A 230,686-nucleotide genomic window follows, 5' to 3' on the forward strand; every position below is an offset into this window, starting at 1 on the left:
AGCATATTGAAAAAGAGTTAAGCATCATGCTTAGCTCTTTTTTTATTTAGAAATATATGAAAGAATGTTACTGAACGAAAAATCGCTAGGATAAACATCGACCAAGCATTCTATTTATAAGCTAGCATTAATACAAGTTTTTAGTACTTCTATTTAGCTGTTATTATAATCATACATAAAAAATAGAATTTTATTGGTGTACTGTCTTTGAAATATACGTGCTGTATGGTGAACCTCTTCAAATGTGTATGTATTATTTGAAGACATTCATAAAAATCCACGATAAGAAACATATACAATGAAGGACTTTCTTTATATTGGATATATCTCATAAATCCATTCTATACCGATTATCCGGGAGAGGAAAATGAGTGTATTTTTTTGTGGCATAGGAAATTATAGAATTATTGCTTTGTGGATAACTATTTATAGAAAAAAGCCGCGTCCAGCTCCGAGCGCCAAACTTTAGAGACTTCGCGTTGTACCCTGCGATAAAGAAGACTCAGCGATTAGCGAAACGACAGACAGAGCTAAAGTCGCGCTTATGCTTCGAGGGTAAAAAAGAAATTCGCTTTTTTTCTGCGAGATCTTTGCCCTGGGACCGGGACTGCGATTACTCGTCTCATCGAAAACCGTCGTAGCGGACATCTTCTTGGCAAGCACACCGAAGTTTTAAAGAACAAGCTGTATTCTTGTTTTTTTAACTTCGTTCCTTTTCGATATTTGAATTTTAAATTACATACTAAAAAGACGAGAAGTATCCAGGTTTAATGGTACTTCTCGTCTTTTTCCTTATTTAGATATATTCCATCGGTTATTAATGGAATCTGTTATACTTGTAATCGCTCCGTCTCCGGTAACATTACATGCTGTACCTAAGCTGTCTTGAGCAAGATATAGTGCAATCATTAAGGATACCATTGTCGGCCCGAAGCCTAACATGGATTCAAGCAGGCCGATAGAAGCCATAACAGCTCCGCCAGGTACCCCAGGCGCTGCAATCATCGTCACTCCCAATACAAGTAAGAAAGGAAAAACAGATCCAAATGTGATGGAGTCTCCCTGTAAAAATAAAACTGCAGTTGCACAGCTTAACAGGGTAATAGTGCTTCCTGATAAATGAATATTAGCAAGTAAAGGAATCGTGAAATCAGCAATATTGCTTTTTACCTTTAATTTTTTGGACTGTGCTAATGTAACAGGTATTGTAGCAGCGGAGGATTGAGTTCCAAGCGCTGTGAAATAAGCCGGCAGCATGGTTTTTAACATCCGGAAAGGATTCTGTTTACTCAATGCTCCAGCAACTGAATACTGAAAGATTAAATATAAAACATGTAACAGAATAATCATCACAAAGACAACTGCGAATACTTGTAAAATAGAAGCGACCTGTCCTGCATGTGTCATGTTGGCAAAGATTCCAAAAATATGAATTGGCAGTAATGGAATAATTGCTTTGCTGATAACTAATTCGACAATAGAGCGAAAATCAGTAAATACTTTTAATAACGTATCATTTTTTAATGCTGCCATTCCAATTCCTAAAATAAACGAAAGAATAAGTGCGGTAATTACTTCAAAAGGCGGATGAAGCTCAAAATCCAAAAAACCTTCCAGCAGTGCGCCGCTTGGGTCATTAAACATTGTTAATGACTGTCCGCTTAAAATAGATGGATACAGATTGCTTGCAGCTGTATATGCTACAATACCAGCGAAGATAGTTGATACATAAGCAATTAAAGCTGTAATCGATAATAATTTTCCGGCTCCTTTTCCCATATAACCAATTCCGGGTGCGATAAACCCTAAAATAATTAGCGGGATGATAAAGCTGAGGAATCCGCCAAAAATATCATTAAATGTGGCGAACAATCGAATAAGCCAATCATTTGCAATTATTCCGACAATAATACCGAGAGCAATTGCAATAATAATACGAAATAATAAACCAAAGCGTTGCATAAGAAACTCTCCAATCTGGTTTGTAAATAATATGTAACGGACATAGTATAACTCAAAATTAAGACGATAGCCAGACTTTATTAAGTAAAACGAATGGAAAAAGAAAGGAAGTCAGCTATTTATTCATATGTTTCAAATGGTTTAGAAATGCAGCCCAAGATTATTATTTTTTGTAGAATATAGAAAAGAGAAGCATCCCGGAGGATACTTCCCAGTCTGAGATATTAACTCATTCCAAATGGTCCTAATGTTTCCGTCTCCTTGTTTCCTGAACCTGATTTTTGTTTAGAGCTGAAAAAAGGAGCTGCTTGCTGCAAAGCCTGACCTACATTTTGTTGTTGATTGGTCATAGAATAAAAAGTGGCTGCACCAATACCGACAGAGGCAACCAATGGAAGCCAAATTGAGTTTTTTTCCATACTAATCCTTCCTTTCAACATATGTGAAAAAGACAGTTAGTAAAAGCTGGCCAGTTGATAGACGGCCAGCTCAGACAGGCTTATTATTTCCAGAGGAAAATAAATTATGAAAGACATTAATTAACAGCATCTATAGTTGTATCTAAGGCTGCATTCATGCCGGCTATTCTTCCGGTAACGAGTGCAGAAGTAATATTATACCCGCCTGTATAGCCCTGTATATCTAAAATTTCTCCGCAAAAATATAGGCCATGCATGATTTTTGATTTCATGGTGTTTGGTACAATTTCTTTAATTGAAATACCTCCGCCAGTAACAAAAGCTTTTTCCATTGGAAGACTGCCGTGTACTTGGAAGGAGAAATTTTTAATTTCTTTTGTAAATTGAAGCATGGTGTTTTTCGAGATATTGGCACATTTTTGTTCAGAGCCGATGTCATGCGTTTCCATTAAATAGTCAAGAAGACGTTCAGGAATCAGTCCTTTGACTGCATTTTTAAACGCTTTTTTTGGATTATCTTCAAGGGTATGCATGATTTGTTTAAATAAATCATCTTCGGTTATTTCGGGTAAAATATCGAGATGCATTTCTACAGCATCTCTGCCCCGCATCAGCTCTTTAACGACAAACTGGGAACAGCGCAAAACGGCAGGACCGGAAATACCAAAATGAGTGAAAATCATATCCATCTGATGGGTGATAATTGGTTTTCCCCGTTTATTTAATACGCTTAAACGAATATCTCTTAGAGATAAGCCTTGAAGTTTTTTTTGCTTAATAAAGGCTTCTTTCGAGGTGAGCGCTACTTCTGTCGGGTAAAGTGTCGTTACCGTATGACCGGCAATTTTAGCCCATGGATAAGCATCACCTGTCGAGCCAGTGTGAGGTACCGCTTTTCCGCCGGCTGCCAGAACGATGGCGGCAGCTTCTATAGAAGGTTCTTCATCGAAGTGTACCTTGTGCAGATTCTCCCCATATTCTATTGCAGCTGCTTTTGTATTCATTTTTACGGTGACACCTTGTTCTTTTAATTGATTAATAAGTGCATTAACCACATCCATTGCTTTGTTGGATTCTGGAAACATTCTGCCATGATCTTCCTCCTTTAAAGCAATCCCGAGACCTTCAAAATAATCGATAATATCATAATTATTAAACACTGAAAAAGCACTATATAAAAATTTACCATTGCCAGGAATATGTTTTATTACTTCCTCCTGCGGTAAACGGTTTGTTACATTACAGCGGCCTCCGCCGGAGATGGCTAATTTCTTGCCCAGCTTTTTTCCTTTTTCAATCAGCAGTGTTTTGGCGCCGTGCTCTGCAGCAGATATAGCTGCCATTAATCCAGATGGTCCTCCGCCGATGACGACAACATCATAATCCAAGGTTTCTCATTCCTTTCTTTTCCTTCCGTATCGTAGCACTTTCTATAAAAATGTACAATCCTGATAAAAAATTTCTTCTATATATCATAAGGGAAATGAGGGCTGCTTAGGATGTAATAGAATGAAATGAAATTTATTTGTCGTTTTTTAGCAGATTAAATCAAGCAATGTAGACAAAAAGTATGCTAAAATTAATAGGAAGTGCTAAAATAAAGCAATCTATTTTATTAATCTAATTGTAGGTGAAAAAGTTACAATGTCAAATATGCTACGAGGAACGATGCTTTTATCAGGTGCGTCGTTCCTGTCCAAGTTTTTAGGAATGATTTTTGTTATCCCGTTTTTTGCAATCGTTGGTACGACAGGTAATGCGCTGTTTGTATATGCGTACACACCTTACAGTATTTTTATTAGTTTATCCACAGTCGGCATACCGGCGGCAGTATCAAAATTTGTATCCAAATATAACGCTTTAGGTGATTATCAAATTGGGATGCGGATGTTCCGTGCCGGCAGTGCATTAATGCTAGTCACTGGCGTTGTTGCATTCCTTGTGATGTTTTTATCAGCTGATTGGATAGGAGCACAACAAATTAAAGGAGAAGGCGGACCAATAACCCCGGATGATATCGCCTTTGTTATCCGTATGGTCAGCTTTGCACTGATTGTTATTCCGGCAATGAGTATTGTCCGGGGATTTTTTCAGGGGAATCAGTCCATGGGGCCGACGGCTATCTCCCAAACCATAGAACAAATTGTGCGCATTATAGCTATTCTGCTCGGCTCTTATATTATTGTAAATTACTTTAACGGGTCGATTACTTTAGCAGTAGGTTTTGCTGCATTTGCAGCTTTAATCGGCGCCCTGGCAGCTTGTTTGGTTCTTTTCTGGTATTGGAGAAAAAGAAAACCGTTTATTGATAAGAAAATTGCAAACCAGAAGACGACACATGATTTTCGCACGGTCGATTTATTTAAGGAATTATTTCGATATGCCGGTCCATTTGTATTAGTTGGTCTAGCTATCCCGCTATATCAGCTTGTTGATCAGTTTACATTTCAGCCTGCCATGGTTGCCAGCGGCAGAGGAGCAACATATGATACAGAATTGGCTGTTATCAATAACTTGGGACATAAAATAGTTATTATACCGATGACTATCGCTACAGGGTTATCTATGGCGATGCTGCCATCGTTAACGAATGCTTTTACACAAAACGATCAAACTACTTATACAAAACTAATTAACCAGGCTTTACAGGTTATCATGGTATTTGTCATTCCGGCAGCTGCAGGAATTGCAATTCTTTCCGATGAAATTTTTGGTTCGTTATTTACGCTGGAAGATATTGAGATTACAGGGAAATTGATGGCCTTATATGCTCCAGTGGCATTGCTCTTTGGCCTGATTACAGTAACAGCTGGGATGCTGCAGGGCCTTGATCAGCAAAATTATGCGGTTATCAGTTTATTGGCCGGTCTTTTGGTAAAAGTATTATTCAACAGTCAGTTTATTCATATGTTCGGCGGACAAGGAGCCATTTTAGGTACGGCAATTGCAGCAGGTATTGCTGTTTTGCTTAATTTAATCCGAATAAAAAGAAGTGCTGATTTTTCTTATAAACAAACAATAAAGCGAACGATTTTAATTTTGATTTTTACAGGAATGATGTGCTTCGTTATTGCAGTGTTAAAATTTGGTTTCAGCTTCTTTCTGCCATATCAGGAGGAACGCTGGGCAACGACGATGATGCTTTTCATCGGTATATCTGCAGGCGGACTATTCTATCTATTTTTAGCGTATAAATCAACATTGTTAGAACATATCTTTCAAGGGAATATACCAGGCTTAAATCGATTGAAACGCAAAAAATAAGGAGTTCTCCTATGCGATTAGATAAATTATTGGCAAATATGGCTGTTGGAAGCAGGAAAGAAGTAAAACAGCTGTTAAAAGCGAAAAAAGTCACTTTAAATAATCATGTGGTCAAAGACGGTTCGATAAAAGTAAATCCAGATATAGACAATATCCATGTAGATGGAGAGCCTGTCATTTATCAGGAATTTATTTATTTGATGCTTCACAAGCCTCCCGGAGTTGTATCGGCAACGGTCGATGCAAAGGATAAGACGGTCATTGACTTGTTATCCGAACAGGAAAGACATTTCCAGCCTTTCCCAGTGGGGAGGCTGGATAAAGATACAGAAGGTTTATTATTAATTACAAATGATGGAGATTTAGGCCACCACCTGACTTCTCCGAATAAAAATATACCGAAAATGTATCGTGCCAAGGTGAAGGGGGATCTGCCTCGGGATGTAATCCAACAATTTGCTGATGGAGTTACGCTGGAAGATGGTTACTTTACTAAACCAGCTAAACTGGAAATATTATCTGTAGATGAAGAATCGGGGATTTCTGAAGTACAAATAGAAATTACGGAAGGAAAATTTCATCAGATTAAACGGATGTTTGAAGCGGTTCAGGGGAAGGTTATCTATTTAAAGCGACATCGAATGGGAGAATTAACCCTAGATGACCAATTGGCGCGGGGAGCTTACCGCCCGCTGACCGAGGAGGAAGTAGCTTATTGCTACAGTTTAAAGAAATAAGGGGTTATGACCATGTCTCATTATTTTATAGGTATCCAGGTAAAGCCATTGTTGGCAGAGCAGCTGACAGAATGGCAGAAGCATTTCATGCAGCATCTTCCTTTTAAGCAATGGACGGATAAGGAAGATTTTCATATTACGCTTGCTTTTTTAGGAGAAGTAGGTGAAAAGTCGATAGAAACTCTCCGGAATGAGCTTTATTCTATCACAGCTTACACAGCATTTGATTTAAACAGAACAGGCTTAGGTACTTTTGGAAATAAACATCAGCCAAGGGTTTTATGGCTGGGGGTGGAAAATAATCCAATGTTGAACCGCATACAGCAGCAAGTAGTACAGATTTGTGAAATTATCGGCTATAAAAATGAGAAGAGAGCGTATACTCCGCATATTACTATCGCTAAGAAATGGGCAGATCAAAAGAAAACCGTAACAGAAGACAGCTGGAATAAAATAATATCCAATATGCCTTCCTTAGCTGAAGCATTTAACGTGGATGCGGTGGAGCTATACAAGGTACATCCTTCTTCCACTCCGAAATATGAAATCATTCAGCGTTTTCCATTGCGTCATGAGTCATTTAGCTGAATCTCATTTACAAATAAGTGTGTGAAGGGACAGTTTGCAGACCTTTCAATGGCAACTAGAAGCGTAGCAGGTTTTCTGATGAGAAAAAGGAGAGAATAGGATAGATGGCACAGTTAATTAAGCTACAGGATTATATTTCCAGATATGAGTGGGATACCTATCGTTACCCCACTCAATATATCAGACAAAAGAAAGAACAGTGGGAACAGTTCTATTCGGAATGGCTTGATCCATCTCTGAAGGAGGAGACCAAACAAGAGGCACAGCCGGAAGCAGAAGAGGTAAAGGAAAAAAACTCACTGCTGCAAAAATGGAAAGAACGATTTATCAAATCACCGGTTGTTGTAGAGGATTTGACTCCAGACGAAGAAATCGTAAAACGGAATAAACCGTTATTAAAGCTCCCTGATACGGAAGAAGAATTAAAGCAGGTTTTTCTGGATCGCATATTGGAAATTCAGATGAAATGGGCATCATCCACTGTTTCGCAGGTTTCTGTCGTTGATTCGAATTATTATAATGATCCATTATTACGATTTTTGCTGCAGCGGTTTCCAGATACATATCTTGTGATGTACCGTCCTATATTTGAAGTGAAGCAAGCGGCAGTGGAGACAGATATTATACTTATCACACCAATTGGAGTAGAAATACTATCATTTGTTGAACTGGATACAGACGAAGTAATTATGGCTGGAGACGAACGTACCTGGACCATTACTGCTAAAAATAATGAAGAGCCGGGGCGGCTGGTCAATCCATTAATTTCGTTAAAACGGTCGGAAAAATGGATTGAACGTTTTCTGAAGGAAGAGAATATCGATATTCCGATTAAAAAAACAGTGATATCCAGAATTAATCGTATTTTATATGCCACCGCACCTTACCAGACAGAAATTATCGATAAGCTCTCCTTCCCGGAATGGTTTAAAGAGAAGCGATCTATTCATTTACCGCTGAAAAAGAGGCAGCTCAGTGTGGCTGAATCCTTGTTAAGAAACAGCTTATCGCATTCTTTTCTGAGACCGGAATGGGAAGCAGAGTAAGCTGACGATGTATTTATTGATTGTGAATCCCCATGCTGGGAATGGGAAAGCAAAGCAGGCCTTTGAGCATATTCAAAAGATGGAAAGTTTTCACAGCATCGAGCAAAAAACTTTATTTACTGACGCACCTGGGGAGGGCAAAGTGATTGCTGCAAATTATTCCGGGGATAGAAGGATAAAGCATGTTATCGTTATCGGCGGAGACGGAACCATGCATGAAGTAATGAATGGCTGGGTGAACCAAGAAGTGCCGGTTTCTTTTATTCCGACCGGTTCTGGAAATGATTTTGCCAGAGGGACCGGTCAAAATCGGAATGCAGAGAAGCAATGGCAGAAAATCATTTCAAGTCCGGATAGGTACTGCTATTGGAATGGCAGGGTTCAACTGGACAACAGTGAGAACAAAAAATTTATCAATAGTATCGGTGTCGGGATAGATGCAATAACGACAGAAGCAGCAAATAAATCTCGATTAAAGGGCTGGCTCAATCGTCTGGGTTTGGGGAAGCTGATTTACCTGATTGCATTAATCCGGGTAATCTGGAGCTTTCAACCGATGAATATTCGTTTGAAATACGATGGAAAGGTAAGGACATTGCAAAATGTCTGGCTCATTTCTGCAGCAAATCATCCCTATTGCGGCGGAGGGTTAAAGGTAGTACCACATGCAGTCCTGCATCAGGAATATCTATCCATACTGATTGTTCATCAGATATCCAGAAAGAAAATTCTATTATTATTCCTGCTGATTATTTTTGGCCTGCATCGTTTTTTAAAGGAAGTAGAATTATTTCGGACGAAGGAGCTGGTGATAGAGGCTGATTCACCAGTCCGCTATCAGGCAGATGGAGAAAATGGAAGGCTCCGTACTTGTCTGATTACAAAGGATCAACGGGCAGTACATATTATATAAATAGAAACTTTATTCAGTAGGAGATTTACAGACGATTCTCCATGATAATATAGTAGAAAAAGCAGATTGATTGAAATTTTATTATATTTTAATATTATTAATAATGCATGTAGATATTGTAATTTTGATCATTTCTAGATACAATAAAGACTTAACACATGAAAAAGAATCATATTATTTATCGGAAATAGAGAAGGATTGCTTGTCTATCTGATTTATAACCAGATAAAAAGCAAGAATGGTCTATTGATGAATAAAGATTTTTCGGATGTTTCTTGAACACGCACTTGAATGCTAATTTTGAAAGATGGGAAGACATTATGATTAACTGGCTCGAACATGCTTTAGGTACAGGATGGCTTGTCAGACCGGCTGGAGGTTTGACCGGCGAGGCATTTATAGCTGAAAAAAATGGAAAGCGATTGTTTTTGAAACGGAACACATCGCCTTTCTTAGCTGTACTCTCTGCAGAAGGAATTGTACCAAAGCTTATTTGGACAAAGCGAATAGAAAATGGTGATGTTATTACCGCTCAAGAATGGCTGGAAGGGCGTTCTTTGAATGAAGAAGAAATGAAGCAGCAATCTGTGGCTGATTTATTGTATAAAATACATCATTCCTCGGAATTAATGCATATGCTGTTAAAAATGGGGAAAAAACCGGTAACCTCAGATGAAAGCTTCACCCAGCTTTGTTTACAATTAGAAAATAATGGCTTAATGCATGAGCGGGAAGAGGTACTGGAAGCAATTGGTTTGCTGGAAATGATGCTTCCTTATACAAGGAACCAAAGGCTCGCTGTATGTCATTGTGACATGAACCATAATAATTTAATCTTAACAAAAGAAAACATCATTTATTTAATTGATTGGGATAATGGAACCATTGCTGATCCTGCAACGGATATTGGTATGCTCTTAAAATGGTATATTCCAAAGGAAGATTGGAAAGAGTGGCTTATCAATTACGGAATAGAGCCGGACAGACAATGGTTTATTCGTATGTACTGGTATCTCCTGCAGGACAACCTCCAATTCTTATGCTGGCACTTTGACCGTAATGAGAAAGGGAAAGTCCAGCAAAGATTGAAGGAATTACAGGAAATCAACCAATCGATTAAAGATTTTATTGTTTCTTAGCATATCGGGATACCAATCAGAGGTTTTGCTGGACCGTATTGATCCAATGCTGAAACTGATCTTGATGATCACCAATATGTTTTGTCAGATCGGATGCAGCAGCCCCATCTTTACCATATTGGTAAATGCGCGTCAGGACGTCCTGGATATCCTGATCAGATAATTCTTGTTGAGCTAATAGGGAAGCAGTGAGCCTTTCCAACTGAGCATGTTCATTCGGAGACACAGAGGAATCAGATTGATGCTCGTCTAAAATATCACACAGTAATTGCAATTTGTTTTGCAGAGATAGTTGCATCTAAATTCACCTCGTTCCTGAGCATAGTTTAAACGGATAATGCATTATTATTCACATCATCAAAAGCTATAAAAGTGAGGAAAGCGTATATGAGACAAAGATATAAACCATGGGCAGATGATTATTTAAAGGAAAAAAATTATATTGTATTAGAGAAACCGAGCTTACATAAAGGGGAATGGAAAAAAGTTTTTGGCAACAATAATCCGATTCATGTAGAAATTGGTTCGGGTAAGGGGCAATTCATTACAGGAATGGCAAAGCAGCACCCGGATATAAACTTTATCGGCATCGAGGTAGCGAAAAGTATTATTGTTTCTACAGTTCAAAAAGTGGATGAAGAAACGTTAGATAATGTTCGCCTATTGAATGAAGATGCGAATGATTTGCTTGCTATATTTGAAGAAAATGAAATCGGGCAAATTTATTTAAATTTCTCCGATCCTTGGCCAAAAAATCGTCATGAGAAGCGTCGCTTGACCTTTAGAAGCTTCTTGGAGCAATACCAGCATATTTTGCCGGATTCAGGTCAAATCGTTCTCAAAACCGATAATCGCGGATTATTCGAGTATTCATTAGTCAGCTTTTCCGACTATGGAATGAAGCTGAAAGAAGTGAATTTAGATTTGCATGCTATTGAGGATGAAGCGAATGTGAAGACAGAGTATGAAGAAAAATTCGCTTCCATGGGACATGTCATCTATCGCTGTACAGCACAATTTTCATCTTAATAAAGAAAGCTTGATGATTCGCAAGTCTTTCAGTGCGAGACGTGTTTAAGTTCCAGAGGATGAAAATAAATGATTGACAGTACTTCTGTTTATTTGTCATAATATATACGATATGAATGGATTTGATGAACCTTTAATTCAGTCCCGCGAGGCTGGTAAGGAAAACGGATGAAGCAAAATAAATATGTCCTTTAAAGAGACGTTTCCAAAGCTTAATAAAAATGATGTTTAAGATTCTATGGTCTTTTTTATCATCCTTTTGGAACACATATTTAATGGATAATGTTCCTTTGTGTATTCTGACACCTTACCCCGGACTGGTAAGGTGTTTTTAGCTAGAGAGCAATTGGATATAGAATACATACAGAAGGGACAGGTATTGATGAAACCAAGAGAAATACAAGTACATGAACGGCTGCCATTATTACAGAGCTTGCCTTTAAGTTTGCAGCATCTATTTGCAATGTTTGGTTCCACAGTTTTAGTACCGCTTTTATTTAATGTAGATCCAGCAACTATTTTAATGATGAATGGGTTTGGCACACTGCTGTATATTTTTATAACGAAAGGGAAAATTCCTGCTTATTTAGGATCGAGCTTTGCTTTTATCGCACCAGTTACGTTAGTTCTGACAGATGGAGGAGGCTATGGTGCCGCCTTGGGTGGTTTCTTCGTAGTGGGCCTTGTTTTGACTCTGATCGGGGTGATTGTGAAATATGCGGGTACAAGCTGGATTGATGTTATTTTTCCGCCGGCAGCAATGGGGGCAATTGTAGCCGTTATTGGGTTGGAGCTTGTTCCTACAGCAGCAGATATGGCTGGATTATTGCCAGCAGCGGATGCTCCGAGAGATATGACCGCCATAACGGTATCTTTGCTGACGTTAGGGGCCACAATCGTTTATTGGGTGACATTAAGAGGATTCCTGAAAATTATTCCGATTCTGCTAGGCATCGTAACGGGTTATGTGATTGCCGCGATGTTTGGAATTGTTGATTTTACCTCCGTACGGGAGGCTGCCTGGATTCAAATGCCGACCTATTATCAGATTGAGTTCAACTGGTCTGACATCCTTATTATTTTACCGGCTGCGCTTGTTCTTGTGCCTGAACACATTGGACATTTAGTAGTTACAGGCAATATTGTGAAGAAGGATATGGTAAAGGATCCAGGCTTAGACCGTTCTTTATTTGGTAATGGTATTTCTACGATGCTTTCCAGCTTTTTCGGATCGACACCAAATACAACATATGGTGAAAATATTGGAGTTCTTGCGATAACAAGAGTATATTCTACATGGATTATCGGCGGAGCTGCGGTGTTAGCAATTATCCTTTCCTTCTGCGGAAAGCTTGCTGCTTTAATTTCATCTATTCCAACACCGGTTATGGGCGGTATTTCTTTACTGCTTTTCGGGATTATCGCGGTAAGCGGTTTGCGTATGCTTGTAGAGCAGCAGATTGATTATAATAATTCGCAAAATCTTATCCTGACCTGTGTAGTATTGGCAATTGGTGTCAGCGGAGCCAGCATTGAACTTGGTGCAGTAGAATTGACAGGAATGGGGCTGGCGACCATTGTTGCCATTTTAATCAGCTTATTCTTTAAACTGCTGGATGCTTTAAACTTATCGAATGAGGATAAGTAAATAAATATATGAATGAGGCATAGAAAGAAAACTGCACTCGAATGAAATTGGAGAGAATTTCATATAGAGCGGCAGTTTTCTTTTTCAAATAACAATTTTTGCAATAAGAAAGCATAAACAATGAAAAATAGAAAGCGATAACAACTCCTATACAGTCGTTGTTTGATATAAAAAGTAGAATAGAAACGCACCATACCAGCCTGGAAGCTGGTTAAATTTTTTATTGACGAACCATCTGTTTGGTGATAATATTTCGATTATCACTAAAATAGTTTCGTTATTGATAGAAGATTCGAAGCAGTTCCATACGCTTGTGGACTGCATTTTACACTATAGACTATGAATTTTCTTCAAAAGAATCATAAAAGTATGAAATCATTTAAAACTCTATTAATAGTCTGAAAAATATGTGAATATATACACATCTATAGGCGTAATTCACAGAATCTTTCATATAACGGAACCATTTAAATAGTTAGCCGATTGTCTTTGGGCATAGAAATGTTCATAATCTCTTAGAGGACAGACAGCAGGAAAAACATAATTTAATTAATTGGAGGATGAATGAACATGGCACAAATGCTTGCATTAGTTCTTATTGTATTGATTTTATATATTGGAGACGTGGTTGCTGCCAAAACCAAGGCTTGGGTACCGTCGATTTTTGTCTGTGCCGTTCTGTTTTTAGCGGGTTATTGGACCTTTTTCCCGCAGGATATAGTTGAAATAGCAGGTATACCTCCTGTAGTTGCTACAGTGCTGATGTACATGCTGATTGTAAATATGGGGACACTATTATCCTTAAAGGAGCTGAAGCAGCAATGGCGTACGATTTTAATCGCTCTCGGCGGTGTTTTAGGTGTTGTTGCCTTTCTGCTTAGCTTTGGCACCTTACTTTTCGGATTTCAGGCTATGGTTGTCGCCGTTCCACCGTTAGTGGGAGGGCTGGTATCCTCACTGATTATGTCAGAAGGTGCTGCAGAAGCAGGTCTGGTAAGCTTATCTGTATTTGCAATCGTTATTTATGTGATGCAAGGCTTTGCAGGTTATCCTTTAACATCTGTGATGTTGAAAAAAGAAGGAAAGCAATTATTGAATAAAATACGCAGCGGTGAATTAAAAGAAGCTGATACATCGAATAAAACAGCAGCTGAAGAGTACGAAGGTGCAAAGTTATTTAGGAATCTCCCGGAACAATATAATACCAGTTATTTTATATTTTTTAGATTAGCTGTTACCGGGTTCCTTGCTTATCAGATATCTGCATGGCTGGAGCCAGTCGTATCTGTCAGTCCGATGGTCCTTTGTCTGTTATTCGGTGTTATCGGCAGAAGTGCCGGCTTCTTGGAAAAGCAGGCGCTGCAGAAGGCAAACGGGTTTGGTTTTGCGATGTTGGGGCTGATGCTTTATATTCTTGACGGATTAAGAAATGCTACCCCGGATATGATGCTTGACATTATCTACTTATTAGTCGGAAGTATTCTTTTAGCTGTAATCGGAATGTATATCTTCTCCTTTATTGTTGGCAGGCTGTTTAAGGTCAGCAAAGCAATGGCATATGCAATATCCTTAACTGCCTTTTACGGGTTTCCAGCGGATTATGTAATTACCAATGAGGTGATCACCTCATTGACGAAGGATACAAAGGAAAGAGAAATATTGACGAGCCATATGCTCCCTCCGATGCTGGTTGGCGGATTTGTGACCGTAACGATTGTTTCTGTTATACTAGCAGGAGTATTTGTCAGTTTCTTGTAGATTGAAGGAGGAATCATTACGTGAAAGCAAACCAGGAACGCATTGAAAAACATATTAAAGCATTAAGCAGATATACAGCGACGCCGAATGAAGGAACCACCCGCTTGACTTACAGTGAAGAAGATTTACAAGCCCGTATCTATATTAAAGAGCAGATGGAAGCATATGGGTTAGAAGTAAGAGAAGACGGTCTCGGCAACATTTTTGGCAAGCTGGAAGGTGAAAAGAAGGATGCGCCAAGTGTAATTGTAGGATCTCACTTTGACAGTGTTCCTCATGGCGGAGATTATGACGGTCCGGCTGGTGTGATTGCCGGTCTAGAAATCGCTGCATTATTCCAGGATAATCAAGTTAAGCCGGTATATCCATTAGAAATTATTGCGATGATTGAAGAAGAAGGATCAAGGTTTGGCGGCGGTTTAATGGGCTCCAGAGGAATTGCCGGATATCTTTCAAAGGATGATGTTCAAGAGACCAAAGATAAGGACGGTATCTCTGTCCCCGAGGCAATGAAAAAGATTGGTTTGGATCCTTCATTAGAGGTGAAACGAGATCCAGAAACAATCAAAGCATTTTTAGAAATGCATATTGAACAGGGGCCTATTCTAGAAGAAGAGCAGATTTCCGTGGGAGTGGTGGAATCTATTGTCGGATTAACACAATTAGAGGTAACGATTGACGGGAAAGCAGGACATGCTGGTACAACACCGATGGATCGGCGCTCTGATGCGTTAGTAGCGGCTGCCAATATCATTTCCAAGCTTCCGCAGATTGCAATGGAAGAAGGAGAAGGAACGGTGACAACGGTAGGAAGACATCAGGTATTTCCAAACGGAGCAAATGTAATTCCGGATAAAGTTGTTTTCTCTGTGGATATCCGTTCCAGCAAAGAAGCACATGTAAAAAATGTCGTGCAGAAAGTAAAAAATCTGGTTCGCTCTTGGGAAGCCAATGGTATTCAGACTGCAGTAGAGCAGTCCTTATACATGCAGCCTAAGGAACTGAACAAGAAAATTCGTTCTATACTTGAAGCATCATGTGCGCAGTTAGGTACCTCTTTTATCAACATGCACAGCGGAGCGGGACATGATGCGATGGTCCTTTCCGATATAACGGATGTCGGATTGATTTTTGTGCCGAGTAAAGACGGTCTCAGTCACTGCCCGGAGGAATGGACCGCAATCCATGAGCTTGCTGCAGGCATCGAAGTATTATACGAAACTGCATTAAAATTAACGGAAAAATCCTAGTGTCGATTTGGCACTGGGATTTTTTTAATAGGTTATATCATATATGTTATGATAATAAAAAGAAGAAACGATGGAGTAAACATGGTCAAAAAAAGCCTGCTGAAAAATTCAAGCCGGCTTTTGCAGATGTATTGATTAATTTATGTAATGATGGTAAAATATAAAAGTTAAAGATATACTGAATAATATATATCCATATATTATAATTATACATTATAATAATAAGTATGTCAACAGTTGTTTTCGGAAATAAAGGGGGAAGTTGATGGATAAGCAAAGGGATAGCCACGAATTTGAATATCAGCGACTAGAGAAGGTATTAGATATTATTGATAAGAAACAACATGCTTTGAAGGAACAATCCTCCAAGGTGAAGGAAGATGTCGTTGAATTACGTAAAACATTCTGGGATGATATTACCGTTAATATGGATGAAATGGATGACATTATTGAGACACAGGAAAGTATTAAGCAGCAATCCAATATCCTCGCACAGAAAGAGCGGCATTACGGGAAAAATTATCAGCGGATGAACCAATTAGAACGGCTGAAAAACCAGCCTTACTTTGGGAGAGTTGATTTTCAGGAAGAAGGCAGTGAAGAAATCGAGAAAATTTATATTGGTACTTCTTCGTTAATGGATGAAGAAGAGAAGGATTTTCTTATTTATGACTGGCGGGCTCCGATTTCCAGTATTTATTATGACTATGCTCCAGGCCCGGTAGAGTACCGGACGGAGGAAGAAACAGTGAATGGCGACATGAGCTTAAAACGACAATATATGATCCGGAATGGAAAAATGAAAGGAATCTTTGACACCTCCGTAACTATTATAGATGAGATGCTCCAGGAAAGCTTGAGCGGGGCGGCTGATACACAAATGAAATCGATTGTTTCTACGATTCAGCAAGAGCAAAATGCCGTTATCCGTCATCGCGGCAGTAAGGTGCTTGTTGTACAAGGTGCAGCGGGAAGCGGAAAAACATCTGCAGCATTACAGCGCATTGCCTATTTGCTTTATCATCATCGGACTAATTTGACAGCGGACCAGGTGCTGCTTTTATCTCCAAATGATTTATTCTCAAGCTATGTAGCAAATGTGCTCCCTGAATTGGGCGAGGAGCCGGTCAACCAGCAAACCTTTCATCAATTCGTTCTCAAAGGAACAGATAAAGCATTACATGTAGACACCCCCTTTGAACAGATTGAAAAGCTGATGGGGTTAGAAGAAGAAAAACAGAAATCATTAAGGGATGCAATTCAGTATTTTTCCAGTACGGCTTTTATGGACACAATTAATCAGCATTTAGAGAAATTAAATCAAACAAATCTTGTTTTCCGCTCTATCCGTTTTCGAAATGAATTACTCATTGATAAGACGGAGATTGAAGATTATTTTGCATCCTTGGAGAAGGATATGCGTCTTCCAAATAAAATGGAGCAGTTAAGAAATTGGCTGCTGCAGCGCATTCGTGCATTTCAAAAGGAAGAAATCGAAAAAGATTGGGTTTTGGATCAAATCCAGCTGTTAACCAAAGATGACTATATGAAAGCTTATCATGAAGCAGAGAATGAACATGAAGAAAGCAGTATCCAGGATGAAGAAAAGGTTTTGAGAGAGAAAATTATTCGTAAAACATTTGCTCCATTGCAAAATATGATCCGTCAGAACCGTTTTATTAATACATTTAAAATGTATATGGACTTTATCGCAGAATTGAATGGAACCAGTGCGCTTCAACAATATAAAGCAGAAGCAATTAGGCAGCTCCGGAAAAAACAGCTTCCATGGGAATTGGCAACTGCTTATAACTACTTTAAAGGGGAAATGATTGGCCACCAGGTTAACCGGCCTGCGCATCTGATTGTAATGGATGAGGCACAGGATTATACGCCTTTTCAATTTGCTTATTTAAGGCATCTTTATCCGTATGCCAGTTTTACACTGCTTGGGGATGTAAATCAGGCAATTTATTCCTATGCATCGGAGGAAAATCCGATTCAGGAGAATATTTCGTTTAAGGAAAGTACGGAGCGGATCGTATTAACGAAAAGCTATCGCTCAACGAAGCCGATTGCAGATTTCACATCATACTTTTCACCGAGCAGTGAACCGGTTGAACCCTTTGAACGTAGTGGTTCACTTCCAGAGGTCATTCATTTGACAAAATCCATTTCTGAAAAGGATGCATTGCTTCATAAAATAGAAGAGAAGCAGCAGGAAGGCCATGAAACGATTGCGATTATAGCGAAGACGGCAGGTGCCTGTGATAAAATATATCAACAGCTGCATAAAGAAATAGATATCAAACAGGTTAATGAGCATACCAAAACCTATCAAAAAGGGGTTGTGGTTGTTCCTGTCTATTTAGCAAAGGGGATTGAATTTGATGCGGTGATTCTTGCAGATGCTTCCAGTGAAGTGTATTCACACCCTACAGATAAATATTTGCTTTATACCGCGTGCACCCGTGCTATGCATGATTTGACCTTATTGTACTCTGATAAAATATCTCCTTTTTTAAGTGAGGTTCCTAAAGAGAAATACAGGTATGCGACGATTGTGGAAAGGTGAGAAAAAGTATGAAGAAGGATTTCCGTACCTTGCGATAAAGGTTTGGAAATCCTTTTTTATTGCAGTGTAACTGACTGTGCGATTTTCAACATCGAGACACAAGGAAAATCCGAAGTTGCAGTTTTTCTTCTCTGGAGATTGGCAAATAATAAAAACGGAGACAGAATGATATCCAATCCTGTCTCCATTTTTTCTTATTGATAATTATTTGTCTCAAAAAGGTCAATCAGCTCAATATCTGGATTTTTATCTTTAAACCAGTTTAATGCAAATTCATTTCGGAACAGCACGAGCGGCTGATCATGACGGTCACGTACCAGCAGATTTCCAGAATCAAACAAGGAAGCATCTGCCTGCTCAGGATTTAGCCATCTTGGAATCCGTTCACCAATTGGCTCCATGATTACTTGGGCATTGTACTCATTTTCCATGCGGTAGGTGAAGACCTGATATTGCAATTCTCCGACGGCGCCTAAAATAAAGGAATCTGTTAATTTATCCCGGAACAGCTGAATAGCGCCTTCCTGAACAAGCTGTTCAATCCCTTTACGAAACTGCTTCGATTTCAATGCGTTTTTTGCCATGACCTTTTTGAAGATTTCCGGCGGGAACTGCGGCAGTTCATCAAATTCATATTTTTCTTTGCCGGTCAGCAACGTATCTCCGATTTGGTAGGCATTGGGATCATAAATACCGATAATATCGCCGGCGTATGCTTCTTCAATGGTTTCTCTGGAAGACGCCACCATTTGTTGGGATTGAGCCAGTTTTAATTCTTTCCCGGTCCGTGCTAACGCAACACTCATCCCGCGTGTGAATTTTCCGGAACAAACACGTAGAAAAGCAATTCGATCACGATGGGCAGGATTCATATTGGCTTGGATTTTAAAAATAAATCCAGAGAAGTCTTCTTCTTCCGGTTTTACGGCACCTTTGGTCGACTTACGCGGTGTCGGACTCGGTGCTAAGCGGATAAAGGAATCAAAAAATGTTTGCACGCCGAATGGGGAAAGTGCGCTTCCGAAGAAAACAGGTGTAAGTTCGCCGTTTAAAATGGCTTCTTCAGAATAAGTATTTCCAGCTTCCTCAACAAGCTCCAGTTCATTGACTGCATCTTGGTAGGTTCCATTTTCAGTTAACTCTGGGTGATTTTCTAATTCTTTATAAGGGATATAGCTTTCCTCTGCTCCTGGATGATGCTGTACAAATTGTTCATTTTCCCGGTCAAAAATTCCGAGGAAGCCTTTTCCCATGCCAGCCGGCCAGTTCATTGGATACGTATCGATTTCTAATACCTCTTCTAATTCCTCCAATAAAGCTAATGGCTCTTTTCCTTCCCGGTCTAATTTATTCATAAAAGTAAAGATAGGAATTCCGCGCATCCGGCAAACCTTGAACAGTTTGATGGTCTGTGCTTCAATTCCTTTCGTAGAATCAATAATCATCACAACACTGTCAACAGCGGTTAAAGTCCGGTACGTATCCTCACTGAAATCTTCGTGTCCCGGGGTATCTAAAATATTGATATGAAAACCCTCATATTCAAAGTTCATGACACTGGATGTAACCGAAATACCACGTTGTTTCTCAATTTCCATCCAGTCGGATGTAGCGAATTTGCCGGATTTTTTCCCTTTGACTGTTCCTGCTGAACGGATAAGGTTGCCATATAACAGTAATTTTTCTGTCATTGTTGTCTTCCCGGCATCGGGATGCGAGATAATCGCAAATGTTTTTCTTTTCTGTACTTCTTCTTGAATTGACATAGTGAAATCCTTTCTATCATAGACTGATCCATCTTTTACAGCTTTATACGTGTTTGGTTATAGATCAGAAGCTAATGTTTAAAAATCATCATTTGTTTATTAGATGTTTGCCTATTGTTGCTTTATAATATGCAATAGATATATCATACTACAATTTAACCTCTTTCGTGAAATAGAAATCAGGTAATATAATAAAAAAGTCAATCAGATATTAATTCTGACAGCGTGAATTTAAAATATGTGAAATGAATGAAAAGGTCGTGCAGGAAATGGTATGGGTACCCAAACAAGAAATAAAAGAACGATGCGGAGAGTTGTCTTATAAATATGGAGAACGTCTGTGGAAAAAGGGAAATGTGCAGTTAACCTTTTTGGAACAGCAGCTGATTGGAACGGTCAGAACTACGGATGATTTTCATATTACAGTCACGTATCGAAATAATAAAATAGAGAGCACTGCGTGCAGCTGTCCGAAGCTCGGATCTTATACATTAGATTGTCAGCATATCGCTGCGGTCTTAATCGGTATCCACGAAACAGGAGAGCCGGAAGCTGCCACACCGTCGCTGACAGGAAAGCCGGATAAGGAATTTCGTCAGCGCGGCTATTTTGAGACAAGGCAGGCTATTCCGGTTCATTTTTACCTGCGTATTCCAGCAGAACCGGAACGGGCCGCATTGCAAATGGCTGTTCAAATCGATGGAAAAATTGTCCATGATATTATTGCTTTTTTAGAAGCATTGAAAAGCGGAAGGCATTTTTCAATTGCTGATAATCTATCCTTTGATGCAAGCAAATTTTATTTTGAAGATGATTGCAATCAGATTTTAGAACAGCTTATCCATATCTATGAGGACCAGCAGATGATTGGCAAGCTCTTTGAGGATAAAACAAGCTGGGTTTCGGTCCCGGCTTCAGCTTGGGACCGTATGGAGAAATTACTATCTGCAAGCCCGCTGGTATCCCTTTATATGGAGGCAAATGATTATCATAAGCAGCCATTACATTTTTATGATGCACTGCCTCCGCTTTCTTTTCGTGTCTATCAGTCAGATGCAGATTATTCCATCGCTTTTCGAGAAAGAAAAGCTACATTTTTTTTGCTTGCTTATCAGCTTATTTATCAGAGCGGATCCCTTTACTTATTAACAGAAGAAGAAAAGCAGCTGATTACTTTATGCGAGCAGCTATGGCAAAAGCAAACACAAACCATCGTTGTCAGCAGGGAGCAAATGGTTTCTATCTCAGCACTTTTAGAGCGGATTGGTGAAGTGGAGGATAGGACAGGAATGCTAAAGCATCTTAATACTCCGCTGAAAGCTGGTGTTTATATAGATCGGGTCCATAATCGTCTTCTGGCTGGTGTGGAATTCCAATATGGAGATAAAAAGATAACGCCATTTGAGAAAACAAGTCTGATTCGCCGGGATAAAGAAAAGGAAGCAGAAATTATTGCTTTTCTGGAAAGAAGTGGATTTGCGAATACGGGAGGCAGTTTTATTCTGCAAAATGAACAGCTGGAATATGATTTCTTATATCATCATTTACCAGTATTGTATAAGATGGCCGATGTTTTTGTAACGAATGCCGTTCGTAATCAAATCAGCAAGAAGCGGTTTCAGCCAATTGTACGTGTGAAGCATAAGCGTGACAGAACAAATTGGCTTTCCTTTGCCTTTCAAGTGAAAGGTTTTTGGGAGCAGGAGGTTCGACAGATTCTGGAAGCGATAGAAGAAAAGCGGCCTTACTATCGCTTAAAGGATGGTTCTTTTCTGACATTGGAAACAGAGGAGGTAAAAGAATTAGAAAAATATCTGCTTTCCGTTTCGATGACCCCTTCTGAAATTCTGGAGGAAATTGAGCTGTCGCTGAAGGAGGGTTTGTCATTTGCGCATCGGATGGAGGATAACGGTTATCTGGCTGATGGAGCAGCTGTGAAGGAAATGATTCATGCTATTCAGGTACCGACAAAGGAGAAGTATCCAATCGCAAAAGAAATTAAGCCGATTTTAAAGCCTTATCAGCAGGACGGCGTGCGCTGGATGCTGGCGGTGGCTGAATCTGGTCTGGGCGGCGTGCTGGCAGATGAAATGGGGTTAGGGAAAACCGTGCAGGCTATCGCTTTTTGTATCACGAAATTTCAGCAGCAAAAGAAAAAAGCATCTATTCTGATTGTCTGTCCGACCTCGCTGAGCCATCAGTGGAAGCAGGAATGGGAATTATTTGCCCCGGCTTTTTCCGTTGATATATTGGAAGGTACCGTTAAGGAAAGAAATCAAAAAAAGAAAGCATTTAAAGAACAGGATGTATGGATTGTTTCCTATGGTGTATTGAAAAATGAAATCGATTGGCTGAAGAAGAAGGCTGCTTTCCAGACGATTATTTTTGACGAGGCGCAAACCTTTAAAAATCCTGCGACACAGGTTTTCCGTACAGTAAAGAAATTAACAGCCGATTATCAGTTTGCGTTAACAGGTACGCCATTAGAAAATAAAGTAGAGGATGTATGGGCGATTTTTCATGTTATATTTCCTGAATTGCTCGGCGGCTTGAAGGATTTTTCCTGGCTTACTAATGATCAGGTGCTGAGAAGAGTTCACCCATTTATGCTGCGGAGAGAGAAAAAGGATGTGCTCCAGGACTTGCCGGCCAAAACGGAATATATTGAACGTGTTCCGCTGACGGAAGAACAAAAACAAATCTATATTTCCTATTTATCCAAGTTAAGACATCCGAAATTTAAACATTTGGATCGTGCAACGATTCGTAAAAATCGTATTCGTATCTTAGCGGGACTGACCCGGTTAAGACAAATTTGTTGTGACCCGGCATTATTTGTACGGGATTATCATGGAGAGTCAGCTAAACTTAAGCGGCTGATGGAAATTGTGAAGGATGCCAAACGTTCCGGAAAACGGCTGTTGATTTTTTCTCAATTTACGCAAATGCTGCAGCGAATAGGTGATTTATTAAGGGCAGAGGAAATTTCCTACTTTTATTTGGACGGGCAAACACCTGCTGAGGAACGGATCCAACTTTGCCGCGCTTTTAATCAGGGGAAGAATGATATTTGCCTGATATCGCTGAAAGCTGGCGGTACTGGATTAAATTTAGTGGGTGCTGATACGGTTATTTTATACGATACATGGTGGAACCCGGCAGTAGAAGACCAGGCAATCGATCGTGCACACCGAATCGGACAAACAGATGATGTTACCGTTATTAGGATGCTGGCCGAAGGAACCATTGAAGATAAAATGTTCGAGCTCCAGCAGAAAAAAAGAAATCTGATTGAACAGATGGTACAGACGAAGGACTTATGGAATAATCAGCTGACAGATGAAGACGTAGAGAAACTGCTCCTGGGAACGCTGGAATAAAAGAAATGGCTTAAAAAGAAGAGGTAAGGCCTCTTCTCTTTTAAATTCTTAAAAATATAGTTGGAAAATATAATTAAATGTGATATAAGCAGCTGGCTAGCGTAGTGTATTTCCGTAGCGGCCGCTTACAGCAAATTTATATCTATTATGTTACCCATGGATTTTGGTGAAGTGAAAAAAAGAAAATAAATATATCTAATCAAAATGAAGCTTGACGTTTTGTTAAACAAATGATTATGCTTAAGAAGAGAACGAATAACTTTGCATGAAATCAAGGGAGGCTGCTTATTATGGTGACATCAAAAGAAGTCATGGAACTTACCTCTGCCTATGGTGCAAATAACTACCATCCATTGCCGGTAGTTGTTGCAGAGGCAGAAGGAGTCTGGGTGAAGGATCCTGAAGGAAATAAATACATGGATATGCTAAGTGCATACTCTGCTGTCAATCAGGGACATCGGCACCCAAAGATTATTCAAGCACTGAAAGATCAGGCAGATAAAGTCACACTTACTTCAAGAGCTTTTCATAATGAATTATTAGGGCCTTGGACAGAGCGCCTTGCGAAATTAACCAATAAAGATAAAGTCCTGCCGATGAATACCGGAGCAGAAGCAGTAGAAACAGCGATAAAAGCAGCGCGCAGGTGGGCATATGAAAAAAAGGATGTTGACGCGAATCAAGCGGAGATTATTGCAGCAAAAGGAAATTTCCATGGCAGAACAATGAATGCGATTTCATTATCGAATGATCTGGATGCAACTACAAATTATGGCCCCTTTGTGCCAGGGATATATAAGATAAATTATGGAGATATTCAAGCGTTAAAAGAAACCATCACACCAAATACAGCAGCAATTATTATCGAACCGATTCAAGGAGAAGCAGGTATTCTCATCCCACCGGAAGGCTATTTGCAGGAAGTTCGAAAAATATGTGATGAAGAAAATATATTATTTATTGCCGATGAAGTACAGACTGGTTTTGCCCGCACTGGAAAAATGTTTGCCTGTGAATGGGAAAATGTAGAGCCAGATATTTATGTGATGGGGAAAGCATTAGGCGGAGGTGTGCTCCCTATCTCTGCCATTGCTGCTAATAAAGCGATTATGGATGTTTTTACGCCCGGTTCACATGGCTCAACATTTGGAGGTAATCCATTAGCCTGTGCTGTTTCGATGGCAGCATTGGATGTAATTGAAGAAGAAGAACTGGTTGATAAATCACTTGAACTGGGCGAATACTTTGCAATTGAATTATCTGCTATCAGCCACCCTGATTTGAAGGAGGTCCGGGCTAGAGGATTATTTATCGGTGTAGAATTTACGAAGCCTGTCCGGCCGATTTGTGAAGCATTGAAGGAAAACGGCATTTTGTGTAAAGAAACCCATGAAACCACCATTCGTTTTGCACCGCCGTTAGTGATTACAAAAGAAGAGCTTGACTGGGCACTGGATAAAATAAAGAAAGTGCTCCAGGCGAATTAAATATATTCTTTACGTCCCAATGAATTTTCATTGGGGCTTTTTTTATGGTGTGCCGGCCTTCTCTGAGGCAGTACGTTATTAATTCCCAAACAGTGCCAGTATGGAAATAAATCATTAGGCAAAAGATAAGCTGTGAGGAGGTGAGAAACAGTGAAAACACTACATGCAATTGCAGTTACGTTATTGATTATTGGTGCTATTAACTGGGGACTGATTGGATTTTTTCAATTTGATCTAGTATCCGCAATTTTTGGCGGACAGACGGCTGTTCTTTCTCGAATTATTTATGGACTCGTTGGAATTAGTGCTATTTATTATCTTACCACTTTATTCTCTGGAGTTGGTGAACCTGTTCAGGATTCAGATCATTTGCAGACCGGCTTCCAAACAGAGTTCAGTGAAGAACATGGCATTGAAGAAGAAATTGACGATAAATAATGAAACAAAAATAACCTTTTGAATAAATAAAATACGGCTGCCTTTTCACCCATTACTGTTTTTTTCGCTTTAAAACAGCTTAAAGCGGTAATTGGATAGGGCAGCCGACATTATCAGGAAGTGGGGAAGAACCTCCGGAAATGATGTTTTATTTTATTCGGAAGGTTTTTTTTCCTCTAAATCCTCGATTGTTTCAGCAAATTGCTTTCTTTCTTGCGCGGTAGGCAGGCGGCAGCTTTGTTTTTTCTCAAACCATTTATGCCTGTTGCGTGCCACAAAATCATAGAGAGTATCCCGGATAAAATATGGAAGAAATTTACCAGCTGTCAGCATTCTCCAGGGAAACGATATATATTTTGCCACTTGTAAAGCAGCGTCTGATTTGATAAAAATTTTCTCCCCATCAATCAGCAGTACACTGTCGATGTCATCCGGCACCCGATATTTCCTTCTTATAAATTCTCCTGCCTCACTTTGCAGAGAAATAAAAAGAAATTGATTTTCTTTATCTTTATTTAAAATAAACTGCACGAAGCTGTCGCAAATATGACATTCTCCATCAAATACGATAAGTTTCACTTGCATCACCTCACACAATCCTTCTTTACAAATATCCTACAACTTCACTGTAACATAGAAAAATTGTTTTTATAAAGCATTAACGATAAGTCCTTTCTGTATAAACTCCATAGAGACTGTGATATGATAGCATTTGTATATTTTTTGTGTACTGAAGGAGTAGAAAATTTTGGAAGGGTTTCAGCAGCAATTTATTATTTCTGTATTTATTATTTTACTTGGTTATTTCTTTAAAAGGACAAAAATTTTAAAGGAATCGGATGGACAGACGATAGCCAGAATCGTTTTTAATATTACTTTGCCTGCGTTAGTGCTTGTTACTTTTAATCAAATGGAGATAACGCTGCCGCTTGTTTCTCTTATTGTCATTGCGATTTTATTTGGACTTGTCGCTGCTGCGGCCGGTTTTTTTGTCTTTCGCTCTGCAGATACTGATTTAAAAGGAATGGCAATCATGATGATGCCAGGTGTCAATGTCGGCTTATTTGCCTTTCCTCTTGTAGAAGCTATCTGGGGCAGAGAAGGTATCCAATATTTTGGTATGTTTGATGTAGGTAATGCTGTGATTGTATTCGGATTATGTTTCTTTATTGCCAGTTATTTTGCAAATGGATCATCGAAATTTTATTTGCGGGAAACAGTCAGTCCATTACTGCGGTCTATTCCATTTTTAACCTATATGTTTGTCGTTGCTTTAAACATATTTGATTTTCATTTGCCAACGTTCTTATTGGATACCGCAGAAATTATATCTGGGGCGAATATGCCCTTGTCCTTATTGTTACTGGGTCTTTATTTAAACTTTTCCTTTGAGAAATCATGGTTTCCTCTGATAGGGAAGTATTTAGCTGTGAAGTATGGAACTGGACTGGTTCTCGGTCTCAGCCTCTTTTGGCTGTTTTCAGATTATCCGATGCTTGCAAATACGGTTTTAATCGGTTTTATTCTGCCAACATCCACAACAGCTGTGGTGTATGCAATAAGATACAGATATAACGCAAAAATAGCCGGAACTATAGTGAATATAACGATCATTTTAAGCTTTCTGCTGATTTGGGTGCTTGCAAGCTTTGTGGCATATCATTAGTTTCTTATAATGCTTTTACATCCAATGTCTGAACAAAATCAACAAACGCCCGGACAATATTCATTTGTAAGGTATCTTCCTGATAGTACATCCAGGTTTGTCTCTTTAGAGGCTCACCGGACGCCCCTGTAATTGGTTTAATAAACAGATCGGGGTGGGGGCGGACGACCAGATTAGCGACAATCGCATAGCCGAGTCCATGAACAACCATCTCTTTGCAAGTCTCTACTTGATTGACATGGATGGTAATATTCGGCTGTTCGATGTAATTTTGATGCCACCAGTCATCTAATAGCATACGCATATGCTCATCTGTGTAATAGTCTACTCTTGGAAGCTTGGGGAGTGTATCCCATGCAAAATCCCAAGGAGAGGCAACACAGATTTCCTCCTCATATAACAGCGCTTTCTTTTCCTTCCAAGCATAATTTCCTTTAATAAAGCTGATATGTACATCATGATTTAATAAAAGGCGGTGCATATCACTGCTCCATCCAGTAACAACCTGGCATTCTACCTCCGGATATTTTTCTTTAAACAGCTGCAGCAGCTTCGGCATTTTATTTGCTGCAAAGAAATTAGAAACACCGACCCGTAACGTTCCCTTCACTTCCTCCTGCATGTTGCTGAGTTTTTCCTCCATTTTACGCTGTTCCAGCAGCATTCTTTTTGCGTGCTGTGCCAGTTCTTCCCCTTCTGGAGTAAACATGATGCCTCGCCGCTTCCTTAGAATAAGCGGGACGCCATAATGATTTTCCAGCTTTTGAATTCTTGCAGTTAAGGTTGGCTGAGATAAAAATAATTGATGTGCTGCCAGTGTGATATTTTCTGTTTCGTAAAGGGCGGCAAGCATTTTCCAGTCTTGTAAATTCAAGGCTTCTCCTCCTATTATTAAGATATAGAAAAAATCTATCGTTATTAATTTGAATTATATATTTTTCTAATATTCTATTCAAGGTTATACTGGATATAGGAAAACGTTTTATTGGGGATTTTTATTCAACACATGCTTCTCTATGCTTTGCTACCTGCATAAGTGAACCAATGGCTTGGCAACTATAAGCTCTGTTTATCTCAAAAGAATAAATGATGACGCTTTCAAATTGAAGGAGGAGAAATAATGCGTACAAGTGAAGGTTTTGTTCCTGGTTTAGATGGTGTGATTGCGGCGCGAACAGAAATTTCTTTTTTAGATGTTGATCGGGAAAAAATAGTTATTCGCGGAGAGGATTTAATTGCATTAGCGAAAGATAAAACGTATTTTGATGTCGTCCATTTATTACTGGAAGGATATATTCCAAGCCAGGAGGAAAAGAGCAGTCTGGAAGATAATATTAAAGGGTATTATAGCCTGCCTGAAGATACCTTGCCTGTATTTAATCTGCTGCCAAAGGGCATGCATCCAATGGATGGGATGCGTACGGTTATCTCATTATTAGCCGGATACGATACGGACCTTGAAAACCGTTCGAACAAGGAAAATAAACAGCGGGCCTATGAATTGTTAGGTCAATTGCCTTTTATTACGGTAAACAGCTATTTTGCTACAGAGGGCAAAGCGATTGCCAGCTCGGATGAAAGTCTCGGCTATAGCGCCAATTTCCTCTATATGATTACAGGAAAAAAACCGTCCAATCTGGAGGTGGAAATTTTTGATCAGCTCTTATTACTCTATAGTGAGCATGAGATGCCTAATTCAACCTTTGCCTCCCGTGTGATTGCTTCTACAAACGCTGATATGTACGGCGCGCTGACTGGAGCTATATCTTCCCTAAAAGGACATTTACATGGCGGAGCAAATGAAGCAGTCATGTATATGCTGCAGGAAGTCGATTCTGTAGACGGGTTTGAAGCGCTCATTCGCCATAAGCTTCAAAATAAGGAAAAAATCATGGGGTTTGGGCATCGGGTGTATATGAAGAAAATGGATCCCCGGGCAACAATTACAAAAGAAGCGCTGCGGAAACTATGTGAAAGAGATAATGATGATACGCTTTTAAAGATGTGTGAAGCTGGGGAAGAAATCATGAGGGAAGAGAAGGGGCTATATCCTAACTTAGATTATTATGCAGCTCCGGTTTATTGGAAGCTGGGTATTCCAATACCGCTTTATACACCAATTTTCTTCAGTGCCAGAACAGCAGGGCTTGCGGCACATATTATTGAACAGCATGATAATAATCGGATTTTCAGACCGAGAGTAGAATACACAGGAAAAAGTTATTAGAGGGAGGACATTCAAATGGAATCAGTAAAAACAAATCAGACCGATCAACTTTTAGAAGAAATTGCGGACTATGTATTAAATAAGGAAATTACAAGTGAAGAGGCTTATAAAACAGCGCATCATGTACTGATTGATACGATTGGCTGCGGTATTCTTGCTTTAAATTACCCGGAATGTACGAAGCTGTTAGGACCTATTGTTCCAGGCACTGTAGTTCCAAATGGCGTGAGAGTACCAGGAACACCGCATGTTCTTGATCCTGTGCAGGGAGCATTTAATATCGGGACAATGATACGCTGGCTGGACTATAATGATACTTGGCTTGCAGCGGAGTGGGGGCACCCTTCCGATAACTTGGGAGGCATTTTAGCTGTGGCTGATTATGTGAGTCAGCTGCGGCGGCAAAAAGGAGAAGCTCCCTTAACTGTAGAAGAGGTTTTAGAGATGTCGATTAAAGCACATGAAATACAAGGTATCCTTGCTTTAGAAAACAGCTTGAACCGTGTTGGCCTGGACCATGTCTTATACGTTAAAATTGCAACAACCGCAGTAGTGACTAAAATGCTGGGCGGCGGAAAAGAAGAAATTGTCAATGCATTATCCAATGCCTGGATTGATAATTCCAGCTTGCGGACGTATCGTCATTTTCCGAATACAGGTTCCAGGAAATCGTGGGCAGCAGGAGATGCGACAAGCCGTGCAGTTCGCCTGGCATTAATGGCCATTAAAGGAGAAATGGGCTATCAGACTGCTTTGAGTGCAGAAGGATGGGGTTTTCAAGACGTGCTCTTCAAAGGGAAGGATATCGTATTAAGCAGACCGTTTGAAAGCTATGTCATGGAAAATGTATTGTTCAAGGTATCTTTTCCGGCAGAATTTCATGCGCAGACAGCAGCAGAAGCAGCTGTTCAATTACATCCTGAAGTAGTTGACCGCATGGATGAAATTAAAGAAATTACGATAGCTACACATGAATCAGCTATCCGTATCATCGATAAAAAAGGACCGCTGCATAATCCGGCGGACAGAGACCATTGTCTGCAGTATATTACTGCGGTTGGGTTATTAAAAGGAAATATTGTAGCGGAGGATTATGAGGATGATGCGGCAAAAGACCCGCGTATTGATGAACTTCGTGATAAAATGACGGTAACCGAAAATAAACGTTATACGGAAGAATATTTAGATTCGGAGAAGCGTTCTATTGCAAATGCGGTACAGGTTCATTTTACAGATGGCACTTCCACAGATATGGTGGATTGTGAATATCCTTTAGGTCACCGGTTCCGTCGAGAGGAAGCATTTCCGCAAATAATCAAAAAATACGAAGCGAATGTAGCAACTCAATTTACAGAAAAACAAACCGTGCACATCAAGAAACAAAGTGTTAATTATGATACGATAAAACAGATGCCGATTACAGATTTTATCGAATTATTTTTAGATTAGAAGGGTGAGGAAAAAATGGCTTGGATCGTAGATAGCCCAATACCACAGCATGAATTAGCTGAGAAATTTCGAAAGATGGCAGAAGAGAAGGGGATATTGCAAATACCTGGAGCACATGATGCGATGGCTGGTTTAGTAGCCAAACAGGCTGGATTTCAGTCACTGTATTTATCAGGAGCTGCCTATACAGCAAGCAAGGGATTGCCGGATTTAGGCATCGTTACTTCTACAGAAGTAGCTGAGAGAGCAAAGGAAATCGTAAGCGCAACAAATTTACCGCTGCTGGTAGATATTGATACCGGTTTTGGCGGCGTCTTGAATGTTGTTCGGACAGCAAGAGAAATGGTGGAGGCAAATGTGGCTGCCGTTCAGCTGGAGGATCAGCAGCTTCCCAAAAAATGCGGACATCTAAATGGGAAGAATGTGGTTGCCAAGGAAGAAATGATGCAAAAGATAGCTGCCATTAAAAAGGTAGCACCAGCGCTTTTCGTGGTAGCAAGAACGGATGCCAGAGCGGTAGAAGGGTTAGAAAGCGCTATTGACCGTGCCAAAGGTTATGTTGATGCCGGAGCAGATGCTATTTTTCCAGAAGCATTGCAGAATAATGAAGAATTTCAGGCTGTTGCTAAAGCGATAGATGTACCATTATTAGCAAATATGACAGAGTTTGGGAAAACACCTTATTTAACTGCAAAGGAGTTCGAGGACTTAGGGTATGGCATGGTCATTTATCCGGTAACCTCTTTACGTGTTGCTGCCAAAGCGTATGAGCGTATTTTCGGACTTATCCGGGATGAAGGTACGCAAAAAAATGGCTTAGAGGATATGCAAACGAGAAAAGAGCTGTATGAAACAATTCAATACGATGAATTTGAAGAACTGGACCAAGGCATTGCAAAAACGGTGATTGAGGATTATTTCAAATAGTAAAAGAGGCATTTGCACAATCAGATAACTGATGTGCAAATGCCTCTTTTTTATTGTTTACCGCATTTTATCGCAGTGTCACTGGCTGGGACTGGGGCTGGGACTGCGATTACTCGTCCCGCCGAAGCACTTTTGTAAGACTCCCACTTCAAGAAATGAAGGAAAATGCTTATTTCTAAGTGAGAGATCCAACAGCCAGTAACGGTCCGATTCGTTCAACTAACAGCTCTTTACGATGAGGGGAGTAATCGCAACCCCAATCAGTGGGGGATGAAAAGAACCCCCCCGCTGATTGAAGTTTCATTTTATCCCAAAGCAACATCCAGCACCATCATAAGTGCAAAGCCAATCATCAGGCTGATTGTCGCTAAATCTCGATTGCCATTTTCTTGAGAGCTGGGGATAACCTCTTCGGCAACAACGAAGATCATCGCACCGGCAGCAAAGCTGAGGGCGTATGGAAGTAACGGCTCAATATGAGCAACTGCCAACGCACCGATAACCGCTGCAATCGGCTCGACGAAACCAGAAAACTGCCCATACATAAAACTTTTCATCCGTGACATCCCCTGCCCGCGTAATGGCATGGCAACAGCAACACCTTCGGGAAAGTTTTGAATTCCTATTCCGATGGCTAATGTAATTGCTCCAGCCAAGGCAGCTTCTGTACTATGATTAGCCAATGCACCAAAGGCAATTCCAACCGCCAGTCCTTCTGGAATATTATGAATCGTGATAGCGAGCACAAGCAAGGTGCTGCGTTTTCTTTTATCAGCTGCAAGCCCCTCAGCCTGTTTTTTTTCTGCGTTAGGGTGAAGGTGGGGGAGGATTTTATCAATAATCCATAAAAATCCGCCTCCCAATAAGAAACCGACTAACGCAGGGAACCAGGGACCAACAGCATTATCTGTCGATGCTTCAATAGATGGTCCGAGCAATGACCAGTAGCTGGCTGCTATCATAACCCCTCCGGCAAAGCCTAACATACTATCTAACAGTTTTTGATGTACTGTTTTCGTTGCAAAAACAATCGCCGCCCCGAGTGCAGTCATTCCCCATGTGAAAATGGTTGCTGTCAATGCCTGCATGACAGGGCTAAGATTTTGGAAAAACTCTAACATTATATATCCCTTCTTTTTTTCAATCAATTATAATTTAATATATGCCAACTTAATCACTTTATCATTAAAATAAGAAAAGATGAAATAATTTTCACTTTTTAAGAGGAAAATAATCAACTGAAAAAATGTGTCTCCCCTTTGTTATTGGTTTTACTTAATTATTCCACACCTTAAATGCATTTCATAAGTATAATAAGATTTAGAAAATGAAAGAAAGATAAGGTTGGTGAGATAAAGATGTATGTCATTAGTCTGTTAGGAATGAGCAAAGTAATCCAAGCACCCATATATAAAATTTGGGAATGGCTGGATGCTTTTAAAGGATATATACCAACAAAAACAATGGATCAAATAACGTATTTTGAAATTGAGGCAATAGATGTGTTGATATTTATAAAAGAGAAATTAGAAGAAGAATATGATTTAATGGAGATTAGAGAACTGCTAGGTAAAAAAAGCTTTGCATAATGTCGTTCAAAAAAGAAGGGAAAGCATTTGATTCCAAGAAAAAAATAGAGGAAAGAAAATCAGAGGCTTCCTCATCATTTTCTTTCCCCTATACCATTAAGCGTTATTGAAAATCCAATATCGTTTCGAAAAACATCACGGAAATCATCGCATAGATATCAACAATAGGCTCACCTGTTAAAAGGGGAGTATTGAACATATCGGCAGTGAAATCTGTATTTTCCCCAAAAATATCATCTTCCTCCCATAGATCATCATCTTCCCATCCATCGGCTTCGGATGCGGAGCTATCTTCCGTTGCATAGTATGCTGCTGCGTATTCAACGTCCAAAAGAGAAGTATAATTATTGATGCTGTCCTCATAGGAATTGAAAAGCTCTTCTAATTCTTCAATTGAGTTCAAATCATGCTCTGAAGCAAGAGCTTCTAGATGTTCGTCGGTAATTTCTTCTTCCTCGAAGGAGCTAAAAGAATCCTCTGATTCGCCCAAGTCTTCATTCAAAAGGAATTCTATTAAAATATCAGTGGTTTCCATAAATACAAATACAGCGCTATCTGTAATTTCCTCATCCTCTAAAAGTAATCCTTCTTCACGAAGCATCTCCTCTAATTCTTCGTAAGTCAAATCATACTTTTCGATAAGTTCATCCATTCCTTCTTCGGTAACGGGTGTACCAAGCTCAGAAACATCGTCAAAATCAGCTAACCCCAAATAAAAATCTGCCAGATAGTCTTCATAATCCTCCACTTCCCATCCAATGGATTCAATAAATTCTTCCACTTCAGGATCATCTGCTTCCAATGCAAAAGCGTGGGAAGGTAAAAGACCAATCATAAGTATCAGTGCAAAACAAATAGATAATAATTTCTTTCTCATCTTCATACCTCCTATGTATATCGTATGACTTTTGAAACATCATCTTTAAGTATAAAGTGTTTTCAGATGAAATTCCATGAATATAGGATTGTCTTCAGGAAAATAAATCAAAAGTCACGGGTCAAGGGAGAAATCGCTTGTTCAATAAATTGACACAAACTTATTGACAAATTATTGAACGAAAGGCATAATATAATTAAAGGAGATGAGATAGATGAAAATCAATAAAAAATTATTAAAAGGCTTGTCTCTAGTTTGTGGGACATTAATTACAATTGGTGCGATTATGTTTATATACGGTTATATTGTAAGCGCTACACCTATTGTGACAGCAATAGGCATAGGCTTGGCAGAAGGGGCGACATTTATTTTTATTATGGGATTGTTCCTTGTTGCTGTAGAAGAGAATTTTCATGGGAAGAAGCATAAACAACAACAATCATAGGTAATGAAAAGAGAAAAAAGCTCAAGCAGTTCATAAACTGCTTGAGCTTTTTAGATGCTTTAAATCATATATCCCCATATCATTGCAAGCAATGAACCAAGGATGGTTAAGATAGCAACTGCTACACCATAAATTGTGTGAAGATAAATACCGCCTTTATCTTCACTTTCTCCGGCGTGCATAAATACAACGAGCTGTACTCCTGCTTGAATAAATGCTGTAACAATCAGAATGGTTAATCCCATTGCAAAAGACATATCAAAGAAATAGACACTTAATGCAACAACAGTCAGGAGTAGTGAAAAGATATATCCGTTAACCTGTTTTAGTGGAAAAAGTTCTTTCATGTTACATCATTCCCTTCAAGTAAATAAAGCTGAAAATAAAGATCCACATAACGTCTAGGAAGTGCCAGTAAAGAGAGAAAATAAATGATTTATTCGCTGTCCGCGCATTTAAACCGCCGCGCAGAACTTGAACAATAATCATAATTCCCCAGAACAGCCCGAAGGTTACGTGAGCTCCATGTGTTCCGAGCGTTGTTAATAGGGTAGCAGTAAAACCGCTTGTCTGCAATGTTGCTCCAATATGGTAAAAATGAATAAATTCATATATTTCTACGCTAAGGAATCCTGCACCTAACAGGAGCGTAACTACCATAAAGCCAATCATTGCCTTCACACGACCAATACGCATCGCATGAACTGCTAATCCAATTGTAAAACTACTTGTCAGTAAAAGGAATGTCTCAATCAAAACCGGCGGTAATTCAAAAATCTCTGCGCCAGCCGGACCGCTGCCAACGCCACGGTCTACATAAACAAAATATGATGTAAACAGCGTGGCAAACAGCATAATTTCCGCACTTAGGAAAATCCAGAATCCCAAAATATTCATTTTATTGGTTTCGGTGCTATATTCAAGAGGCAGATTTTGAGAATCAAGTTTCATTATTTAGCACCTCCGAATTTGTTTTCTGTTTCTTCAATTTCTTCTTTATGAATATGATGTCCGTCGTCTTTTTCAAATGAACGGTAAATCAGACAGCCGATAATTCCAAGGAAGGCGATAATGACTCCAACCCATACATGGAAGACAAAGAAAAAGCCAAATACAAAGAAGAAACCTGCAAGAATAATCGACCAGCCGCTGTTATTCGGCATATGAATGTCTTTAATTTCCCCTTTAAATAAGTCATGTCCATTCTTTTTATAATCCCAGAACGCTTCTTCAGAATCCACATTTGGTGTGATAGCGAAGTTGTATTCTGGAACCGGATTATGCGTAGCCCATTCAAGAGAACGTGCATTCCAAGGATCGTCACCGACATTTCTTGGTGCATAACGGAAGCTGTAATAAACGTTATAAACAATTATTACAAACCCGACTGCTAACAGCAGCGCTCCAAAGAAGGATACCATGCTTAAAGGTCCGAAGCCGGATGCTTCTGAATAAGTGTACATTCTGCGTGCCTGTCCGTTTAACCCGGTAATATACATCGGGAAGAAGGATAAACAGAAGCCAATAACAATATTCCAGAATGCCCATTTGCCAATACGCTCATTCAGCATGAAACCGAACATTTTTGGCCAGTAATAAATGAGGCCTGCAATCATCGCAAATACCACACCAGGGATGATTACGTTATGGAAGTGAGCTACTAAGAACATCGTGTTGTGATATTGATAGTCTGCACTTGCCATTGCAAGCATGACACCAGTTACTCCGCCAATTGTAAACAGCGGAATAAATGCCACGGAATACATCATTGGGGTCGTAAATCGTATTTTACCTCGCCACATCGTCAGAAGCCAGTTGAATATCTTAATTCCCGTCGGTACGGCGATTGCCATGGTTGTAATCGAGAAGATACTGTTGGCAACAGCTCCTTGTCCCATCGTAAAGAAGTGATGGACCCATACCATAAAGGATAGCAAGGAAATAATAACCATGGACGCAACCATTGATTTATAGCCATATAAATTACGCTGTGAGAACGTAGCGATAATTTGAGAGTAAATCCCGAATGCAGGAAGTACCAGAATATATACCTCAGGATGTCCCCAGACCCAGAACAGGTTCGCCCACATCATATCCATACCGCCGTCTCCAGTTGTAAAGAAGTTGGTAAAGAATTGACGGTCTAACGTTCCCATTAATAAAGCAATGGTCAGTACAGGGAATGCAAACACAATAATAAGGTTTGTGATTAATGCAGACCAGGTAAACATCGGCATTTTCATCAATTTCATGCCAGGCGCACGCATTTTCATGATCGTAGCAATAAAGTTAATCCCTGTCATCAATGTTCCGATACCGGAAATTTGCAGTGCCCAGTTATAGTAGTTTACCCCAACATGTTCACTGAATTCTGTTCCTGCCAGCGGATAATAGTTTGTCCATCCGGCATCCGGTGAACCTCCGACAACAAAGGAAACGTTAAACAGCATTGCTCCGGCAAAATATAACCAGAAGCTGAGCGCGTTCAAGCGCGGAAAGGCAACGTCTCTTGCCCCAATTTGCAGTGGGACAACGAAGTTCATCATACCGATAATAAATGCCATTGCCATGAAGAAAATCATAACAACACCGTGTGTCGTGAAAACCTCGTTATAGTGCTGTGCGTCTAAGAAGCTGTTATCTGGAACAGCTGTCTGCAGACGCATCATCACAGCATCTGCTCCACCTCTGAAAAGCATAAGCAATGCTGAAATGATATACATAATACCAATTCGTTTGTGATCAACCGTTGTTAACCAATTATTCCAAAGATATCCCCATTTTTTGAAATAGGTAACACCAAAAACAATCGCAATACTTACAAGTCCAATCGCAACGATGGATGCATAAAGCATTGGATCATCATGGGGCGGAATAGAAAATCTATCTAAAAAATCCATTATGTCGAAACTCCTTTCTAGAGCTCAGAAATTTTCAGGCGCCTCAAATTTGAGTGCTGTTGTAAAGCTGATTAATGATGATGGTGTCCGCCATCTTCATCTGAATCAGATGGTCCATGATTATGCGGACTGTTCTCTCCCTCAGGTGCAGGTTTAAATTCCTGATGTGTACCAGTGAAAGTCATTTGTCCTAAATGTCCAGGCTCTAATAATTCTTCAAATTCTTCTTCGGTCAGCGGATCCGCAGTATTATGAATATCTTCTACCCAGGAATCGAATTCACTTGGAGGCATTGCTGTAACAGCAAATTCATTTTCTGCAAAACCTTCTCCGTTAAAGTTAGAGTTTCTTCCCATATATTCCCCAGGCTCATCTGCAACAACGTTCAGATAGTTTGTCATATCTGCCATCGCATATTTCTGTCCTGCCAATTGAGGAATCCAGAAACTTGAAATCGTTCCATGAGAATATAAACGGAATTCAACGTTTTGATTTGTTGGGATGAAAACATAATTCACTGTTTCAATGTCCTGTTCCGGATAACTGAAATGCCATTTCCAGTTAGAAGAGGATGCATAGATAACGAGCGGCTCGTCTTCAGCATAGCCTTCTGGAGGGCTCTCCACTTGATGTGTCGAAATGGTAGAAACCACGGATAAAAAGGCAACAATTAAAATTGGAACAGCGACAATAATTCCTTCTACATATTTATTACCCTCAATATGAGGCGGCTCGTAGTCAGGATCTTGTTTTGACGCTCTATATTTAAATAAAATAACTGTCAGCATTACTAAGACAACAATTACAATGAATGACATTGTAAAAATCGATATCCAAATCACAGTTGCAGTTGTATCTGCTTGAGGACCTTTTGGATCAAGTACAAGTAATGGTTCACAGCCTGCCAGAAAAGCAGCAATGCCTGTTAATAAGGCTAAGTAGGTCCACTTTAACTTCATGTTGATACCCCTTCCTTTGATGTTTAATAAGATGGATTACTATGATTAAAAGGTTGTTCACAAAATGAACACACAATTAACTTAGCATTGGTTTATAGCAGAGATAATATTAATACTGATGTAAGGAAATTACAAGAGATTGAAAAACACTTCACAAAATGTTCATGAAAACTTCTACATCTTTTTGAATTTTGTCGGTAAATGTCGAAAAAGGCTTGACAATATTAATAAATGGTAGTAATAGGGCTTTTAACATTAAATTGAAACTTCCTTTAGTGAGGGGTTTTCGACGCACAAAGGTTCCTCGATGGGGGAGTAACCGCAACCCCAGTTCCGGAGTTATACTGCGATAAACTGATTTATGCCGGTATATATCTGAAAATAAATTTAAGAAGGGCTTCTGAATAAGATTATGAGTTATTTTTTGATATTATAAGAGGAAAATGTAAATCAAATAAGTGTAAAGTGGAATATGCTATAATGAAACGAAGGGGGAGCCAGCATGGATCCATTAGATATATTGATAGATTTAGAACAATTACTTCCTTATTATAAACCGATTGTCCGGGCTGATAAGCAGCTGGTAAGCGGTTATGAAGTAATTGCTTACTACTTAGATGAAAATAATAAAGAGCAGCGTTTAGATTGGCTCTTCGATGATACCTCCATTCCAGATGAATTCCGGCTGGAGGTAAACCAGTATATCCATCAAAAAGCAATTGAGAAAAAATTACAAGAACATTTTACAGGACACCTTACTTTATACTATGATGCAGAATTATTGGTACGTGATAATGGAGAAGTATTTATTGATTTATTGCATGAGTATCAAGAAAAAGGATTAAATCTGAATGAAATCATTCTCGAAATCAAGGATACCTGTCTGCCAATTAATACAGATCAGCTAGGTCATATCATTAAATACTTAAAGACACTGGGAGTAAAAATCAGCATTGAATTAGCTGACCCAAATGGCAGTCTGAATCAACTAGCCGTCTTGCATCCTTCCTTTATTAAAGTAGATACATCGTTTTTAAAGGATGATCTGCTCCCGCATCTGTATAAGGATGTTTATTTTGGCGTGTCGATGTTATCGAGAAAAATAGGTGCTTCTTTGTTATTTAAAGGCATCCGTTCTTATAAACAATTGAATTTTGCATGGCAAAGCGGCGGTGAATATTATCAGGGCAGCTATCTGACTTATCCGCAGCAGGATTTTATTGAGGAAGATGCATGTAAAAATAAATTAACGGAGTATTTTAGAGAATTTGTAACCTATGAACAAAAGAAAGCGAAGGCACAATTTGAATTATTAGATTCCGTTTATGCAATAATTGACCGTCTTCTTTCCCAGACAAAACAAACAAACGACGACAGCTGGCTACTGAAGCTTGCTGAGGGCTGTGAAGATTTTGTATTTCGTATCTATGTTTGCAACAGCGTCGGCCTGCAAATCTCGGCGAACGTGGAAAAAGATATGCAGGGGAGCTGGACCTTGATTGAGGAAGGGATGCATAAAAACTGGAGCTGGCGTCCATACTTTTTCGAGAATATAATGCGGATGAATATTGAGAAAAAAGGAATTTTATCGGATTTATACACAGATATCGAGCGTTCCGAGCTGATACGAACGTACGCTTATCCGCTGTCTCAGGAACGATATATATTTTTTGATATTCCATACAGTTATTTGCTAGAAAAAGAAGGCTTACTATAAGAGAATAGTAATGAAAGGGGAATGAGTACCTTTCAAAGCTTGATTTGTCCGTTTTTTCGTCTTTGATGAATTTCCGGATAGAAGGAGGTTTTTAAATGAAATTGATTCATACAGCAGATTGGCATCTGGGTAAGCTGGTTCAAGGCGTTTATATGACTGAAGACCAGGCCTGCATCCTGGATCAGTTTGTTGAAGCGGTGGAAAAAGAAAGTCCGCACGCTGTTATTATTGCAGGAGATTTATATGATCGTGCGGTACCTCCTGTAGAAGCAGTTGATTTATTAGATAAAACATTAGACCGGATTGTTAATCAATTAGGAATTCCCGTCATAGCGATTGCCGGTAACCATGACAGTCCGGGCAGACTTCATTTTGGCAGCCGCTTAATGAAGGAAAAAGGTTATCATATCATTGGCCAGCTTTCGGAAAGCATACAGCCTGTTGTTCTTTCAGATGAATTTGGGGAGGTGCATTTTCATCTTATTCCGTATGCAGATCCAAGTGTGGTCAAAGCCTTATTTCAAGAAAAAGATATTCGTAATCATCAGGATGCCAATGCTTTTCTTGTTAAGCAGATAAAGGAAAACATGGACGAGGCAGCACGCCATGTTTATGTTGGACATGCTTTTGTAACTCCTTTTGGCGAGACGGAAGAAAATACGAGTGATTCAGAACGCCCGCTGTCTATTGGCGGAGCAGAGCATGTCGATGCACATTTATTTACAGATTTTCATTACACAGCGTTAGGGCACCTCCATCAGGCACATCATGTGCTGGATGAAAAAATTCGCTACTCCGGCTCCATCCTAAAGTATTCCTTATCGGAAGAACATCATCAAAAAGGGTATTTAGTAGTTGAACTGGGTGAAGAAGGAAACGTCCAGGTTGAGAAAAAAAGGCTTATCCCCAAACGTGAAATACGTTCTATCAAAATGAAAATGGAGGATATTTATAGGGAGCCTCGAAGCGAAGATTATGTATTTGTCCAGCTGCTTGACGAGCTTCCTGTTTTATCGCCGATGGAAAAGGTACGTTCTATTTTTCCGAATGCCATGCATGTGGAGAGAGTAAGAACTACGTCAGGAGTCACGCAACAAAAAGAAAATCAGGCCCCCAAGACGAGCTTAAGTGAAATGGAATTATTTGATGCCTTTTATCAGGAAGTAACGGAAAAGGAAGCTTCCGAAGAAATGAACGAGATAATGAAGGAGTTATTTCAAGAAATTCAGGATGCAGATAACGAACGGAAAGCATCTAAATAAGAAGCAGGTGAAAAGAGAATGCAGCCTTTACAATTAACATTACATGCTTTTGGGCCCTATAAGGAAAAAGAAGTAATCGATTTTTCTAAACTGCAAGGGAACACATTATTTGTCATTTCCGGAAAAACCGGGGCAGGAAAGACGACGTTATTTGATGGGATAGCCTTTGCATTATATGGAAAAGCAAGCGGATCTGACCGGGAAGACCAGCGTATGCTTCGCAGTGATTTTGCAGATGAAAACGTACATACTTCTGCGGAGCTTATTTTTCAAATACAAGATAAAACGTATCGTATTTTCCGGCAGCTGGGTCATGTGAAAAAAGGAAATAAGAGTAAAACAGGAGATAAATGCGAATTTTACGAAGTGCGGCCAGATGGAGAATCGCCGTGCGTAGACAGACAAATGGTAAGCGAAATTGACCAAAAAATAGAAGATATTATTGGTTTGACTCCAGATCAATTTAAGCAGATTGTAATGCTTCCACAAGGGGAGTTTCGAAAACTGTTAACTTCTGATACAGAAAATAAAGAAGAAATCCTGAGACGTTTGTTCCGAACCGCGCATTATAAATATATGAATGAACTGCTCCGGGAGAAGAAAGCAAAATTAGAAAAAGAAAATCAGCGTATTCTCAACCGTATGGAGCAGCTGCGGACGCAAATATTTTCCTTAGACCTTCCAGATGACGCCGAAATCCGTGAGTTGGCAGATAGAGAGCATGTCAATACGAATCAAATTATAGAAGCTTTAGAAACAGAGCTTAAGAAAAATGAAGCAGTGTATACAGAAGAAGATGCTCATTATAAAGAAGCAACAAAGCAGCAGGAGCTCACGCAAAACCATTTGTTCCAAGTCAAACAGATCAATGAGCGTTTTTTGGAATTAGAAACCTATCAAAAGAATCTTGCCATATGGAAAGAACAAGCACAGGAAATGGAAGCTTTAAAGAAAGGTTTGTCTGCTGCTGAACAGGCGAAGCTGATTATTCCTTATGAGCAGCAAAAGGATGAAGCTTGGAAAGAACTCGAAGAAGGAAACAAACACCTGCAGCAGCTGGAAGCGCAGAAGGATACCATGGAAAAGCAAAAGCAGCAGGCAGAAGCTGATTTTAAAAAAGAACAGGAAAATGCAGGAAAGCGCGAGAAGCTTTCGATTGAAGTAAACCGCTTAGAACAATTTCTTCCTGTTGTTAAAGAATTAGAAGGGAAAAAGCAGGAGATTCAAAAGCTTGCGGCACAATTAAAGCAAGGGAATGAACAGCTGGAAAAATTAAAAGCGCTACGTGAAACAAAAAGTAAACAAATAGATCGTTTAGAGCAGGAAGAACAGGTACTAGATAAAGAGGCAGACAAGCTGGACACCGTAAAAGAAGCGTTAAGAATACTGCGTGAACAAGCAATGCTGATGAAAAAATATAAAGAAAAAACGGCACAGGTGCAAAAAAGTGAGACAGAGGTTAAACGTACAGAGGATGTTTATCTGCAGGAAAAAGAGGCTTACAATCGGCTTGAGCAGGCTTGGTTTGCTAATCAGGCGCATGTATTGGCTGTTCACCTGCATGATGGAGAAGCCTGTCCCGTCTGCGGAAGCTTAGAACATCCGTCACCAGCAGCAACGAAGGAAGCGGAAGTCAGTAAGGAAGAGCTGGAACAAGCGAAAAAGCTGATGGAGAAGAAGGAAACAGACTGGCGGGAGCAAACAGCCAACCTGAAAGCGTATCAATCAGAAAGAAAAGGATTGGAAGAGGGACTCGCACAGCATGAATTCGTATTTACTGACCCGGAACAGAGCTATCAGGACATCGTTGAAAGAGGAAAAAAGAAAAAAGCGGAAGAGGATCGCCTCAAGCAATCTAAAATCCGTTTATCAGATTGTAAAAAAGAATTAGCACGGGAGCGTCAGGAACAAAAGCAAAGAGAAGTGGAATGGAATGAAAAGACCAATCAGGCCAGCCGGCTGCAATCGGATTATCACAGTAAAGAGGCTGTCTATCAGCAGCAATTGATTCAAATACCGGAAAACCTGCGCGTTCTTTCCCAATTAGAAGCTGAAATAACCCATTTAAAAACAAAAAAACAGCAGCTTGAACAACGCTGGGTAGAGGTGCAGGAGAATTATCAGAAAGTCCATGAAGCATTCACAAAGTGGACGGCTGATGTGCACCACCTTAGAGAAAACCAGGCGAAAATGAAGCAGAAAGCAGATAATCTGAAGAAGACCTTTCAAGAGAAATTGGAGCAGGCAGATTTTACTGAAAAAGGGTATCAAGAAGCAAAATGGGAGGAAGCAACGTATCAATCCGTTAAACAGAGGCTCTCTGAATATGAAAAAAAGGGCTATCAATTAGAAAAGCAAATTTCCGAGCTTCAGCAGAAGCTGGAAGGTCAGTCGAAGCAGGATGTATACGAAATTGAAGCTGTGTTAGAAAAATGGAAGCAGAAAACAACAGCCAGTCTTGAAAAATTACAGCGGCTGCAGCAGGAGAAAAAGGATATGACATTCTACGTGGATCAGCTGCAGGAGTTCCATCACCAATCGGCGGATATAGAACAGAAAAGAATGCTCGTTACAGATTTATATGATACGCTGCGTGGACAAAATCCTAAAAAGGTATCTTTTGAACGGTATCTGCAGATGGAATATTTAGATCAAATTATCGAGGCTGCTAATTTACGCTTAAATGACCTATCGAATGGTCAATTTTATCTGACAAGAAGTGATCGCCAGGAAGCACGTGGAAAACAGAGCGGCTTAGGATTAGACGTCTATGATCAGTACACAGGGCAGACCAGGGATGTAAAAACATTATCTGGAGGAGAGAAATTCCATGCCTCTTTATGCCTTGCTCTGGGAATGAGCGATGTTATCCAAAGCTTTCAGGGGAATATTGTGATCCAAACGATGTTTATCGATGAAGGATTTGGGTCGCTGGATGAAGAGTCTCTGCGGAAGGCAATTGACGCACTGATTCAGCTGCAGCAATCCGGAAGAATGATTGGCATCATTTCGCATGTTCAGGAGCTGAAGGATGTCTTTCCGGCAGCAATTGAGGTTCATAAAACAAAAGAGGGCTGCAGTAAAACGGAAATCGTCGTGAAATAAGAAGCTGTCAAGGTATCTATCTGTGTGACTTCTATAATGGATTAGCTAAAAATAACTATATTATTTGCTATTTAAACAACCCCTGTATTATCATTTAATTATTATATTTTTCGACAATAATTTTTATAGTACCTCTAAAAATATTTTAGTATAGGGCTTTTAAAGAGCCTGAATGAACAGCAGGGAGAAAGGTAGGAATCATCGTGAAGATTGGAATTGATAAGCTGGGGTTTTATGCACCACATCTGTATGTAGATATGAATGATTTAGCAGAAGCGCGGGGAATCGACCCGGGGAAATTTACAATTGGTCTGGGACAAGACGAAATGGCTGTCCCGCCAATCACACAGGACCCTGTTTCTTTGGCTGCTAATGCAGCAGAACAAATCTTGGACAGGGAAGATAAAGATGCAATTGATTTAGTCATTTTTGGAACAGAATCTGGCGTGGACCATTCCAAGTCAGCAGCTGTGTATGTACATCAATTATTAGGTCTGAATCCCAAAGCTCGTTCTGTAGAAATGAAGCAGGCCTGCTATGGCGCAACAGCAGGAATACAAATGGCAAAGGGGCATATTGCACTGCATCCGGATAAGAAAGTACTTATTTTGGCATCTGATATTGCCCGCTACGGTTTGAATACACCTGGCGAATCAACACAAGGCGCCGGTGCAGTTGCTATTTTGGTAAGTGCTGAGCCAAGATTGCTGGAGCTGGAAAGTGAAAGCACGTATTACACAGAGGATATTATGGACTTCTGGAGACCGGTATATTCTTCTACGGCTTTTGTAGATGGAAAATACTCCAACGAACAGTATATAGCTTTCTTCCAAAAAGTATGGAAAGATTATCAAGAACAAACAGGAAGAAGCCTGGAGGATTTTGCAGCTATCGCTTTTCATTTACCATATACCAAAATGGGCTGGAAAGCACTGCGTACAGTGATTGAAGACGCGCCTGAAGCAGTACAGGAACGGTTGAAAAACAATTATCAAATCAGTACAAAATACAATCGTAATGTAGGAAATATCTATACAGGCTCTCTTTATCTCAGTCTGATTTCATTATTAGAAAATCAGGATGACTTAAAAGAAGGAGATACCATCGGCTTGTACAGCTATGGATCCGGAGCGGTTGGCGAATTCTTGTCCGGCAAGCTTCAGAACGGCTTTAAAAAGCACTTGCAGACAGCGTCGCATCAAGCAATGTTTGACAACAGAGAATGCATTTCTGTGGCAGCATATGAAAAAGTATTTGAAGAAGCACTTCCAACAGACGGAAGTGAAAAAAAGTTAAATGTGAATGAAGATCCGGCAAAAATCTGTTTAGCCGGTGTGAAAGATCATATCCGCAGCTATGCAGTTAAATAATAAGAAAAAACTCCTGGACAAAATAAAACCTGTTCAGGAGTTTTTTTCGTGACAACTTTAAGACATTTTCAGCATGAATTATGTGAAATGAATGACTTTAAAATGTATAATCGGGGTAGAGTTAAACATATCATGAAAGTTGGAGGGTGTTTTAATGACGAAAAATAATGAAGTTATTGAAGTAACAAATCCAGCAACAGGCGAAGTAGTCGATACAGTCTTAAAAGGAGGCAAGAAAGAAGCAGTGGAAGCCGTTGATAAGGCATATCAAGCTTTTCAGGACTGGTCGAAGCAATCTGTCTATGAAAGAAGTGTTTTGTTGAATAAATGGTATGCACTTGTGGAAGAGCATGAAGCAGAGCTGGCCAGAATCATGACAATAGAGCAGGGAAAACCGTTGAAGGAAGCAACAGGTGAAATCCGGTATGCGAATAGCTTTATTTCCTGGTATGCAGAAGAAGGAAAAAGACTTTACGGTGAAACAATCCCGGCAACGGCAAGTGATAAACGCATCGTAGTTAGCCGGCAGCCGGTAGGGGTTATCGCAGCGATTACACCATGGAACTTCCCGGCAGCAATGATTACACGGAAAGTTGCTCCGGCATTAGCGTCCGGCTGTACAGCGGTAGTAAAACCAGCCAGTGCCACCCCTCTAACCGCTATCCGCCTGAGAGAGCTTGCGGTAGAAGCAGGTATTCCAGAAGGTGTACTGCAAATCGTTACTGGAAGCTCAGGTGAAATCAGTGATGCGTGGATGGCGGATGAGCGTGTTCGAAAAATATCGTTTACGGGTTCTACAGAGGTAGGAAAATCACTCATGCAAAAATCAGCGGAAACAGTGAAGAAACTCTCTCTGGAGCTTGGCGGTCATGCACCATTGATTGTTATGGGCGATGCGGATATTGAAAAAGCGGTAAACGGGGCGGTTGCTTCTAAATATCGCAATGCCGGGCAAACCTGTGTATGTGCCAACCGGATTTATGTTCACGAATCGATTGAACAAGAATTTGCCAAGGCATTTAAAGAAAAGGTTGCACAACTTAAGGTTGGAGACGGCTTAGAAGAAGGTGTGGATATTGGTCCTTTGATTGACAAATCTGCAGTTGAAAAAGTAAAACATCATATAGAGGATGCACTAGATAAAGGGGCAGAAAAGCTGTTAGGTAACAAAACAGAAAAGGAAGATTTATTTTTCGGTCCGACCATTTTAACCAATGTAAACGATGAAATGGTATGTATGCAGGAAGAAACATTTGGACCGTTAGCGCCGATTACGACATTTCAGACGAAGGAAGAAGTCGTTAAACGTGCGAATAATTCACCTTATGGATTGGCAGCCTATTTATTTACAGAAAACCTTACGACTGCAATTGAGGTCAGTGAACAGTTAGAGTATGGAATCGTCGGTATTAATGATGGTGCTCCATCAACGGCACAGGCCCCATTCGGAGGGTTTAAAGAAAGCGGCCTTGGACGGGAAGGCGGTCATCACGGAATTGATGAGTATGTTGAAGTAAAATATTTATCGATTCAGCTGTAAGGCACGCAGACAGCTGCTTATCTAAGGTTTTATAAAGAAAAGAAGTAGTTGTCACATGTTTTTACCAGAATATCCTGGGGCTGGGATAGCGGTTATTCGCCCCGCCGGAAATATTTATGCAGAGAAAGGCGGAGCAGATAATCTGCTTGCCTTTTTCTGATGACATGTTTGAAGGAAACCTGTATACTACTTCTAGAGAGGTGCAGATGAATGGAATTTAATATTGGTCCCAGGATGTTAAAAACAGGGTTGGCAGTAACCTTAACGTTATTGATTACACGTATATTCGATATGGAATATGCCGTTATTGCAGCAATTGCATCTGTAATAGCAATGCAGCCGTCTATCATGCGATCATTTAATTATATTAAAGAAGTAGTTATTGCAAACTCTGTCGGTGCAACACTCGCCATATTGGGAGTATTTTTGCTTGGCAGCCATCCGATTTCGGTTGGAGCAGTAGTTATTTTATCGATTGCAATTAATATAAAACTGGGATTGACCAAAACAGTAAATTTAACCGTATTAACCATCGTCAGTATGATGGTGGCCAGCCAGGGCGATCATATTAATTTTGTATATATTTTATCTCGAGTATCACTTGTTGCAATCGGGGTGGTTTCCGCATTTATCGTGAATGTATTTGTTAATCCTCCGAATCATCAAAAGATTTTGTTTCAGATGATTAAGGAAGCCAGTGAAAGTTCTCATTTTCTTCTGCGAGTTATCCCGAGTAATACGATGAGTGTCCCGCAAATCCGGGACGAAGAAAGAAATGTGGAGAAACAAATTAATAAAATAAGAGATTATTTTGATATCATTACGGATGAGAAAAATAGACTGTTTATCCGGAAGCGCAGATCTTTTTTCCGCAGCATTGTCATTTATAAGCAAATGATACAGGTATTGCGAAAGAAGCATACGCTGATCGTAGAGCTGGAAAAAAATTTAAAAGAAATTGAACAAATGGCTGCCGGCAAGTCTTTCTTAATTAAAAAGCTGGTCAGTGAGATCAATAACTATAGTGAAAATGTCTTTCTTATGTATGAAGATCGCATCGTCCTGGACAGGGACCTGCAAAAAGAGACGAAAAATGCGATGAGCGTAACGATCAATAATTTAATTGATGCACTGCAAGGAACAGACTATGAAAAATGGCATTATGTTTTTCCTGTTGCGAATAGTATTGTCGAGCTTTTCTATGAGTTGGATAAGTTAGAAAAGTATGTGCGTAAAAAAGGATTACATGAAGAAGAGGAATAAGTAGAAGCAAAGGAGATTGTGGCAGCACAGTCTCCTTTGCTATTTTGTCAAGAGCCACATAAAACAGGTATAAAACCTCCCTTTTTTGCATATAGTAGTAATAGTATACAGAGAAAAGGGGAGGATGGAATTGGTCCGTTTTTTATCTCATCATGAATTAGAAAATTTATATTATATGTATGAAAAATATGAAAATGCGTATCAAACGCTCCTGGAAAGTAAACAAAAGTATATGCAAGAAGAAACACAAAAACAAATAGAAGAACAAATGGAGATTGTGAAGGAGCAGCAGCGTCAAATGCTTGCTTCATTAACATAAAACAGCGTGTAGGTTCGTGTCTACACGCTGTTTTATTATTTTTTACGATGAAGATTTTCCTTAATATAGCCAATAAATTCGTTTGCTTTTTCTTCAGGGGCTTTCGTGAATATACTGACACCGACAAATAGCAGGGAGGACAGGCTCAGTCCCCATAAACCAGAAGCCATTCCTAACGGCTTTGTCTGCAGCAGTTCTAATATCAGAACAAGTGCGCCGGGAATAATGGTGCTTGCCAATACAGCAGCGGCGGTGCCTCTTTTCCAAAAGAAAGCGCCGATAATTGTCGGGACAACAACAATTAAGCCGGCAGAAGAAGCAACGGACAGAACGGCGATTAAATCTAATTGTAATTCTGCAAATAGGTAAGCCAGCAGAGCAATAACAGGTATAATAAATTTCCCGATGCGAAGCTGGACCTGATCTGTTGTCCCTTTGCGAATATTTCCGTAAACATCCTTCGCGAACATTGAGGATAATGTAAGCAGAATCGAGTCTATCGTCGAAACAGCGGCAGCAATAATACCTACCATGACAATAACAGCTAAAACAGAAGGTACAGCTGATGAGGTCAGTACAACGGGTGTAGCTAAATCAGCGTTGTCTAGACCAGGCTCTAATAAGAAAGCGGAATACCCCCAAAATATAGATACCAGTGTATAGATACAGCCAAAAATCATAAAGCCTAATAACATACGCCGCATGCTTTTCAAAGAAGCTGGCATAAACAGACGCTGACTGACCTGCGGATTTGAAATACTAAAGAAAAACCAGGGAATGGTTAACCCGATAAATGTTAAGAAGCTGAAATATCCATTGCCAGGCACTGTCAGCATTTCTGGATGATGACCTTCCAGCTGCTCAAAGAAGCCCGAAAATCCGCCAAGTTCGCGGACTAAAAAGAGTACAACTAAGGTTGAACCGATAATCATAAATAAGGACTGCAGCGAGTCTGTCCAGGCCACAGAGCGGATTCCGGCTATGTATGCAAAAAAGAGTGCTAAAACAACAGCGATAATAACGCCGGTGCTGAAAGAGATTTGCTGGTTTGATACGCCCTGCAGCAGATATCCTACTCCAGCTAACTGTACAGCACTGTAGGGTATTAAAAAAAGACAGTTGCTGACGGCAATCGCAATGGCAGAAGCCCTGCTTTGATAACGGTCGCCAATCATTTGAGATGGTGTAATATACCCATATTTTTTTCCGACAATCCAAAAACGGGGACCAAAAAATGCAATTAACGACACACCCATTAAATAGATCAGTTCAAAACCAAGCGCGCCAACTCCGCCACGATAGGTAAGCCCTGCTAAGCCGACCAGCATAAATGCGCTGTATGTTGTAGCGCTGTAGCTTAATGCGGAAACAAAACCGCCCAGCTTACGATCGCCAAGAAAATAAGCGCCCATATTTGTCTGTTTGCCAGTTCGCGATAAAAAAGCGATAAAAAGAGAGATAACAATATAAATTCCTAATCCCCACCAAATCAGTGATACATTCATTCTTCATTGCTCCAATCTTTTGTTAGTATGGCATTAAGTCCGATGACGATGAAAGTTAACATCAGCCAGAACAGAAAGCTCCCATACCATTTTTCAACATGACTTAAAAGTACAAAAGGGATGGTAAAAGCGGCAAGAACGATAATGCCGATAATAATTGCTGCGTTTTTTTCCTTCATAAGCCTGCCTCCATATATTTTAATGTGATATAATTCACAATAGAAAGAATGTGAATTCGCTAACAATCATAGCAGATTGTTCATAAATTTGCCACATTATTTAAGACGCAAATAATAACCTATTTTTGGAAACGGTTGCAACAAAGCTTTTTATCAGCTAAACTTAAGAAAAAGGAGGGAAAAGATGGAAACCTTACAGATCGGCAGTGCGAAACTTACCTGGCTAAATGGGGGCGTTACACATTTGGACGGAGGCTCAATGTTTGGTGTCGTTCCCAAGGCTTTATGGGCGAAAAAATATCCGCATAACGATAAAAATCAAATTGAACTTCGAACAGACCCGATTTTAATTGAATTAGATGGGTCTAATTTACTTATTGATACAGGAATCGGCTTAAATAAATTATCTGATAAACAAAAAAGAAATTTCGGAGTATTGGAAGAAACAAATATAGAAGCATCCTTATCTGAATTAGAGCTTACAGTGAACGATATTGATATCGTAGTAATGACACATCTTCATTATGATCATGCGAACGGTTTAACAAAACTAGTTGGTGAGGAAAAATACGAATCTGTCTTTAAAAATGCAAAAATTTTTGTTTCCCAAATAGAATGGAATGAGATGCAGCAGCCGAATATCCGTTCAATAAATACATACTGGGAGAAGAATTGGAGGCCGGTAGTTGATCAGGTTTATCCGTTTCGTGAAAAAATTGAGGTATTGCCGGGTTTAACAATGGTTCATACCGGGGGCCATAGTGAGGGGCATGCTATCATTCGTTTCCGGGAAGGAGAGCAAGGCTTCATACATATGGCAGATATTATGCCGACACATGCACATCAAAATAAATTATGGGCGCTTGCATATGATGATTATCCAGTTCAATCTGTATTACAAAAAGAATATTGGATGGAAGCGGGTTATAAGGAAAAGGTCTGGTTTACGTTTTATCATGATGCTTATTACCGGGCAGTCAGGTTTAATGAGGCTGGAGAGAAAATAGATCACGTGGAGAGGTTGCGATATTCTTATGATTAAGAAAAAGCAGCCTTCTCCAAAAAGGAAGGCTGCTTATTAACAAAGTATATTATACTGCTGCTTCTGTATCTATAACAGCACCAGTTTCTATGTCTACATAGAAATCATATTGTTTATTCGTACCATCGATATTTCTAGTTACACCACCGCGGTATACATCATAAAGCAGTCCGTTTCTTTCTAATTCTTCCGGTTTCATATAAATCCAGGAGCCACTGATAGGACCTTGGCGTTTAAACATTTCTTTGGCATGATTCAATGCTTTTTCAGGAGTAACTTTCATTTGATTGTTAACCTGTTGACGTGCGATATAACCGATTGCAATACCAAATGCAGCTGCAAGTAATACCTTTCTTTTGCTCAATTTATTCACCTCTGTTTAGTAAGATTCAATGTCTGCTTTGTTTGTAGTATATCGCATACGGTGAGAGAAATACAAATAATTGAACACCGGTACTGGAAAGGATTGGGCTTTTTCGGGTATACTTGCAATATTGAAGATCTATTTTTACGGATATACTAACTGTATATAGGAGGCTTTACATGAATAAAGAAACACTGGCATTATTTAAGAATTTAACGGAATTACAGGGAGCTTCAGGGAATGAGCATGCCGTTCGCCAATTTATGAAAAAGGAACTGGAGGAATATTCGGATGAAATCATTCAGGATAATCTGGGGGGCGTATTTGGAGTAAAGCACGGTAAAGGTCCTACTGTCTTGGTGGCTGGGCATATGGATGAGGTCGGCTTTATGGTAACACAGATTACAGATAATGGCATGCTCCGTTTTCAGACTTTAGGCGGCTGGTGGAGCCAGGTTATGCTGGCTCAGCGTGTTCAGGTAATGACAAAAAATGGACCGGTTACGGGAGTGATTGCTTCTGTTCCGCCGCATTTATTAACTGAAGCACAGCGCAGCAAACCGATGGAAATAAAAAATATGCTGATTGATATTGGGGCGGATGATAAAGAGGATGTCGCAAATATCGGCGTTCGTCCGGGAGATACCATTGTTCCGGTTACACCGTTTGAACCGATGGCCAACGAGAAAAAGATCTTGGCAAAAGCTTGGGATAATCGCTACGGCTGCGGGCTGGCTATCGAGCTTTTAAAAGAACTGCAAGGGGAAACCCTGCCAAATCAGCTTTATTCTGGTGCAACAGTACAGGAAGAGGTTGGATTACGCGGAGCACAGGTAGCGGCCAATATGATCAAACCGGATATTTTTTACGCATTAGATGCTTCACCGGCTAATGATGCTTCAGGGGATAAAAAGGCATTTGGCCAGCTGGGAAAAGGAGCTTTATTGCGTATTTTTGACCGCACAATGATTACGCATAAAGGCATGCGCGAATTTGTTCTGGACACAGCGGAATCAAATGATATCCCGTATCAATACTTTGTTTCTCCAGGCGGTACAGATGCAGGGCGTGTTCATATAACAGGCGATGGCGTTCCTTCTGCGGTTGTAGGGATATGCTCCAGGTATGTTCATACATCAGCATCGATTATTCATGTAGATGATTATGCCGCAGCAAAAGAATTAATTACAAAACTTGTTAAAACAACAGACGAAACAGTTGTTTCCGCATTGCATCAGGGTTAATGAAATGCAGAAAACAGTTATTGTCGGCTCGAAAAACCCAACTAAAATCCAGGCTGTCCGAAATGTTTTTCCAGAACTGGAGCTAAGCTCGAGGGAAGTCCCGTCTAAAGTGTCTGCCCAGCCTTTTTCAGATGAGGAGACGCGGATTGGCGCGGTGAATCGTGCGAAGGCATGTGCTGCAGGAAGTGCTGATGCTATTGGAATTGGCTTAGAAGGAGGCGTCATGTATGTGGACGATACATTATTTCTCTGTAACTGGGGAGCGCTGGCTGCAGCGGATGGCACATTATATACTGCCAGTGGTGCAAGGATTGCCCTCCCAAAAGAAATTGAGGAAGCACTTAAAAAAGCCGGGGAATTAAGTACGGTGATGGATGCCTATACCAAGAAAGAAAATGTCCGCAGCCAGGAAGGAGCTATTGGTATCTTTACGAATAACCTGATATCAAGAGAAAGTATGTTTACACATGTTGTACAGCTTCTGAAAGGGCAGTATGATTTTGCGGGGCAAAAATAATCAAACAAAAAACAGGCGATAGAGCCTGTTTTTTGTTTGAGAAAATCATTATTCGTAGATATAACCAATAACATCTAATGCTTGTTCCACGGTTTCCACTGTAATATTTGCTTTGTTGGAAAGTTCTTTTAAAGGATGAATTAATTTTTCCGGACGAATAATAATCGTCGGCTTTCCTAAAGCTATGGCTGTACTTGCATCCATCGCTGTATTCCATTGTTTATATTCTTCGCCGAATAAAGCAATCACAATATCTGATTTCTGCATTAATACCTGTGTCCGAAAATTGTTAACACTGGAAGCAGCATCGTCACGATAAAAATTACCGGGCTGTTTTCCTAAGATTGCTTCTCCGATATCATCTGAACGGTCATGATTTGTCTGCGGAGATACAAATGTCAGCGGCAGCTTTTTTTCTTCCGCAAGCTTTTTAACATCTTCTCTCCAATTATCATGAATTTGTCCAGCAAGATAAACTGTTAAATTCATTCCAATCCCTCCCAATCAATGGTATCTTTAATAGTAAATGTTTTTCCTAAACTTGTTAAGTTATTTGATTATTGTATAGAAATGATTTATAGCTACCGCCCTAATGGATTTTATGGGGTGCGTTCGCAACCTCAGAAATACACTGCGCTTCCCACGACGGACAGGACGTTGTAGTGCCGGTTGTTGACCACAGACCACAGGACGTGACGTTCTTAGCTGACCAATAGTCTCTGTGTGTTACCTATGGGAATGTGATTACCAATGTTTTCAGGTTAATGAGTTTATAAAAATTATATTTGATTCTAGTAGATAGTAATAAGACTAACTAGCGAAGGAAAAACACGGAGACTCCTGTGGGAAAGCGCGTAGGGAAGACCCCGCAGAAAAAAGCGAACTTCTTTTTTTGAGGAGGCTGAGCTCAAGCCCACGGAAAGCGTAGTGTTTTTCTGCAGCGGCCGCATTAACCTGACAACATTGGTGATTACTCACCCCGCCATAACCCGTCGCAGGGGGTATCACTCTGGCAAAAACACCGATATTTAAAGACCAAGTGATGTTATTGTTTTATCTTATTTGAAAAATGAACGATAAAAATCAAAATTCAAATAATATGGAAACAAGGTAACATAATTGAAAGAATATGTGTGGCAAGCTATGATAGGAGTAAAGAAAGGATGTATAAAATGAAAGAATTACAAAATACAGAGGAATTTAATACGTATATTCAAGAAGGCCCGGTTGTCTTTTTATTTACGGCAGGATGGTGCCCGGATTGCCGCGTGATTGAACCGATTTTGCCTGAAATAGAAGAGGCTTATTCACAATTTCAATTTGTAGAAGTAAATCGGGATAACTTTATCGAGCTCTGTCAGGAATATGATGTCTATGGTATTCCTAGCTTTCTGGCGTTTGAAAAAGGGGAAGAACTGGGCAGATTTGTAAGTAAAGACCGGAAAACACAAGAAGAAATCGAATCCTTTTTAGACGGGCTTGCTAAATAGGTAGGGAGGCATTTGTATGGCAAAAATGACAAGCATTAAGATGAAACGCCTGTTGGAGGATGAACTGAAGAACCCTGATTATCGAGTGACCTACAAGCGTGATGACGATGCTGTACGAATTGAATGGAAGGACTCGAACGAAGGCATGACGGTATCATTGCCTAATTTAATTGCTAAATATAATGACCGGGGGAAGGAAGCCCTTGATGAAATCGTGGAGCATGTTAATGAAGCGTTAAAAATTATGAATCAGACGCAGCATTTAAAAGGAATGGAAAAGCAGATTTTTCCTGTGCTCCGTTCCCCTTCCTTCCCGACAGAAACAAAGGCAAAGAAGAAGTTGATTTATAAAGATCATACTGCAGAAACCCGGGTTTTCTATGCACTTGATTTAGGAAAGTCTTACCGTTTGATTGATGAGGATTTATTGGAGGAAGAGGGCTGGTCTAAGGAAAGATTAGATGAAATAGCATCTTTCAATATCCGCTCTTTATCTTATCAGCCGAAAGCAGATCAGGTTGCAGGCAATGATTTTTATTTCTTGGCAACACAGGATGGTTATGATGCAAGCCGTATTCTGAACGAATCCTTTTTAGAAGAGATGCGTGCCAATGCAAAAGGAGAATTAACTGTTGCTGTACCGCATCAGGATGTGCTTATTTTAGGAGATATCCAAAATAAATCTGGATATGATATTTTAGCGCAAATGACAATGAAATTTTTTGCGGATGGCAGAATACCGATTACTTCTTTGCCGTTTGTTTATGAAAATAAAAAATTAGAGCCGGTATTTATACTGGCAAAAAATCGACCTGAGAAAAATGAGGAGTGAAAGAAATGGATGTTTTTTATAACCGTCAAGGAATTGGAGATGTATTGATTCTTCCTATTAAGGAAGGGAACCGCTATGAATTAAAGCAAGAAACGAATGGGGATATCACTAAAATAACATCAGCTGATGGAGAAGTGCTTGGCTACAATATTTTTCATGCTTCCACCTACTTTCAATTAGATGAAAAAAACGGTGCGATTCCTCTAGAAGAAAGCTTATTAGCGGAAATTCGTACACTTTTCCAAAGAAAAGGAATAGATGACCCCCTTGAATTTGATTTGAGTCCGAAATTTGTAGTAGGATTTGTAAAGTCAAAACAGGCCCATGAAAATGCGGACAAATTAAGTGTATGTCAAATTGATGTTGGGGAAGAAACCTTGCAAATTGTTTGCGGCGCTCCAAATATCGATGAAGGTCAAAAGGTCGTTGTAGCGAAAGTAGGAGCAACGATGCCGTCCGGAATGAAAATTAAAGCATCTGAATTAAGAGGTGTACCTTCTCACGGAATGGTTTGTTCTCAAAAAGAACTGGGCTTGCCTGATGCGCCGAAGGAAAAAGGCATTTATGTACTGGATGATACGTATCAAATTGGCGAAGAATTTACATTTTAACTTTCAAATCCCTTGTGTGAGCAGGGGATTTTTTAACAGGAAAGGAAACCGAAAAAATTATCGCAGTAATCATGTAAATCCCCTTGAAAAACTGCTAAAATGAACAGTATGAACAATTAAGGAAATGAGTGAATGCATATGTGGTGGGAGCAATGGAAAGAACGGCTCAAAAACATATTTACAAAAGAAGTGGAAATAGAAGTAGAGGAATTTGTTGAGGTTGAACAGGAAGAATCTGATAAACAACCAAATATACAGACAAAAATGACATACCATTATCCTTCCGGGCGATCATTTAAGTTTCCGGTGATTCCAGATACTGTTGATCAAAAAAAAGAAACGAATGTTGACAAGCAACCTAGTTATAAAAGAAGAAATCAAGATATTGTACAAGAAAGAAGAGAGAGACGGACACACAGAGAAAATAATCAAAGAAAAGAAACAACTGCGGACAAAAAGCCGGACAATCATCGCCCGCTGCCGAACCGAAGCAGAAAAGAAGCTTCGTATCCTGCACGTAATGCGCGCAGTACTCCGCAAGCGGAAAATAACCCGGGAAGAAAAGTATATAAGAAAAATCCGGATGTTCCTTTTCAGCCGACAGAGGTGCCTTCTCCGATTTATGGCTTTCAGTCGAGAGAATCTAAGCTGATTCATGAAATACCAGCGTATCAGAGAAAGGAATCCAAACTTCAAAAAGAGGATGAAGCAGCGAGCAGCTTAGAAGATACGATGATGTCAACTGAATCATTGTTAAGGAAAAAGGAAGAATTGCCGACAATAGATACAGGACACCACTCGGATAGAAAAGAAGCTGATATCTTTGAAACAGCGGATCCGTCAGATAAGCAGCAAGATACTTTTTCAGAAGATATGATATTAGAACAAACGCATGAAGTTCAGCAGGAAGTCAGCAGTACGGCGGAGATGCTGGAGACGGAGGAAGGTGAGGTTCAAGAAACACCTCCGGAGCCGGAAGAGCCTAAAACCGAAACTGAAAATGATGTTACTTCCCAAAAAAGAAACCCGATTCATACAACAAACCAGATGCCAAGCCAGAATAAGGAAAGGTCAAGTCAGGCTTCAACTGCTTTTAATGTAATGATGACTCCGCGGGATAAGAAAAATTTGCAGGAGCAGCGAAAACGGGAGGAAACTTTTCAGCGATTGCAGCAGGCACATGAAAGACGCGAGGACGAGCTGCGCAAGGCAGAGGAAAAATTAGCCGAAACCCATGCAACGAATCAAGATTCCGAAAGCATGGCTTCGACTGTGAATATAGTACCTGCACCTGTACCTTCACGGAGCGAACCTGAACCGAGAGAGGTTCCTTTGCACTTGTTAAACGATCCAGCAGCCAAATCAACCGAAGAGGATGAAGAATGGCTGATAGAACAGCAAGATTTACTGGAAGAGACATTGAAGCATTTTCAAGTCAAAGCAAAAGTTGTAAAGGCAACACAGGGGCCGTCTGTTACACGTTTTGAGGTGCATCCTGAGATGGGCGTCAAGGTAAGCAAGATTAAAAACTTAGCTGACGATTTAAAACTAAATATGTCAGCGAAGGATATTCGTATTGAGGCACCTATTCCAGGTAAAAATACAGTAGGCATCGAGGTTCCTAATCTTCACCCGGAAATGGTGGGGATCCAGCGGATAATTGAATCGGATGATTTTAAAGATAATAAGTCTCCTTTAAGTGTGGCGCTGGGACTGACTATTGAAGGAATGCCCAAAGTAATTGATATTAATAAAATGCCGCATGGTTTGATTGCAGGAGCTACCGGTTCGGGGAAAAGTGTCTGTATCAACACCATTCTTGTCAGCTTAATTTATAATGCCAGTCATGAGGATGTGCGGATTCTGTTAATCGATCCTAAAATGGTTGAACTTGCTCCATATAATGGTATCCCGCACCTTGTTTCTCCTGTCATCACAGATGTTAAAGCTGCTACACAGAGTCTGAAATGGGCTGTGGCAGAGATGGAGGATCGCTATGATCGTTTTGTAAATGAAGGGGTCCGGGATATAAGCAGGTATAATCAAAAAATGCTGCGAGAAGGAAAAGCAGATCAAAAGATGCCGTTTATCGTGATTGTTATTGATGAATTAGCTGATTTAATGATGATGTCTCCGCAGGATGTGGAGGATGCCATCAGCAGAATTGCGCAAAAAGCAAGAGCATGCGGTATTCATCTTCTGCTTGCAACGCAGCGTCCATCTGTGGATGTTATTACAGGTCTGATCAAAGCAAATATTCCTACAAGAATTGCTTTTAGTGTATCTTCCCAAGTGGATTCACGGACAATTATTGATTCCAGCGGTGCGGAAAAGTTACTTGGAAAAGGGGATATGCTCCTGATTGAGAACGGCGCCGGGAAAAGTGTTCGTTTACAAGGACCATTTGTGTCTGATGAGGAAATTGAACGAGTAGCAAATTATGCAAAATCAATGGCTGAACCGAAATATCTGTTTGAACAGGAAGATTTATTAGAACAAGTACAGATAGATGAAGAGGAAGATGATCTCTTGGAAGATGCGATTGAATTTGTATTAAATCAAAATAGTGCAAGCACATCTTCCCTGCAAAGGCATTTTAAAATAGGATATAACCGTGCTGCGAGATTAATTGATTCTCTGGAACAGCGGGGAATTATCTCAGGGCAAAATGGCAGCCGTGCGCGAGAGGTCTTGATTACAAAAGCGCAGAGAGACAGTATGTAAACTGTCTCTCATTTTTTGGCGGTGAAAATACGGTTACTTTATAATAAACTAGCTCACACTTTGTTTGTTAAGAAAGGCTTGCCGGATGCTGTTTCTCCGCATATCAAAAATAAGGACAACTAAAAAAGTTGCTATAATTCCGGAAAGTTACTAAAATATAAAGGAAGCTTTTCAAGAGAGAAAGAAAATATAAGGCAAAAGCACATATTATTCATTATCTGTATAGAATGAGATATAGGCTCTCTATCTGTACAGAAAATGGTGCTTCTTTTTTACGTGTTAAGAAAGGATAATAGGGACTTGAGATGATTCGTCCCCACCGGCCAGCATTTGCAAAAATGCAAAAGGAAGTACATTTTTATGTAAATAAATGGGCGGACAAACGCTTTCGTTTAAAAAAATATGTTTAAAATGCTTGAATTTACTTTTAAAAGCTTTGAAATAATAAATTTTGCTTTAAAATAAGTTATTTATTTGTTATAATCCATTGAATGGGATTGCGGTTATATAATATCTTGACACAGAGCCGCTGATAACAAATAAAATGACATGAAAATGAATGGATGAAAAAACGTTGGAGGTTCGTTTTATGACAACTTACCATTTTATAGGTATTAAAGGAACAGGGATGAGTGCATTAGCACAAATTCTTCATGACTCAGGTGAGAAAGTACAGGGTTCAGATATTGACAGCCGTATTTTCACACAGCTGGCATTAGAAGAAAAACATATTCCTATTCTGTCTTTTTCAAAAGATAATATTCAATCAGATTATACGATTATAGCAGGAAATGCTTTTCCTGAAGACCATGTTGAAATAAAACAAGCGAGAGAGCTTGGTTGTAAATTTTATTGGTATCATGAGTTTTTAGGCGAATGGTTGAAGCAGTATACAAGTATTGCTGTTACAGGTGCACACGGGAAAACGACAACGACAGGATTATTATCACATGTTTTGGAAAGTGCTTATCCAATCTCTTATTTAATTGGAGACGGGACAGGGCGTGGGCATGTTGACAGTAAATATTTTGCTTTTGAAGCTTGTGAATATCGCAGACACTTTTTAAGCTATGAGCCGGACTATGCGATTATGACAAATATTGATTTTGATCATCCGGATTATTTTACAAGCTTAGATGATGTAGTGGATGCTTTTCAATCTATGTCTGATCGCGTGAAAAAAGGTATTGTTGCATGCGGTGATGATGAAGAACTTCAAGGCATTCATACGAAAGTGCCGATTATTTATTATGGTTTTAATGAGACAAATGATTTCCAAGCGAAAAATGTGGTAGAGACAGAGCAGGGAACAGAATTCGATGTATATGTTCGAAGCACCTATTATGAGCATTTCTTCATTCCTACATTTGGAAATCATACGATTTTAAATTCACTAGCAGTGATAGCGATTTGTCACTACGAAGGAATTCCAGTTGAATTTATGAAGGAATTAAGCTCTTTTAAAGGGGTTAAAAGACGCTTTACAGAAAAGACAATTGATTCTCAGGTAATTGTAGATGATTATGCACATCATCCTAAGGAGATTGCAGTAACAATTGAATCAGCTCGTAAAAAGTATCCAAATAAAGAAGTGGTTGCTATTTTTCAGCCGCATACCTTTACACGTACAAAAGCATTTTTACAAGAATTTGCAGATAGTTTAAACCAAGCAGATAAAGTCTATTTATGTGATATTTTTGGGTCGGCTCGAGAGCAGTCAGGTCAATTAACTATTGAGGATCTGCAAAATTTGATTCCTGAAAGTGATATTTTAGATTTAGAGCATACCAATGTGCTACAAGAATATAAAGATAGCGTGTTGATTTTCATGGGTGCAGGAGATATTCAAAAATTCCAGAAATCCTATGAAGAGACACTAGCCTAAATGAAAAAGCAGTGAAGCGGTTCACTGCTTTTTTCTATTTGCCGTGGGTGTGCAGGCAATCTCGTTTATCCTGAGAGGCTAAAGAGCTGTCTATGGAGTGCTTAGAGAATTTCCGGGGCTCCACTGGCTCTCGTTGCTAAACAGCGACACAGGGGCAGATATAAGCCATTCTTGCAGTACTATTGATGAAAGCAATGTATCTTAAATACAGTAAAGACAGCTGTTCGAAAATACCTGCTGAATGAAATTTCATTCGATGTAAGGGCGGTTAGCTGCAGCATTCTATACTGGATATAGATTGATGTTGTATTTTAACGGAAAAATAAGATACAATAAGTATATGGATTAAATCTTTTAAGGGAAAATGTAGTTTATTCTTTAGCTATGCAGGGTAAGAATAAATTATGGTGCCAGCTCTCCCGGTATGGAATGGGCTAAAAGTGATACGGATAAGTATGCCGTTTACTTCACCGCAGATGTTAAAGAGCCAAATAATCGTGTTTTCCTGCAGACTGGATAAAGCAATGTTTTATCCAATACATTTTTACCGGGTTATTTGGACAACCTCTTTATGAAGTACATACTATCCCTTAAAACGTATTTAATCAATATGGATGAATCAAGAAATAAAGGAGTGATATAAGTTTATGGGAGTTATCCTCTATAGTGCACTGGCAATTGCCATAATAGCCTTGCTCATATTAATGATTTATGCGGTTATTTTAGTGTTCAACACAAAGAAAACAATGGAAGAAGTTCGGGAAACATTAGGGAAAATCAATCACCAGGTAAACGGAGTTACAGAAGATGCAAGAGAGGTTGTTCAGGATTCTAAAGGGCTGGTAGCTGATTTAACTCAAAAATCAACTCAGCTTGATGGTTTAATCCAGGGAGCAAAGGGAATAGGTGATACAGTAGAAGACTTTAATAAGTCATTACAGCAATTATCTAATATTATTTCAAAGCACTCAAAAGAGGACCAGGAAAAAGCTGCTCAAGCAGTAAAATGGGGTGCTTCCATTTTTGAGTATTGGAATAATCGGAAACACAAGTCTAATTAAATCTTAGGAGGTTATACGGATGGCAGACAATCAGATTAACACGAAGGATTTTATTATCGGAACACTTGTAGGAAGTTTTGTAGGAGCTGCGACAGCATTGTTGCTTGCACCAAAATCAGGTAAAGAACTGCGCAGTGATTTAAACGATAGTGCGGTTCAAGTGAAAAATCGTGCAACAGAATTAGCAGGAACAGCTCAGGAAAAAGGTGTGGAATGGAAAGATAAAGCTTATTCTACAACTTCCGATTTAACGAAGAAAGCAGTGGATGTAACTTCTGATTTATCCAAGACAGTTGCAGATAAATCTCAGGAGCTTACAGAAAGCGTAAAACAAAAAACGGCTGATTTGAAGGATGTCGTAGAAGATAAACTGAATGATGCTCAGGATAAAGCAGAAGATGTAAAAGATTCTGCTGGTGAGAAGCTGGATGATGCAAAAGATAAGGCTTCGGATTTAAAAGATGAGGTATCAGATAAAATAGAAGATGTAAAAAAAGAAGCTGCTGATAAAAAAGCAGAGGCAGAAGAAACTGCTTCTAAAAAAACAGCAGAAGTAAAAAAAGAAACAAAACAAGCAGTTAATGAAGTAAAAAAAGAAGCAAATAAAAAATCATAATACTTAAAAACATTGATGAGCATTTTTACTCATCAATGTTTTTTTATAATTATATCTTGTCTGTCCCGGAGAACCGCCCGTAAAATTCCCGCTGAATGAAGTTTCGTTCTATATGATTGTAGAACTCCGCTGATTTTTAAAGTGAAAATATATTGGATTTATAAAGGAGGAGGGGAGGGCTTTTGGCCCTTCTTCCAAGATATATAATATAATTAATGGTTCCATTTTTCCGTATTTTCTCTAAGAATTAAAATTTTACATTAATTAGATGGTGACAAATAGAAGAATCTTAGCTATAATGGTCTCTAATTATTCTAAATGATTAAACAGATTAAGTGACTTGAGGAGTGTGTATTAATGAGTAATGAAATGGAACAGCTAAGAGAACAAATGGACAAGGTCAATCTGGAAATACTAGAATTGATTAACAAGAGAGCAGGCATTAATCAAGAGATTGGTGAATTAAAAACCAAGCAGAGCATTAAGCGATTTGATCCAGTGCGTGAGCGTGAGATGCTGGATAAAATTAAAAGTAACAATGATGGTCCATTTCAGGATTCAACACTTGAACATATTTTTAAAGAAATTTTCAAAGCAAGTCTTGAGCTTCAAGAAGAAGATAACAGCAAGGCACTTTTAGTATCGAGAAAGAAACAGCCTGAAAATACAGTCGTTGAGCTTAAAGGGGAAAAAGTCGGCGATGGCGGAATCAGCTATGTATTTGGTCCATGTGCAGTAGAAGGATATGAGCAGGTTGCTGCAGTAGCTGCGTCTGTAAAAGAAAAAGGATTGAAATTACTTCGCGGCGGGGCATTTAAGCCGAGAACATCTCCATATGATTTCCAAGGACTTGGAATCGAAGGATTAGAAATCCTGAAAAAAGTAGCGGATGAGTATGATTTAGCTGTTATCAGTGAAATTGTAAATCCTGCAGATTTAGAACAGGCAGTTGATTATATTGATGTCGTTCAAATCGGTGCAAGAAACATGCAGAACTTTGAACTGTTAAAGGCTGCTGGAGATGCTGGAAAGCCTGTCCTGTTAAAACGCGGACTATCTGCAACCATTCAGGAATTCATAAATGCAGCAGAGTACATCATGTCCAGAGGCAACAAAAATATTATGCTGTGTGAACGTGGAATTCGTACATACGAAAAAGCAACACGTAATACACTGGATATTTCTGCAGTACCTATTTTAAAACAAGAAACTCATTTACCTGTTTTTGTAGACGTAACACATTCTACAGGCAGAAGAGATTTACTGTTGCCTACAGCTAAAGCTGCTATCGCAGTCGGAGCAGACGGCGTAATGGCAGAGGTTCATCCGGATCCGGCAGTTGCTCTTTCTGACTCTGCTCAGCAAATGGATATCCCGACATTCGATCAGTTCTTTAAAGAAATCAAAGATGTTGAAAAGCGTTTAGGAAAATAATAAAGACTGTCTCAAAAATTAGTGGTATAATTTTTGGGGCAGTTTTTTTGATAGAAAAAATGCTATACAGGATCTGCGCTAAAATAAAACGTTGAAAATGTTTTCAAAGTTTCAAGTTTGGATATAATAAGATAAAGGTATATTATATTTATAGTGTGTTTATGAAAATTTTCATTTTGTTTTCATGAAAGTTTTGTAATTTTTTTCATGGTAGCGTATGATATATAAATAGATGCAGCATTAGTTCTTGTTTAAAGTGAAACATTATTCAGCAGGGCTGTATTTCCCGATTTTGACTATGCTTGAAACGGGAGTCTTGCAAAAGCTCTTCGATGGGACGAGTAATCCCGGCAATATTGACAGGTTAATGATTTTGATGAATTTTGATACAGATAGTAATAAAACTGTCTAGCGAAGGAAAAACACGAAGACTCCTATGGGAAAGCGTTGTGTTTTTCTCCAGCGGTCGCACTAACCTGACAACATTGGCAGTCCCGGTTTCAGCCAGATGCACTGCGATAAAATGAATTTTAGGAGGTAGATAAACATGACTGTTACAATTTATGATGTAGCAAGAGAAGCAAATGTTTCCATGGCGACCGTATCTCGTGTTGTCAATGGAAATCCAAATGTAAAACCAACCACACGAAAGAAAGTATTAGCAACGATTGAACAATTAGGATATCGTCCTAACGCAGTTGCACGCGGACTGGCAAGTAAGAAAACAACAACCATCGGTGCGATTATTCCGGATATATCGAATATCTTCTTTTCAGAGCTTGCCCGGGGAATTGAGGATATTGCGACAATGTACAAGTACAATATTATTTTAAGCAGCTCGGATCAAAACAAGGACAAGGAATTGGAATTGATCAATACAATGCTGGAAAAACAAGTAGACGGTATCCTGTTTATGGGCGGAAATATCACGGAGGACCATGTTCATCAGTTTCAGACAAGCTCTGTTCCAGTTGTACTGGCTTCTACGTATGATTCGACAGACACCATTCCTTCCGTCAATATTGACTATGAACTGGCTGCATATGAAGCAACAAAATCATTGATTGAGAAGACAAACAAACAGCCTGCTTTAGTAGGCAGTGAATCAGATACAAGCGTGAACATTTTAAAAACGAATGGCTATCTGCGTGCATTGAAAGAGGCTGATATAGAGCCTAAAGAAGATTATATATATAAGAGTTCTTATGCGTATTCAACAGGTATAGAAGCAATGGAGCACTTTTTAAAATTAGAGGAACGCCCAGCTTCTGTATTTGTGATGTATGATGAAATTGCTCTAGGTGTTATTCATGGCGCGCAGGATAATGGACTGCAAGTCCCTGAGGATATCGAGGTATTTGGTTTTGATAATATCCGGCTGGCAAGCATGGTACGTCCTAAACTGACTACCGTTGTCCAGCCTACCTACGATATTGGTGCAGTAGGTATGCGTCTTCTGACGAAATATATGAACGATGAGGAAGTAGACGAGAAAAATGTGGTATTGCCGCATCGTATGGAATTCAGAGATTCTACAAAATAACACACAACAAAAAAGACAAGGCAGTTTTGAATCATAAACTGCTTTGTCTTTTTCTATGGCTGATAAGAGACAGTACTGGTTTGAAAAAGAAGAAATCTAACCTCCATTACAATCAAATAATCGCAGTATACTTAAGCATATCTTCTAACAGTAATTTGTTTTTCTCTGTGATTTCAGCCCTTCTAGGAATTACCGGATAAGAATCGGCTGCATCCTGCCAATTTGCCGGAAGGGCTACGGGAGCTTCCTTTTGCCATTTTTTCAGCCACTTTTCAGGAAGGGGACCTTTACAGCAGCTTCCTGTTTTCATCACATTCCACACCTGTCCCCACGCACGTGGCACAACACGCCACATGTCGTATCCGCCGCCGCTGACAGCAAGCCATCTTCCATCACAATACGTATCTGCAATTTCAGCGGCAAGCAAAGGGATTCTCTCATATATCTTCATGGTGCCGCACAAATGTGTTAAAGGATCAAGAAAATGGCTGTCCGCTCCATTTTGTGTCACAATAATATCTGGTTTGAAGAACGCAGCAATTTTCCGTAAAGCTGTTTCATATAATTCTAAGAAAGAATCATCCTCTGTAAAAGCATCAATAGGTAAATTAAAACTATAGCCGTGTCCGCCTTTGATTCCTCTTTCATTTACGTTTCCCGTACCTGGAAAAAGGTAACGGCCTGTTTCATGTATAGAAAAGGTGCATACATTCGGATCATCATAAAAACCAGCCTGCACGCCGTCCCCGTGATGTGCGTCTGTATCTACATAAAGCACTTTCAAATCCTCCTGTTCCCGCAAGTATTTAATAGCAATCGCGCAATCATTATAAATACAGAACCCGGAGGCTTTATGTGGAAATCCATGATGAAGTCCGCCGCCAATATTGGTTATTTTTTTATAATCTCCGTTTAATATTTTATCAATAGCAGTGAGACTGCCTCCAACTAATGCAGAAGAAGCTTGATGCATATTTGGAAAAATAGGTGTATCTTCTGTTCCTATGCCATACTCCTGTGCCCGATCTGCTATTAAATCTCCGCTGCCGGCTCTTTTAACCGCTTCAATATAGGTTGTATCATGAAAAAGAGCAATCTCTTCATCTGATGCAACCCGAGGTACAATGAAATCCTCTGCTGTTAAGGTAGCCTGCTCTTCCAGCAGTTCCTTCGTCAGTAAGGTCCTCTTGTGATTAAAAGGGTGATCTTCTGAGAATTGATAGTTTAAAAAATTAGAAGTATAAATAAAACCTGCCTGCTTCGTCATTTCTTTGGCTCCATAATATTATTTGGCCAGAGCAGGGTATAGCCGGCATCTCGAAGGTCATTGATAATAGGCATCGGATTTAACGTTTTAACACGGAAGACAAGTATTTTATAGTCAGGATCCTTATAAGGATAAAGCAATACGGAAACAATATTTACATTATGGTTGCCGAATACACTTGCCACCTTTGGCAGCTGTCCAGGCAGATCAGGTACTTTTACTTCAATAAGGGAGCTTTGTTCATGTGTTCCGGTCAATTGAATCAATTTATAGAGCATATCTTTTTCGGTTACGACACCAACCAGTTTGTTTTGGCTGACAACCGGTAAACAGGCAATCTCTTTGTCATAAAAAATATAAGCAATTTCTTCGACAAAATCCATGGGATGAATCGTTATCACCGGACTCGTCATAATGGTCTGAATCTCTTTGTTAAGAATATGAAAATCACTTGTATCCAAAAAAGTGGATGGGCTTGCATCTCTTACGTCGCGGTCAGAAACAATACCGAGCACCTGCATCGCTTCATCTACAATCGTGATATGTCTGATTTTATGCTTTTCTAACAGCTGCAATGCTTCATTGATTGTTGCATTCGGTGGAAGCGTTATCATATTCCTGTTCATTAATTCTTCAACTAGCATAGTAGAATCCCCCTTCAGTTATATCTCTGTTAATAATGATTCGGACCTAAAAAACGCAATTTATCAAATCGTTCAATGGATTTTTGCGGCACATTACTTCCTATACGGACCATCAAACAGTTAGCCGGATGAGAGTTTATCTCCGGTTCATCTGTAGGAGCTGGAAGAAGCCCTCCCGCTGCCATCATCTTTTCCATCACTTTCCGATAATCCCAGATACTTAATTGACTGTAATCAAGATCCCAATGCCAATAATATTCTGTAGAAATGACAATATAATTTTCCATGTAAGGGTCCTTCATGGATTGCCGGAGCAGTGTAGACCCGACGCCTCCGCCCCGATATTTCCGGATAATCTCAATTGCGCCTAATTCAATTAAATCCTCCATATTGAACTTGGACCATCTTTCCAATGGATCAGGATGCAGGTAAGTCACATAGCCGATAATGGTATCTGTTGTACGTGCAATGATAATTCTGGACTCTTCCAGCTCTGCGATGTCTAAAAGTGCTTCAAATTGTTTGTCAGCAGGCCGGAATGCAGTTAATTCTTCATGAAAATGATATTGTTCTAACTGGGAGCGTGAAACAGGACCTTCGATTGTCAGCAGACCTGCCTCTGTTTCTAAAAGGATTGAATCAAATTCCTTTATGTGTTTCATCCATCCACCACCTTTATGAGATACAAAATGCTCTTACCATCCATTATACAGAAAATCGCAGCATTTTTTTAGTATTTTTTGATAATTGTTAGGAAGCTTATGGTATGTAATAAAAAACTTCACTCTATAAGCGGATATCCCTTGCTTGATAGAGTGAAGTTTTATTAAAAATATATATCATTTGTTAATCGTCATCATCACCGTCATCGTCTGAGCTGGATGAGGACATACTGACTGGTATGCCAATTCTCAGCCATTTATCTGTTTCTGTTCGAGGATAGAGCATGGAAAAGTCATCCATATCATCATAACCATTTTCTCTCAGCCAGTCAGGGTTGAACATAATCCCGTTGCTTCTGCTGAATGACCTGCCGTCGTCATCTGATTCTAAAACGCGTCTGCTGCCTCTGGTTAAGCTATTGTCCTCTTCTGTCGGCACATGACGGGAATCAAATAAGTCTGTTTTAACCAGACCTACATCTTCACATAAATCGGATGGAAGCATTCCTGAAACGGCGCAGTAGCTTCTTTCTACAATGCCGTCCGGACGTTCAAACGTTGATTCCGGTGTTACCAGGACAGGGTCTACCTGCGCGGCGGCATTAATAACCTCCGCCCACAACTTCATATTCCGCTGACTGTATGTCAGATGATACTCATGATTGATGGGAGCAGGCGTTTCATAGCCAATCCAAGTTCCAAAGGTAATATTTGGATTAGTTGCTACAAACCAGGCGTCATGATAATCCTGAGATGTTCCTGTTTTTCCAGCCCAGTCGACATTTGTGTTTTGAAGCTGGGAATTCACGAAATTACCTGTCCCGTTATCAATCACATCCCGCATCATATCGACTGTCAGGTAAGCTGTTTCAGGTGAAAATACTTCTACTGGATCCGTTTCATGCTCATAAATCACATCGCCTTCAGCGTTTGTGATTCTATCAATCATATAAGCATCTGCAAACTTCCCGTTATTGCCAAAGGTGGAGAAAGCATTGACGTTTTCTTCTACTGATATACCATGGTCCATTCCGCCAATAGAAAGAGATGGCTGAACATGATCACCAGGCGTTAATGAAGTGATGCCCATCTTTTCCAAATATTCAGCAGCAGGGTCATTATTGATTATTTCCATATACACGGCGGCAGCAGGAATATTATAGGAATTGGCCAGCGCTGTACGGGCAGAGACAAGGCCATAATTTCCTCCTCCATAGTTACGCGGAGGCCATCCACCAGCAAATGTCCTAGGATAGTCTGCAATCGGTGTTCCCGGCTGAATAACGCCTTCTTCCATCGCCGGCGCATAATCAAGCAAAGGCTTGATGGTACTGCCGATAGAGCGTCTTGTATCCGTAGCGAAATTTACCTGGTGATCTTCATCAAAACCGCGTCCGCCGATAAATGAAATTATTTTGCCGGTGTTATTTTCAACCATTATCGCACCAGTCTGGATTTCCTGTGTTACTTCATATTCTTCCCCATCACTGTTTGTAGCGGTAAACGTTCTGGCATATCCATAGTCTGAATAATTGTCTGCTGCTTCTTCCATGGCGTCGTACATTTCTTTATTAATCGTCGTATGGATTTGATAGCCGCCGTCACGTAATTCTCTTTCTGTACGCTCCGCATATTCAGCTCGTAAATCGTCATCTTCTGCCAAATCTTTCTCAGTCACGCCGTCTTCTTCCATTAATAAACCTTGAATAATATCCTTGGTTCTTTTCTCTACTTCATAAGTGACATATGGATATTCGTCTGTAGAAGAAGGGATCGCATCAATAAAATCGCTGGCAATATCATAATTGGCAGCTTCTTCGAGTTCTTCATCTGAAATAAAATTCATATCATGCATGCGATTTAAAACTGTTCTCATCCGGCTGATTCCAGCTTGCAATTCTTCTTCAGACTTTCGCGCACCTTCCGCTGTAAATGGTGTGTAGGAAGAAGGACCTTGCGGAAGGCCGGCCAGATATGCAGCCTGCGGAAGTGTTAATTCAGATGCCTCTACACCGAAAATACCTTTAGATGCTGTCTGTATACCTGCAATATTACGGCCGGATGAATTTCTGCCATAAGGAATAATATTTAAATAAGCTTCGATGATTTCATCTTTTGTAAAATAATTTTCCAGCCGCATTGCTAATAATATTTCTTTGGCTTTCCGGTCAAAGGACACTTCGTCTGTTAGAATTTGATTCTTAATCAGCTGCTGTGTCAGTGTGCTTCCTCCTGTTTGGACAGAGGAATTTAGAAATTCCTGTGCCGTCGCTCTTAAGATCGCTTTTGGCACCACACCGTTATGCTCGTGAAAATACTCGTCCTCTGTTGCGATAACCGCATCAATCAATGTAGGTGAGATATCGTCAAGTGCTACTTCTTCCCGATATAAATCACTTCGGATATCTCCCAGGTAGACATCGTTAGCGAAATAAATACTGGATGTCTCAGAATAATTGTAAATATCATCTGCCATAGATGCTTCACTTCGTAATGGTTCGTCATAAACCAGGGAGGCAAAGTACCCAAGTCCGATTCCGCCGGCAAAAATCCCGCCGATGCCGATAATCACAATGACAAATAATACAATATTCCAAACAACGTCGTATGTAACTCGTGATGTCTGCTGGAGGATACCTTTTTTCCACCAGTCTTTAACAGTATTAAAAAAACGTTGCAGTTTTTCTTTCATAATAGACATTAGACCTCCTATTTCAACATTTATTATAACATAGTGAAAATACAGTTTGGTAGTAAGACGGAAAAAGGCTTGCATAGAAGAACTATTTATGCTATGAATAGTATCATATGAATTTAATTTTTTATGAAAGAAACATGGAAGGATCGAAGTAGCAACGTGAATCCCTGTCTTAGAGAACTGACGGATGGTGCGAGTCAGTATATATTCACTTGCGAATTACAATCTGGAGTTTTTCTTTTTATTATTCGCGTCATGGAGGCGGATAATAAGAAGAACGGTGACAACCATCGTTAACAAACCTTAAGCGGCTATTTTATAATAGCAACAAGGGTGGTACCGCGAATCCAACTCGTCCCTTTCTTACCAGAGAGGAGGCGGGTTTTTTTATTTACCTTAAAAAGGATGTCCCAAAAGCGGGGAGCAGCTGGCATTGTCAGTAAAAAGAAAATACAAATAAGCAGGAGGAAATAATATGAATATTTTACAGGATTTAGAAAACAGAGGGTTGGTAAATCAAGTAACAGATCGGGATGGATTAGAAAAGCATCTTGAAAATAATCAGGTAACCTTATACTGCGGCTTTGACCCGACAGCGGACAGCTTGCATATCGGACATTTAGTCCCTTTAACGATGCTGCGCCGGTTTCAGCGGGCTGGTCATAAACCGATTGCCTTAGTCGGAGGGGGAACCGGGATGATTGGTGATCCAAGCGGCCGTTCAAGTGAACGCAGCTTGAATACCGAAGAGGTTGTTTTTGGTTTTACGGAAAGCATTCAAAAGCAAATTGCCAAAATTGTAGATATGGATGATACCTCCAGCGATAATCAAGTTGTCTCCCGCAACAACCACGATTGGCTGGGAAATATGACAATCATTGATTTCCTTCGCGGAGCAGGAAAGCATTTTGGGATTAATTACATGCTGTCTAAGGATTCGGTTGCTGCAAGACTTGCACAAGGAATTACCTTTACCGAATTCAGTTACATGATTCTGCAATCACTAGACTTTTTACGGTTATACGAAGAAGAAAATTGTACATTGCAAATTGGCGGAAGTGATCAGTGGGGGAATATCACAGCAGGGTTAGAGCTTATTCGCCGTTCCAGAGAGAACCAAGGAGAAACTGCTGAAGCATTTGGCTTAACTGTTCCTTTAATCACAACAGCAGATGGAACAAAATTCGGAAAAACCGCCGGGAATGCCGTGTGGTTAGATGCTGAAAAAACATCTCCATATGAATTTTACCAGTTTTGGATCAATGCTGATGATCGTGATGTGATTCGTTTTATCAAATACTTTACTTTCCTGTCAGATGAGGAAATTGCAGAGCTGGAAAAAGAAGTAGAAACACAGCCGGAAAAACGGGTGGCACAGCGCCGTCTGGCAGAAGAAATGACACGCAGCATCCATGACCAGGCTGCTTTGGATCAGGCGCAGCGAATTTCTGCAGCATTATTCAGCGGAGATATCAAACAATTAAAAGCAGATGAAGTAGAACAAGCGTTTAAGGATGTTCCCAATCATGATACGGGGAAAGAACCTTCCAGCTTAATCGATTTATTAGTGGATGCTTCTATCTCTTCATCGAAGCGGCAGGCAAGAGAAGATGTGAAAAATGGGGCTATCTACATTAACGGAGAACGTGTTCAGGATTTGGATTACGTGGTAGATGAAGCGGACCGTTTAGGGGATGCTTTCACGGTTATCCGCAGAGGAAAGAAAAAATATTTCTTGATTCGTTTTCAATAAAAAGAAGAAAAAATAGATTTGACGCTGTGATAACGTCAAATCTATTTTTTCCTCCAATACAGTATATACAGCGAAGTATATATTTTATTTGTTGTAGAAGAATAAAGCCAACGTGCCGGGACCTGAATGCGCGCCAATCACGGAACCAACCATTTCAATAATAATATTTTCTTCTTTGACATGAAACGTATCCTGAATCATTCTGGAAAGCTCCTGTGCACGAGGTAAATCATCACCATGGCTGATTCCAATGGTTTGATTTTGGAAATTGCTGCCCCGCTTTTCCATGACCTCTATCATGCGCTTCAGCACTTTCTTCGTTCCGCGAATTTTTTCTAAAGGAATAAGCTTTCCTCCGTCGACATGCAGAAGAGGTTTGATATTCAATAAGCCGCCGACAAAGGCAGCGGTTTTACTGACACGGCCGCCGCGATATAAATACTCTAAATTGTCCACAGTAAATATATGCTCCATCTGTGCGGCGTTTTTGGCGGTTTGCTGAATGATTTCATCAAAAGAGATATCCTTTTGAGCCATTTTAGCTGCTTCCAGTACGACTAGACCGAGGCCCAGTGAAGCACATTTGGAATCAATAATGTGCAGCTTTGCTTCAGGATATTTCTCTTTAATTTCTTGTTCAACCATTTTTGCAGCTTGGCAGGTTCCGGATAATTCCGATGAAAAAGCGATATAGAGTAGAGGCTTGCCTGCTTCCGCATAAGAAGTGAAGATTTCTTTAAATTGGTTTGCTGATGCCTGCGATGTTTTTGGTGTCTGTCCTTCCCGCATTGCATCATAGATTGTCTTCGGTTTAATATCGACACTGTCCCGATAATCTTTTGATTCAAGATGAACAGTTAAAGGTATCATTTCAATACTATATTCGTTATAATAATGTTCGGATAAATCACATGCGCTGTCTGCCAGAATGGTGATTGCCATTTTAATCACATCCGTTTCTATTTAAATAAGATTTAATTATAAGTTTACGTTTAATTGAATATTTAGTCAAAAATTTAATAAAGGAGGCTGTTTTGTGTTTTATATTGAAGCTAAGAGGATAAGTATAGTAATACTTGGAGCATTATTAAATGCTGCATCTTTAAACTTCTTTCTTATCGGTGCAAATGTCTATGCCAGTGGATTTACGGGAGCGGCTCAGCTATTATCCAGTATTTTTAATGATTTCTTAGGAATCGGCCTATCCACAGGTATTTTATTAGCTCTTTTAAATATTCCAGTTTTGATTTTAGGATGGTTAAAGGTAGGAAAGGGATTTACTGTTTATAGTGTCATATCAGTATTTTTCTCCACATTATTCTTAGAAATTTTACCGCTTGTTTCTATCTCGAATGATATCATTTTAAATGCTGTATTTGGCGGTGTTATCGCAGGAGTCGGTGTTGGTATCACATTAAAAGCAGGTGCTTCTACAGGCGGTATGGATATTGTGGCAATGATATTATCCCGTCTGAAAGATAAACCCATTGGCAACTACTTTTTAATTATGAATTCCATGATTATTGTTATTGCAGGTGTTTTGTATGAACCTGAAAATGCTTTATACACTATGCTGACGCTTTATGTGACAACCCGTGTGATCGACACCATTCATACACGCTATGAAAAGGTTACCGCGTTTATTGTTACTAAGAAAACGGACGAGCTGCAGAAAGCCATCCATGATACGATGGTTCGCGGGATTACGATTTTGCCTGCAAAGGGAGCGTATACGAAAACAGATAAAAGTCTCATGTATCTTGTTGTGACAAGATATGAATTATATGATTTAGAAAGAATTATCAATGAAGTAGATCCAGAAGCATTTACAAATATTGTAGAAACTGCTGGAGTATATGGGTTCTTTAGAAAAGATTAAAAAGGTGTGTATATGTATGAAACGTTGGTATGCTGTTATTGCTGTGCTCGTACTATTGGCAGGCTGTGGGAATAGAGATGGGGAAGTCATTGAGCCGAGTGCTCCGGAGGAAAATAATGAAACGACAGGCACCGTAATGTTCCAGGAAATTGACATTACAGCAGATGGAGAACAATTCCATATCGTTGGTCAGGTAAGAACAGAAGGAAATGCTTTTTTCTATCGAATTGAACAGGATGGAGAAACCATTCAAGAGGAAACAACGGTAGACTTGGAAGAAGCAGATGCAGGTTCTTTTCAAAGCTTTCAAATCATGGAGACATTCTCCGAAGATACGCTTAGTCATGAGGAGCCTCCATTCGTCGTGATGTATGGAAAAGATGAAGATGATAATGAGATTAACGCAAATTATGTACCGATAGATACAGAAGAATAAGCTGTTTTTTGCCAGTATTATTTAAAATCCCCGGATTTGCTAGACCATAAGCGGTTCCGGGGATTTATAAGATAACAAGAAAGAGGCCGGGGAGCTCCCGGCCTCTTTCTTAATAGCCGAATTTAACAAATATTTCTTCTACCTTGGGATTAATATTCTCCCAGTCAGCGTCAAAATGTTTGTTGACCGTAATAAAATTTTGATAGCCAAATACGTTATCAACATCTTCCAGTTTCATTAATTCATTTAAAATTTCATGCTCGCTAACATCACCGGGCATAACAGAAATACTGTTTGTCCCAGAAAAAATAACACTATCTGATGTGTATTTCATTGCATTTGGATTTGGTGTCGGGGAAATATGTACTGCCATATGAGTACCTCCTCATTTAATTGTTCGTAAGTTTATATTAACAGAAAATCGAAAAGAGATAAAGAAAAGGAAGGCTGCATATGTTTTATCTGCAGACTCCCTTCTTAATAACCATTACACAAGGCTGTTATTCTTATTAAGATTTAAATATTCTTCTAAAAATATGCTGATACCGTCTTCTTCATTCGTTAAGGTCTGATGTTTGGATACAGAGACAAGGTCGTCAATCGCATTTCCCATAGAAACACCGACACCGGCATAATCAATCATTTCTAAATCATTGTCCTCGTCGCCAAAAGCAATAATATTTTCACGGGCAATGTGATATTCGTCAGCAATAGCTTTTAGCCCGACTGCTTTATTCATTCCTTTTTTGATAATTTCAATGATATTCCATGGAGCGCCCCATTTACGATGTTCAATGACTTCCGCATGATAATCATTTAAATGATTTCGCAGCTCCTCTACCTGCGAAGCGTTAGGATGAATAAGAACAGAAGTCGGATCATATTTTAATTTAGATTTAATGTCGCCGATAATATATGGTGATTGCTCGGGGAAATCTTGAAAGATAGTCATAATATCTTCACTGTATTGATCTAAATAAACCTGGTCTTGCACTTCAGCTAATATATTTTTTACTTCGACTTCGTTGGAAACATCAATAATCCGATGTGCGGTAGTCAGGGGCATTGGCGTGTGAATACCTTTCCAGTTGGTATCCAGAGGATGGTGTACAAGTGCTCCATTGAAGTTTACCATCGGTGTTTTTAATTGGAGTTCCTGATAGTATTGAATACTGGCACGGCCGGGTCTTCCGGTGGCAATAACAACCACGTGGCCATCATCTATTGCTTGAGATATCGCCTGTTTATTTCGAATACTGATTTTCTTATCATCTGTCAATAACGTACCATCTAAATCCAATGCGATTAAGTGCCTGTTTTTATTTTCCATTCTGTCACCTCTCATTTGATTTTTATGTTACCATGATTTGAAAATATGTAAAGTAAAGAAAAATTAAACAAAAGCTGCATTGTTTGCGAAAGATATTACAAAAACTTTACAATAGAGATAGTACGTTGATAAGTGAAAGGAAGCGTGTCAGAAATGATAGGAATATATCAGGAACCAATCGAGGGAATACCTTGCTTGCATGTTGTCGATCAAAAGTATGCTGGCGGGGAACGGCCGACGGTTATTTATTACCATGGTTTTACAAGCGCGAAGGAGCAAAATTTGCCGATAGCCTACATGCTTGCTGAGAAAGGATTTCGGGTGCTTCTACCGGAAGCGCTGCACCATGGGGAAAGAAACAGCGGTTTATCAGATGATAAACGGCAGCTCGCTTTTTTTGAAATCGTGTTAAAAAATATTCGTGAATTGGTTATTATCCGGAAATACTTATTAGAAAATAAGCTTTTAAAAGAAAATGCATTAGGTGTAGCTGGAACCAGCATGGGAGGAATTACAACAAGTGCTGCGCTTGTCAAATATTCCTGGGTCAATGCAGCGGCTGTTATGATGGGTACCCCTAAACTGCAAGCATATGCGCACCAATTACTGCAGTATGCTGAAAAGAATGGGAAGACACCATTTACACAAGAAGATTTGGATGATTTGTTTGAACAGCTGGCTGAATTAGATTTGTCTGCCCACGTGGAATCACTTCACGAACGTCCGTTAATGTTCTGGCATGGGGAAAATGATAAAGTAGTTCCTTATGAACAATCGCACTCCTTTTACCAAACAGTCAAGCAGGCTTATAAAAAGAAAGACCATCTGCAATTTATTGGCGAAAAAGGCAGGGAGCATAAAGTTAGTGTGCCGGCAATGCACCACGCTGCAGAGTGGTTTGAGCGGCATCTGTTGTAAAATGATTTAATTACATGTTAAAGTATGATTTAATAGAAACAAGGGAAAGGAGGATGACACGTATGGATGAAGCGATGAAAGAGAATCTAATGGGTGCATTAGAAAACGTTATTGATCCGGAACTAGGTATTGATATTGTCAATCTTGGTTTAATATATGATGTAGATTTGGATGATGATGGCTTGTGTGTAGTTACGATGACATTGACTGCAATGGGATGTCCTTTATCTGCGCATATTGAGGCAGATATCAAGCATGCTTTATCAGATATTCCAGAAGTAAAAGAAACAAAAACAAATATTGTTTGGGATCCGCCTTGGGGTAAAGATAAGATGTCCCGCTATGCGAAGATTGCCTTAGGTATTCCAGATTGATAAAAGAGAGCAGAATATAAACAAAGGCATCCGTCTAAAAAGAATGGATGCCTTTGTTTATATTTGGAGATTATTATAAGAAAATCAATACAAGAATACCGACGATGACACAGTAGTATGCGAAATACTCCAGTTTTCCGTGCCGCATCACGTTCATAAACCATTTAAGTGCAAAATAGCTGGCAATGAAGGACGTAATGAATGCTACCAGATAAGGTGCCCATAGATAACTCATTGCCGGGTCACTGGCGATTTCAGGTATTTCAAGAATACCTGTACCAAGACTTACCGGAATATAGAGCAGGAAAGAAAATCGTAAAGCTGTTTCCTTTTTCATGCCGACAAGCATCGAAGCAACGATAGTTGCACCGGATCTGCTGATTCCCGGCGTGACAGCAATCGATTGAACCAAGCCGACAATGATAGCATCTTTTGTTGATAAATCTCCATCCTGTTTGCGTCCTCTGAGATTACGGATAATCCAAAGAGCAAGAGCGGTGATTAATAAAGTTATCCCGACTACATTCGTTCCGCTCAGCGTTTCGCCAAGTGCATCTCCGAATAACACGCCGATAATCCCGACAGGAATGGTTGCGATGACGAGATAAACAACAAACATAAAGTCACTTTTGACCGTTTTATCTCCTTTGAATAAGAACTTCCATGTACTGACGATTAAACGTATAATATCTTTGCGGTAAATCAGCATTACAGCCAGTAGAGAAGCGAAGTTAACAAAGATTTCAAAAGAAAGCCCTCTTGCTTCAATATTAAACAGCTCTCTGACAATGATTAAGTGTCCGCTGGAGGATACCGGTATTGGTTCGGTAACTCCTTGTACGATACCAAGAACAAAATACTGGATCAGTGTCCATAAATTACTTAAAGCGTCCATGTTTTTATACCTTCCTTTATTTTTTCTTCTCTGATTGTACAGTTATTTCTTAAAATGAACAAAGCAGAACTACAATCAATTTTGTCCATTCCAATTTATTAGCCTGTCCTTATATGTAAATATGCTAAAAATGATAAGCATAGAACGTTTTCTTTAATAAAAGGCATTTTAGAAATATAGAAACCCCTTGCCGCATAGAATAAGACAAGGGGTTTTACCTACTTAGTGTCTTCTTTCAAAACCAGACCAGCTAAAGCAAAAACGAATATAGAAAAAATACCCGCTACAATCAGTGCATCACGAACAATAAATGGTGCTGCGCCCATGCTTGTCAATACATAAGAGACTGCTAAAGAAATAGCTACAGCCCAAAAAATAGTTGCTATAAAACGCATAAGTCCACCTCACTTTACTACCTTATCTAAGCGTACCATAAATACTATTTTAACATGAAAAGCTTTTTGTTGCTGTAAAGAATTTAAAAAAATCATGAAAATTAATGGTTCTTTACCTGAATATGACTATAAAGGAGTGTTTTCCTTGCGAGTATTCGTTACTCCCCACAATCATTGGATTGGCTACCATATAGTAACAGAGTTATTAGATGCGGGCTGCCAAGTCGATGGAAAGCGGGATAATCAAATCGATTCTGGACTGGAAGATTTTTTTGGAAGGAACAGTCATTTTCAAGAAACGGGTCAAGTGATAAGTCCATATGATTTGGCAATTGTCATTAATCATCATTCCGATATAACGGATTTGCCGCAGTATACTAAAAAGATATTGCATATATATACCGATGCAAACGGACATAAGATATCAAATTATGCAGACACAACAGTGATTTCCGCTCCCTATCTTATTGGGGAAGGAATGGAAATGAACGAAAATGGATTGATTGCAGACGGCAGACTGCTTTCTTTTGCAGATAAAGAATGGCAAAACAAAGCGATTTATATCAAAGATTTTTTAAATGTATTGATGCAATGGATAAAAATGACCCATTTGCCAAAATTAATAGAGATTATCTCTGTTAACGATAACTTAACAAACACAAAAGTTGAAAAAAAGCAGGTTCTGCTGGAAAATAGAGATATAGATGAAGTAATAAAAACAATACAAACATTTAATAAGCGACTTCGGTAATGAAATGGGTGTGCTAAGTTGAAATATATCTACTATCCAACAATCCTTCTGTTTTTGATTTGTACATTGTCTGCTTGCTCTTATTTTGAGACGGGTCAAATACAAAATGTCGGGTTTATAACGGATTCAGAAATAGATAATAACCCTTGGACAGAGCAAGGATATCAGGCCATGGAGGAGATTGGGGAAAAATATGATGTAGATGTTTATTATAAAGAAAATATACAAACGATGCATGATATGCAGGAAGCTGTTGACCAATTTGTTCAAGATGGTGTGAATTTGATTTACGGGCACAGTAATATTTATGGAGAATATTTTATGTCATTGGCAGAAAGTTATCCAGATGTTCATTTTGTTTACGTGAATGGAGGAGAGTCCGGAGAAAATGTAACCTCTCTTAATTTTAATGGGCATGCCATGGGATTTTTTGCTGGTATGGTTGCTGGAAATATGACAGAAAGCCAGCAGATAGGGATTATTGCGGCAAATGCTTGGCAGCCGGAAATTGAAGGATTCTTTGAAGGGGTCAATTATGTAAACAATGAGGCAGAGATAAAATTCAATTATACAAATGATTGGAATAACGTGGAACTGGCGTTGAAAAATTATAATGCCATGCAGCAAGAAGGTGCAGATGTTGTGTATCCGATTGGAGATGCTTTCAGTGAAGCTGTCTTGAAAGAGGCAGAAGAGGATAATCTTTATGGAATCGGATATATGATGGATCAAATGGAAGTTGCGCCGGATGCCGTATTAACAAGCACGATTCAACATGTTGGAGAGTTATATCAAGCAGCAGCAGACGAATTTAACCAGCAGGAGCTGGAAGGAAAAATTTATACCTATGATTTTAAAGATGGTTTTATATCACTTGGTGAATTTCAATCCGCTGTCCCCGATGAGGTAAGACTTCAAGTAGAGGAAGACATCGAAGCGTACATTGAAACAGGTTTATTGCCAAATGAATATTGAGCGGCGAAGCAGTAATCAAAAAATATAATAAATCAAAAAAGAAATTGGATAGCCTGGTTATGAAGAAGGGGTAAAATTGTAACTTGCTATCCAATTCATTTTATCTTAAAATTAGTACCAAGTCATAATGTTTGATATTAATGTTATTATAGAAGGGGAGCGCGGTTAAATGAGTATCGGTATTTTAGGGACCGGCCATTATTTGCCTACAAATGTAGTTACCAACCATGATTTGGAGAAAATCGTTGATACAAACGATGAATGGATTCGAACCAGGACCGGAATTCATGAAAGAAGGCTGGCTACAGACGATATTGATACTTCAGATATGGCATATCATGCATCCATAGAAGCGCTGAAAGATGCAAATGTGAAAGCGGAAGATATTGATTTAATTCTGGTAGCGACAGTAACACCGGATACAGCTTTTCCATCCATTGCCTGCCTGATCCAGGATAGATTAGGTGCTGTAAATGCCGCAGCAATGGATGTTGGAGCAGCCTGTGCCGGATTTATGTATGGTGTGATTACAGCAAATCAATTCATTGCAGCAGGTACGTATAAAAATGTACTCGTTGTCGGGAGTGAAAAACTGTCTAAAATTACAGACTGGACCGACCGTTCGACCTGTGTTTTATTTGGCGATGGTGCTGGAGCAGCGGTCATTGGTGAAGTATCTGAAGGGAAAGGTATCCTGTCCTTTGAACTCGGCGCAAATGGCGCTGGAGGGAAGGAACTCTATTTAAATAAAGAAGATCATATCATCATGAACGGTAGAGAGGTTTTTAAATTTGCTGTGAGGCAAATGCCGGAGTCTACCATCCATGTTGTTGAAAAAATTGGATTATCTCGTGAAGATGTGGACTATCTTGTTCCGCATCAGGCAAATATCCGGATTATGGAAGCGGCAAGAGAGCGATTAGGTATTTCCGAGGTTAAAATGGCGAAATCGATTGAGCGTTTTGGAAATAATTCTTCTGCTTCGATTCCTATGGCTTTGTCTGAAGCAGTAAAAGAAGGTAAAATAAAAGATAATGATTTAATCGTATTAGTAGGATTCGGAGGAGGTTTAACCTGGGGAGCGGTTGCAATGCGCTGGGGCAGGTAAGCTTTATCTAATTAAAGGAGGATTACTATCGTGGAAAAAAGAGTTGTAATAACAGGACTAGGAGCTGTAACTCCCGTTGGTAATGATGTTTCTACGATGTGGGAAAGCATTATTAATGGGAAATCAGGTGTTGATTTTGTTACGAAAGTAGATAAAGAACAATTCACAGCGAAAGTAGCTGCCGAGATAAAAGATTTTGATCCGGCTGCTTATATGGAGAAAAAGGATGCCCGCAAAATGGATCCTTTTACACAATATGCTGTGGCAGCTGCGAAAATGGCTGTAGAGGATGCAAAATTAGAAATTACAGATGAGAATGCTGACCGTGTCGGTGTCTGGATTGGTTCTGGAATCGGGGGAATGAAAACATGGGAGGACCAGCATTCAAAGTTTTTAGAGAAAGGTGCGAAACGTGTCAGCCCGTTTTTTGTGCCAATGATGATTCCGGATATGGCTGCAGGACAAGTGTCTATTCAATTAGGAGCCAAAGGTATTAATGCTTGTACAGTAACAGCCTGCTCTTCTGGTGCAAACTCTATTGGAGATGCATTCAAAGCAATCCAACGCGGTGATGCAGATGCAATGATTACCGGCGGTACAGAAGCGCCAATCAGCAATATGGCATTTGCTGGATTTACGTCAGCAAAAGCATTAAGTACAACCGATGATCCGAAGAAAGCAAGCCGCCCATTTGATAAAGAAAGAAATGGTTTTGTTATGGGTGAAGGTTCGGGTATCCTGATTTTAGAATCACTGGAATCCGCAAAAGAACGCGGCGCACAAATTTATGCAGAAATTGTCGGTTATGGAGCAACAGGCGATGCATACCACATTACAGCACCTGCTGATAATGGGGAGGGCGCTGCCCGGGCGATGCAGCATGCAATTGCTGACGCAAAGCTGGATTCCAATGATATTGATTATGTGAATGCGCACGGGACAAGTACAGACTTGAATGATAAGTATGAGACAGAGGCGATTAAAACGGTCTTTGGTGAAAAAGCGTCCAGTTTAGCTATTTCCTCAACGAAATCAATGACTGGTCACTTATTAGGAGCTGCAGGGGCGATTGAAGCAATTATTTCCATTAAAGCAATCATTGATGGAATTGTCCCTCCAACTATTAATTATGAACATCCGGATCCGGAATGTGATTTAGATTATGTGCCAAATGAAGCCAGAAAGCAGGAAGTGAATGCAGTAGTAAGTAATTCATTAGGTTTTGGCGGACATAATGTAGCGCTAGTGTTTAAAAAATATGAAGCATAGTTAAAAGAAGCTTATCCCTTTTTTAGGGATAGGCTTTTTTCTTAAAGAATAAGAAAGTATAAAAAAATACTGAATATATCCGCTCCAACGGGTTTCACGGGGTGAGTAATCGCAACCCCAGAAATACACTCCGCTTTCCGTGGGCTTGAGCTCAGCCTCCTTTAAAGAAAACTTGCCAATCAGCAAGTCTTCTTTAAAGGAGGCTAAGCCGTTGCCCGCGGAAAGCGACTTCCCGTAGCGGACATCTCTTCGGCAAGAACACCGATGTTTTAAAGACGAAGCAGTATTCTTGGTTTTTCTAACATCCTGTAAAAACCTTGTATTTTCCGTGGGACAAGCACATAGAATGATATAAACGGACAAGCAGGTGAGGCGATACGATGGGCTCTTTCTTTATATTTCTAGTTGGATTTGGAATGACAGTTACAGGAAGTGTTACTATCATAGCATATTTCAATTTTCTCCCCGCCGGGTTAAGCTGGGCTGACTATTTTACATTTATAGCAGGGCGGTTAGAATGTTATTTTCTTCCTTTAGGTTTATTGCTGATCCTTATTTCCCTCCGTCATTTTAGTGTAGAAAAATAAGTGATTTCGCATAAAAATATGAGAGATGGTCATAATGTATTTTAACCTTCAAGTTCAAAAGATATAGAACGTAACAAGAATATAACGCATCAAATTTTTCTTTTGAACTAAAAGATAATAAATGGCAGATAAGGTGGGGTTAGGAAATGTTATATTTACATGACGCTTGGGTAAATTGGTTTGAAGGGGAAGAGAACGGATATAATGTATGCCCCTTCCACGAATGGCGAAAATCTGATTCTGTTGAATTATTAGATCAAGTACCGCTGCTGTACATATCGAGCGAACTATTCGAATACATTGAAAATGATATTCGTGAGCTTCCAAAAGATTTACTCGATAGTATCTATAAAAGAGCAACGATACGAAAAGGACAAAAAAGAACGGTATTGGAATATGCAGCTGTAGTCACAGATGGCATGGAAATACTTGCTTTTGATACAGCGGGGTATTATATTCCAGTTAGAAAAAGCAGGCTGATACCCAGACAGGAACAATTAGTGTACAGCATGATTGAAAAAGCAGAACAAAAAAACTACGGCTTTAAAAAGGAAAGCTATCAAAAGGAATACCATATGCTATCTATGCCGCCATCTTTTATTCATGGACTGACAAGGAAAGAACGTCAGCTTAAACAGCTGTTAATGATTGGATTAGATCAGTTAAAAACAACAAATAATAAACAAGAATTAAGGTATTGGCTTACAGAATGGAATCCTAAAAAATATCCTTCTATTAAATATATGAATGAAGAGGAGGTTTGGGAGGCGCTTTATAACGGCTTAAAAGACGGCTGGAGTCGAGCGCATGAAGAACTTTGCAGGAAACTGATACGTGGGCAGGCTTTCCTGGAACGAATGTGGGAAGCTGAAATGGAGCCCGAAGAAAATACATCGAAACAAAATTAAAAAAACAAGGAAACGGTAAAAAATCGTTTCCTTGTTTTTTTAGCATTATTTTCTGACTCTGCCTAATCCCACCGCTTTTTTTGCTTTTTTTAATGTCTTTCCAGCAGTGATAGAAGCTTTTTCGGCTCCTTCATCCAGAATAAGATCCAGCTCTTCTGAGTCGATTAATTCTTTATATTTTTCTTGGATTGGTTCTAATACACTGATGACTGCATTAGCTACACCCTGTTTAAAATCTCCGTAGCCTTTATCAGCATATTTTTTCTCCAGAGCTTCAATAGATTCTCCAGTACAAACAGAATAGATGGTTAATAAATTGGAGACGCCAGGTTTATTTTCTTTATCAAATTTCACGATGCCTTCTGAATCGGTAACCGCACTTTTGATTTTCTTTTCTATTTGTTTTGGTTCATCCAGCATAGAAATGTATCCCTTTTGGTTCGTATCTGATTTGCTCATCTTTTTCGTCGGATCCTGTAAAGACATAATCCGTGCACCAACTTTTGGAATACGAATTTCTGGAATTGTAAAAATATCGTTGAAACGGTGATTAAAGCGTTGTGCTAAATTACGGGTCAGTTCCAGATGCTGCTTCTGATCATCCCCAACAGGAACGACATTTGTATTATACAGTAAAATATCGGCTGCCATAAGTGTAGGGTAAGTTAATAAAGCAGAAGAAACAGCTTCCTGTCCTTTTGATTTATCCTTATATTGTGTCATTCTTTCCAGTTCGCCAATATAGTTGATGGACTGCAAAATCCATGCCAGCTGCGTGTGGGCCGGAACTTCAGATTGGACAAACAGGGTTACCTTATTCGAGTCGATTCCTGATGCCAGATAAAGTGCAGCTAATGATTTGATATTTTTTCTTAACGCTAATCTATCTTGTGGAACAGTGATTGCATGCTCATCAACAATACAGAAATAACAATCGTATTCATCCTGTAATTCGACGAATTGTTGAAGTGCACCTAAATAATTTCCTAGGGTCAATGTGCCGCTAGGCTGAATTCCTGAAAAAATAGTTTGCAATGTCTTCACCTCATTTATTTATTTCCAAGCAGAAAAGATATCCGCTGTGTGAGCTTGAGGAATCAGGATTAAATATTGAATTATTTCCCAGGCAATAAAAAAAGCCCACTCATTCCCAAAATAGGGACGAATGAACCGCGTTGCCACCCTGATTATTCTATAAATAGAATCACTTCATTAGTAAAATAAAGCTCCAAAGCCCAATTCCACCTTCCCATGATACTTGTTTTCAGCACCACAAGCTCTCTTAAATCAGGGGGAAAGATGTACTATATCTTCTTCAATGCTTTTGCTATTAAATTAAGTTTATTATAAGTTTATTTTTAACAAATTGCAAGTAACCTATACATAAGAAAATCGACAAAATAGCCAGCGATATTTTTTTGGATGTATATTTACCTACAAAATAAAACTTTTTTCCACTTTTTACGAGTTTTCCTTTTAAAAACTTCCTTCCTTCATTTATACTAGTAATAAAATATATTCAAATGGGAGATTGATTGGATGAAAAAATGGAGGAATCTGGTAACGGCTTTTGTTGTTGCTGGTGCAGCATTGGTCGGTCTGGGGCAAGCAAATGAAGTTCATGCAGAAGATGGCGCGGATGTAGTAGCAAAATCGCATAAAGAGCGGTCTACGAGCTTAGAAGAAATAGATACTTCCCAACGGTTTAGCCGCTTTGTTATTACGTCTGATTATAATTTTACATATCCGGATGCAGTACGGGGAATCTATGTTACTGGTAATTCAGCCGGCGGAGAAAAAATGGAAAGTTTAATAGATTTAGTATCTTCCACAGATTTAAATTCAATGGTAATCGATGTGAAAGAGGATTACGGACATATCACATTTGCCCCTGAGGAAGGATCAGTGTATGAAGAAATAGGCACAACATTTATTTCTGACCCCGATGCAATGATGGAACGATTAGAGCAAGAAGAAATTTATCCAATTGCGCGTATTGTTGTTTTTAAAGATAATATTTTAGCTGAAGCCCGTCCTGATCTATCTTTTAAAGAAAATGGAGAAGTTTGGACAAACGGCAGCGGTCATGCATTTGTGAATCCTTTTGAAAAAGAAGTATGGGAATACAATGTAGAAATAGCTAAAATGGCCGCAGAAATGGGCTTTAAAGAAATACAATTTGACTATGTTCGATATCCGGAGGGCTTTGAAAATAGAGATGAGGATTTAGAATATTCCATGGGGGATTATGCAGATTTAGATATGGATAATGTTCAAAAGCGTGTCGAAGCAGTGACTGATTTTGTTGCTTATGCCCGTGAAGAACTAAGCGATTATGATGTTGATGTATCCGTAGATATTTTCGGGTATGCAGCAACGATAGAGGAAACACCGGGAATTGGCCAAAACTTCTCAAAAATCTCTGAGAATGTAGATATTATTTCATCTATGATTTATCCAAGCCATTGGGGTTCTTATTTTGGACTTTCTAATCCAGATGAAGAACCATATGCTCTTGTCGATGAATATTCCCAAGTAGAAAATGAAGTTTTGGGTGCTTTGGATGAACCGCCTGTATCTCGTCCATGGTTGCAGGATTTTAGTGCGCCATGGTTATACAGCGGACCGACATTTGAATATGGCAAAGAAGAAGTAGAAGCACAAATACAAGCATTATATGAAAATGATATTAATGAATTCCTGTTGTGGAATGCAGGTAATACCTATACGGAAAATGTAGATTATTTAATTGGAAAAGAAGACTGATGGAAAAGCTCCAGGATGAATGAAAACTGCTCGACCGAGTAAATAAGAAAAAAATAAAAAATCAAAAATCAAATGATATTGGAACAGCCTGACACCGGAATTTTGAACAGTGTCGGGCTGTTTTTATTTCTTCGATGAATATTCTTGCTGACTCCATTCTTTTATCTAAATCTGTGCACTGCTTCGATCTCATCACACTTTAATCATGGAGAACCGTCCGTAAAACTCCTAATGAGTGAAATTCGTTTTATGTATCCGCCACACCTGCTTATTTTCTTACACACGAAACTTGAAACTTAATCTAACAAAAAATAGAAACTGTCGCAAAAACCAACATAATAATAGTGTTTGTTCTCTTGACAATAATATACACAAAGTATAGAATGTTTTTTGTTGCCAAAAACAACAATTAAAGTAATATCTAAACTATTTCAGGCAGTGAAAAAGAAAAGTGTTGTGAATTTATATCTTTGACATCAGAAGGGGAAGGTTTCTGATTCATTCTATATTCCGGCGGTATGTGATTTTCAAATGAGGAACATAGATTAAAATAAATGGACTTTCCATTTTAATCTATTTCGTTTGTAAGCACTCTCATTCAAGGAGAAAAAACAAATTTGTATTTTTGTTGAAAGCGTATACCGCAGAAGCTTATCATGATGTCATTTATAGAGAATTAAAAATTACAACATCTTTATCATAAACAAATAGAACTGCTAAAACTTACATCAGGGGGACAGACAGATGCCATTATTAATTGTTGCACTAGGGGTACTTTTATTACTTATTTTTATTATGAAATTTAAATTAAATACATTTGTTTCATTGGTTATTGTTTCATTTATAGTAGCTTTAGCACTTGGAATGCCTATGGGAGAAGTTGTTGAATCGATTGAGAACGGATTAGGAGGAACGCTTGGCCACATCGGGTTAATCTTTGGGATGGGCGCTATGCTTGGAAGACTTATTGCTGATTCCGGCGGGGCTAATCGAATTGCGATAACGTTGATTGACAAATTTGGTGAGAAAAGAATTCAATGGGCAGTTCTATTTGCTTCATTTATCGTTGGAATCGCCTTATTCCTGGAAGTAGCCATCGTATTACTTGTTCCAATTATATTCTCGATAGCAAAAGAGTTAAAAATTTCTATCGTGAAATTAGGATTGCCGATGGTTACAGCTGCGCTGGCAACACATGCTTTCTTGCCTCCGCATCCTGGTCCGACAGCGGTAGCTTCAGAATATGGCGCAAATATTGGGTTGGTTTTAATTTATGGAATTATTGTTGCTATTCCGACCGTAATTATTGCAGGAATTTTATATCCAAAGCTTGCGCAAAAAATTGTGCCTACTGCATTTACCAGAGAAGGCAGCGAATCGTTTGGTGTCCAGAAAACGTTCAAATTAGAGGAAACGCCTGGTTTTGGAATTAGCTTATTTACAGCATTGTTTCCTGTAATATTAATGGCTTTAGGTGCGATTGTTGATATGATTCAGCCAGCTTTGGGCATTTCTGATAATTTATTTATGAATGTGATTCGTTTCATTGGTAATTCTTCAACAGCTATGACACTTTCTTTATTACTGGCAATTTATACGATGGGAATAAGAAGAAATATTCCTGTTAAAAAATTAATGGATTCCTGCTCTTCAGCGATTAACGCATTAGGAATGCTGCTGCTGATCATCGGTGGCGGCGGAGCGTTAAAGCAGGTGCTTATTGATGGAGGTGTCGGAGATTACGTTGCTGATATCTTTGCAGGTTCCATGATGTCTCCCGTCTTTTTTGCGTGGATGATTGCAGCGATTTTACGTATTTGTTTAGGTTCCGGGACAGTTGCAACATTAACTACTGCAGGGTTAGTTATTCCATCACTTGCCGGAATCCCGGACGTTAACTTGGAACTCGTTACACTTGCAACCGGTGCAGGCAGTGCCATTGCCTCTCATGTAAACGATGCTGGCTTCTGGATGGTTAAAGAATCTCTGGGGATGTCCTTAAAAGAAGCATTTGGAACATATACGGTACTTTCAACCATTGTAGCTGTATCTGGTCTAGTATGTACTTTATTATTGGATATCATCATTTAAAGAGGCAGAACTAGTCCGATAAAAGTGATGCGGAGAAGTGTGGCAGTACTGTGAAAGGTGCAGGCAACGTATGCAGCTGAATTTGGTTCTTACATTCTTCTATTTAAATTTAACACAAAAAACCAACCATTTATTGATTCTATAAATGGTTGGTTTTTTGCACTTTACGATGCCAGCAGGCAGAAAAAAATCGGGATAAGTTTGTTGAAGGAGGAGGGAAAAAATCACTTCTCCTTCCCTTCATTTTGTTATAGTTAAAGAATCATGTTGGCAATCAGAAGACAAATAAATCCTATAAACCACATGATTGTAGTTGGTACGGACCAAACCATGATTTGTTCTTTCACGTTCTTGATTCCTAACATACGGTTCACAACCCAGTAGAAACTGTCGTTAAAGTAAGAGAAAATTAAAGATCCGAGTGCTGCAGCAGACGCAGCTAGTGCCATATTAACATCCATCTGTGCCAAAATCGGTGCTGAAATGGATGCTGCTGTAATCATAGCAACTGTTCCGCTTCCTTGAACCAGACGGACCATTGTCGAAACGAAGAACGGAATCAGAATAGCTGGCAGCGGCAGTTCAGCAATTTGCTGTGCAATATAATCTCCTGTTCCACTTGTACGTAATACGTTTCCAAGCGCACCGCCGGCACCGGTAACAAGCAGAATTATACCCGCATCCTGAATTCCTCTTTCCATTTCCTCCAATGTATTTAGCCGGCCGCGGTTACCCGCCAGCGCATAGATTGCAACGATAAGACCTAGTGCAACGGCTATAATCGGTTGACCTAAGAAGATGAAAATTCCATAAACACCTTCTGTTAGCTCTAAAGCATCCAGCGTTGTGTTCAAGAAAATCAGAATAATAGGAATTAAAATGGGCAAGAATGAACGTCCAAAAGATGGAAGATCCTTTGCTCTTTCGTTAATGACTTCAACCATTTCTGGATAACCCATATGCTGATCTGGTCTAGTGAAGCCTGCTTCGGAATCATCAGGCAGCTGGTAAATTCTTTTTCCTAGCCATTTTGCATAAAGAACACCTGCAATCATAAGCGGAATCGCCAGCGTAAGGCCTAATGCAATCATAATGCCGATATCTACTCCGAAAATGCCAGCTACTCCTAACGGTCCTGGCGTAGGAGGAACTAATGTATGAGTGAGTACGAGACCAACGGCTAAGGCAACACCGATGGAGATAACAGATTTTCCTGTTTTTCTAGAAAGCGTTTTAACTAAAGGATTTAAAATAACGAAAGCAGAGTCAACAAATATTGGAATTGAAATGATATATCCTGCAATCGCCATTGCCCATTCTTCTTTTTTCTTTCCGACAAATTTAATTAATGAATAAGCGAGTGTTTCAGCAGCACCGGTAATTTCAAGGATGCGTCCCATCATGACGCCCAGGCCAATGACAATCCCGATAGATGCAAGCGTACTGCCAAAACCTTCTGAGATAGCAGCAGCAACATCGCCTGGGACCATCCCCCCAACAAGGCCTGCGATGGAAGCAGCAATGATTAGTGCTAGAAATGCGTGAATCTTTGTCTTTAAAACTAATAAAATTAGTACAATTACCCCAAGTATTAACCCGGAAACCATTTGGATACCTGATGGTTCCATAATATTTCTCCCCCTTTGTAAATGTTTACATTTGAAACAAAAATAAAAACGATGGATACCATTTCTCATAAAAGCACATTTGATTCTAGAATGTAGCAACTTTTATTCAGCATTTGTTATTTATGCAAAAAGAATGCGATTTCAATTTAAAAAAATATAATTAGAATGTGCATCACCTCTTTTGCGGACGATTGTAAGTGCTTAAATAAAACTTAAAAATAAAAGTTCATGCACCTCTCCGCGTATATAAGTGAACAGCAGGATTTCTAATATATATTGAATTACCAAAATTGCAACACTTTTTTCAATTAAATAATTAAATCTTTAAAAAATAATGAGAAATGTTATTTATCGCATCACATTGTGCTGTAATGAATTCTATATTCTTCAACAGAACTTGTCAAGTAGATATTTTATATTAATTTTGTTACTTTTTTCAACATGAATATGTATGCCTTGTTTTCTGATTGGGCATTTATCACGGAGAATCGCTCGTAAAACTCCTCTGAATGAAATTTCGTTTTATGCAGGGGAAGGAATGTTTTACATAATGCATTTCAACGTCAATGCCTGCTTAGGTGTGTGAAGAAAATTCGTGCTTTCGGTGAAAATGCAAATGAAACTGTTGAAATATGTTTTAATTGGTAGTAGCCAGAAACAATAGTTTGGCAGTGGAATCAAGAAGCTAAATCTCCGTTTAACTGGACATTTAGCGGGAGTTCGATGCAAAATAAACCAAAGGGGTTACATAAGGAACGATTGCGTGATAAAAAATTAAATAAGAAATGTGTATGAAAGGGCAGGTACGTCTATTCAAATGGATGAAAACAAGGAAATTATCTTGTCATTTGTTTTTATCACGGAGAACCGCCCGTAAAACCCCCGCTGAATGAAGTTTTGTTTTATAGAGAATAAGAATTCAGATTACTTACCCGAATTTTTCTTGATACAATGGAACAAAATAAGCTCTTTTCTTAAAAAAATAAAGAAATCGATAACTTGATTTTTTCGACAGAAGGTGAAGTTGAATGATAAAAGTATTAGTAATTGTCCCGTATGAGGGACTGCTTGAAATGATGAAAGAAGTTAGCCAAGAAGTAGAGGATATTGAATTACAAGTGGAATTAGGTAACCTGTCAGAAGGTGTGGTTATTGCAAAGAATGCTGAAAATGAAGGGTATCATGTTATCGTCAGCCGCGGGGGTACAGCTTCCATGATCCAAGAGGCCGTATCGATACCGGTAATAGATATCCAAGTTTCCGGCTATGATGTGCTGCGAATTTTAACACTTGTGAAAGGATTTTCCGGTAAAGCTGCTATTGTGGGATTTTCAAATATTACCCAAGGTGCTGCTACCATATCTGAACTGCTGGATTTAGATATTAAAACATTAACAATTACGAGAGACAGCGAAGTAAAAGAAAAACTACTGGAATTAAGTAAGGATGGTTACGAGGTTGTAATTGGGGACGTTGTCACTGTGCAGACGGCTAAACAATTAGGAATGACCGGAGTATTGATTACATCGGGAAAAGAGGCAGTGATAGACGCTCTGGAAGAGACACGAAGATCCTACCGCTTATTTTCAAGATTGCAACAGAATATCGCATTTATGGAAACCATTCTTGACAGTGAAGAGCAGGCTATCGGTGTTTTTAATCAGGACAATGAAGTGATTTATGGGAATGAGCAATTTTATCATGAGTTTCATTGGTTAAAGTTAGACAATACTGATGTTAAGAAGCTTATACAGGAAACAACCTTAGCGAATGAGAAGCAAGTAAAAACGCTTTCCATCAATAATAAATTATGGGAAATAACGACATGCCCGATTCAAGACGCAACCATCTTATTTTTTAAAAATGCACATTCGCCCCAAACGATTACGAAAAGTGAACATATAGATTCCAATGTTATTGAATTACACACCTTTGTTGCCCGTACTCCAATTTTAGGGAAAAGTGATGTTATTCATCATGTAATGGATCAAATCGAGCATTTCGGAGAACTTGACGGCCCGGTCTGGGTTTCGGGAGAGCAGGGAAATGGCAAAGAACTGGTTGTCCACTCTATTTATTTGAAAAGGCAAACAGCAGATAAACCGCTGATTACCTTGCACTGTGATGTGATAACTGCAGAACAATGGAAAGACCTGATGAAGGAAAGCTTTTTTCAAAAATATGCTAACAGTATATTCTTCTTGAAAAATATTGATAAATTGAAACCTTACATGCAGAAGGAGTTATTGCAATTTCTTCAGAATGAAAATAACCGGAATCCGCAATGGCTTATTTCTTCTGGGGATAATATGGAAAAAATAATTAAAAATGGCACCTTCCATCGCGAGTTGTTTCAATTGTTAGCTCAATCTCATATTCATATACCTCCGCTGCGGGAACGCAGAGAGGATATTGAGTATTTAGTTCATGTGTTTATTTCTGATCTGCATCCGAAATATGGCAATGAAGTTGTCGGAATCCGCAACGATGCACTGGAGCAGCTGATTGATTATGATTGGCCCGGAAATGTTGGGCAATTAAAATATGTCATTGAACAATTGTTTTTAGAATCTCAATCTTATTATATTGAGAAAACAGAAGTGGATACTGTGTTTAAGCGGGTAGAACAACAAGCAAAGCAGAATGATGTGTTATCGTATGTGGATATGAGCGGTACATTAGAAGAAATTGAGAAACAAGTCATCATAAAGGTTCTTGAAGAAGAAGGAATGAATCAATCCAGAGCAGCAAAACGCTTGGGAATCAATCGTTCTACCTTATGGCGCAAGCTGAAATAACAGCTTGCGTTTTATTTTTGACAATAAAATTACAATATGATGCTAAATACAACACATTATTAAAAAGGAAATGAAAATAAATAAAATATATTGCAAAATACAACGGATTGGTTTATCATTATGAATGAAAACGTTATTAGTGTATAAGCAACCTCCTTATAATTAAAGTAAGATAAATATCATACAAGAAAAGTTAAACAATAAAAGAAAAACGGAGATTGTTCAGAAGGGGGTAAATAGAGTTGGAACTGGCAGTGATTGCAGATGACTTAACTGGTGCAAATGATACAGGTGTTCAATTTGCAAACAGAGGGTTAAGTACGACCGTACTTTTTTCAGACACCGAATTACAATCATCGCATTTAAGTGAAGATGTCATCGTTTTAAATTCAGATAGCCGTGCACTCGATTTTCAAAAAGCATATGATATTGTTTTTAAGCTATCTACAGAATTGAACAGATTAGGGGTAACAAACGTTTTTAAGAAAATCGATTCTACAATGAGAGGGAACATCGGTCAGGAAATCGATGCAGTAATGGATGTCTTTCAATTCAAAACCTCTTTTGTAGTACCGGCCTTTCCGAAAAGCAAACGGACAACGGTGGAAGGAAAACACTATGTGAATGGGGTGCTGTTAGCAGACTCGGAAATGTCCAATGATCCCTCCTGTCCTGTAAAGCAGAGCTACCTTCCAGAATTATTGGAGGAACAGAGTAAACGGGATATCCAATTGATTTCCATTTCGGATGTGCAAAAAGGAAAAGATCATATACTGGAAAAAATGTTGAAGTTGACTGCTACAAACTCATCTCAAATTATTGTCATTGACGCAACAACAGATGAAGAATTGAAGGCGATTGTTGAAGCGGCCGAAGCATTGAAAGAAAAATTTCTCTGGGTCGGATCGGCGGGGGTAGCCTCTCATCTTTCCAGTACAGGCGGTAACCGGAAAGAGGTATTGCAGAGCAACCAATCAGATGAACGTCCGCCAGTACTGGTTGTAGCAGGCAGTGTGAACATGATTACCGATCAGCAGATTCATGATTTGAAAAAAGGGAATAATGTAGAAGAGATTGTTATTTCTCCTGAAGCGTTCTTTGACAACGACAAACGAAAGTATGAAATAGATCGTATCGTTCAGTCTGGCCAGGCGTTATTGGCAAAAGGGGATTTAGTAATAACAACGGATCGTGGACAAGAAGCGAGAAATCGAGTAAAGCAGCTGAAGCAGGAGCTTGATTTATCAAACTTTGATGTAGGTTATACAATTGCTGAATCCATGGGAATGATTGCTGGTCAGTTGATTGAAGCGAATGATATTAGTGGTGCAGTCTTAACCGGCGGCGACATTTCAGGTGCAACCTGTAAAGCATTAAAAGGAGAAGGAATTCGGGTGATTGGAGAAGTGGAGCCCGGTATCCCTTATGGGCAGCTTTTCGGCGGATTATTCGATGGACTTCCTGTTGTAACCAAAGCAGGCGCATTTGGAACGGAACAAGCGCTATCCAAGGCCCTTGAAACAATTACAAAAGTGCAGGGACCTGTGATGAACAATAAAAAGTAACATATAACGCCAGGTGTATGGTTGGTAATTACAATATGCTTGGCAAAAAAAGATTAGGATAATTAGGAGGAATTTATTATGGCTGCGAAACAACCAACGATTGCGATTACAATGGGTGACCCTTCAGGAGTGGGGCCGGAGATTATTGTCAAATCTTTAAATGATAAACATATTTATGAAACAAGCCATCCATTTGTAGTTGGTGATGCAAAAATATTAAAAAGAGCACTGGAAGTAACAAATGTAGAGCTTAAAGTAAACAGCATTACTAAACCAGAGGAAGCAGTATATGAATATGGCACAATTGATATTATTGATTTAGATTTGGTTTCTGAGGATTTACCATGGGGGCAGGTTTCCCCTGAAGCGGGAAATGCTGCATTCCGCTACTTGGAAAAGGCAATCAGCTATGCAAATGAAGGGGCAATTCAAGGAATTTGTACAGCTCCTTTAAACAAAGAAGCACTTCATAAAGCTGGTCATGTTTATCCTGGTCATACAGAAATTTTAGCAGAACTGACAAATACAAAAGATTTCGCAATGATGCTCTCTGCGCCAGGTTTAAGAGTGATTCACGCAACCACTCATGTTGGACTGATGGATGCAATCAAGAAAAATAATGCAGAGCGTCAATATACAGTGATTAGGCTTGCGCATGAAACATTACAAAAAGCAGGAATTGAATCTCCTCGCATCGCAGTTTGCGGCATCAATCCGCATGCTGGAGAAAATGGCCTGTTCGGTAACGGGGAAGAAGAAGAAAAAATCATTCCGGCCATTGAAAAAGCACAGGCTGAAGGAATCAATGTGCAAGGGCCGCTTCCGGCAGATACACTGTTCTTTAGAGCGAAACGCGGTGATTTTGATATCGTTGTGGCGCAGTATCATGACCAGGGACATGGCCCGATTAAAGTATTAGGTCTGGAAGCTGGCGTGAATATTACAGTTGGGCTTCCGACTATCCGTACGAGTGTTGACCATGGGACAGCATTTGATATTGCCGGCAAAAATATTGCTGACGAGCTGTCATTAAAAGAAGCGCTGCGTATGGCAGTTGAATTAGCCCCAGAAAATGAATCCTAAAAAATTGAGCAAGAGGTTGTGATCAGCCTCTTGCTTCTTGGCATGAAAAGCTGGCAAGTATGAGACTGGGGGTTACGGAAGAATAAATTCCTCATTAAGACAGGGAATATTTCATCGATTTTAGATAAACGTAATTTGAAAGGAGCTGTAAACAATGTCTTTACCGAAAATGGCAAAAATTAGACAAAAATTTGAAGTGGAAAGTCTGGACGATATTACAGGAACTGTTTCAGAGCAATTCAACCATGTGAATGCGGATAAGAAAATCAAACCCGGCATGGAAATTGCAATTACTGTCGGAAGTCGCGGGATTGCTAATATTCCGCTTATTGTCAAGGGTGTAGCGGATGAAATAAAAAAAAGAGGTGCAACACCATTTATTATCCCGGCGATGGGGAGTCATGGCGGAGCTACTGCGGAAGGTCAAATCGAGGTACTTGATGGACTTGGGGTAACAGAGGTGTCAACCGGCTGCGAAATTCGTTCATCCATGGAAGTTGTAGAAGTAGGCAAAACATCAGCTGGTATTCCTGTTTATGTTGACAGGCATGCATATGAAGCGGATGGTATTATCGTGATGGGGCGTGTGAAGCCGCATACCGATTTTAAAAAGGATATTGAAAGTGGTATCTTGAAAATGGCATCGATTGGTATGGGAAAACATAAGCAGGCGTTAGCGCTTCATACACATGGCATCAGAGGAATTCGTGATATGATGCCTGAGGTTGGCAAGGTTGCGATCAGTCATTCAAATACACTGTTTGGTATAGCGATTGTAGAAAATGCGCATGAAGAAACCGCGATTATTGAAGCGATTGATCCTAATCAAATTGAAGAACGTGAAAGAGAATTATTAAAACGTGCATTTGCTTTAATGCCTAGTCTTCCGGTTGATGAGATGGATATATTAGTTGTTGATGAAATAGGCAAAAATCATAGTGGAACAGGCATGGATACAAACATTATTGGCCGTATACGGGTGCTGGGAGTAGAGGAGCCTGAAAAGCCTAGTGTCAAATACGTGATTGCTTCTAAATTAAGTGAGGCCAGCCATGGGAATGCATTAGGGATTGGTCTGGCGGATTTGACAACAAAACGTTTATTTGAAGTAATTGATTTAAAAGCCATGAATGAAAACGTTGTAACAAGTACATTTTTAGACAGAGCTAAAATTCCAATCGTCCTTGATAGTGATCGGAAAGCATTAGAAGCAGCACTCCGCGCCAATTGGGGCGTCCCGTCGGAAGAGGCAAGAATCGTGCGGATTCCAAACACGCTTCATATCGGAGAGTTATTTGTATCAGAAGTGATTTTCAATGAATTGAAAGAGAATGAAAACATTGAGGTATTAGAGGATTTGCATCAAATGGAATTTGATGCAGAGGGCTATTTTCCTCCAATGTAAATAGAAAGGCAAGTTAGGTTACTTCATTTATTTTAATCATTGTGAATGGACGAGTTGGCTATGTTAAAATGAAAGTGGAAAAGATAAAGAAATTATTTGTCGTCTATAATCAAAAGGAAGTTTATTTAAAACATTTTAATAGAAGTTTAAGATGCTGAGATGAAATCAGTAACAATAAATTGCTTGTTGGGGAGTGTATGTAAAAATGAATAATCTGCAAGAAAAAAATAAACACTTAGGCAATATTTTGAAGGATATGGGCCGCGTAATGGTTGCCTTTTCTGGCGGAGTAGATAGTGCAGTTGTATTGAAGCGGGCGCAGGAAGAGCTTGGGGACAATGTATTAGCCGTGGTTGTAAACTCTGAGCTTTTTCGCGACTCTGAATTTGAAGCCAGTGTACAATTAGCTGAAAATCTGGGGGTCCATGTGCATCAAACAGAAATGAAAGAACTGGAAAATCCAGATATTATAGCAAATAATCCGGAGAGCTGGTATTTCAGTAAAAAACTGCTTTACACACATCTGAATAAACTGGCTGAAGAAATGGGTTATTCGTACGTTTTAGATGGCATGATTATGGATGATGAAGCGGATTTTCGTCCGGGATTAAAAGCAAGAACAGAGGAAGGTATCCGCAGTGTGCTGCAGGAAGCAGACTTTTATAAAACAGAAGTTCGCGCACTTGCGAAGGAATTGAAGCTTCCTGTTTGGGATAAAGTGGCATCCTGCAGCCTGGCTTCTCGTTTTCCTTATGGTACGAAGCTAAACAAACAAATCGTTCAGCAAGTCGATCAAGCTGAATTGTATTTAAAAGGGCTTGGTTTTGAAGAGGTGCGTGTGCGCTATCATGATAATGTAGCGCGTATCGAAGTAGCTGGAGACAAAATATTGGAATTACTTGATGAAAAGGAAGAAATCCAAAATAAGCTGGTCAGCTTTGGGTTTGATTATGTATCCGTCGATTTGCTTGGCTACCGTACAGGAAGCATGAATGAAGTTATCGAGCAGGATCAATGGGAAACAAAACTGTCAGCGCACGCTTAAACCATCGAAATCAATCAGGAAGCAGTTTTCATCTGGAAGAGGGAACTTAAAAAAGCAGGTAAAAATCACGCAGTCCAAAAGAAAGTTATTGGACGGCTTGTTTTTACCGGGCTTTTTTCAGCGGCCTGTGAAAGATTGAAGGCTGCTCTTTTTTTATCGCGGAGAACCGCCTGTAAAACTCCCGCTGAATGAAGTTTCATTTTATAGCAATCTGAAATTATATGAAAAGAAGGAACCATAAACAGAGAAGTGCTTTATTTTGATTGCTTTTCTAAAATCAGCAAAACCTTGTCGTGTTAAGAAAGGAAATTATGGATTCCTGCTATCATTTCACAATTAAAATGAAATCGGTTATAATGAAACGATAATAATCGAAAAGGAGCAACCTGAATGAATTGGTATGAAAAGCTGAACGATTATTTTCCGGTAGAAGAGATGAAATCTAAAAAGCATATGGAGCTTTTACTGGCGGAAAAGGGCGATGTCTATTTTAAAGATGAGAGTCCAAAACATGTATTGATGTATGCGGAATTCGATACATTTCTTTTTATTGATTATCTCTGGGTATCATCGAATACTAGAGGGCAGGGGATTGGTCATCAGCTGATAGACAAGCTGAAAGAAAAAAATAAGGCGATTATTCTGGAAGTGGAACCGATTAATTATGATGATACCGACTCGGAAAAAAGATTAAAGTTTTATTCCCGTGAAGGTTTTCGTCATGCAAGAGCGATTGGATATAACCGCAAATCACTGGCAACGGATGAAGAAACACCGATGGAAATCTTATATTGGTCTCCTCAGGGTGATTCAGAGGAAGTTATTTATAGTCAGATGAAAAAAATGTATGAAGATATTCATACATACAAGGACAAAGAGATTTATGGAAAAAAATATCAGCCTTCAGATGAAGTATTGCGTTATAATGAAGATGAAAAATCGGATAACCTTTTAGAAGGTATGCAAAAACGGAAAGAATCGAATTAAAGGCGATTCTTTAATGAAAGCTTAAAAACACTGCAGGAGTGAAGTATTTCCTCTGCAGTGTTTTTAAGTTTAGAAAAGGATTATTAAGATTTTGTCGGGTTTTCAACAGGTGTTTTTTGGTTTAAACGTTCTGCCAGACCAATTGGTGCCTTCGGGCTTGAAGTTCCTTCTAAATAACTGTCTTTAAAATGATAGGCGCTGGAACCATGTTCTGAGAAGTCCAGTCCGGCTTTTTCTTCTGCAGCAGATACGCGAATGGGTGAGATTTTATTTAATACATAAGTGAATCCTCCAATTGTGGCAGAAACCCAAATGATTACTGCTGAAACGCCGATTGCTTGAATTCCTAACTGACTGAAACCATTTCCGTAAAATAATCCGGTATCAATCGAGAAGAATCCAATAGCTAATGTACCCCAAATTCCGCAGATGCCATGAACTGCAATTGCTCCTACAGGGTCGTCTAACCGCAGTTTTGTATCGATAAAGCGGATGGCTTCTACTAGTAAAATACCGGAAACCAGCCCGACGAGAATAGAGCCGCCTAAGGAAATTTCTGCTGCGCCGGCAGTTATACCTACTAAACCGCCTAAAACCCCATTCATGGATAAGGATGCATCCATTTTTTTAAATCGTAATTTTGTGTAGAAGGAGGAAGATACTAACGCAGCAGAGGTGGATAGCAAGGTTGTTCCGATAACATAGGGGACAAGCGATGGATCAGCCGCTAGTGTACTGCCGCCGTTGAAACCAAACCATCCTAACCATAAGATAAACACGCCGAGTGCTCCGAGAGGTAAATTATGTCCAGGGATAACATTAACTTTCTTGCCATTGTATTTTCCGATCCTTGGACCAAGAATGGAAATAACCATAAGTGCTCCAGAAGCTCCGGTTAAGTGAACAACTGTAGATCCGGCGAAATCACTAAAGCCAAGAGCTGTTAACCAGCCATCTCCCTGCCAGATCCAGTGTCCGACTACAGGGTAAATAAAAGTGGTCATGGCAATAACAATAAGGATATAGCTCCCTAATTTAATTCGTTCTGCTACTGCTCCTGACATAATTGTTGCGCATGTTGCGACAAACATAGCCTGAAATACGAAGAAACCAATATCTTCCACATCAGTTAGAAAGAAACCATTTGTTCCAATAATAGTTCCTGCGGAAGAACCGAACATAATCCCGTACCCGGCTGCGAAAAATAGAATAGCGGCAATACAGATGGTTAAAAAATTTTTCATTAAGATATTTAATGTGTTTTTTGAACGGGTAAAGCCGGATTCCACCATAGCGAACCCTGCGTGCATAAAGAAAACTAAAAAGGCGCCAAGCATCACCCATACAAGATTGATGGAAAGCTCTAATGATTCTACAGTCGGTGTTTGAGCGTATGCGGGTGTTGTTATTAAAAATAATACGATAGCTAATGTAAATGATTTCTTAAACATATGATTTCCTCCTGTCTGTTAATAAATTGCTTTTGTCCCGCTTTCTCCTGTTCTTATGCGGATTACCTGCTCGATTGGGGAGATGAAAATCTTCCCGTCTCCAATTTGTCCGGTTTTACAAGCGTCGATAATATGGCCGACTATATCATCGACTCGTTCTTCGGAAACAACTAATTCCACCTTTAACTTAGATAGTAAGGTGACTTCGAACTCTGTAGAGCGATATACACCAATTTTGCCTTTTTGCTTGCCGGTCCCGGCTACTTCTGTCACGGTCAGGCCGTCAAAACCGATTGCTGACAGTTTTTCTCGTAAATCCTGAAACTTCTCTGGGCGTATAATTGCTTCCACCTTTTTCAATGAGGATTCCTCCTTTTAAAGTTATGTTAGGAAATCTAACATATAAAGTTATGTTTAATATCATATTATGTATTTATTAAAATAGCAAGCTTTTTTTAGAACATTTTGACTAAAACGCTTTCAGGAAAAAAGACGTTTATCCCGTCATAATAAGTGGAATAATTTATAGTGCAGGCAGAATTATAAATTTTATATCGGGTAAATAAAATTTATGTGGTTTAAAGGTTTATTATCAATTAGATGAGGGAATCTTAAAACTATGTGAGAAGCGGTAAGAGAATTTAAATAAATGATTTTATCGCACCCCCTACCTTTTATTAGATATTTGGTGTATAATAAGTACATATGAACAGATTATACTTATTATTATTTAATAAAGTTTAGGTGGATGTTGAAAATATAAATTAGATTGAGGAGTGAAGTTTTATGGTAACACTTTATACCTCACCAAGCTGTACTTCATGTAGAAAAGCAAAAGCATGGCTGGAAGAGCATAATATTCCTTTTACAGAACGTAATATCTTTTCTGAACCTTTATCTCTTGATGAGATTAAAGAAATATTGCGTATGACTGAGGATGGAACAGATGAGATTATTTCTACAAGATCGAAGGTTTTTCAAAAGCTGAATGTTAATATTGACCAGCTGCCGATGAAAGATTTATTTAATTTAATACAGGATAATCCTGGTTTATTGCGTCGCCCAATAATTTTAGATGAAAAACGACTGCAGGTTGGTTATAACGAAGATGAGATTCGCCGTTTCTTACCGCGGACCGTTAGAACCTTCCAATTACGTGAAGCACAACGAATGGTTAATTAATAATAAATAAGTCAGTTAAGGTGCAGATGATGTCTGCGCCTTTCTTTATGGGTAAAAATGGTGAAAATCAAATAAGCTCTGATAAATGACAAAACACGTGAAATACGTTAAAATAACTAACTAAATAAAATGTATAGCTATATTCGTATTTAATAGGGATGCTCATCTGTTTTTTCAGAAAAGTGACAGGAACTGGGCGTATTCATTTCTTGTGGATTGCATTTTTGCATACAATGTGATAAATAAGGATTATGATTAGGATTACATTGATTTGGGTACATCTATTATAGAGACGTTAATTATATGCTGTCGGCTCAGGTATCCGTTTAGAATAAAGGTGCAGGAGATGATTCTATCTTAATGAGAAGGGGGAGCTTACTGTGGAGATAGAAAGAATTAATGAAAATACGATTAAATTTTATATTTCTTATGTTGATATAGAGGAATTAGGTTTTGAAAAAGAAGAAATCTGGTACAATCGGGAAAGAAGTGAGCAATTGTTCTGGCAGATGATGGATGAAGTCAACTATCGTGAGGATTTCAATCCGGAAGGACCGCTTTGGATACAAGTTCAAGCGATGGAAAAAGGTCTTGAAATTGTTGTTACGAAAGCGAAGGTCTCTAAAAATGGTGAACATTTAGAGCTGGAAACCGAGGATGGGAATATTGATTTACCAGTAGATGATCAGCTGGACAATATTTTAGAAGAGAAGTTTGGAGACAATAAAAAAGAAGACGAAGATGAAAAGAATGACGAACTGATGGAAGAGAATTTGTGGATTATTGTTGAATTTGATGAGTTTGAGAATCTGATTCAGCTTAGTCACCAGCTGCAGGATGTAAGTGATTTTGGAGAAGAGACGTTATATTCCTATAAAGATAACTACTATTTATATATGGAATTTTCTTATGATGTATTAGATGAACATCGTCAGGAAGACGTCATCAGCCAAGTGCTGGAATACGCATCAGATTCATCCCTTTCTATTCATCTTTTGGAAGAATACGGTAAGAGGTTGATGGAAAACAATGCATTTGAGCAGGTTCGTACCTATTTTCCAAAGGATGTCTGATATAAAACCTACAAGAAATCATTTGCTGCGATTTGTTGTAGGTTTTTTTGATGTTTTTTTTGCCGTTACAATGGAGCGGTGTTCAAATTCAGTCATTTGTTTGAAAAAATGCAGCAGCAGAAAAAAGCAGGAAAAGCAGAAACGCTGTCGAAATAATATATGTATAGGAGGTGATAAAGCTTGCAGCGAGCAATGAGTAAAACGGGAGAGTCTATTCTGCTATTTCGTCATTCGCAAAGAGAGATTGCTGTTTGGAAAGAGAACAAAAATATCTTTTATTGTCCTGTCTGTGAAGAAAGAGTGATTATCCGGTCGGGAGAAAGGGTGGTGCCCCATTTTTCCCATTTACCTCAGACAGCATGTCTTTTTTCGGGAGGAGAAGGAGCTTATCATGCAAGAGGGAAGCTGCAATTATTTCAGTGGCTGACACGATTTAATATGCGAGCAGATTTAGAAGTATATTTTCCTGAAATTTCTCAAAGGGCTGATATTTTTATTTGTATTGACCAAAAGAAAATAGCAGTTGAGTTTCAATGTTCAAGAATCCCGCGGAAAGAAATCTTAAGCAGGATTCAGGGCTACAAATCAATCGGAATCGAATCCATGTGGATTCTCGGAGCGAAATATTTAAAACGGAAAGGAGCCTGCACTTTTCAAACAAATCATTTTTTAGATACGTTTATTCATTCTTCTCCGCAAAAGGATTATCCGCAATTGTTTTTTTACGACCCGTTTCTATCAGAAATGGCTGTTCTTCATCATTTACATCCTCTACAAACCTCTAAGCTTTTTGCTAAACAGTTTATCTACCCGCTTCATAAGCTGCATTTTAAACATCTCTTTCACAAAGAAAAGAATCCCGGCAAGTTTCCGGAGGTCTGGTTAAAAGAAGTACAACGTCTCCGTATAAAAGTGGAGGGAGCTTATGGATCTGTCTATCAGCTGCGGAGGTGGCTATACAGTAAAGGATACCTGTTTCAGCATCTTCCAAGTATCTGTTTTATACCGATTCCTTATTACGCTGCTGTGCCTGTTCCGTTTTATAAGTGGCAAACAGAGCTGTATGTCACTTGGTTAGCTGATTTAAAAGCAGGGGAGCGGACAGATATCGGCCGGGTAAAGAAAATACTTTATTCCTTCTACGGCAAAGGCACCTTCGATTTTTCCAATGCATTGAGTTATTACCTTCAGTTAATCCAACGTGCCGGATATATAGACATACAATCCTCCTCCATTCTGCGGACTAAGAAAGAAATTATTTGTTATTCTTCGCTGGAGCAGGCAGCTCAGGGAGATCAGTCCTTTTTTTATCCATTTTTTACAGAAAAAAAAGCAAAATACGAGCATGATTCGCCCTTATTTCGTTATACTAAATAAGAAGAATAAAAACAGTATGGCTTTAATACATTTACATCGGAAGAGTTGTTGGAAACAGAAAGTACTGTTGAATTGTAAAAAGGGAGGCAATAATCGTATGGCAAAAGCAGCAAAACAATTACCAAAGCGTGATGAAATACCAGAAGAGTCTACGTGGCGTTTAGAAGATATTTTTGAGACGGATGAACAATGGAAAGAAGAATTTCAAAGCTTAAAAAATGATATTTCAAAATTGGCAGCGTATAAAGGGAAATTAGGGACTTCCGCAGATACGTTATTAGAAGCATTACAGGTTCAGGATGAACTGTCAGAGCGTCTAGGTAAGTTGTATGTTTATGGTCATTTACGCACGGACCAGGATACGACGAATTCCTTTTACCAAGGGTTAAATGCGCAGGCAGAAAATCTGCTGACGACTGCATCCAGCCAATTTAGCTTTCTTGTACCGGAGATTTTAGAAATACCGGAAGAAAAGCTCAAGCAGTTTATAGAAGAGAACAAAGAACTTCAGGTTTATAAAAAAGTATTAGATGATATAAATCACAGCCGTCCGCATATATTAAGCGAGAAGGAAGAGATATTGCTTGCAGAGGCAGATGAACCGATCGGAGCCATTTCACAAACATTCGGTATGCTGAATAATGCCGATTTAACCTTCCCGTCCATCACAAATGCGGATGGGGAAGAAGTTGAGCTGACGCACGGCAGATACTCTACATTTATGGAATCATCGGACCGGAATGTGCGCGAACAAGCTTTTAATGCGATGTATGACACGTACGGTTCATTTAAAAATACATTTGCCTCTACATTAAGCGGAGAGGTGAAATCACATAATTTTAATGCGAAAGTCCGGAATTATGAAAGTGCACGTCAGGCTGCTCTAGATAATAACCATATACCTGAGGAGGTATATGATAATTTAGTTGAGGCAGTGAATGAAAAATTACCTTTATTGCATCGCTATGCCAAATTAAGAAAGAAAATTCTCGGTGTCGATGAACTGCATATGTACGATTTATATACACCGCTCGTAAAAGATGTGAAAATGCCTGTTACGTATGAAGAAGCTAAAAAATACGTCCTGGAAGGCTTAAAGCCATTAGGGAAAGAATACGCCGGTATTCTAGAGGAAGCCTTTAGCGAGCGCTGGATCGATGTAGAAGAAAATAAAGGAAAAAGAAGCGGCGCCTACTCGTCAGGGACATATGGAACAAATCCATATATTCTTTTGAACTGGCAGGATGATGTGAATAATACTTTTACGCTGGCTCATGAATTGGGACATTCTGTGCACAGCTATTATTCGAGAAAATATCAGCCGTTCCGTTATGGAAACTATTCCATCTTTGTAGCAGAAGTGGCGTCGACTACAAATGAAGCACTATTAAACGATTATTTATTAGAGCATCTGGATGACGAAAAGGAAAAGCTTTATATATTAAACCACTTTTTAGAAGGTTTCCGCGGAACCGTATTCCGCCAAACCATGTTTGCTGAATTCGAGCATGATATTCATGTGCTGGCTCAAAATGGAGAGGCGTTAACTGCTGATAAGCTGACAGAGGTGTATTATGATTTAAATAAAAAGTATTATGGAGAAGACGTTGTAAGTGATGAAAAAATTGGCTTAGAATGGGCGCGAATTCCTCACTTTTATATGAATTATTATGTATATCAATATGCTACAGGCTATTCTGCAGCAACGGCGCTGTCAAAGCAGATTTTAGATGGGGAAGAAGGCGCTGTGGACCGCTATTTAGGCTTCCTGCAATCCGGTAGCAGCGAGGACCCTATTGATGTATTGAAAAAAGCTGGCGTGGATATGACGCAGAAACAAGCTATTTTAGATGCGCTGGATGTTTTTGAAGAAAAATTGACAGAGATGGAAGCATTGCTGGAAAAATAAAATGAATCATAAAAACGGTCAGGAAGCTCGGTTTCCTGACCGTTTTAGATATAATAGATGCTATTTTCAGCGCCGGTATCCTCTTGTTTTCTGATAGGCAATGGAAGACAGCATACAATAAATGGATGCGAGTAATAAGGGGAGCGTTATATACATAGGTATCATGTTCATAAAGCCTAATAAATTAAAGAAAAAGGCGATAATCACTAAAAGTATGAATAAGAAAGGAAAATAATTACGCCGCATATGATTGGACTCCTCCTTTGATGGGGAATTGGTTTGTACTGCATTATATGTCCGAGTTATTTCTTCTAGAAGAAGAAGTTCAAAAAGTCCAATAAAAATGACACGGCGAATTTCTGCGTTGACGAGATTTTTCCGCTACTCACGTATTTTAAAGCATACGCTCCGTTCGGAAAAATCTCGTCGCCTTGAACTTCTTGGTCATTTTTATCAGACTTTTTAAACATTTGTTATTATAGGAAGTTCAAAAAGTCCAACAAAAATGACACAATGACTGCCGGAAAAGAACAGAAGTGAATATTTTGTGAAAAGATGCACATAATTATTGAAAACTGAAAAGGAACTTGCTAGAATATAATTGTAAGTTGATTACAAACAAATACCCCTTTTGTTTGATCATGAAACTTTCTCCCATCCCCCCTTTGTAATTATACAAAGACGGAAAAAAAGATACACGCTGCCCCGTGTATCTTTTTTATTATCAAAAAAACCTGATCCGGTCTTTTTTTGATCGGATCAGGTTCAAAATAAAATAAATTGATAACCATGCTCAAAATAAGTGTATTTCCTAATTTGTATTAACGCATCGGTCGTTTGGCTGCCGGGAAGCCTTAACTTCTAGGAAGCTCAGACATTAATCATGATAGATTCAAAGCGTGCCGAGGTATTTCCAGCAGGATTCATTTTTTTCCGGCACTCTCTCAACGATTTGCTGAAACTGCAGCTTTTTAAGCTCTTTTTCTGTCTTATCAATGGACCAGTCATAAATAACAGATAGTTCCTTTGTGCATACTGTTTTCTGTAATTGCAGATAGTCGATTAATGATGGTTTTACAGACGGAATCGGTGTGCGCTGTAAAATTTCTTTTAACACAAATTCATAAATATCATACGGATGAAGTCCAGAAAGCTTTACACCTTCATCTTCAACTTCCTGGTTAAATAAAACAATGGTAGGTGTATAATCTACTTCCATCTCATAAGCAAGGTGTAAATCACATTGCAGTGCACGCTTAGAAGTATTTGAGAATAAATCCTTTTGAAATTCTTCGATATCTAAAGCTGCATCGGAGGCACATCTTAATAAGACATCCTCATTACAGATATTCTGTTTATCAAAAAACAGTGTCTCCTGTATTTTGCGAATAAATTGTTTAGAGGCCTTTTTGCCTTGCAGTTCCGCTGCTTTAATTGCGAGAGCTGGAACCCAAGGGTAATCAATCTCTTTATGATTGCTTGGGAAATGAGTGAAACTGGATTGTTTTGTTTGTTTGTTTTTATTTAAACCATTTGAATTTAATGCGGTCAGCTGTCCGCTGATTACATGCTTTATCGTAAAAAAACGGCCATATTCAACATATAACTTTTTTAGATAAGGCTCTAATGCCCAGCATTCAGAACATAATGGATCAATAAAAACATACATTTCAATCGGTTTTTGAACATATTTCATGTAGTTAAAAGCAGGGTCCATTTGATTAGAAGATGACAGTTCTTGTTGATTTCCATTCATTTTGAATGCTCCTTTCTAAGATTCAGGGGTATTCATCATATGATTTGCAGTCAAGGTCATTCGTTCCATCATTTCCGTATAATAAGGTTCTTCTACCTCGTGTTCTACTAGTGCAAGATTCATACAGGCCAGCCAAGCATCTCGGGCACTTGGTGTTATCGGAAACGGAAGATGCCTTCTTCTTAACATCGGATGTCCGCGTTCTTCTTCATACAATCTCGGACCGCCGAAAAACTGTGTGAGAAATAACTTCTGTTTATGAGCTGTTTCGGTTAAATCATCCGGAAAAAGCGGTATTAAGACAGGATTTTCTTTTACATATCCATAGAATGTTTCCACAATCTGCTCCATCTTTTCATAACCGCCAATTCCGCTATATACCGTTTTTATATTATTTTGTTTCATATCATTTGCTCCTTGTACTAGTATTGTAGCAATATAGATTCACTTCATCAAATAATCTGTACCGTAACAGAAGGCTAATCTCCTATTTGTTATTACAAATGGAGAATAACAATTTGTAATACAACTGCTTTTTACAGGGGGTTTCACTGTTTTTGATTAAAAAAACGTGCTATTTTAGCGGGCGTTTCCCGGAAAGGTATTTCATAGTTTCCAAGTAAGCTTTTAAATACTTTTTCTCCATGGTCCCTTGAAGCTGCTTCTAATTCCAGCTCAGCGTCCACCGCATCTAAATACATACTTTTATCTAAAACAATGAGTGTATCCTGATAAGGTCTCTCTTTTCGTAAGGTGGTCATTTTTCCTAAATAAGTCAGCGATGACACGTCGACAGACATTTCCTGCAGCTGTTTTAATACATTTGGAGCTTCTGTCGGCGAGCCGGAAGTCCATGATAGAAATGCTTCCTCTGACAGCTTGTCATGCGTCTCCAATAATCCATCCGGATGCGGTTCTTTTAATGTTAAAGTATATGTTTCGTTCTTTTTCCGTATTCGTAATGCAGAATGGTTTCCTTTTAAATCAAAGGAGGGCGTTTCAAAGTAATAATTTGTCTGCTCTATTGTCTCTGCCTGTGAAAATAAAGCTTCTGCCAGTTGATTATATTCCTGTGTGGTCAGCAGGTTTTTAAATTCAATTTCTACTTCTTGGCTCATACATAAATCTCCAGTTCTAAAATTAGATTATCTCTATTATGGCTTGTATGAAGAAGCATTGCAAAAAATAACTATGCGGGCAGATGGCTTTCGAAAAAACCCGATACTTTGGCGTGGAGATTCCTGACAGCAGGTTGTTTAAGAGCATCCTATTTAAGGCCCGGTTTGCCGAGTTTTCCTTAAAAGTCCCTCTTTCCTTTGTACTAATGCTACTCTGTGATAAAATAAAAATAATAATATTAGTTTACATATAGGGTGATGTTCGATGGACTGGGGAAAAACGTTAGCGCCATATAAACAGGCAGTGGAAGAATTAAAAGTAAAGCTAAAAGGGATTCGTGCTGAGTATGAGAGAGAATCCAGCAATTCACCGATTGAGTTTGTCACAGGAAGAGTAAAACCAATACCAAGTATTATCGAAAAGGCGCGTGAACGGCAAATTCCTCTTGAGAATTTAGACACCTTACAGGATATCGCAGGGATAAGAGTTGTTTGTCAATTTGTTGATGATATTTATCCCATCGTCGAAATGCTCAGGAAACGCAATGATTTTCAAATTATTGAAGAAAAAGATTATGTTTTTCATAAAAAAGATAGCGGGTACAGATCTTATCATATGATTATTGAATACCCCGTGGAGACGGTGACGGGAAGAATAATTGTTATAGCTGAAGTTCAAATACGTACACTTGCGATGAATTTTTGGGCGACCAATGAACATTCTTTAAATTATAAATATGAAGGGAATTTACCTTCAGAGGTTAAACTGCGTCTGCAGAAGGCTGCCGAGGCTGCATTTAAACTGGATGAAGAAATGTCTAAAATCAGAAGTGAAATCCATGAAGCTCAGCGTGTTTTTCATCGTAAATCATAGGCAAAGGATGGGAAAATGTAATGAAGTTTAAAATTGTTTCTAGAGGAGACAAGCGGTCAAATAAAATAAAGAACATGATGCGGCAATATTTGGAGTCTTTTGGACTGGAATATCACAAGGAGGAGCCTGATTTGGCTATTTCAGTTGGCGGCGACGGTACCTTTTTAGAAGCTTTTCATCGCTATAATCACCGTCTGAAAGAAACAGCGTTTATCGGGATTCACACCGGTCATTTAGGTTTTTACACGGATTGGACGCAGGAGGAAGTGGATAAGCTCTTGACTGAAATTGCGAGAACGCCATTTCAAACGGTAGAATATCCATTAATGGAAGTAATCATCCGGGACGAATTAGGGAAAAAAGAAGACAGGCATCTTGCGTTAAATGAAGCGATGATCAAAACGGCAGATGGTTCATCTGTTGTCTTAGATGTGGAGTTGAAGGGGGAGCATTTTGAGACATTCCGCGGGGATGGGATATGTATATCGACCCCTTCCGGCAGTACAGCATATAATAAAGCGCTTGGAGGAGCAATTATTCACCCGTCTCTGGAAGCTATTCAGATAACGGAGAATGCATCGATTAATAACCGTGTTTTCCGGACGATTGGCTCGCCGTTAGTTTTACCGAAGCACCATACATGCTTTCTAAAGCCGATGGTGGATAATTCCTTCTTGATTCAGATTGATCATTTCACAAAGAATTATCATGAAGTAAAATCGATTCAATGCCGTGTGGCCAATGAAAAAATCCGTTTTGCGCGATTTAGACAATTTCCTTTCTGGCATCGTGTACGGGATTCCTTTGTTACTGAGGTGGATTAAGTGACTGCAGCGATACAAAAAAGCTGGGTAATTCCGGAGGATAGTGCTCAGCTGACGATAAAGGAATTTTTACAGAAAAAGCAGGGCTTTTCAAGAAGACTGCTGACTGCTATGAAACAAGAGGGCGGAAAATTTTTAATCAACGAAAAGAAGAGCTATATAACCGAAGCACTCAGGAAAAATGATACGTTAACCGTCATTTTTCCTGATGAAGTGTCAGGCGGTATTGAAGCAACAGAAATGAATTTGGCAATTATTTATGAGGATGAAGATCATTTAGTATTAAATAAACCGGCTGGTCAGGCTTGTCTTCCAGCAATGAATGACCGCCGTGATTCATTAGCAAACGGGATTCAGGCCTATTATAATGCATCAGATCATCCGGCAACGGTGCATATCGTAACAAGATTAGACAGAGATACGTCTGGTCTTGTTTTAGTTGCGAAAAACCGGTATGCGCATGCGCTGTTATCCGAAGCGCAGAAAAAGAATCAAATCCATCGTACGTACGAAGCGATTATTACTGGAGAAATGACTCCTTCAGCCGGAACGGTACATGCGCCAATCGCCCGCAAGAAAACATCTATTATAGAACGTGAAGTGAACTGGGAGGATGGAAAGGAAGCAACGACACATTACCAGACTGTATCCAAACTTTCTGGAGCCTCTCTTTTGCGAATTCAATTGGAAACAGGGAGAACGCATCAAATTCGTGTTCATTTCAGCCATTTGGGGCATCCTCTTCTGGGTGATGACCTGTATGGAGGAAGCACAGATGCCCTCGAGCGTCAAGCGCTGCATTGTACAGCAATTGAATGGGAGAATCCTTTTGAACATAAGAAAATGCAATTCCACTGTATGCTTTCCTCAGATATGGCTGCATGTAAAAAAAGCTTGTCTATGGATTATCCGGGAAATCTGTAAACCGCTCAGGCTGAAAGGATTGGTTGGATGGCACGGAAATGATTGTCTGCTCGGGAAATTGAAAAGCAGTCAGTTTATTTCCGAACACACAACCTGTATCTATATTGATTGTCCGGTTGATTTGACGCGGTTCTATAACAGGTGTATGCCCGTAAACAATCCATGGCTCTCCCCGGTAATGCTTTGCCCAGTCCCGCCGGATTGGTTTTCCCTGATGGTCTGTTTGGCCAGTGACATCTCCATAAAGGACAAATGATTTTGTGTGCCCGTCTTTCTGTCCAATTAAATGTTCCTTTATTCCTGCGTGAGCAACAACTAATTTCATGTCTTCAAAATGTAAATACAAAGGAGCTTTCTCATAAAGCGTCATAAACTTTTCCTGAATGTCCATTTGTTGAGATTCATTTAAGCTTTTCCATTCAGCAACCGTCGTTTCTAAACCATGCTTTTCCTGTACCCGGTTTCCTAAAAAAAAACGGTATAATTTATTGCAATGATTTCCCGGGACATAATAAGCTATTTTTTGTTCCATAACTAACTGATAGACCAGCCGTATAACAGCGATGGAATCTGGTCCGCGGTCTGTGATGTCTCCTATAAATACGATTTTGTTGCCGTGAGGATGAGAATAGATGCCATTATTCTGATGATATTTCAGCTTGTCCAGCAAGTCTAAAAGCTCGTCCAAGCATCCATGTATGTCGCCGATAATATCTAATTTCATCGTCAAACCTCCTTGTACATATAAGTTCATTTCATTAAAATATAGGCTCATCTTACAGTATAACTTAATTTTCTTTGAAGTATGTGATGGTGAATGAAATCTTTTTTACCGGTCCATTATGTATTGGATTTTTTCCATTTTTGAAGCGTATTTTTTTACCGTGCTTTTTTGAACACGCATGTAAATTGAAATAATAGATATAGTAATCTTCCTGTACACGTGAACTTCAAATTGGAAAAAGTTAATGTTTCCCTAACACAAAATAATATATTGAAGGAAATTTACTTGACAACAAGAAAAAACACATATAAAGTGAGTGCTGGGTAAAAAAGTTGCCTTCAGGAAAATAAATAGCATCGTAACCTTTTTAAGTGTATAGCCAGCAAAGAAAAAGCTGATTATCTATATAAATTGAAATTAATAGCTACCGCTACAACGGGTTTCATGGGGTGAGTAATCGCAACCCCAGAAAAACACTCCGCTTTCCGTGGGCCCCGAGCTCATCTCCTTTAAAGAAGACTTGCTGATTGGCAAGCCGTCAGGCGCAGACAGAAGCAAAGTCGCACTTATGCCCCGCGGGTAGAAAAAAAGAAGTTCGCTTTTTTTCTGCGGGGTCTTCCCTCCGCGCTTTCCCACGACGGACAGGACGTCCTAGTGTCGGTCGTTGGTCACAGGACGTGACCGTTCTTAGCCGACCAGGAGTCTCCGTGTTTTTCTTCCGGGACTGGGACTGCGGTTACTCGCCCCACCGAAAACCATTGCGATTACTCGCCCCATCAAAAACCGTCGCTAGTTACTGTTTTCAATCATTATTTCGTCATTTTTATAAGAAAAATAAAGTGTAATTTCTTACTTCAATTTATATAGTGAGATAAAGTTCTTGTTTGCTGCTATAAGACTTGCTATTTGTTTCGCATCTTGTAAAATAGGGAAGGATGTGTAAGAATAAGAAAATCAGTGAAAAGAAAGGGGGAATTGCTATGAAAAAGGATCAATATGATGTTCAATATAAAGAACAGTTTCAAGAACATATTGATAAAGTTCAAGAAGCATTGGAAATGGAAAACATGGAGGAGTTTCGGACAGAGTTTCTGGAAAACCATCCATATGATCAGGCTGTATTTTTCCAGCAGCAGGATGAAGAAAGAAGGTCACAGATATACACGTATTTATCTCCTGAAGAAATGTCAGAGATATTAATCAATATTGATTTGGATGATGTCGTTGAGTTTTTTGAGGAGATGGATCCGAGATATGCTGCGATGATTTTTGCTGAAATGCCTGTCGATGATGCAGTCGATATTTTGAATGAGCTGGATAAAGAAAAAGTGGTCAGTTATTTAACAATCATGGATAAGGAATCTGCTAACGATATTAAACAGCTGCTTCATTATGAAGAAAAAACCGCTGGTAGTATTATGACAACAGAATATGTCGTCCTCTTTGAAAATCAAACGGTTGCGGAGACGATGAATCAGTTAAAAAAAGAAGCTCCAGACGCTGAGACGATTTATTACTTGTTTGTTCTCGATGATGATAAACATTTAGTCGGTGTCTTATCAATAAGAGATTTAATTATTGCGGACCATGATACATTGATTAAAGAAGTCATGAGTACCAAAGTTGTCGCTGTATCCGTTGCAAAGGATCAGGAAGATGTTGCACAGATGTTCAGGGATTATGATTTTCTTGCACTTCCGGTAGTTGACTTTCAAGATCATCTTCTAGGTATTATCACAGTCGATGATATTTTAGACGTTATGGAAGAAGAGGCCAGTGAGGACTACTCCAAATTAGCCGCAATGTCCAACACGGATATTAAGGACGATACAGCAATTCGTTCAGCAAGAAAAAGACTTCCTTGGCTGGTTATCCTGTTATTTTTAGGTATGTTAACTGCTACATTGATTGCCAGCTTTGAAGAAACCCTGGAGCAAGTAGCGATTTTAGCTGCTTTTATCCCTTTAATTGGAGGGACAGCAGGTAATTCTGGGACACAGGCTCTTGCTGTATCTGTACGAGGAATGGCAACAGGAGAATTTGAGAATACTGGAAAATGGAAGCTTTTGGGCAGAGAAGCATTAACAGGACTCATCAATGGGGTCTTCTGTGGAATAATCCTTGCAGCAATTATTTTTATATGGCAGGGAAGTATTTATTTAGGCATACTTTTAGGATTATCTATTATGGGTTCCCTTCTTGTAGCAACATTAGCAGGGGCTCTTATCCCGATGCTGATGAATCGCTTGAATATTGACCCGGCAGTAGCATCAGGACCATTTATTACAACGATTAATGACCTTATTTCTACATTGATTTATTTTGGAATGGCCACTGCATTTATGAGTTATTTAATTTGATTATATGACTGAAAAAGGATTGTCTCACAAATTAGAGGCAATCCTTTTTCATATGTAGAGACATGGCGCTTTTGACACAAAACAAAATCTAGGTTCATACACTATACAAGATAAGCCGAGAAGGGGTGTAATGACCAATGACAGAAAAAAATAAAGCGCAAGCTCCTTTACTTTACATCAGCCAGCCTCAACTGAAAGCATCTCAAGCTCCGATGCAGGAAAATTATGTTGGCGACTATAGAAGACAGAAGAAACTCCATTCAAACGAAGTCCCGACTTTGAATAAAACACAGCCAAAAGATAAAAAAAGACCATCAGCCGAGAGCTCCCGGTCAGAAGAACAGCAATCGAGCAAGAAAAAGTTTATGGAAATGACGATTCCGGAAAAAATTAATTATTTAACCAATCGTTCTGAATTTGCTCCGTCGATAAGGTGTGAAATAATGACAGCTTCTAATAAAAAATACCGGGGCATTATTCGTGAAACAGAAAAAGATACTGTTTTTTTACAGTTAAATAACCGAAAAAACAGGGTGGAAATTGCAATTAAGGATATTGAAAGCATTCAGTTATTAGGGTTTTAAAAAACACCGTCCAGGAATATATTACCTGGATGGTGTCTTTTTGGTTCTTGCTGCTATTTTAGTGAAATGCTCTAATTGCTGGTAAGCAAGTAACATGGCAGAAACAATCTAAATCTACTGTGATACAAATACCTGTTGCTTCCAGGTCTTCGGTGTTTTGGTCAGTAGGATCCTTCATATGATCAAAACCGCAGCTTTCTCCATCACTGAGTAATAACTCAAGAATAGCACAATTGTTTTTATCTACTTTTTTCACCCTGAAAATAAAGCTTGATAAAATAGGATTCATCTTGTTGTGATGGTTTTTCGTGGTGCCAAACCCTTTAAAAGGTTTGCAATCCTTGCAGTATAGAATAACAGGTACGGTGTCTAAATCATTCGTTACTTCATTTGTACATAAAAGATCGTTGATTGATTGTTCACAGCTCGTATCACAGCAATTTTCTACAATGTCATTTTGAGCATCAACAATGTCTTTTAAAATATCTGCTACACAACTTCCGGTATCGTAATTTTTTCCACAACCCATGAGAAATTGCTCCTTTCACAATTTGAATTTTCTTTCCTTATAGGATATGTGTCTTCCTTGTGTTGGTGTGGGCGAGTGTGGTTATGATGAATGGCTATTGCAATAAAAATAAAATTCTGACTATACAAAAATTAAGAAACTGTATATAATATAGAAAAAAGCGGTTTCAAATTTTTGAGGAAGGGTATATAAAGGTGACTATACAAAGGAGGTGCGGGGGATGGGATATATTCTTCCGGTGCAGACTTCACAGTATGCTGATTATCATCAAAGAGTACAGCCGACCCAGAAAAAAGCGGACCAAGTAGAAAGTGCTTTTAAGGTTCAATTGGATAGAAAGCATCAGGAACTAAGCGCAACATATGAGCGCTATTACCGCAATCGGCCTGAACCTCAAAAACCAATCGACCTGCCGCTGGATTCTTCCCTCATCACGGGGAGAGGAAGGCATATCAATAAATATGTATAATAAAAGCATTCCTGTTTCCAACAGGAATGCTTCCTTATGATTAAGCAGAAGATCAGCCTCAATCATAATCTGTATATTTTTTATGATTACGATTAAAAAAGGGTACAATGTATAGAGGACTCCCTTTTATATACTCTGCATAAAAAATTTCTGAAACATCTTTATACCCCTGTTCATGGATAGACTCCTCCAGCCAGGATAATGGAAGATTTTTCTCCTCCATATTATCTTGAATGATTTCCCCGTCATTAATGAGCGTGATAGGCAAGGTAACATCCTGGGGAGATAATTTTAGATCCTTGCGTGTAGGCGTTTGATAATCCGTTTTTTTCAGAACAGAAACCGTTCCATTTGCTTCTAATACTGCAAATTCTACCTCACTGATAGAGAACACATCTTTTTCTCTTAAAAGGTGCTGCAGCTGATTAATATCCAGCTTGGTTTTTTTCATCATATCCCGGACAAGTTTGCCGCGATGGATTATAATGGTTGGACTTCCTTCAAGCAGATGTCTGGTCCGCTTATACTTTTGTGATACGATTTCGATAATATACATGAGAATAGCATATAGAGCTACGACGAATGCTATTTCCGGTATCCCGGCATTAGGATCAAATAAAGCATTCCCGACTAATTCTCCCAAGAGCAATGCGGAAATAAAATCAAATGGAGTAATCTGAGAAATCTGTGTTTTGCCTAATAATTTTGTGATTAAAAATAATGCGAAAAAACCAAAGATAACTTCTGTAAACATACTCATATAACTAGACATATCATACGCTCCTTTAATGTACACAGTATTTTATAGTGTGTACAAAAGCAGAGAAAAAATGTATTAAAAAAGACCCTTATCTGCCAGAGATAAGAGCCTCTATATTATAAAATTACAATTCTTTAACCATGGTGACATGAGGAATGCCTGCATCCATAAATTCTCCAGATGTCACTTCATAGCCAAGCTTTTGGTAAAAAAGCTGCGCATGTGTCTGTGCGTTTAATTTGGCTTTATGAAAATCCTGATTTGTAATTTCTTCCTCCATTTTTTGCATTAATTTCTTGCCGATAGCCTTCCCTCGCTGAGATTTGAGCACGCAGATACGCTCTAATTTGCCGTAACCGTCTTCTGTGAAGCGCAGACGGGCGGCCGCAACAGGGGTTTCTTTATCATAAGCGATAAAATGCGTAGCTGTATTATCAAATTCATCGATTTCTTCTTCCGGCGGCACGTTTTGTTCTTTAACAAATACGTTATTTCGAATGTGATAGACATCTTGTAATTCTTCCGGTGTCCGTGCGGTTTTTACGAGCATGCGTGTTTATTCCTTTCCTAATAAAAATGTTTCATATACCGTCCAAGAACCGTTATCTAATTCGTATAACAGCTGGAATCGGTCAATATAATCCTTGATTGCAAAACCTTCCATTTTTAATCTTCCTACAATATCTGAGAATTCATCATGCTCCAAATCCTGGGCAATTGTAATATGCGGTACAAAAGAATGTTTTTGGTTATTCTCAAGAATTCCTTGCTGCAGGTGTTCATTGAGCGTTTGTAACTGTTCGATTGGTTCAACTTTTAAATAAATGGTATTTGTTATCGGTTCAAAGGTACTTACCTTATTGATATGAATATAAAAAGGGTCTACGCTGCCCGCAATTTTATGGAGCTCCTGAACCACGTCATCAATCTGCTCCGGATCTGTTTCAAACGGGTACTTTAATGTAATATGCGGAGGGATTAACGCGTACCTTGGGTCGTAACGCTTTCTTAATGCATTTGCTTGATCCTGTACGTTTTTTGAAGGGAAAATAGCGATTCCATATTTCATTCATACAACCTCCTAGTATATAAATTATTATCAGCTATAAATAATCTGTATTTACATAAGTATAGCAAAAGAAATGGAAAATAGAAATTTTAATCAAATAAAGTTGTGAGCAGGCGGCGCATATCATTTTGCCAATACTTCCATGTATGGATACCATCCTCTAATTCATGATAGGTATATGCTGCTCCAGCATTTTCCAATGTCTGATTTAATTTGCGGTTCGGTTCTACAAAGTCAGCTGTATTCCCGTCGCTCATTTTTACTTCTGTTTCCTCTGTACCGATGGTGTGATAAATATCCAGTGTGGACAGGGGCTTTGCCTGCTCCACATGAGCTAACACCTTATCATCCACGTAAGGGGACTGTATTCCTGCTTTATCAAATAGGTCCGGATATTTCATTGCGGTCATCAATGCCAATGTTCCTGCCAGAGAATCGCCAATAATAGAACGTGATTTTTCCTGGTGATTTGCCGGAATCAGTTCATCTAAATATGGCACGACTTCCTGGATGAGAAAATCTGTGTATGCTTCATTCTGCTCGCCGGACGGGTGATATTTTTCTCTGCGGTCATATTTATCTTTGTAATGAATTCCCACAAAAATCACATTATGCATTTCTTTTTCATCATGAAGCTTGTCGCTTAATGTAGCGATTCGTCCCATCTGAAAGTAATCCTTTCCATCCTGCATGATGCAGATTTCATATTTATACGCTGTAGAGAAGACTTCAGGATGATAAATCTGTAATGTCATCGTTTCTCCTAAAAAGGAGCTGTTTATTTCTTTTTCAATCATTTTTCCTTTCCTGCGCAAGCTTCCCACCTCCATTTTTTATAATGAATAATATGTTTTTATCGTATAGAAATAGTTTATCATTGTGTAATGGTGCTGTCACTTGAACGTCCTTTTGCAGTTTATTCTATCGCAGTGTAACACCCTGATTCATTCAACTGATATTTAGTAAGAAAAGCAAAAATCGGCTGAATAAAGTCTCATTTTATTGATAAAGATGATAATATTTCCCTTTCCGTTTCATAAGCTCCTCGTGGCTGCCCTGCTCCATGATATTTCCATCTTCCAGCATGATAATTTTATCTGCCTCCCGAATCGTATTGAGTCTATGGGCGACAACAAAACTTGTGCAATCCTTCATCAGGCGTTTTAATGCTTCTTGAATGTGCAGCTCTGTTACGGTGTCAATATTACTGGTCGCCTCATCAAGGATTAAAATTTTCGGATTTGCTAATAATGCGCGGGCGATGGTCAACAGCTGTTTTTGTCCCTGACTAATGCCGCTTCCGTCCTGATCCAACACGGTGTCGTATCTATCCTGCAAAGACATGATAAAGTCATGAGCATTCGCATTCTTCGCAGCCTGTTCTACTTCTTTATCCGTCGCATCTAAGTTGCCGTAACGGATGTTTTCCCGAATCGTTCCGTGAAATAAGAATGTATCCTGTAAAACAAAAGCCATATGCTTTCGCAGGCTGGTCCGTTTTATTTTTTTAATATCGATACCATCCAATGTAATCTGTCCGCTATCATAATTATAAAAACGGGAAATCAGATTAATAATGGTAGTTTTCCCGGCGCCGGTGTGGCCTACAAATGCAATTGTTTCTCCGGGCATTGCTTCCAAGCTGATATCATTTAGAATGTCTGCTGATTCGTAACCGAAGCCGACATGGCCAAAAACAAGATGTCCCTTTGTATCTGGAAGCTCTATTGCCCCGTCCTCGTCAACTTCCTCTTGGGTTTCATCCATTACCTGAAATACTCTTTCTGCACCCGCGATAGCGGATAGCAGCAAGTTGAATTGGTTTGATAATTCATTTAAAGGTCTGGTGAATTGTCGGGCATATTCAGTAAAGATAACAATCGTTCCGACAGTAACCAGTGCTCCGTTTGACGTGATAACTAGCACACCGCCGACAAAGGCGATCATCGCAAAGCTTAAAAAATTCAAGGTATTCATGATTTTTGGGATGAACCCTGAGATGGTCAAAGCCCAAAAACCAGTATTCTGCAAGGATTTATTTCTTCGCTCAAACTGGTCTTTTACATAATCCTCCTGTGAATACGTCTTCCCAACATGCTGACCGGAAACGATTTCTTCTACATAGCCATTAACATCTCCCAAATCCCGCTGCTGTAATTTATAAAGAGGTCCGGTTCTTCTGGTAATCCAGCGCATCGCGAAAAACATGGCTGGAATAATCGACATCGTAACAACTGTCAGGATAGGACTCAGATAGAGCATAATACTGACTGTACCGATTAAAGTAAGCACACTGGCGAAAATTTGAATCACTGATTGGTTCAGGGTGTTATTGATATTATCGATATCATTGGTTAGCCGGCTCATCAACTCCCCATGCTGACGCTGGTCAAAGTAGGAGATAGGGAGGCGGTGAAATTGTTCAAATAAATTTTTTCTCAGCGTATATACGGTTTGTTGTGCAATATCTACCATCCAATAGTTTTGAAGAAAGAGCGATAAGGAATGGATCATGTAGACGATAACCAATCCTAAAAGCAGCAGACCAAGTCCGTTTAGCTGCCCGACTGCAATAAAATGGTCAATAGACATTCCGACTAGAAAGGGACCCAATAGAGCAAATAATGAACTGATAACGACCATGAAAATAACAAGAAATAATTTCCCTTTTTCCATTTTTAAATAGTTCCAGATCCGTTTTAAGACAGCTCCCATGTTTTCTGCTTTTTTTGAAGCACCTGTATCCACAGTTGATACATCAATTCGTTTATATTGAAAAGCAGCTTTTAAAGAATTATTTCGCATGGAGAACCTCCTTTTCCTGCTGTGATTCTGCGACAGCCCGGTATAATTCAGAGCGGTCGAGCAGCTCATTATGCGTACCGATATCCAGAATTTTTCCTTGGTCTAGCAGAAGTATCCGGTCGGACGTTTTAGCAGTAGCTATTTTTTGTGTGATTAGAAGAACTGTATACGGATAATAATTCAACGCTTGCAGAAAACGTGCTTCAGTAGCTAAATCAAGTGCACTTGTACTGTCATCGAGCATTAACATCTCCGGCTTGCGAATAAGGGCGCGGGCAATAGAGATGCGTTGTTTTTGTCCGCCAGAGAGATTTACTCCTTTCTGACCGACTCGGGTTTCATATTGATGTTCCAGCTGTTGAATCGTATCATGGATTTGTGCATCCTTCGCTGCTTGAATCACTTCATCCATTGTTGCGTCTTTTTTTCCAAAAGCGATATTATCAAAAATAGAGCCGGTAAATAAAAGCGGTGTCTGCGGAACGTAACCGATACCATCCCGTAAAGCCTTGAAGGAATAGTCCGTTAAAAGTATATCATCTACGTAAATATTTCCTTTAGAAGGCTCGTAAAGGCGGGGTATCAACTGGAATAAAGAAGTCTTCCCGGACCCTGTTGCTCCGATAATCGCCAGTCGTTCACCAGCATTTACGGAGAATGAAATATCTGATAGTGTTTCCTTAAATGCGTCCGGATAACGGAAAGAGACATTCTCAAATACGAGGCGGCCTTTCGACAAAGAAAAAACCGCCTGTTTTAACTCCTCTTGTTCTCCATCTTCCTCTGTGAGCACCTCGCTGATTCGCTCGGCAGACGCCTTTGTTCTGGAAAGTATCATGATAATAAAAGAAAACATAGAAATGGCCATCGCTACACGAAGCGCATAATTGATCATCGTAACAACTTCACCAATATTTGCCTGCCCGTTAACAGTTTGGATGCTTCCGAACCAGATAATAAAAATTAAACTTAAATTCATAACAAACAATAAAACGGGACCGGATGATTCCACAATTCGAAAGGATTTTCGGGTCGTCACAGCAAGTGTCCGGTTGGCGTCATCAAATCGGTTTTCTTCTGTGCTGCGGCGGGTAAAGGCTTTGATGAGTCTCATACCGGCAAGGTTTTCCTGCATGACACGATTGACATCGTCTACATTGCTCTGTACCTGTTTAAATAATTTGCTTGAAATTTTTAATATCCATAAAAGAAATAAAATGAGAAGCGGCACAGTGACTAAAAAAATCAATGCCAGCTGCGCATTGACTACAAAAGCCATGATAACACCGCCAAGGACAGTCAATGGTGCTTTTGCCATAATACGAAGCACCATGAAAACGGTATTCTGAATCTGGCGGATATCATTTGTAAACCGCGTAACCAGAGAAGATGTAGGGTATTTATTTAATTTTGCATAGGTGAAGCTCTGAATTTTGGAAAATAGTTCCTCCCGCAAATCATAAGCATAGGAAAAGCTGACATGAGAGGACAGAAAAGAATTTAGAACGCCTGCAAGAAAGGATAAAAGAGCCAGGCCAATCATAATCGAACCCCAAAATGCAATATTTTGGATATCCTGATTTACTACCCCTTGATTAATCATCAGTCCCAAGAAGAGGGGAAGCAACAGCTCTACTGTAAGCTCGATAAGCATTAATGAGAATGCAATTATTGAAGGAAATGTATAAGGTCTTAAATAGGAAAACACCTTTCGCAAATCAACCACCCGCCAACTAAAAGAGTAAAAGTATTCAGAAATTAAAATGGAAATAAATTGTTTACTATATTATAGAATGAATGGTGATAAATAAGCCAGTATTTGGTTCGGTTTACGAAGTGATGATGGGGGGGAGTTATAACCCTGTAAAATCTACAATAATAACTATATAAATTGAAATTAATAGCTACCGCTACAACGGGTTTCATGGGGTGAGTAATCGCAACCCCAGAAAAACACTCCGCTTTCCGTGGGCCCCGAGCTCATCTCCTTTAAAGAAGACTTGCTGATTGGCAAGCCGTCAGGCGCAGACAGAAGCAAAGTCGCACTTATGCCCCGCAGAAAAAAAGAAGTTCGCTTTTTTTCTGCGGGGTCTTCCCTCCGCGCTTTCCCACGACGGACAGGACGTCCTAGTGTCGGTCGTTGGTCACAGGACGTGACCGTTCTTAGCTGACCAGGAGTCTCTGTGTTTTTCTTCTGGGACTGGGACTGCGGTTACTCGCCCCACCGAAAACCATTGCGATTACTCGCCCCATCAAAAACCGTCGCTAGTTACTGTTTTCAATCATTATTTCGTCGTTTTTATAAGAAAAATAAAGTGTAATTTCTTACTTCAATTTATATAGATAGTATGTAAAAAGGAAAACGAGCATGAGTAAAAATAAAAATAGCAACTCCTAAATGGTTAGAAGTCGCTATTTATTAATGAATGATTCCGATTGGACTCGAACCAACGACTTCCACCCTGTCAAGGTGGCGCTCTCCCAGCTGAGCTACGGAATCGTATGTAAGTACAAATTATATTATACAGCCAAATGAAGCAGAAGACAAGCTAATAAATATTTATTTCGTTCTAATTGAATCGCATCGAAAAATGAGTTTTTGATGACTGCTTTATTTTAATAGACTATTCTCTATGCTTTTGTCCGCCTGTTAAAGTGGAATAAATGAGGGACAATACATCTTAGGAATAGATAAATTTAAAATCATAAGAATATTTAATAACTTTCCTTCAATTCTTCCTTCCTGTAAAATGAAATAGATTACATTATATTTAATTTGAAAGAGAGAGGAAATATAAAATGCTAGAAAAATTAAAAGCCTATCGATTTCCACTTATTCTTTTAGCTTCTATTATTATTGGAGCGATAATTGGATTGATTTTTGGAGATGATGCAACTGTGATCAAACCTTTTGGGGATTTATTTATTAATTTATTATTTATGATTGTTATCCCGCTTGTATTTTTCTCTATTTCGTCAGCGATTGCCGGCATGGATAGCATGAAGCGGCTTGGGAAAATCATGGGGTCGATGATTACCGTATTTGTCGTAACCGGGGTGATTGCTTCTGTAGTGATGCTTATTGCTACTGTTATATTCCAGCCGGGCTCAGGTGTCGATATCCCTTTAAGCACTCCTGAAAATATAGAAGAACAGAGTTTAGGGGATCAATTAGTCAATACATTTACAGTACCTGATTTTGTTGATTTATTTTCAAGAGATAATATGATGGCCCTTATTGTGATGTCCATCCTGGTCGGTGTTGCAACTGGATTGGCAGGAGAGAAGGGGAGACCGTTTGGAAGATTGCTAACGAGTGCTTCCGATGTGTTTATGAAGTTAATTAAACTCATTATGTATTATGCTCCGATTGGGCTCGGCGCGTACTTTGCATCCTTAGTAGGGGAATTTGGTACAGCGTTGATTGGTGATTATGCCAGGGCAGTGATTGTCTATTACCCTGTGGCTGTATTGTATTTTGCGATTGGTTTTACATTATATGCCTTCCTTGCTGGCGGAAAAAAAGGAGTCAGCCGCTTTTGGAAAAATATACTTGGACCGGCTGCAACCTCACTGGGGACTGGAAGCAGTGTTGCAACAATCCCGGTTAACCTGCAGGCGGCAGAACGGATTGGTGTTCCGAAAGATATTCGTGAGACCATTATGCCGCTTGGAGCCACCATTCATATGGATGGTTCCTGTTTATCTGCTATGTTAAAAATCGCCTTTATCTTTGGGGTATTTAATCAGGATTTCACTGGAATCGATACATTTTTAACTGCCATTGGTATTTGTTTATTATCTGGTATCGTGATGAGTGGAATTCCGGGAGGCGGCTTTACAGGGGAGTTAATGATTATCACATTGTATGGCTTTCCGATTGAGGCCCTGCCAATCATCACAGCTATCGGAGTGGTTGTTGACCCGCCGGCTACAATGGTGAATTCTACTGGTGATACGGTGTCGAGTATGGTTGTGGCAAGACATATCGAAGGGAAAGACTGGATGGAGAAAGCAGATGCCGCCAGGACTTAATTTATAAAATGCAAAGGTGCTGTGTCCCGGTAAGTTTGGGGCACAGCACCTTTTTTAAATTATTTAGTTTAGAAATATATTATTCGTGGAACACAAATAATATAAATAAATTGTTAGATTTCGTAGGAGGTATATTAACATGAGTGATGGTTTTAAAGATAAAATTAAAGGTGCAGGAGATAAAATAAAAGGTGAAGCAAAAGAAGCGTACGGCAAAGCAACAGATAACCCGAAAAAGCAAGCGGAAGGAAAAGCTGATAAAGCAAAGGGCGCCGCAAAAGATAAAAAAGGCGAAATAAAAGATGAGCTGAACAGTTCGAATGAAAATGATACAAAATAAAAGGCTGTTTTAACGGCAATAACATTTTGAAAATCGTTAGGTCGGCTTTTGCCTAAATATAAAAACCCCAGATACCTTGATAAGCAAGGAATCTGGGGTTTTTTGAACAGGCTTCACGCTATTAATGAGAGTAGAAATGAATGGAATATAACAGCCTTGATATAGCAAGGTTTGAATGGTCATTTTGTAAAGAGTAAGAAAGTATATAAAAAATGCTGAATATAGCCGCTCCAACGGAAAAAGCAACAGGTAGACCTGAGCAGGAAGCGGTTTTCTTACCGTGAGGCTGAACGTTGCCCGCGGAAAGCGACTTCCCGTAGCGGACATCCGGACATCGCTTCGGCGAGGACACCTGTGATTTAAAGACCAAGCGGTGTTCTTGGTTTTTCTAAAACCCGCCGAAAAAGCAGGCGAAACTGCATTCATGGTTACTCCAAACTGATTAACCTGAACCAGATTGTGGTTCTTAAGATTAATAAAATAATTTTCATTTTATAAAAATAGCCCTTCACAGAGCGTGAGAGGCCTTATCAATTAAATTTACTGTTTTTCCATGTTATTAAACTCTGAAGTGTCGCGAATTGACCAACTAATTATTCCTGGTCCAGCCACAGGCTCAGAATAGATGATTTTCTTTCTGGAAATATTTTTAAAATATTCATTAGCTTCTTTTTGAGAATTAGCGACTACTGTATGTTGCGCCCCGTTCGTATAAATATCAAATGCTTCCATTTTAAAATCCCTCCAAGTTATTAAACGTATTATTCTTTCTCATGTTTAAAAACCAGTATTGCCAATCTATCTATATATTAAACAATCAATAAGGACTTTTTAAATAAAAAAGCCCTCATATTGAAAGGTTAAGCTTCCTGCTCACGCATTTTTTCTAACTAAAAAGCCACCGAAAACACAGTTCTTCAACCTATTGCAAAATGTATATAAAAAAAGCCTTGAAACATTGATTTAACAACATTTCCAAGGCTTTTCTTGTATTTAAATTCAGTTCAACCCGATTAACGAGAGTAGAATTCAACAATAAGCTGTTCGTTAATCTCAGCTGGAAGTTCAGAACGCTCAGGGAAACGAGCATACGTACCTTCTTTTTTCTCCGCATCAAAAGTAGTATATTCTGGTACGAAGTTGTTCACTTCAATCGCTTCTGTAACGATATCTAGTTTTTGAGATTTTTCACGAAGAGCAATTGCTTGACCTGGTTTTACAGAGTAAGATGGGATATCTACGCGAACGCCATCTACTGTAACGTGACCATGGTTAACCAATTGGCGAGCTTGTTTACGTGTGCGAGCAAGACCTAAACGGTAAACAAGGTTATCAAGACGAGATTCAAGAAGAATCATGAAGTTTTCACCATGGATACCTTTCATGTTACCAGCTTTATTGAACAGGTTACGGAATTGACGTTCGTTCAATCCGTACATGAAGCGTAGTTTTTGCTTCTCTTGCATTTGCAAGCCGTATTCAGATAGTTTTCTGCGTGAGTTCGGTCCATGTTGACCAGGAGCGTAAGGGCGTTTATCTAATTCCTTACCAGTTCCAGTTAATGAAATGCCAAGACGACGTGATTTCTTCCATACTGATCCAGTATAACGTGACATAGGACATTTCCTCCTTTATGTTTTATTTGCATAAAATAAAACGCGCGTGATCGTTCCGTTGTTCATTATGTTTTCATGTACCATCGCTCCAGCAGCAGAGAGTTACACGATACACCTTTATAAGCTGAAACTTACAAAGGAACAAAATGAGTGCAAGCGTCGACTCACTTAGGCCACTTTATTATTTTACACAAATTATAGTATATAATTTACATATACGCTTGTCAACATAAAATTAACATAGAGTTAAATAAATCAGGCTAAATTAGAGTGAAATTAACAAAATGTTAAGTTAGAATATTTTTTTCTCTAAGAGCAAAAATGATTTATTATGCATTCGAATCCGTTATAATGAATATATCTACAGTTACCATTTATAGTGAAAAAGGACGTTTATAAATGTTTCTCAAGCTGTGCAACAAATTTTTCTAAATTATCTTGATCGATTGCATCGAATCTGTCATAAATCGGACTGTCGATATCCAAAACACCGATAATTTCCTTATTGCGGGAAATAGGAATAACAATTTCGGACTTTGAAGCTCCGTCACAGGCGATATGACCAGGAAATTGATGGACATCTGCTATACGCTGTGTTTTATTTTTAGAAACCGCAGTACCGCAAACTCCTTTTCCAAAAGGGATACGAATGCAGGCAGGAAGTCCTTGAAAGGGGCCGAGCACTAATTCTTCGTTTTCGGTTAAGTAGAATCCAACCCAGTTAACTTCATCTAAAAATTGGTTGAGCAGAGAGGAAGCATTTGCTAATAGCGCGGTTTGATTTGATTCTCCTGTGGATAGTGCGTCCAGTTGTTTAATAAGAAGCTCATAGTCTTTTGTTTTTTCTCCAGAATAATCAAGTTGTTGAAACATGATGTATTACCTCCTAAAAGTTTATAGTAAAAGCGTGACAAATAATGACATATTGAAATTTATTGTCGATAATCGATTAAAGGATTTATCCCTTTCTTTGTCGTATGAATAGAGTAAGGAGTTGAAAAGAATGAAAAATAATATAACGAAGCAAAAAGTAGTTGATGCTGCTTCCTCCCTATTCTTTCAAAAAGGATTCCATGGCACTTCTGTGCGCGATATTGCAGAGCGGGCCTCTGTGAATGTTTCCTTGATCAGCTATTATTTTAAAGGGAAGCAGGGCCTTTTAGAATATGCTGTAACAAACTATTATGAAGCATATTTAGAAAAAATAGAAGAATCACTGGAAAAAACAGAAGCTGATGCTGCAATCTATCGATTAAATGAATTAATTTTTACAATTATACATTATAAGCAAATGCATCATCAATTAACATGTTTTATTCAGCGCGAATTATCTCTTGATTCCGTGTTTGTCAGAGAAATGACCGTCACCTATCTGGCGAAAGAAAACTATTATTTAAAAGCGCTGTTTCAGGAAACAATTGGTAAAAGCGTCGGACAGGAAGAGAAGCACTATTTATTTATGCAGCTGAAGGGGATGCTGATTACCCCTTATATTTTGCATTCAGATTGGAAGGACCAAATTGTAGGGGAATTTGCTCATGAACAATTTGTTAAAAAGTATACAAAAAGTATACAAAAATGGATACAGTTTAATACGGACGTGAGGATAGGAGGGGAGATTCAATAATAAAAAATATGTCTTTTTCTCCGTATTACAATAAAAAGTTGTTGAATCGATAAGAAAAATGTATTTTCTTTAGCCAAAAGGGCGGAATACATGATATTATAAAGGATATATTATTGTGATTTTTATAATTGTTGATATATTTATATAGAGGTTTATTGGTTGGGAGGCAAAGTATGGCTGTCGTAGTAGGGATTATTTTAGCGATTATTGTATGTTTAACCGTTGCTTTAATTGTAAGAAAACGAGTTTACGATCATGTGGACCATATAGAAAAATGGAAATTAGATATCACGGATAGAGATGTAGCAAAACAGATTGGGCAGATTAAAGCATTGAATCTTTCTGGAGAGACCTTAGAGAAATTTGAAGCCTGGAAAGAAGAATGGGAAAAAATCGTAACAAAATCCTTGCCTGACGTAGAAAAATATCTTGTGAATGCAGAGGAAGCAGCTGACCGTTTTCTTGTGCCGAAAGCAAACAAGATTTTAAAAGAGGCGGAAAGTCATCTGGGGAAAACAGAAGAAGAAATAAAAGAAATTATTGCAGAGTTAGAGGAATTACTTCGTGCAGAGGCAAATGGACGTGAAAGCGCGGAGGAATTAAAGCCTAGAATCAAAGGATTAAGAAGCATGCTTTCCCAATCCAGATACCAGTATGGCAAGGCTGAAAAGGAATTTGATAAAGAAATTGATGCATTGGAACTGATGCTGGAGCAGTACGATGAATTTGTGAATGATGGTGATTATTTAAAAGCAGATGAAAGCATTCAAGAGCTAAAGGAAAGTACTCAAACGGTAGAGAATAAATTAGAATTATTCCCTGATTTGCTCAAACAAGTAAAGCAGGATATGCCGTCACAATTAACAAATCTTTCCGCCGGTATGAAAGAGATGAAGGAAAATGGATACCGGATTAAACACTTAGGTTTTGAAAAAGAAATTATTACATATCAGGAACAATTGAGAAATCTGGAATCTCAGCTGGAAACAGCAGATATAACAGAAGTTGAAGAGCAGCTTCAGCAAATGGAGACCCGTATTTCAGAAATGTACGAAGCGCTGGAAGGGGAAGCAATTGCTAAAAATTATATAGAGAAGAAAGCTCCGGAGTATGAAGATTCAGTAAAACAAATAAGTGCTACGTATGAAGCAGCAACACTGGAAATTGAAGAAATCCAAAAAGCTTACCACGTAGAAGACGATGATATGGAACGTTTCCAAACCATGGGTAAAGCGATCAAGGCTTTGAAAAATCATGTAGAAACAATAGAGCAGAGTATAGATGATGACAAACAATCTCATTCTGAATTGAAAAAAGGAATTGAAGAAGGCTTTAAGAAGATTGAAGAGCTGGAAGAGGAACATGAATCGTTTAAAAAGTCTATCGCAAATTTACGGAAAGATGAACTGGAAGCAAGAGACAAGCTGGAAGAAATGCACGGCCAGCTTGCAGAGTTGAATCGAAAGCTGAAAAAGAGTAATATACCAGGAGTGCCAAGTTATATTTGGACGCGTTTTGAAACAGCATTGCAAAAAAACAATAAAGTAATGGAAGCATTAGAAACCTACCCTCTGGATATGAGCAGCGTACAGCACGCATTGACGGAAGCAAAAAGCTCGATTGATCAAGCTTATGAACAGGTGGATATGATGTTGGATCAGGCTTACTTGACGGAGCAGGTGATTCAATATGCAAACCGCTACAGAAGCCAAAATTCAGAGCTGGATCATAAGCTGAAGGAAGCTGAAAGGCTATTCCGTAATTTTGAATATGAGCTTTCTTTAGAGCATGCCGCCAATGCAGTAGAAGAGGTAGAACCCGGTGCTTTAAAGAAAATAGAAACGTATCAAGAGGAAAGAAACAATTAAAATAACTTTTAACAAATGGTAAGTTCCTTAGATTTTTCCGCTACGATAACATAAGAAATATAAGATGAAGGCTGTCGCTAAGAATGAAATACTTATTGCTTAGGTCAGCCTTACATTTTTGTTTATGCAAAAAGATTTAATGTAAGAAGGTGCAAATATGATATATTTTGATAATAGTGCGACGACGAAGCCGCATTCAGAAGTCGTAGATAGTTTTACAAAAGTGTCCGCTAACTACTTTGCCAACCCCTCATCCATACATCCTTTAGGGGGACAAGTTGAAAAGCTGCTGGAGGCAGCCAGACAGCAGGCAGCGGATTTAATTGATGTGCCGAGAGAAACGATCATCTTTACCTCTGGAGGGACAGAAGGAAATAATACTGCCATCAAAGGAGTTGCCCTGGAGCATCAATCACGCGGCAAACATATTATTACCACTGGAGCAGAGCATCCATCGATTCATGATACTTGCGGGAGTCTGGAAAAACTGGGCTTTGAAATTACCTATTTACCTGTGACAGAAAATGGAACTGTTTCTGCAGCAGATGTAGAAAAAGCCATTAGAAAAGATACCATCCTTGTTACTATGATGCAGGTGAATAATGAAATTGGTTCGATTCAACCGGTTGAAGAAATTGGGACTGTTTTGAAAAAATATCCGAAAGTATTATTTCATGTGGATGCCGTACAAGGTTTAGGGAAGGTTCCTTTGAAACTTACGGGTTCTGGCATTGATATATGTACCTTTTCCGGTCATAAAATTCATGGTCTAAAAGGAACCGGACTTCTGTATGTCAATCATACAGCGAAATTATATCCGCTTTTGCATGGCGGAAGTCAAGAATCGGGTATTCGTTCAGGAACAGAGAATGTAGCAGGCGCTGTTTCCTTTGTAAAAGCATTGCGGTTAATCAAAGAAAAGGAAAGCAGTCAAAAGGATAATGTTTTAAAAAGGCTGCATGATAAGCTTATAAATGAACTTCATCAGATGGAGGATGTAGAAATTAACAGTCCGGAAGATGGTGCGAATCATATTGTTCATTTTTCCGTTCCTGGAATCAAGCCGGAGGTTATTATCCACAGTTTAAGCCAGAAAGAAATATATATTTCAACAAAATCTGCTTGTTCCTCCAGGGATTTAACAGAAAGCCATGTGCTCGTTGCCTGCGGAAAACCAAATGAAGTTGCTTCTTCCGGCTTACGGGTAAGCTTTTCTTATGAGAATACGGAAGCAGAAGCGGCAATTTTTGTAGAGGAATTAAAAAAAGCAATTCAACAATTTAAAGAGGTATTGAGGTAGATAATATGCAATATGATCATATATTAATTCGTTATGGAGAGTTAGCATTAAAAGGAAAAAATGCCAAGCAGTTTATATTAAAGCTTCATGATAATATACACCAGAAGGTAAAAGAGTTTGATGGTGTGAAAGTAATGCGGACACAAGGGAGAATGTTTGTCCTGCTAAATGGCAATCCGCCGGAGCCAATCATTGAAAAACTACAAAACGTTTTTGGCATTCATAGCTTAAGTCTGGCAATTCGTGTAGAGAACGATGTGGAAGAGATGAAAGAAGCGGCTCTCTATGCATTAAAGCGGGAGCCGAATGCGAAAACATTTAAAATGAGCGTTCGCCGAACAAAAAAAGATTTCCCAAAGCATTCGGGAGAAATGAATCATATCCTGGGCAGTCATTTATTAACGAATACGGAGGATATTACCGTAGATGTACATGACCCTGATTTGGAAATTAAAGTAGAGATACGTAAGGAAGCAACCTATATTACGAGCGGAACCATCAAGTGCCGGGGCGGATTGCCAGTCGGAACTTCAGGAAAATCGCTGCTGCTGCTTTCAGGAGGAATTGACAGCCCGGTGGCCGGATTGTTAGCAATGAAAAGAGGCGTACATTTAGAAGCAATTCATTTTCATTCTCCGCCATTCACCAGTGAACGCGCGAAGCAGAAGGTGCTGGATTTAGCGAAGCAGTTGACGACATATGGGAAATCAATCAATGTGCATATTGTTCCATTTACCAAATTACAGCAGGAAATTTTTAGAGAGATGCCGAATGATTATGCGATGACTATTATGCGCCGTGTGATGTTTCGTGTCAGTGAGGAGCTTTGCAAGCGCGAAGGAATCTTATCCTTGACTACAGGAGAGAATCTTGGGCAGGTGGCAAGTCAAACTATGGACAGCATGCACACCATTAATGAAGTGACCAATTACCCTATTATCCGCCCATTGATTGCGATGGATAAAGATGAGGTTATTCGAATTGCGCAGGATATCGGCACATATGAAACATCGATATTACCGTATGAAGATTGCTGTACAATCTTTGTGCCGAAATCTCCAAAAACAAAGCCGAAGCGGGATAAAGTGAATTTCTATGAATCGAAATACGATTTTACTCCGTCCATTGAAGAAGCGATAGAGGGAATAGAAACCATAAAAGTAACCGAGAAGACCTTGTTTAATGAGGATTTTACAGACCTTTTCTAAGTAATATAAAAAGGACATGCACAAGAAAAAATTACCATAAAAACAAATGCATGTTTCTCCCCTGCTTGGTGCAATCTATAGTTACCAAGGAGGTGAACAACATGGCAAACAATAACTCAAATCAATTAGTTGTTCCAGGAGTGCAACAAGCACTTGATCAAATGAAATACGAAATTGCTCAGGAATTTGGTGTTCAACTTGGTCCTGACTCAACTTCTCGTGCTAACGGATCTGTTGGTGGAGAAATTACGAAAAGATTAGTAACAATGGCTGAGCAACAATTTGGTGGAACTAAATAAATAACATGATTGGCTGGCTGCCTCCGCTGATGCGGGGGCAGCCTTTATATTTGGATCTGATAAAAAACCTGCCGCAGCTTATTAGTGCAGTGCGCGGCAGGTTTTGAATTATTTTATTAAGGAGAATTTCCCCTGGAACTGCAGCTGAGTGAAGTTACGTTTTATAAAAAAGTACGTTGTATACGATTCCAGAAAGTGTTGTTTGACATTCTGACGGTTTTTATAACGGTGTTGTCCATTTCGATGTCTACATGACGAATGCGCTGTACAGGCCATGCTTCATTATCGAGACTGATAATTGGATAATCATTGCCGTCTTGAATGACTTCCAGCTGCAGTCTTCTATTCTGATTTAATATAAAAGAGGATCCTAATGTACGATAATTATTATTATTTAAAGAGGCGACTTCAGAAACTTGAAAGCTTGACAGTAACGGGTCGATAACTGCCCCGTGAGCTGATTTGGAGTAGCCTGTACTACCTGTAGGAGTAGATACTACCATGCCGTCACCCCGGAATGTTTCAAAATGTTCATCGTCTATTTTAACATCGATAACAATCGTTTTAATAATACTGGAGCGCAGGGATACTTCATTTAAGCAATAAAAAGCTTTTTCTCCATTCACACTCACTTTAATTGTTGGAAAACGGCGGACTTCTATTTTATTATTTGTGACCGCATCAATCATTTCTTCAAATCTGGTTATACTAAAATCACAGTATAATCCAATTTGATCCCCATCCGCGATACCTGTATAGATGCAATCCTGGCGGAAACCGGTGCGGCGAACTGCCTGCAAAAAGGTGCCATCTCCGCCAATACTGACAATAATAGACGCATCTTTAGATTTGTTCACGACATTCAAACCATTTTGTTCCGCCAGCGATTTCAGGTGATTTGTTTTTTCGCCTTCCTGTCGAGGGTGGTAATAAAAGAAAATGTTATTTCGATTCTGCATATAATAACCTCCAAACAAAATATAGTGGCACTGTACGCTTCTGTCAGTCTGCTCTATCCATGATATAGAGCCGTCATGTTGTCAGACAGGAACGGATGAGCTGCTTTTTATTTCAAAAGGAAGTGCAAGAGCACCATCCTCCTTTAGAAATAAGCATTTTCTATCTTTATCATAACATTTTCTAACTGGTATTTCTCTTTAGGATATGAACAGATAGTGAATGGTATAGGAAAGGGAACCAATTGAAAATACACATTCAGGAGCGCTGATTATGGATAGTTTATACATTATTTTAATTCTTATCGCAGGAATAGTTTTTTTCATCGCTTTTTTCCTGCAAAGTAAATGGATTATTAAAATTAAATATCAATTTCCGGAAATGCGTGATGCACAGATTTCTGTCTATCTTTATAAATGGTGTGTGATCAGGCAGAAGAATTTACGTATATCAAACCAGGCAGAGATGGAAAAAGGATTTATCCATTTTTATAAGCTGTTGCGGGAGAAAAAGCTTCATGTTTTAAAAGAAATACGATTACAAGCTTTATTAAAGGAATTGCAGGTGCTTGAATTTAAATGGCAGACCAAAGGAGGAACAGGGAATGCCTTTACTACTTCTATCACCAGCGGGACAATTTGGGCTGTAAAAGGGTGGCTGGTCGGTTACCTTTCACAGCACCTTCAGCTTTGCGGGAAACCGCAAATTAATGTTCAGCCGGATTTTCAAAGTGCCCGTCTTGAGACTGCTTTTTCGTGTATGATTTCCTTCCGCTTAGGAAAAACTATTCTAGGAATCATGCGTGTATTGAAAATAAAGGAGGTAAGAAAATGACAGAACATCCAATAGAAGGTTTGATGTCTAGCGCAATGAAAAATATACAAAAGATGGTTGAGGTAAATACAATTGTAGGAGAGCCTTTAAAAGCACCCGATGGGACTGTGATTATTCCTGTTTCCAAGGTTGGTTTTGGTTTTGCGGCGGGCGGAAGCGAATTTATGCCGTCAGAATTAAAGGCAGATGATGTGGAAGAGCACGAAATTCCATTTGGCGGCGGAAGCGGGGGAGGAGTATCGATTACACCGGTTGCTTTTCTCGTATTAAAAGAAGGAAAGATGGATTTGGTTCATATGGATCAGCATACACATCTGTATGAAAAATTAATTGATTTACTGCCAGAGCTGCTGCAGCGATCAAATATGCTGAAAAAAGAAAAGAGTGGCGAAAAGAAAGTAGAGCAGCATCATCATAAAAAAGATGAAAAAGAACGGGTAAAAACTTCAGAGAAGGAGCCTGAAAAGGAAAAGGGAGAATTAGAATCGATTCTTACCCGTTTTGAAATATAGATTGTCTACAATAGCTATAATTGGACAGTTTGTATAACAAGCCCCATAATAGGAATTGAATGATAATAGTAAAGATGGGGAGGAGAAATATCATGCCAAAACAAACTACATTTAAACAAGAACCCGTTACATTATTAGGAGAAGAACAAAAAGCAGGGAACAATGCTCCTGACTTTACGGTACTTGCAAATGATTTATCTGAGAAAACATTAGCTGATTACGAAGGAAAGGTGAAACTAATCAGTGTTGTGCCTTCTTTAGATACTGGTGTATGTTCCGAGCAGACTCGTCGTTTTAATGAGGAAGCAGCCAGCCTGGATAATGTATCGGTACTTACAATCAGCATGGATTTGCCATTTGCTCAAAAACGCTGGTGCGGTGCAAATGGGATTGAAAACGTAGAAACATTATCTGATCATCGCTCCGCAGATTTCGGCGAGAAGTATGGTGTGCTTATTGAAGAGCTTCGTTTATTAGCCCGTTCCATTTTCGTTGTGGACGAAAATAACAAAATTACTTATGTGGAATACGTTTCAGAAGTATCAGACCATCCGGATTATGATGCGGTATTGGAACATTTAAAATCAAAATAATAAAAAAAGCATGGTTTCCGCTTGGGACCATGCTTTTTTTATTGGTTATTCTACGGATTCAAATAATGGAATCATCTTTTGTGTTGCTACATCCAATAATCCTAAATCAGTAATTCGTACTTCAGGGATGACAGTTAAGGTTAAAGAAGATAATGCCATCGAAGGAGAGCGTCTGCCAACCTTTACTCCCATGGAATCTGCTGTTTGATTAAAGGAATCAATTTTTGGTGCAAGCTCTTCCACAGGTTCCGCTGCCATTAATCCGGCAATCGGCAAGTTAACTTGTGCTTTGACTTCTTGATTAGATACAAGGCAAAGTCCGCCGCCAGAAGCTTCTAATTGCTTGGCAGCTAGAAGCATATCCTTTGTATTTTTTCCAACAACGACAAGGTTATGGCTGTCATGCGCAATCGTAGTAGCATAAGCTCCTTCTTTTAATCCAGCATTTTTCAATATACCTACAAATGGTTTTCTACCTTGCCCATGTCTTCCAGTTACTGAAACATATAGGCAATCCTCTGGGAGAGATGAAATAACCCCATTTACAGCTTCCAGTTCCACCGTTCTTTTCTGTGTAGTACCGATTGGAAGCATCTCCATCGTATTGATTCTTACTTTTCCGTTCTGTACGGGTGAAGTAATTTGAAAATCTTCTTCTGTTAATACAGGGATGGAAACTGTATTTTTTGTTAGTGGCGGTACTTCACTGGATAGGGTTTCTGTTAAATGCTTCTCCTCCACCAATTGTTTTCCTTCGACAAATACATCGTTGATATCCATCTCATCAAGGGAGTTGACAAGGGAGAAGCTGGCGATATAGCCGGAGGCAATCGCTCCCTGATCTCTCAATCCGAAACGGACCGCACCATTTAAACTTGCATAGCGAATTGCTAATGGTGCGGGAATTCCTTCTTCAATACAGCGGCGGACGACCCGGCTCATTTGTCCGTTTTTCAGCATATCACTAGGTTCCACATCATCTGTACACATGGCAATATTGGAAGCGTAAGGAAGAACCTTCCATGCTTCTGCAGCAATGTCAGCAAATTGGCTGACACTGGATTCCCGGATATAGATCAGCATGCCAGCCCTTAATTTCTCAATAATTTCATCTGATTTACGGCTTTCATGATCTGTATTTACTCCAGCAGCAAGGTAGGCGTGCAAATCTTTTCCTGATACTCTTGGCAGATGGCCTTCGTTCAGCTTATTTTTTTGCAGACCAGCTTCCACAATGCCTGCCATTCGATCATCTTGGTTAATGACACCGACATAATCCATGACTTCAGCAACACCGACTGCTTCCGGCAAGTCTAATAGTTCATTAATATCTTCCGGACCAAATGCTGCCCCAGCTGTCTCCACACCTGGGATCGCTGGTACGCAAGAAGGAATGGTAAGTAAGAATTGTACGGGCAGATTTCTGCTGGCGGCTGCCATGTATTCCACACCTTCTTTTCCAAGGACATTTCCGATTTCATGCGGGTCGATAACTGCTGTTGTGGTGCCATGACGTAAAACTTCGCGGGCAAACATGTCTGGTGTAACCATTGTGCTTTCGATATGCACATGACAGTCAATCAATCCTGGAATGGCATATTTTCCTTTTGCATCGATTTCTTTTTCACCCTCGATAGGAAAGGAAGGTTTGCCATTTTCATACGCAGCAATTGCACTAAAACGATTTTCTTTTATGCCGATATCGGCAGGATATACTTCTGCAGTAAATACGTTAACCAGCTGTGCATTCCGGATAACTAAATCCATTTTGATATCTCCGCGTGCTGCAGCTACGATTTGGTTGCGACTATATTTCATCATTTTTTTCCTCCTTGTGTTGCTTTATTCTGCTAAGGTTATAAAATAAATAATCAATGGGATAACAAGAACAAACAGTCCCGGATGAACTTCTTTTATCCGGCCAGACAAGCTTTTTACAACAACATACATAATAATACCGGCAGAAATTCCGTTTCCGAAATTAAAAGTGAAAATGGTGATTACGATGGTAATAAATGCCGGCAATGATTCCGTAACTTCTGTGAAATCAATGTTTTTAACAGAAGAAAGCATGGTTAACCCAACTAAAATCAAGGCTGGAGCTGTTGCTTCTGTAGGAATAATCATAATAATCGGCGTAACGAATAAGGTTGCTAAAAATAAAATTCCTGTAGAAACAGCAGTTAATCCAGTACGGCCGCCTGCTTCGACGCCAGCTGCAGATTCCACATAGGTTGTCATGACAGGGACAGAGAAGAAGGAGCCCAAGGTGGTACCGCCTGCATCCACTAAGAAAGGCTTATCAATATTCGGCAGGTTTCCATTCTTGTCCAGCATGTTCCCTTTTCCAGCAACACCCAGCATGGTGCCGAGGCTGGAGAAGAAGTCCGGTACGAAAAAGGCCAGCATAAATGGGAAATATGCCATTTTTAATGCATCCATGATATCTAATTGAAATAATACTGGTCCCGGACTTTCAGGTAATGAAAATATGGATTCAGGAAGCTGAGTTACTCCCATTGGAATACCAATAATGGTTACAAGCGCAATTCCGATTAATAAATGTCCGCGCACATTTCGTGCTAAAAGAACACTCATAATGAGAAATCCAATTAAAGCGAGTATAGCACTGGGGGAGCTGACATCGCCTAATTGCAGAGAATTTGCACCCTCATCAGCAACCACCAGCCCCGCATTTCGAAAACCGATGAGTGCAATAAATAAACCGACACCTGCACCAATAGACAATTTGATTGCCGGCGGAATAAGGCGAACTATCAATTTTCTTAAACCGAAGATGGTAAATAATACGAATAGGATACCTGAGATAAATACCATACCCATCGCGGTTTGCCAAGGAATTCCTTCAGCGAGAACCAAAGTGACTGCTAAAAAAGCAACAGAGCCCAGGCCGGGAGCAAGGGCAAACGGACGGTTACTGTATAACCCCATTAGTATAGTGACTATTCCTGTCATCAGGATGACGGAAACAGTAATAGGCCCTACAGGCATCCCCGCTTCCTCCAGCATTCCAGGAACAATGATAAGAACGTATAGCATGGTCATAAACACAGTTAATCCTGCTGTCAATTCTGTTCGTGTATCTGTTTTGTTTTCCGTTAAATGAAAGAATTGATTAAGTTTGTTAGAAAACTTCATAAGATGACGATCTCCTTCTAAATGAATTGTTGGATGTGTCTCGTAAAATAAACAAAGTTCGGAAAAAACAGGATATCCCTGTATTTCCGAACTTTGTAAGTTAAAGTTATGTGTAACAGAATTGTACCAATTCAAAACCCAAATAAATGCTATAGTTAACATAGACTTTAACTACGTAGTCCGGTTCTTTGACGGGAACCAGGTAGAAACGCTCAGACCATATTACTGAGAATATACGAGTTAAATACACTTAAGTTACTATAGCAGACAGTGGTTGAAATATCAACATAAAAAATGAACGTTTTGAGGAAAAATAGATTTATTGTTCGTGTTTTCTGGGTAAACTGCTAACATATAAGAATATGTAAGAGAAATTCCTTTTACATCTGTCTCAAGTATTGTTAAAATAGAAAGTTGTCAGCTTGGATAGGAGGACATGCCATGGAGCAATCAAATGTTGAGAAATTATTTAAATCTATAGATGAAGTTACTGAAATCATACAAAATGCAAAAAATGAAACCTATCTGGAAAGTTTGATTATCGCTTTAAATATCATCTTAGATGATGGAGCTCAAGATGAGTTAGACGATGTTACAAAGCACAAGGTTGCAAAACCGGTTCAAACAGTTAATGAAGAAGAATTTGATGCAGAAACGTATCGAAAAGCGTTAAGCCTGTCTATTTTAAAAGGGATGAAAGGGGCTTCGCAACAGCAGCATTTAATGACGCCTGATACAGTCGGCTTTTTAATCAGCTACCTGACAAATAAGCTGATTGATAAAAAAGGGCAAATAAGTCTTTTTGACCCGGCTGGCGGGACAGCTAATCTGCTTACCATCGTCTTGAATCAATTGGAAAATCCTTTTAAAGCATATGCTTCTGAAGTCGATCCCGCGTTGATAGAGCTGGCTGTGTTAAATGCCAATTTGCAGAAAAAAGAAATCAGCTTTTATCATCAAGACAGTTTACGGCCTTTCCTGATAGAGCCTGTAGATATGGTTGTCACAGATCTTCCAGTAGGGTATTATCCAGATGATGTGACAGCGGAAGAATATCAATTAAAGGCTGATAAAGGAAATTCTTACGCACATCATTTATTTATAGAGCAGAGTTTGAAATATTTAAAAGAGGGCGGCTTTTTTATCGGTGTTATCCCGGAATTTTTATTTGACAGTGATCAATCGGACAAGCTGCATGCGTTTTTCCAGGAAACTGCACATATTGTCGGAGTCATCCGCTTGCCGGAAACATCTTTCAAGTCAAAAAATCAGGCGAAAAGTGTATTAATCCTGCAGAAAAAAGGGTATGGTACAAAAGAACCGAAGCAGCCGTTACTTGTACAATTGCCTTCATTTAAGAATGCGCAAGCAATGGCAGATATTATCAAACAAATCAATGAATGGTTTACATCCTATCCAAATAGGATTAAATGAAAATATAGGAGTGGAATGAAAATGAGTAATGTATTAGCAATTAATGCGGGGAGTTCATCTTTAAAATTTCAATTGATAAAAATGCCTGAAGAGGAAGTAGCGGCAATCGGCCTGGTAGAAAGAATCGGATTACCAGAATCTGTTTTTAAAATGGAAGCAAATGGAGAAGAAGAAAAAACAGTTACAGATATTCCAGATCATAGTGTAGCAGTAAAAATGTTATTAGATGCTTTAATTTCTCAAGGAATTATTCAATCATTTGATGAGATTGATGCGGTAGGACACCGTGTTGTTCATGGAGGAGAATATTTCTCTGATTCGGTTTTATTAGATGATGAAGCAATTCAAAAAATTGAGGAAGTATCTGAACTGGCTCCTTTGCATAACCCTGCTAACTTGACTGGAATCAATGCTTTTAAAGAAATTCTTCCAGATGTTCCAATGGTGGCAGTATTTGATACAGCGTTCCATCAGTCTATGCCGGCATCTTCTTATTTATATAGCTTGCCAAGAAACTATTATGAAGACTATGGAATTCGTAAATATGGATTCCACGGAACTTCTCATAAATATGTTTCTGAGCGTGCGGCGGAGCTTTTAGGAAGACCGTTGGAAAGTCTTCGTTTAATTTCTTGCCATATTGGTAATGGCGCCAGTGTTACAGCAATTAAAGATGGGAAATCAATGGATACTTCAATGGGCTTTACACCGCTAGCCGGAGTAACCATGGGGACAAGATCTGGAAATATTGACCCTGCCTTGATTCCTTATATTATGCAGCGTACTGGGAAAACAGTTGACGAGGTATTGCATGTATTAAATAAAGAAAGTGGAATGCTGGCATTATCTGGGTTCTCTAGTGATTTACGTGATATTCAGGATGAAGCAGATACGAATGAACGAGCTGAGCTTGCATTAAATGTGTTTGCTGGGCGTATTCATAAGTATATTGGATCGTATGCTGCTAAAATGAATGGCGTGGATGCAATTATATTCACTGCAGGTGTAGGGGAAAATAGCATTGCTATACGTGAAAAAATTCTTACCGGTTTAGAATTCATGGGCATTTATTGGGATCCAAAACTAAATGATGTTCGCGGGAAAGAACAATTCATCAACTACCCGCATTCTCCAGTAAAAGTAATGGTCATTCCGACAAATGAAGAAGTAATGATTGCCCGGGATACCGTTCGTTTAAGTCAATAACATATACAGCCCAAAAAGCCTTTTTACTCATGAAGCTTATCGAGTAAAAAGGCTTTTTCAATACATTTTTAATAGGAAAATAAAAAGATTCTTAAAAAGTTCTAGCGCGTAACAAGCACGTCGCAGCTGGCATATCTCGTAATGCTTTCAGATACACTTCCAATTAAGAAGCGCTCTACAGCATTCATCCCGGTTGCCCCGCACATGATTAAATCAGCTTCAAAATTAGCCGCTATTTCTTTAGCAATTTTGACTTTAGGAGACCCATATTCAATGCAGCGGACAATATCTGTTAATCCGGCAGCTTCAGCCTGTTTGACGTAATCATCCAATAATTCTTTCGCATACGTCTCTGCTCTTTCGGATAAAGAACGGTCATACGCTTCAGCTGTTGAGAAATTACGAGAGTCCACGACATGAGCAAGAATCAATCGAGCATTATTTCGTTTAGCAACAGCGAGCGACTTAGTAAAAGCCTTTTCAGCTGCTTTCGATCCATCTACTGCGACAACAATATTTTTATATTCCATCATGATTCATCTCCCCTTTCTACTATTATTATATACCTGATTTGTAAGCGTTACAAACGAATAAATGTAAATTACATAACATTTCGAAAAAAAGTCAAAAAAGCAAATGAAATGATTCTAAAATTCGAAAAATGCTTGACAGTCGAGCTTGAAATAATTTCAGAATGAATAAAAAACCCCGGTCTTTTGCAAACCGGGGTTTTGGTAATTGAAAAAACTAAGAAATAATTTGTAATGTTTTTGGATATTTTGTCAGTTCTAAAGGCATGTAATTCGTTGTGAATAACATATCTTCAATTCTTACGCCGCCAATATTTGGAACATAAATCCCCGGCTCAATTGTAAAGCACATTCCCGGTTCAATAGGAAGCGTGTTGTCGCTATGCATGGAAGGATATTCGTGTGTTTCAATTCCCAATCCATGTCCAAGCCGGTGTGTGAAATAGTCACCGTATCCTTGCTCTGTAATATAATTTCTTGCGATTTTATCTAATTCGCCAACTGCAGTGCCGGTTCTGCTTGCATCTATCGCTCTTTCTTGTGCTTCCAACACCGTGTCATATATCTGTTTCTGTTCATCTGAGATATTACCAAAGGCAACAGTCCTTGTAATATCAGAGCAATAACCTTGATAAATAACTCCTAAATCGAAGAGAACGAAACTATTTTTCTCTAACTGCGTTTTATCAGGATTTCCGTGAGGGGAGGCTGTTTTTGAACCGAATAAAGCCATGGTCTGAAAGGACATCTCGCGTATACCCTGTTTTTTTAAGGTGTGCTCAATGGTCGCAACTACCTCTAGTTCGGAGACACCTTCTTTTAAGGCTTCCACACCAGTTTTAACACCTAAATCTGCTAATTCAGCGGCTGTCCGTAATAAATCATGCTCTTTTTTGGTTTTAATTAAACGCAGATTTTGGATAACTGGCGTGGCATCTATATAGGCCGCATCCGGGAAGATTTCTTGAAGCTGGTTATAACGGTAAAGCGTCAGATGGTCTTTTTCCACTGCCATGACAGCTGGTTCTTTTTCTTGTTTCTTTAAGAACGCCTGTAAGGAATGCCAAGGATTTTCATGGTCATAATAGCTTACAATCAAATGCTCCCATCCGGCATTTCTTGCATCATCTTCTTCCATTTTAGGTAATAGAAATATCGGGTCGATTCCGTCCATAACAAGGATTCCGATAACTCTTTCATGCGGATCAGTATAGTATCCGCTTAAATAATATACATTTGCTTTGGAGCTGATAAAACAACTGTCCGCTTGCTGTTTTTTTAGCTCGGCAAATAAATGGTTAATTCTGTCTGACATTATTTTTTGCCTCCTAGTTGATTAGTATTACTGCTGTTTGACATGAATAAATAGTATGCTCTAAAAAAATTATAGCAGATAGAAAGAAAAAATCCGATAAAAATGAAACTTTTTGCGAAATCAATCGTATTTCATACTGTACACGGACCGTACATTACTATTACTTATTCCAAGAGGAGGATTTGTATGTTTCAATTTTTTAATCGAATGAAAACAATTGTCAGTTCAGAACTGAATGCAATGATTGATAAGGCGGAAGACCCGGTCAAGATGTTAGATCAGTACTTGCGGGATATGGGCAAGGATATTGAAGAGGTTGAAGCGGCAGTCGCAAAGCAAATGGCCAATGAAAAAATGCTGAAGCGCAAAACAAATGATGCCAAAGCGATGGTAGAGAAGCGCCAGGAGCAAGCTGAAAAAGCAGTAGAAGCAGATAATGAAGAATTAGCCAGAAAAGCTTTAAATGATAAAAGACATCAGGAAAAATCCTATGCGTCTTTACAAGCTTCTTGGGAGCGTGCGGATGAGGATGTCAGAATCCTGAAAGAAAAACTGTCTGAAATGAAAAAAGAATATCAGGAAATGAAATTAAAAAAGGATTCCTTAAAAGCACGTGCAGAATCTGCGAAAACAAGAACGAAAATGAACCGTACCATGTCTTCCATTGGCTGCGACCAATCCCGTCAAGGGTTTGAGAGAATGGAAGAAAAAGTACTTCAGTACGAAGCGGAAGCAGAAACCTCCGAAGATTTAAATGAAAACGCAAGAACGCTGGATGATGAATTCAAAGAGCTTGAAAATAATAATGGGGTAGATGATGAATTAGCTGCATTAAAAAAGAAATTTAATAAATAAATGCTGAAAAAAGATGCATAGAAATATCCGATAGCGGGAACACACACTACGAAATCAAAATAATAATCCAAATCGTCAAAGGAGAGATTTTCAGTGAAAGTATCTTTTCATGGACATTCTGTAGTAAAAGTAGATACAGGAAAGCATCGCATCATTATTGACCCGTTTATCAATGGAAATGAAGCATGTGATTTAGATCCGAGTACGGAAAAGGCTGACGTTATTTTGCTGACACATGCTCATAATGATCATGTCGGAGATACAGTGGAAATAGCTAAAAATAACGATGCCTTGGTTGTAGCGCCGAAAGAACTTGCCGATTATATAGCATCAAAAGGTGTGGAGGCACATCCAATGCATATCGGCGGTTCCCGTGAATTTGAATTTGGGAAAGTGCAGCTTACGCAAGCTTTTCACGGCTCATCCTATGAAGAAGAGGATGGAACAGTCATTTATGGAGGAATGCCTGCAGGAATACTTCTTACAGTAAATGGAAAGACAATGTATCACTTAGGAGATACGGCATTGTTTACAGATTTAAAAATGTACGGTGAATTAAATGATATTGATATTGCCTTTATTCCAATCGGTGATAATTTTACGATGGGGCCAAGTGATGCACTGCTTGCAGCTGAATGGGTAAATGCCAAGACAGTTGTTCCTGTGCATTATAATACCTTTCCGCCGATTGTTCAGGATCCGGAAGATTGGGCATCTAAAGTGAAGGCTGGTAATGCCCGCGCAATGAAAGTTGGAGAAACAATCGATTTAACTTCTTAACGTGCGTGTTCAAAAAGTATATATTTTGCTAGAAAACCACAGAGATAGATTATATTCTGTGGTTTTCTGCTGCATAGAAATCATCCTCGCTCATACAATTATAAAAAAGGAGGATGCCAGCCTTGAAAACAAATATTATTCTAAGGTTATTATTAGTTTGCTTTTTTATCTATATTGCATGGCCGATGGTTCCGCAGTCTTCCAGCTCTTTAGAATTCCTCTTTTGGGGGTGCTGGTTATTATTTGCCTTTGTATTTATCGGCGCAAATCTTGCAACACTATTAAAAATGTCCCGGCCCCCGGTTATGGAACAGGAGGGGATAAATAAGAAGAAACTGCGCAGCCATTGAGTTTCTCCTGTATCAATTGTATAATAAGACTAATATGTTTTATATAGTACAGTTGAAAGAGGGTGATGGCAGATGGCGACCAAGCATGAACAGATTTTACAGCATATTTTATCATTGCCAGTTGGAAGCAAGATATCTGTCCGTCAAATTGCGAAAGATTTAAATGTGAGTGATGGGACTGCTTACCGGGCGATTAAGGAAGCAGAAAATCAAGGAATCGTGAGTACGATTGAACGTGTAGGAACGATTCGGATCGAGAAGAAAAAGAAAGATAATTTTGAAGAGCTGACGTTTGCTGAGATTGTTAATATCATTGATGGACAAGTACTTGGAGGCAGAGACGGGCTTCATAAAACACTCAGTAAATTTGTGATTGGCGCCATGCAGTTAAATGCCATGATGCGCTATACGCAAGCTGATTCGCTGCTGATTGTCGGAAACCGTTTTGAAGCGCATAAGCTTGCTTTAGAAGCGGGAGCAGCTGTCCTGATTACAGGAGGCTTCGATACGGATGATTCTATAAAACAGCTTGCCAATGAAAAAAAATTGCCTATTATTTCGACAAGCTATGATACGTTTACAGTTGCGGCTATGATTAACCGCGCGATTTATGATCAATTGATTAAAAAGGAAATTATTTTTGTAGGAGATATTTCAACACCGTTTGAGTCCTCTTATTATTTAGCGGCGAAACAGCAGGTGAAGGATTGGTATATTAATAATGAAGTTTCCTCGCACACACGATTTCCGGTTGTGGACGACCGTATGAAAGTAGTAGGAATGGTTTCTTCGAGAGATATCGTCGGGAAAGACCAAACTACATTTATTGATCGTATCATGAGCCGGAAGCCGTTAGTTGTTCAGGAAAAAACATCTTTAGCCTCGGTTGCACATATGATGGTCTGGGAAGGTATCGAGCTCGTTCCTGTGGTGGATAGTTCGCATGTATTAAAAGGCGTTGTTTCCAGACAGGACGTATTAAAAGCCATGCAGCAGATCCAGAGACAGCCGCAGGTCGGAGAAACAATTGAAGATATTGTTGCTAACAATATGTCGCAGAATCCGAGTGAGGAAGGGTTGTTTGAAGCGCATGTTATTCCGCAAATGACAAACCATTTAGGAACATTATCACATGGTGTATTTACAGCTCTCATCACAGAAGCAAGTGAAAAAATGATGAAAATAGAGAAGAAAGCAGAAATTTCGATTGAGAATATTACGGTTTATTTCAGCAAGCCGGTACCAATCGACAGTATTTTACTTCTTAAGCCAACACTTTTAGATGTCGGCCGTTTATATGCAAAGATAGATGTAGAAGTAATGCATGGACAAACTACTGTCGGACGGTCATTGATTATGGCGCAGCTGATCAATCGGTAACAGCGTAATTGATTTTTCTTTTGAAGACGAAAAAAACAACTGGAATACGATAATTCCAGTTGTTTTAAGCTGAAATGAAGCAATTTATTCAAAATGTAACGATCTGATTTGAAAGCTGTGCTTCTATTTTACCTAGTTTGGATGCAATCTTCTCCACTCTTTTTGATAGTGCCGTGCTTCTTTGAATCCACGAATCAATTGCATTAATCCTAATGCAAAGATAACAAGGCCGATAAACAAGCTGAGCTGTGTCAGATAAAGGGAGTATTGATTAATGGAAAAAGCGATTAAAAATGCTCCCAGGCTGGATCTCGCCCGGCCATTAAAGTATTTTTGTGTTAACGTATTTTTCTCTTTGAGGATTGCTACTTTATAATAGATATAAAAGACAGCTGAAATTATAATTATTATTGGAAAGATAACCATTTTAAATGCTCCGCTCCTAATTACATATTGTTTAATGCTACGTTTATTGTACCGTTTTTTTATCAATTAATCTAGGAAAAATCATAACTATATCATCAACAAAAAGGGAGATTGTCATGGAAATTACAAAAATTATTGAAGCGATTGAAGCAAGCGAGAGAATCATTATACATCGGCATGTCCGCCCTGATCCGGATGCAATTGGATCTCAGATGGGGTTAAAAGCATTGATTAGACATTCCTTTCCGGAGAAAGAAGTCTACGCTGCAGGAGAAGATATCCCGTCCCTGACTTTTTTAGCGCAGATGGATGATGTATCAGACGAGCTTTATCAGGGAAGCTTAGTCATTGTCTGTGATACAGCAAACCAGCCGCGGATTGATGATGATCGTTATAATAAAGGAAAACAGCTGATAAAAATCGATCATCATCCGGTCACAGATTCTTATGGAGATATCGAATGGGTGTCTACCGATGCCAGTTCTACTTCTGAGATGATTGTTGGTCTTGCATTGGAAGCGCGTCCCCGGGGCTGGAATTTAAATAATGAAGCAGCCCGTCTCTTATATGCAGGAATCGTTGGGGACACAGGAAGATTTAAATTTCCAAGTACAACTGTGAAAACATTTCAATATGCCGGTGAATTAGTTCGTTATGATTTTGACCGGACAGCTATATATGATGGGTTATACGAGGCGGAGGAAAAAGTATTGCGGTTAAGCGGCCACATTTTACAGCATTTTAAGATGTCTGAGAATGGGCTGTGTGTCATTAAATTAACTGCTGAATTATTGAAAGCATTTGATGTTACTGTGGAGGAATCAAACCAGCTTGTCCAGACGGTAGCAGATGTCAAAGGGATTAAAGCATGGGTATTTTTTATTGAAGAGCCTGACCAAATTCGGGTGCGTATCCGTTCGAAAGGAATTGTAATTAATCAAATTGCTAAGAAATATAATGGCGGAGGACATCCGTTGGCCTCTGGTGCAACCGTATATAACTGGGAGGAAGCAAATCATTTAGCAGCTGATTTAGAAAAAGTGTGCAGGGACGAAGTTTAAAACAGATGTAATTGCTGAAATTGGAGAGATATGAAACAAAGCTAAGGCTGTTATGCGAGAGGCAAGATAAAATAATTTGTCTGCGTTATAACAGCCTTATTGATTTAAAGTGGATAATGAAACGAATCATACTATCATCTTACGGATTCAGGCAGGATCACAACTCTTAATTCTGAACCAAATGCAATTTGTCGGACACGGAATTGGTAGCTCATGCCATCAAGAGTGAAGGCTTTATTTTCGATTGTTGCGATTAATAGCTTATCTGAACGTGATACAAGCTCTACTTCCTCTCCGATGACGTGGTTGATTTCTTCGCGAATCAAAGCCCGCAGCTGATCCTGCATTAATAAATCGATACGCATCGATTCCGGGTCTTCTATCTCAATGTCGATTCTTGAGATGGTGAGCGGCTGTTTGGTCTGCTCGCTTAAATCTTCTTTATCCTTCAGCAGGGTCTGATTTGTTTGCTCCAGCTCGGTTACCTCATTCGACAGCTCCATATTCTCTTTTAACATTTCTTCATACATGGTTCCGTACATATAGGTGAAGACCATATAGGAAATAATGCTGCCGAAAAAGAAACCGACAAAAATGAGCTGCCAGCTTGTTTTTTTATGATAATGCGGGATGTGCATCAGGGAGCATCTCCTTGTGAAAACCATTGAATAATAATCAGGCCAACCTTTACTCCGCCCATTGCAGATAGAATCAACAGGATCTGTTTTACTAAATCCATTGGAGTTCCGTCGAATAACCCTCTTTCAAAGTTGGCGATTGCGTCAAAGGTGCCTCCGATTGCAGCGACAATCCCCCATATTCTTAAGCGTTCTGCGATTCGATTCATAGAGGTCAGGGCAGCATCTCCGGTGGCGAAATCACCTATGCTTCCTATAATCGATCCTCCGATGATGACTCCTAACGCAATAAAAAAACAATGAATAAATGCTGCAAAAAATCTTTCCTCCATACTGTGACACTCCTCGCATGATAGCTTGTCTGCTAATTGGCAATCCTTATAATTGGAGGTTGCTATATTCTAGCTTATGAATGAAACAGACAAGTTATGAAAACTAAAACGATAGGCACATATGTACTATCTTGTTATAATAGATATAGAAATGCGTGTTCAAGAAGCAGGAAGACATTCGATTTCTCATTTTAAGGAGTTTTTTGAACATCCTCTAGAAAGAAGGCAGGGTAGAATGACGTACACACATATATCGGTGAAAAGCGGCTATAGTTTAATGGAGAGCACCATTTCTATACCAAAGCTTGTTCAAAAAGCAAAATATTTACAGTATCAAAGCCTCTGTTTAACAGATGAGGCTGTTCTTTATGGTGCTGTTTCATTCTATAAAGCTTGTATGGATCAGGGGATTAAGCCGATTATTGGCATGCGGATTTCTGTTCAGATGGATGATAATGAACAGGAGATTCCATGTATCGTTCTCGCTAAAAATAAAACAGGCTACCAGCAGCTTCTACAGTTAAGCACCTATCTGCAAACAAATCAGCTTGATAAGCTTCCGGTTGAACAGCTTGGGGAATATACAGACGGTGTCATCGGTGTACTCTCTGGAAAGGCATTCCTGAGGGCTGGCAATGATTCCTCCGAAACAGAAAGCCAACTACTCTTTCAACAGCTTAAAAAGGCAGAAGCTTATTTTGAAGAAGGTGACTTTTATGTCGGCATCGATTCAGCTTCACATCAGCTGCAAATATGGAAAAAGGCGGACTTCGCTTATGTGGCGATGCAGAATGTAGTGTATTTAGACGAACAGGATGTATTGGCTTATGATTGCCTGCAATCGATGCGGTTCGGGGAGAAATGGGCTCCAAAACGAAAGGAACAGCTGCCTGAAGGTCATCATTTTACTTCTCCGGAGGAAATGAAGCAATTATTTCATACTTGGCCGGAGCTGCTGGATAAGACTGAAGAAATCGCAGGAAAATGTACTGCCTATTTACATTTTGATGAGCAGCATCTGCCTTCCTTCCCCACGCCGGATCAGGTAACCGCAGATACCTATTTGCGGGAGCGCTGTGAAGAGGGTTTGCAGGAGCGGTACCCGGTCGTTACAGAAGCTCATCGAAAACGGATGGAATATGAGCTGAATACGATTATCAATATGAACTACAGCGATTATTTTTTAATTGTTGCCGATTTTATTCAATTTGCGAAAGATAAACATATCATGGTCGGACCGGGAAGAGGATCATCAGCTGGTTCCATTGTTGCTTATATTTTAGGAATCACAGAAGTTGATCCATTAAAATATAATCTTCTGTTCGAACGTTTTTTAAATCCGGAACGGCTGACCATGCCGGATATTGATGTAGACTTTTCTGATATCCGCCGTGATGAAGTAATTGATTATGTAAGAGATAAATATGGCAGGGAGCATGTTGCACAGATTATTACTTTTGGCACCTTTGCGACACGCTCGATTCTCCGAGAACTGATGAAAACAATGGATGTCCATGATCAGGATGTTGCTTATATTTTGCGGGAAATGAAGCGGGCATCATCCAAAAGTATTCAACGGCTGCTGCAGGATTCAACGGAATTAGCATCCTATGTAAAGGCCTCTGAAAAATTAAAGGTTTTATTTACCATCGCGATTAAATTAGAAGGCTTGCCAAGAAACGTGTCTACTCATGCTGCGGGCGTTGTGATTAGTGAGCAGCCTTTAATGAGAGATGTTCCGTTGACAAGCGGCACAGGGGAAACGTACTTGACACAATATGCAATGAACGAATTGGAAGCCGCAGGTCTGTTGAAAATGGACTTCCTGGGGCTCCGAAATCTTTCGTTAATAGAAAGAGTCATGAAAGGTGTGGCATATACCCAAAACAAAGGAGAAATATTGACCCATATTCCAGAACAGGATGAAAAAACGTTTGCCATGCTGCGACAAGGGGAAACCAGCGGTGTTTTTCAGTTAGAATCAACAGGAATGCAGCGTGTTCTAAAAGAGCTGCAGCCATCCTCGTTTGAAGATATTGTAGCGGTTAATGCGCTTTATCGTCCAGGTCCGATGGATTTTATCCCTGTGTATATCCGGCGTAAATTTAAGCAAGAAGCTGTAACCTATCCGCATCCAGATTTAGAACCGATTTTAAAATCAACCTATGGTGTTCTGATTTATCAGGAGCAGATCATGCAGATTGCGCACCGTATTGCCGGTTTCAGTCTTGGTGAGGCGGATATTTTAAGAAGAGCGGTAAGTAAGAAGAAAGACAATATGATGCAGCAGCAGGAGGCAGCCTTTATCAAAGGGTGCTTAAAGAATGGCTACTCTCAGGCTGTGGCTGCGGAAATTTTCAGCTGGATTGTCCGCTTTTCCAACTATGGATTTCCAAGAAGCCATGCTGTCGCCTATAGTAAAATATCCTATCAGCTCAGTTATCTGAAAGCACATTATCCAGAAGTATTTTTTTCATGCCTGCTAACGGATGCTAAAAATCAGCCCGAAAAGCTGTCTATGTACCAGGAGTCGTTAAAAGAGCTTGCAATTAAGATACTCCCGCCACATATTAATAGAAGCTATCAGCAATTTACAGTGGAGAAAAACATGATACGTACCGGGTTAGCTGCTATTAAGTCTATCAGTTATCAAGCGTTGGTTCATATTTTAGAAATCCGAAAAGAGGCTTCTTTCACCAGCTTTTTTGATTTTTGTATGCGAATCGATATAAAAAAAGTAAATCGGGCCGCTATTAAAAACCTGATTTTAGCTGGTGCATTTGATACGTTTCATCCCAATAGGGCAAGCTTGATTGAAACGATTAATCCAGCGCTGGAACAAAAGGAATTGTTTCAGGGGATGTATGAAGATGCCTCCTTATTTCAGGATGCGTTGGAATATACAGAAGCGGAAGACTACTCCAAAATACAAAAGCTCACTTTTGAGAAAGAATTGATGGGTATCTATATCTCAAATCACCCATTTGAAAGTTACCGGAATGTATTAAGAGCGAATGGAATACTTTCTTTTAAACAGGCAGAGGAGTTCATCGGGAAGAGAAAAGAAATCTATACCGTCGGAGTAGTAGAAGAGATAAAGATTATACGCACAAAAAACAGAGAAAGAATGGCATTTTTAACAGTGTCGGACGAAGATAAAAAGATGGATGCTGTTCTTTTTCCGGATTTATTTCGGCAAATTTCGAATCAGCTGGAAGAGGAACAGCTGGTTTGGATGCGTGTTACGGTCGAAGAGAGAAACCAGAAGCGTCAGTTTATTTTAAAGGAAATAGCAGCACTGGATTTGTCTGAAGTGGATATACCAGAAACGAATAAATTATTTATACGAATGACAAACCAAGATAAAAGCAGTGTTTTGAAATATTTGCAGCAAATAGCTGAACAGCATCCGGGGAAGACGCCGGTAATCGTATATGATCCTGTAAACAGAGAAACCTACCAGCTTGCAAACAGCTATTCTCTTCAAGTGACAGAGAAAGAAATGAGACAGCTGAAAAATTATTTTGGAAATGATAATGTGGTTGAGCGCTGATTTTATACGCTATTAGAAAACACCCGAAATATATTTTGAAAATAGAGGAGAAGCCGAATTTTTTACCAGAAACCGGCTTCTTCTTTATTATATATTTTGAAGAGGGGAAGGCAGCAATTTTTCATGTATTTCGAGTGATAATGGCACAATATAAAAAACTGAAATTTTACGACAGCAGCTACTTTACACAAGCATACCATCTGTTATAATAAAGGGGATAAAAATGGCTTGGCCTAATATGTAAGCGCAATAATTATACATATTACTTACTGTATTCAAAGGAGCGGAATTCAATGGCAAACCTACGAGACGAAGCATTACATTTACACGAACAAAAGCAAGGGAAGCTGGAAGTGAAGACAAAGGTGCCGGTGAGGAATAAAGAAGATCTAAGCTTAGCTTATTCTCCTGGTGTAGCAGAGCCTTGTAAAGAAATCTATGAACGAAAAGAAACCGTCTATGATTATACGATGAAAGGAAATATGGTTGCGGTAGTAAGCGACGGTTCTGCCGTTTTAGGACTTGGTAACATTGGTGCAGAAGCTTCTTTACCTGTGATGGAAGGAAAAGCGGTATTATTCAAAGGATTTGCAGGCGTGGATGCTTTTCCAATCTGCTTGGATACACAAGATGTCGATAAAATTGTAGAGACTGTTAAATTGATGGAGCCGACCTTTGGCGGGGTGAATTTGGAAGATATTGCAGCACCTAACTGCTTTATTATAGAAGATCGGTTAAAAAGCGAAACCAATATTCCCATTTTTCATGATGACCAGCATGGCACGGCAATTGTCACAGTGGCAGGCCTGATGAATGCTTTAAAACTGGTAAATAAAGATTTCTCTAATATCAAAGTCGTAGCAAATGGAGCCGGCGCAGCTGGAATCGCAATTATCCGCCTCTTAAAGAGCCTGGGAGTTCATGACATGATTATGTGTGATTCTCGCGGTGCAATTTATGAAGGACGTCCTAAAGGGATGAACAACGTAAAAGAAATGGTCGCAAAATATACCAATGCGCAGAAGATAGAAGGAAGTCTGGAAGATGTATTAGAAGGTGCAGATGTATTTATCGGTGTTTCAGTAGGTGGCGCTTTAACAAAAGAAATGGTTGAAAAAATGAATGATGATGCAATTATTTTTGCAATGGCGAACCCGGATCCAGAAATCCTGCCTGAGGATGCAAAAGCAGCTGGAGCAAAAGTAATCGGCACCGGCCGCTCCGACTTTGCGAACCAAGTCAATAATGTGCTTGCTTTTCCAGGGATATTCCGGGGAGCTTTGGATGTCAGAGCAACGCGTATTAATGAAGAAATGAAGATAGCTGCTGCAGAGGGGATTGCTTCTTTAATAGAAGACAGAGAGTTGAATGAAGACTATGTAATTCCTTCTCCTTTTGACGGACGAGTTGCACCGCTTGTAGCTAAGCACGTAGCGGAAGCAGCAATGAAATCCGGAGTTGCCCGCATTCACGTAGATCCGGAAGAAGTGGCAGAGAAGACAAGACGTCTGACAAAGGAAATCAATAAATAATTTGACATTGTAATTATCCCCTGAGACATTTTAATTTTTATTCAAAGTGTTTTAGGGGTATTTTATGTAAAAAAATAAAAACTTAAAATGAGATATTAGTTATCCTGTCTAATTTAAAATATTTTTTAATCTGTTTGTTGAATCATTTGGAAGAAGGCTTGATATAAGGTTATCAGGAAGCTTTTATATCCGTTTATTTGATATATAATGATACATTTATAATGACAATCTGATTGCGCGACTTGCAAACAGGTGGTAATCTATTTGTTGGGTTTCTATTTGATTTCTGTAGAAGAACAAGTAAGTACGTGTTCAAAAGTTGCCAAAGGTTTATAATGGGACGAGTGTTTACAAATGTTTTCAATGAGGTGACCGCACAAAAAAAGCGAACTTTTTCACCTGCGTTTATGGGGTTGCGATTACTTGCCCCGCTATAACTCGTCCGCAGCGGTCGCATTAACCTGAAAAATATACCAGCTTTATTTTTTATCATCCATTTTAAAACGCACTACTATAACTTGGGAAAATAGTTTACAATGGTAAGATAGGAAAAACGTTCTTACCTGAAAGCTCTATTTGAATGCTGGTTAATAGATGCAATTTATTTATTATATATTTTATACACAGTTAACCTGGCAGCAGAAAAAGGGGGGATAAACTTGCCACTTAAAGATTTTTTCGGCAAGCGTAAGAAGTATGCATCAATCCCGAGCGAGAAAGCAAAAGTAGATGTTCCAGAGGGGTTAATGCAGAAGTGTGATAATTGTAAGCAAATCTATTATCGAAAAGAGATAGTTAAGTCTTTATATGTTTGTCCAAACTGCGGATATCACCATCCGATGACAGCATGGACAAGAATTGAGAGTTTATTTGACGAAGGAACATTTACAGAATGGGATGCGGACCTGACCTCTGCTAACCCGCTTGATTTTCCTGATTATGAGACGAAGATCAAGAAGGACCGTCAAAAAACAGGTCTGAACGAAGGAATTGTTACTGGTACAGGTGCGATTGAAGGAAATCAGGTTGCATTTGCTGTCATGGATTCCAATTTTCGTATGGGAAGTATGGGCTCTGCCATCGGTGAAAAAATAGCGAGAGCGATTGAAAATGCCAGAGAAGAGTCGATTCCTTTCATTATATTTACAGCATCTGGCGGAGCTCGTATGCAAGAAGGGCTTTTAAGCTTAATGCAGATGGCAAAAACATCCTTTGCTGTGAAACGATTTAGAGACAGCGGCAATTTAATGATTTCCGTGATGACTCATCCGACTACTGGCGGTGTATCTGCAAGCTTTGCATCTATTGGAGATTATAATTTTGCAGAACCGGGAGCGCTTATTGGTTTTGCCGGGCGGAGAATTATTGAACAGACAATCCGGGAAAAGCTTCCAAATGATTTTCAAACAGCTGAATTTCAATTAGAGCATGGCCAAGTAGACAAGGTTATTCACCGTCATGATATGAAAACAACGCTTGGAAAGCTTCTTTGTATGCACACGGATGGGAGGTAATCAAAAATGCCAATATTAGAATTTGAAAAGCCGATTGTGAATTTGAAAGAAAAGATCAAAGAACTGAAATCTTTTACAGAGAATAGTGATATTGATTTAAGAGACGAAATCAATAATCTGGAGGAACGTTTAGCAAAGCTGGAAGAGGATATTTATGGCAACCTGAAACCCTGGAATCGTGTGCAGATGGCCAGACATCCTGAACGGCCGACCACGCTGGACTATGTCGATAGATTATTTGAAGATTTTATTGAATTTCATGGAGACCGCTTATTTGGCGAGGATGAAGCAATCGTTTCCGGAATTGCTTATTATAAAAAGCAGCCGGTGACAGTGATTGGACACCAGCGGGGGAAAGATACGAAAGAAAATATTAAACGTAATTTTGGCATGCCGCATCCGGAAGGTTACAGAAAAGCCTTACGCCATATGAAGCAGGCCGAAAAATTTAACCGCCCAATTATTACGTTTATCGATACCAAAGGGGCATACCCTGGGAAAGCTGCAGAAGAAAGAGGGCAAAGTGAAGCTATCGCCAAAAATCTAATGGAGATGGCCGGTTTAACGGTTCCCATTGTATGTATTGTGATAGGAGAAGGCGGCAGCGGGGGCGCCCTGGGAATCGGTGTTGGAAATCATGTGCATATGCTGGAGAATGCTACATATTCTGTTATTTCTCCGGAAGGTGCAGCTTCGATTCTTTGGAAAGATGCAGGAGAAGCACAGCGTGCCGCTGAAACGATGCAGATTACAGCTCCAGATTTAAAAAAATTAGGTGTTATTGATGAAATGATTCCTGAACCAAAAGGCGGCGCACATCGAGATATTGATACACAAGCTGGTCTTATTGATCAAGTGCTAGAAAAATCACTGAACGAGCTGAAAGCATTGTCACCAGAGGATATAGTTGAAGAAAGATGGCAAAAATATAAAAAGATAGGTTCATTTCAAACGATATAATTGTTTATAAAGGCTGAGAATGAATGTCAGCCTTTATTTTAGTTTGGATTATAATGAAAGAATCATGTAAAATAGAGAATGTAGTGGACGAAAGATAAGAAACCAAGCCTTTAATGATTTTGGTTTATCATTGCAGTCTCAGATGATTTTCTTTATCTTTTATTTATGTAGGGATATGTTCAGGTGTTTTAAAAATGTAATAGAGGGAATTGGACAAACTAGTACAACAGAGCGGAGTTGGCTTGTTGTTTGAGAAACGGGCTGTATGTTAGAAGTCAGCACTTGGATATATTTAAAATAAGTTGGACATTGCAATATTTTAACTATAAGGTGGGAAAATAAATGAAAAAAATTGGTGTTTTGACTAGTGGTGGAGATGCCCCCGGCATGAATGCTGCAATCAGAGCAGTTGTAAGAAAAGCAATCTATCATGACATGGAAGTGTTTGGAGTCAAAAATGGTTATCAGGGATTAATGGATGGTAATTTTGAAAAAATGCATCTTGGTTCTGTAGGTGATATTATTCATCGCGGCGGGACGATTTTATTTTCAGCTAGAAGTGAAGAATTTAAAACTGATGAAGGTCAGCAAAAAGCAGTCGAACAACTGAAGAAAGCCGGAATTGAAGGGCTAATCGTAATTGGCGGTGACGGCAGTTTTAAAGGAGCACAAAAACTGACGGCAAAGGGAATTCCTTGTATCGGTGTGCCGGGGACGATTGATAATGATATTGCAGGAACGGATTTCACAATTGGTTTTGATACATCTCTTAATACGATTATAGACGCTGTGGATAAGGTTCGTGATACGGCTACTTCCCATGAGCGTACATACGTCATAGAAGTAATGGGCCGCAATGCAGGAGATTTAGCATTATGGGCTGGCTTATCCGTTGGAGCTGAAAGTATCCTCATCCCCGAACAAAACGATGAATTCTCTCAAATCGTTGACCGGTTAAACCGCGGACATAAACGTGGGAAAAAGCACAGTATTATCCTGCTCGCAGAAGGCGTCGGCAATGGGTTTGACGTAGGGAAACAAATTGAAGAGGCTACTGACTTGGAAACAAGGGTAACTGTATTAGGACATATTCAAAGAGGTGGTTCTCCAACTGGCCAAGACAGGGTATTAGCAAGCCGTCTGGGTGCTGCAGCTGTAGAATTGCTCTTAAATAATAAAGGCGGTCGTATGGTTGGGATTCAAAACAACAAAATTGTCGATAATGATATTGATGACATTTTAAAATTGAAGCATCATATTGATAATGAAATGTTCCAGTTATCTAAAGAATTGTCTATTTAATGAAAGATTGGTATTGAATTGAAGGAGGAAATAATAATGAGAAATACAAAAATTGTTTGTACGATAGGGCCGGCATCAGAATCGGTTGAAAAATTGGAGCAGTTAATCGATGCAGGAATGAATGTAGCCAGATTAAACTTCTCCCATGGAGACTTTGACGAGCATGGTGCGCGAATCAAAAATATTCGTGAAGCAGCTGCCCGAAAAAATAAAACGGTAGCGATTCTTCTGGATACAAAAGGTCCTGAAATTCGCACAGGTAATTTTAAAGAAGGAAGAGCAGATATTGTTCAAGGGAATGAAGTAATTGTTTCCATGAATGATGTAGAAGGTACTGCTGAGCGATTCTCCATTACGTATGGTGGATTGATCAATGATGTTCATCCAGGATCTAAAATCCTTCTGGATGATGGTTTGATTGAATTAGAAGTAAAAGAAATCAAGCAAGAAAGCGGAGAAATTGTAACGGTAGCGTTGAACTCTGGGGAAATCAAAAACAAAAAAGGAGTTAACGTTCCGAACGTATCTGTTAATCTTCCAGGAATTACAGAAAAGGATACCAATGATATCATTTTTGGAGTGGAGCAAGGTGTAGACTTTATTGCAGCATCCTTTGTACGCCGTCCTTCAGATGTATTGGAAATCAAAGAAGTACTGGAGCAGCATCAGGCAGAGCATATTAAAATTATCCCTAAAATTGAAAACCAGGAAGGCGTAGACAATATTAACAGCATTCTGGAAGTAAGTGACGGTTTAATGGTTGCCCGTGGAGACTTAGGTGTCGAAATACCTGCAGAAGATGTACCTCTAGTTCAGAAAAAGCTTATTACGCAATGTAATACAGCTGGAAAACCAGTTATTACAGCGACACAAATGTTAGATTCCATGCAGCGTAATCCTCGTCCGACCCGTGCAGAGGCTTCTGACGTTGCAAATGCTATTTTTGATGGTACAGACGCTATCATGCTTTCTGGTGAAACAGCAGCTGGTAATTATCCGGTGGAATCTGTTCAAACCATGAGTAATATTGCATTAAAAGCAGAATCTGCATTAAATCATAAAGTAATTTTAGAAGAACGTTCTAAAAATGTAGATATGGAAATCAGAGAAGCGATTACGCAATCTGTTTCACATACGGCATATAACTTAGGTATTGGTACAATCATTACACCGACAGAAAGCGGATCGACAGCCCGCATGGTTTCCAAATATCGTCCGAAAGCAACGATTATTGCTGTAACCGTGGATGAAGTCGTAAATCGTCAGCTTTCTCTTGTGTGGGGTGTTCATGCAGTAATGGGAACTCCGACAAAATCTACAGATGAAATGCTGGAAGTGTCTGTCAAACAGGGGCTTGAAGCGGGCGTATGCAAACGAGGAGAAACTGTCCTTGTTGTTGCAGGGGTACCGGCTGGAGAAAAAGGTACAACAAATCTGATGAAAGTTCATGTCATTGGAGATGTAGTTGCAAAAGGACAAGGTATCGGAAGAAGTAAAGCATACGGACATGTTGTCTTTGCTAAAAACAATGAAGAAGCATTGACCCGTATGAATGAGGGAGATATCCTTGTAACACATGCTACGGAAAAAGAAATGATGCCGGCAATTGAAAAAGCTGCTGCCGTTATTACAGAAGAAGGCGGTTTGACTTCGCATGCTGCCGTAGTTGGTGTCAGCCTTGGAATCCCTGTTATTGTAGGTGTAGAGAATGTCTTTGATTTATTGGAAGACGGTCAGGACATTACAGTAGACAGCAGCCGCGGACAAGTTTACGCAGGTCACGCAGGTGTATTATAATAGGTAAGCAAGCAAACAGAACCTCCGAATACAATCGGAGGTTCTGTTTATACATTCCAAAAGTATAGCTGCACGATAGAAAGGATGTTAACAATGAGAAATAAATACCTTCTTCTGGCATTTATTATTATACCGGCAATCGAAATTGGAGTATTTCTATGGCTAAGCCAGCTTATAGGTGTGCTATGGGTAGTCGGATTAATTATTACAACAGCTATATTAGGGATTTTTCTGGCCAGATATCAGGGAATGGAAGTATTCAGACGTGCGCAGCTGCAATTACAAAGAGGGGCCCCTCCGACAGAAGAACTTCTTGATGGTCTGGCAACCATGCTTGGAGCATTCCTTTTGATTATTCCGGGCTTTGTTTTAGATATTGCAGGATTATTATTATTAATACCCTGGACAAGAAATCAATTTAAAAATCAGCTTAAGAAAATCGCTATGCAGTTAATGGGGAGAAATACAATTATTTATCGTCGCTGGTAGAGAGAGTTCAAAAGGGGTCCAAACGATAAGCGCTTTTCTCTGTTTGCTTCTAATTCAGCCCCTTTTTGAACACAGCTTAGCAGGAATCACCCTTTAATATAAAGGAATAATTGCTGAAACACCCCAGATTTTTTGATGGCGAGCATCACAACTAAACTGACCGGGGCAAAGATTAATCCCAGAACACCAAACCATTGGACGCCTAAAAACATCCCGATCAGCATCATTAAAGGCGAGATGCCAATGGAAGTTGCCACGATTTTAGGCTCTATAAACTGTCTGATAATAATAATCAGGCCGTACAGCACAGATAAACCAATCGTTAAGGAATAATTAAAGGTTAAAAAGCTAAACAGAATCCAAGGTATTATAATAATGCCGATTCCTAAATAAGGAATAAAGTCTGCGATTGCAGCAAACAATACAATGGTAAATGCATGCTCCACCCGAAGGATGAGCAGACCAGTCCACAAAATAACCGCAGAAATACAAACCAGTATTACCTGTGCTTTAAAGTAACCAATCACAGCTTCTTTTAAATGAGAGACTATTTTTTGATAAAGCGTGTACCAATTAGAAGGCATCATGTCATGGATGCGGATTTGAATATTTTGGAAGTCGTAGCTGATCATAAAAGTAGCCAGTACAATAAAAATAAGAACAGTAAAAGAATTTGGCAGTATAATTAAAAAATTTGCTGTCTGCTGCATCAGTATTTGAAAGAAATGAGTAAAAGCAGACGTCATCGAATCTGTAAAGGAATGAATATATTCATAGACTTCCAAACGATAATCGACATGCAGTGTCGTCAGCAGAGAAAGCAATTTATCGTATAATGGCAGGATGTGCATATCTAATAACTGCTGAAACTGTTCCATTATATGACGGAAATAAGCAGGAAGCCTGTCCGATAAATAGCTGATACCTTGATAAACTTCGCTTATTAAAAAGTATAGAGCAATCGTAAATAAACTGAGAAAAAGACTGAATGTGCTGATTAGAGCAAGTAGCCTCGGCATTTTAAGTGTGTTTACAAACCATCTGATCAGCGGCTGGAAGAGTAAAGAAAGCAGGAATGCTATCAGAATAGGATAGATATAAGGAAATAATATATAGAATAGGAAAAGACTGCTGCATAAAGTGCTGATAACAATAAAAGAACGGATAAGTTGTCCAAGGATTTTTGATTGCATCATATTTCCTCCAGAAAAAAAGACCTAATTTAATCTATGATTGGAAGCGGCAAAGTAGAAGTAATAAGGTCTTTGCATCATGGGTAAGTAGTAAAACGCCAGCAGGAAATGGAGGAATCTAACAGTTATTTAACATAATTTAAACGGTTTCAATTCACATTCTGCTTTTTATCATTTATAATGAAAGATGGGCAGATAATAAATATTGCTATAATCAAACTGAAGGGTACAAATGGAAAGGTAAAGTATTTCTATGTTTGTTTAAAAGTAGAATAATAAATTCATTGATACGTAATGGTCAAAAGACTCTGGTTCCACGTTTACATTGTCCGCGAAGCGCACGTTCCATCACCTGAATGATACGAAGTGAATGTATAGTAATTGCTCAATTTTATTCCTACATAGATTTAAACAATCAAAAAAGTTTGTCACCCTTGTATTATTTTATTTGAAATGAATATCTAATACTTTGATTAACTGGAAAGGGAGAGGTAATATGTCAACATCAAAAAAAGGATTAGAAAATATTGTCGCAACACAATCAGCAATTAGTTCGATCATAGATGATCAATTATCCTATGTGGGTTATAAAATTGATGATTTAGCTGAAAATTCCAGCTTCGAAGAAATTATTTATTTACTTTGGAATCAAAAGCTGCCGACTCAATCAGAATTAAATGCGTTAAAGGCTGATTTAGCAAAGAATATGAATATTTCAGATGCTATTGTCAATCATTTGCGTTCCTATGATTTGAACAGTGTGCATCCAATGGCAGCTCTTCGGACAGCGGTTTCATTATTGGGGATTTACGATGAAGAGGCTGATGTCATGGACGAAGAAGCAAATAAAAGAAAAGCTGTTCGTATCCAGGCAAAAATTGCTGCTGTTGTAGCTGCATTTGCAAGGATTCGTGACGGAAAAGACCCTGTTCAGCCAAAAGAAAACTTAAGTTATTCTGCCAATTTCTTATATATGCTGAACGGAAAAGAGCCGGAAGATATTGAAGTAGAAGCAATCAATAAAGCACTCGTGCTCCATGCTGATCATGAATTAAATGCATCTACGTTTACAGCACGGGTTTGTGTAGCAACCCTTTCAGATATTTACTCTGGACTTGTAGCAGCGATTGGAGCGCTAAAAGGACCATTGCATGGCGGTGCAAATGAAAATGTAATGAAGATGCTTCTGGAAATCGGCGAAGAAGAAAATGCTATCCCTTATATTAAAGAGAAGCTGGAAAACAAAGAAAAAATTATGGGCATGGGCCACCGTGTGTATCGTGATGGAGACCCGAGAGCTAAATTCTTGAGAGACATGTCCAAACAGCTTACCAAACTGACAGGACAGGAAAAATGGTATAATATGTCCATTGCTATTGAAGATTATGTGAAAGAGCATAAAGGACTTCCTGCAAATGTCGATTTTTACAGTGCATCGGTTTATCACAGCCTGGGAATTGAAGAGGATTTATTCACACCAATTTTCGCAGTAAGCAGAACTTCCGGCTGGATAGCGCATATTTTAGAACAATATGCAGACAATCGGTTAATTCGTCCGCGTGCCGAATATAATGGACCGGATTTACAAGAATATGTATCTATTGAACAAAGAGGATAATATCGTTAAAATGTAGTAGAATAGATTAGGAATCATTAATAGGAGGTTTTATCTATGACACAAGGTGAAAAAATTGTAGTAGAAAATGGCGAAATGAACGTACCAAACAAACCAATTATTCCATTTATTGAAGGGGACGGAACTGGTCCAGACATTTGGGCTGCTGCTCGCCGAGTAATCGAAGCGTCTGTTGAAAAAGCTTATAATGGAGAAAAAGGAATTGATTGGTTAGAAGTATATGCCGGCCAAAAAGCATTTGATAAAACAGGTGAATGGCTGCCGCAGGATACGTTAGATAAAATCAATGAATATAAAATTGCAATCAAAGGACCTTTAACTACACCAATCGGCGGCGGGATTCGCTCCCTTAACGTTGCTTTGCGTCAGGAATTAGATTTATTTACCTGCCTGCGTCCAGTACGTTATTTTGAAGGCGTTCCATCTCCAGTAAAACGTCCGGAAGATGTAGACATGGTTATTTTCCGTGAAAATACAGAAGATATTTATGCTGGTATTGAGTGGCAGGAAGGCACTGACGATGTGAAGAAAGTGCTTGACTTCCTGAAAAATGAAATGGACGTAAAAAATGTACGTTTCCCTGAAACTTCAGGTATCGGTGTGAAACCAGTATCGGAAGAAGGAACAAAACGTATTGTCCGTGCGGCAATTAACTATGCATTAACCGAAGGACGCAAAAATGTTACTTTAGTACATAAAGGTAACATTATGAAATTTACTGAAGGAGCTTTCAAAAACTGGGGTTATGAAGTTGCTGAACAGGAATTCGGTGATAAAGTGTTCACTTGGGCTGAATATGACCGCATTGTAGAAGCAGAAGGCAAAGAAGCAGCAAATAAAGCAGAAGAAGATGCATTAGCTGCCGGTAAACTTCTAGTAAAAGATTCGATTGCAGATATCTTCTTACAACAAATCCTTACTCGTCCAAAAGAGTTTGATGTTGTTGCAACAATGAACTTAAACGGTGACTACATTTCTGATGCACTTGCTGCACAGGTAGGCGGTATCGGGATTGCACCAGGAGCAAACATCAACTATGATACTGGACATGCTATTTTTGAAGCAACGCATGGTACTGCACCAAAATACGCAGGACTAGATAAAGTAAATCCATCTTCTGTTATTTTATCTGCTGTATTAATGCTTGAGCATTTAGAGTGGAGAGAAGCAGCTGATTTGATTACAAAATCAATGGATAAAACAATTGGTTCTAAAGTTGTAACTTATGACTTTGCACGTTTAATGGATGGCGCAACTGAAGTGAAATGCTCTGAGTTTGCTGATGAACTGATCAAGAACATGGAAGCATAAGCACCAAAATAAAAAAGTGTAAATATAGGAAGGTCAGTATAACTGACCTGACCTAAACAAAAGAAAATGTTTGTGGTGACGAGAGGTATCGTGCTGCAAGCATTTTCTTTAAATGTATGTTATTTAAAAACGACTAGGGGAGGTATGTAAAATGAGTTCTGCACGAAAAAAAATTTCCGTTATCGGTTCTGGCTTTACAGGAGCGACCACGGCATTAATGGTTGCACAAAAGGAATTAGGGGATGTTGTTCTTGTTGATATTCCTGATATGGAGAATCCGACAAAGGGAAAAGCGCTGGATATGGCAGAAGCAGCACCGGTTCAAGGTTTTGATGCGAAAGTGACGGGCACGTCTGATTATGCGGAAACAAAGGATTCTGACTTAGTTATCATCACTGCAGGAATTGCACGGAAACCGGGAATGTCCAGAGATGATCTGGTCAATACAAATGCCAAAATAATGAATACGATTACAAAGGAAATTGTTAGGTATTCAGCCGATGCAACGATTATTGTGCTGACCAATCCGGTAGATGCGATGACTTACAGTGTGTATAAAGCTTCCGGGCTTCCAAAAGAACGTGTTATCGGACAATCCGGGGTGTTGGACACAGCCCGTTTTAGAGCCTTTGTAGCGGAAGAATTGAATATTTCCGTGAAAGATATTACCGGTTTTGTTTTAGGCGGACACGGTGATGACATGGTCCCGCTTATCCGTTATTCTTACGCAGGCGGCATCCCGCTTGAAAAGCTGATTTCGAAAGAACGGTTACAAGAGATTGTACAAAGAACCCGGACTGGCGGCGGTGAAATTGTAAATCTGTTAGGAAATGGAAGTGCTTACTATGCGCCGGCTGCTTCTTTAACCGTAATGGCAGAAGCAATACTAAAGGATCAGCGCCGGATATTACCATCCATTGCTTATTTAGAAGGGGAATACGGCTATGATGGTATTTACTTAGGTGTACCGACTGTTCTTGGCGGCAAAGGGATTGAAGAAGTGATTGAGCTGGATTTAACAGAGGAAGAGAAGCAGCAATTAGATAAATCTGCAGAATCTGTAAAGAAAGTAATTGACATTCTGGAATGAATTTTAATAAAAGCGCAATGGTTTAAAAATAGACCATTGCGCTTTTATTAATGACTCAACTTTTGCACATTAAAAGTAGCTTCATTTCCATAGAAATAGGAGTTGATCGTTCCTTCGAAAATACCCTTGACAAAGAATAGAAGGTGAAGTGTAAAGCACCATCACCAATTCCAAAAAGGCCGGATATGTAACCAGCAAGCATGCTAATGGAGAACATGTTCATCTTGGAATAGCAAGATAAATTTGCTTATTCTTAGGTGCGAAAGTTGAGTTAATGAATAAGAATGTTTTAAAGAATAGCTGAAAACAGCCGCTCTAGCAAGAACACCAAGTTTTAGAGACAAAGTGATCATCTTGGTTTTTATTATGAGTAAAAATACATTTTCGATTGGTTATTATTTTGTACCCGCTGCCTTCATTATTGCATAGGCTACTATACATAATGAAGGAGAGGATCTGAATGAAATGAGTTTAACTATCCCGCATTTATTGTATGGATTTTTTACTTTGCTTATTTTAATAACAATGATTTTCCGGAGAGGCATTGTTCTTCCAAGCCTACTAGGAACATTTGTTATTGCCTGCTTTTATAAAGGAAGTATAGTCAGCGGATTTATGGCTATTTTTAACGCTAATTTAGTCGCAGCACGTGAGCTTTTTAGTATCTTTTTGATTATTACTTTTATGCTTGCGCTATTAAATGCCTTAAAAGATTTGAAAGCGGATGTACTGATGATTCAGCCAATTCAGAAGGTCATGGTCAATGGACATTTATCTTATTTTGTTTTAATCGCTGTGACGTATGTGGTTTCTTTATTTTTCTGGCCGACACCAGCTGTCCCGCTTATTTGTGCTTTACTTGTCCCTGCAGCGATACGTTCTGGGCTGCCGGCGATTACAGCGGCAGTTGCGATTACAATAGCAGGCCAGGGGATGGCTTTATCCTCTGACTATATTGTTCAGGTTGCACCAGCTCTTTCTGCAGCTGCAGCGGGTGTAGAAACTTCAGCAGTTGCTGATCGGGCACTGGTTTTATCTATTATTACCGGTGTGATTGCTTCTGTATTAGCTTATTTATTTTACAGAAATTCGATTCGTTCAAAAGTAGACCCTAGAAATCAGACAGAAGCAGAACAAATTCAAGATTATGATTCCTCCGGCCATAAGGCAGCTTCGAAGCATTTGAACAAGTGGAGTCGCGCGTTTGCCTGGCTGGTGCCAATTGTTTTATTATCCGTCGTCGGATATATGCTGTACAGTAAATTTTTTGGATCCAGTGATTTGGTCGGTGGAGAAGGAGCTGCCTTCGTTGGCGGAGTGGCAGTGATTCTATTATTATTGGCTACGGCTGTATTTGGAAAGCAAAATGCGTTAGATTATGTGGGGAATCATATCACCAATGGATTTGTATTTGCCTTTAAGGCAATGGGACCAGTTATCCCGATTGCAGGATTTTTCTTCTTAGGAAATGCGGAATTTTCACGGGAAATATTACTTGTAGAAGAAGCGCCATCCTTTTTATTCGATATCATTTCATCCATCCAGGCCTTTCTTCCGGAAAGCACGGTGTTTGTTGCTTTTAGCTTATTAATTGTAGGGATTATCACAGGACTGGACGGATCTGGCTTTTCCGGCTTGCCATTAACGGGAGCATTAGCTGCATCCTTAGAATCTGCTTCCATCGATGCAAGTACATTAGCAGCAATAGGCCAGCTTGGAGCAATTTGGACTGGCGGAGGAGCATTAATTGCATGGTCCTCCCTAATTGCTGTTGCAGGATTTTGTGGTGTTTCAGCAATGGAACTAGTCAGGAAAAACTTTTTTCCGGTCATACTGGGACTATTTATAGCGACGCTTGCTGCGTTAATCATATTTTAATGGAAGAGAAAATATAATTGTATGGGTTAGGGTTGTTCATTCTGGCTCATACAATTTTTTAGCTGTTTTCCAATGGTATTATTTGAAATTTTTTAAATATAATGTGAATATATGTTTGAATATGTTAAACTGTTAAAAAATCCATAAAGGAGGTTTTTAATAAAAAATAATTTAAGCGCTTACAAAAAATAAAAGGAGGGGAAGTTTTACATGAATGCAATTTTAATAGCTTTCATAGGGATTGTTGTATTTATTTTAGGCTATCGGTATTATTCCAAGTTTGTTGCAGAGAAAATATTTCGATTAGACCCGAATTATGTTACTCCGGCACACCGTTTCAAGGATGGTGTGGACTATGTCCCAACCAATAAATTTGTTTTGTGGGGGCATCATTTTACATCTGTAGCAGGTGCTGCTCCTATCTTGGGACCGGCAATTGCTATTTATTGGGGCTGGCTTCCGGCTTTTTTGTGGGTTGTTTTAGGAACCATTTTTGCAGCTGGTGTCCATGATTTTGGCACATTGGCATTATCTGTCCGAAATAAAGGGTATTCTATTGGAACAATTGCAGATCGCTTGGTCGGGAGAAGGGCAAAGCTATTATTTTTATTCATTATTCTTATTCTCGTATTGATGGTAAATGCGGTGTTTGCATGGGTTATTTCCAATTTATTTATTAGTTATCCTGCAAGTGTATTTCCTGTTTTTATACAAATTCCGTTAGCTATTTGGATTGGTTATGCAGCATATAAACGGAATATAAAAATGCTTCTTCCCTCTGTTATTGCATTAGTTATCATGTATGCAGCGGCTATTATGGCAAGCAGGGTCGGCTTCCTTCAAATTGATTTAGTCAGGTATATGGGAGGAGAGAATGGCACTGGTTTGTTCGGACTGGGTACTGTTTCAACGGCGTTCCTGATATGGATTGTTATTTTGATGGTATATGTATATATTGCGTCTACACTCCCGGTATGGAAATTGCTGCAACCGAGAGATTTTATTAATTCGCATCAATTAGTTGTCGGACTGGCTATTCTTTACTTGGGATTGCTTTTCACGTCTCCAAGTATGACAGCTCCTGTAGTAAATGAAAGTCCGGATAGAAGCTTTCTGCCGCTGCTATTTATCACAATTGCCTGCGGTGCGATTTCCGGCTTTCATGGACTAGTATCCTCAGGGACATCTTCTAAACAGCTGGATAAAGAAACCGATGCGCGTTTTGTAGGTTACTTTGGAGCAGTAGGAGAAGGCATTCTGGCCCTGGTTTCCATCATTGCGGTAGGGACATTCTTTGCAAATACCGATGCGTTTTCACAAGCCTATACTTCTTTTAATGAAGCGAATGCCATTGGTCTTGGAACGTTTATCGAAGGAGCGGCAACATTAGCGCAGGGGCTGGGAATTCCAACAGATATAGCGACGACAATCGTATCGATTATCGTTGTCAGCTTTGCTGCGACGACATTAGATACCTCGGTACGCTTGATGCGGTACATTATTGCAGAATTAGGGATTGAATATAAAATCCAGCCATTAACGAAAACACATGTAGCGACAACGGTTGCTGTGCTTTCCAGTGCGGCACTTGTGTTAATTCCTGAAGGTCCAAATGGTTTCGGGTCAGGCGGCTACCTCATCTGGCCACTATTTGGCACTGCCAATCAATTACTGGCTGCCATTAGTTTATTCTTAATTGCTATTTGGCTAAAACGAAAAGGAAGTAATTATATGGTTGCGCTCATCCCGATGATATTCCTGATCTTTATGACTTTGTTTGCGATGTTCCAGCAGGTGGTCTTTGAATGGTCGTGGATGGGAACAGGTTCCAATATGCTATTGTTTGTTCTGGGCTCTATTATCTTTGTATTTGCGATTTGGATAGCTCTGACCTCCTTTTCAGAACTGATGAAAAAAGTAGAAGATCCGTTAAATAAAGATTGATTTTGCTTCCATACATATCTTCTTCAAAAGATATGTATGGAGGTTCGATATAAATAAATTATAGCCGGGAGGGCGGGAAAATGTTCACAGACAGGTTAAAACAGTTGATCCACTATTATGAGGAAGTAATAAGCTTGCCGCATAAAACAGAAGTAGCCAGAGAATTAAGAAACGAAGATGATTTTTTCTTGCTGCTTCTATATTCTGAAATGGTAGGAATACCGAACCCGGTTTATTATTATACGTTGGAATTATACCCGTATATCATTGAATCCTTCCATGATTGGCATTTACGAATGGGGATGGATAAATCACCACTTAACGGGATTCGCTGCTGTTAAAAAATTGGATGGGCATGCTGGCCATACATTGGAAGGAGGAGAGAAAGGATGCTTGGAGATAATAACCGGATTATTTTTGTAGGAGGCAAAGGCGGCGTCGGGAAATCCAGCTCGGCTGCTGCTTTGGCAACGGGATATGCAGAAAAAGGCTATCGTACCTTACTCATTTCAACGGATCCAGCTCACAATATAAGCGATATTTTTCAGCGGCAGATCGGTGGAAATATCACCTATATTGAAAAAAATCTATATGCGCTGGAAATTGATTCTGAAAAAGAAACAGACGCGTATATTCAAAAGGTTAAAGAAAACATACAGGGGGTTGTTCATGTTCAGATGATGGAAGAGGTACACCGTCAATTAGACACAGCAAAAGCCTCGCCGGGAGCAGATGAAGCTGCCTTATTTGATAAACTCATATCAATTATTTTGGAAGAAGGGGCCAGGTTTGATAAACTAGTATTTGATACGGCTCCAACAGGTCATACGATTCGGTTGTTATCTCTTCCGGAATTAATGGGAATTTGGATTGAAGGTCTATTAAATAAAAGGAAAAAAACGAATACACAATATTCGCAATTGCTAAACGATGGACAAGCCGTAGATGATCCTATTTACGATACATTACAAGAAAGAAAACAGCGGTTTACCAAGGCAAGAGAAATTCTATTGGATAAGCAGGCAACAACCTTTCTATTTGTTTTGAATCCGGAGAAATTACCAATATCGGAAACCAAAAAAGCAATTCATCTCCTGGAGAAATTTCAGATAGATGTTCCTTACATTATTGTCAATAAAGTGTTGCCAGAGGAGACCGGCGCCGGTTTTTTTGAAAAACGGAAACAAAATGAAAAAATCTATTTAGAACGTATCGCCGTGGACTTTTCTGCTCAAACGATTTTGTATATTCCCTTTTTTTCTGAAGACATCACAAACCGTAAACAATTGAAGCAAATGGGAGCTTATTTGAAGGAGGTATTAGCGGATGAGAGCACTAGTACATGAAAATGGAAGCTTGCATATGAAAGAGATGGAGCTCCAAAGTCCGGGAGGATCAGAAGTTGTTGTAAAATTGAAAGCAGCAGGGCTTAACCGGAGAGATTTAGCTATTCCGAACCGTCGTAAAGAAACGGAAGAAGCATTGATTCTTGGCTCAGATGGAGCGGGAATCATTGAAGAGGTAGGAAAAAATGTCAACGATGTAAAAGTTGGCGATGAAGTGATTATCAATCCGGCTTTACGCTGGGTACGAAATAGTGAGGCGCCGCCGAAAGAGTTTGATATTTTAGGCATGCCAGACCATGGTACGTTTGCTGAAAAAATTGTGATTTCTGAAGATCAGGTAGAACCAAAACCGGCATATATGAGCTGGGAGGAAGCGGCAGCCTTTCCGTTAGCTGCATTAACAGCGTATCGGGCAATGTTTACTAAAGGGGAACTCGAAAAAAAAGAAACGGTATTTATTCCCGGAGCAGGCGGCGGTGTTGCGACTTATTTGATTGCATTTGCAAAAAATATCGGTGCCCGGGTAATTACAACTTCAAGAAGTGAACAGAAAAGAGAAAAAGCACGAGAGCTCGGTGCGGATGTCGTGATAGATACGGCAGATGATTGGGAAGAGAAATTAAGCAATGAAACCATTGATATGGTAATTGATAGTAATGGCAAAGCAACCTTTCAACGTTCTTTAGCCATTTTGAAAAAAGGCGGTAAATTTGTTACATTCGGTGCGACAACAGAGGATGTTATTGATTTTGATTTACGTGCTTTCTTCTATGGACAATACAAATTGATTGGTTCTACAATGGGGTGCCGGGAAGAACTTATGGCTGCGTTAGCACATGCAGAGAAATACCAATTGCATCCTGTTGTTGACCGTGTTTTTTCCTTGGATCAAAGTGTAGAAGCACTTAGTTATTTGGATGAAGGAAAACAGTTTGGAAAGGTAATTATTCGTATTTCTTAAAGCGGATATTTAAAAAAGAATTCCTATAGGAAGAAGCGGCAGATTGATGAAGAATAAAAGCAGAGAGACTGACGAGCGCTGATGTGCTATAAAAGTCTCTCTGCTTTATATTGTATTGGCACTGGTTAAAGGAAAAGCAAGCATTAGAACGATATTTATGATTTTAAATAGGGCTCCATCCGGTTGACCGCTTCTTGCATCCGTTTTTGGTTCCGGTCATATACTTCCTTGGATGCAGGGTTATCAGTAGCTAAAGCAAACAGCTCTAAATCTGCTTGGCATTTTTTCATGCTGGCTAATAACAGAGCAGATTGTGCCGGCTCAGGAACGGTGATATGGTCGTCATAGAGATCAAGAAATAATTGTCCTTGATGGTCTACTTGACCGAGAAACACATTATCTATGGTAACATTTTGTTTTTCTAACTCTGCTTCCAGCCACGTCGGGTTTAAGGAAGCATTAGCCAGAGGCTCCAGCAGTATATTGCCGTCAGCAATAACCGTTTGCGGTTCTTTAGCTGGTGCTGGAGTGATATTTAAGTCTTTTAAAGTGATGGGCTGGTTTTCCTTTTTAGGCAAAACATTTAATTCCCCAGTCGGCTCTAATACGGCAAATTCAACATCGGAAACGAGGAATTGATTATTGTTTCGAAGCTTTTCTAATAAATCATCAGTAGAATAGCCTTCTTTTTTTAAGTTTTCCTCCATAATTTTTCCATTTTGTATAAAAACAGTACTTTTCCCATCCGTGAAATCTCGCATCCGTTTGCTTTTTAACGATAACTTTTCAATGGTGAAGGCAGCAATAAACCAGACAAACATCGCTAATAATGCATAATAAAAGCTATTATACGGATCCACTGTATGGAAGGCGGCAATTCCTCCGAGTACGATTCCCGAAATGGTTTCAAATATATTGAGCTGTGATAATTGCTTTGCGCCCAGCCACTTTACAAAGAAAAATAAGACGGTGATTAAAATAATGGAGCGAATAATAATGGATATCCATTCAGGCATGATTTTCCCTCCTTATGACTTATATTGCGGTTCTTGTTTGTCGATATGAATAACCTGCTGATGTATATCATGGCGTGTTTCTTTGATTAGCTGCGAAGCTTCTTCAATTGCGGCTTTTAAATCCTGTTCCATGGAGGCGGCGTATAATAAATTTAATCCTGCTTCAATGGATTTTAATGTAGCGTAGCACGTCTTTACCTGTGATCCTACTGTCATAAAACATCCTCCTATCCTTTTGGTTTGAATATCATGGCGCCTATGACACCGAATATAATGGCGGCTGAAATACCAGCACTTGTAACCTCAAACATTCCAGTTACGACACCGATTAATCCGTGTTTATCCGCTTCCTGCATAGCTCCATGAACTAAAGAGTTCCCAAAGCTTGTGATAGGAACGGTAGCGCCTGCTCCTGCAAAATCAATAAGCGGTTCATACCAGCCGAGTCCATCCAAAATCGCTCCAGCAATAACCAGAATAGATAATGTATGTGCAGGAGATAGCTTAAATACATCAAACATAATTTGTCCGATAACGCAGATAAGTCCTCCTATTACAAATGCCCAGAAAAAAATCATAGATGTTCACCTCTTGCTTCGATTGACACTGCATGTGCAATACATGGGATAGGAGCTTTCTGCTGAATGCTCAAGGTTGAATGCAAAGACCCGGTTGCCACCACAAGAATTCGCTGTAAATTCCCTTTGATGACTTCTTGAAGATAATGGCCATATGTCACGATAGCAGAGCATGCTGCACCACTGCCTCCAGCAAGAACTGGCTGGTCTTCGCGGTAAATTGTAATCCCGCAATCCACATATTTTTCTGATTCAATCGGAATATTTCTGTCACGCAATAAATCAAAAGAAACCTCTCTGCCGACATGCCCCAGGTCGCCAGTGATGATTAGATCATAATAAGACGGATCTATCTGCAGGTCCCGCAGATGTGCTTCAATCGTATCAGCAGCAGCGATAGCCATCGCGCCCCCCATATTAAATGGATCTGTCATCCCCATATCAGCTACTTTTCCAATCGTCGCCGAAGTAACAGCCGGTCCTGTTCCGTTCTGAGCAACAAGCGCACAGCCGGCTCCGGTAACTGTCCACTGGGAGGTTGGAGGTTTTTGTCCGCCGTATTCTGTCGGATAGCGAAATTGTTTTTCCGTCGCTGCATTATGACTGGAAGCAGCACAAAGAATATAATTTGCTCCCTTTGCATTTATAATAGAAGCTGCAAGTGCCAGGCTTTCCATTGAGGTAGCACAAGCGCTGAAAGCTCCCAAAAAAGGAATGCTGCTTGTACTTGCTGCAAAGCTGGTCGGTGTCATTTGATTGATTAAGTCGCCGGCAATCAAAAATTCAATATTTTCTTTTTCGATGCGGGCTTTTTTTAATGTAGTCTGTATCGCTTCCTCCAGCATTTTTTGCTGGGCTTTTTCCCAGGAATCCTGATTGAGCCACATATCCTCATGAAGCGTATCGAATGCCTCGGGGATGTTCCCCTTTGCTTCAAATGGTCCACCGATTGTTCCTGTAGAAAGAATAGCCGGCCGATTTTCAAAAATCCAGGATTGATGTCCTTTTAGCATTAGAATCCCCCCCATTGCGTAAGTATGGTTTTAATAATGGCTACGACAAATGCAGAAAAAACACCATAAACAATTACCGGGCCGGCGAGTTTAAGCATATTGCTGCCCACGCCGAGAATAAAGCCTTCAGAACGATATTCGATTGCTGAAGAAATAACGGCATTACCAAACCCTGTCACCGGCACTGCAGATCCCGCTCCGGCAACCTGTGCAATACGGTCATAGACCCCAAATCCGGTTAACAGCATTGTAATAAAAATTAATGTAGCAATTGTCGGATTTCCAGCTGTTTTCTCTGTGAAATTAAATTGATAAATATAGAAAGTAGAGATGAGCTGTCCGATGAAACAGATAAATCCGCCTATAAGAAAAGCTTTGATGCAGTTTTTAAAGACAGGCCGTTTGGTCTCCCGCTTTTGTTGAAAAGCCTGGTAGCGCTGTTGATTTGGCTGTAGCTTTTGTTTCTTTTTATCTCCCATGGAAAGCACTCCTTTTCAGGTTAATACACGAAAGAAATGAAGATAGCTCGTCATCAACTATCAAGTCTGTTCCTTGGACAGATGGATGATTTCCTTCATTTTTTTCTTAATTTCTTCTTTTGTTAATGTTTGATTATCCATTTTTTCTTCCAGCTTTGCTGTTTCCAGGATGATCTTTTTATCCGTCGATAATTCTATTGTAAAATCAGGAAAGGTCTGTTCGAGTTCTTTTTGATAGACTTCCGTTTTATCTTGCAGCGAAAAACGCTCATGATGTGGAACTTCGATGGTAACGAGCAATGTATCATCTGTATTTACTGCATGAACAGCGGTAATATCATCTTTATTAATCAGCAATTCCTTTGCCTGTGTTGCGGGATCCTGAGAGGAATTGGTGGATAAATGCTTTATATTTGGATTTTCTGAATAAGAAGATTCGTTCTGATGATTACAGCCGACTAAAAAAAGAATAAAGAGGAGCAGCAGGGCTATTTTTTTATTTCGCATATATTCACATCCTGTTCTGTAACGAAATATGTAGGGCGGAGGACTAGACAGTCCTCCTGTTTTCCTGTATTTGCTGACATATCTTATTACTGTTTGTATTGAGGCTCTTCCTGCGTAATTTGTTGCATCCTCGGTTCTAATTGATCTAAAATACCCTGTGTTTGTTGTGCTGCATTTTTATATAGCTGTTTTGCTTGTTTATTATCTGTTTGAAGAGCAAATTGCTCCAGACTCGCCTGAGCACTTTTTAAACCTGCTACAGTTTGTTGAACTTGTGTGCCTACTGTCATCTTTCTCACTCCTTTTCATATCTTGCACTTATTATTTTGATGAAATAATTATATTTTATGCTTGTAAACAATTTCCAAAACCTATATGAACAGGAAAGCAGAAAGCAATGAAGACGTGTAAAAGCAGGTGACGGGAGGGAAAGTAAATAACAGGAATCGTGTTGACGTTGGAAGGATAATGAACGTAAACATAAAAAAACGACAGAAGGTACCTGTCGTTTTTAACATATATCGCAATAGATGGAAGCTTATCCAAATGTTAAATTTTATTTATTGTTTATTTAAGTTTTTTGATTTTACAAAAGGTCCTACATCCATGCGTGTTGGTTTTTTATATTTTTGGCTCATTTGTTCTGTCCATGTTTCCTGTTTGTTATTCGAATTTCGCGATTCATAATAATCTTTCATAGTCTGATCGTATTCCTGAATAAAGTGTTTTTGTTTGTCAAAAGGAATATACTGATTTTCGTGATAAATTGCCGGAAACGGCAAACGTGGTTTGATATCTGGTATTTCTGCCGGGTAGCCAATCGCCAGGCCGAACAATGGAACCACATGATCCGGTAATTCCAGAACATCGTTGAAGGCCTGGATATCATTACGAAGGCTTCCTAAGAAACAGATTCCCAGCCCCAATGATTCAGCAGCAACAACAGCATTTTGAGCAGCTAAAGCGGCGTCGATCGTTCCTACTATAAATTGTTCGGTGCTTTCCAGATTTTCGGTATGTTCGATTCCATCCAGTTGTTCAAGACGATGCAGATCCGCGCAAAATATAAGCAGATGACCATTTTTCTTTACATGCTTATGCCCCGAAATGGCATAGAGTTTTTCCTTGAGAACCTGGTCTGATACACCGATGATACTGTAGGCCATCACATTGCTGGAGGTAGACGCGCGTTGTGCACTTTCTACAATTGTTCTTATTTGAACGTTGTTTAAGGCTTTATCTGAAAATTTTCGAATAGAGCGATGATTCATTAATGTTTCAATGACTTGATTCATACGGGGTTCCTCCTCTTCATCTATACTGTTCCATAAGTTATTATAATGATTTATTTTGAAGACAATACTTGATAGTAAGTGTATCATGGGATTTACATCGGTTCCAAGAAACTTGCTCTGTTACAATGAATGGTGTAAAGAAATTATGTTATTATAAAGGCAATATAAATCTTTATAATAACATGGGCAGCAGCTGATGGGCTGAGAACAGTAAAATTCAAAAGTTACATATGCTGGAGGGGCGATGTGTGTGAAAACATTTAAACTGCGTAAACTGGTTGTTTTAGATTATGATAAAGGATTAGAAGGAACAGAAGTGGAGCTGATTGACGGTCTCATTATTAATCGGGAAGATGATTATGATACATGGTTGATTGAAGGATTTATTAATCGTAATTACTGGAATTATTTTGAGAATAAAAAACATGAGGAACTGATGGTGCAAGCAACCATTACAAAAGAGAGCAATGAACCTGCTTCATTTATAACAAAGATGACTGAGATGCATGAAATCGGACAACAAATGAATGTAATGCTGATGGGGAAAATTATTGATAAACAAAAGAAAGATGTGGAGCAGCTATTAACTGCGCTGGTAGAGGATGGATATGAGGGAGAAGAGTTAATTCAAAAATTTAAAGAAATCTATTAGAGGATGTTCACAAAATCCAATAAAAAATGATATGTCAGGAAAAGGAGCCTCTCCCAAGAAGATCCGCGACGTGCGGGCAGCGCAGAAATCATCGCAACACGATGTGCTCTGATGCGACTGGTCCTTTTCAGCGTACTGTTTAAACATGTACAAACAGTATTCACATGATAAGAAGAAGGGAAAAACAATGAATAAAGAACGAAAAAAATTTGAGACGCCCACCCGGCGTTCTCCATTTCAAATGCTAATGATTTATTATATGGCTGCGATAGCGCTATCGACTATATTGCTATCTTTACCTGTTTCGCATAAGCCCGGTATTGATATTCCTTTTATTGATATTGTTTTTACGGCTGTCAGTGCGATTAGTGTAACAGGATTAAGTACTATTTCCATTGCGGATTCATTAAGTACCACGGGAATTATTTTTTTAGCTCTGATGATGCAGATTGGAGCAGTAGGGATTATGGCAATTGGTACGATACTCTGGGTGGTGTTAGGTAAACGGATAGGTTTTAAAGAAAGAAGCATGATTATGACTGACCAGAATCAAACGCATTTTAACGGCATGGTACAGCTAATCAAGAATATTATATTCTTGCTGCTGGCGGTTGAAGCAGCTTTCTTCATTATATTAGGCATCTATTTTATGGGGTATTATGATTCCGTAGGAGAAGCATTCCTGCAAGGTTTTTTCATGGTTATCAGTTCGGTGACAAATGGTGGTTTTGATATTACGGGGCAATCCATGATTCCATTTCAATCTGATTATTTTGTTCAAATAATCAGTATGGTGCTTATTATCATTGGCGCTATCGGCTATCCGGTCATCATAGAGATAAAGGAATATCTTTTGCATAAAAGAAAATTAAAAAAACAATTTCATTTTAGTTTGTTTACGAAGCTGACAACTGTAACTTTTTTTAGCTTGGTTTTGGTTGGTGCGTTCGGCATTTATCTGTTTGATATAAATGGATTTTTTAAAGGTGTTGTCTGGCATGAATCCTTTTTTTATGCGTTGTTTCAGTCTGTTACCACAAGAAGCGGGGGATTGGCGACAATGGACTTAACTTTATTATCAGATACCAACCATTTATTCATGTCTGCATGGATGTTTATCGGGGCATCTCCAAGCAGTGCCGGGGGAGGAATCCGGACAACGACCTTTGCGCTGGTTTTGATTTTTCTATTTACGTTTATCCGCGGCGGAAGAAGTGTTAAAATTTTTCACAGAGAGGTCTACGAGGTAGATTTAAATAAAGCGGTGACTGTAACCTTTTTTGCAATAATGGTTGTATTTTCTTCTGTTATTATCCTTAGTTATTTAGAGCCGTATTCATTAGATGCGCTTATTTTTGAAGTTACTTCTGCTTTCGGAACAGTGGGGTTATCCCTGGGGGTTACAGGTGACTTAACCACATTCAGTAAAATAATATTGATGATATTAATGTTTATTGGACGAGTCGGTATTCTCACATTCCTTTTAGTATTCCGTCGTAAAAAGGATCCAGCGAAATTTAATTACCCGAAGGAAAGAATGATTATTGGGTAAAGGGCGTTAAGAAAGGAATAGTTAGTATGTAAAATAAAATGGCCTGTGCCTTTAGCACAAGCCATTTTGTGTTTAGCAGTAAAATGCAGCTCCTACGATGATTAGTAAAATGAAAAGAACAACAATCAACGCAAAGCCGTTTCCGTAGCCGCCACAATAGCCGCCACCGTAGCCGCCACCATATCCATAGCCCATGCTTTTCACCTCCTGAACTTACAGTATTACTGTATGCAGATAGATAAAATGTGTATAGACGTTTGCCTAGTTTTTTAACAGCAGCGTTCTGATACTTCCTCTGTTATTGTTTCAGCAGGCTTTATAAAAGACAGGAGATTTATACAGCAAGTAATAAAGAATACAGGAATTACTCAGCAAACAGCATGCAATTACATTTTCTACTTTATTTTATGTAGAGATATTGATAAAATGGAATTATATAAGTGAAATGAGTAATCATATTTTGTACATAGGCGAAGGGAGTGCTTCATGATGGAAATGCTTTTCGGTGTGGTTTGTTTTGCGATTCTTGTTTTGAATATTGGTTATTGCGTTATGGATAGAGAGTAGTCTTTCCGCCATTATAAAAGCAGAATGCTGTTTCTATTTTCTTGAAGAAAATAAGAATCCAGTGTTCTGCTTTTAGTCTATCCAGCCAAATTCGTTGAAAGGATAAATAATTAATTCAGATTTGCCGATAATATCATCTCGTGGAATAAACCCAAGTCCATTGCGGCTGTCTTTACTAATCAGTCGATTGTCTCCCATGACAAAATAATTATTTTCAGGAATTTCTAACGGACCAAAATTATTAGTTTGTGCAATGACTTCATCGCTTAAAAAATGCTGCTGATAGGCCTGACCATCGATATATAATTGACTGTTTTCAATTTCTATTGTTTCTCCGGGCATCCCGATAATACGTTTTACATAGTTTTTTGGCGGCTGATGGATGATGACCACATCGCCCCTGCCAGGGTCATCTATCGTGTAAACAATTTTATTAAAAATGACACGCTCTCCATCCTGAAGAGTGGGATACATGCTTTCTCCTTCTACAATGGAAGTGGCAAAAATAAATGTCCTGAGAAAGAAAGCAAGCATTATCGTAATAATAATTGCCTTCAGCCAGCCTACCCATTCTTTTTTTTGATCGGTATTTTCCACTAACTCATCTCCAAAACGTGCATAGTCTCCTTTTATCGTAGCATGTTTACGCGATTTTGCGCAAACATGCCAGTGGAAACAATTGAAAAATATATTGCGGAAGAGAAATAATATCCATTTACTTTTTATTTAACAGGTATGCTTCTAATCGATCCAATCCTTCTTTTAAAATGTCCTCGTGATAGGCATAGCTTAGACGCATATAGCCTTCGCCGTCTTTAGAGAAGCTGCTGCCTGGAACAAGAGCGACTCTGGCGTTCCGGACCAGGGAGAGCCCTAAATCAAATGAACTCATATCATTTAATGTCAGCTTTGGAAAAATATAAAATGCGCCCTGCGGCTGCTCAACCTCCAATCCCATGCCTGTCAAACGTTCATACACATAATCCCTTCGTTTTTTAAACACTTCTTTTATATATGCCGTGTGTTCCTGATAAGTAGTCATTGCTTCTAAAGCAGCGTATTGGCTGATGGAAGCAGCACAAGATACATTGTATTGGTGAACCTTTAACATTTGCTCTGATATCCATTCAGGAGCAAGGGTGTATCCGATACGAAAGCCTGTCATGGAGTGTGATTTAGATACACCGTTGATAACGATGGTTTGATTTTTTAAATCGGAAATCGAAGCAATCGATGTGTGGGCAAAATCAAAAACAATCTCACTGTAGATTTCATCGGATAAAATAAATATTTCTTTCCCTTTAATCACTCCGGCAAGAGCTTCTAATTCTTCTCTAGAATAGGCTGCACCAGTCGGGTTAGAAGGGGAAGGAAGAACAATACATTTGGTATTTTCATTGATAACATCTGCCAATGCTTCCGGAGTAAACTTAAACCCGGTATTAGTTGTATCTACATGAACCGGTTTGGCGCCAGCGAGCGTAATCAGCGGTTCATAGCCCGGATAAATAGGACTTGGCAAAATCACTTCATCCCCAGGTGTAAGGATGGTCCGGAAAGTAATATCAATTGCCTCAGATGCTCCAGAAGTAACAATAATTTCCGAATCCGGCTGATAAGCCAGCTCATAATTTGTCTTGTAATAGGTATGTATGGCTTTTCGTAACTCCCAGATTCCTTGATTCGGTGTGTACGTTGTGAAGTTATTCTCAATCGCCTGAATTCCTGCATTTTTTACATTATCCGGAGTATGGAAATCCGGCTGTCCGATTGTTAAAGAAACGACGTCCTTTTCATCAGAAACCAGATTAAAGAATTTACGGATTCCCGATATTTCAATATTTTTTACATTGTTATTTATTAAATGCTTCAACATAATCACCTACGCTTAAAAAGTAAAATTTTCATTAAATGTTCAAATAATTTGGATTAATACGAATGAAATTGGGTATAATAAAAATATAGAATAAAATAAAAGGAGAATACAATATGCGACCAAGATCTCTTAATTTCGAACAGCTTGTTGACATGAATAGACAAGAATTATTAAACGATGAGAAAAGTATATCACAAATTGAAGAGAAGTTAGACAAGAAACAAGAAGCTTTTTTATTGAATCATAAAAAGAATAAAAACGAATTAACCGCTGAGTAGGAGAAATCCTTGCTAAAGCGGTTTTTTATTGGAGAGAGGGAAGAGGAATAAAAAAACGATTTTGAAGCAGCCCTGTTCTTATTGTATCATCTTTATAAAATAAGGGATTTTACCGCCGTATAAAATCGTTTCAACATGACGAAACTGAATAGCAGCGAAATCAGAAAGAAAAGGTGAGAACATGTTGCTGTCAGGGATAGTATCTATCGGAAATGTTGGAATTAATATTACTTATATTTATGTCATTATGATGCTGTTATGCAGTACAGCTGTGTACTATCTGACGAAAAAAATATATCAATGGGCGGTTAGAAAGCAAATGATGCGGTTTCTGGCATATATCGGTGCAAGCATTATTGTGATTAGCTTAACGATTATAACAGCTGTCATCCAGGAAAGGGATGCTTGGCACTTTCTAAGGGCTGCTATGCAAAGCCTCGCTTTTTTAGGCATCTGCTTAGCTATTTTTCCATTATTGCATCAATTTTTATTGAAAAGAAAATAATCTTCGGCAAATGTTATTTTCTTTTTAATACGGCAATAAAATGTTTATATACGATGGGCCAAAGATTAATGTCTGGCCAGCTTCCTTATTTCTTTTTAGAGCGTGCAGGAGGCCAATCCATTTTTCCTAACGAAGAAGGTACGTAATAGCTGGAGCGATGTTTTTTGGCAGGGGTCGATTTTGGTTTTTCCTGCTTCCAGTTAATATACTGACAAATTAGCCGTTTAGCTTGAGATAAAGACATTTTTACAGGCGGGTTGCGATAGCTTTGGTCTAATGCACCCAGATGCTTCAGATGTTTTAAATCCTCTTTGGCAGGAGGGATATGGAAGCAATATTCTCCAACCTTAATAAGCACTGTAGAATGTTGATTGCTAAGCTTGGGATGGTCAGAAAAATGCAACCCTTTTTTAGAAGCTTTTTTCTCTTTTAATAATTTTTCGATGGCTTGTTTTTTTAATTGATACAGCTGCTTCGGGTCAGGAGCCGTTTTTGCATGCTTATTAATAACAAATAAAGCCTGCGCCAGCTTTTCAACCTCAACGTCATGTTTCATTTTTAGTCTCTCCCTTTAAAAAAGGATTCAATCAATCTATATTTAATTAATACTCTAACTTAAAATTTATGGAATTTCAATACTATATCGAAAAAATACGAACAAATGCACTTGTTTTGTGCCGGGTGAAAAATAAAAGCTTGAATAATGCTTGCGCCAGCAAGGATTACGCGCATAAGCACGTGCTGAGAAAAATATACTGTAGATTATTAGGAAGGCATGATAGTAATTTCCGAATTCAGAGAAGAAAAAAGACCCTCGCATGGCGGCTAAGGTCTTTTCAGATGAGCAAGAAGAAATATCATTTTAGTGCTGTGGGAATGCTTTGTTGAAATATCGTGCTGTCTAATTTACTTTTTTTAAGTCATCAAGAATTGCATCCATGTTATCAAATTCCACTCCATCATAATTTTTGACAACTTCACCTTCCGGGCTGACTAGAAAGAAAGATGTCCCGTGGAGAACCTGATCATCTCCCTCTGCGGGGGCTTGAACAAGGTTTTTAAAATGCTTAATGGAAAATTCGCGGATCGTTTCAAAATCATAACCAGTGACGAAAGACCAATTATCGAAATTCACATCATAGTTAGAGGCATAATCCTTTAATACCTCAGGGGTATCGAAATCTGGATCTACGCTAAAAGAAACAATCTGTGCATCGATGCCTTCCTCTTCCATCATGGATTGCAGGTGAGCCATATTATATGTCATCGGCATACAGACGGTGGTACAGTTTGTAAAGATAAAATCAGCAATCCACCATTCTCCTTTTAAATCTTCAAGGGAGAGCTGTTCTTCATCCTGTGTCGTATACTCAAATTCCGGGACTTGTTCTGACATGGTTGTTTCAATAGCGTAACCCTGTCCGCAGCCTGCTAATACGAAAAATAAACCAATAAGTAATAAATAATGTCTCATATCATTAAACCCTTTCCTACTGTATCTTATGTTCATTATAGCATTGGGGAAAATGTTGAAAAAGTCTCTCATATGAAGGAATTATGACATTTTAAACCGGGCTGCCCGGATATCTTTCTTTCGATAAAATTTTACTGCAATCCAATTCTTTCAAGCTGAAGGATAATCGAGCCCTTTAATAGTGATTCTCCAATCGCTGCTGCAGGCGAAAATCGAGGTTATCCCATGAAGAAACAAAAAATTCTGCAGGTAAAGCATTAATTTGGATGTAATGTAAATACATGCAGCTCCGGTTTGCAGAAGAATCGATAAGGTAAACGGGTGGTTCCAATCCCGCTGTTCACGTATAATGTCAATCTATCTGAAACAGTGTATTTCCCTTGTACATATTTTTCTGCGTACGCCGGCGTATATAAATCGCCAATAAAAGGTAATCGGACCTGCCCTCCATGGCTATGACCTGATAATTGAATATCCACAGGATAATCCTTCACCATATCGGCAAGGTCAGGCTCGTGCGCAAGAAGAATGGTGAAATCAGAAGCTGTCCGATCTCTTAACGATTGACTGACATCCGGATTCCCAAGCATTGCATCATCCAGTCCAGCCAGCAGAAAGGAAGCATTCTCACGATGGATACGGGAGGCATTGTTTTGGAGCAAGGTAAAATCAGCTGCTTCAAAGGTTTCGTATAAAATATCCGTTCCATAGCCCCCATGATCATGATTTCCATAAATCCAAAACTTTCCTTCAGGCGCCTCCAGCTGCTGTAATATACGGATGAGACTGTCGTCCCAGTGATAATTATTAGGTTCGTCTACTAAGTCCCCTGTAAATAAAATCAAGTCGGGTTCCAGATTATTAATTTTTGTAACAAGAGTTTCGAGCTGCTCTAAGCTATAATGGAAACCTAAATGGGTATCGGAAAATTGCACAATTTTAAACTGATTAAAAGCGTTGGGAATTTGTGGAGATGTAATTGATTCTTCTGTGATTTTCAGGAGAGAAGGTTCTATCTCACGAGCATAAAAATACGTTCCGCCGCTCAAACCAAATAATGTTAATAAGCTTCCTAAAGACCTTTTTAAAAATGTTCTGCGATTCATTGTATAATTTCCTTTCTGCATATAAACCAATACGAAAATTATAGCACGGATAGAAGCTTTTTTTCATTTGGCAAATAGGTAAAGTTTTATACTTTTTTATTTAAGATACAGTAAAATCATTCTTACTGCTTTTAAAGACCTGATTTATCGCGTTTTACTCGGACATAATTCTTCTGTAGAAATATGTGAAGGCACTTTTTTAGGAGCAATATTCTTCCAAATGAGGAATCTGCTGATACAATCACTGGGAGAGAACCGCAGAAGTATGTTAAACTAAAAGTGTGTGTATAACGAAAAATCAAGTAATATACTTTAAGGTGACCGTTTATGGGTAATTATCCTCGCAGATAACACCCGTGAACTTTTATGATGAAGATAGAGCAGGTCTCGCAGAAACGTTTTGGAAGAAGATGTATCTACCGGGTTACTTTCACAGCATTTCTAATAAGTTAAAAGCATCTTTGAATTTCAATCGTCTTTATATGAAGAAGGGGGTAAATAAGGTGAGTACAACGCAAGATAAACAATTGTCAGATATGAAAATCAGTGAAGTCCTTATACCTGCTGAAAAGGTAGCGCATGTCCAGCTCAATAATCCTTTAGAACATGCATTGCTGGTATTAATGAAATCCGGCTATGCAGCAGTGCCAGTACTTGATGCAACCTATAAATTTGCCGGGATTATCGGAAAAACCGTTATCCTGAATGAAGTACTCGGGATTGAAAGCTTTGAAATGGAACGCTTATCAGAAATTCGGGTAATGGACGCCATGGCTGCAAATGTACCGACCTTAACCAGAGAAAATAGTTTACTAGACGGGCTGAATGCTTCCATTGACCATCCATTTGTATGTATAGTAGATAAAGATGGTTATTTTGATGGTATTTTAACAAGAAGAGCAATATTGAAGCAAGTAAAAAAAGATATTTATATGAATGCATATAAAAAATAATAACAATGTCTCCATGACGTGGAAGAGCGATAGTTTATTCTGCTTCATGGGGATTTTTTTGCATGTTAGGAAATATATATGCTGAATTTAGCGCTTCAACATGTTCCATGGGGGAATAATCTTAGGCACCAGAAATACACTCCGCTTTCGTAGGCCCCGAGCTCATCTCCTTTGAAGAAGACTTAGCGATTGGCAAGAACATCGATATTTTAAATAACAAGTGGTTTTCTTGGTTTTTCTTACAGTAATATTAGTTGCCGATGAAGATGGCGTCTGCTAAAGTAAGAAGGAGATTATAGAAAATGGAGGAGTAGTTGATTATGGATGCAAATGAAATTATACAATTTATTTCTAATAGTAAGAAAAGCACACCTGTAAAAGTATACGTGAAGGGAGACTTGGACAAGCTTCCTGAACAGAACGAAATAAAGGCATTTGTTGATGCGAAAAGCGGTACATTATTTGGAGAATGGAAAGCAGTAGAGCAATTCTTAAAAGATAATGAAGCTGTTATCGAAGATTATGTTATTGAAAATGATCGCCGTAACTCTGCTATCCCAATGCTGGATTTAAAAAATATCAATGCGCGTATCGAGCCGGGTGCGATTATTCGTGACCAGGTAGAAATTGGCGATGGTGTTGTAATCATGATGGGTGCATCAATTAATATTGGTGCTGTTATCGGTGAAGGAACGATGATTGATATGAATGCAGTTCTTGGCGGGAGAGCTACTGTAGGAAAGAACTGTCATATTGGTGCAGGTACTGTCCTTGCCGGCGTAATTGAGCCGCCATCTGCTAAACCAGTTATCGTAGAAGATGATGTGGTAATTGGCGCAAATGTTGTTGTCCTTGAAGGAATCACGATTGGAAAAGGCTCTATTGTTGCAGCAGGATCTATTGTTACCAAGGACGTAGAACCAAACACATTAGTCGGTGGTACACCTGCCCGAGTTTTAAAAGATATCGATGAGCAGACAAAATCGAAAACAGAAATCAAACAAGAGCTTCGTAAATTAGATAATTAAGGCAGATGAAAACTTTATGACAGCAATTGATTTGCAAACGATCCGCAGGGAACTGCATCAGATTCCTGAATTAGGTTTCAAGGAGGAAAAGACGCAAAAGTACCTGCTCGCAAAAATTCAAGAAATGGCGACAGATCGTGTTGAAGTGAGAACATGGCGGACCGGTATTTTAGTACATGTATCTGGAACCAATCCAACAAAGCGGATTGGTTTTCGGTCTGATATCGACGGACTCCCCATTTTGGAAGACACAGGCTTCGACTTTGCTTCAACGCATAGGGGACAAATGCATGCGTGCGGACACGATTTCCATATGACCATTGCTTTGGCAGCACTCAACAGGCTGATTGAACAGCCTGTAAAGGATGATGTGCTATTTATTTTTCAGCCAGCTGAAGAAGGCCCGGGCGGCGCAAAGCCGATGATTGCGTCAGAAGAATTTCTTGCATGGAAACCAGATACGATTTTTGCACTGCATATTGCTCCAGAGCTGCCAGTTGGTCAGGTATCCTCTAAATCTGGACTTTTATTTGCTAATACGAGTGAGCTGTTCCTGGATTTTAAAGGACTTGGCGGCCATGCTGCCTATCCGCATTTAGCGAAGGACATGACCGTAGCAGCGAGTAATTTTGTTGTGCAGGCTCAGCAAATTGTCTCCAGAAGGTTAAATCCGTTAGACGGTTCCGTCGTTACGATTGGAAAAATGGAGAGCGGATTTGTTCAGAATGCCATAGCGGAGACAGCTCGTTTGGAAGGAACCATTCGAACGACAGAAGCTTCCTCCATCATATTGGTGAAGGAAGAGCTGGAGAGGCTGATCAAAGGATTTGAAATAGCCTATGATTGCCAAATAAATGTCGATTATGGAGCGAATTATTACCAGGTAGTAAATGAAGAAAAATATGTGGAGCTCTTTAAAACGTCTCTGGAAAACACGGGCATTACTTATGTTCAGGCTTCTGCAGCAATGACTGGAGAGGATTTTGGAGATATGCTAAAAGAGATTCCAGGATTTATGTTCTGGCTTGGGGTAAATTCTCCATATGGACTGCATCATGCGAAGCTAACCCCGGATGAAGCTGCGCTTTCTGTAGGGGCGGAAGCTGTAGAAACCTATATCCGCTCCATTGGTAGTGTTTGACAGGTATATTAGGGTTTAATAAAAAAGATTTTCTCTTGTAATGGGGGAAATCTTTTTTATATGCTCTATTCTTCTAAAATCAAATGCATACATCTTCCTCCCTCATCATATATCAGTTAAAGAGAAAATAGGAAGGAGTGACCTCATGCAGATTTATGATGCCCTCCCTGATTTATCTAAATTCAAACCATTGCCCGGAAGTAATCAATCCCTGTTATTTTCTAGCGGAAAGCCGATTCTTGTTATATTTTGGTCTGTTAGCTGTTCATCCTGTGGTTATTTCTTGCAAAAGCTGGCTGCTATTCCTCCAATCAAATACCAAAAAGTGATTACTATATTGATTCACACATATTTAGATGGTGAACAAATCAGCCTGCCTGAAATAAAAAATAAACTAAATCAGCTGCATGTTGATGCTGTATATTTAGATGATGTAACTGGACAATTGGATGATATATTTCAGTTCCGTTATGTACCTGCGTTATACTTATTTGATAAACAGGAAAAGCTGCGGTTCAAACAAATTGGAAAACCTTCTACAAGTTTGGTAGAACAGCGTTTGAGACGATTAATCAATACAAAATAAATAAAATATATAGACTCTATTCTTTCCGGGATGGAGTTTTTTTGTGCAAAAGGAGCAGATTATGGATGGTTTAAAAATATTTCACGGATAGAAATCACGCAACAAAAGCTGTCTTAAAAAATTTATCAAAAATTTTCAAAAAAATTTCACAAAACAGTGGAAATTTATTTCGGAAACCGTTATATTAGTTATTACGGATTAGTGGAAAGGGGGAATTAATTTTGAATACCTTTAAAAAACTGAAGCATTTCTATTGGCCTTATAAAAAGTATTTTATTTGGTCGATTATCTGTATGCTTATCGTTACCAGCATTACGGTTGTTTATCCGATTATCCTGCAAATTACAATCGATGAAGTAGTTGCTGAACAGAGATATGGACTGATTCCTTATATTTGTGGCGTATTCTTAGGGTTGATGATGATAAAGGGTGTATCTACTTTTTTCTTTCAGTACCTGGGTGATTTATTTGGAATGACCTCTGTATATAAGCTGCGTGAATCATTATACGATAAGCTGCAAGCGCTGGCATTTAAATATTATGATAATGCCAAAACAGGGGATATTATGTCCCGGCTGACTGCAGATGTCGAAGGATTTCGTTTCTTTCTTTCGGTAGGTTTTGCAGAATTGATTCGCGTTGTGTCGTTGATGCTGATAAGTATTTCGGTTATGTTTTATTATTCTATTCCTCTAGCACTTATAACAATGGCGGCGATGCCGTTTCTGGCATTTGTTGTTTATAAATTTGATAAGCAGGTTCATCCGGCCTTTCGAAATATCAGGCGCTCCTTTGGAAAGTTAAATACAAGAGTACAGGAAAATATAAGCGGGATGAATACGGTTAAATCATTATCAAGAGAAGACTTTGAGATTGGCAGGTTTTCTGAAAGTAATGATAATTACCGCCAAAAATATTTGTTTACATCAGGTTTGTGGGCAAAGTATTTTCCGGTGATGGAATTTATCGGAAATGTCAGCGCCGTTGTTTTATTAGCGTTTGGCGGTTTTTTTGTCATAAATGGATCCATGACGACCGGACAATTAATGGCCTTTTTCAGTTTAGTCTGGTTTATCATGGGACCGCTTATGAACTTAGGATTTATCATTAATCAATTTTCACAGGCAAAAGCATCTGGAGAGCGGCTGCTGGAGATCCTCGAAGCGCCTGAAGATATCGAAGAAAAGACTGGTGCGATGGATGCTGATATTCAAGGTCATGTCACCTTTAAGGATGTCACATTAACATATATCGAGGAAGATGATGAAGCATTAAAACATGTCAGCTTCGATGCCCCGCCGGGCAAAACAATCGGGTTAATCGGCGCAACAGGCGCAGGAAAAACAAGTATTACCCAGCTGCTTACACGGTTTTATGAACCGGAAGAGGGGGAAGTTTTAATCGATGGGCGCCCTGTTTCGGACTATAAGCTGAAGAGTCTCCGCAGCCAAATTGGTTTTGTTCTGCAGGAGCCGTTCCTTTTTTCCACAACCATTAAAGAAAATATTTCTTATGGTACACCAGGAATTCAGGAAGAAGAAATTGTTGCAGCGGCAAAAATGGCGCAAGCGCATGATTTTATCATGGAGCTTCCAAAAGGATATGATACGCTTCTGGGAGAAAGAGGAATGGGGCTATCCGGGGGACAGAAACAGCGGATAGCTATAGCCAGAGCCATTTGTATCGATCCGAGTATTCTTGTATTAGATGATGCAACGTCTGCTGTTGATATGCAGACGGAGCATAAGATTCAAAAGGCATTGCGCGAAGTGATGAAGAACAGAACATCCTTTATTATTGCGCACCGTATTTCCTCTTTAAAGCATGCAGATGAAATTTTAGTGCTGGAAGACGGGGAAATCGTTGAACGGGGCACTCATGACTTCTTGTTGAAAAATAAAGGTCCTTATGAACGTATTTATAATATCCAATATCAAGACCGCGAAGAGATTATGAGTGTGGTCAATTAAGGGAGGCGGCGTATATTGGCAAAAGCAAAAGAAGCTAAAAAGCAAAGTAATCATCTGGAGCGATTTCACTATACAATAGACCAGACAATTGAAAAGCCGTTTAACTGGGAACAGATGTGGAGATTGCTTCAGTTCTTAAAGCCTTATTCCAAAACATACTTGCCAGGTGCGATTATTGCAATGATGATTGCTACAGCTGTCCGATTATCTATACCGATTCTGATTGGAAAGGTAGCTGTGGATATTGCGATTGCCCAGAATGATGGAAATCTGTTAGTTTATCTAGTTGCAGGGATTGCTATTCTTTATATTATCAGTTTTATCGCCAATCGATTCCGGATCAAATGGGTAAATATTTTGGGGCAGAATGTAATCTATGATTTAAGGCAAAAGCTATTTTCCCATGTACAGAGGCTGTCACATCGGTTTTTCGATAACCGCTCGGCAGGATCTATCCTAGTCCGGATTTTAAATGATATTAATTCCCTGCAGGAACTATTTACCAACGGAATTATTAATCTGTTGATGGATATTTTAATGTTGAGCGGCATTATTATTATCCTGTTTATAATGAGCCCGCCTCTGGCGTTGGCGGTGGTAATCGTCATTCCGCTGATGTTTATTATATCAACTGCATTAAGAAGAAAAATTAGAAGAGCATGGCAGCTGGTCCGCCTGCAGCAATCGAGAATGAATTCACATTTAAATGAAGGACTGCAGGGAATGCGTATTACTCAATCCTTCTCTCAAGAAAAAGAGAATGCGGAATTCTTTGATGGTGTAAATTCAGGCTTCTTTAACAGCTCCCGTGATGCAGCGAAGAAAAGTGCTTTTTTCCGTCCGCTTGTAGATATTTGTGACGCAGCCGGGACCATTATATTAATCGCTTTTGGCTCTTACTTAATTTTGAACGGAACGATTGAATTAGGGACGTTTATTTCCTTTGCATTCTTTTTAGGGATGTTTTGGGAGCCGATTTCCAGGCTGGGTCAGATGTATAATCAGCTGCTAATGGCAATGGCCTCCTCCGAGCGTATCTTTGAATTTTTGGATGAACAGCCTAATGTGGAAGAAAAAGAAGACGCGTATCAATTTGAAAAGATGGATGGCCAGATTGAATTTGATGAAGTCGAATTCGCTTATAATGCAGATCGGATGGCATTAAAAAAGATTTCCTTGAAGATGGAGGCAGGCCAGACAATAGCCTTGGTTGGTCATACAGGAAGCGGAAAGTCTACCATTGCCAACCTGATCAGCCGTTTCTATGATCCTACATCTGGAGCAGTAAAAGTTGACGGACATGATCTGCGGGACGTGACGTTAGACAGTCTAAGACAGCGGATTAGTGTTGTTCTTCAGGATACGTTTATCTTTTCTGGAACGATTATGGAAAACATTCGTTTCGGCAGACCGGACGCAAAGGATGAAGAAGTAAAGGAAGCGGCAAGGGTCGTTGGAGCAGACAGTTTTATCAGCCGATTAGCGAATGGTTACGAGACAGAAGTAGAGGAGCGGGGGAATATTCTTTCTGCCGGTGAAAGGCAATTACTGTCCTTCGCAAGGGCGCTTTTGGCAAATCCAAGCATCATTATACTGGATGAAGCTACAGCAAGTATTGATACTGAATCAGAAGTAAAGATTCAAAAGGCGTTAAAGCGTTTATTAAAAGGAAGAACATCGATTATTATTGCCCATCGTCTGTCTACGATTCGAGAAGCAGACTGCATCTATGTTCTGGAGCAGGGAGAGGTTTTAGAATATGGAAATCATCAGGAATTAATGGAGCAGCATGGAAAATATTATGAACTTGTTAAATCACAATTCACGATGCTGGATGCTATATAAATAAAAGGAAGGGAGCAGCTGCAATTGTGGCTGTTCTTTTCTTTCTTTTATCGCAATGCAAGATAAAGTAAAATTCCCCGCTGAATAATGTTTTACATTATGTTAATATATAGAAATGAAAGACTGGAGGTTCCTTGTTATGAAAAAAGATTTTGCAGTAATTGGTCTCGGAAGATTTGGCGGAAGCATTTGTAAAGAACTAAGCGATAAAGGAATGCATGTTCTCGCCATTGATTCGGATGAGACGAAGGTCAATGAATATAAAAATATTGCTTATCATGCCGTCGGACTTGATGCGACAGATGAAGATGCCCTGAAAGAGATAGGGATTACCAATTTTGATCATGTTATCGTAGCTATCGGAGAAAATATCCAGGCAAGTATTCTCGCCGCAGTTATCTTGACTGATTTAGAAATAAGAAGGATTACGGTGAAGGCCCAGAATGACTATCATGAAAAAATCCTGAATCGGATTGGCGTTCATCATGTCGTTCATCCGGAAAGAGATATGGGCAAGCGGCTGGCACATAACTTTATATCGAATAATATTTTAGAGTATCTGGAGCTATCCAACGAGCACAGCATCGTAGAGGTTATCGCAGGCAAGAAAATGATTGGTAAAAATTTAATTACACTGGATGTCCGGGCAAAGTTTGGGTGTAATATTGTTGCGATAAAAAGAGGATCAGAAATTGATGTATCCCCTGAAGCAGATGAGCCTCTCCATGAAGGAGATATACTTATTGTGATTGGGGCAGATCAGGATATTAACCGGTTTGAAAAAGCATTTATTTTTGATTAACTATATAAGTGCGCCCTCTTTAAAAGGCCCTTTCACATTGAATATCTTTGTGAAAGGGCCTTTTCCAATTTATCAGCTAAAGCTGTTCATTGTCAAAGCGGTAGATAAGAAGGCGCTCGTCTGGATTCAGCCAGTATGCTTTTAGTTTTATTTCCTGCAATAATTCAAAAGGGCTATCATATTCAAGGAATTGAATATATGTATCATGAGGGTAATATAGAATAATATCTACCATCCTCGGGGCCTCTTCAACTGATTTTAAAATATTAGAGGTAATGCGCTTAAAAATTTGTACAGAAAAAGGATTGAAAAAATAAAAATGATTATCCTTTGCACGAATTTTATATTCCTCTGCCAAGCAGCAAATAAATTGAATATCGGTCCGCTTATCCTCAGCGTTTATTGATTGTGTATATGTTTGTAAATTATGCTGGGCATCGTTAAAAAAATGCGTGTTCATTTCAATGCCAGTTACCGATATCTGCTGAAAAAAATCAAGATAAAAGGCTAAACGTCCTTTTCCACATCCAAAATCGATGACAGCGCCTTGTTTATCAAGCGTATAATTTTTCGTTAATTTTTCCAAAGCGCTGTATGGAGTCGGCTCATAAGGATTGTAATGATGTGATTCAGGATAGATTGTTTTCTTATCCTCGATGGTATGAATTTGCAACAGCTTATCATAATATTTATCCTTCATAAACAAGTACCTCTTTCTGGACAGCAGTGCCGCCCATTTTAAAGAAAAGCTCCATTCTCCAAAAATAATTTTTCAGGAGAATGGAGCTTTTGTTCTTTATATTTCCATAATGATTGGTAAGACCATTGGACGACGTTTCGTTTTTTCATATAAGAATGGAGCAATCGTATCTGTAATTTCATTTTTAATTTCAGACCATTGTGTTGTACGGCGTTCCATTACTTTTTCTAAATGCTTAGAGACAAGTTTTTGCGCATCGTTGATAAGGTCTTCTGATTCACGCATATAGACAAAACCGCGAGAAATGATATCTGGACCTGATTCAATTTTAAATTCTTTCATGTTGATACTTACAACAACAATTACTAAGCCTTCTTCAGATAGAATTCTGCGGTCTCTAAGAACAATATTCCCGATATCGCCAATTCCGCTTCCATCAACATAGATAGATCCGGACGGGATTTTACCTGCAATCGCAGCTTGGTCTTTTCCAAGGGCCAGTACATCTCCATTGTCCATAATAAAGGAATGATTTTCTTTGACCCCGCATGATTCAGCTAATTTCATATGCTCGATTAACATACGATATTCCCCATGAATCGGCATGAAGAATTTCGGTTTGATTAAACGAAGCATCAGTTTTTGCTCTTCTTGACTTCCATGACCAGAAGTATGAATATTATTCAGTTTTCCGTGAATAACATCCGCTCCTGCACGGTATAATTTATTGATAGTTCTGCTTACGCTGACAGTGTTCCCCGGGATTGGCGAGGATGAAAATACAACGGTATCTCCAGGAATAAGCTGAATTTGCCGATGTGTTCCATTAGCAATTCGAGAGAGTGCTGCCATCGTCTCGCCTTGTGAACCAGTACAGAGGATCGTCACTTCATTTGCCGGAAGACGATTAATTTGGTTTCCGTCAATAAACGTATCTTTAGGTGCCTGGATGTAACCCAGCTCCTGGCCAATGTTTATCGCGGATTCCATACTTCTTCCGAAGACAGCAACTTTACGGTTATGCTTCACGGACGCTTCAACTACTTGCTGGAGGCGATAAATATTAGACGCAAACGTAGCAAAAATCAGTCTGCCGTCAACACGGCTGAATATATCCTGAATGCTTTCACCAACGACGCTTTCTGACATTGTAAATCCAGGTACTTCACTATTCGTACTATCGGATAGGAGGCATAATACTCCTTCTTCGCCAATTTGAGCCATTTTAGCAAGGTTTGCTGGTTCACCGACTGGTGTGAAATCAAATTTGAAATCGCCGGTATGAACGACATTTCCAGGTGGTGTTTTTACAACAATACCAAATGAATCTGGAATACTGTGTGTAACACGGAAAAAGCTAACGGAAGTTTTACGGAATTTTATCACATCGTCTTCTTGAATGGAAATTAGCTTGGTACTGCGTAATAAACCGTGTTCTTCTAATTTATTACGAATTAAACCGAGAGCTAATTTTCCGGCATAAATTGGCACATTAATTTGTTTTAATAAGAATGGGATTCCACCAATATGATCTTCGTGACCATGTGTAACAAAAAGACCCTTGATTTTATCTTGATTTTGCACAAGATAGGTGTAATCCGGGATTACATAATCAATACCAAGAAGGTCATCCTCAGGGAATTTGATTCCTGAATCAATAAGGATAATCTCATCCTGGAATTGAACTGCATACGTATTTTTGCCGATTTCCCCAAGTCCACCCAGGGCAAATACAGCCGTCTGATCATTTTTTACAAACTTCATTATTATACGTTCTCCACTTCAAAATTGCCGGTACTTTTTTCGTATTCGAGATGTGCCTCATCTAATACTTGAATGTACTCAATGTTAATATCGCGGTCACTAATTTTTGATCTTGCTTCTCTGACGGATTCAGCTTCTACATAGAGGCTCTCCGTACGTTCTCTTACAGGCACTTCTTTACGTGATGCCTGATATAATACTTTAAAAATCATTTCATCTCTCCTTTAAAATTTAAAAACTATATTTAGTCAGGGTTATTCATACGATGTGTTGTATTCCGTTATAAAAGGCAAGTTTCCGTCAGCTCACCTGAAAAATGGCTTTTCTAATTAAGAATGATATTCTTATTTGGCTGTTCATTATTTATTAGTAGTTGGTACGCGTCCCTCTTTGCCTAGTAAATCCTTCAAACGTTTTTTAAGTTTCTCTTTAAGACGTTTCAGCATAAGGACTCACTTCTCCTTCCGATAATATAGAAAAGCAAATTTAACCCTCTACCGTCCAATCCTCTTATCTATAGTATAGTACGAAATTGGAAAGAATTAAATAAAAAACGATAAATAATAAAAAATATTCCTTTGTTCGTGTTTGCTAAACTATTTCTATCATCGTCTAAATCAGCAATTTTATACAGTTTGAAAAGAATTTTCCGGGAGCGCTGAATTAATTGATTTCAATGGAATTATCCGGAATGGCAAAAGGATTCCCTTCGTTGATCCGGTCAAAAAACATAATACCGTTTGTATGATCGATTTCATGTTGAAAAACAATAGCCGGATAATCTTTTAAACGCAATTTAACTGGATTATCATTTATATCTGTTGCAGTTATAGTAATACGAGCGTGTCTTGGGACATATCCTTCTATAACACGGTCAACAGATAAGCAGCCCTCTCCATTTTGCAAGTATGCCTGCTCTACAGAGTGACTGATGATTTTAGGGTTGGCCAGTCCCATACTGTATTTTTTCCCTTTGCTGTCTTCAAAATGCAGTGCAATCAATTGTTTTTCAATGCCAAGCTGAGGGGCAGCCAGACCTACTCCGGCTCTTAAATTATATTTTTCAGCTATTTCATCATCTTGACTATTTTTTAAGAATTGAAGCATATCTTCTAATAATTGTTTGTTTTCCGCAGACAGCGGCACATCTACCTTAGCGGCTTTTTTTGTTAAAGAAGGATGTCCTTCTCTGACAATATCTTTCATTGTTATCATGTGTACGACTCCTTTATATCTGTTTATTTACGTTATAGAGGATGTTCAAAAGGTTCCTGAAGAATAAGCGGCAAATTCTTTTATTGGCTTTTCCAGAGCGAAGCGATTCTCGCTACATTGAAAATCGTTCGTTCCTTTTGAACACGTTAGCTTAAATTATAAAATAATGCGAGACAGGTCTGTTGCTTATCATAACACATAAATTTAAACATGGATGATATTTCATATTATAAAATAGGAGGGGAGGATGTAAAAGGTTTTGCTCTAGTCTTTCCTGAACTTCGCATCATATGTTACAATTTTAGTCGTATATAGTTTAAAAAACGGATACATAGGAAAAACAAAAAGAAACGTACATATTGGAGGTTTTTTTGTGTCAAAAAAAGGTTATTTATACGCAATTATTATTTCTTCTTTATTATTCATTGCTGCATGCAGCAGTAAATCTGCTGAAGAACAAATACATGATCATCTTGAAGAAGCAATTCAAATAGAAAAAGGATATGAAACGCAGCAGCAGGAAATTGAAGAACTGGAGCAGCAGGAACAGGAAATATTCAGTCAGATTGTGGAGCTGGATATGGAGCAATTTGATCAGATTCAAGAATTATCACAGGAAGCCATTTCTATCGTTGAACAAAAGCAGGAAAAGCTTGGTGAAGAAAGAGAAAGCATTGAAGCTTCTCAAGAAGAATTTGAACAAGTGGAGTCCCTTATCTCTGATTTAGAGGATGAAAATGTTCAGCAGGAAGCAGAAAGCATGTATGACATCATGATAGAGCGATATACAACATACTATGATTTAAATGATACATATCAAACTTCCGTCGACCAGGAAAAAGAGTTATATGAAATGCTGCAGCAGGAAGAGCTTGAACAGGATGAAGTAACCGGTCATTTAGAAGCTTTAAATGAAAATTATGAAAGAATTATTGCATTGAATGAAGAATTTAATCAATTGACAGCTGACTATAATGAAGCAAAACGTACATTTTATGAAGCATCGGGTTTAAATGTAAGTTATGAAGACGAATCAGATGCCGATACAGAAGAATAATGACCGTTAAGCACCTCCTGCTCAGGAAAAACCTGCGCAGGAGGTTTTTTTGAAGAATAGGAAAGTATATAAAAAAATGCTGAATATAGCCGCTCCAACAGGTTTCATGGGCTGAGTAATCTCAGGCCCCAGAAATACACTGCGCTTTCCGTGAGCACGAGCTCAGTCTCCTTTAAAGAAGACTTGCTGATTGGCAAGCCAATAGGTGTAGACAGAGCTAAAGTTGGGACTTCGATTACTCGTCCCATCAAAAAGCGTCGCTAGAATTAGCGTTATTTTCTTGTGAAAAAGCAAATAAAACTTAATTCTTCTTAGATGGGGGCGACTTCCCGCAGCGGACATCTCTTCGGCGAGAACACTGATGTTTTAAAGACCAAGCGGTATTCTTGGTTTTTCTTAAGCGGGTAGGATCGGATGTTCTTATGGAGCATATGTATGCTGCAAAGAAAAAATTACAGCACGATGTTTTATGCAGGGAATGATACAAAATTGATACAGTTTTTTTACATAGTAATACAGTTTTTACTTGATGGAGCAGGGAGCAGCAAACCCTTGGATAATATATCAATGTACAAGAAACAAACTGATTGACCATCCATAAAAAATGAGCTAAGATAATAGGAGATAAAAATTGTATTACTTTCTATTGCTCGTCCTTTTAGAACAGTAGTGATAAAATAATACAGATTAAAAATTTCTGCATTAGGGTAAAGGTATTAGTATGTAATTTTTATTGTTTAAGGGTAGAATAGTAAAAGAATACTTAATTTTGATATAAGAAAGGAAGAGGTGAATCATTTTGAAACAGGTACTTGAAAATATTGAAAACCAATTCGAAATGTTCCAAGTTCTAGATGAAAATGGAAAAGTTGTAAACAAAGATGATCTCCCTGATTTATCAGATGATGAATTGAAGGAGTTAATGAGACGCATGGTATATACACGTATACTTGATCAGCGTTCCATTGCACTTAACCGTCAAGGACGCTTAGGTTTCTATGCGCCGACTGCCGGTCAGGAGGCTTCTCAGTTAGGAAGTCAATTTGCATTAGAGCAAGATGATTTTATTTTACCGGGATATCGTGATGTTCCACAGTTGATTTGGCAGGGGCTTCCATTATACCAGGCTTTCTTATTCTCTAAAGGACATTTTCACGGAAACCAATATCCGGATGAATTAAGAGCATTAAGTCCGCAGATCATAATCGGCGCACAGTATGTTCAAACAGCTGGTGTAGCACTTGGTTTGAAAAAACGCGGCAAGAAGAATGTAGCAATCACTTATACAGGTGACGGCGGTACTTCTCAAGGTGATTTCTACGAAGGAATAAACAATGCTGGCGCATTTAAAGCTCCTGCTATTTTTGTTGTGCAAAATAACCGTTTTGCTATTTCTGTTCCTGTAGAAAAACAAACCAATGCAAAAACATTAGCTCAAAAAGCTGTTGCTGCCGGAATTGAAGGAATTCAAGTAGACGGCATGGACGTTTTAGCAGTTTATGCAGCAACTAAAATGGCTCGTGACCGTGCAGTAGCAGGTGAAGGTCCTACCTTAATCGAAACATTAACTTACCGTTTTGGACCGCATACCATGTCTGGTGATGATCCAACTCGCTACCGTACAGAAGATATGGATAAAGAGTGGGAGCAAAAAGATCCGCTTGTTCGTTTCCGTAAATACCTCGAAGGTAAAAAGCTTTGGACAGAAGAAGATGAGAACAAAGTAATTGACGAAGCGAAAGAAGATATTAAAAAAGCAATTAAACAAGCTGAACAACAGCCTAAACAAAAAGTTACCGATTTAATTGATAATATGTATGAAGAGCTTCCAACTCATTTACAGGAGCAAAAAGAAATCTATCAAGCAAAGGAGTCGAAATAAATCATGGCACAAATGACAATGATTCAAGCAATCACTGATGCAATGCGCGTTGAGCTGAAAAATGACGAAAACGTGCTTGTATTTGGTGAAGATGTTGGACAAAATGGCGGAGTTTTCCGTGCTACGGAAGGTCTTCAAGATGAATTCGGCGAAGACCGTGTATTTGATACGCCGCTTGCTGAATCAGGAATTGGCGGCTTAGCCATTGGTTTAGCAATGGAAGGGTTCCGTCCGGTTCCAGAAATCCAGTTTTTCGGCTTCGTTTATGAAGTAATGGATTCGATTAACGGCCAAATGGCTCGTTTGCGTTATCGCTCCGGCGGCCATTACAATGCGCCAATTACTGTTCGTGCACCATTTGGCGGCGGGGTTCACACGCCTGAACTGCATGCGGACTCTTTAGAAGGTCTTATTGCACAACAGCCGGGTATGAAAGTAGTTATTCCATCTACACCATATGAAGCAAAAGGACTGCTTATTTCTGCAATTCGCGATAATGATCCGGTTGTATTTTTAGAGCATATGAAGTTATACCGTTCTTTCCGCGGGGAAGTTCCGGAAGAAGATTATACCGTAGAGCTTGGAAAAGCTGACGTAAAACGTGAAGGTACTGACGTTACGTTACTTGCTTATGGCGCAATGGTGCATTCTTCATTAAAAGCAGCTGAAGAATTAGAGAAAGATGGTATTTCAGCAGAAGTAATCGACTTGCGTACGGTTTCTCCAGTAGATTATGACACCATTTTAGAGTCTGTTAAGAAAACAAATCGTGTCGTATTTGTCCAAGAAGCACAGCGTCAAGCTGGTATCGCTGGACAAGTTATTTCTGAAGTGCAAGAAAGAGCAATTTTACATTTAGAAGCTCCTATTCTTCGTGTTACTGCACCGGACACAGTTTATGCATTCTCTGATGCAGAGGAAGTATGGCTGCCAGACCATAAAGACATTGTTGAAAGAGTAAACGAAGTAATCAATTTCTAAATTATTTAGGAGGTCAAATCCATGGCATTTAATTTTAAATTACCAGATATCGGTGAAGGAATTCACGAAGGCGAGCTCGTTAAATGGTTCGTTAAAGAAGGCGACGAAGTAAAAGAAGACGATGTGCTTTGTGAAATTCAAAATGATAAATCTGTCGTTGAGATTCCATCTCAGGTAGACGGAACAGTTACAAAAATCCATGTGGCAGAAGGTGAAGTTGCAGTTGTAGGTGATACGTTAATTTCATTTGATGCAGAAGGATACGATGATGAAGAAGAGGAAGATACTAAATCAGACGATGCTTCTTCGGAATCAAAAGAGGAAAAAGCGGAAGAAAATGCGGATCAAGCGTCTGACGACAATGCAACTGAATCAGATGACAAGCGTGTTATCGCAATGCCATCTGTTCGTAAATTCGCACGTGAAAATGATGTGAATATTAAAGATGTACAAGGATCCGGCAAAAACGGACGTATTACAAAAGAAGATGTAGAAAGCTTCTTAAGCGGAGATCAGCCTGAGGCTTCTTCTGAATCTGCAGAACCGGCAACTTCTGAAGATACACAAGCAGCTGCTTCTCCACAAGGACAGTATCCGGAAACACGCGAGAAAATGACAGCAATGCGTAAAGCAATTGCTAAATCAATGGTTAACTCTAAATCAAAAGCTCCACACGTTACGTTAATGGACGAAGTGGATGTTACAGAATTAGTAGCTCACCGTAAGAAATTCAAAGCAGTTGCAGCAGAACAGGAAATCAAGTTAACGTACATGCCATATGTCGTTAAAGCATTGGTATCTGCGTCTAAGAAATTCCCAATCCTTAACTCTTACATTGATGATGCAACGGATGAAATTGTAGAAAAACATTACTACAATGTCGGAATTGCTGCAGACACAGATCGCGGACTTTTAGTGCCGGTTGTGAAAGATGCAGATAAAAAATCCATCTTCCAGATTTCTGATGAAATCAATGAATTGGCAGTTAAAGCGAGAGATGGTAAACTGAAACCAGACGAAATGAAAGGTGCTTCCAATACGATTTCCAATATTGGTTCAGCTGGCGGTCAGTGGTTCACTCCAGTATTAAACTATCCAGAGGCAGCTATTCTCGGAATTGGTCGTATTGCTGAAAAACCTGTCGTTCGTGATGGTGAAATCGTAGTGGCTCCAGTTCTTGCTGTATCCCTAAGCTTTGATCATCGTATCGTTGATGGTGCAACTGCTCAAAATGCATTGAACCAAATCAAACGTTTATTGAATGACCCACAATTAATTATGATGGAGGCGTAAGTCATGGTAGTAGGAGATTTCCCGGTAGAAGTAGACACACTTGTCGTTGGTGCTGGTCCAGGAGGCTACGTTGCAGCAATTCGTGCAGCACAGCTGGGACAAAAGGTTACAATTGTTGACAAAGGTGAATTAGGCGGCGTTTGTTTAAACGTTGGATGTATTCCTTCTAAAGCACTTATTGAAGCAGGGCACAAATATCAGAATGCAAAAGGCTCTGATGATTTAGGTATTACAACAGAAAACGTAAGTCTTGACTTCTCTAAAGTACAAGATTGGAAAGCATCTGTTGTAAACAAACTTACTTCTGGTGTTCAAGGACTGTTAAAAGGAAATAAAGTGGATATTGTAAAAGGGGAAGCTTACTTTGTAGATGAGCATACGGTAAAAGTTGCCGGCGAAAAAGACTCTCAAACTTACAAATTTAACAACTGTATTCTTGGTACTGGTTCTTCACCAATTGAAATCCCTTCTTTCAAATTCTCTGAAAGAGTATTGGATTCTACAGGAGCATTGGCTCTAACTGAAGTTCCTGAAAAATTAGTTGTTATCGGTTCTGGTTATGTTGGAACTGAGCTTGGTACAGCTTATGCAAACTTTGGCACAGAAGTAACGTTCTTAGAAGGTGCTAAAGATATTCTTGGCGGCTTTGAAAAACAAATGACACAAGTTGTTAAAAAAACGCTGGATAAAAAAGGTGCTAAAATTGTTACAGAAGCAATGGCTAAAGGTGCAGAAGAAACAAAAGATGGCGTAAAAGTAACTTATGAAGCAAATGGCAAAGAAGAAGTCATTGAAGCTGATTACGTACTTGTTACAGTAGGACGCCGTCCAAACACAGAAGAACTTGGCTTAGAACAAATTGGTGTTGAAAAAGATGACAGAGGCTTGATTAAAGTAGATAATCAAGGAAGAACTTCTGTAAGCAACATCTTTGCAATCGGTGATATCGTTCCTGGTCCGGCTCTTGCTCATAAAGCATCTTATGAAGCTAAAATTGCTGCAGAAGCAATCAGCGGTGAAAAAGCAGCTATTGACTACAACGCTATCCCGGCAGTAGCATTTACGGAACCTGAATTAGCAACAGTAGGTCTGTCTGAACAAGCTGCGAAAGATGCAGGCTATGACGTAAAAGCTGCGAAATTCCCATTTGCAGCAAATGGACGTGCATTATCGTTAAACACTTCAGAAGGTTTTGTGAAGCTGGTTACCCGCAAAGAAGATGGTCTTATCATCGGCGGCCAAATCGCTGGTCCAAATGCGAGTGACATGATTTCTGAAATCGGACTGGCTATCGAAGCTGGAATGACAGCAGAAGATATTGCATTAACTATCCATGCTCATCCAACACTAGGTGAGATTACGATGGAAGCTGCAGAAGTAGGCTTGGGTACTCCAATCCACACAATGTAATTTTGTTGAAGATAAAGGCATGCACCGGATACGGGCATGCCTTTTTTGAACAGTAAGAAAGTATAAAATGTTGAGGATAGTCGCTCCAACGGTTTCATGGGGAGAGTAATCTTAGGCCCCAGAAATACACTCCGCTTTCCGTGAGCCCCTGGCTCATCTCCTTTAAAGGAGATGAGCGCAAGCCCATGGAAAGTGTAGTGTTTTTCCGCCCTGACAACATTGCTGCGATTACTCGTCCCATCGAAAACATTTGTACGCCGGAAAGGGGAGTGGCGGTTGAAGGAGCTGCGCACAAATACCAATTCTAAAAAAGCCGGATATTTAATCAAAAAGCAAGTATGATGATCGAGAATATGTTCCTCATGAAATAGCAAAATATATAAGCTTATTCTTATATAAAAAGGGAGTCAGACACCTTGGGTTATTAAAGCAGGTGCCTGGCCCCCTTTTATCATGCAATAAATTTATTCTAAAGGGTTTTATTCATTGATGCGGATTCTAGTAAATAATTTGATCACTTGCGCTGACAATGGATTCTAATGTCTCCATAAGATCCCCGCGCGACATGTGATTTTCAATGGAGTAAATAACATCTTCATCTTTAAGTAAGTAAACACTATTATTATTTAAAGTATAATCTGACGGCAGCTCCTGATTATCCATGGTACGTTTTTCCGGACTGGAAATTTCATCTGGATATTTTGCCTTCAAATCAACAAATGTATTCATATAACTATCATTATCTTCAGCTGGAGGAACATATATAACATGATAGTCTGTAAATTCAAATTCAATAACTTGCATGTTCTCTTCATGTTGACAGCTATTTAATATGGGAATCATAGTAAATAAAAGTAGAATGATACCAAATTTCTTCATTCTATGTCACCTCTTCCCGAAAATAAAAGCAATCACTGTCACTTTTGTTTTCGCTGGATATAAATAGTTTAACAAATAAAATCCAGTATTTAAGAGATGTTATAAAATAGTAACGAAAATGATATTAGAGTAACATTCTTCTGTAGCAATGTGTAATACTTTTGAATGAAAAGTAATGCTAAACGTGTTTTGGTGTCGAAAACTGGACATAAAAAAGCTCTCCTTAAGCATCGTGTGATTTATAATTACGATACTCAAGGGGAGCTTTCTGAGATTAATCCTGTTAACTACGTTTTATTTTGCAGTTGTTTTCGTCTTCTTCTTTCGATATCAGCAGCATCCAGTTTCAATGTTTTTACCAGAGAGAGAACTATTAAAATCATTATTACTGAGAAAGGCAAGGCTGCAATAATGGAAGCAGTCTGTAAAGCCCCTAATCCTCCTTGCCACAACAACACTGCAGCGGTAGCTGACTGCACAATTCCCCATACTAATTTAACCTGATAAGGAGGATATAAGCTTCCGCCTGTTGTTTGCATTCCGAGTACAAATGTAGCTGAGTCAGCTGATGTGATAAAGAATATGGCAATCAATAAAATAGAAATCAGTGAAAGGACTGTTCCAAATGGGAAGTTTTCAAGCAGAGAGAACAGAGCTACTTCTTCTCCGTATTGACTAATTTCGCTGGCAATATTCGTTGTTCCCTGTAAATCAAAGTACATTGCTGTACCACCATATACAGTAAACCATAATGCTCCAAAAATTGTAGGTACGAGTAATACGCCAATAACAAATTCACGTATTGTACGGCCTCGGGAAACCCGAGCTATAAATGTTCCTACAAACGGAGCCCATGCTAACCACCATGCCCAGTAGAAAATTGTCCAATCGTTAATCCATTCTGTATTTCCAGTGTCAAATGCATCTAATCTCAAGCTCATACTAGGAAGGTTTTGAATGTAATTTCCTGCTGTATTTGTAAATAAGCTTAAAATATAATCAGTTGGACCCACGAATAATAAAAATAGCATTAACGCAATAGCAAGAACAATATTTGCGTTACTGAGGACTTTAATACCCTTATTTATTCCACTTAACGTAGAGATAATAAATAAGATGGTAACAACAATTATAACAATAAGCTGAAGCATGATCCCGGAATCGAGATTAAAAACGTAGGCGAGGCCTCCGCTGATTTGAATTGCTCCAAAGCCTAAAGAGGTTGCTACACCAAACACAGTAGCAAAGACAACTAAAGTGTCAATGGCTGTCCCCCAGCCGCCTTTCACTTTATCGCCGAAAAGTGGAACTAATATAGAACTTACTAATCCTGACGAATTATGACGAAATTTAAAGTAAGCTAATGCCAAACCGACAATGGCGTAAATTCCCCAAGGGTGGAAGCCCCAGTGGAAGAAGCTGTATTGCATCGCTACTGCAGCAGTTTCAGTTGTCCCTAGTTCACCATAAGGGGCGCTGTCAAATAAATGTAAAACAGGCTCTGCAGTACCCCAGAAAACCAGGCCTATACCCATTCCGGCACTGAACAGCATAGCGAACCAGCTAATATAATTAAATTCAGGTTTATCTTCGGGTTTTCCTAATTTAATGGTTCCATACTTCGAAAATATTAAGAAAAAAGCTACCCCGATAAATATCGTCGTTACTATTAAGTAATACCAGCTAAAATGATTGACGATAAAGGCTTGAATGGTACCTGTTACGTTATCCAAATTAGCAGTTGGTAAAACACTTGGCGGGATAATGCCCCACAATATAAAAAGCAGTACGATTGCTGACGAAATCCAGAAAACTTTTGTTACTTTCTTCACTAAAAAATCTCCTCCTACCTGTTATTTAGTAAAATACCCTTGTTAGTAAGAAATAAACAAGATATTCTGTTTTTTCTATGTGAGCCGTACGATTGCTCATTGTAACATATTAACCTATAATAATACTAGTAAACTATTATGAAACGTGGAGGTTTTTGTAGAATGTTGAAGAAAAGCAGTTTGATGTTGATGGTTATTTTTATAATTGGTGTCCTTGCTGCCTGTAATTCAGGAGCTACAAATGAAAATGCCGACGGTCAAACAGAAGAACAGACAGATGATACAGAAGAAAATACGGAGAACAATGGAGAAAGTGATGAGTCTGATCAAACGGAAGAACCAGACGCAGAAGGAACGGAAGATGAAGATGTGAATGATGAATCCGAAGAAAATCAAGAGCCGGTTTACTACATAGACGAAGAAACAGCAGCAATTCACCCTATTGATGATGCAGATGAGAACGTAGTCCTTCTAACCATTGATGATGCACCTGATGAGTATGCTCTGGAAATGGCTGAAACATTGCAGGAAAAGGATGCGAAAGCAATATTCTTTGTGAATGGACACTTTATTGAAGATGAAGAAGGACAAGAGGCGTTGAAAACCATCCATGAAATGGGATTCCCAATCGGTAACCATACGTATTCTCATCCGGTGATTCCGGAAATTCCTGAGGATGAACAGACAGAGGAAATCGTCAGCCTAAACGATAAAATTGAAGAAATTATTGGTGAACGTCCGCAATTCTTTCGGGCACCACATGGCGCGAATTCAGATCATTCACGCGAGGTTGTAAAGGAAGAAGGAATGGTTTTAATGAATTGGACGTACGGTTTTGACTATTTTGAGGAATATCAGGATGCAGATAAATTAAAAGAAGCTCTTATTTCAGGAGAAGCACCTGAAATAGATATTAACTATTCCTTATTGCAGCCTGGAGCCAATATTTTGATGCATGACCGCGAATGGACGAATGAAGCACTGGGAGACGTTATTGACGGCTTGAGAGAGCAAGGTTATGAGATGGCTGATCCAACGTTAATTGAAACATTAGAATAAAAACATGGGGAGGGGACACCGTGTATCAAACTAGGGTTACCAAGCTGTTAAATATTAAATATCCGATTATTCAAGGGGGATTGGCTTACTTGGCCTATGCTGACCTTGCTGCAGCAGTAAGTAATGCCGGCGGTCTGGGGCAGGTTACTGCGATGAGCTTAGAATCTCCCGAAAGCTTGAAAGCAGAAATTCAAAAAGTAAAGCAGCTAACAAAAAAGCCGTTTGGTGTAAACTTTGCTATTGGGCAGCATGGCAGAAAATTTGATCACATGGTAAAGGCGGCTATAGAGGAGCAAATCCCTGTTGTGTCTGTAACTGGAGGAAATCCTGCTGGTGTATTTGATATGCTAAAAGGACATCCTATTAAAAAACTTGTCTTGGTTGCCTCCGTCAGACAGGCTGTAAAAGCGCAGGAATTAGGAGCGGATGCTGTGATGGTTGTTGGACAAGAGGGCGGGGGCCACTTGGGCAGAAGCGATACAGGCACCATTGTTCTCGCGCCGCAAGTAGCGGATGAACTTGAAATTCCAGTCATTGCATCAGGAGGTATCGTCGATGGGAGAGGCTTGATGGCTGCGCTTGCTCTTGGAGCGGAAGGCATTGAAATGGGTACAAGATTTATTGCAACAAAGGAAGTTCAGGCGCATATAAATTATAAAAAAGCAATTGTATCTGCCGGTGAAGGAGATACCGTAGTTATTAAACGTTCATTAGGCACACCTGCAAGGGCATTACGAACGCCATTTACAGAAAATATTCTTTCGCTGGAAGAAAAGTACGGGAATAATTATGAGCAGTTAAAGGATTATATTAGTGGAGAGGTAAATCAAAAATATATCCATTCTGGAAAGGCTTCAGATGGTTTTGGCTGGGCAGGCCAAGGCGTGAGCCGTATTCAGCAGATTTTAAGTGTAGAAGAAGTGATGGACTCCATTATACGGGAAGCAGACGGAATTAAAGAAAAATGGGGTAAAGAGGTGTAAAAATGAATTATACGTATCCGATGGATGAAACGTGGTCTACTAATGAGGTTATTGATGTTGTCAATTTTTTTTCATTAATCGAGCAGGCATACGAGAAAAAGGTCCGACGGTCAGATCTTCTTTCTTTATATCGGCGTTTTAAAGAGATTGTTCCGTCAAAAAGTGAAGAAAAACAATTATTTGAAGAGTTTAAGCGCTCTTCTGGATATTCCAGCTACCATGCTGTGAAAAAAGCAAGAGAGTCTCAAGATGATTTTATTTCGATAAAATGAAGAAAATCCCCCTAAACTTTTATCTGTTTAGGGGGATTTTTTATGCATCACGGCTGTCGATTGCTAATTTATAAAGCGGAATCAGCTGTTCATATGTTTCGGTTATCATTGTAAATAGTTCCTTATCATTTTGTAAAATCGGATCATCCCAGGATAGATGTCTGCCGATCAAAAACTCGGCTTTTTTTACATCACGGAAACGTTCTACCTCTTTTTCAGTTAATGCTTCCAGGGAAATTGCATCTTTTTTAGTATGATCTAATGAAACAACAAAGGAAGAAGGAAGACTTTTTATTTCTTCAAAATGATCTAAATAGCTTGCTGCAATTTTTGATTTGTTCGGTAATTCATAAATAAGAGCCAGCCAGATAAATAAATGATCATCAAATAATCCAACTTGGAAGTGAGGGTGTTTTTTATAGCCTCTTTTGTTATCTGCGATTGCCAGCCAGGTATCATTGGGCGGATTTACACTTCTGCGTGCGTGTCTGGCAATATGTAAATAAAGCTCTTGATCTGTTTTCTCAGACAAATAAGAGACGAGTTCTTCCCCGATTGCTTGAAATTTTGGCTGTATTCTGTTCTGGATAGCTTCCATACGATCGTCTAACCCATCGATTGCAAATGTTTGAAAATCTTCTTTTGTAAAATGATATAATTCCACAAAATACCATCCTTTCCGTCATTAATATATACCTTTTTCAATATAAATTATTATTCTTTATCTGAAATAAGAAGTCAAGCGAGAGCAGGAAACCTTAAAAAGGAATATTTAAAAGCAATATTTTAAAGATTAGGAAAGTATAAATAGCTGAAGCTAGCCGTTCCAACGGGTGTCACGGGGGAGTAATCTTAGATCTTAGAACTATACTCCGCTTTCCGTGGGTCCCGAGCTCATCTCCTTTAAAGAAGACTTAGCGATTGGCAAGCCGACAGGCGTAGACCCCGCAGAAAGCGGTTTTCTTCTGAGGAGGCTGAATGTTGCCCGCGGAAAGCGACTTCCCGTAGCGGATATCTCTTTGGCGAGGACACCGGTGATTTAAAGATCAAGTGGTATTCTTGTTTTTTAAAATCCCGGGAAATGTTTAGTACTTCAAAAAGAGGGTATAGAGAGGTAAGAAATAAATTGATTTTTTAGTTTTTAGTGAACAAATTACCTTGTGAATCATAATATATAGCACATACATGAAACGAAAAGAAATGGTTGGCCCTTAAGTGAACTGTGAATTTCCTTATAAAGGAGTGATAGGATGAAATATGTTATGGAAGCTCTCCGTCGAAAAGAAGCAGAAGAACGTCTCCCTGTCATCAAATTAGAAATTGATTATGAATTGGCTACGTTATATGATGCGATGCAGGAGAAAGACACTGTACAAATTATCAAATCTAAAGAGAGGCTGAAGCAGCTCAGTGAGCAGTGGATAAGCCTTATCGATTAAATAATATTAGAATACCCTAATATATAGCCGCTTTCTTTATCAAAAAAAAGGAGAGAAAACTCCCTCTTCAAGCGCGTAGAGATAAGGGGGAGATGAATCTCCTAAGCACAAAAGATTGATTTGGAGTGTCACAACTGTTCAACATCGAATCGAACAAACATTCCGAGTTCGTCCTTCTTCTACTATAATAGACAGGAGGAGGTTAGAAGCTATGAAAATAACAAAAGCATTTCATCTATCCGAACAAAAAACAAATCACCTTCATCCATAAGACAATCGGCTGCTCCCGTTTTGTCTACAACTATTTTACAGGAAAACAAAAAGAAAAAGACCACTATTGGCATACGGTGAATGAAATGGTACAAACGGACAGCTTCTTCAAAATAATTGGAAGGGCGAATTTTTCAATAAAAATAAGGCAATCAAAGCGGTCCCAGAATTGAAGAAAACTTATCCCTTCCTCAAAGAAGTTGATAGCATTGCCCTTCAAAAAGCCGTTGAAAACGTGAACGATTCCTATACACGTTATTACAAGAAACAGAACAAGGCTCTCATTTTAAATCGAAGAAGAACCCTATTCAATCGTATACAACCAAATATGTCAATGGAAACATTGCTGTATTGGATAAACATATCAAACTGCCTAAGCTCGGATTGGTTCGTTTTGCCAAAAGTCGGGAGGTGGAAGGGCGTATTATGAGTGCAACGATCCGGCGCAATCCTTCAGGCAAGTACTTTGTGTCGATTGTAGTTGAAACGGAAATTGGACACGATGAAAAACAGGTTCCTCTGTAGGCATCGATGTCGGATTAACCGATTTTGCTACCCTTTCCGATGGGACGGAGTATGAAAATCCAAGGTTTTTCCAGACATTAGAAAAGAAGCTGGCAAAAGCGCAGGTGATTCTTTCAAGGCGACAGGTGGGCTCGGCGAATTGGCAGAAACAAAAACGAAAAGTAGCCCGGCTTCATGAAAAAATTGCTAATAAAAGAAAAGACATGGTGGATAAGATCTCCACCGATAAGGAGACAAGCTAAAACCGCCGCGTCCTGCGGCAACGCTTGCATGACCAACAACCTGTTGGCCTAAACCACAATATCATCGGGATAGAAGATTTGTTTATGAAAAACATGTTAAAGAATCAAAATCTTGCGAAAGCGATTAGCAAATGTATCCTGGTCAACGTTCCGAACGATGCTGGAATATAAAGCGGCCTGTTATGGAATGCAGGTTGTTGTAGTTGCGAAAAACTATCCATCCAGTCAGTTATGTTCTCATTGTGGACACCAAAACAAAGGAGTTAAAAACCTTGCTTTGCGTGCATGGACGTGTGATATCTGTCAATACCATCATCAAAGAGATAGGAACGCAAGCAGGAATCTTCGTAAGGAAGCATTGCGATTAACCGCAGGGACTGCGGGGCTAGTCTAATCCATAACTGACCGATGGGTTGGTGTTCTTAGGAATCTCTCACTTCAAGCACCTTGAAGGTTGGTAAGTGGGGGTAGTTCAAAAGAAAGAGCATATTAGGGTTGTTTATTGAATATTTCCATCCTCAATTATTCCTTTGTAGTAAGTTTAGGATTGGTTTAATAAAGAGGAGTCTGATAAAATAAGCTTACATGTAGTTTTTGGAGGCGATATATAAATGAATCAGCAACAAAGACAGAAAATTTATGAAACAGCAAAACGTTGGATATATGAGGCAGGGGCCGAAATTCGAGAGCATATGAATGATCCACTGGATATTGAAACAAAATCTAATCCGAATGATTTAGTAACGGCACTGGATAAACAAACGGAAAAATTCTTTGTAGACCGGATTCATCAAGCTTATCCAGAGCATCACATTATTGGCGAGGAAGGCTTCGGGGACACATTGTATAGTGTCGACGGGACTATATGGATTATTGATCCGATTGACGGAACAATGAACTTTGTCCACCAAAAACGCTCATTTGCAATATCTATTGGTATTCTACATAATGGCATAGGTGAGATTGGTTTTGTTTATGATGTGATGGGTAATCAGCTTTACCATGCTAAGCGCGGTGAAGGTGCCTTTAAAAATGAAACCCGATTAGAACCATTGGATAAAAAGAAAAAATTGGAAGAATCTATTATCGGCATGAACCATTTTTGGTTATGTGAGAATCGTGTGGTAGCTTATCCAGTTATGCAAAAATTTGTGCGTACGGTAAGAGGTACACGGACAATTGGATCGGCAGCATTAGAATTAGCGAGTGTAGCTGAAGGGGTTCAAGATGCTTATCTTGCTTTAAGTCTGGCACCATGGGACGTTGCCGGCGGAATTATATTGAATCAGGAAGTTGGCGGTGTTGCCGGAGATGTAGACGGAAACCCTTGGAACCCGCTGGAAAGAGCACCGGCTGTCGTGGCTAATCCTGCAATCCATGATTCCATTATAGGATTTTTAAAGGAAGGAAGGAAATAATCATCCCTTCCTTTTTTTCTTTCTGGACATTGCAAATCCGAATACAGAAAATGCTAGGATAATACATAAAATGATGGCCCATACATTTCGGAAAGCAATAGCCAAGCCCACTAAAATAAATAACAGAACAACTAGAAATGCTAATAATAGCATGGAAATATCAATTTTCTTCATTTTTAACCGCCTTTACTATTTGTCCACAAACCAGTATAAAGGATAATAACGAGAACTTCAAAAAACAGACATATAATTTTTCATTTTTCTCTAGTCATATGAAAGCACTTTTAGTATGATTAAGGAAGCGTGTAAATGTGTATCTTCTATTAGATAAGGTGGCATGTAAGTTATGGTATTTGATTATGTCTTTGAATTGAATGGAACCGACAATATTTTCTGGATTTTTTATGTAATGAATCTAATTCTTTCAGCAATAGCTTATCAGCTGGGCTTTGCAAAAAAGCTCCCGATTGCAAAAAATATCATTGTATACATACTATTAATGGTTGGAACATTTGTTATAACTATCTTCTCCACGGTAATGAGAATGCCTACAATAGAATGCTTGATAATTATCATATTAGTGTTGGGTATATACCGTTTTCGTCTGCATCGAGAGAGAAAAAATCGCAGCGATGTACAAGAGGATAATGCATAAGCAAAAAAAGTATGAGAAGCCGTCCGTTTTTAAATCGGAGAAAGTTATTAGGAAAAAGTGGATATCACTAAAAAAAGCAGAGAGTCGATAATCGGCTTCTCTGCTTTTTAATGGAATAAAAAAATACAGGTTATAGGAAATCATCTACTTTCTTTTCTTCTTGATAAAAGCGAAATTTTCCTGTTGCCAGTCTTTTTTTTGTATTTTCTTCAATGCGGTCATAGCAAGTAGTACATAAATGAATATTTTTTCTGCGATTGCGCAATCTTTTCGCATGTGGTGAATTATTTTCTATTTCTTCCACTTTATCGCATATGGTGCATTTAACCTGCATGTTTCCACCTCAATTCGGTAATAAGAGTAAAACAAATTCTTTAGAAAGTGCCTGTTCAAAAAGTATGATGAAAAAGACCGGCCAGCTATGAATGCGATGTTCCAGATTTGGGATTACGTACTTCATCGAAGCGTTCTGGCGCAATTCCGGCACTAGACTACCGCTGCGCATTGCCGTGTCATTTTTATTGGACTTTTTGAGCATTCTCTTATATAACACACTATAAGTATAGCATATTTTATAGAGCTAATTAAATAATCAAAGTTTGAAAAGGTGAGAAGTGGGAATGATAACAATAAAGAAGTACCTGATTTTCAGCAATCCTATTTTGCCTGAGGAAGCAGGGGAAAGGGATTTCTTAAGTAAAATGAAGTTTCAATTTATGGAAAGGATGATAACATGAAAAAAAGATATGTGGTATCAGCATTAGGAGCAGTCGGAGCGGGTGTTGCCGGTGTATTATTGACAGATAGAAAGAAACGAAAAAAAATAAAATCATCGCTGGGAACTTTAAGGGTATTTGAAAACGCCGGAAAACCTGATGAATTTGCGGAAGAAGAATTGGACCAATTGGAAAATGCTAAAATGGTTTCCGAGGGGTCGCAATTTGGAGTACAGTACTATAATGAAAAAAAGGCTGAAATGAATCAGCTGTCAAAAGAAGAAAATGAAAAAAGATAATAGAAAGTCCGCCCGCTGCTTATTTTATAGACAGCGGGCGGACTTTGTTAATGATTAATGAATATGAATTTCTTTAATATACTTAATTGGATTATCCTGATTAGAGCCATCTTTATAATAAAAGTGAACGGGACCATCTTCACGAAGCGGCTTTCCTTCTAAGGAAAAAAGCAAATAACCATTCTTGGCGTCTTCTAAAGCTATTTTTTCGTTTTCTCCATTGCTTTTAATAAATTCAACTTTCGCAGCGTCTGCTTTTGGTTCTGCATTATTCAGAAAATCATGCAATGGGATAACATAGCTGTTTTTTAAATACGCTTCCCCTTCCATCTTCGAGATACTCCGGTTTACAGGCGGTTTTTGAAAGTTTGAAGTAAATGTTTCTTGTTCTTCTGGTTCCGTAAAAGCATTTTCTAATTCCACTTTTCTATCATCAAAAATCCATACAGTTGGATCAAGTGTGATAGGATAGCCGACATTTCCTTTAATCATTACGATCATATTATTTTATCCCCCTACGTATATACATACATGCAGTGCAAATCAAGATAGGGAAGCGTTTGCTTCACAAATGCAGTTTGCACGTACTTCCAACTATTAGAATAGCAAAGATTAGGAGTACTTTCATCTATTTTAATTCAGAAAGCTGCAACATCTGCCTGCCCTTGATTTTAACAAAAAAAGGAATAAAAAGCGTATTTTTAACATTATACTTAAGTTATGTTTGCATTTTTGTGCTTGTAGCGATAATATTATATAAAGAATGTTAAAATGCGGAGGGGATTATATTGATGCCTGATGTAACGATTAATCACCGTGAAAAAGCCCACGCTCTTTTGAAAGCTGATGCTGATAAGATACTTCGTTTAATCGAGGTTCAGATAGAAAATTTGACGATGCCACAATGTCCTGTATATGAAGATGTACTGGATACGCAGATGTTTGGCTTATCTAGAGAAATTGATTTTGCAGTTCGTCTGGAATTGATTACAGAAGAAGAAGGACGAAATTTATTGGGAAACCTGGAGAAAAAGCTTAATATATTACATGAGGCTTCACAACGTACATTGTGAGTATATTTGCCGCTGCTGGGACAGTACCATAATAAAACTTTGCCAATTTAACAAACGGCAAGGTTTTTTTATAAGTTGGAGGATAACAATTGTCAGTGTGCATTGATTCTTATTCAGGAGTAGTCACGGCTGAATTTGAGCTTTGAATCCAAAAAAGTTCGGCAACAGCTTTCACTTTTTAGGCAGGATACATCGAAAGATGGCGGCTTTTAATGTGTATGCCCATGTTACCCTTACTATAATTGATAGAAAAATACATGAAGGCTGGCTGAATCTTAAATTAGGAAAGAAAAGATGAAGACGTTTCAAAAATGAAAATGAAATAATTACATATGTAACAAAAGGAAGCTGAAGAATGGTTGGAATACTAAAAAATGCGTAACCATGCAGGTTAGAATAAATTTTTAGAGCTTCCTGTTGTTTCCTATATGTTAAAAAATGTATACTGACAAATGAGAGATAATTATAACAGCTCTATTAAAAATATGATATACTGTTAAAAATCTCTTAAAAAAGGATGTTCAAAAAGTCCGCCAAAAATGACACATCGAATTTCTTCGTTAGCTTGCTTTTCCGCTGAGACCTGCGATTACTCGGTCTATTAAAGCCGTTGCTCATGTATTTAACGGCATACATTCCGCTGGGGACTGCGATTACTCGCCCCATTAAAATCGTTGCTCAAAGCTGCGCTGCCTCGAACTTCTCGGTCTTTTTTAACGGACTTTTTGAACACACACTTAAACTTACATAGTGACTAGGAGAAAAATAATGTTAAAAAATTGGAAGCACTTCGATTTCACATTGATGATTACGCCAATTCTATTAGCTGGTTTTGGAGTAGTAATGGTATATAGTGCAAGTATGGTATTAGCTGTTGTGGAAGGTTCAGACAGTAATTTTTATCTTAACAGGCAATTAGTCTTCTTTATTGTTGCACTTATTGGATTCGCGGTTACATCCTTCTTGCCGTACCAAATCTATCAAAGACTGATGAAGATAATCATTATATCTTGTATTATCTTACTTGTAGCTGTTCTTTTCTTTGGAGATACAGTCAATAATGCAAGGTCGTGGTTTCGGTTTGGTCCATTCAGCTTGCAGCCTGCAGAGGTCGCTAAGCTTGGTCTGATTATGTATTTAGCTGCAATATATTCTAAAAAGCAGGCTTACTTAGACCAGTTTAGCAAAGGAGTGCTGCCTCCGCTTATCATCACTGCCGTCGTTCTTGGATTAATTGTGGCGCAGCCGGATGTTGGAACAGCTGCTATTATATTTTTGATGGCATGCTCTGTTATCTTTGCTTCTGGTATCAAATGGAGACATTTATCTATTCTTGTTTTTGCCGGCTTGCTGCTGCTTGCATTTGCCATTCCAAACATGGTAACGGAAGAAAGACTCTCCCGTTTTACTGGTGCTTACCAGCCGTTTAATTCGCCGGATTTAAACGGGTATCAATTAATCCAGTCGTATGTTGCGATTGGTGTGGGCGGCTGGACAGGAGAAGGATTAGGACAAAGTATCCAAAAACTGGGCTTTCTGGTAGAAGGTCATACGGATTTTATTATGGCCATTATTGCGGAAGAACTCGGATTTGTAGGGGTAGCGATCGTTTTAGGTTTACTTGCTGCCATTGTCTTTAGAGGACTCTATATTTCCAGACGATGCCAGGATAGTTTTGGTTCATTGCTTGCACTTGGGATTGCATCGATGATAGGCATTCAAACTTTTATTAATTTAGGCGCAATTAGCGGGGTTCTGCCAATTACAGGTGTTCCCTTGCCATTTATCAGTTATGGAGGATCCTCTTTGCTGTTTATGATGATATCCATGGGGATTCTTAATAATATAGCTATGCAAGTTAATAAGAAAGAAAGTGAAAGGGAAGAACTGGCTCCTAAGCCTAGTTTATTCCACAGAAAATCTATCAATTCGTACAGAGGTGGTAAAGCATGACAGACTTAAAGCAAATTAACAAAGTATTAGTTGCAAACAGAGGAGAAATCGCGATACGTGTATTCCGGGCTTGTACCGAGTTAAATATTCGCACTGTAGCTGTTTACTCCAGCGAAGATTCGTCTTCCTTTCACCGGTTTAAAGCGGATGAAGCTTATTTAATCGGGGAAGGGAAAAAGCCGATTGACGCATACTTAGATATCGAAGGAATCATTGCTTTAGCAAAAGAAGTAGATGTGGATGCAATCCATCCGGGCTATGGCTTCCTTTCTGAAAACATCGAATTTGCAAAGCGCTGTGAAGAAGAGGGCATTATTTTTATCGGCCCTACCAGCCAGCATTTAAATATGTTTGGAGATAAAGTAAAAGCAAGAGAACAAGCATTGGCTGCCGATTTACCAATTATTCCGGGTAGTGACGGCCCGGTTAACTCTTTAGAAGAAGTCAAAGCTTTCGGAGATAAGCATGGCTATCCGATTATTATTAAAGCTTCGCTTGGCGGCGGCGGAAGAGGCATGCGTGTGGTGCAGGATGCCAATGAAGTGGACAATGCTTATGACCGCGCAAAATCAGAAGCAAAGGCTGCCTTTGGGAATGATGAAATCTATGTAGAGAAATTAATTGAAAATCCGAAACATATTGAAGTACAGATTATTGGTGACAACCAAGGGAATATTATTCATTTATATGAAAGAGACTGTTCTGTACAGCGCCGTCATCAGAAATTGATTGAGGTAGCTCCAAGCTTATCTCTAAACGAAGAGCTGAGAGAAGCAATCTGTCAGGCAGCTGTCGATTTGATGAAAAATGTCGACTATCTCAATGCGGGTACGGTGGAATTCCTGGTAACCGAAAACGATTTTTACTTTATCGAAGTAAACCCGCGTGTGCAAGTAGAGCATACGATTACCGAGATGATTACCGGTGTGGACATCGTTCAGACGCAAATCAAGATTGCGGATGGATTTGGACTTCATGATAAGGAAGTAGGTATTCCAACACAGGATAAAATTACAACACAAGGTTATGCGATTCAATCCCGTGTGACTTCGGAAGACCCGCTGAATGATTTTATGCCGGATACCGGAAAAATCAATGCTTACCGCAGCGGCGGCGGATTTGGTGTCCGTCTCGATGCAGGAAATGCGTACCAGGGAGCAGTTATTTCACCTCACTATGATTCATTATTAGTAAAAGTTTCTACCTGGGCGCTTGATTTTGAACAGGCTACCATTAAAATGGTGCGAAACTTAAAAGAATTCCGAATTAGAGGAATCAAGACAAATATTCCATTCCTGGAAAATGTGATGCTGCATGAACAGTTCTTATCCGGAGAATATGATACGACGTTTATTGATAAAACACCAGAATTGTTTATTTTCCCAGTACGCCGTGACCGCGGAACCAAAATGCTGACGTATATTGCAAACACCACGTTAAATGGCGTAGATGGTGCGGAAAAGCAGGATAAACCAGATTTTGATAAATTGATTATTCCGAACACAGAAAATATTGAAACACAGCCGGGATCGAAACAAATTTTAGATGAACGCGGTCCAGAAGGACTTGCTAAATGGCTGAAGGATCAAAAACAGGTGATGCTGACCGATACCACATTTCGTGATGCCCATCAATCTTTACTGGCTACACGCGTTCGTACCAATGACTTATTGCACATTGCAGAGCCGACAGCAAAATTACTGCCAAATCTATTTTCTGTAGAGATGTGGGGCGGTGCAACCTATGATGTTGCTTACCGTTTCTTGAAAGAGGATCCTTGGCAAAGACTGCTGCATTTGAGAAAGCGCATGCCGAATGTGTTATTCCAGATGCTGCTGCGTGCAAGCAATGCGGTTGGATACAAAAACTATCCGGATAATGTAATCGAATTATTTGTGAAGAAAAGTGCCGAAGCCGGTATTGATGTATTCCGTATTTTTGACAGCTTGAACTGGGTGGAGGGCATGCAGGTAGCCATCGATAACGTCCGCAAAACGGATAAAATTGCAGAAGCTGCAATCTGTTATACGGGTGATATTCTAGACACAGGCAGACAAAAATATGATCTTGACTACTATAAGAATATGGCTAAAGAACTGGAAACAGCTGGCGCTCATATTCTGGGAATCAAGGATATGGCAGGCTTGCTGAAGCCGGAAGCAGCCTATCAGCTGATCAGCACATTAAAAGAAACCGTCGATATTCCGATTCACCTGCATACGCATGATACCAGCGGCAATGGAGTGTACGCTTATTCGAGAGCGATTGAAGCAGGAGTCGATGCGGTTGATGTCGCGGTTGGTTCGATGGCAGGGATGACTTCTCAGCCAAGTGCACAGTCACTGTACTATGCTTTAGAAGGAAAAGCATATCAACCAGCGCTGGATATTGAAAAATTTGAAGAAATTGGCCAGTATTGGGAAGGTGTCCGCCAGTTCTATAAAGATTTCGAAAGCGGCATGAATGCGCCGCATACAGAAATCTATCAGCATGAAATGCCAGGCGGTCAATACAGCAACCTGCAGCAGCAGGCAAAAGCGGTAGGGCTTGGCGATCGCTGGAATGAAGTGAAAGCAATGTTCCGTACGGTGAATGATATGTTTGGTGATATTGTCAAGGTTACTCCATCCTCCAAAGTGGTCGGAGATATGGCGCTTTTCATGGTGCAAAACGATTTAACAGAGGAAACAATCTATGAAAAAGGCGAATCCATTGATTTCCCTGATTCGGTGATTGAATTCGCACAAGGATATATCGGACAGCCTTACCAAGGCTTCCCGGAAAAACTGCAAAAGCTGATTTTAAAAGATAAAAAACCAATCACTGTAAGACCTGGGGAGCTATTGGAAGACGTTGATTTTAAAGAGATGCGTGATACACTTTATAATGAACTGAATCGTCCGGTCAACAGTCATGATTTGATTTCCTATGCATTATATCCAAAGGTATTCAAAGATTACGAGGATTTCTTGAATACGTATGGCGATATGTCTGTATTAGACACACCGACATTCTTCTACGGCATGAAGCTTGGTGAAGTGATTGAAGTAGAAATTGAAAAAGGGAAAACCCTGATTGTGAAGCTGGTTTCTATTTCGGAGCCGAAAGAAGACGGCACCCGTGTTGTTTATTTCGAATTAAATGGGCAGAGCAGAGAAATCGTCGTCCGTGATAATAGTATTGAGTCTGCGATTGCAGCTAATCCGAAAGCAGATAAATCCAATCCAAAGCACGTAGGTGCAACGATGCCTGGAACCGTCCTTGAAGTACATTGTGCGAAAGGCGATACGGTTAAAAAGGGACAGCATCTGATGACCAACGAAGCAATGAAAATGGAAACGTCCGTACAGGCTCCGCTTGATGGAGTGGTTAAAGAAATCCATGCGCAAGCAGGCAGCTCGATTGCGGTAAATGATCTATTGATTGAATTTGAATAAACAAAATTAAAACAGCCCTTTGGTGAATCAGCCAAGGGGCTTGTTGCGTAATGGATGATTATTGGGGGGAGGGGATACACCAACTCGTATAAATAGAGAAGGATAAACTCTCAATCGGAGCCGATTCAGATTAAAGCTATGGATAAAAAAGAAGGAACCCTTGTTTAAGTGCAAGCAAGGTTCCTTCTTTTTTGCTGGAATATTGAAATATAATAGATTCGATTATTTTTCTTTTCTGCTGCTTCGGAAAGACAGATGGATAAAGTAAGTCAGCATTCCAAAGTAACATGTAATAAATAGTGCATGGGCTAGTGCAATAAATAAATTAAGCTGTGTAAAAATGATGAGCGAGCCGGAGATAACCTGCAATGTAATCAGTGACAGCGTAATTATCCAGCCCCATCTCATAACCTCGCTGCGGCTATATTTCTTTAGCATACGGACTGTTAAAAGGATTGTCCACAAAAATAAGATTCCAGCTGCAAAACGATGCCCCATCTGGACCCATTGATGAAAGGAATAGCTTGCAAAGGCAAATGGCTCTGAATTGGAACAAAATGGCCAATCGGTACAATCCAGGATGGAATTCGTATGACGTACCAGTGCCCCGCTGTATACCACACACATTGTATAAACCGTTATCGCATAGATTTCAATTCGGTGAGATTTATTAATATGGATATCTTCTGTATGTAATTTCTTATCAATTTCAAAGAATAATAGCATAAGTAAAAAAACAGCAGAAAAACAAATTAAAGATATCCCGAAATGGGTAGCCAATATAAAGTCAGACTGTCCCCAGACCACTGCTGCTGCACCGACCAGTGCTTGTACAATAATAAAAAATAATGCAGAAAAACTTAAAAAAATAACTTCCTTATGATGTCTGTATGCTTTCCAGGAAAGAATAGCAAGTAAAAGCACCAATATACCAACTGCGCCGCTGACCATTCGATGACTTAATTCAACAATCATTTCAAAATGAAGGTTAGCAGGGAGAAGTTCGCCTTCACACAGCGGCCAGCTGTCTCCGCATCCATCCGCTGAACCTGTTTTTGTAACAAGTGCTCCTCCTAAAAGAAGGGGAAGCATTCCAATGGCCGTTGTCACAGATAGTATTTTTAGTATTTTTAACATATCTATGCAACCTCACTTCTTATGTAAATTATCCAATATCTCCAGTGTACCAAAAATCATGCGGGAAACGCTTTCCAATTTTGAACAAAATCTAACATCCGCTTGTAATGCCTGAATAGAAGCACAGCTTTGCCTATTTGAAAAATTGTATCAGGGACGAATAAGATAAAGTTTTTGCATTGATTTTTGATATCATCAGTTTAACAAATAAAGACAGACAAAATGACTTTATTCCAAAAATAAAAACCAAAACCCGAATACCAATCTTAATAGTATCATGTTTTTTTGAAGTTTTCATCAGCAAATAAAAAAAGCTTGCATAATTCAGTTATGTTTGCTAGAAATATAGTATGGATTAGTATGCAGAAGAACAGTTGCCGTTTTATAAAAAATAGAAAATATACATAATTCATTTTCTTTATCTATTTTCCGAGACAACTTTTTAGCTGGATGTTCAAATAGTTGTAATATATTATATAAAAGTTCATTAGATTGTCATAGAAATCCATGCTATAATTAAAGTTGGAAACGGAATACATAGAAACAAATGCGTGTATTCTGTTTATTATTATGTCTTCCTACTGGTGCGAAGGGGGGAAATTATGGATAAAGTAGACATGACTTACTCGGAGCTGATCGGTAACACAACCATTTCAACCAAAGAAAAAATAACTGTTTTTCTGTCAGAAGTGAAGGCGCTTATAAAAATCGGAATTGTCAATTCTAATTTGATTACGGCAATTACAGGTTTTTTAGTAGCTATCGCTTTAACGAACGCCTCCTTTAGCAATCATTGGGGAACATTTCTTTTGATGATAATTGGAAGTGCTTTAGTAATTGCCGGCGGCTGCATTATGAACAACTGGTATGATGTAGATATTGATCCCAAAATGTCCCGAACGAAGAAAAGACCAACGGTGACCGGATTCTTTTCATTGCGGGCAGTACTGATAATGGGAATAGTTGTCAGCAGTCTTGGACTCGCAGTATTGATGTTTACCACTTGGTACGCGGCATTATTTGCTTTTATTGGCTGGTTTGGCTATGTCGTATTGTACACCATGTGGTCAAAGAGAAGATACACATTAAACACGGCTATTGGAAGCTTGTCTGGTGCAATGCCTCCTGTGATTGGCTGGGCAGCAGTCGATCCTTCTTTTCATGTGGTTCCGCTTATCATGTTTTTAATTATGTTTATATGGCAGACACCGCATTTTCTTGCCTTGGCAATGAAGAAAAAAGAAGAATATAAGGCGGCTGGAGTACCGATGCTGCCAGTGGTTAAAGGCATGGGCATAACGAAAAGACAAATTAATGTTTATATCGCTTGTCTTTTACCGTTGCCGTTATTCTTGCTTCCTACACTGGGCTTAACATTTACGATTGTAGCAACAATATTGAATATCGCATGGCTGGTGATTGGTTTTATAGGGCTGTTTACGGAGAAGGATATGAAATGGGCTAATTTAGTATTTATATTTTCCTTGAATTATTTAACAATTCTTTTTCCGTTAATGATTATTGTCACACTGCCGATATTTAATTAATGATTGTTATTCCTTAAAATTTAAATATAAAAGGAAAGAACAAGAAGAAAGAGAGGTATTCTTACATGAGAGGTTGGATGGGAAAAACCAAAGTATTTTTCGTATTCACATTACTTGCATTATTTCTTGCGGGCTGCGGAATCGAAAATCTGACTGCACTAAAGCCTAAAGGTTACGGCGCAGAACAAGCCATGGATCTTATTATTTTGACCACATTGATCATGACAGGTGTGTTTATTGTGGTTATGGTGATTTATGTGATTACACTTGTTCGCTTTCGCAGGAAAAAAGGACAGGAAGACCATATTCCTGAGCAGGTGGAAGGGAACCACAAGCTGGAAGTAATATGGACAGTAATCCCGATTATTTTGGTGTTGATTATTGCTGTGCCTACTGTTCTGGCGACTTTTGATTTGGCAGATGACTCCAGTGCAGATGAACTCATCAATGTTAATGTAAAAGGAAATCAATATTGGTGGCATTTTGAGTATCCTGGAGAAGAAGTTCAAACAAGTCAAGACCTGTATATTCCTACAGGCGAGCGCGTTTATTTACATATGCTCTCTTCTGATGTTATTCATTCATTCTGGGTTCCATCAATTTCCGGGAAAATGGATGTCAATGCAGAGAATGTAAATACAATGTATATCGAAGCTTACGAGGAAGGTGTGTACTGGGGCAAATGTGCTGAGCTATGCGGACCTTCACATTCATTAATGGACTTTAAAGTCATTGCTGTTTCACCTGAAGAGTATGAACAGTGGGTTGATGATATGCAGAACATAGATGCAGAAGCAGAACCTGAAACTGCGGATGCTCAGGAAGGTCAAGAGTTATTTGAAGCAAATAACTGTATGAATTGTCATGCGACAGATGCAGCTGCTTCCGGCATTGAAGCTGGTCCAGAGAATAACGGACCTTTTGGACCGAATTTATCAAACTTTGGAGACCGATCCAATGTTGCCGGTGTGTTAGAGCATAACGAGGAGAACCTTGTAGACTGGTTAATGGATCCTGAATCTATTAAGCCGGGCAACCAAATGACGGGTCAATATCCAGAGCTGAATCAAGATGAAGCAGAAAGTATTGCAGCATATCTATTGCAATTACAGCCTTCAGAAATTACACCTGAAAACGCAGGAGATTAAAAAGTGAATGACTGTTACAAAAGGGAGGTTTAAAATTTGGGTATGACTAGTGCTCAAAAAAGCGGTTTCGGGGCTACCTTATGGGATTGGCTGACAACTGTCGATCATAAAAAGATCGGTATTCTATACCTTGCAGGCGGAGGATTCTTTTTCCTGTTAGGCGGTCTTGAAGCTGTAATTATTCGTATTCAACTTATTTCACCAGAGAATAATTTTATTAGTGCAGGGCTTTATAACGAAATGATTACCATGCACGGTACAACGATGATTTTTCTTGCAGCAATGCCAATATTATTAGGATTGATGAACTTTATTATGCCGCTGCAAATCGGAGCGCGTGACGTTGCGTTTCCGTTTCTAAACTCTTTAGGTTTCTGGTTGTTTTTATTTGGAGGATTGCTATTAAACCTTAGCTGGTTTACTGGTGCACCCGATGCCGGCTGGACCAACTATGCTCCTTTATCAATACAATCACCGGGTCATGGGATTGACTTCTACATTATGGGGCTGCAATTATCCGGAGCGGGAACATTAATGGGCGGAATCAACTTTATTGTTACGATTGTTTTAATGCGTGCACCGGGTATGACTTATATGAGGATGCCGTTATTTACATGGACGACTTTTGTGGCTAGTATCTTAATACTATTTGCTTTCCCTGCATTGACGGTCGGATTATTCTTAATGATGTTTGACCGCATGTTTGGTTCTGCATTTTTCGATGCTGCATTAGGCGGGAATGCTATCATTTGGCAGCATTTATTCTGGATATTCGGACATCCGGAAGTATACATTTTGATTTTACCGGTTTTTGGTGTATTTAGTGAGGTTTTCCCGACATTTGCTAAGAAACGTTTGTTTGGATACACAGCAATGGTATTTGCGACATTTTTAATTGCATTTTTAGGATTTATGGTTTGGGCTCACCATATGTTTACAGTTGGCCTGGGGCCAGTTGCAAACTCTATCTTTGCAGTAGCAACGATGGCAATTGCTGTTCCGACGGGAATAAAAATATTTAACTGGCTGTTTACCCTTTGGGGTGGCAGTATCAAAATCAATACAGCAATGTTATGGTCATTAGCTTTCATTCCGTCATTTACTATCGGAGGAATGACTGGTGTTATGCTTGCTTCAGCTGTTGCTGACTATCAATATCATGACACTTATTTTGTTATTGGACACTTTCATTATGTTATTGTCGGTGGAACAGTGTTTGGTATATTAGCTGGACTTCATTATTGGTGGCCAAAAATGTTTGGCAGGTATTTACACGAAGGGTTAGGACAGCTATCGTTTTGGACATTCTTTGTTGGGTTCCATTTAACATTCTTTATTCAGCATTTCTTAGGTTTAATGGGGATGCCACGCCGTTACTGGGTATTCTTGGAAAATCAAGGGCTGGATACTGGTAACTTAATCAGTACCATTGGTGCTTTCTTTATGTCATTTGGTGTTATTGTATTTTTGATTAATATAATCTACACAACCATCAAAGGGAAAAAAGCCCCTGGCGATGCTTGGGGAAGCGGGCGCACACTTGAATGGACAATTTCATCCCCGCCTGTCCATTATAACTTTAAACAATTACCATTAGTTCGCGGGTTAGATCCATTATGGATTGAAAAAACGGAAGGTAATAAAAAAGTGACTCCGGCAGAACCATTAGATGAAATTCATATGCCTAACGGGTCTATTCTCCCTTTCATTATGACTATTGGGTTTACGATTGCTTCCTATGGTTTTATTTATCAAACAGAAAGTAAATATTGGCTAATTGCTGTATATACAGGAATGGCAATTGCATTAATCAGTATGTTAATCCGTTCATTAAAAGATGACCACGGACATCATATTTCTAAAGAAGAACTAGAAAGGGTGGGTGATTAATATGAGTCATGATCATTCCATTGATCCAAAGAATATGCCAAAAGATCCTTCAAAAGCAACAACGGAAGGTAAACATAAATTTATGGGCTTGTGGATATTCCTTGGTGGCGAGACAGTTCTTTTTGCCTGTTTGTTTGGTACGTACCTTGCCTTAAAAGATTCTGCTGCAGGCGGTCCGACAACGCAGGAATTATATGGCCTGGGTCTGGTATTCTTAATGACAGTTTTGCTTTTAACAAGTTCTTTAACAAGTGTATATGCAATTTATCACATGAAAAATAATGACTTTAAAAAGATGCAGCTATGGATGGGAATTACAGCATTACTGGGTCTTGCTTTCCTTGCGTGTGAGATTTATGAATTTGCACATTATATTCATGATTATGGGTTTACATTTCGTTCTTCTGCATTTGGATCAGCCTTCTATACATTAGTTGGTTTCCACGGCGGGCACGTTGTATTCGGATTATCTTGGATTATTACATTGATGGTTCGCAATGCGAAGCGGGGACTGGATTTGTATAATGCACCAAAATTTAATACATTTGCGCTATATTGGCACTTCATCGATGTAGTGTGGGTATTCATCTTTACAGTTGTTTATCTGATGGGGATGGTGAGTTAATTTATGACAGATGAAATGAGTACAAGAAAAATTAATTCGTTCCAAAAGCAAAAGAATAAAGAAGAAATGCAAAAAATGGTAGTCAGCTTTGCTTTAATGATTTTCTTTACCTTAGTTGCATTTGCTCTTGTTATGTTAGAGGTACCATCTACGTACGTTATTCCAATATTACTGCTTCTTGCCTTTGTACAGGTAGGGTTTCAGTTTTTCTACTTTATGCACCTAAAGGATAAAGGACATGAGGTGCCTGCCCAGATTATCTATGGGGGAATTTTTATTACAGTGATGGTAGCATTGACTTTTACTATCATTACTTGGTGGTAAGTAAGACAAATTGAAATCAATCCTTTTGAAATGACAAACGCTATGATGATTTATTTATTAAATTGTCATAGCGTTTTGTTTATCATATGGAAAATATAGGGCATGAAATAGAAGGATATGTTTTAAAATCGTCACAATCCCATTAGAGAATTCTTGTTTATTTTAAGGTATAATAGATAAAGTAGACTAAACTGGAGATGATTAGGTATGTGGTTAGATATACAAATATTCGGGTTTCGGGCATTATGGAGCCCTTACTTTATGATATTTACAGCTCTTATTGCACTAGCTTATTTTCTAATTACAGGACCGTACCGGCATAAGTTTGGCAATCATGATAAAGTTACTGTGAAGCAGCAGATTTCTTTTTATACGGCAATAGTGTGTTTATACTTAGTAAAAGGCGCTCCAATTGATTTACTCTCACATATAACGCTGACTGCTCACATGATTCAAATGGCTGTTTACTTGCTGATTATCCCGATACTGGTTATCAAAGGGATACCTTCCTGGCTATGGCGAAAAGCAATTGACCGGCCTGTTATTAGACCGATTGTGGAAATAGGTACAAAACCGTTAATATCCTTATTGCTGTTTAATGGTTTATTTTCTCTTTATCATATACCTTCTTTCTTTGAGTTTGCAAAGTCTTCGCCAGTCATTCATACGGTGATTCACGGGATTCTGTTAATTGCAGCCTTCTTTATGTTTTTCCCGCTGCTGGCCCCTTTAAAGGAATTCGACCGGATGCAGCCGCTATTAAAAATAGGTTATATTTTTGCAAATAGTGTATTAATCACACCGGCCTGTGTATTGATTATTTTTGCACCTGAACCTCTTTACGCTACCTATACACAAGGAGGAGCATGGATGCAGGCGATGAGTCTTTGTGTACCGACTGATGTTTTACAGGGACTTGCTCCCGGTTTAACTGGACCGGAAATGTTTACACCGCTCAGTACACTGATTGATCAGCAGCTCGGCGGTATTATTATGAAGGTTATTCAGGAAATTACTTATGGAGGGGTTCTAGCAACAATTATTTTTTCTTGGGTTAACAAAGAAAAAAACACGATTGATCCGTTGCCGGCAAAACCAGCAGAATCACATTAAAAAGAGATATTTAGAAGTGGAGCTGAAGTAAAAGGCTAGAAAGTATGTAGCGTATATAACGGGAGGGCAAAGCCTTAAACATCTATAATATATGGCTGCAATCTGTGTTCATATAATTATCGTTATACTAGACAAAAGCATGCTTTAAAAATGGTCACTGTATGGGCATGGTTTCAAACTTTCTGAGAACTTTAGAACGCATAATTAGAAATACTGGAGGATAAAGCAATGCATTTACTACCAACAATCAGTACATTTTTTATTGCTTTGAGTGCAATACTTGTAGCAATAGGCTGGGTTTTAATCGTTAAAAATAAAAGAAAAGAACATAAAGCTGTGATGATATCAGCAGCTGTCAGTGCCCTTCTTTTCTTCATTATTTATGTATCACGTACCGTATTTATAGGAAATACAAGCTTTGGAGGACCTGAAAGTATACAGACTTACTTTACGATTTTCCTGATTTTCCATATTATTTTAGCTACAGTTGGAGCTGTATTTGGAGTTGTAACGCTTGTATTAGCATTTAAGCGGAATATTAAGAAACACCGTAAAATCGGCCCGATAACAAGTATTATTTGGTTTTTCAGTGCGATTACGGGGATACTTGTTTATATTTTTCTATATGTAATGTACGATCCGGGTGAAACCACGAGTATGATCAAAGCTATTCTTGGTTTTTAATCTGCGGATGGGATAACATATAGGCAGCATTTAAAGGATACAGTGCTTTATAAAGGAGCATGTATCCTTTTTTTGAAGAACAAGAGAAAGTATATAAAAAAATGCTGAATATATCCGCTCCAACGGGTTTTATGGGGTGAGTAATCTTAGGCCCCAGAAACACACTCCGCTTTCCGTAGGCCCCGAACTCATCTCCTTTAAAGAAGACTTAGCGATTGGCAAGCCGACAGGTGCAGACAGGGCTAAAGTCGCACTTATGCCCTGCGGGTAGAAAAAAAGAAGGTCACTTTTTTCCTGCGGGATCTTCCCACTGGGACTGCGATTACTCGTCCCACCGAAAACAACTGCGATTACTCGCCCCATCAAAACCGTCACTAGAAATTGCGTTATTTCCTTGTAAAATAGCAAATAAAA

At 39.1% G+C, this 230,686-nt stretch carries 212 protein-coding genes, 1 tRNA gene, 1 pseudogene, 1 riboswitch and 2 other annotated features; of the genes and pseudogenes, 134 read left to right on the top strand and 80 right to left on the bottom strand.

Annotation, left to right across the window (positions count from 1 at the left end):
• Nucleotides 1-792: 792 nt before the first annotated feature.
• The 3 genes from ACZSMY_RS00005 to ACZSMY_RS00015 all read right to left on the bottom strand — a co-directional run bounded on the left by ACZSMY_RS00005 (nt 793) and on the right by ACZSMY_RS00015 (nt 3,769).
• A complete protein-coding gene (locus ACZSMY_RS00005; RefSeq protein WP_465147377.1) occupies nt 793-1,962 on the bottom strand; it encodes a dicarboxylate/amino acid:cation symporter in 1,170 nt (389 codons plus the stop codon).
• A 224-nt stretch (nt 1,963-2,186) separates the two neighbouring features.
• The gene (locus ACZSMY_RS00010) at nt 2,187-2,381 is read right to left on the bottom strand and encodes a hypothetical protein (RefSeq protein ID WP_042535593.1); all 195 of its coding nucleotides are present in this window, start codon (nt 2,379-2,381) and stop codon (nt 2,187-2,189) included.
• A 116-nt stretch (nt 2,382-2,497) separates the two neighbouring features.
• Nucleotides 2,498-3,769 carry a BaiN/RdsA family NAD(P)/FAD-dependent oxidoreductase gene (locus ACZSMY_RS00015; RefSeq protein WP_465147378.1) on the bottom strand — a complete coding sequence of 424 codons (1,272 nt, stop codon included), beginning with the start codon at nt 3,767-3,769 and terminating at the stop codon, nt 2,498-2,500.
• A gap of 256 nt (nt 3,770-4,025) precedes the next feature.
• Between ACZSMY_RS00015 and ACZSMY_RS00020 the strand changes: the two genes are divergently transcribed.
• From ACZSMY_RS00020 to ACZSMY_RS00045, 6 genes are all read left to right on the top strand, one after another.
• The gene (locus ACZSMY_RS00020; RefSeq protein WP_289585430.1) at nt 4,026-5,645 is read left to right on the top strand and encodes a putative polysaccharide biosynthesis protein; all 1,620 of its coding nucleotides are present in this window, start codon (nt 4,026-4,028) and stop codon (nt 5,643-5,645) included.
• Between the two features lie 11 nt (nt 5,646-5,656).
• A complete protein-coding gene (locus ACZSMY_RS00025) occupies nt 5,657-6,382 on the top strand; it encodes a pseudouridine synthase (protein ID WP_042535590.1) in 726 nt (241 codons plus the stop codon).
• Between the two features lie 12 nt (nt 6,383-6,394).
• Entirely contained in the window at nt 6,395-6,970 is a 576-nt protein-coding gene (gene thpR / locus ACZSMY_RS00030; protein ID WP_465147379.1) for an RNA 2',3'-cyclic phosphodiesterase, read from the top strand.
• Nucleotides 6,971-7,074: 104 nt separating this feature from the next.
• Complete coding sequence (locus ACZSMY_RS00035; protein ID WP_256704931.1) at nt 7,075-8,016, top strand: nuclease-related domain-containing protein; 942 nt, start codon at nt 7,075-7,077, stop codon at nt 8,014-8,016.
• Between the two features lie 7 nt (nt 8,017-8,023).
• Complete coding sequence (locus ACZSMY_RS00040) at nt 8,024-8,929, top strand: diacylglycerol/lipid kinase family protein (RefSeq protein ID WP_256704930.1); 906 nt, start codon at nt 8,024-8,026, stop codon at nt 8,927-8,929.
• Nucleotides 8,930-9,249: 320 nt separating this feature from the next.
• Nucleotides 9,250-10,068, top strand: a complete 819-nt coding sequence (locus ACZSMY_RS00045; RefSeq protein ID WP_042535584.1) for a phosphotransferase family protein — start codon at nt 9,250-9,252, stop codon at nt 10,066-10,068.
• Nucleotides 10,069-10,084: 16 nt separating this feature from the next.
• Here ACZSMY_RS00045 and ACZSMY_RS00050 read toward each other — a convergent pair whose 3' ends face one another.
• Complete coding sequence (locus tag ACZSMY_RS00050; RefSeq protein ID WP_042535581.1) at nt 10,085-10,366, bottom strand: YtzH-like family protein; 282 nt, start codon at nt 10,364-10,366, stop codon at nt 10,085-10,087.
• Nucleotides 10,367-10,455: 89 nt separating this feature from the next.
• Between ACZSMY_RS00050 and trmB the strand changes: the two genes are divergently transcribed.
• From trmB to helD, 5 genes are all read left to right on the top strand, one after another.
• Nucleotides 10,456-11,097 carry a tRNA (guanosine(46)-N7)-methyltransferase TrmB gene (gene trmB / locus ACZSMY_RS00055; protein ID WP_042535580.1) on the top strand — a complete coding sequence of 214 codons (642 nt, stop codon included), beginning with the start codon at nt 10,456-10,458 and terminating at the stop codon, nt 11,095-11,097.
• 382 nt (nt 11,098-11,479) lie between these two features.
• Nucleotides 11,480-12,745, top strand: coding sequence for a uracil permease (gene uraA / locus ACZSMY_RS00060; protein WP_465147627.1), 1,266 nt, complete (start codon nt 11,480-11,482; stop codon nt 12,743-12,745).
• A 570-nt stretch (nt 12,746-13,315) separates the two neighbouring features.
• On the top strand, nt 13,316-14,503 hold the full coding sequence (locus ACZSMY_RS00065) for a hypothetical protein (RefSeq protein WP_042535576.1): 1,188 nt from the start codon (nt 13,316-13,318) through the stop codon (nt 14,501-14,503).
• Nucleotides 14,504-14,523: 20 nt separating this feature from the next.
• Nucleotides 14,524-15,753: a Zn-dependent hydrolase gene (locus ACZSMY_RS00070; RefSeq protein WP_193064369.1), complete on the top strand. Its 1,230-nt coding sequence runs from the start codon at nt 14,524-14,526 to the stop codon at nt 15,751-15,753.
• A gap of 265 nt (nt 15,754-16,018) precedes the next feature.
• On the top strand, nt 16,019-18,328 hold the full coding sequence (gene helD / locus ACZSMY_RS00075; protein ID WP_332093811.1) for an RNA polymerase recycling motor HelD: 2,310 nt from the start codon (nt 16,019-16,021) through the stop codon (nt 18,326-18,328).
• Nucleotides 18,329-18,522: 194 nt separating this feature from the next.
• Here the strand turns inward: helD and ACZSMY_RS00080 are convergent, their stop codons facing one another.
• Nucleotides 18,523-20,094: a peptide chain release factor 3 gene (locus ACZSMY_RS00080; protein ID WP_212929542.1), complete on the bottom strand. Its 1,572-nt coding sequence runs from the start codon at nt 20,092-20,094 to the stop codon at nt 18,523-18,525.
• A 269-nt stretch (nt 20,095-20,363) separates the two neighbouring features.
• Here ACZSMY_RS00080 and ACZSMY_RS00085 point away from each other — a divergent pair, with 269 nt between their 5' ends.
• The 3 genes from ACZSMY_RS00085 to ACZSMY_RS00095 all read left to right on the top strand — a co-directional run bounded on the left by ACZSMY_RS00085 (nt 20,364) and on the right by ACZSMY_RS00095 (nt 25,399).
• On the top strand, nt 20,364-23,474 hold the full coding sequence (locus tag ACZSMY_RS00085) for a DEAD/DEAH box helicase (protein WP_332093810.1): 3,111 nt from the start codon (nt 20,364-20,366) through the stop codon (nt 23,472-23,474).
• A gap of 290 nt (nt 23,475-23,764) precedes the next feature.
• Nucleotides 23,765-24,961, top strand: coding sequence for an ornithine--oxo-acid transaminase (locus tag ACZSMY_RS00090; protein ID WP_332093809.1), 1,197 nt, complete (start codon nt 23,765-23,767; stop codon nt 24,959-24,961).
• Nucleotides 24,962-25,111: 150 nt separating this feature from the next.
• Nucleotides 25,112-25,399, top strand: a complete 288-nt coding sequence (locus ACZSMY_RS00095) for a DUF378 domain-containing protein (protein WP_042535564.1) — start codon at nt 25,112-25,114, stop codon at nt 25,397-25,399.
• Nucleotides 25,400-25,552: 153 nt separating this feature from the next.
• On the opposite strand, the gene ACZSMY_RS00100 is transcribed toward ACZSMY_RS00095, so the two are convergent.
• Nucleotides 25,553-25,984: a thiol-disulfide oxidoreductase DCC family protein gene (locus tag ACZSMY_RS00100; RefSeq protein WP_042536366.1), complete on the bottom strand. Its 432-nt coding sequence runs from the start codon at nt 25,982-25,984 to the stop codon at nt 25,553-25,555.
• A gap of 163 nt (nt 25,985-26,147) precedes the next feature.
• Between ACZSMY_RS00100 and ACZSMY_RS00105 the strand changes: the two genes are divergently transcribed.
• Complete coding sequence (locus ACZSMY_RS00105) at nt 26,148-27,065, top strand: AEC family transporter (RefSeq protein ID WP_042535562.1); 918 nt, start codon at nt 26,148-26,150, stop codon at nt 27,063-27,065.
• Nucleotides 27,066-27,069: 4 nt separating this feature from the next.
• Here the strand turns inward: ACZSMY_RS00105 and ACZSMY_RS00110 are convergent, their stop codons facing one another.
• Nucleotides 27,070-27,939 (bottom strand): LysR family transcriptional regulator, encoded by an 870-nt coding sequence (locus ACZSMY_RS00110; RefSeq protein ID WP_332093808.1) that lies wholly within the window; start codon nt 27,937-27,939, stop codon nt 27,070-27,072.
• 246 nt (nt 27,940-28,185) lie between these two features.
• Here ACZSMY_RS00110 and mmgD point away from each other — a divergent pair, with 246 nt between their 5' ends.
• The 3 genes from mmgD to prpB are packed head-to-tail and all read left to right on the top strand — an operon-like array spanning nt 28,186 to nt 31,668.
• Nucleotides 28,186-29,292: a citrate synthase gene (mmgD, locus tag ACZSMY_RS00115; protein ID WP_042535558.1), complete on the top strand. Its 1,107-nt coding sequence runs from the start codon at nt 28,186-28,188 to the stop codon at nt 29,290-29,292.
• Between the two features lie 15 nt (nt 29,293-29,307).
• A complete protein-coding gene (locus ACZSMY_RS00120; protein WP_465147380.1) occupies nt 29,308-30,741 on the top strand; it encodes a bifunctional 2-methylcitrate dehydratase/aconitate hydratase in 1,434 nt (477 codons plus the stop codon).
• 15 nt (nt 30,742-30,756) lie between these two features.
• The gene (gene prpB / locus ACZSMY_RS00125) at nt 30,757-31,668 is read left to right on the top strand and encodes a methylisocitrate lyase (RefSeq protein WP_042535554.1); all 912 of its coding nucleotides are present in this window, start codon (nt 30,757-30,759) and stop codon (nt 31,666-31,668) included.
• A 305-nt stretch (nt 31,669-31,973) separates the two neighbouring features.
• Here prpB and ACZSMY_RS00130 read toward each other — a convergent pair whose 3' ends face one another.
• Nucleotides 31,974-32,789 carry a ZIP family metal transporter gene (locus ACZSMY_RS00130; protein ID WP_042535551.1) on the bottom strand — a complete coding sequence of 272 codons (816 nt, stop codon included), beginning with the start codon at nt 32,787-32,789 and terminating at the stop codon, nt 31,974-31,976.
• A 237-nt stretch (nt 32,790-33,026) separates the two neighbouring features.
• On the opposite strand from ACZSMY_RS00130, the gene ACZSMY_RS00135 reads away from it, so the two are divergent.
• Nucleotides 33,027-33,257 carry a hypothetical protein gene (locus ACZSMY_RS00135; protein ID WP_042535550.1) on the top strand — a complete coding sequence of 77 codons (231 nt, stop codon included), beginning with the start codon at nt 33,027-33,029 and terminating at the stop codon, nt 33,255-33,257.
• A 103-nt stretch (nt 33,258-33,360) separates the two neighbouring features.
• Here ACZSMY_RS00135 and ACZSMY_RS00140 read toward each other — a convergent pair whose 3' ends face one another.
• Nucleotides 33,361-34,134: a processed acidic surface protein gene (locus ACZSMY_RS00140; protein ID WP_465147381.1), complete on the bottom strand. Its 774-nt coding sequence runs from the start codon at nt 34,132-34,134 to the stop codon at nt 33,361-33,363.
• Between the two features lie 214 nt (nt 34,135-34,348).
• On the opposite strand from ACZSMY_RS00140, the gene ACZSMY_RS00145 reads away from it, so the two are divergent.
• On the top strand, nt 34,349-34,579 hold the full coding sequence (locus ACZSMY_RS00145) for a hypothetical protein (RefSeq protein WP_193064354.1): 231 nt from the start codon (nt 34,349-34,351) through the stop codon (nt 34,577-34,579).
• 59 nt (nt 34,580-34,638) lie between these two features.
• On the opposite strand, the gene qoxD is transcribed toward ACZSMY_RS00145, so the two are convergent.
• The 4 genes from qoxD to qoxA all read right to left on the bottom strand — a co-directional run bounded on the left by qoxD (nt 34,639) and on the right by qoxA (nt 38,438).
• A complete protein-coding gene (qoxD, locus tag ACZSMY_RS00150) occupies nt 34,639-34,926 on the bottom strand; it encodes a cytochrome aa3 quinol oxidase subunit IV (protein ID WP_042535546.1) in 288 nt (95 codons plus the stop codon).
• 1 nt (nt 34,927) lies between these two features.
• Nucleotides 34,928-35,530 (bottom strand): cytochrome aa3 quinol oxidase subunit III, encoded by a 603-nt coding sequence (gene qoxC, locus ACZSMY_RS00155; RefSeq protein ID WP_042535544.1) that lies wholly within the window; start codon nt 35,528-35,530, stop codon nt 34,928-34,930.
• The gene (gene qoxB, locus ACZSMY_RS00160) at nt 35,530-37,479 is read right to left on the bottom strand and encodes a cytochrome aa3 quinol oxidase subunit I (protein WP_042535541.1); all 1,950 of its coding nucleotides are present in this window, start codon (nt 37,477-37,479) and stop codon (nt 35,530-35,532) included. The genes qoxC and qoxB overlap by 1 nt, the downstream gene beginning before the upstream one ends.
• A gap of 71 nt (nt 37,480-37,550) precedes the next feature.
• Nucleotides 37,551-38,438, bottom strand: coding sequence for a cytochrome aa3 quinol oxidase subunit II (gene qoxA / locus ACZSMY_RS00165; RefSeq protein ID WP_465147382.1), 888 nt, complete (start codon nt 38,436-38,438; stop codon nt 37,551-37,553).
• A gap of 502 nt (nt 38,439-38,940) precedes the next feature.
• On the opposite strand from qoxA, the gene ACZSMY_RS00170 reads away from it, so the two are divergent.
• The 7 genes from ACZSMY_RS00170 to ACZSMY_RS00200 all read left to right on the top strand — a co-directional run bounded on the left by ACZSMY_RS00170 (nt 38,941) and on the right by ACZSMY_RS00200 (nt 49,014).
• Nucleotides 38,941-40,155 (top strand): EAL domain-containing protein, encoded by a 1,215-nt coding sequence (locus ACZSMY_RS00170; RefSeq protein WP_042535537.1) that lies wholly within the window; start codon nt 38,941-38,943, stop codon nt 40,153-40,155.
• A 95-nt stretch (nt 40,156-40,250) separates the two neighbouring features.
• A complete protein-coding gene (locus tag ACZSMY_RS00175; protein ID WP_193064353.1) occupies nt 40,251-41,417 on the top strand; it encodes an exonuclease SbcCD subunit D in 1,167 nt (388 codons plus the stop codon).
• 18 nt (nt 41,418-41,435) lie between these two features.
• On the top strand, nt 41,436-44,522 hold the full coding sequence (locus ACZSMY_RS00180) for an AAA family ATPase (protein ID WP_465147383.1): 3,087 nt from the start codon (nt 41,436-41,438) through the stop codon (nt 44,520-44,522).
• A gap of 203 nt (nt 44,523-44,725) precedes the next feature.
• On the top strand, nt 44,726-45,892 hold the full coding sequence (locus ACZSMY_RS00185; RefSeq protein ID WP_193064351.1) for a hydroxymethylglutaryl-CoA synthase: 1,167 nt from the start codon (nt 44,726-44,728) through the stop codon (nt 45,890-45,892).
• Nucleotides 45,893-46,046: 154 nt separating this feature from the next.
• Complete coding sequence (locus tag ACZSMY_RS00190; RefSeq protein WP_465147384.1) at nt 46,047-47,432, top strand: NAD-dependent succinate-semialdehyde dehydrogenase; 1,386 nt, start codon at nt 46,047-46,049, stop codon at nt 47,430-47,432.
• Between the two features lie 210 nt (nt 47,433-47,642).
• The gene (locus ACZSMY_RS00195) at nt 47,643-48,695 is read left to right on the top strand and encodes an FUSC family protein (protein WP_042535529.1); all 1,053 of its coding nucleotides are present in this window, start codon (nt 47,643-47,645) and stop codon (nt 48,693-48,695) included.
• A 130-nt stretch (nt 48,696-48,825) separates the two neighbouring features.
• Entirely contained in the window at nt 48,826-49,014 is a 189-nt protein-coding gene (locus tag ACZSMY_RS00200; RefSeq protein WP_042535527.1) for a hypothetical protein, read from the top strand.
• A 35-nt stretch (nt 49,015-49,049) separates the two neighbouring features.
• On the opposite strand, the gene ACZSMY_RS00205 is transcribed toward ACZSMY_RS00200, so the two are convergent.
• Both ACZSMY_RS00205 and ACZSMY_RS00210 read right to left on the bottom strand, forming a co-directional pair.
• Complete coding sequence (locus ACZSMY_RS00205; protein WP_289585423.1) at nt 49,050-50,519, bottom strand: sodium:solute symporter family protein; 1,470 nt, start codon at nt 50,517-50,519, stop codon at nt 49,050-49,052.
• Nucleotides 50,516-50,698: a hypothetical protein gene (locus ACZSMY_RS00210; protein ID WP_042535524.1), complete on the bottom strand. Its 183-nt coding sequence runs from the start codon at nt 50,696-50,698 to the stop codon at nt 50,516-50,518. The genes ACZSMY_RS00205 and ACZSMY_RS00210 overlap by 4 nt, the downstream gene beginning before the upstream one ends.
• A 184-nt stretch (nt 50,699-50,882) precedes the next feature.
• Here ACZSMY_RS00210 and ACZSMY_RS00215 point away from each other — a divergent pair, with 184 nt between their 5' ends.
• On the top strand, nt 50,883-51,740 hold the full coding sequence (locus ACZSMY_RS00215) for a YtnP family quorum-quenching lactonase (protein WP_465147385.1): 858 nt from the start codon (nt 50,883-50,885) through the stop codon (nt 51,738-51,740).
• Between the two features lie 49 nt (nt 51,741-51,789).
• Here the strand turns inward: ACZSMY_RS00215 and ACZSMY_RS00220 are convergent, their stop codons facing one another.
• Complete coding sequence (locus tag ACZSMY_RS00220) at nt 51,790-52,104, bottom strand: PepSY domain-containing protein (protein ID WP_042535520.1); 315 nt, start codon at nt 52,102-52,104, stop codon at nt 51,790-51,792.
• Nucleotides 52,105-52,283: 179 nt separating this feature from the next.
• On the opposite strand from ACZSMY_RS00220, the gene ACZSMY_RS00225 reads away from it, so the two are divergent.
• Together ACZSMY_RS00225 and ACZSMY_RS00230 are read left to right on the top strand one after the other, a co-directional pair.
• Nucleotides 52,284-53,348 carry a M42 family metallopeptidase gene (locus ACZSMY_RS00225; protein WP_465147386.1) on the top strand — a complete coding sequence of 355 codons (1,065 nt, stop codon included), beginning with the start codon at nt 52,284-52,286 and terminating at the stop codon, nt 53,346-53,348.
• A 4-nt stretch (nt 53,349-53,352) separates the two neighbouring features.
• Nucleotides 53,353-53,865: a DUF84 family protein gene (locus ACZSMY_RS00230; RefSeq protein ID WP_042535516.1), complete on the top strand. Its 513-nt coding sequence runs from the start codon at nt 53,353-53,355 to the stop codon at nt 53,863-53,865.
• A gap of 48 nt (nt 53,866-53,913) precedes the next feature.
• On the opposite strand, the gene ACZSMY_RS00235 is transcribed toward ACZSMY_RS00230, so the two are convergent.
• Nucleotides 53,914-54,354 (bottom strand): YtoQ family protein, encoded by a 441-nt coding sequence (locus tag ACZSMY_RS00235; RefSeq protein ID WP_042535514.1) that lies wholly within the window; start codon nt 54,352-54,354, stop codon nt 53,914-53,916.
• 674 nt (nt 54,355-55,028) lie between these two features.
• Between ACZSMY_RS00235 and ACZSMY_RS00240 the strand changes: the two genes are divergently transcribed.
• The 9 genes from ACZSMY_RS00240 to ccpA all read left to right on the top strand — a co-directional run bounded on the left by ACZSMY_RS00240 (nt 55,029) and on the right by ccpA (nt 66,061).
• Nucleotides 55,029-55,355: a thioredoxin family protein gene (locus ACZSMY_RS00240; RefSeq protein ID WP_332093802.1), complete on the top strand. Its 327-nt coding sequence runs from the start codon at nt 55,029-55,031 to the stop codon at nt 55,353-55,355.
• 16 nt (nt 55,356-55,371) lie between these two features.
• On the top strand, nt 55,372-56,187 hold the full coding sequence (locus tag ACZSMY_RS00245) for a DUF1444 domain-containing protein (RefSeq protein WP_332093801.1): 816 nt from the start codon (nt 55,372-55,374) through the stop codon (nt 56,185-56,187).
• 5 nt (nt 56,188-56,192) lie between these two features.
• Nucleotides 56,193-56,798 (top strand): YtpR family tRNA-binding protein, encoded by a 606-nt coding sequence (gene ytpR, locus ACZSMY_RS00250; protein ID WP_042535508.1) that lies wholly within the window; start codon nt 56,193-56,195, stop codon nt 56,796-56,798.
• 132 nt (nt 56,799-56,930) lie between these two features.
• A complete protein-coding gene (locus ACZSMY_RS00255; RefSeq protein ID WP_465147387.1) occupies nt 56,931-59,522 on the top strand; it encodes a DNA translocase FtsK in 2,592 nt (863 codons plus the stop codon).
• A gap of 589 nt (nt 59,523-60,111) precedes the next feature.
• Complete coding sequence (murC, locus tag ACZSMY_RS00260) at nt 60,112-61,407, top strand: UDP-N-acetylmuramate--L-alanine ligase (RefSeq protein ID WP_465147388.1); 1,296 nt, start codon at nt 60,112-60,114, stop codon at nt 61,405-61,407.
• 647 nt (nt 61,408-62,054) lie between these two features.
• Nucleotides 62,055-62,468 carry a DUF948 domain-containing protein gene (locus ACZSMY_RS00265; protein ID WP_042535504.1) on the top strand — a complete coding sequence of 138 codons (414 nt, stop codon included), beginning with the start codon at nt 62,055-62,057 and terminating at the stop codon, nt 62,466-62,468.
• Between the two features lie 19 nt (nt 62,469-62,487).
• A complete protein-coding gene (locus tag ACZSMY_RS00270; protein WP_042535502.1) occupies nt 62,488-63,084 on the top strand; it encodes a YtxH domain-containing protein in 597 nt (198 codons plus the stop codon).
• A 357-nt stretch (nt 63,085-63,441) separates the two neighbouring features.
• Nucleotides 63,442-64,518, top strand: a complete 1,077-nt coding sequence (locus tag ACZSMY_RS00275) for a bifunctional 3-deoxy-7-phosphoheptulonate synthase/chorismate mutase (protein ID WP_465147389.1) — start codon at nt 63,442-63,444, stop codon at nt 64,516-64,518.
• A gap of 547 nt (nt 64,519-65,065) precedes the next feature.
• Nucleotides 65,066-66,061, top strand: coding sequence for a catabolite control protein A (gene ccpA / locus ACZSMY_RS00280; RefSeq protein ID WP_042535498.1), 996 nt, complete (start codon nt 65,066-65,068; stop codon nt 66,059-66,061).
• Between the two features lie 112 nt (nt 66,062-66,173).
• Here the strand turns inward: ccpA and ACZSMY_RS00285 are convergent, their stop codons facing one another.
• The 4 genes from ACZSMY_RS00285 to ACZSMY_RS00300 form a co-directional block, all read right to left on the bottom strand.
• The gene (locus ACZSMY_RS00285; protein WP_465147390.1) at nt 66,174-67,328 is read right to left on the bottom strand and encodes an acetoin utilization protein AcuC; all 1,155 of its coding nucleotides are present in this window, start codon (nt 67,326-67,328) and stop codon (nt 66,174-66,176) included.
• Nucleotides 67,325-67,972, bottom strand: coding sequence for an acetoin utilization AcuB family protein (locus ACZSMY_RS00290; RefSeq protein ID WP_212929567.1), 648 nt, complete (start codon nt 67,970-67,972; stop codon nt 67,325-67,327). The genes ACZSMY_RS00285 and ACZSMY_RS00290 overlap by 4 nt, the downstream gene beginning before the upstream one ends.
• 29 nt (nt 67,973-68,001) lie before the next feature.
• The gene (locus tag ACZSMY_RS00295; protein ID WP_042535494.1) at nt 68,002-68,634 is read right to left on the bottom strand and encodes a GNAT family N-acetyltransferase; all 633 of its coding nucleotides are present in this window, start codon (nt 68,632-68,634) and stop codon (nt 68,002-68,004) included.
• A 184-nt stretch (nt 68,635-68,818) separates the two neighbouring features.
• Nucleotides 68,819-71,335 (bottom strand): transglycosylase domain-containing protein, encoded by a 2,517-nt coding sequence (locus ACZSMY_RS00300; RefSeq protein WP_226895001.1) that lies wholly within the window; start codon nt 71,333-71,335, stop codon nt 68,819-68,821.
• 126 nt (nt 71,336-71,461) lie between these two features.
• Nucleotides 71,462-71,695: a binding site (T-box leader), on the top strand.
• A gap of 112 nt (nt 71,696-71,807) precedes the next feature.
• Here ACZSMY_RS00300 and tyrS point away from each other — a divergent pair.
• Nucleotides 71,808-73,085, top strand: a complete 1,278-nt coding sequence (tyrS, locus tag ACZSMY_RS00305; protein ID WP_042535493.1) for a tyrosine--tRNA ligase — start codon at nt 71,808-71,810, stop codon at nt 73,083-73,085.
• A gap of 84 nt (nt 73,086-73,169) precedes the next feature.
• Here tyrS and ACZSMY_RS00310 read toward each other — a convergent pair whose 3' ends face one another.
• Nucleotides 73,170-74,027 carry a DegV family protein gene (locus ACZSMY_RS00310; protein ID WP_042535492.1) on the bottom strand — a complete coding sequence of 286 codons (858 nt, stop codon included), beginning with the start codon at nt 74,025-74,027 and terminating at the stop codon, nt 73,170-73,172.
• A gap of 94 nt (nt 74,028-74,121) precedes the next feature.
• Between ACZSMY_RS00310 and ACZSMY_RS00315 the strand changes: the two genes are divergently transcribed.
• Nucleotides 74,122-74,964, top strand: a complete 843-nt coding sequence (locus ACZSMY_RS00315; protein WP_332093798.1) for a YitT family protein — start codon at nt 74,122-74,124, stop codon at nt 74,962-74,964.
• A gap of 16 nt (nt 74,965-74,980) precedes the next feature.
• Nucleotides 74,981-75,400, top strand: a complete 420-nt coding sequence (locus ACZSMY_RS00320) for a hypothetical protein (RefSeq protein ID WP_052485098.1) — start codon at nt 74,981-74,983, stop codon at nt 75,398-75,400.
• Between the two features lie 109 nt (nt 75,401-75,509).
• Here the strand turns inward: ACZSMY_RS00320 and ACZSMY_RS00325 are convergent, their stop codons facing one another.
• Nucleotides 75,510-75,773 (bottom strand): NifU N-terminal domain-containing protein, encoded by a 264-nt coding sequence (locus ACZSMY_RS00325; protein WP_042535487.1) that lies wholly within the window; start codon nt 75,771-75,773, stop codon nt 75,510-75,512.
• Nucleotides 75,774-75,887: 114 nt separating this feature from the next.
• Complete coding sequence (locus ACZSMY_RS00330) at nt 75,888-76,730, bottom strand: Cof-type HAD-IIB family hydrolase (protein WP_465147391.1); 843 nt, start codon at nt 76,728-76,730, stop codon at nt 75,888-75,890.
• A gap of 153 nt (nt 76,731-76,883) precedes the next feature.
• Here ACZSMY_RS00330 and yjfP point away from each other — a divergent pair, with 153 nt between their 5' ends.
• Together yjfP and ACZSMY_RS00340 are read left to right on the top strand one after the other, a co-directional pair.
• Nucleotides 76,884-77,648 carry an esterase gene (gene yjfP, locus ACZSMY_RS00335; RefSeq protein WP_256704915.1) on the top strand — a complete coding sequence of 255 codons (765 nt, stop codon included), beginning with the start codon at nt 76,884-76,886 and terminating at the stop codon, nt 77,646-77,648.
• Nucleotides 77,649-77,710: 62 nt separating this feature from the next.
• A complete protein-coding gene (locus tag ACZSMY_RS00340) occupies nt 77,711-78,022 on the top strand; it encodes a metal-sulfur cluster assembly factor (protein WP_040979684.1) in 312 nt (103 codons plus the stop codon).
• 73 nt (nt 78,023-78,095) lie between these two features.
• Here ACZSMY_RS00340 and ACZSMY_RS00345 read toward each other — a convergent pair whose 3' ends face one another.
• Together ACZSMY_RS00345 and ACZSMY_RS00350 are read right to left on the bottom strand one after the other, a co-directional pair.
• On the bottom strand, nt 78,096-78,917 hold the full coding sequence (locus tag ACZSMY_RS00345; protein ID WP_042535481.1) for an undecaprenyl-diphosphate phosphatase: 822 nt from the start codon (nt 78,915-78,917) through the stop codon (nt 78,096-78,098).
• Nucleotides 78,918-79,135: 218 nt separating this feature from the next.
• Nucleotides 79,136-79,312, bottom strand: a complete 177-nt coding sequence (locus ACZSMY_RS00350; protein WP_084613006.1) for a DUF2929 family protein — start codon at nt 79,310-79,312, stop codon at nt 79,136-79,138.
• A gap of 145 nt (nt 79,313-79,457) precedes the next feature.
• On the opposite strand from ACZSMY_RS00350, the gene ACZSMY_RS00355 reads away from it, so the two are divergent.
• From ACZSMY_RS00355 to ACZSMY_RS00380, 6 genes are all read left to right on the top strand, one after another.
• Entirely contained in the window at nt 79,458-80,063 is a 606-nt protein-coding gene (locus ACZSMY_RS00355; RefSeq protein WP_042535479.1) for a hypothetical protein, read from the top strand.
• A gap of 18 nt (nt 80,064-80,081) precedes the next feature.
• Nucleotides 80,082-81,038: a BMP family ABC transporter substrate-binding protein gene (locus ACZSMY_RS00360; protein ID WP_256704913.1), complete on the top strand. Its 957-nt coding sequence runs from the start codon at nt 80,082-80,084 to the stop codon at nt 81,036-81,038.
• Nucleotides 81,039-81,207: 169 nt separating this feature from the next.
• Nucleotides 81,208-82,146, top strand: a complete 939-nt coding sequence (locus tag ACZSMY_RS00365; RefSeq protein ID WP_332093796.1) for a beta-ketoacyl-ACP synthase III — start codon at nt 81,208-81,210, stop codon at nt 82,144-82,146.
• A 27-nt stretch (nt 82,147-82,173) separates the two neighbouring features.
• Entirely contained in the window at nt 82,174-83,415 is a 1,242-nt protein-coding gene (gene fabF, locus ACZSMY_RS00370; RefSeq protein WP_042535473.1) for a beta-ketoacyl-ACP synthase II, read from the top strand.
• Nucleotides 83,416-83,795: 380 nt separating this feature from the next.
• On the top strand, nt 83,796-84,002 hold the full coding sequence (locus ACZSMY_RS00375) for a hypothetical protein (RefSeq protein WP_042535471.1): 207 nt from the start codon (nt 83,796-83,798) through the stop codon (nt 84,000-84,002).
• Between the two features lie 146 nt (nt 84,003-84,148).
• A complete protein-coding gene (locus ACZSMY_RS00380) occupies nt 84,149-84,910 on the top strand; it encodes a YjbA family protein (RefSeq protein WP_042535469.1) in 762 nt (253 codons plus the stop codon).
• Between the two features lie 45 nt (nt 84,911-84,955).
• On the opposite strand, the gene trpS is transcribed toward ACZSMY_RS00380, so the two are convergent.
• On the bottom strand, nt 84,956-85,945 hold the full coding sequence (gene trpS, locus ACZSMY_RS00385) for a tryptophan--tRNA ligase (protein ID WP_341173123.1): 990 nt from the start codon (nt 85,943-85,945) through the stop codon (nt 84,956-84,958).
• 119 nt (nt 85,946-86,064) lie between these two features.
• Nucleotides 86,065-86,238, bottom strand: a binding site (T-box leader).
• Nucleotides 86,239-86,449: 211 nt separating this feature from the next.
• Between trpS and ACZSMY_RS00390 the strand changes: the two genes are divergently transcribed.
• A complete protein-coding gene (locus tag ACZSMY_RS00390; RefSeq protein ID WP_042535463.1) occupies nt 86,450-87,676 on the top strand; it encodes a putative glycoside hydrolase in 1,227 nt (408 codons plus the stop codon).
• Between the two features lie 744 nt (nt 87,677-88,420).
• Nucleotides 88,421-89,767, top strand: a complete 1,347-nt coding sequence (locus ACZSMY_RS00395) for a gluconate:H+ symporter (RefSeq protein ID WP_042535461.1) — start codon at nt 88,421-88,423, stop codon at nt 89,765-89,767.
• A gap of 254 nt (nt 89,768-90,021) precedes the next feature.
• Here the strand turns inward: ACZSMY_RS00395 and ACZSMY_RS00400 are convergent, their stop codons facing one another.
• Nucleotides 90,022-91,395: a GntP family permease gene (locus ACZSMY_RS00400; protein WP_042535459.1), complete on the bottom strand. Its 1,374-nt coding sequence runs from the start codon at nt 91,393-91,395 to the stop codon at nt 90,022-90,024.
• Between the two features lie 1,028 nt (nt 91,396-92,423).
• Here ACZSMY_RS00400 and ACZSMY_RS00405 point away from each other — a divergent pair.
• The 6 genes from ACZSMY_RS00405 (at nt 92,424) to ACZSMY_RS00430 (ending at nt 100,278) form a co-directional block, all read left to right on the top strand.
• A complete protein-coding gene (locus ACZSMY_RS00405; RefSeq protein ID WP_465147392.1) occupies nt 92,424-94,193 on the top strand; it encodes a PrpR N-terminal domain-containing protein in 1,770 nt (589 codons plus the stop codon).
• Between the two features lie 242 nt (nt 94,194-94,435).
• On the top strand, nt 94,436-95,758 hold the full coding sequence (locus tag ACZSMY_RS00410) for a four-carbon acid sugar kinase family protein (protein WP_465147393.1): 1,323 nt from the start codon (nt 94,436-94,438) through the stop codon (nt 95,756-95,758).
• A 78-nt stretch (nt 95,759-95,836) separates the two neighbouring features.
• Nucleotides 95,837-96,841: a 4-hydroxythreonine-4-phosphate dehydrogenase PdxA gene (pdxA, locus tag ACZSMY_RS00415; protein ID WP_341173119.1), complete on the top strand. Its 1,005-nt coding sequence runs from the start codon at nt 95,837-95,839 to the stop codon at nt 96,839-96,841.
• Nucleotides 96,842-96,995: 154 nt separating this feature from the next.
• Nucleotides 96,996-98,246, top strand: coding sequence for a nickel pincer cofactor-dependent isomerase, group 22 (locus ACZSMY_RS00420; RefSeq protein ID WP_193064331.1), 1,251 nt, complete (start codon nt 96,996-96,998; stop codon nt 98,244-98,246).
• Nucleotides 98,247-98,451: 205 nt separating this feature from the next.
• Nucleotides 98,452-99,291 carry an ATP-dependent sacrificial sulfur transferase LarE gene (gene larE / locus ACZSMY_RS00425; RefSeq protein ID WP_193064330.1) on the top strand — a complete coding sequence of 280 codons (840 nt, stop codon included), beginning with the start codon at nt 98,452-98,454 and terminating at the stop codon, nt 99,289-99,291.
• A gap of 390 nt (nt 99,292-99,681) precedes the next feature.
• The gene (locus ACZSMY_RS00430; protein ID WP_042535447.1) at nt 99,682-100,278 is read left to right on the top strand and encodes a GNAT family N-acetyltransferase; all 597 of its coding nucleotides are present in this window, start codon (nt 99,682-99,684) and stop codon (nt 100,276-100,278) included.
• A gap of 83 nt (nt 100,279-100,361) precedes the next feature.
• Here ACZSMY_RS00430 and ACZSMY_RS00435 read toward each other — a convergent pair whose 3' ends face one another.
• Both ACZSMY_RS00435 and ACZSMY_RS00440 read right to left on the bottom strand, forming a co-directional pair.
• Entirely contained in the window at nt 100,362-101,729 is a 1,368-nt protein-coding gene (locus ACZSMY_RS00435; RefSeq protein ID WP_042535445.1) for an ammonium transporter, read from the bottom strand.
• An 18-nt stretch (nt 101,730-101,747) separates the two neighbouring features.
• Complete coding sequence (locus tag ACZSMY_RS00440; RefSeq protein WP_042535443.1) at nt 101,748-102,089, bottom strand: P-II family nitrogen regulator; 342 nt, start codon at nt 102,087-102,089, stop codon at nt 101,748-101,750.
• A gap of 426 nt (nt 102,090-102,515) precedes the next feature.
• On the opposite strand from ACZSMY_RS00440, the gene spxA reads away from it, so the two are divergent.
• The 4 genes from spxA to pepF all read left to right on the top strand — a co-directional run bounded on the left by spxA (nt 102,516) and on the right by pepF (nt 107,270).
• Nucleotides 102,516-102,911, top strand: a complete 396-nt coding sequence (spxA, locus tag ACZSMY_RS00445) for a transcriptional regulator SpxA (protein ID WP_040979700.1) — start codon at nt 102,516-102,518, stop codon at nt 102,909-102,911.
• Between the two features lie 380 nt (nt 102,912-103,291).
• Nucleotides 103,292-103,984 carry an adaptor protein MecA gene (mecA, locus tag ACZSMY_RS00450; protein WP_042535441.1) on the top strand — a complete coding sequence of 231 codons (693 nt, stop codon included), beginning with the start codon at nt 103,292-103,294 and terminating at the stop codon, nt 103,982-103,984.
• A gap of 180 nt (nt 103,985-104,164) precedes the next feature.
• Nucleotides 104,165-105,361: a competence protein CoiA family protein gene (locus ACZSMY_RS00455; protein ID WP_465147394.1), complete on the top strand. Its 1,197-nt coding sequence runs from the start codon at nt 104,165-104,167 to the stop codon at nt 105,359-105,361.
• A gap of 97 nt (nt 105,362-105,458) precedes the next feature.
• The gene (gene pepF / locus ACZSMY_RS00460) at nt 105,459-107,270 is read left to right on the top strand and encodes an oligoendopeptidase F (protein WP_042535439.1); all 1,812 of its coding nucleotides are present in this window, start codon (nt 105,459-105,461) and stop codon (nt 107,268-107,270) included.
• Nucleotides 107,271-107,336: 66 nt separating this feature from the next.
• On the opposite strand, the gene ACZSMY_RS00465 is transcribed toward pepF, so the two are convergent.
• From ACZSMY_RS00465 to ACZSMY_RS00480, 4 genes are all read right to left on the bottom strand, one after another.
• Nucleotides 107,337-107,516 carry a hypothetical protein gene (locus tag ACZSMY_RS00465; RefSeq protein ID WP_139089162.1) on the bottom strand — a complete coding sequence of 60 codons (180 nt, stop codon included), beginning with the start codon at nt 107,514-107,516 and terminating at the stop codon, nt 107,337-107,339.
• A gap of 646 nt (nt 107,517-108,162) precedes the next feature.
• Nucleotides 108,163-109,026, bottom strand: coding sequence for a ClpXP adapter SpxH family protein (locus ACZSMY_RS00470; protein ID WP_042535437.1), 864 nt, complete (start codon nt 109,024-109,026; stop codon nt 108,163-108,165).
• Nucleotides 109,027-109,041: 15 nt separating this feature from the next.
• Complete coding sequence (locus ACZSMY_RS00475) at nt 109,042-109,431, bottom strand: globin domain-containing protein (RefSeq protein ID WP_042535435.1); 390 nt, start codon at nt 109,429-109,431, stop codon at nt 109,042-109,044.
• Nucleotides 109,432-109,574: 143 nt separating this feature from the next.
• Complete coding sequence (locus ACZSMY_RS00480; protein WP_042535433.1) at nt 109,575-110,144, bottom strand: CYTH domain-containing protein; 570 nt, start codon at nt 110,142-110,144, stop codon at nt 109,575-109,577.
• Nucleotides 110,145-110,409: 265 nt separating this feature from the next.
• Here ACZSMY_RS00480 and yjbM point away from each other — a divergent pair, with 265 nt between their 5' ends.
• Genes yjbM through ACZSMY_RS00495 form a run of 3 tightly spaced genes read left to right on the top strand, consistent with a single transcriptional unit; the run spans nt 110,410 to nt 112,766 of the window.
• Complete coding sequence (gene yjbM, locus ACZSMY_RS00485; protein ID WP_042535431.1) at nt 110,410-111,018, top strand: GTP diphosphokinase; 609 nt, start codon at nt 110,410-110,412, stop codon at nt 111,016-111,018.
• Nucleotides 111,019-111,038: 20 nt separating this feature from the next.
• Nucleotides 111,039-111,842, top strand: a complete 804-nt coding sequence (locus ACZSMY_RS00490; protein ID WP_042535429.1) for an NAD kinase — start codon at nt 111,039-111,041, stop codon at nt 111,840-111,842.
• Nucleotides 111,843-112,766 carry an RluA family pseudouridine synthase gene (locus ACZSMY_RS00495; RefSeq protein ID WP_289585383.1) on the top strand — a complete coding sequence of 308 codons (924 nt, stop codon included), beginning with the start codon at nt 111,843-111,845 and terminating at the stop codon, nt 112,764-112,766.
• Here ACZSMY_RS00495 and prpE read toward each other — a convergent pair.
• A complete protein-coding gene (gene prpE, locus ACZSMY_RS00500) occupies nt 112,741-113,490 on the bottom strand; it encodes a bis(5'-nucleosyl)-tetraphosphatase PrpE (RefSeq protein WP_193064328.1) in 750 nt (249 codons plus the stop codon). The genes ACZSMY_RS00495 and prpE overlap by 26 nt on opposite strands.
• Before the next feature lie 980 nt (nt 113,491-114,470).
• On the opposite strand from prpE, the gene mgtE reads away from it, so the two are divergent.
• Complete coding sequence (gene mgtE / locus ACZSMY_RS00505; protein WP_042535423.1) at nt 114,471-115,850, top strand: magnesium transporter; 1,380 nt, start codon at nt 114,471-114,473, stop codon at nt 115,848-115,850.
• 137 nt (nt 115,851-115,987) lie between these two features.
• Nucleotides 115,988-116,434, top strand: coding sequence for a CotO family spore coat protein (locus ACZSMY_RS00510; protein ID WP_042535421.1), 447 nt, complete (start codon nt 115,988-115,990; stop codon nt 116,432-116,434).
• Nucleotides 116,435-116,492: 58 nt separating this feature from the next.
• Here ACZSMY_RS00510 and ACZSMY_RS00515 read toward each other — a convergent pair whose 3' ends face one another.
• On the bottom strand, nt 116,493-116,963 hold the full coding sequence (locus ACZSMY_RS00515; protein ID WP_042535419.1) for a CotY/CotZ family spore coat protein: 471 nt from the start codon (nt 116,961-116,963) through the stop codon (nt 116,493-116,495).
• 220 nt (nt 116,964-117,183) lie between these two features.
• On the opposite strand from ACZSMY_RS00515, the gene ACZSMY_RS00520 reads away from it, so the two are divergent.
• Entirely contained in the window at nt 117,184-117,432 is a 249-nt protein-coding gene (locus ACZSMY_RS00520) for a hypothetical protein (RefSeq protein ID WP_042535417.1), read from the top strand.
• Nucleotides 117,433-117,490: 58 nt separating this feature from the next.
• Here ACZSMY_RS00520 and ACZSMY_RS00525 read toward each other — a convergent pair whose 3' ends face one another.
• From ACZSMY_RS00525 to ACZSMY_RS00555, 7 genes are all read right to left on the bottom strand, one after another.
• Nucleotides 117,491-118,204 (bottom strand): YetF domain-containing protein, encoded by a 714-nt coding sequence (locus tag ACZSMY_RS00525; protein WP_042535414.1) that lies wholly within the window; start codon nt 118,202-118,204, stop codon nt 117,491-117,493.
• 112 nt (nt 118,205-118,316) lie between these two features.
• Nucleotides 118,317-118,742: a GNAT family N-acetyltransferase gene (locus ACZSMY_RS00530; protein ID WP_289584941.1), complete on the bottom strand. Its 426-nt coding sequence runs from the start codon at nt 118,740-118,742 to the stop codon at nt 118,317-118,319.
• Nucleotides 118,743-118,748: 6 nt separating this feature from the next.
• The gene (locus ACZSMY_RS00535; RefSeq protein ID WP_042535410.1) at nt 118,749-119,261 is read right to left on the bottom strand and encodes a YjcG family protein; all 513 of its coding nucleotides are present in this window, start codon (nt 119,259-119,261) and stop codon (nt 118,749-118,751) included.
• An 89-nt stretch (nt 119,262-119,350) separates the two neighbouring features.
• On the bottom strand, nt 119,351-120,076 hold the full coding sequence (locus tag ACZSMY_RS00540; protein WP_042535408.1) for an alpha/beta hydrolase: 726 nt from the start codon (nt 120,074-120,076) through the stop codon (nt 119,351-119,353).
• A 184-nt stretch (nt 120,077-120,260) separates the two neighbouring features.
• Entirely contained in the window at nt 120,261-122,066 is a 1,806-nt protein-coding gene (locus ACZSMY_RS00545; protein WP_465147395.1) for an ABC transporter ATP-binding protein, read from the bottom strand.
• Nucleotides 122,056-123,783: an ABC transporter ATP-binding protein gene (locus ACZSMY_RS00550; protein ID WP_465147396.1), complete on the bottom strand. Its 1,728-nt coding sequence runs from the start codon at nt 123,781-123,783 to the stop codon at nt 122,056-122,058. The genes ACZSMY_RS00545 and ACZSMY_RS00550 overlap by 11 nt, the downstream gene beginning before the upstream one ends.
• A 710-nt stretch (nt 123,784-124,493) precedes the next feature.
• Nucleotides 124,494-124,566 (bottom strand) — tRNA-Val (locus tag ACZSMY_RS00555).
• Nucleotides 124,567-124,865: 299 nt separating this feature from the next.
• On the opposite strand from ACZSMY_RS00555, the gene ACZSMY_RS00560 reads away from it, so the two are divergent.
• Nucleotides 124,866-126,101: a dicarboxylate/amino acid:cation symporter gene (locus ACZSMY_RS00560; protein ID WP_193063234.1), complete on the top strand. Its 1,236-nt coding sequence runs from the start codon at nt 124,866-124,868 to the stop codon at nt 126,099-126,101.
• A 139-nt stretch (nt 126,102-126,240) separates the two neighbouring features.
• Complete coding sequence (locus ACZSMY_RS00565; protein WP_042535399.1) at nt 126,241-126,441, top strand: CsbD family protein; 201 nt, start codon at nt 126,241-126,243, stop codon at nt 126,439-126,441.
• A 540-nt stretch (nt 126,442-126,981) separates the two neighbouring features.
• Here ACZSMY_RS00565 and ACZSMY_RS00570 read toward each other — a convergent pair.
• The 3 genes from ACZSMY_RS00570 to ACZSMY_RS00580 form a co-directional block, all read right to left on the bottom strand.
• Nucleotides 126,982-127,173, bottom strand: coding sequence for a hypothetical protein (locus ACZSMY_RS00570; RefSeq protein WP_042535397.1), 192 nt, complete (start codon nt 127,171-127,173; stop codon nt 126,982-126,984).
• A 281-nt stretch (nt 127,174-127,454) separates the two neighbouring features.
• Nucleotides 127,455-128,057, bottom strand: coding sequence for a 30S ribosomal protein S4 (rpsD, locus tag ACZSMY_RS00575; RefSeq protein ID WP_042535395.1), 603 nt, complete (start codon nt 128,055-128,057; stop codon nt 127,455-127,457).
• A 393-nt stretch (nt 128,058-128,450) separates the two neighbouring features.
• Entirely contained in the window at nt 128,451-128,930 is a 480-nt protein-coding gene (locus tag ACZSMY_RS00580; RefSeq protein WP_193063236.1) for a GAF domain-containing protein, read from the bottom strand.
• Nucleotides 128,931-129,060: 130 nt separating this feature from the next.
• Between ACZSMY_RS00580 and refZ the strand changes: the two genes are divergently transcribed.
• The 5 genes from refZ (at nt 129,061) to ACZSMY_RS00605 (ending at nt 134,359) form a co-directional block, all read left to right on the top strand.
• Complete coding sequence (gene refZ / locus ACZSMY_RS00585) at nt 129,061-129,684, top strand: forespore capture DNA-binding protein RefZ (RefSeq protein ID WP_042535390.1); 624 nt, start codon at nt 129,061-129,063, stop codon at nt 129,682-129,684.
• A gap of 173 nt (nt 129,685-129,857) precedes the next feature.
• Nucleotides 129,858-131,552 carry a septation ring formation regulator EzrA gene (gene ezrA, locus ACZSMY_RS00590; RefSeq protein WP_042535388.1) on the top strand — a complete coding sequence of 565 codons (1,695 nt, stop codon included), beginning with the start codon at nt 129,858-129,860 and terminating at the stop codon, nt 131,550-131,552.
• Nucleotides 131,553-131,709: 157 nt separating this feature from the next.
• Nucleotides 131,710-132,852, top strand: coding sequence for a cysteine desulfurase family protein (locus ACZSMY_RS00595; protein ID WP_042535386.1), 1,143 nt, complete (start codon nt 131,710-131,712; stop codon nt 132,850-132,852).
• 5 nt (nt 132,853-132,857) lie between these two features.
• The gene (gene thiI / locus ACZSMY_RS00600; RefSeq protein ID WP_256704900.1) at nt 132,858-134,060 is read left to right on the top strand and encodes a tRNA uracil 4-sulfurtransferase ThiI; all 1,203 of its coding nucleotides are present in this window, start codon (nt 132,858-132,860) and stop codon (nt 134,058-134,060) included.
• 101 nt (nt 134,061-134,161) lie between these two features.
• The gene (locus tag ACZSMY_RS00605) at nt 134,162-134,359 is read left to right on the top strand and encodes an alpha/beta-type small acid-soluble spore protein (RefSeq protein WP_040979745.1); all 198 of its coding nucleotides are present in this window, start codon (nt 134,162-134,164) and stop codon (nt 134,357-134,359) included.
• A 161-nt stretch (nt 134,360-134,520) separates the two neighbouring features.
• Here ACZSMY_RS00605 and ACZSMY_RS00610 read toward each other — a convergent pair whose 3' ends face one another.
• Entirely contained in the window at nt 134,521-135,318 is a 798-nt protein-coding gene (locus tag ACZSMY_RS00610; RefSeq protein ID WP_256704899.1) for an NAD kinase, read from the bottom strand.
• Between the two features lie 271 nt (nt 135,319-135,589).
• On the opposite strand from ACZSMY_RS00610, the gene ACZSMY_RS00615 reads away from it, so the two are divergent.
• The 3 genes from ACZSMY_RS00615 to tpx all read left to right on the top strand — a co-directional run bounded on the left by ACZSMY_RS00615 (nt 135,590) and on the right by tpx (nt 137,255).
• The gene (locus ACZSMY_RS00615; protein WP_465147397.1) at nt 135,590-136,150 is read left to right on the top strand and encodes a DUF2953 domain-containing protein; all 561 of its coding nucleotides are present in this window, start codon (nt 135,590-135,592) and stop codon (nt 136,148-136,150) included.
• A complete protein-coding gene (gene ytfJ / locus ACZSMY_RS00620; RefSeq protein ID WP_042535378.1) occupies nt 136,147-136,662 on the top strand; it encodes a GerW family sporulation protein in 516 nt (171 codons plus the stop codon). The genes ACZSMY_RS00615 and ytfJ overlap by 4 nt, the downstream gene beginning before the upstream one ends.
• Before the next feature lie 92 nt (nt 136,663-136,754).
• Nucleotides 136,755-137,255: a thiol peroxidase gene (gene tpx, locus ACZSMY_RS00625; protein WP_042535376.1), complete on the top strand. Its 501-nt coding sequence runs from the start codon at nt 136,755-136,757 to the stop codon at nt 137,253-137,255.
• A 45-nt stretch (nt 137,256-137,300) separates the two neighbouring features.
• Here tpx and ade read toward each other — a convergent pair whose 3' ends face one another.
• Both ade and ACZSMY_RS00635 read right to left on the bottom strand, forming a co-directional pair.
• Nucleotides 137,301-139,076, bottom strand: a complete 1,776-nt coding sequence (gene ade, locus ACZSMY_RS00630) for an adenine deaminase (protein WP_465147398.1) — start codon at nt 139,074-139,076, stop codon at nt 137,301-137,303.
• A gap of 21 nt (nt 139,077-139,097) precedes the next feature.
• Nucleotides 139,098-140,414: an NCS2 family permease gene (locus ACZSMY_RS00635; RefSeq protein ID WP_193063239.1), complete on the bottom strand. Its 1,317-nt coding sequence runs from the start codon at nt 140,412-140,414 to the stop codon at nt 139,098-139,100.
• A 155-nt stretch (nt 140,415-140,569) separates the two neighbouring features.
• Nucleotides 140,570-140,673, bottom strand: a riboswitch (purine riboswitch).
• A gap of 182 nt (nt 140,674-140,855) precedes the next feature.
• Here ACZSMY_RS00635 and ACZSMY_RS00640 point away from each other — a divergent pair.
• Entirely contained in the window at nt 140,856-141,848 is a 993-nt protein-coding gene (locus tag ACZSMY_RS00640; protein ID WP_193063241.1) for a class I SAM-dependent methyltransferase, read from the top strand.
• A 21-nt stretch (nt 141,849-141,869) separates the two neighbouring features.
• Nucleotides 141,870-143,054 carry an acetate kinase gene (locus tag ACZSMY_RS00645; RefSeq protein ID WP_042535370.1) on the top strand — a complete coding sequence of 395 codons (1,185 nt, stop codon included), beginning with the start codon at nt 141,870-141,872 and terminating at the stop codon, nt 143,052-143,054.
• Nucleotides 143,055-143,155: 101 nt separating this feature from the next.
• Here the strand turns inward: ACZSMY_RS00645 and ACZSMY_RS00650 are convergent, their stop codons facing one another.
• Both ACZSMY_RS00650 and ACZSMY_RS00655 read right to left on the bottom strand, forming a co-directional pair.
• A complete protein-coding gene (locus ACZSMY_RS00650; RefSeq protein ID WP_042535369.1) occupies nt 143,156-143,587 on the bottom strand; it encodes a universal stress protein in 432 nt (143 codons plus the stop codon).
• A 214-nt stretch (nt 143,588-143,801) separates the two neighbouring features.
• A complete protein-coding gene (locus ACZSMY_RS00655; RefSeq protein WP_042535368.1) occupies nt 143,802-144,899 on the bottom strand; it encodes a M24 family metallopeptidase in 1,098 nt (365 codons plus the stop codon).
• 186 nt (nt 144,900-145,085) lie between these two features.
• Here ACZSMY_RS00655 and ACZSMY_RS00660 point away from each other — a divergent pair, with 186 nt between their 5' ends.
• The 4 genes from ACZSMY_RS00660 to ACZSMY_RS00675 all read left to right on the top strand — a co-directional run bounded on the left by ACZSMY_RS00660 (nt 145,086) and on the right by ACZSMY_RS00675 (nt 148,264).
• Nucleotides 145,086-145,754 (top strand): PspA/IM30 family protein, encoded by a 669-nt coding sequence (locus ACZSMY_RS00660; RefSeq protein WP_465147399.1) that lies wholly within the window; start codon nt 145,086-145,088, stop codon nt 145,752-145,754.
• A 93-nt stretch (nt 145,755-145,847) separates the two neighbouring features.
• Complete coding sequence (locus tag ACZSMY_RS00665; RefSeq protein ID WP_042535366.1) at nt 145,848-146,534, top strand: metal-dependent hydrolase; 687 nt, start codon at nt 145,848-145,850, stop codon at nt 146,532-146,534.
• A gap of 122 nt (nt 146,535-146,656) precedes the next feature.
• Complete coding sequence (locus tag ACZSMY_RS00670) at nt 146,657-146,884, top strand: hypothetical protein (RefSeq protein ID WP_042535365.1); 228 nt, start codon at nt 146,657-146,659, stop codon at nt 146,882-146,884.
• A gap of 72 nt (nt 146,885-146,956) precedes the next feature.
• The gene (locus ACZSMY_RS00675; protein WP_042535362.1) at nt 146,957-148,264 is read left to right on the top strand and encodes a DRTGG domain-containing protein; all 1,308 of its coding nucleotides are present in this window, start codon (nt 146,957-146,959) and stop codon (nt 148,262-148,264) included.
• A gap of 132 nt (nt 148,265-148,396) precedes the next feature.
• Here ACZSMY_RS00675 and ACZSMY_RS00680 read toward each other — a convergent pair whose 3' ends face one another.
• A complete protein-coding gene (locus tag ACZSMY_RS00680; protein WP_042535359.1) occupies nt 148,397-148,690 on the bottom strand; it encodes a YtpI family protein in 294 nt (97 codons plus the stop codon).
• A gap of 116 nt (nt 148,691-148,806) precedes the next feature.
• On the opposite strand from ACZSMY_RS00680, the gene ACZSMY_RS00685 reads away from it, so the two are divergent.
• On the top strand, nt 148,807-149,751 hold the full coding sequence (locus ACZSMY_RS00685) for a DHH family phosphoesterase (RefSeq protein WP_193063247.1): 945 nt from the start codon (nt 148,807-148,809) through the stop codon (nt 149,749-149,751).
• Between the two features lie 134 nt (nt 149,752-149,885).
• Here ACZSMY_RS00685 and ytrI read toward each other — a convergent pair whose 3' ends face one another.
• Complete coding sequence (ytrI, locus tag ACZSMY_RS00690; RefSeq protein ID WP_465147400.1) at nt 149,886-150,389, bottom strand: sporulation membrane protein YtrI; 504 nt, start codon at nt 150,387-150,389, stop codon at nt 149,886-149,888.
• Nucleotides 150,389-150,721 (bottom strand): sporulation membrane protein YtrH, encoded by a 333-nt coding sequence (gene ytrH, locus ACZSMY_RS00695; protein ID WP_042535354.1) that lies wholly within the window; start codon nt 150,719-150,721, stop codon nt 150,389-150,391. Before ytrH ends, ytrI begins: the two co-directional genes overlap by 1 nt.
• Nucleotides 150,722-150,956: 235 nt before the next feature.
• Here ytrH and dnaE point away from each other — a divergent pair, with 235 nt between their 5' ends.
• From dnaE to ACZSMY_RS00730, 7 genes are all read left to right on the top strand, one after another.
• Complete coding sequence (gene dnaE / locus ACZSMY_RS00700) at nt 150,957-154,274, top strand: DNA polymerase III subunit alpha (protein ID WP_193063249.1); 3,318 nt, start codon at nt 150,957-150,959, stop codon at nt 154,272-154,274.
• Nucleotides 154,275-154,567: 293 nt separating this feature from the next.
• Entirely contained in the window at nt 154,568-155,806 is a 1,239-nt protein-coding gene (gene ystJ, locus ACZSMY_RS00705; protein ID WP_368900615.1) for an NADP-dependent malic enzyme, read from the top strand.
• A gap of 659 nt (nt 155,807-156,465) precedes the next feature.
• Nucleotides 156,466-157,320, top strand: a complete 855-nt coding sequence (gene accD, locus ACZSMY_RS00710; protein ID WP_465147401.1) for an acetyl-CoA carboxylase, carboxyltransferase subunit beta — start codon at nt 156,466-156,468, stop codon at nt 157,318-157,320.
• Nucleotides 157,321-157,326: 6 nt separating this feature from the next.
• Complete coding sequence (gene accA / locus ACZSMY_RS00715; protein WP_042535346.1) at nt 157,327-158,280, top strand: acetyl-CoA carboxylase carboxyl transferase subunit alpha; 954 nt, start codon at nt 157,327-157,329, stop codon at nt 158,278-158,280.
• Between the two features lie 342 nt (nt 158,281-158,622).
• Complete coding sequence (gene pfkA / locus ACZSMY_RS00720; protein WP_256704893.1) at nt 158,623-159,582, top strand: 6-phosphofructokinase; 960 nt, start codon at nt 158,623-158,625, stop codon at nt 159,580-159,582.
• A 36-nt stretch (nt 159,583-159,618) separates the two neighbouring features.
• Nucleotides 159,619-161,379: a pyruvate kinase gene (gene pyk, locus ACZSMY_RS00725; RefSeq protein ID WP_256704892.1), complete on the top strand. Its 1,761-nt coding sequence runs from the start codon at nt 159,619-159,621 to the stop codon at nt 161,377-161,379.
• 93 nt (nt 161,380-161,472) lie between these two features.
• Nucleotides 161,473-161,868 carry an FxsA family protein gene (locus tag ACZSMY_RS00730; RefSeq protein ID WP_042535342.1) on the top strand — a complete coding sequence of 132 codons (396 nt, stop codon included), beginning with the start codon at nt 161,473-161,475 and terminating at the stop codon, nt 161,866-161,868.
• Between the two features lie 86 nt (nt 161,869-161,954).
• On the opposite strand, the gene ytvI is transcribed toward ACZSMY_RS00730, so the two are convergent.
• A complete protein-coding gene (gene ytvI, locus ACZSMY_RS00735) occupies nt 161,955-163,064 on the bottom strand; it encodes a sporulation integral membrane protein YtvI (protein ID WP_193063254.1) in 1,110 nt (369 codons plus the stop codon).
• A gap of 493 nt (nt 163,065-163,557) precedes the next feature.
• Between ytvI and citZ the strand changes: the two genes are divergently transcribed.
• The 8 genes from citZ (at nt 163,558) to ACZSMY_RS00775 (ending at nt 173,227) form a co-directional block, all read left to right on the top strand.
• A complete protein-coding gene (gene citZ / locus ACZSMY_RS00740) occupies nt 163,558-164,679 on the top strand; it encodes a citrate synthase (protein WP_042535340.1) in 1,122 nt (373 codons plus the stop codon).
• Between the two features lie 54 nt (nt 164,680-164,733).
• Nucleotides 164,734-166,008: an NADP-dependent isocitrate dehydrogenase gene (gene icd / locus ACZSMY_RS00745; RefSeq protein WP_042535339.1), complete on the top strand. Its 1,275-nt coding sequence runs from the start codon at nt 164,734-164,736 to the stop codon at nt 166,006-166,008.
• 151 nt (nt 166,009-166,159) lie between these two features.
• A complete protein-coding gene (gene mdh, locus ACZSMY_RS00750; protein WP_212928482.1) occupies nt 166,160-167,098 on the top strand; it encodes a malate dehydrogenase in 939 nt (312 codons plus the stop codon).
• 465 nt (nt 167,099-167,563) lie between these two features.
• Nucleotides 167,564-168,976 (top strand): hypothetical protein, encoded by a 1,413-nt coding sequence (locus ACZSMY_RS00755; RefSeq protein ID WP_042535334.1) that lies wholly within the window; start codon nt 167,564-167,566, stop codon nt 168,974-168,976.
• A gap of 210 nt (nt 168,977-169,186) precedes the next feature.
• A complete protein-coding gene (locus ACZSMY_RS00760; protein WP_042535333.1) occupies nt 169,187-170,920 on the top strand; it encodes a carbon starvation CstA family protein in 1,734 nt (577 codons plus the stop codon).
• A gap of 80 nt (nt 170,921-171,000) precedes the next feature.
• Nucleotides 171,001-171,261 (top strand): cory-CC-star protein, encoded by a 261-nt coding sequence (locus ACZSMY_RS00765; protein ID WP_042535332.1) that lies wholly within the window; start codon nt 171,001-171,003, stop codon nt 171,259-171,261.
• 48 nt (nt 171,262-171,309) lie between these two features.
• Nucleotides 171,310-172,266, top strand: a complete 957-nt coding sequence (locus ACZSMY_RS00770) for an ArsA family ATPase (RefSeq protein WP_042535330.1) — start codon at nt 171,310-171,312, stop codon at nt 172,264-172,266.
• A complete protein-coding gene (locus ACZSMY_RS00775) occupies nt 172,247-173,227 on the top strand; it encodes a quinone oxidoreductase family protein (RefSeq protein ID WP_042535328.1) in 981 nt (326 codons plus the stop codon). Before ACZSMY_RS00770 ends, ACZSMY_RS00775 begins: the two co-directional genes overlap by 20 nt.
• A 155-nt stretch (nt 173,228-173,382) precedes the next feature.
• Here the strand turns inward: ACZSMY_RS00775 and ACZSMY_RS00780 are convergent, their stop codons facing one another.
• The 8 genes from ACZSMY_RS00780 to nfsA all read right to left on the bottom strand — a co-directional run bounded on the left by ACZSMY_RS00780 (nt 173,383) and on the right by nfsA (nt 178,115).
• Nucleotides 173,383-174,243 carry a DUF421 domain-containing protein gene (locus ACZSMY_RS00780; protein ID WP_042535326.1) on the bottom strand — a complete coding sequence of 287 codons (861 nt, stop codon included), beginning with the start codon at nt 174,241-174,243 and terminating at the stop codon, nt 173,383-173,385.
• A gap of 12 nt (nt 174,244-174,255) precedes the next feature.
• Nucleotides 174,256-174,459, bottom strand: a complete 204-nt coding sequence (locus ACZSMY_RS00785; RefSeq protein WP_465147402.1) for a DUF1657 domain-containing protein — start codon at nt 174,457-174,459, stop codon at nt 174,256-174,258.
• An 11-nt stretch (nt 174,460-174,470) separates the two neighbouring features.
• Nucleotides 174,471-174,821: a stage V sporulation protein AE gene (gene spoVAE / locus ACZSMY_RS00790; RefSeq protein ID WP_042535322.1), complete on the bottom strand. Its 351-nt coding sequence runs from the start codon at nt 174,819-174,821 to the stop codon at nt 174,471-174,473.
• Nucleotides 174,818-175,834, bottom strand: a complete 1,017-nt coding sequence (gene spoVAD, locus ACZSMY_RS00795; protein ID WP_042535321.1) for a stage V sporulation protein AD — start codon at nt 175,832-175,834, stop codon at nt 174,818-174,820. Before spoVAD ends, spoVAE begins: the two co-directional genes overlap by 4 nt.
• On the bottom strand, nt 175,834-176,313 hold the full coding sequence (spoVAC, locus tag ACZSMY_RS00800) for a stage V sporulation protein AC (RefSeq protein ID WP_042535319.1): 480 nt from the start codon (nt 176,311-176,313) through the stop codon (nt 175,834-175,836). The genes spoVAD and spoVAC overlap by 1 nt, the downstream gene beginning before the upstream one ends.
• 60 nt (nt 176,314-176,373) lie before the next feature.
• The gene (locus ACZSMY_RS00805) at nt 176,374-176,820 is read right to left on the bottom strand and encodes a hypothetical protein (protein ID WP_256704889.1); all 447 of its coding nucleotides are present in this window, start codon (nt 176,818-176,820) and stop codon (nt 176,374-176,376) included.
• A gap of 86 nt (nt 176,821-176,906) precedes the next feature.
• Nucleotides 176,907-177,110 carry a DUF1657 domain-containing protein gene (locus ACZSMY_RS00810; protein ID WP_042535315.1) on the bottom strand — a complete coding sequence of 68 codons (204 nt, stop codon included), beginning with the start codon at nt 177,108-177,110 and terminating at the stop codon, nt 176,907-176,909.
• Between the two features lie 270 nt (nt 177,111-177,380).
• A complete protein-coding gene (gene nfsA / locus ACZSMY_RS00815; RefSeq protein WP_256704888.1) occupies nt 177,381-178,115 on the bottom strand; it encodes an oxygen-insensitive NADPH nitroreductase in 735 nt (244 codons plus the stop codon).
• Nucleotides 178,116-178,359: 244 nt separating this feature from the next.
• Here nfsA and ACZSMY_RS00820 point away from each other — a divergent pair, with 244 nt between their 5' ends.
• Together ACZSMY_RS00820 and ACZSMY_RS00825 are read left to right on the top strand one after the other, a co-directional pair.
• Nucleotides 178,360-178,767 (top strand): YwpF-like family protein, encoded by a 408-nt coding sequence (locus ACZSMY_RS00820; protein ID WP_226894806.1) that lies wholly within the window; start codon nt 178,360-178,362, stop codon nt 178,765-178,767.
• A gap of 187 nt (nt 178,768-178,954) precedes the next feature.
• Nucleotides 178,955-180,319, top strand: coding sequence for a TrkH family potassium uptake protein (locus ACZSMY_RS00825; RefSeq protein WP_042535309.1), 1,365 nt, complete (start codon nt 178,955-178,957; stop codon nt 180,317-180,319).
• Nucleotides 180,320-180,391: 72 nt separating this feature from the next.
• Here ACZSMY_RS00825 and ACZSMY_RS00830 read toward each other — a convergent pair whose 3' ends face one another.
• The 3 genes from ACZSMY_RS00830 to ACZSMY_RS00840 form a co-directional block, all read right to left on the bottom strand.
• Nucleotides 180,392-180,514 carry a YjcZ family sporulation protein gene (locus tag ACZSMY_RS00830; protein WP_193063269.1) on the bottom strand — a complete coding sequence of 41 codons (123 nt, stop codon included), beginning with the start codon at nt 180,512-180,514 and terminating at the stop codon, nt 180,392-180,394.
• 444 nt (nt 180,515-180,958) lie between these two features.
• Nucleotides 180,959-181,420 (bottom strand): signal peptidase I, encoded by a 462-nt coding sequence (lepB, locus tag ACZSMY_RS00835; RefSeq protein ID WP_084613052.1) that lies wholly within the window; start codon nt 181,418-181,420, stop codon nt 180,959-180,961.
• Nucleotides 181,421-181,601: 181 nt separating this feature from the next.
• On the bottom strand, nt 181,602-182,759 hold the full coding sequence (locus ACZSMY_RS00840) for an aminotransferase A (RefSeq protein WP_042535303.1): 1,158 nt from the start codon (nt 182,757-182,759) through the stop codon (nt 181,602-181,604).
• Nucleotides 182,760-182,875: 116 nt separating this feature from the next.
• On the opposite strand from ACZSMY_RS00840, the gene ACZSMY_RS00845 reads away from it, so the two are divergent.
• Together ACZSMY_RS00845 and ACZSMY_RS00850 are read left to right on the top strand one after the other, a co-directional pair.
• The gene (locus tag ACZSMY_RS00845; RefSeq protein ID WP_084613003.1) at nt 182,876-183,040 is read left to right on the top strand and encodes an FbpB family small basic protein; all 165 of its coding nucleotides are present in this window, start codon (nt 182,876-182,878) and stop codon (nt 183,038-183,040) included.
• Nucleotides 183,041-183,221: 181 nt separating this feature from the next.
• Nucleotides 183,222-183,545 (top strand): hypothetical protein, encoded by a 324-nt coding sequence (locus ACZSMY_RS00850; protein WP_042535301.1) that lies wholly within the window; start codon nt 183,222-183,224, stop codon nt 183,543-183,545.
• An 85-nt stretch (nt 183,546-183,630) separates the two neighbouring features.
• On the opposite strand, the gene ACZSMY_RS00855 is transcribed toward ACZSMY_RS00850, so the two are convergent.
• The 3 genes from ACZSMY_RS00855 to ACZSMY_RS00865 form a co-directional block, all read right to left on the bottom strand.
• Nucleotides 183,631-184,101, bottom strand: a complete 471-nt coding sequence (locus ACZSMY_RS00855) for a YkyB family protein (protein ID WP_042535299.1) — start codon at nt 184,099-184,101, stop codon at nt 183,631-183,633.
• A gap of 345 nt (nt 184,102-184,446) precedes the next feature.
• Entirely contained in the window at nt 184,447-185,019 is a 573-nt protein-coding gene (locus ACZSMY_RS00860) for an SCO family protein (RefSeq protein WP_042535297.1), read from the bottom strand.
• 257 nt (nt 185,020-185,276) lie between these two features.
• On the bottom strand, nt 185,277-186,125 hold the full coding sequence (locus tag ACZSMY_RS00865; RefSeq protein ID WP_042535295.1) for a metallophosphoesterase: 849 nt from the start codon (nt 186,123-186,125) through the stop codon (nt 185,277-185,279).
• 503 nt (nt 186,126-186,628) lie between these two features.
• Between ACZSMY_RS00865 and cbpB the strand changes: the two genes are divergently transcribed.
• The 7 genes from cbpB (at nt 186,629) to ACZSMY_RS00900 (ending at nt 194,450) form a co-directional block, all read left to right on the top strand.
• Nucleotides 186,629-187,078 carry a cyclic-di-AMP-binding protein CbpB gene (cbpB, locus tag ACZSMY_RS00870; protein ID WP_042535293.1) on the top strand — a complete coding sequence of 150 codons (450 nt, stop codon included), beginning with the start codon at nt 186,629-186,631 and terminating at the stop codon, nt 187,076-187,078.
• A gap of 320 nt (nt 187,079-187,398) precedes the next feature.
• Nucleotides 187,399-188,106, top strand: a complete 708-nt coding sequence (gene dapD / locus ACZSMY_RS00875; RefSeq protein ID WP_465147403.1) for a 2,3,4,5-tetrahydropyridine-2,6-dicarboxylate N-acetyltransferase — start codon at nt 187,399-187,401, stop codon at nt 188,104-188,106.
• Nucleotides 188,107-188,122: 16 nt separating this feature from the next.
• A complete protein-coding gene (locus ACZSMY_RS00880; protein ID WP_465147404.1) occupies nt 188,123-189,247 on the top strand; it encodes an N-acetyldiaminopimelate deacetylase in 1,125 nt (374 codons plus the stop codon).
• A gap of 145 nt (nt 189,248-189,392) precedes the next feature.
• Nucleotides 189,393-189,833, top strand: coding sequence for a TlpA family protein disulfide reductase (locus ACZSMY_RS00885; protein WP_193063271.1), 441 nt, complete (start codon nt 189,393-189,395; stop codon nt 189,831-189,833).
• 221 nt (nt 189,834-190,054) lie between these two features.
• On the top strand, nt 190,055-191,803 hold the full coding sequence (locus tag ACZSMY_RS00890) for an ABC transporter ATP-binding protein (protein ID WP_193063272.1): 1,749 nt from the start codon (nt 190,055-190,057) through the stop codon (nt 191,801-191,803).
• 114 nt (nt 191,804-191,917) lie between these two features.
• A complete protein-coding gene (locus ACZSMY_RS00895) occupies nt 191,918-193,648 on the top strand; it encodes an ABC transporter ATP-binding protein (RefSeq protein ID WP_374705732.1) in 1,731 nt (576 codons plus the stop codon).
• Between the two features lie 139 nt (nt 193,649-193,787).
• Complete coding sequence (locus ACZSMY_RS00900) at nt 193,788-194,450, top strand: potassium channel family protein (RefSeq protein ID WP_193063275.1); 663 nt, start codon at nt 193,788-193,790, stop codon at nt 194,448-194,450.
• Nucleotides 194,451-194,526: 76 nt separating this feature from the next.
• On the opposite strand, the gene ACZSMY_RS00905 is transcribed toward ACZSMY_RS00900, so the two are convergent.
• The 4 genes from ACZSMY_RS00905 to def all read right to left on the bottom strand — a co-directional run bounded on the left by ACZSMY_RS00905 (nt 194,527) and on the right by def (nt 198,129).
• Nucleotides 194,527-195,150, bottom strand: coding sequence for a methyltransferase (locus tag ACZSMY_RS00905; protein ID WP_465147405.1), 624 nt, complete (start codon nt 195,148-195,150; stop codon nt 194,527-194,529).
• 96 nt (nt 195,151-195,246) lie between these two features.
• Nucleotides 195,247-196,914 carry a ribonuclease J1 gene (gene rnjA / locus ACZSMY_RS00910; RefSeq protein WP_193063279.1) on the bottom strand — a complete coding sequence of 556 codons (1,668 nt, stop codon included), beginning with the start codon at nt 196,912-196,914 and terminating at the stop codon, nt 195,247-195,249.
• A 2-nt stretch (nt 196,915-196,916) separates the two neighbouring features.
• Nucleotides 196,917-197,126: a DNA-dependent RNA polymerase subunit epsilon gene (locus ACZSMY_RS00915; protein ID WP_042535278.1), complete on the bottom strand. Its 210-nt coding sequence runs from the start codon at nt 197,124-197,126 to the stop codon at nt 196,917-196,919.
• A 451-nt stretch (nt 197,127-197,577) separates the two neighbouring features.
• Nucleotides 197,578-198,129, bottom strand: coding sequence for a peptide deformylase (gene def / locus ACZSMY_RS00920; RefSeq protein WP_193063280.1), 552 nt, complete (start codon nt 198,127-198,129; stop codon nt 197,578-197,580).
• 373 nt (nt 198,130-198,502) lie between these two features.
• Here def and ACZSMY_RS00925 point away from each other — a divergent pair, with 373 nt between their 5' ends.
• The 5 genes from ACZSMY_RS00925 (at nt 198,503) to lpdA (ending at nt 204,752) form a co-directional block, all read left to right on the top strand.
• A complete protein-coding gene (locus tag ACZSMY_RS00925; RefSeq protein WP_465147406.1) occupies nt 198,503-199,186 on the top strand; it encodes a YkyA family protein in 684 nt (227 codons plus the stop codon).
• 799 nt (nt 199,187-199,985) lie between these two features.
• Entirely contained in the window at nt 199,986-201,068 is a 1,083-nt protein-coding gene (pdhA, locus tag ACZSMY_RS00930) for a pyruvate dehydrogenase (acetyl-transferring) E1 component subunit alpha (protein WP_193063284.1), read from the top strand.
• 3 nt (nt 201,069-201,071) lie between these two features.
• Complete coding sequence (locus ACZSMY_RS00935) at nt 201,072-202,049, top strand: alpha-ketoacid dehydrogenase subunit beta (protein WP_042535270.1); 978 nt, start codon at nt 201,072-201,074, stop codon at nt 202,047-202,049.
• Nucleotides 202,050-202,070: 21 nt separating this feature from the next.
• Nucleotides 202,071-203,342 (top strand): dihydrolipoamide acetyltransferase family protein, encoded by a 1,272-nt coding sequence (locus ACZSMY_RS00940; protein WP_193063285.1) that lies wholly within the window; start codon nt 202,071-202,073, stop codon nt 203,340-203,342.
• Nucleotides 203,343-203,345: 3 nt separating this feature from the next.
• Complete coding sequence (gene lpdA, locus ACZSMY_RS00945) at nt 203,346-204,752, top strand: dihydrolipoyl dehydrogenase (RefSeq protein WP_042535266.1); 1,407 nt, start codon at nt 203,346-203,348, stop codon at nt 204,750-204,752.
• 498 nt (nt 204,753-205,250) lie between these two features.
• On the opposite strand, the gene ACZSMY_RS00950 is transcribed toward lpdA, so the two are convergent.
• On the bottom strand, nt 205,251-205,631 hold the full coding sequence (locus tag ACZSMY_RS00950; protein ID WP_256704885.1) for a hypothetical protein: 381 nt from the start codon (nt 205,629-205,631) through the stop codon (nt 205,251-205,253).
• Between the two features lie 287 nt (nt 205,632-205,918).
• Nucleotides 205,919-207,463, bottom strand: coding sequence for a glycine betaine uptake BCCT transporter (locus ACZSMY_RS00955; protein WP_256704884.1), 1,545 nt, complete (start codon nt 207,461-207,463; stop codon nt 205,919-205,921).
• Between the two features lie 162 nt (nt 207,464-207,625).
• Between ACZSMY_RS00955 and ACZSMY_RS00960 the strand changes: the two genes are divergently transcribed.
• The 3 genes from ACZSMY_RS00960 to ACZSMY_RS00970 are packed head-to-tail and all read left to right on the top strand — an operon-like array spanning nt 207,626 to nt 209,777.
• Nucleotides 207,626-208,522: a polysaccharide deacetylase family protein gene (locus ACZSMY_RS00960; RefSeq protein WP_465147407.1), complete on the top strand. Its 897-nt coding sequence runs from the start codon at nt 207,626-207,628 to the stop codon at nt 208,520-208,522.
• A 20-nt stretch (nt 208,523-208,542) separates the two neighbouring features.
• Nucleotides 208,543-209,505: an NAD(P)H-dependent flavin oxidoreductase gene (locus tag ACZSMY_RS00965; RefSeq protein WP_256704882.1), complete on the top strand. Its 963-nt coding sequence runs from the start codon at nt 208,543-208,545 to the stop codon at nt 209,503-209,505.
• Nucleotides 209,506-209,507: 2 nt separating this feature from the next.
• Nucleotides 209,508-209,777: a UPF0223 family protein gene (locus ACZSMY_RS00970; RefSeq protein WP_256704881.1), complete on the top strand. Its 270-nt coding sequence runs from the start codon at nt 209,508-209,510 to the stop codon at nt 209,775-209,777.
• A 40-nt stretch (nt 209,778-209,817) separates the two neighbouring features.
• Here the strand turns inward: ACZSMY_RS00970 and ACZSMY_RS00975 are convergent, their stop codons facing one another.
• Complete coding sequence (locus ACZSMY_RS00975; protein WP_256704880.1) at nt 209,818-210,441, bottom strand: YktB family protein; 624 nt, start codon at nt 210,439-210,441, stop codon at nt 209,818-209,820.
• 586 nt (nt 210,442-211,027) lie between these two features.
• Here ACZSMY_RS00975 and ACZSMY_RS00980 point away from each other — a divergent pair.
• The 3 genes and pseudogenes from ACZSMY_RS00980 to ACZSMY_RS00990 all read left to right on the top strand — a co-directional run bounded on the left by ACZSMY_RS00980 (nt 211,028) and on the right by ACZSMY_RS00990 (nt 213,671).
• On the top strand, nt 211,028-211,216 hold the full coding sequence (locus tag ACZSMY_RS00980; RefSeq protein WP_256704879.1) for a hypothetical protein: 189 nt from the start codon (nt 211,028-211,030) through the stop codon (nt 211,214-211,216).
• A gap of 233 nt (nt 211,217-211,449) precedes the next feature.
• Nucleotides 211,450-212,647 (top strand): annotated as a pseudogene (tnpB, locus tag ACZSMY_RS00985) (IS200/IS605 family element RNA-guided endonuclease TnpB).
• A 217-nt stretch (nt 212,648-212,864) separates the two neighbouring features.
• A complete protein-coding gene (locus ACZSMY_RS00990) occupies nt 212,865-213,671 on the top strand; it encodes an inositol monophosphatase family protein (RefSeq protein ID WP_465147408.1) in 807 nt (268 codons plus the stop codon).
• Here the strand turns inward: ACZSMY_RS00990 and ACZSMY_RS00995 are convergent, their stop codons facing one another.
• Entirely contained in the window at nt 213,672-213,845 is a 174-nt protein-coding gene (locus ACZSMY_RS00995) for a DUF5325 family protein (RefSeq protein ID WP_175297073.1), read from the bottom strand.
• Between the two features lie 172 nt (nt 213,846-214,017).
• On the opposite strand from ACZSMY_RS00995, the gene ACZSMY_RS01000 reads away from it, so the two are divergent.
• Nucleotides 214,018-214,326, top strand: a complete 309-nt coding sequence (locus ACZSMY_RS01000; protein ID WP_042535249.1) for a YlaH-like family protein — start codon at nt 214,018-214,020, stop codon at nt 214,324-214,326.
• Nucleotides 214,327-214,456: 130 nt separating this feature from the next.
• Here ACZSMY_RS01000 and ACZSMY_RS01005 read toward each other — a convergent pair whose 3' ends face one another.
• Nucleotides 214,457-214,660, bottom strand: a complete 204-nt coding sequence (locus ACZSMY_RS01005) for a YlaI family protein (RefSeq protein ID WP_042535247.1) — start codon at nt 214,658-214,660, stop codon at nt 214,457-214,459.
• A 399-nt stretch (nt 214,661-215,059) separates the two neighbouring features.
• On the opposite strand from ACZSMY_RS01005, the gene ACZSMY_RS01010 reads away from it, so the two are divergent.
• Nucleotides 215,060-215,341, top strand: coding sequence for a hypothetical protein (locus tag ACZSMY_RS01010; RefSeq protein ID WP_256704877.1), 282 nt, complete (start codon nt 215,060-215,062; stop codon nt 215,339-215,341).
• 54 nt (nt 215,342-215,395) lie between these two features.
• Here the strand turns inward: ACZSMY_RS01010 and ACZSMY_RS01015 are convergent, their stop codons facing one another.
• Nucleotides 215,396-215,842 (bottom strand): hypothetical protein, encoded by a 447-nt coding sequence (locus ACZSMY_RS01015; RefSeq protein WP_256704876.1) that lies wholly within the window; start codon nt 215,840-215,842, stop codon nt 215,396-215,398.
• 290 nt (nt 215,843-216,132) lie between these two features.
• Between ACZSMY_RS01015 and ACZSMY_RS01020 the strand changes: the two genes are divergently transcribed.
• The 3 genes from ACZSMY_RS01020 to pyc all read left to right on the top strand — a co-directional run bounded on the left by ACZSMY_RS01020 (nt 216,133) and on the right by pyc (nt 221,804).
• Nucleotides 216,133-216,414 (top strand): Fpa/YlaN family protein, encoded by a 282-nt coding sequence (locus ACZSMY_RS01020; protein WP_042535242.1) that lies wholly within the window; start codon nt 216,133-216,135, stop codon nt 216,412-216,414.
• Between the two features lie 768 nt (nt 216,415-217,182).
• Nucleotides 217,183-218,367 carry a putative lipid II flippase FtsW gene (gene ftsW, locus ACZSMY_RS01025; protein WP_289584878.1) on the top strand — a complete coding sequence of 395 codons (1,185 nt, stop codon included), beginning with the start codon at nt 217,183-217,185 and terminating at the stop codon, nt 218,365-218,367.
• Entirely contained in the window at nt 218,364-221,804 is a 3,441-nt protein-coding gene (pyc, locus tag ACZSMY_RS01030) for a pyruvate carboxylase (protein ID WP_455725823.1), read from the top strand. The genes ftsW and pyc overlap by 4 nt, the downstream gene beginning before the upstream one ends.
• Before the next feature lie 222 nt (nt 221,805-222,026).
• Here the strand turns inward: pyc and ACZSMY_RS01035 are convergent, their stop codons facing one another.
• Complete coding sequence (locus ACZSMY_RS01035; RefSeq protein ID WP_256704873.1) at nt 222,027-222,941, bottom strand: COX15/CtaA family protein; 915 nt, start codon at nt 222,939-222,941, stop codon at nt 222,027-222,029.
• A gap of 602 nt (nt 222,942-223,543) precedes the next feature.
• On the opposite strand from ACZSMY_RS01035, the gene cyoE reads away from it, so the two are divergent.
• The 7 genes from cyoE to ACZSMY_RS01070 all read left to right on the top strand — a co-directional run bounded on the left by cyoE (nt 223,544) and on the right by ACZSMY_RS01070 (nt 230,272).
• Nucleotides 223,544-224,488: a heme o synthase gene (cyoE, locus tag ACZSMY_RS01040; RefSeq protein ID WP_289584875.1), complete on the top strand. Its 945-nt coding sequence runs from the start codon at nt 223,544-223,546 to the stop codon at nt 224,486-224,488.
• A 65-nt stretch (nt 224,489-224,553) separates the two neighbouring features.
• Nucleotides 224,554-225,636: a cytochrome c oxidase subunit II gene (gene coxB / locus ACZSMY_RS01045; RefSeq protein WP_042535233.1), complete on the top strand. Its 1,083-nt coding sequence runs from the start codon at nt 224,554-224,556 to the stop codon at nt 225,634-225,636.
• A gap of 42 nt (nt 225,637-225,678) precedes the next feature.
• Nucleotides 225,679-227,526, top strand: coding sequence for a cytochrome c oxidase subunit I (gene ctaD / locus ACZSMY_RS01050; RefSeq protein WP_465147628.1), 1,848 nt, complete (start codon nt 225,679-225,681; stop codon nt 227,524-227,526).
• Between the two features lies 1 nt (nt 227,527).
• Nucleotides 227,528-228,151 carry a cytochrome (ubi)quinol oxidase subunit III gene (locus tag ACZSMY_RS01055; protein WP_042535231.1) on the top strand — a complete coding sequence of 208 codons (624 nt, stop codon included), beginning with the start codon at nt 227,528-227,530 and terminating at the stop codon, nt 228,149-228,151.
• Between the two features lie 3 nt (nt 228,152-228,154).
• A complete protein-coding gene (gene ctaF, locus ACZSMY_RS01060) occupies nt 228,155-228,475 on the top strand; it encodes a cytochrome c oxidase subunit IVB (RefSeq protein WP_042535229.1) in 321 nt (106 codons plus the stop codon).
• Nucleotides 228,476-228,682: 207 nt separating this feature from the next.
• Nucleotides 228,683-229,588, top strand: a complete 906-nt coding sequence (gene ctaG, locus ACZSMY_RS01065) for a cytochrome c oxidase assembly factor CtaG (RefSeq protein WP_332093777.1) — start codon at nt 228,683-228,685, stop codon at nt 229,586-229,588.
• A 228-nt stretch (nt 229,589-229,816) separates the two neighbouring features.
• Entirely contained in the window at nt 229,817-230,272 is a 456-nt protein-coding gene (locus ACZSMY_RS01070) for a DUF420 domain-containing protein (protein ID WP_256704869.1), read from the top strand.
• Nucleotides 230,273-230,686: the final 414 nt, after the last annotated feature.

It is taken from the genome of Oceanobacillus sp. B139/18, from assembly GCF_055524595.1.

What these genes read in the sequence shown, in the direction of transcription:
- ACZSMY_RS00005 (WP_465147377.1), bottom strand. Translation starts at nt 1,962, where the DNA reads ATGCAACGCTTTGGTTTATTATTTCGTATTATTATTGCAATTGCTCTC.
- ACZSMY_RS00010 (WP_042535593.1), bottom strand. Translation starts at nt 2,381, where the DNA reads ATGGAAAAAAACTCAATTTGGCTTCCATTGGTTGCCTCTGTCGGTATT.
- ACZSMY_RS00020 (WP_289585430.1), top strand. Translation starts at nt 4,026, where the DNA reads ATGTCAAATATGCTACGAGGAACGATGCTTTTATCAGGTGCGTCGTTC.
- ACZSMY_RS00025 (WP_042535590.1), top strand. Translation starts at nt 5,657, where the DNA reads ATGCGATTAGATAAATTATTGGCAAATATGGCTGTTGGAAGCAGGAAA.
- thpR (WP_465147379.1), top strand. Translation starts at nt 6,395, where the DNA reads ATGTCTCATTATTTTATAGGTATCCAGGTAAAGCCATTGTTGGCAGAG.
- ACZSMY_RS00035 (WP_256704931.1), top strand. Translation starts at nt 7,075, where the DNA reads ATGGCACAGTTAATTAAGCTACAGGATTATATTTCCAGATATGAGTGG.
- ACZSMY_RS00040 (WP_256704930.1), top strand. Translation starts at nt 8,024, where the DNA reads ATGTATTTATTGATTGTGAATCCCCATGCTGGGAATGGGAAAGCAAAG.
- ACZSMY_RS00045 (WP_042535584.1), top strand. Translation starts at nt 9,250, where the DNA reads ATGATTAACTGGCTCGAACATGCTTTAGGTACAGGATGGCTTGTCAGA.
- ACZSMY_RS00050 (WP_042535581.1), bottom strand. Translation starts at nt 10,366, where the DNA reads ATGCAACTATCTCTGCAAAACAAATTGCAATTACTGTGTGATATTTTA.
- trmB (WP_042535580.1), top strand. Translation starts at nt 10,456, where the DNA reads ATGAGACAAAGATATAAACCATGGGCAGATGATTATTTAAAGGAAAAA.
- uraA (WP_465147627.1), top strand. Translation starts at nt 11,480, where the DNA reads ATGAAACCAAGAGAAATACAAGTACATGAACGGCTGCCATTATTACAG.
- ACZSMY_RS00065 (WP_042535576.1), top strand. Translation starts at nt 13,316, where the DNA reads ATGGCACAAATGCTTGCATTAGTTCTTATTGTATTGATTTTATATATT.
- helD (WP_332093811.1), top strand. Translation starts at nt 16,019, where the DNA reads ATGGATAAGCAAAGGGATAGCCACGAATTTGAATATCAGCGACTAGAG.
- ACZSMY_RS00080 (WP_212929542.1), bottom strand. Translation starts at nt 20,094, where the DNA reads ATGTCAATTCAAGAAGAAGTACAGAAAAGAAAAACATTTGCGATTATC.
- ACZSMY_RS00085 (WP_332093810.1), top strand. Translation starts at nt 20,364, where the DNA reads ATGGTATGGGTACCCAAACAAGAAATAAAAGAACGATGCGGAGAGTTG.
- ACZSMY_RS00090 (WP_332093809.1), top strand. Translation starts at nt 23,765, where the DNA reads ATGGTGACATCAAAAGAAGTCATGGAACTTACCTCTGCCTATGGTGCA.
- ACZSMY_RS00100 (WP_042536366.1), bottom strand. Translation starts at nt 25,984, where the DNA reads ATGCAAGTGAAACTTATCGTATTTGATGGAGAATGTCATATTTGCGAC.
- mmgD (WP_042535558.1), top strand. Translation starts at nt 28,186, where the DNA reads ATGCGTACAAGTGAAGGTTTTGTTCCTGGTTTAGATGGTGTGATTGCG.
- ACZSMY_RS00120 (WP_465147380.1), top strand. Translation starts at nt 29,308, where the DNA reads ATGGAATCAGTAAAAACAAATCAGACCGATCAACTTTTAGAAGAAATT.
- prpB (WP_042535554.1), top strand. Translation starts at nt 30,757, where the DNA reads ATGGCTTGGATCGTAGATAGCCCAATACCACAGCATGAATTAGCTGAG.
- ACZSMY_RS00130 (WP_042535551.1), bottom strand. Translation starts at nt 32,789, where the DNA reads ATGTTAGAGTTTTTCCAAAATCTTAGCCCTGTCATGCAGGCATTGACA.
- ACZSMY_RS00135 (WP_042535550.1), top strand. Translation starts at nt 33,027, where the DNA reads ATGTATGTCATTAGTCTGTTAGGAATGAGCAAAGTAATCCAAGCACCC.
- ACZSMY_RS00140 (WP_465147381.1), bottom strand. Translation starts at nt 34,134, where the DNA reads ATGAGAAAGAAATTATTATCTATTTGTTTTGCACTGATACTTATGATT.
- ACZSMY_RS00145 (WP_193064354.1), top strand. Translation starts at nt 34,349, where the DNA reads ATGAAAATCAATAAAAAATTATTAAAAGGCTTGTCTCTAGTTTGTGGG.
- qoxD (WP_042535546.1), bottom strand. Translation starts at nt 34,926, where the DNA reads ATGAAAGAACTTTTTCCACTAAAACAGGTTAACGGATATATCTTTTCA.
- qoxC (WP_042535544.1), bottom strand. Translation starts at nt 35,530, where the DNA reads ATGAAACTTGATTCTCAAAATCTGCCTCTTGAATATAGCACCGAAACC.
- qoxB (WP_042535541.1), bottom strand. Translation starts at nt 37,479, where the DNA reads ATGGATTTTTTAGATAGATTTTCTATTCCGCCCCATGATGATCCAATG.
- qoxA (WP_465147382.1), bottom strand. Translation starts at nt 38,438, where the DNA reads ATGAAGTTAAAGTGGACCTACTTAGCCTTATTAACAGGCATTGCTGCT.
- ACZSMY_RS00170 (WP_042535537.1), top strand. Translation starts at nt 38,941, where the DNA reads ATGGATCCATTAGATATATTGATAGATTTAGAACAATTACTTCCTTAT.
- ACZSMY_RS00175 (WP_193064353.1), top strand. Translation starts at nt 40,251, where the DNA reads ATGAAATTGATTCATACAGCAGATTGGCATCTGGGTAAGCTGGTTCAA.
- ACZSMY_RS00180 (WP_465147383.1), top strand. Translation starts at nt 41,436, where the DNA reads ATGCAGCCTTTACAATTAACATTACATGCTTTTGGGCCCTATAAGGAA.
- ACZSMY_RS00190 (WP_465147384.1), top strand. Translation starts at nt 46,047, where the DNA reads ATGACGAAAAATAATGAAGTTATTGAAGTAACAAATCCAGCAACAGGC.
- ACZSMY_RS00195 (WP_042535529.1), top strand. Translation starts at nt 47,643, where the DNA reads ATGGAATTTAATATTGGTCCCAGGATGTTAAAAACAGGGTTGGCAGTA.
- ACZSMY_RS00205 (WP_289585423.1), bottom strand. Translation starts at nt 50,519, where the DNA reads ATGAATGTATCACTGATTTGGTGGGGATTAGGAATTTATATTGTTATC.
- ACZSMY_RS00210 (WP_042535524.1), bottom strand. Translation starts at nt 50,698, where the DNA reads ATGAAGGAAAAAAACGCAGCAATTATTATCGGCATTATCGTTCTTGCC.
- ACZSMY_RS00215 (WP_465147385.1), top strand. Translation starts at nt 50,883, where the DNA reads ATGGAAACCTTACAGATCGGCAGTGCGAAACTTACCTGGCTAAATGGG.
- ACZSMY_RS00225 (WP_465147386.1), top strand. Translation starts at nt 52,284, where the DNA reads ATGAATAAAGAAACACTGGCATTATTTAAGAATTTAACGGAATTACAG.
- ACZSMY_RS00230 (WP_042535516.1), top strand. Translation starts at nt 53,353, where the DNA reads ATGCAGAAAACAGTTATTGTCGGCTCGAAAAACCCAACTAAAATCCAG.
- ACZSMY_RS00235 (WP_042535514.1), bottom strand. Translation starts at nt 54,354, where the DNA reads ATGAATTTAACAGTTTATCTTGCTGGACAAATTCATGATAATTGGAGA.
- ACZSMY_RS00240 (WP_332093802.1), top strand. Translation starts at nt 55,029, where the DNA reads ATGTATAAAATGAAAGAATTACAAAATACAGAGGAATTTAATACGTAT.
- ACZSMY_RS00245 (WP_332093801.1), top strand. Translation starts at nt 55,372, where the DNA reads ATGGCAAAAATGACAAGCATTAAGATGAAACGCCTGTTGGAGGATGAA.
- ytpR (WP_042535508.1), top strand. Translation starts at nt 56,193, where the DNA reads ATGGATGTTTTTTATAACCGTCAAGGAATTGGAGATGTATTGATTCTT.
- ACZSMY_RS00255 (WP_465147387.1), top strand. Translation starts at nt 56,931, where the DNA reads ATGCATATGTGGTGGGAGCAATGGAAAGAACGGCTCAAAAACATATTT.
- murC (WP_465147388.1), top strand. Translation starts at nt 60,112, where the DNA reads ATGACAACTTACCATTTTATAGGTATTAAAGGAACAGGGATGAGTGCA.
- ACZSMY_RS00265 (WP_042535504.1), top strand. Translation starts at nt 62,055, where the DNA reads ATGGGAGTTATCCTCTATAGTGCACTGGCAATTGCCATAATAGCCTTG.
- ACZSMY_RS00270 (WP_042535502.1), top strand. Translation starts at nt 62,488, where the DNA reads ATGGCAGACAATCAGATTAACACGAAGGATTTTATTATCGGAACACTT.
- ACZSMY_RS00275 (WP_465147389.1), top strand. Translation starts at nt 63,442, where the DNA reads ATGAGTAATGAAATGGAACAGCTAAGAGAACAAATGGACAAGGTCAAT.
- ccpA (WP_042535498.1), top strand. Translation starts at nt 65,066, where the DNA reads ATGACTGTTACAATTTATGATGTAGCAAGAGAAGCAAATGTTTCCATG.
- ACZSMY_RS00285 (WP_465147390.1), bottom strand. Translation starts at nt 67,328, where the DNA reads ATGACGAAGCAGGCAGGTTTTATTTATACTTCTAATTTTTTAAACTAT.
- ACZSMY_RS00290 (WP_212929567.1), bottom strand. Translation starts at nt 67,972, where the DNA reads ATGCTAGTTGAAGAATTAATGAACAGGAATATGATAACGCTTCCACCG.
- ACZSMY_RS00295 (WP_042535494.1), bottom strand. Translation starts at nt 68,634, where the DNA reads ATGAAACACATAAAGGAATTTGATTCAATCCTTTTAGAAACAGAGGCA.
- ACZSMY_RS00300 (WP_226895001.1), bottom strand. Translation starts at nt 71,335, where the DNA reads ATGTCTATTATGAAAGAAAAACTGCAACGTTTTTTTAATACTGTTAAA.
- tyrS (WP_042535493.1), top strand. Translation starts at nt 71,808, where the DNA reads ATGAATATTTTACAGGATTTAGAAAACAGAGGGTTGGTAAATCAAGTA.
- ACZSMY_RS00310 (WP_042535492.1), bottom strand. Translation starts at nt 74,027, where the DNA reads ATGGCAATCACCATTCTGGCAGACAGCGCATGTGATTTATCCGAACAT.
- ACZSMY_RS00320 (WP_052485098.1), top strand. Translation starts at nt 74,981, where the DNA reads ATGAAACGTTGGTATGCTGTTATTGCTGTGCTCGTACTATTGGCAGGC.
- ACZSMY_RS00325 (WP_042535487.1), bottom strand. Translation starts at nt 75,773, where the DNA reads ATGGCAGTACATATTTCCCCGACACCAAATCCAAATGCAATGAAATAC.
- ACZSMY_RS00330 (WP_465147391.1), bottom strand. Translation starts at nt 76,730, where the DNA reads ATGGAAAATAAAAACAGGCACTTAATCGCATTGGATTTAGATGGTACG.
- yjfP (WP_256704915.1), top strand. Translation starts at nt 76,884, where the DNA reads ATGATAGGAATATATCAGGAACCAATCGAGGGAATACCTTGCTTGCAT.
- ACZSMY_RS00340 (WP_040979684.1), top strand. Translation starts at nt 77,711, where the DNA reads ATGGATGAAGCGATGAAAGAGAATCTAATGGGTGCATTAGAAAACGTT.
- ACZSMY_RS00345 (WP_042535481.1), bottom strand. Translation starts at nt 78,917, where the DNA reads ATGGACGCTTTAAGTAATTTATGGACACTGATCCAGTATTTTGTTCTT.
- ACZSMY_RS00350 (WP_084613006.1), bottom strand. Translation starts at nt 79,312, where the DNA reads ATGCGTTTTATAGCAACTATTTTTTGGGCTGTAGCTATTTCTTTAGCA.
- ACZSMY_RS00365 (WP_332093796.1), top strand. Translation starts at nt 81,208, where the DNA reads ATGAGTATCGGTATTTTAGGGACCGGCCATTATTTGCCTACAAATGTA.
- ACZSMY_RS00375 (WP_042535471.1), top strand. Translation starts at nt 83,796, where the DNA reads ATGGGCTCTTTCTTTATATTTCTAGTTGGATTTGGAATGACAGTTACA.
- ACZSMY_RS00380 (WP_042535469.1), top strand. Translation starts at nt 84,149, where the DNA reads ATGTTATATTTACATGACGCTTGGGTAAATTGGTTTGAAGGGGAAGAG.
- ACZSMY_RS00390 (WP_042535463.1), top strand. Translation starts at nt 86,450, where the DNA reads ATGAAAAAATGGAGGAATCTGGTAACGGCTTTTGTTGTTGCTGGTGCA.
- ACZSMY_RS00395 (WP_042535461.1), top strand. Translation starts at nt 88,421, where the DNA reads ATGCCATTATTAATTGTTGCACTAGGGGTACTTTTATTACTTATTTTT.
- ACZSMY_RS00400 (WP_042535459.1), bottom strand. Translation starts at nt 91,395, where the DNA reads ATGGAACCATCAGGTATCCAAATGGTTTCCGGGTTAATACTTGGGGTA.
- ACZSMY_RS00405 (WP_465147392.1), top strand. Translation starts at nt 92,424, where the DNA reads ATGATAAAAGTATTAGTAATTGTCCCGTATGAGGGACTGCTTGAAATG.
- pdxA (WP_341173119.1), top strand. Translation starts at nt 95,837, where the DNA reads ATGGCTGCGAAACAACCAACGATTGCGATTACAATGGGTGACCCTTCA.
- ACZSMY_RS00420 (WP_193064331.1), top strand. Translation starts at nt 96,996, where the DNA reads ATGTCTTTACCGAAAATGGCAAAAATTAGACAAAAATTTGAAGTGGAA.
- larE (WP_193064330.1), top strand. Translation starts at nt 98,452, where the DNA reads ATGAATAATCTGCAAGAAAAAAATAAACACTTAGGCAATATTTTGAAG.
- ACZSMY_RS00430 (WP_042535447.1), top strand. Translation starts at nt 99,682, where the DNA reads ATGAATTGGTATGAAAAGCTGAACGATTATTTTCCGGTAGAAGAGATG.
- ACZSMY_RS00435 (WP_042535445.1), bottom strand. Translation starts at nt 101,729, where the DNA reads ATGTTTAAGAAATCATTTACATTAGCTATCGTATTATTTTTAATAACA.
- spxA (WP_040979700.1), top strand. Translation starts at nt 102,516, where the DNA reads ATGGTAACACTTTATACCTCACCAAGCTGTACTTCATGTAGAAAAGCA.
- pepF (WP_042535439.1), top strand. Translation starts at nt 105,459, where the DNA reads ATGGCAAAAGCAGCAAAACAATTACCAAAGCGTGATGAAATACCAGAA.
- ACZSMY_RS00465 (WP_139089162.1), bottom strand. Translation starts at nt 107,516, where the DNA reads ATGCGGCGTAATTATTTTCCTTTCTTATTCATACTTTTAGTGATTATC.
- ACZSMY_RS00470 (WP_042535437.1), bottom strand. Translation starts at nt 109,026, where the DNA reads ATGAATGGAAATCAACAAGAACTGTCATCTTCTAATCAAATGGACCCT.
- ACZSMY_RS00475 (WP_042535435.1), bottom strand. Translation starts at nt 109,431, where the DNA reads ATGAAACAAAATAATATAAAAACGGTATATAGCGGAATTGGCGGTTAT.
- ACZSMY_RS00480 (WP_042535433.1), bottom strand. Translation starts at nt 110,144, where the DNA reads ATGAGCCAAGAAGTAGAAATTGAATTTAAAAACCTGCTGACCACACAG.
- yjbM (WP_042535431.1), top strand. Translation starts at nt 110,410, where the DNA reads ATGGACTGGGGAAAAACGTTAGCGCCATATAAACAGGCAGTGGAAGAA.
- ACZSMY_RS00490 (WP_042535429.1), top strand. Translation starts at nt 111,039, where the DNA reads ATGAAGTTTAAAATTGTTTCTAGAGGAGACAAGCGGTCAAATAAAATA.
- prpE (WP_193064328.1), bottom strand. Translation starts at nt 113,490, where the DNA reads ATGAAATTAGATATTATCGGCGACATACATGGATGCTTGGACGAGCTT.
- mgtE (WP_042535423.1), top strand. Translation starts at nt 114,471, where the DNA reads ATGAAAAAGGATCAATATGATGTTCAATATAAAGAACAGTTTCAAGAA.
- ACZSMY_RS00510 (WP_042535421.1), top strand. Translation starts at nt 115,988, where the DNA reads ATGACAGAAAAAAATAAAGCGCAAGCTCCTTTACTTTACATCAGCCAG.
- ACZSMY_RS00515 (WP_042535419.1), bottom strand. Translation starts at nt 116,963, where the DNA reads ATGGGTTGTGGAAAAAATTACGATACCGGAAGTTGTGTAGCAGATATT.
- ACZSMY_RS00520 (WP_042535417.1), top strand. Translation starts at nt 117,184, where the DNA reads ATGGGATATATTCTTCCGGTGCAGACTTCACAGTATGCTGATTATCAT.
- ACZSMY_RS00525 (WP_042535414.1), bottom strand. Translation starts at nt 118,204, where the DNA reads ATGTCTAGTTATATGAGTATGTTTACAGAAGTTATCTTTGGTTTTTTC.
- ACZSMY_RS00530 (WP_289584941.1), bottom strand. Translation starts at nt 118,742, where the DNA reads ATGCTCGTAAAAACCGCACGGACACCGGAAGAATTACAAGATGTCTAT.
- ACZSMY_RS00535 (WP_042535410.1), bottom strand. Translation starts at nt 119,261, where the DNA reads ATGAAATATGGAATCGCTATTTTCCCTTCAAAAAACGTACAGGATCAA.
- ACZSMY_RS00545 (WP_465147395.1), bottom strand. Translation starts at nt 122,066, where the DNA reads ATGCGAAATAATTCTTTAAAAGCTGCTTTTCAATATAAACGAATTGAT.
- ACZSMY_RS00560 (WP_193063234.1), top strand. Translation starts at nt 124,866, where the DNA reads ATGCTAGAAAAATTAAAAGCCTATCGATTTCCACTTATTCTTTTAGCT.
- ACZSMY_RS00565 (WP_042535399.1), top strand. Translation starts at nt 126,241, where the DNA reads ATGAGTGATGGTTTTAAAGATAAAATTAAAGGTGCAGGAGATAAAATA.
- ACZSMY_RS00570 (WP_042535397.1), bottom strand. Translation starts at nt 127,173, where the DNA reads ATGGAAGCATTTGATATTTATACGAACGGGGCGCAACATACAGTAGTC.
- rpsD (WP_042535395.1), bottom strand. Translation starts at nt 128,057, where the DNA reads ATGTCACGTTATACTGGATCAGTATGGAAGAAATCACGTCGTCTTGGC.
- ACZSMY_RS00580 (WP_193063236.1), bottom strand. Translation starts at nt 128,930, where the DNA reads ATGTTTCAACAACTTGATTATTCTGGAGAAAAAACAAAAGACTATGAG.
- refZ (WP_042535390.1), top strand. Translation starts at nt 129,061, where the DNA reads ATGAAAAATAATATAACGAAGCAAAAAGTAGTTGATGCTGCTTCCTCC.
- ezrA (WP_042535388.1), top strand. Translation starts at nt 129,858, where the DNA reads ATGGCTGTCGTAGTAGGGATTATTTTAGCGATTATTGTATGTTTAACC.
- ACZSMY_RS00595 (WP_042535386.1), top strand. Translation starts at nt 131,710, where the DNA reads ATGATATATTTTGATAATAGTGCGACGACGAAGCCGCATTCAGAAGTC.
- thiI (WP_256704900.1), top strand. Translation starts at nt 132,858, where the DNA reads ATGCAATATGATCATATATTAATTCGTTATGGAGAGTTAGCATTAAAA.
- ACZSMY_RS00605 (WP_040979745.1), top strand. Translation starts at nt 134,162, where the DNA reads ATGGCAAACAATAACTCAAATCAATTAGTTGTTCCAGGAGTGCAACAA.
- ACZSMY_RS00610 (WP_256704899.1), bottom strand. Translation starts at nt 135,318, where the DNA reads ATGCAGAATCGAAATAACATTTTCTTTTATTACCACCCTCGACAGGAA.
- ACZSMY_RS00615 (WP_465147397.1), top strand. Translation starts at nt 135,590, where the DNA reads ATGGATAGTTTATACATTATTTTAATTCTTATCGCAGGAATAGTTTTT.
- ytfJ (WP_042535378.1), top strand. Translation starts at nt 136,147, where the DNA reads ATGACAGAACATCCAATAGAAGGTTTGATGTCTAGCGCAATGAAAAAT.
- tpx (WP_042535376.1), top strand. Translation starts at nt 136,755, where the DNA reads ATGCCAAAACAAACTACATTTAAACAAGAACCCGTTACATTATTAGGA.
- ade (WP_465147398.1), bottom strand. Translation starts at nt 139,076, where the DNA reads ATGATGAAATATAGTCGCAACCAAATCGTAGCTGCAGCACGCGGAGAT.
- ACZSMY_RS00635 (WP_193063239.1), bottom strand. Translation starts at nt 140,414, where the DNA reads ATGAAGTTTTCTAACAAACTTAATCAATTCTTTCATTTAACGGAAAAC.
- ACZSMY_RS00640 (WP_193063241.1), top strand. Translation starts at nt 140,856, where the DNA reads ATGGAGCAATCAAATGTTGAGAAATTATTTAAATCTATAGATGAAGTT.
- ACZSMY_RS00645 (WP_042535370.1), top strand. Translation starts at nt 141,870, where the DNA reads ATGAGTAATGTATTAGCAATTAATGCGGGGAGTTCATCTTTAAAATTT.
- ACZSMY_RS00650 (WP_042535369.1), bottom strand. Translation starts at nt 143,587, where the DNA reads ATGATGGAATATAAAAATATTGTTGTCGCAGTAGATGGATCGAAAGCA.
- ACZSMY_RS00655 (WP_042535368.1), bottom strand. Translation starts at nt 144,899, where the DNA reads ATGTCAGACAGAATTAACCATTTATTTGCCGAGCTAAAAAAACAGCAA.
- ACZSMY_RS00660 (WP_465147399.1), top strand. Translation starts at nt 145,086, where the DNA reads ATGTTTCAATTTTTTAATCGAATGAAAACAATTGTCAGTTCAGAACTG.
- ACZSMY_RS00675 (WP_042535362.1), top strand. Translation starts at nt 146,957, where the DNA reads ATGGCGACCAAGCATGAACAGATTTTACAGCATATTTTATCATTGCCA.
- ACZSMY_RS00680 (WP_042535359.1), bottom strand. Translation starts at nt 148,690, where the DNA reads ATGGTTATCTTTCCAATAATAATTATAATTTCAGCTGTCTTTTATATC.
- ACZSMY_RS00685 (WP_193063247.1), top strand. Translation starts at nt 148,807, where the DNA reads ATGGAAATTACAAAAATTATTGAAGCGATTGAAGCAAGCGAGAGAATC.
- ytrI (WP_465147400.1), bottom strand. Translation starts at nt 150,389, where the DNA reads ATGCACATCCCGCATTATCATAAAAAAACAAGCTGGCAGCTCATTTTT.
- ytrH (WP_042535354.1), bottom strand. Translation starts at nt 150,721, where the DNA reads ATGGAGGAAAGATTTTTTGCAGCATTTATTCATTGTTTTTTTATTGCG.
- dnaE (WP_193063249.1), top strand. Translation starts at nt 150,957, where the DNA reads ATGACGTACACACATATATCGGTGAAAAGCGGCTATAGTTTAATGGAG.
- ystJ (WP_368900615.1), top strand. Translation starts at nt 154,568, where the DNA reads ATGGCAAACCTACGAGACGAAGCATTACATTTACACGAACAAAAGCAA.
- accA (WP_042535346.1), top strand. Translation starts at nt 157,327, where the DNA reads ATGCCAATATTAGAATTTGAAAAGCCGATTGTGAATTTGAAAGAAAAG.
- pfkA (WP_256704893.1), top strand. Translation starts at nt 158,623, where the DNA reads ATGAAAAAAATTGGTGTTTTGACTAGTGGTGGAGATGCCCCCGGCATG.
- pyk (WP_256704892.1), top strand. Translation starts at nt 159,619, where the DNA reads ATGAGAAATACAAAAATTGTTTGTACGATAGGGCCGGCATCAGAATCG.
- ACZSMY_RS00730 (WP_042535342.1), top strand. Translation starts at nt 161,473, where the DNA reads ATGAGAAATAAATACCTTCTTCTGGCATTTATTATTATACCGGCAATC.
- ytvI (WP_193063254.1), bottom strand. Translation starts at nt 163,064, where the DNA reads ATGATGCAATCAAAAATCCTTGGACAACTTATCCGTTCTTTTATTGTT.
- citZ (WP_042535340.1), top strand. Translation starts at nt 163,558, where the DNA reads ATGTCAACATCAAAAAAAGGATTAGAAAATATTGTCGCAACACAATCA.
- icd (WP_042535339.1), top strand. Translation starts at nt 164,734, where the DNA reads ATGACACAAGGTGAAAAAATTGTAGTAGAAAATGGCGAAATGAACGTA.
- mdh (WP_212928482.1), top strand. Translation starts at nt 166,160, where the DNA reads ATGAGTTCTGCACGAAAAAAAATTTCCGTTATCGGTTCTGGCTTTACA.
- ACZSMY_RS00755 (WP_042535334.1), top strand. Translation starts at nt 167,564, where the DNA reads ATGAGTTTAACTATCCCGCATTTATTGTATGGATTTTTTACTTTGCTT.
- ACZSMY_RS00760 (WP_042535333.1), top strand. Translation starts at nt 169,187, where the DNA reads ATGAATGCAATTTTAATAGCTTTCATAGGGATTGTTGTATTTATTTTA.
- ACZSMY_RS00765 (WP_042535332.1), top strand. Translation starts at nt 171,001, where the DNA reads ATGTTCACAGACAGGTTAAAACAGTTGATCCACTATTATGAGGAAGTA.
- ACZSMY_RS00770 (WP_042535330.1), top strand. Translation starts at nt 171,310, where the DNA reads ATGCTTGGAGATAATAACCGGATTATTTTTGTAGGAGGCAAAGGCGGC.
- ACZSMY_RS00775 (WP_042535328.1), top strand. Translation starts at nt 172,247, where the DNA reads ATGAGAGCACTAGTACATGAAAATGGAAGCTTGCATATGAAAGAGATG.
- ACZSMY_RS00780 (WP_042535326.1), bottom strand. Translation starts at nt 174,243, where the DNA reads ATGCCTGAATGGATATCCATTATTATTCGCTCCATTATTTTAATCACC.
- ACZSMY_RS00785 (WP_465147402.1), bottom strand. Translation starts at nt 174,459, where the DNA reads ATGACAGTAGGATCACAGGTAAAGACGTGCTACGCTACATTAAAATCC.
- spoVAE (WP_042535322.1), bottom strand. Translation starts at nt 174,821, where the DNA reads ATGATTTTTTTCTGGGCATTTGTAATAGGAGGACTTATCTGCGTTATC.
- spoVAD (WP_042535321.1), bottom strand. Translation starts at nt 175,834, where the DNA reads ATGCTAAAAGGACATCAATCCTGGATTTTTGAAAATCGGCCGGCTATT.
- spoVAC (WP_042535319.1), bottom strand. Translation starts at nt 176,313, where the DNA reads ATGGGAGATAAAAAGAAACAAAAGCTACAGCCAAATCAACAGCGCTAC.
- ACZSMY_RS00805 (WP_256704889.1), bottom strand. Translation starts at nt 176,820, where the DNA reads ATGCGAAATAAAAAAATAGCCCTGCTGCTCCTCTTTATTCTTTTTTTA.
- ACZSMY_RS00810 (WP_042535315.1), bottom strand. Translation starts at nt 177,110, where the DNA reads ATGACAGTAGGCACACAAGTTCAACAAACTGTAGCAGGTTTAAAAAGT.
- nfsA (WP_256704888.1), bottom strand. Translation starts at nt 178,115, where the DNA reads ATGAATCAAGTCATTGAAACATTAATGAATCATCGCTCTATTCGAAAA.
- ACZSMY_RS00820 (WP_226894806.1), top strand. Translation starts at nt 178,360, where the DNA reads ATGTGTGTGAAAACATTTAAACTGCGTAAACTGGTTGTTTTAGATTAT.
- ACZSMY_RS00825 (WP_042535309.1), top strand. Translation starts at nt 178,955, where the DNA reads ATGAATAAAGAACGAAAAAAATTTGAGACGCCCACCCGGCGTTCTCCA.
- ACZSMY_RS00830 (WP_193063269.1), bottom strand. Translation starts at nt 180,514, where the DNA reads ATGGGCTATGGATATGGTGGCGGCTACGGTGGCGGCTATTGTGGCGGC.
- lepB (WP_084613052.1), bottom strand. Translation starts at nt 181,420, where the DNA reads ATGCTTGCTTTCTTTCTCAGGACATTTATTTTTGCCACTTCCATTGTA.
- ACZSMY_RS00845 (WP_084613003.1), top strand. Translation starts at nt 182,876, where the DNA reads ATGCGACCAAGATCTCTTAATTTCGAACAGCTTGTTGACATGAATAGA.
- ACZSMY_RS00850 (WP_042535301.1), top strand. Translation starts at nt 183,222, where the DNA reads ATGTTGCTGTCAGGGATAGTATCTATCGGAAATGTTGGAATTAATATT.
- ACZSMY_RS00855 (WP_042535299.1), bottom strand. Translation starts at nt 184,101, where the DNA reads ATGAAACATGACGTTGAGGTTGAAAAGCTGGCGCAGGCTTTATTTGTT.
- ACZSMY_RS00860 (WP_042535297.1), bottom strand. Translation starts at nt 185,019, where the DNA reads ATGAGACATTATTTATTACTTATTGGTTTATTTTTCGTATTAGCAGGC.
- ACZSMY_RS00865 (WP_042535295.1), bottom strand. Translation starts at nt 186,125, where the DNA reads ATGAATCGCAGAACATTTTTAAAAAGGTCTTTAGGAAGCTTATTAACA.
- dapD (WP_465147403.1), top strand. Translation starts at nt 187,399, where the DNA reads ATGGATGCAAATGAAATTATACAATTTATTTCTAATAGTAAGAAAAGC.
- ACZSMY_RS00880 (WP_465147404.1), top strand. Translation starts at nt 188,123, where the DNA reads ATGACAGCAATTGATTTGCAAACGATCCGCAGGGAACTGCATCAGATT.
- ACZSMY_RS00885 (WP_193063271.1), top strand. Translation starts at nt 189,393, where the DNA reads ATGCAGATTTATGATGCCCTCCCTGATTTATCTAAATTCAAACCATTG.
- ACZSMY_RS00895 (WP_374705732.1), top strand. Translation starts at nt 191,918, where the DNA reads ATGTGGAGATTGCTTCAGTTCTTAAAGCCTTATTCCAAAACATACTTG.
- ACZSMY_RS00900 (WP_193063275.1), top strand. Translation starts at nt 193,788, where the DNA reads ATGAAAAAAGATTTTGCAGTAATTGGTCTCGGAAGATTTGGCGGAAGC.
- ACZSMY_RS00905 (WP_465147405.1), bottom strand. Translation starts at nt 195,150, where the DNA reads ATGAAGGATAAATATTATGATAAGCTGTTGCAAATTCATACCATCGAG.
- rnjA (WP_193063279.1), bottom strand. Translation starts at nt 196,914, where the DNA reads ATGAAGTTTGTAAAAAATGATCAGACGGCTGTATTTGCCCTGGGTGGA.
- ACZSMY_RS00915 (WP_042535278.1), bottom strand. Translation starts at nt 197,126, where the DNA reads ATGATTTTTAAAGTATTATATCAGGCATCACGTAAAGAAGTGCCTGTA.
- def (WP_193063280.1), bottom strand. Translation starts at nt 198,129, where the DNA reads ATGATAACAATGAAAGATATTGTCAGAGAAGGACATCCTTCTTTAACA.
- ACZSMY_RS00935 (WP_042535270.1), top strand. Translation starts at nt 201,072, where the DNA reads ATGGCACAAATGACAATGATTCAAGCAATCACTGATGCAATGCGCGTT.
- ACZSMY_RS00940 (WP_193063285.1), top strand. Translation starts at nt 202,071, where the DNA reads ATGGCATTTAATTTTAAATTACCAGATATCGGTGAAGGAATTCACGAA.
- lpdA (WP_042535266.1), top strand. Translation starts at nt 203,346, where the DNA reads ATGGTAGTAGGAGATTTCCCGGTAGAAGTAGACACACTTGTCGTTGGT.
- ACZSMY_RS00950 (WP_256704885.1), bottom strand. Translation starts at nt 205,631, where the DNA reads ATGAAGAAATTTGGTATCATTCTACTTTTATTTACTATGATTCCCATA.
- ACZSMY_RS00960 (WP_465147407.1), top strand. Translation starts at nt 207,626, where the DNA reads ATGTTGAAGAAAAGCAGTTTGATGTTGATGGTTATTTTTATAATTGGT.
- ACZSMY_RS00970 (WP_256704881.1), top strand. Translation starts at nt 209,508, where the DNA reads ATGAATTATACGTATCCGATGGATGAAACGTGGTCTACTAATGAGGTT.
- ACZSMY_RS00980 (WP_256704879.1), top strand. Translation starts at nt 211,028, where the DNA reads ATGAAATATGTTATGGAAGCTCTCCGTCGAAAAGAAGCAGAAGAACGT.
- ACZSMY_RS00990 (WP_465147408.1), top strand. Translation starts at nt 212,865, where the DNA reads ATGAATCAGCAACAAAGACAGAAAATTTATGAAACAGCAAAACGTTGG.
- ACZSMY_RS00995 (WP_175297073.1), bottom strand. Translation starts at nt 213,845, where the DNA reads ATGAAGAAAATTGATATTTCCATGCTATTATTAGCATTTCTAGTTGTT.
- ACZSMY_RS01000 (WP_042535249.1), top strand. Translation starts at nt 214,018, where the DNA reads ATGGTATTTGATTATGTCTTTGAATTGAATGGAACCGACAATATTTTC.
- ACZSMY_RS01005 (WP_042535247.1), bottom strand. Translation starts at nt 214,660, where the DNA reads ATGCAGGTTAAATGCACCATATGCGATAAAGTGGAAGAAATAGAAAAT.
- ACZSMY_RS01010 (WP_256704877.1), top strand. Translation starts at nt 215,060, where the DNA reads ATGAAAAAAAGATATGTGGTATCAGCATTAGGAGCAGTCGGAGCGGGT.
- ACZSMY_RS01015 (WP_256704876.1), bottom strand. Translation starts at nt 215,842, where the DNA reads ATGATCGTAATGATTAAAGGAAATGTCGGCTATCCTATCACACTTGAT.
- ACZSMY_RS01020 (WP_042535242.1), top strand. Translation starts at nt 216,133, where the DNA reads ATGCCTGATGTAACGATTAATCACCGTGAAAAAGCCCACGCTCTTTTG.
- ftsW (WP_289584878.1), top strand. Translation starts at nt 217,183, where the DNA reads ATGTTAAAAAATTGGAAGCACTTCGATTTCACATTGATGATTACGCCA.
- pyc (WP_455725823.1), top strand. Translation starts at nt 218,364, where the DNA reads ATGACAGACTTAAAGCAAATTAACAAAGTATTAGTTGCAAACAGAGGA.
- ACZSMY_RS01035 (WP_256704873.1), bottom strand. Translation starts at nt 222,941, where the DNA reads ATGTTAAAAATACTAAAAATACTATCTGTGACAACGGCCATTGGAATG.
- cyoE (WP_289584875.1), top strand. Translation starts at nt 223,544, where the DNA reads ATGGATAAAGTAGACATGACTTACTCGGAGCTGATCGGTAACACAACC.
- coxB (WP_042535233.1), top strand. Translation starts at nt 224,554, where the DNA reads ATGAGAGGTTGGATGGGAAAAACCAAAGTATTTTTCGTATTCACATTA.
- ctaD (WP_465147628.1), top strand. Translation starts at nt 225,679, where the DNA reads ATGACTAGTGCTCAAAAAAGCGGTTTCGGGGCTACCTTATGGGATTGG.
- ACZSMY_RS01055 (WP_042535231.1), top strand. Translation starts at nt 227,528, where the DNA reads ATGAGTCATGATCATTCCATTGATCCAAAGAATATGCCAAAAGATCCT.
- ctaF (WP_042535229.1), top strand. Translation starts at nt 228,155, where the DNA reads ATGACAGATGAAATGAGTACAAGAAAAATTAATTCGTTCCAAAAGCAA.
- ctaG (WP_332093777.1), top strand. Translation starts at nt 228,683, where the DNA reads ATGTGGTTAGATATACAAATATTCGGGTTTCGGGCATTATGGAGCCCT.
- ACZSMY_RS01070 (WP_256704869.1), top strand. Translation starts at nt 229,817, where the DNA reads ATGCATTTACTACCAACAATCAGTACATTTTTTATTGCTTTGAGTGCA.